At 59.0% G+C, this 171299-nt stretch carries 154 protein-coding genes, 2 tRNA genes and 1 other RNA gene (2 of these 157 cut by a window edge); 93 read left to right on the plus strand and 64 right to left on the minus strand.

Annotation, left to right across the window (positions count from 1 at the left end; genetic code table 11):
* From rodA to ACP6KB_RS03460, 8 genes are all read left to right on the plus strand, one after another.
* A protein-coding gene (rodA, locus tag ACP6KB_RS03425; RefSeq protein ID WP_442114250.1) for a rod shape-determining protein RodA crosses the window boundary here: on the plus strand, positions 1 to 697 show its 3' portion. The gene continues 407 nt to the left of window position 1, outside the view; only the last 697 of its 1104 coding nucleotides appear in the window; its start codon lies beyond the left edge, outside the window; its stop codon occupies positions 695 to 697.
* 17 nt (positions 698 to 714) lie between these two features.
* On the plus strand, positions 715 to 1725 hold the full coding sequence (gene mltB, locus ACP6KB_RS03430) for a lytic murein transglycosylase B (protein WP_442112052.1): 1011 nt from the start codon (positions 715 to 717) through the stop codon (positions 1723 to 1725).
* A complete protein-coding gene (locus ACP6KB_RS03435) occupies positions 1725 to 2720 on the plus strand; it encodes a septal ring lytic transglycosylase RlpA family protein (protein WP_442112053.1) in 996 nt (331 codons plus the stop codon). Before mltB ends, ACP6KB_RS03435 begins: the two co-directional genes overlap by 1 nt.
* 134 nt (positions 2721 to 2854) lie before the next feature.
* Positions 2855 to 4015, plus strand: coding sequence for a D-alanyl-D-alanine carboxypeptidase family protein (locus ACP6KB_RS03440; protein ID WP_442112054.1), 1161 nt, complete (start codon positions 2855 to 2857; stop codon positions 4013 to 4015).
* A 76-nt stretch (positions 4016 to 4091) separates the two neighbouring features.
* Positions 4092 to 4364: a DUF493 domain-containing protein gene (locus tag ACP6KB_RS03445; RefSeq protein ID WP_128323087.1), complete on the plus strand. Its 273-nt coding sequence runs from the start codon at positions 4092 to 4094 to the stop codon at positions 4362 to 4364.
* On the plus strand, positions 4364 to 5011 hold the full coding sequence (gene lipB, locus ACP6KB_RS03450) for a lipoyl(octanoyl) transferase LipB (RefSeq protein ID WP_442112055.1): 648 nt from the start codon (positions 4364 to 4366) through the stop codon (positions 5009 to 5011). The genes ACP6KB_RS03445 and lipB overlap by 1 nt, the downstream gene beginning before the upstream one ends.
* Before the next feature lie 2 nt (positions 5012 to 5013).
* Positions 5014 to 6012 (plus strand): lipoyl synthase, encoded by a 999-nt coding sequence (gene lipA, locus ACP6KB_RS03455; protein ID WP_010222903.1) that lies wholly within the window; start codon positions 5014 to 5016, stop codon positions 6010 to 6012.
* Between the two features lie 134 nt (positions 6013 to 6146).
* A complete protein-coding gene (locus ACP6KB_RS03460) occupies positions 6147 to 7103 on the plus strand; it encodes a S66 peptidase family protein (RefSeq protein WP_442112056.1) in 957 nt (318 codons plus the stop codon).
* 64 nt (positions 7104 to 7167) lie between these two features.
* On the opposite strand, the gene ACP6KB_RS03465 is transcribed toward ACP6KB_RS03460, so the two are convergent.
* From ACP6KB_RS03465 to leuS, 5 genes are all read right to left on the minus strand, one after another.
* On the minus strand, positions 7168 to 8484 hold the full coding sequence (locus ACP6KB_RS03465; protein WP_442112057.1) for a lytic murein transglycosylase: 1317 nt from the start codon (positions 8482 to 8484) through the stop codon (positions 7168 to 7170).
* A gap of 61 nt (positions 8485 to 8545) precedes the next feature.
* Positions 8546 to 8701: an alternative ribosome rescue factor ArfA gene (gene arfA / locus ACP6KB_RS03470; protein WP_442112058.1), complete on the minus strand. Its 156-nt coding sequence runs from the start codon at positions 8699 to 8701 to the stop codon at positions 8546 to 8548.
* Positions 8702 to 8819: 118 nt separating this feature from the next.
* Positions 8820 to 9857, minus strand: coding sequence for a DNA polymerase III subunit delta (gene holA / locus ACP6KB_RS03475; RefSeq protein ID WP_442112059.1), 1038 nt, complete (start codon positions 9855 to 9857; stop codon positions 8820 to 8822).
* 36 nt (positions 9858 to 9893) lie between these two features.
* Complete coding sequence (locus tag ACP6KB_RS03480; RefSeq protein WP_442112060.1) at positions 9894 to 10499, minus strand: LPS-assembly lipoprotein LptE; 606 nt, start codon at positions 10497 to 10499, stop codon at positions 9894 to 9896.
* A gap of 65 nt (positions 10500 to 10564) precedes the next feature.
* The gene (gene leuS, locus ACP6KB_RS03485; protein WP_442112061.1) at positions 10565 to 13171 is read right to left on the minus strand and encodes a leucine--tRNA ligase; all 2607 of its coding nucleotides are present in this window, start codon (positions 13169 to 13171) and stop codon (positions 10565 to 10567) included.
* 237 nt (positions 13172 to 13408) lie between these two features.
* Between leuS and ACP6KB_RS03490 the strand changes: the two genes are divergently transcribed.
* Complete coding sequence (locus tag ACP6KB_RS03490; protein ID WP_442112062.1) at positions 13409 to 13726, plus strand: hypothetical protein; 318 nt, start codon at positions 13409 to 13411, stop codon at positions 13724 to 13726.
* A 131-nt stretch (positions 13727 to 13857) separates the two neighbouring features.
* Positions 13858 to 14619: a YdcF family protein gene (locus tag ACP6KB_RS03495; protein WP_442112063.1), complete on the plus strand. Its 762-nt coding sequence runs from the start codon at positions 13858 to 13860 to the stop codon at positions 14617 to 14619.
* Here ACP6KB_RS03495 and lnt read toward each other — a convergent pair.
* The 5 genes from lnt to miaB form a co-directional block, all read right to left on the minus strand.
* Complete coding sequence (gene lnt / locus ACP6KB_RS03500; protein ID WP_442112064.1) at positions 14616 to 16133, minus strand: apolipoprotein N-acyltransferase; 1518 nt, start codon at positions 16131 to 16133, stop codon at positions 14616 to 14618. The two genes, ACP6KB_RS03495 and lnt, sit on opposite strands and share 4 nt — an antisense overlap.
* 8 nt (positions 16134 to 16141) lie before the next feature.
* The gene (locus tag ACP6KB_RS03505; protein WP_442112065.1) at positions 16142 to 16981 is read right to left on the minus strand and encodes an HlyC/CorC family transporter; all 840 of its coding nucleotides are present in this window, start codon (positions 16979 to 16981) and stop codon (positions 16142 to 16144) included.
* A 5-nt stretch (positions 16982 to 16986) separates the two neighbouring features.
* Positions 16987 to 17481: an rRNA maturation RNase YbeY gene (gene ybeY, locus ACP6KB_RS03510; RefSeq protein WP_442112066.1), complete on the minus strand. Its 495-nt coding sequence runs from the start codon at positions 17479 to 17481 to the stop codon at positions 16987 to 16989.
* Positions 17474 to 18475 carry a PhoH family protein gene (locus tag ACP6KB_RS03515; protein WP_442112067.1) on the minus strand — a complete coding sequence of 334 codons (1002 nt, stop codon included), beginning with the start codon at positions 18473 to 18475 and terminating at the stop codon, positions 17474 to 17476. The genes ybeY and ACP6KB_RS03515 overlap by 8 nt, the downstream gene beginning before the upstream one ends.
* A gap of 123 nt (positions 18476 to 18598) precedes the next feature.
* On the minus strand, positions 18599 to 19927 hold the full coding sequence (miaB, locus tag ACP6KB_RS03520) for a tRNA (N6-isopentenyl adenosine(37)-C2)-methylthiotransferase MiaB (RefSeq protein ID WP_442112068.1): 1329 nt from the start codon (positions 19925 to 19927) through the stop codon (positions 18599 to 18601).
* Between the two features lie 129 nt (positions 19928 to 20056).
* Here miaB and ACP6KB_RS03525 point away from each other — a divergent pair, with 129 nt between their 5' ends.
* On the plus strand, positions 20057 to 20383 hold the full coding sequence (locus ACP6KB_RS03525; protein ID WP_133210402.1) for a DUF1820 family protein: 327 nt from the start codon (positions 20057 to 20059) through the stop codon (positions 20381 to 20383).
* A 9-nt stretch (positions 20384 to 20392) separates the two neighbouring features.
* On the opposite strand, the gene ACP6KB_RS03530 is transcribed toward ACP6KB_RS03525, so the two are convergent.
* The 4 genes from ACP6KB_RS03530 to ACP6KB_RS03545 all read right to left on the minus strand — a co-directional run bounded on the left by ACP6KB_RS03530 (position 20393) and on the right by ACP6KB_RS03545 (position 23846).
* Positions 20393 to 20941, minus strand: a complete 549-nt coding sequence (locus ACP6KB_RS03530) for a tetratricopeptide repeat protein (protein ID WP_442112069.1) — start codon at positions 20939 to 20941, stop codon at positions 20393 to 20395.
* A gap of 170 nt (positions 20942 to 21111) precedes the next feature.
* On the minus strand, positions 21112 to 22392 hold the full coding sequence (hemL, locus tag ACP6KB_RS03535) for a glutamate-1-semialdehyde 2,1-aminomutase (RefSeq protein ID WP_442112070.1): 1281 nt from the start codon (positions 22390 to 22392) through the stop codon (positions 21112 to 21114).
* A gap of 15 nt (positions 22393 to 22407) precedes the next feature.
* Positions 22408 to 23034, minus strand: a complete 627-nt coding sequence (gene thiE, locus ACP6KB_RS03540; protein WP_442112071.1) for a thiamine phosphate synthase — start codon at positions 23032 to 23034, stop codon at positions 22408 to 22410.
* 14 nt (positions 23035 to 23048) lie between these two features.
* The gene (locus tag ACP6KB_RS03545; protein ID WP_442112072.1) at positions 23049 to 23846 is read right to left on the minus strand and encodes a hydroxymethylpyrimidine/phosphomethylpyrimidine kinase; all 798 of its coding nucleotides are present in this window, start codon (positions 23844 to 23846) and stop codon (positions 23049 to 23051) included.
* A 264-nt stretch (positions 23847 to 24110) separates the two neighbouring features.
* Between ACP6KB_RS03545 and ACP6KB_RS03550 the strand changes: the two genes are divergently transcribed.
* From ACP6KB_RS03550 to ACP6KB_RS03565, 4 genes are all read left to right on the plus strand, one after another.
* Positions 24111 to 26093 (plus strand): sensor histidine kinase, encoded by a 1983-nt coding sequence (locus tag ACP6KB_RS03550; protein ID WP_442112073.1) that lies wholly within the window; start codon positions 24111 to 24113, stop codon positions 26091 to 26093.
* An 84-nt stretch (positions 26094 to 26177) separates the two neighbouring features.
* A complete protein-coding gene (locus ACP6KB_RS03555; protein ID WP_442112074.1) occupies positions 26178 to 27830 on the plus strand; it encodes an acyl-CoA dehydrogenase family protein in 1653 nt (550 codons plus the stop codon).
* Positions 27831 to 27862: 32 nt separating this feature from the next.
* The gene (amn, locus tag ACP6KB_RS03560; RefSeq protein ID WP_442112075.1) at positions 27863 to 29368 is read left to right on the plus strand and encodes an AMP nucleosidase; all 1506 of its coding nucleotides are present in this window, start codon (positions 27863 to 27865) and stop codon (positions 29366 to 29368) included.
* A 6-nt stretch (positions 29369 to 29374) separates the two neighbouring features.
* Positions 29375 to 30004, plus strand: coding sequence for a pseudouridine synthase (locus ACP6KB_RS03565; RefSeq protein ID WP_442112076.1), 630 nt, complete (start codon positions 29375 to 29377; stop codon positions 30002 to 30004).
* On the opposite strand, the gene ACP6KB_RS03570 is transcribed toward ACP6KB_RS03565, so the two are convergent.
* Both ACP6KB_RS03570 and ACP6KB_RS03575 read right to left on the minus strand, forming a co-directional pair.
* Positions 30001 to 30204: a DUF2788 domain-containing protein gene (locus tag ACP6KB_RS03570; protein WP_403048742.1), complete on the minus strand. Its 204-nt coding sequence runs from the start codon at positions 30202 to 30204 to the stop codon at positions 30001 to 30003. The genes ACP6KB_RS03565 and ACP6KB_RS03570 overlap by 4 nt on opposite strands.
* Before the next feature lie 55 nt (positions 30205 to 30259).
* Positions 30260 to 30736, minus strand: coding sequence for an Lrp/AsnC family transcriptional regulator (locus tag ACP6KB_RS03575; protein WP_045182667.1), 477 nt, complete (start codon positions 30734 to 30736; stop codon positions 30260 to 30262).
* A 379-nt stretch (positions 30737 to 31115) separates the two neighbouring features.
* On the opposite strand from ACP6KB_RS03575, the gene ACP6KB_RS03580 reads away from it, so the two are divergent.
* The gene (locus ACP6KB_RS03580; RefSeq protein WP_442112077.1) at positions 31116 to 31727 is read left to right on the plus strand and encodes a DUF6515 family protein; all 612 of its coding nucleotides are present in this window, start codon (positions 31116 to 31118) and stop codon (positions 31725 to 31727) included.
* 84 nt (positions 31728 to 31811) lie between these two features.
* On the opposite strand, the gene ACP6KB_RS03585 is transcribed toward ACP6KB_RS03580, so the two are convergent.
* The 3 genes from ACP6KB_RS03585 to ACP6KB_RS03595 form a co-directional block, all read right to left on the minus strand.
* Positions 31812 to 32114, minus strand: coding sequence for a DUF6124 family protein (locus tag ACP6KB_RS03585; protein WP_442112078.1), 303 nt, complete (start codon positions 32112 to 32114; stop codon positions 31812 to 31814).
* 406 nt (positions 32115 to 32520) lie between these two features.
* Entirely contained in the window at positions 32521 to 33393 is an 873-nt protein-coding gene (locus ACP6KB_RS03590) for a cation diffusion facilitator family transporter (protein ID WP_442112079.1), read from the minus strand.
* 25 nt (positions 33394 to 33418) lie between these two features.
* Positions 33419 to 33838, minus strand: coding sequence for a polyribonucleotide nucleotidyltransferase (locus tag ACP6KB_RS03595; RefSeq protein WP_442112080.1), 420 nt, complete (start codon positions 33836 to 33838; stop codon positions 33419 to 33421).
* Between the two features lie 118 nt (positions 33839 to 33956).
* Here ACP6KB_RS03595 and hrpB point away from each other — a divergent pair, with 118 nt between their 5' ends.
* Complete coding sequence (hrpB, locus tag ACP6KB_RS03600) at positions 33957 to 36491, plus strand: ATP-dependent helicase HrpB (protein WP_442112081.1); 2535 nt, start codon at positions 33957 to 33959, stop codon at positions 36489 to 36491.
* Positions 36492 to 36558: 67 nt separating this feature from the next.
* Here the strand turns inward: hrpB and ACP6KB_RS03605 are convergent, their stop codons facing one another.
* Positions 36559 to 37062 carry a hypothetical protein gene (locus ACP6KB_RS03605; RefSeq protein WP_442112082.1) on the minus strand — a complete coding sequence of 168 codons (504 nt, stop codon included), beginning with the start codon at positions 37060 to 37062 and terminating at the stop codon, positions 36559 to 36561.
* Between the two features lie 116 nt (positions 37063 to 37178).
* Positions 37179 to 37847: a hypothetical protein gene (locus ACP6KB_RS03610; RefSeq protein ID WP_442112083.1), complete on the minus strand. Its 669-nt coding sequence runs from the start codon at positions 37845 to 37847 to the stop codon at positions 37179 to 37181.
* A gap of 154 nt (positions 37848 to 38001) precedes the next feature.
* Between ACP6KB_RS03610 and ACP6KB_RS03615 the strand changes: the two genes are divergently transcribed.
* From ACP6KB_RS03615 to ACP6KB_RS03625, 3 genes are all read left to right on the plus strand, one after another.
* Entirely contained in the window at positions 38002 to 38745 is a 744-nt protein-coding gene (locus ACP6KB_RS03615) for a DUF2076 domain-containing protein (protein ID WP_442112084.1), read from the plus strand.
* Between the two features lie 101 nt (positions 38746 to 38846).
* Positions 38847 to 39326, plus strand: a complete 480-nt coding sequence (locus ACP6KB_RS03620; RefSeq protein ID WP_442112085.1) for a LabA-like NYN domain-containing protein — start codon at positions 38847 to 38849, stop codon at positions 39324 to 39326.
* A gap of 19 nt (positions 39327 to 39345) precedes the next feature.
* Positions 39346 to 39948 (plus strand): 3'-5' exonuclease, encoded by a 603-nt coding sequence (locus ACP6KB_RS03625; protein WP_442112086.1) that lies wholly within the window; start codon positions 39346 to 39348, stop codon positions 39946 to 39948.
* Here ACP6KB_RS03625 and ACP6KB_RS03630 read toward each other — a convergent pair.
* On the minus strand, positions 39945 to 40403 hold the full coding sequence (locus ACP6KB_RS03630) for an Lrp/AsnC family transcriptional regulator (RefSeq protein ID WP_442112087.1): 459 nt from the start codon (positions 40401 to 40403) through the stop codon (positions 39945 to 39947). The genes ACP6KB_RS03625 and ACP6KB_RS03630 overlap by 4 nt on opposite strands.
* A gap of 152 nt (positions 40404 to 40555) precedes the next feature.
* Here ACP6KB_RS03630 and yedA point away from each other — a divergent pair, with 152 nt between their 5' ends.
* Positions 40556 to 41488, plus strand: coding sequence for a drug/metabolite exporter YedA (yedA, locus tag ACP6KB_RS03635; RefSeq protein ID WP_442112088.1), 933 nt, complete (start codon positions 40556 to 40558; stop codon positions 41486 to 41488).
* Between the two features lie 75 nt (positions 41489 to 41563).
* Positions 41564 to 42892: a DEAD/DEAH box helicase gene (locus tag ACP6KB_RS03640; RefSeq protein ID WP_442112089.1), complete on the plus strand. Its 1329-nt coding sequence runs from the start codon at positions 41564 to 41566 to the stop codon at positions 42890 to 42892.
* A gap of 74 nt (positions 42893 to 42966) precedes the next feature.
* On the opposite strand, the gene ACP6KB_RS03645 is transcribed toward ACP6KB_RS03640, so the two are convergent.
* Positions 42967 to 44205 carry a TIGR03862 family flavoprotein gene (locus ACP6KB_RS03645; protein ID WP_442112090.1) on the minus strand — a complete coding sequence of 413 codons (1239 nt, stop codon included), beginning with the start codon at positions 44203 to 44205 and terminating at the stop codon, positions 42967 to 42969.
* A 148-nt stretch (positions 44206 to 44353) separates the two neighbouring features.
* A complete protein-coding gene (locus tag ACP6KB_RS03650; protein WP_442114251.1) occupies positions 44354 to 45268 on the minus strand; it encodes a histone deacetylase family protein in 915 nt (304 codons plus the stop codon).
* Between the two features lie 97 nt (positions 45269 to 45365).
* Between ACP6KB_RS03650 and ACP6KB_RS03655 the strand changes: the two genes are divergently transcribed.
* A complete protein-coding gene (locus ACP6KB_RS03655; protein WP_442112091.1) occupies positions 45366 to 45791 on the plus strand; it encodes an EamA family transporter in 426 nt (141 codons plus the stop codon).
* Here the strand turns inward: ACP6KB_RS03655 and ACP6KB_RS03660 are convergent.
* Together ACP6KB_RS03660 and ACP6KB_RS03665 are read right to left on the minus strand one after the other, a co-directional pair.
* Entirely contained in the window at positions 45757 to 46605 is an 849-nt protein-coding gene (locus tag ACP6KB_RS03660; protein WP_442112092.1) for a phosphatase PAP2 family protein, read from the minus strand. The two genes, ACP6KB_RS03655 and ACP6KB_RS03660, sit on opposite strands and share 35 nt — an antisense overlap.
* Before the next feature lie 2 nt (positions 46606 to 46607).
* Complete coding sequence (locus ACP6KB_RS03665; RefSeq protein ID WP_442112093.1) at positions 46608 to 47294, minus strand: histidine phosphatase family protein; 687 nt, start codon at positions 47292 to 47294, stop codon at positions 46608 to 46610.
* A gap of 386 nt (positions 47295 to 47680) precedes the next feature.
* Here ACP6KB_RS03665 and ACP6KB_RS03670 point away from each other — a divergent pair, with 386 nt between their 5' ends.
* The 4 genes from ACP6KB_RS03670 (at position 47681) to ACP6KB_RS03685 (ending at position 52100) form a co-directional block, all read left to right on the plus strand.
* Positions 47681 to 49864, plus strand: a complete 2184-nt coding sequence (locus ACP6KB_RS03670; protein ID WP_442112094.1) for a TonB-dependent receptor — start codon at positions 47681 to 47683, stop codon at positions 49862 to 49864.
* Between the two features lie 129 nt (positions 49865 to 49993).
* Positions 49994 to 50563 carry a GNAT family N-acetyltransferase gene (locus tag ACP6KB_RS03675; protein WP_442112095.1) on the plus strand — a complete coding sequence of 190 codons (570 nt, stop codon included), beginning with the start codon at positions 49994 to 49996 and terminating at the stop codon, positions 50561 to 50563.
* Positions 50564 to 50640: 77 nt separating this feature from the next.
* Positions 50641 to 51510 carry an acyl-CoA thioesterase II gene (gene tesB / locus ACP6KB_RS03680; protein ID WP_442112096.1) on the plus strand — a complete coding sequence of 290 codons (870 nt, stop codon included), beginning with the start codon at positions 50641 to 50643 and terminating at the stop codon, positions 51508 to 51510.
* A complete protein-coding gene (locus ACP6KB_RS03685; RefSeq protein WP_442112097.1) occupies positions 51507 to 52100 on the plus strand; it encodes an HAD family hydrolase in 594 nt (197 codons plus the stop codon). Before tesB ends, ACP6KB_RS03685 begins: the two co-directional genes overlap by 4 nt.
* A gap of 94 nt (positions 52101 to 52194) precedes the next feature.
* Here ACP6KB_RS03685 and ACP6KB_RS03690 read toward each other — a convergent pair whose 3' ends face one another.
* The 3 genes from ACP6KB_RS03690 to ACP6KB_RS03700 all read right to left on the minus strand — a co-directional run bounded on the left by ACP6KB_RS03690 (position 52195) and on the right by ACP6KB_RS03700 (position 56207).
* A complete protein-coding gene (locus ACP6KB_RS03690) occupies positions 52195 to 54657 on the minus strand; it encodes a TonB-dependent siderophore receptor (RefSeq protein ID WP_442112098.1) in 2463 nt (820 codons plus the stop codon).
* A 104-nt stretch (positions 54658 to 54761) separates the two neighbouring features.
* Positions 54762 to 55706 carry a FecR domain-containing protein gene (locus ACP6KB_RS03695; RefSeq protein WP_442112099.1) on the minus strand — a complete coding sequence of 315 codons (945 nt, stop codon included), beginning with the start codon at positions 55704 to 55706 and terminating at the stop codon, positions 54762 to 54764.
* Positions 55707 to 56207 carry a sigma-70 family RNA polymerase sigma factor gene (locus ACP6KB_RS03700; RefSeq protein ID WP_442112100.1) on the minus strand — a complete coding sequence of 167 codons (501 nt, stop codon included), beginning with the start codon at positions 56205 to 56207 and terminating at the stop codon, positions 55707 to 55709.
* Between the two features lie 141 nt (positions 56208 to 56348).
* Between ACP6KB_RS03700 and ACP6KB_RS03705 the strand changes: the two genes are divergently transcribed.
* Positions 56349 to 57359: a zinc-dependent alcohol dehydrogenase family protein gene (locus tag ACP6KB_RS03705; RefSeq protein WP_442112101.1), complete on the plus strand. Its 1011-nt coding sequence runs from the start codon at positions 56349 to 56351 to the stop codon at positions 57357 to 57359.
* A 271-nt stretch (positions 57360 to 57630) separates the two neighbouring features.
* On the plus strand, positions 57631 to 58884 hold the full coding sequence (locus ACP6KB_RS03710) for an aromatic amino acid transport family protein (protein WP_442112102.1): 1254 nt from the start codon (positions 57631 to 57633) through the stop codon (positions 58882 to 58884).
* 31 nt (positions 58885 to 58915) lie between these two features.
* On the opposite strand, the gene ACP6KB_RS03715 is transcribed toward ACP6KB_RS03710, so the two are convergent.
* On the minus strand, positions 58916 to 59431 hold the full coding sequence (locus tag ACP6KB_RS03715) for an RNA polymerase factor sigma-70 (protein ID WP_442112103.1): 516 nt from the start codon (positions 59429 to 59431) through the stop codon (positions 58916 to 58918).
* A 126-nt stretch (positions 59432 to 59557) separates the two neighbouring features.
* On the opposite strand from ACP6KB_RS03715, the gene ACP6KB_RS03720 reads away from it, so the two are divergent.
* The 16 genes from ACP6KB_RS03720 (at position 59558) to ACP6KB_RS03795 (ending at position 79562) form a co-directional block, all read left to right on the plus strand.
* Entirely contained in the window at positions 59558 to 60538 is a 981-nt protein-coding gene (locus ACP6KB_RS03720) for a FecR family protein (protein WP_442112104.1), read from the plus strand.
* A gap of 176 nt (positions 60539 to 60714) precedes the next feature.
* A complete protein-coding gene (locus ACP6KB_RS03725) occupies positions 60715 to 63093 on the plus strand; it encodes a TonB-dependent siderophore receptor (protein ID WP_442112105.1) in 2379 nt (792 codons plus the stop codon).
* Positions 63094 to 63420: 327 nt separating this feature from the next.
* Positions 63421 to 64857, plus strand: coding sequence for an APC family permease (locus tag ACP6KB_RS03730; protein ID WP_442112106.1), 1437 nt, complete (start codon positions 63421 to 63423; stop codon positions 64855 to 64857).
* An 18-nt stretch (positions 64858 to 64875) separates the two neighbouring features.
* Positions 64876 to 65463 carry a hypothetical protein gene (locus ACP6KB_RS03735; protein WP_442112107.1) on the plus strand — a complete coding sequence of 196 codons (588 nt, stop codon included), beginning with the start codon at positions 64876 to 64878 and terminating at the stop codon, positions 65461 to 65463.
* A gap of 93 nt (positions 65464 to 65556) precedes the next feature.
* The gene (locus ACP6KB_RS03740; protein WP_442112108.1) at positions 65557 to 66600 is read left to right on the plus strand and encodes a zinc-dependent alcohol dehydrogenase; all 1044 of its coding nucleotides are present in this window, start codon (positions 65557 to 65559) and stop codon (positions 66598 to 66600) included.
* Positions 66601 to 66655: 55 nt separating this feature from the next.
* Positions 66656 to 68137 carry an aldehyde dehydrogenase family protein gene (locus ACP6KB_RS03745; protein ID WP_442112109.1) on the plus strand — a complete coding sequence of 494 codons (1482 nt, stop codon included), beginning with the start codon at positions 66656 to 66658 and terminating at the stop codon, positions 68135 to 68137.
* 163 nt (positions 68138 to 68300) lie between these two features.
* Entirely contained in the window at positions 68301 to 69047 is a 747-nt protein-coding gene (locus tag ACP6KB_RS03750) for a response regulator transcription factor (RefSeq protein WP_442112110.1), read from the plus strand.
* A 234-nt stretch (positions 69048 to 69281) separates the two neighbouring features.
* Complete coding sequence (locus tag ACP6KB_RS03755; protein ID WP_442112111.1) at positions 69282 to 70058, plus strand: ABC transporter ATP-binding protein; 777 nt, start codon at positions 69282 to 69284, stop codon at positions 70056 to 70058.
* Positions 70055 to 70777 carry an ABC transporter ATP-binding protein gene (locus ACP6KB_RS03760; protein ID WP_442112112.1) on the plus strand — a complete coding sequence of 241 codons (723 nt, stop codon included), beginning with the start codon at positions 70055 to 70057 and terminating at the stop codon, positions 70775 to 70777. The genes ACP6KB_RS03755 and ACP6KB_RS03760 overlap by 4 nt, the downstream gene beginning before the upstream one ends.
* A 110-nt stretch (positions 70778 to 70887) precedes the next feature.
* Positions 70888 to 72102, plus strand: coding sequence for an ABC transporter substrate-binding protein (locus ACP6KB_RS03765; RefSeq protein WP_442112113.1), 1215 nt, complete (start codon positions 70888 to 70890; stop codon positions 72100 to 72102).
* A 73-nt stretch (positions 72103 to 72175) separates the two neighbouring features.
* Positions 72176 to 73063, plus strand: coding sequence for a branched-chain amino acid ABC transporter permease (locus tag ACP6KB_RS03770; protein ID WP_442112114.1), 888 nt, complete (start codon positions 72176 to 72178; stop codon positions 73061 to 73063).
* A gap of 3 nt (positions 73064 to 73066) precedes the next feature.
* Positions 73067 to 74071 carry a branched-chain amino acid ABC transporter permease gene (locus tag ACP6KB_RS03775; RefSeq protein ID WP_442112115.1) on the plus strand — a complete coding sequence of 335 codons (1005 nt, stop codon included), beginning with the start codon at positions 73067 to 73069 and terminating at the stop codon, positions 74069 to 74071.
* 81 nt (positions 74072 to 74152) lie between these two features.
* Complete coding sequence (locus ACP6KB_RS03780) at positions 74153 to 75421, plus strand: OprD family porin (RefSeq protein ID WP_442112116.1); 1269 nt, start codon at positions 74153 to 74155, stop codon at positions 75419 to 75421.
* A 121-nt stretch (positions 75422 to 75542) separates the two neighbouring features.
* Positions 75543 to 76058, plus strand: coding sequence for a sigma-70 family RNA polymerase sigma factor (locus ACP6KB_RS03785; RefSeq protein ID WP_442112117.1), 516 nt, complete (start codon positions 75543 to 75545; stop codon positions 76056 to 76058).
* Positions 76045 to 77034, plus strand: coding sequence for a FecR domain-containing protein (locus ACP6KB_RS03790; RefSeq protein ID WP_442112118.1), 990 nt, complete (start codon positions 76045 to 76047; stop codon positions 77032 to 77034). The genes ACP6KB_RS03785 and ACP6KB_RS03790 overlap by 14 nt, the downstream gene beginning before the upstream one ends.
* Positions 77035 to 77156: 122 nt before the next feature.
* Entirely contained in the window at positions 77157 to 79562 is a 2406-nt protein-coding gene (locus ACP6KB_RS03795) for a TonB-dependent siderophore receptor (protein WP_442112119.1), read from the plus strand.
* Between the two features lie 349 nt (positions 79563 to 79911).
* Here ACP6KB_RS03795 and ACP6KB_RS03800 read toward each other — a convergent pair whose 3' ends face one another.
* Both ACP6KB_RS03800 and ACP6KB_RS03805 read right to left on the minus strand, forming a co-directional pair.
* Complete coding sequence (locus ACP6KB_RS03800; protein ID WP_442112120.1) at positions 79912 to 81780, minus strand: DNA/RNA helicase domain-containing protein; 1869 nt, start codon at positions 81778 to 81780, stop codon at positions 79912 to 79914.
* 24 nt (positions 81781 to 81804) lie between these two features.
* Complete coding sequence (locus ACP6KB_RS03805) at positions 81805 to 82188, minus strand: nucleotide pyrophosphohydrolase (protein ID WP_442112121.1); 384 nt, start codon at positions 82186 to 82188, stop codon at positions 81805 to 81807.
* Between the two features lie 665 nt (positions 82189 to 82853).
* Between ACP6KB_RS03805 and ACP6KB_RS03810 the strand changes: the two genes are divergently transcribed.
* The 5 genes from ACP6KB_RS03810 to ACP6KB_RS03830 all read left to right on the plus strand — a co-directional run bounded on the left by ACP6KB_RS03810 (position 82854) and on the right by ACP6KB_RS03830 (position 89514).
* The gene (locus tag ACP6KB_RS03810) at positions 82854 to 83132 is read left to right on the plus strand and encodes a type II toxin-antitoxin system HigB family toxin (RefSeq protein WP_027915442.1); all 279 of its coding nucleotides are present in this window, start codon (positions 82854 to 82856) and stop codon (positions 83130 to 83132) included.
* Positions 83122 to 84336, plus strand: coding sequence for an ImmA/IrrE family metallo-endopeptidase (locus ACP6KB_RS03815; RefSeq protein ID WP_176683250.1), 1215 nt, complete (start codon positions 83122 to 83124; stop codon positions 84334 to 84336). The genes ACP6KB_RS03810 and ACP6KB_RS03815 overlap by 11 nt, the downstream gene beginning before the upstream one ends.
* Complete coding sequence (locus tag ACP6KB_RS03820) at positions 84333 to 85475, plus strand: beta family protein (RefSeq protein WP_442112122.1); 1143 nt, start codon at positions 84333 to 84335, stop codon at positions 85473 to 85475. The genes ACP6KB_RS03815 and ACP6KB_RS03820 overlap by 4 nt, the downstream gene beginning before the upstream one ends.
* A gap of 227 nt (positions 85476 to 85702) precedes the next feature.
* Positions 85703 to 86212 (plus strand): hypothetical protein, encoded by a 510-nt coding sequence (locus tag ACP6KB_RS03825; protein ID WP_442112123.1) that lies wholly within the window; start codon positions 85703 to 85705, stop codon positions 86210 to 86212.
* The gene (locus ACP6KB_RS03830; protein WP_442112124.1) at positions 86212 to 89514 is read left to right on the plus strand and encodes an RNA-directed DNA polymerase; all 3303 of its coding nucleotides are present in this window, start codon (positions 86212 to 86214) and stop codon (positions 89512 to 89514) included. Before ACP6KB_RS03825 ends, ACP6KB_RS03830 begins: the two co-directional genes overlap by 1 nt.
* Before the next feature lie 9 nt (positions 89515 to 89523).
* Here ACP6KB_RS03830 and ACP6KB_RS03835 read toward each other — a convergent pair whose 3' ends face one another.
* The 3 genes from ACP6KB_RS03835 to ACP6KB_RS03845 all read right to left on the minus strand — a co-directional run bounded on the left by ACP6KB_RS03835 (position 89524) and on the right by ACP6KB_RS03845 (position 92981).
* Complete coding sequence (locus tag ACP6KB_RS03835) at positions 89524 to 89805, minus strand: hypothetical protein (RefSeq protein WP_442112125.1); 282 nt, start codon at positions 89803 to 89805, stop codon at positions 89524 to 89526.
* Positions 89802 to 90782, minus strand: coding sequence for an integrase domain-containing protein (locus ACP6KB_RS03840; protein WP_317659929.1), 981 nt, complete (start codon positions 90780 to 90782; stop codon positions 89802 to 89804). Before ACP6KB_RS03840 ends, ACP6KB_RS03835 begins: the two co-directional genes overlap by 4 nt.
* A 942-nt stretch (positions 90783 to 91724) precedes the next feature.
* Positions 91725 to 92981 carry an integrase domain-containing protein gene (locus ACP6KB_RS03845; protein ID WP_442112126.1) on the minus strand — a complete coding sequence of 419 codons (1257 nt, stop codon included), beginning with the start codon at positions 92979 to 92981 and terminating at the stop codon, positions 91725 to 91727.
* A 354-nt stretch (positions 92982 to 93335) separates the two neighbouring features.
* Between ACP6KB_RS03845 and ACP6KB_RS03850 the strand changes: the two genes are divergently transcribed.
* The 3 genes from ACP6KB_RS03850 to ACP6KB_RS03860 all read left to right on the plus strand — a co-directional run bounded on the left by ACP6KB_RS03850 (position 93336) and on the right by ACP6KB_RS03860 (position 94967).
* Positions 93336 to 93887, plus strand: coding sequence for a hypothetical protein (locus ACP6KB_RS03850; protein ID WP_442112127.1), 552 nt, complete (start codon positions 93336 to 93338; stop codon positions 93885 to 93887).
* Positions 93888 to 94262: 375 nt separating this feature from the next.
* Positions 94263 to 94490 carry a hypothetical protein gene (locus tag ACP6KB_RS03855; protein ID WP_442112128.1) on the plus strand — a complete coding sequence of 76 codons (228 nt, stop codon included), beginning with the start codon at positions 94263 to 94265 and terminating at the stop codon, positions 94488 to 94490.
* Positions 94491 to 94673: 183 nt separating this feature from the next.
* Positions 94674 to 94967, plus strand: coding sequence for a DUF3077 domain-containing protein (locus ACP6KB_RS03860; protein WP_442112129.1), 294 nt, complete (start codon positions 94674 to 94676; stop codon positions 94965 to 94967).
* 45 nt (positions 94968 to 95012) lie between these two features.
* Here ACP6KB_RS03860 and ssrA read toward each other — a convergent pair.
* The 5 genes from ssrA to ACP6KB_RS03885 all read right to left on the minus strand — a co-directional run bounded on the left by ssrA (position 95013) and on the right by ACP6KB_RS03885 (position 101702).
* Positions 95013 to 95404, minus strand: a transfer-messenger RNA (tmRNA) gene (ssrA, locus tag ACP6KB_RS03865).
* A gap of 101 nt (positions 95405 to 95505) precedes the next feature.
* Positions 95506 to 95778, minus strand: coding sequence for a hypothetical protein (locus ACP6KB_RS03870; RefSeq protein ID WP_442112130.1), 273 nt, complete (start codon positions 95776 to 95778; stop codon positions 95506 to 95508).
* Between the two features lie 151 nt (positions 95779 to 95929).
* The gene (locus ACP6KB_RS03875; protein ID WP_442112131.1) at positions 95930 to 98740 is read right to left on the minus strand and encodes an FAD-binding and (Fe-S)-binding domain-containing protein; all 2811 of its coding nucleotides are present in this window, start codon (positions 98738 to 98740) and stop codon (positions 95930 to 95932) included.
* An 80-nt stretch (positions 98741 to 98820) separates the two neighbouring features.
* Positions 98821 to 99966 carry an FMN-dependent L-lactate dehydrogenase LldD gene (lldD, locus tag ACP6KB_RS03880; RefSeq protein ID WP_442112132.1) on the minus strand — a complete coding sequence of 382 codons (1146 nt, stop codon included), beginning with the start codon at positions 99964 to 99966 and terminating at the stop codon, positions 98821 to 98823.
* Between the two features lie 68 nt (positions 99967 to 100034).
* A complete protein-coding gene (locus tag ACP6KB_RS03885; RefSeq protein WP_442112133.1) occupies positions 100035 to 101702 on the minus strand; it encodes a lactate permease LctP family transporter in 1668 nt (555 codons plus the stop codon).
* Between the two features lie 253 nt (positions 101703 to 101955).
* Here ACP6KB_RS03885 and ACP6KB_RS03890 point away from each other — a divergent pair, with 253 nt between their 5' ends.
* Positions 101956 to 102723 carry a GntR family transcriptional regulator gene (locus tag ACP6KB_RS03890; protein WP_442112134.1) on the plus strand — a complete coding sequence of 256 codons (768 nt, stop codon included), beginning with the start codon at positions 101956 to 101958 and terminating at the stop codon, positions 102721 to 102723.
* A 71-nt stretch (positions 102724 to 102794) separates the two neighbouring features.
* On the opposite strand, the gene smpB is transcribed toward ACP6KB_RS03890, so the two are convergent.
* On the minus strand, positions 102795 to 103277 hold the full coding sequence (gene smpB / locus ACP6KB_RS03895; RefSeq protein WP_028944546.1) for an SsrA-binding protein SmpB: 483 nt from the start codon (positions 103275 to 103277) through the stop codon (positions 102795 to 102797).
* Between the two features lie 117 nt (positions 103278 to 103394).
* Here smpB and ACP6KB_RS03900 point away from each other — a divergent pair, with 117 nt between their 5' ends.
* From ACP6KB_RS03900 to ACP6KB_RS03910, 3 genes are read left to right on the plus strand one after another with little or no spacing between them, the layout of a single operon-like run.
* Positions 103395 to 104798 (plus strand): sodium-dependent transporter, encoded by a 1404-nt coding sequence (locus tag ACP6KB_RS03900; RefSeq protein ID WP_442112135.1) that lies wholly within the window; start codon positions 103395 to 103397, stop codon positions 104796 to 104798.
* A gap of 7 nt (positions 104799 to 104805) precedes the next feature.
* On the plus strand, positions 104806 to 105240 hold the full coding sequence (locus tag ACP6KB_RS03905; protein ID WP_442112136.1) for a type II toxin-antitoxin system RatA family toxin: 435 nt from the start codon (positions 104806 to 104808) through the stop codon (positions 105238 to 105240).
* Positions 105233 to 105550 (plus strand): RnfH family protein, encoded by a 318-nt coding sequence (locus ACP6KB_RS03910; RefSeq protein ID WP_442112137.1) that lies wholly within the window; start codon positions 105233 to 105235, stop codon positions 105548 to 105550. The genes ACP6KB_RS03905 and ACP6KB_RS03910 overlap by 8 nt, the downstream gene beginning before the upstream one ends.
* Before the next feature lie 141 nt (positions 105551 to 105691).
* Here ACP6KB_RS03910 and ACP6KB_RS03915 read toward each other — a convergent pair whose 3' ends face one another.
* Complete coding sequence (locus tag ACP6KB_RS03915) at positions 105692 to 106228, minus strand: outer membrane protein assembly factor BamE (protein WP_442112138.1); 537 nt, start codon at positions 106226 to 106228, stop codon at positions 105692 to 105694.
* A gap of 97 nt (positions 106229 to 106325) precedes the next feature.
* On the opposite strand from ACP6KB_RS03915, the gene fur reads away from it, so the two are divergent.
* Positions 106326 to 106730: a ferric iron uptake transcriptional regulator gene (gene fur / locus ACP6KB_RS03920; RefSeq protein WP_110701757.1), complete on the plus strand. Its 405-nt coding sequence runs from the start codon at positions 106326 to 106328 to the stop codon at positions 106728 to 106730.
* Positions 106731 to 106796: 66 nt separating this feature from the next.
* On the opposite strand, the gene recN is transcribed toward fur, so the two are convergent.
* The gene (gene recN, locus ACP6KB_RS03925; protein WP_442112139.1) at positions 106797 to 108470 is read right to left on the minus strand and encodes a DNA repair protein RecN; all 1674 of its coding nucleotides are present in this window, start codon (positions 108468 to 108470) and stop codon (positions 106797 to 106799) included.
* Between the two features lie 231 nt (positions 108471 to 108701).
* Here recN and grpE point away from each other — a divergent pair, with 231 nt between their 5' ends.
* The 8 genes from grpE to ACP6KB_RS03965 all read left to right on the plus strand — a co-directional run bounded on the left by grpE (position 108702) and on the right by ACP6KB_RS03965 (position 119073).
* A complete protein-coding gene (gene grpE / locus ACP6KB_RS03930) occupies positions 108702 to 109256 on the plus strand; it encodes a nucleotide exchange factor GrpE (protein ID WP_442112140.1) in 555 nt (184 codons plus the stop codon).
* 101 nt (positions 109257 to 109357) lie between these two features.
* Complete coding sequence (gene dnaK / locus ACP6KB_RS03935; RefSeq protein ID WP_442112141.1) at positions 109358 to 111274, plus strand: molecular chaperone DnaK; 1917 nt, start codon at positions 109358 to 109360, stop codon at positions 111272 to 111274.
* Positions 111275 to 111477: 203 nt separating this feature from the next.
* Positions 111478 to 112602, plus strand: coding sequence for a molecular chaperone DnaJ (dnaJ, locus tag ACP6KB_RS03940; RefSeq protein WP_442112142.1), 1125 nt, complete (start codon positions 111478 to 111480; stop codon positions 112600 to 112602).
* 13 nt (positions 112603 to 112615) lie between these two features.
* Entirely contained in the window at positions 112616 to 113419 is an 804-nt protein-coding gene (gene dapB / locus ACP6KB_RS03945; protein WP_442112143.1) for a 4-hydroxy-tetrahydrodipicolinate reductase, read from the plus strand.
* 297 nt (positions 113420 to 113716) lie between these two features.
* Complete coding sequence (gene carA, locus ACP6KB_RS03950; protein ID WP_442112144.1) at positions 113717 to 114853, plus strand: glutamine-hydrolyzing carbamoyl-phosphate synthase small subunit; 1137 nt, start codon at positions 113717 to 113719, stop codon at positions 114851 to 114853.
* Between the two features lie 104 nt (positions 114854 to 114957).
* Positions 114958 to 118179, plus strand: coding sequence for a carbamoyl-phosphate synthase large subunit (gene carB, locus ACP6KB_RS03955; RefSeq protein ID WP_442112145.1), 3222 nt, complete (start codon positions 114958 to 114960; stop codon positions 118177 to 118179).
* Positions 118176 to 118658, plus strand: coding sequence for a transcription elongation factor GreA (greA, locus tag ACP6KB_RS03960; protein WP_442112146.1), 483 nt, complete (start codon positions 118176 to 118178; stop codon positions 118656 to 118658). The genes carB and greA overlap by 4 nt, the downstream gene beginning before the upstream one ends.
* Positions 118636 to 119073: an MFS transporter gene (locus ACP6KB_RS03965; RefSeq protein ID WP_442112147.1), complete on the plus strand. Its 438-nt coding sequence runs from the start codon at positions 118636 to 118638 to the stop codon at positions 119071 to 119073. The genes greA and ACP6KB_RS03965 overlap by 23 nt, the downstream gene beginning before the upstream one ends.
* A 24-nt stretch (positions 119074 to 119097) precedes the next feature.
* Here the strand turns inward: ACP6KB_RS03965 and yhbY are convergent, their stop codons facing one another.
* Positions 119098 to 119406: a ribosome assembly RNA-binding protein YhbY gene (yhbY, locus tag ACP6KB_RS03970; protein WP_442112148.1), complete on the minus strand. Its 309-nt coding sequence runs from the start codon at positions 119404 to 119406 to the stop codon at positions 119098 to 119100.
* Positions 119407 to 119506: 100 nt separating this feature from the next.
* On the opposite strand from yhbY, the gene rlmE reads away from it, so the two are divergent.
* The 16 genes from rlmE (at position 119507) to ACP6KB_RS04050 (ending at position 135453) form a co-directional block, all read left to right on the plus strand.
* Positions 119507 to 120130 (plus strand): 23S rRNA (uridine(2552)-2'-O)-methyltransferase RlmE, encoded by a 624-nt coding sequence (rlmE, locus tag ACP6KB_RS03975; protein ID WP_133216223.1) that lies wholly within the window; start codon positions 119507 to 119509, stop codon positions 120128 to 120130.
* Between the two features lie 212 nt (positions 120131 to 120342).
* The gene (gene ftsH, locus ACP6KB_RS03980) at positions 120343 to 122241 is read left to right on the plus strand and encodes an ATP-dependent zinc metalloprotease FtsH (protein WP_442112149.1); all 1899 of its coding nucleotides are present in this window, start codon (positions 120343 to 120345) and stop codon (positions 122239 to 122241) included.
* An 8-nt stretch (positions 122242 to 122249) separates the two neighbouring features.
* Positions 122250 to 123101, plus strand: coding sequence for a dihydropteroate synthase (gene folP / locus ACP6KB_RS03985; protein ID WP_442112150.1), 852 nt, complete (start codon positions 122250 to 122252; stop codon positions 123099 to 123101).
* 16 nt (positions 123102 to 123117) lie between these two features.
* The gene (gene glmM / locus ACP6KB_RS03990) at positions 123118 to 124458 is read left to right on the plus strand and encodes a phosphoglucosamine mutase (protein ID WP_442112151.1); all 1341 of its coding nucleotides are present in this window, start codon (positions 123118 to 123120) and stop codon (positions 124456 to 124458) included.
* Positions 124459 to 124524: 66 nt separating this feature from the next.
* Positions 124525 to 125280 carry a triose-phosphate isomerase gene (tpiA, locus tag ACP6KB_RS03995; RefSeq protein ID WP_442112152.1) on the plus strand — a complete coding sequence of 252 codons (756 nt, stop codon included), beginning with the start codon at positions 124525 to 124527 and terminating at the stop codon, positions 125278 to 125280.
* Positions 125281 to 125283: 3 nt separating this feature from the next.
* Positions 125284 to 125670, plus strand: coding sequence for a preprotein translocase subunit SecG (gene secG, locus ACP6KB_RS04000; protein WP_442112153.1), 387 nt, complete (start codon positions 125284 to 125286; stop codon positions 125668 to 125670).
* Between the two features lie 19 nt (positions 125671 to 125689).
* Positions 125690 to 125775 (plus strand) — tRNA-Leu (locus ACP6KB_RS04005).
* Positions 125776 to 125872: 97 nt separating this feature from the next.
* A tRNA-Met gene (locus ACP6KB_RS04010) sits at positions 125873 to 125949 on the plus strand.
* A gap of 129 nt (positions 125950 to 126078) precedes the next feature.
* Entirely contained in the window at positions 126079 to 126537 is a 459-nt protein-coding gene (rimP, locus tag ACP6KB_RS04015) for a ribosome maturation factor RimP (protein ID WP_442114252.1), read from the plus strand.
* A 59-nt stretch (positions 126538 to 126596) separates the two neighbouring features.
* Complete coding sequence (nusA, locus tag ACP6KB_RS04020) at positions 126597 to 128078, plus strand: transcription termination factor NusA (protein ID WP_442112154.1); 1482 nt, start codon at positions 126597 to 126599, stop codon at positions 128076 to 128078.
* A gap of 27 nt (positions 128079 to 128105) precedes the next feature.
* Positions 128106 to 130622 carry a translation initiation factor IF-2 gene (gene infB / locus ACP6KB_RS04025; protein WP_442112155.1) on the plus strand — a complete coding sequence of 839 codons (2517 nt, stop codon included), beginning with the start codon at positions 128106 to 128108 and terminating at the stop codon, positions 130620 to 130622.
* A gap of 121 nt (positions 130623 to 130743) precedes the next feature.
* Positions 130744 to 131142, plus strand: coding sequence for a 30S ribosome-binding factor RbfA (gene rbfA, locus ACP6KB_RS04030; RefSeq protein WP_442112156.1), 399 nt, complete (start codon positions 130744 to 130746; stop codon positions 131140 to 131142).
* Between the two features lie 3 nt (positions 131143 to 131145).
* Positions 131146 to 132063, plus strand: a complete 918-nt coding sequence (truB, locus tag ACP6KB_RS04035; protein WP_442112157.1) for a tRNA pseudouridine(55) synthase TruB — start codon at positions 131146 to 131148, stop codon at positions 132061 to 132063.
* Between the two features lie 153 nt (positions 132064 to 132216).
* The gene (gene rpsO, locus ACP6KB_RS04040) at positions 132217 to 132486 is read left to right on the plus strand and encodes a 30S ribosomal protein S15 (RefSeq protein WP_009404303.1); all 270 of its coding nucleotides are present in this window, start codon (positions 132217 to 132219) and stop codon (positions 132484 to 132486) included.
* Positions 132487 to 132735: 249 nt separating this feature from the next.
* Entirely contained in the window at positions 132736 to 134841 is a 2106-nt protein-coding gene (gene pnp / locus ACP6KB_RS04045) for a polyribonucleotide nucleotidyltransferase (RefSeq protein ID WP_442112158.1), read from the plus strand.
* Between the two features lie 258 nt (positions 134842 to 135099).
* Entirely contained in the window at positions 135100 to 135453 is a 354-nt protein-coding gene (locus tag ACP6KB_RS04050) for a BON domain-containing protein (protein ID WP_442112159.1), read from the plus strand.
* A gap of 84 nt (positions 135454 to 135537) precedes the next feature.
* On the opposite strand, the gene ACP6KB_RS04055 is transcribed toward ACP6KB_RS04050, so the two are convergent.
* The 15 genes from ACP6KB_RS04055 to dksA all read right to left on the minus strand — a co-directional run bounded on the left by ACP6KB_RS04055 (position 135538) and on the right by dksA (position 156471).
* On the minus strand, positions 135538 to 138522 hold the full coding sequence (locus ACP6KB_RS04055; protein ID WP_442112160.1) for a DUF748 domain-containing protein: 2985 nt from the start codon (positions 138520 to 138522) through the stop codon (positions 135538 to 135540).
* Between the two features lie 46 nt (positions 138523 to 138568).
* Positions 138569 to 139585 carry a class I SAM-dependent rRNA methyltransferase gene (locus ACP6KB_RS04060; RefSeq protein ID WP_442112161.1) on the minus strand — a complete coding sequence of 339 codons (1017 nt, stop codon included), beginning with the start codon at positions 139583 to 139585 and terminating at the stop codon, positions 138569 to 138571.
* A gap of 79 nt (positions 139586 to 139664) precedes the next feature.
* The gene (locus tag ACP6KB_RS04065) at positions 139665 to 140843 is read right to left on the minus strand and encodes an acetyl-CoA C-acetyltransferase (protein ID WP_442112162.1); all 1179 of its coding nucleotides are present in this window, start codon (positions 140841 to 140843) and stop codon (positions 139665 to 139667) included.
* Between the two features lie 233 nt (positions 140844 to 141076).
* Positions 141077 to 141946: an oxygenase MpaB family protein gene (locus ACP6KB_RS04070; protein ID WP_442112163.1), complete on the minus strand. Its 870-nt coding sequence runs from the start codon at positions 141944 to 141946 to the stop codon at positions 141077 to 141079.
* Positions 141947 to 141985: 39 nt separating this feature from the next.
* Positions 141986 to 143920, minus strand: coding sequence for an acetate--CoA ligase (gene acs, locus ACP6KB_RS04075; protein WP_442112164.1), 1935 nt, complete (start codon positions 143918 to 143920; stop codon positions 141986 to 141988).
* 88 nt (positions 143921 to 144008) lie between these two features.
* Positions 144009 to 145673 carry a glucose-6-phosphate isomerase gene (pgi, locus tag ACP6KB_RS04080; RefSeq protein ID WP_442112165.1) on the minus strand — a complete coding sequence of 555 codons (1665 nt, stop codon included), beginning with the start codon at positions 145671 to 145673 and terminating at the stop codon, positions 144009 to 144011.
* Between the two features lie 123 nt (positions 145674 to 145796).
* Entirely contained in the window at positions 145797 to 146654 is an 858-nt protein-coding gene (gene panC, locus ACP6KB_RS04085) for a pantoate--beta-alanine ligase (RefSeq protein ID WP_442112166.1), read from the minus strand.
* Positions 146651 to 147451, minus strand: coding sequence for a 3-methyl-2-oxobutanoate hydroxymethyltransferase (panB, locus tag ACP6KB_RS04090; RefSeq protein ID WP_442112167.1), 801 nt, complete (start codon positions 147449 to 147451; stop codon positions 146651 to 146653). The genes panC and panB overlap by 4 nt, the downstream gene beginning before the upstream one ends.
* 251 nt (positions 147452 to 147702) lie before the next feature.
* Positions 147703 to 148179: a 2-amino-4-hydroxy-6-hydroxymethyldihydropteridine diphosphokinase gene (folK, locus tag ACP6KB_RS04095; protein ID WP_442112168.1), complete on the minus strand. Its 477-nt coding sequence runs from the start codon at positions 148177 to 148179 to the stop codon at positions 147703 to 147705.
* 2 nt (positions 148180 to 148181) lie between these two features.
* Complete coding sequence (locus tag ACP6KB_RS04100; protein WP_442112169.1) at positions 148182 to 149573, minus strand: polynucleotide adenylyltransferase PcnB; 1392 nt, start codon at positions 149571 to 149573, stop codon at positions 148182 to 148184.
* Between the two features lie 702 nt (positions 149574 to 150275).
* Complete coding sequence (locus tag ACP6KB_RS04105; RefSeq protein ID WP_442112170.1) at positions 150276 to 151715, minus strand: sigma-54-dependent transcriptional regulator; 1440 nt, start codon at positions 151713 to 151715, stop codon at positions 150276 to 150278.
* Positions 151716 to 151737: 22 nt separating this feature from the next.
* On the minus strand, positions 151738 to 154692 hold the full coding sequence (locus ACP6KB_RS04110; protein WP_442112171.1) for a sensor histidine kinase: 2955 nt from the start codon (positions 154690 to 154692) through the stop codon (positions 151738 to 151740).
* Positions 154676 to 154852 carry a hypothetical protein gene (locus tag ACP6KB_RS04115; protein WP_003250005.1) on the minus strand — a complete coding sequence of 59 codons (177 nt, stop codon included), beginning with the start codon at positions 154850 to 154852 and terminating at the stop codon, positions 154676 to 154678. The genes ACP6KB_RS04110 and ACP6KB_RS04115 overlap by 17 nt, the downstream gene beginning before the upstream one ends.
* Before the next feature lie 211 nt (positions 154853 to 155063).
* Positions 155064 to 155951, minus strand: coding sequence for a tRNA glutamyl-Q(34) synthetase GluQRS (gene gluQRS / locus ACP6KB_RS04120; RefSeq protein WP_442112172.1), 888 nt, complete (start codon positions 155949 to 155951; stop codon positions 155064 to 155066).
* Positions 155952 to 156024: 73 nt separating this feature from the next.
* Positions 156025 to 156471 carry an RNA polymerase-binding protein DksA gene (gene dksA, locus ACP6KB_RS04125; protein WP_442112173.1) on the minus strand — a complete coding sequence of 149 codons (447 nt, stop codon included), beginning with the start codon at positions 156469 to 156471 and terminating at the stop codon, positions 156025 to 156027.
* Positions 156472 to 156681: 210 nt separating this feature from the next.
* Here dksA and ACP6KB_RS04130 point away from each other — a divergent pair, with 210 nt between their 5' ends.
* On the plus strand, positions 156682 to 157854 hold the full coding sequence (locus ACP6KB_RS04130; protein WP_442112174.1) for a pyridoxal phosphate-dependent aminotransferase: 1173 nt from the start codon (positions 156682 to 156684) through the stop codon (positions 157852 to 157854).
* Positions 157854 to 158567 carry a DNA/RNA nuclease SfsA gene (gene sfsA / locus ACP6KB_RS04135; protein WP_442112175.1) on the plus strand — a complete coding sequence of 238 codons (714 nt, stop codon included), beginning with the start codon at positions 157854 to 157856 and terminating at the stop codon, positions 158565 to 158567. Before ACP6KB_RS04130 ends, sfsA begins: the two co-directional genes overlap by 1 nt.
* Here the strand turns inward: sfsA and ACP6KB_RS04140 are convergent.
* From ACP6KB_RS04140 to ACP6KB_RS04155, 4 genes are all read right to left on the minus strand, one after another.
* On the minus strand, positions 158557 to 158874 hold the full coding sequence (locus ACP6KB_RS04140) for a Rieske (2Fe-2S) protein (protein ID WP_442112176.1): 318 nt from the start codon (positions 158872 to 158874) through the stop codon (positions 158557 to 158559). The two genes, sfsA and ACP6KB_RS04140, sit on opposite strands and share 11 nt — an antisense overlap.
* Before the next feature lie 283 nt (positions 158875 to 159157).
* Positions 159158 to 159430, minus strand: a complete 273-nt coding sequence (locus ACP6KB_RS04145) for a TfoX/Sxy family protein (RefSeq protein ID WP_442112177.1) — start codon at positions 159428 to 159430, stop codon at positions 159158 to 159160.
* A 167-nt stretch (positions 159431 to 159597) separates the two neighbouring features.
* Complete coding sequence (locus tag ACP6KB_RS04150; protein WP_442112178.1) at positions 159598 to 159942, minus strand: pentapeptide repeat-containing protein; 345 nt, start codon at positions 159940 to 159942, stop codon at positions 159598 to 159600.
* A 103-nt stretch (positions 159943 to 160045) separates the two neighbouring features.
* Complete coding sequence (locus tag ACP6KB_RS04155) at positions 160046 to 161608, minus strand: AAA family ATPase (RefSeq protein ID WP_442112179.1); 1563 nt, start codon at positions 161606 to 161608, stop codon at positions 160046 to 160048.
* A gap of 118 nt (positions 161609 to 161726) precedes the next feature.
* Between ACP6KB_RS04155 and mrcB the strand changes: the two genes are divergently transcribed.
* Genes mrcB through ACP6KB_RS04170 form a run of 3 tightly spaced genes read left to right on the plus strand, consistent with a single transcriptional unit; the run spans position 161727 to position 165154 of the window.
* Positions 161727 to 164048, plus strand: coding sequence for a penicillin-binding protein 1B (gene mrcB, locus ACP6KB_RS04160; protein ID WP_442112180.1), 2322 nt, complete (start codon positions 161727 to 161729; stop codon positions 164046 to 164048).
* A 21-nt stretch (positions 164049 to 164069) separates the two neighbouring features.
* Entirely contained in the window at positions 164070 to 164825 is a 756-nt protein-coding gene (locus ACP6KB_RS04165; RefSeq protein ID WP_442112181.1) for a tetratricopeptide repeat protein, read from the plus strand.
* Positions 164825 to 165154 carry a YqcC family protein gene (locus ACP6KB_RS04170; protein ID WP_442112182.1) on the plus strand — a complete coding sequence of 110 codons (330 nt, stop codon included), beginning with the start codon at positions 164825 to 164827 and terminating at the stop codon, positions 165152 to 165154. Before ACP6KB_RS04165 ends, ACP6KB_RS04170 begins: the two co-directional genes overlap by 1 nt.
* Here the strand turns inward: ACP6KB_RS04170 and ACP6KB_RS04175 are convergent.
* Entirely contained in the window at positions 165130 to 165375 is a 246-nt protein-coding gene (locus ACP6KB_RS04175) for a hypothetical protein (RefSeq protein ID WP_442112183.1), read from the minus strand. The two genes, ACP6KB_RS04170 and ACP6KB_RS04175, sit on opposite strands and share 25 nt — an antisense overlap.
* A 201-nt stretch (positions 165376 to 165576) precedes the next feature.
* On the opposite strand from ACP6KB_RS04175, the gene ACP6KB_RS04180 reads away from it, so the two are divergent.
* The 6 genes from ACP6KB_RS04180 to msrQ form a co-directional block, all read left to right on the plus strand.
* A complete protein-coding gene (locus tag ACP6KB_RS04180; RefSeq protein WP_442112184.1) occupies positions 165577 to 167301 on the plus strand; it encodes an acetolactate synthase 3 large subunit in 1725 nt (574 codons plus the stop codon).
* A gap of 2 nt (positions 167302 to 167303) precedes the next feature.
* Positions 167304 to 167795 (plus strand): acetolactate synthase small subunit, encoded by a 492-nt coding sequence (gene ilvN / locus ACP6KB_RS04185; RefSeq protein WP_010223016.1) that lies wholly within the window; start codon positions 167304 to 167306, stop codon positions 167793 to 167795.
* Positions 167796 to 167846: 51 nt separating this feature from the next.
* Entirely contained in the window at positions 167847 to 168863 is a 1017-nt protein-coding gene (gene ilvC, locus ACP6KB_RS04190) for a ketol-acid reductoisomerase (RefSeq protein WP_038616234.1), read from the plus strand.
* Positions 168864 to 169009: 146 nt separating this feature from the next.
* Complete coding sequence (pssA, locus tag ACP6KB_RS04195) at positions 169010 to 169867, plus strand: CDP-diacylglycerol--serine O-phosphatidyltransferase (RefSeq protein ID WP_442112185.1); 858 nt, start codon at positions 169010 to 169012, stop codon at positions 169865 to 169867.
* Positions 169868 to 169930: 63 nt separating this feature from the next.
* Positions 169931 to 170944: a protein-methionine-sulfoxide reductase catalytic subunit MsrP gene (gene msrP / locus ACP6KB_RS04200; protein WP_442112186.1), complete on the plus strand. Its 1014-nt coding sequence runs from the start codon at positions 169931 to 169933 to the stop codon at positions 170942 to 170944.
* Positions 170944 to 171299, plus strand: the 5' portion of a protein-coding gene (msrQ, locus tag ACP6KB_RS04205; RefSeq protein ID WP_442112187.1) for a protein-methionine-sulfoxide reductase heme-binding subunit MsrQ. It continues 265 nt past the right edge of the window; only the first 356 of its 621 coding nucleotides appear in the window; it begins with the start codon at positions 170944 to 170946; the stop codon falls past the right edge of the window. The genes msrP and msrQ overlap by 1 nt, the downstream gene beginning before the upstream one ends.

Raw genomic sequence — 171299 nt, forward strand, 5'->3', positions numbered from 1 at the left:
GCATGTGATGATCAGCCTGATCATGATCGGCGTGCCGTTCATCCTGATTGTGCGCCAGCCTGACCTCGGTACAGCGCTGCTGATTCTTGCTTCCGGCGCATTCGTGCTGTTCATGGGTGGCCTGCGTTGGCGCTGGATCCTCAGCGTGCTCGCCGCTGCGGTGCCGGTGGCGATTGCCATGTGGTTCTTCGTCATGCACGACTACCAGAAGCAACGGGTACTGACCTTCCTCGACCCGGAAAGCGATCCGCTGGGTACGGGCTGGAACATCATTCAGTCCAAGGCGGCCATCGGCTCCGGTGGCGTGTTTGGCAAAGGCTGGCTGCTCGGTACCCAGTCACACCTGGACTTCCTGCCGGAAAGTCACACCGACTTCATCATTGCCGTACTCGGTGAAGAGTTCGGCCTGGTGGGTATTTGTGCATTGCTGCTGATCTATTTGTTGCTGATCGGCCGCGGCCTGGTGATTACCGCCCAGGCGCAGACGCTCTACGGCAAGCTGCTGGCGGGTAGCTTGACCATGACCTTCTTTGTGTATGTGTTCGTCAACATCGGTATGGTCAGCGGCTTGCTGCCCGTTGTGGGTGTGCCGCTGCCCTTCATTAGTTATGGCGGAACTTCGTTGGTGACGCTGCTGTCAGCGTTTGGAGTTTTAATGTCGATCCATACGCATCGCAAATGGATTGCGCAGGTTTGAATAAGGTGAAGAATTACATGCAAGCAATGCGTGGCTGGGCTGCTCGTTGTGCGCCTTGGGTTGGCCTGTTGGGCCTGCTCGGTGGCAGCCAGCAAGCAACGGCCGGGGATTACGACGGCTCGCCTCAGGTGGCCGAATTCGTTGGCGAAATGAGCCGTGACTACGGCTTTGCCGACGAACAATTGATCGAAGTGTTTCGCGACGTACAGCGCAAGCAGTCCATTCTCGACGCGATTTCGCGTCCGGCGGAGCGGGTCAAACCCTGGAAAGATTACCGCCCGATGTTCCTGACTGACGCCCGGGTTGCCCGTGGCGTGGACTTTTGGCGCCAGCACGAGGCGGTGCTGGCCCGTGCTGAGCAGGAATACGGCGTTCCGGCCCAAGTGATCGTCTCGATCATCGGCGTGGAAACCTTTTTCGGCCGCAATACCGGTAACTACCGGGTGATCGATGCGCTGTCCACGCTGGGCTTCGACTATCCGCCGCGCGCCGAATTCTTCCGCAAGGAATTGCGTGAGTACCTGCTGCTGGCCCGTGAAGAGCAGGTCGACCCGCTGACCCTCAAAGGCTCGTACGCCGGTGCCATGGGCTTGCCGCAGTTCATGCCGAGCAGCTTTCGTGCGTACGCTGTGGACTTTGACGGCGACGGCCACATCAATATCTGGAACAACCCCGACGATGCGATCGGCAGTGTTGCCAGCTACTTCAAACGCCACGGCTGGGTCGGCGGCGAGCCTGTGGTCAGCCGCGCCACGGTCAGCGGTACGCGTGTCGATGAAGGCATCAGCCCGGGGATCGAGGCCGTCAAGACGGTCGCAGAGTTGCGGGCACTGGGCTGGTCAAGTCATGATGCGTTGCGCGATGATCTGCCGGTCACCGCTTTCCGGCTTGAAGGCGACAACGGCCCCGAATACTGGCTGGGCCTGAAAAACTTCTACGCGATCACTCGCTACAACCGCAGCGTGATGTACGCGATGGCGGTACATCAGCTATCGGACCTGCTGGTTCAAGCACGGGGCGCCAAGTAATGCGCGTATTGTTTTCTGATACATCTCTGAAGCTGATCGGTTGCGCGGCCCTGGGCCTGATGCTGGCCAGTTGCTCGTCGAGCAAGCCCGCGCAGCAAAGCACCAACGTGGTGCGGGCCAAGCCGGGCCTGGACATCAACCGCGCGCACAAAGACGGCGCGCCGTGGTGGGACGTGGATGTCTCGAAGATCCCGGACGCCACGCCAACGGTGCATACCGGCAACTACAAGGCCAACCCTTACACCGTACTGGGCAAAACCTACTTCCCGATCCAGGAGTCGCGCAATTACCGCGCCGAAGGTACGGCATCGTGGTACGGCACCAAGTTTCACGGCCAGAACACTGCCAACGGCGAGGTTTATGACCTGTACGGCATGAGTGCCGCGCACAAGACCCTGCCGCTGCCGGCCTACGTCAAGGTCACCAACCTCGACAACCAGCGCAGCGTCATCTTGCGGGTCAACGACCGCGGGCCGTTCTATTCGGACCGCATCATCGACTTGTCCTACGCCGCCGCGAAAAAGCTCGGTTACGCCGAAACCGGCACCGCGCGCGTGCGCGTCGAGGGCATCGACCCGCAACAGTGGTGGGCCCAGCGTGGCCAACCGGCGCCGATGATGCTGAACCAGCCGCAGGTCGCCCAGACCCAGGCATTTACGCCTAGCACCGGCGCGGTCGAGCAATGGACGCCTCCGGCGCAACAGCATGCAGCCGCCGTTGTGCCAGTGCAGGTCGCCAGCAACCGTGCCCAGGCCGCCAATGGTCTTTACTTGCAGGTCGGCGCTTTTGCCAACCCGGACGCCGCCGAGTTGTTGCGCTCCAAGCTCAGCGGTATGGTCAGTGCGCCGGTCTTCATCAGTTCGGTGGTACGCAACCAGCAGACTCTGCACCGGGTGCGCATGGGGCCGATCAACAGCCAGGGCGAAGCCCAGCAGATGCAGGACAGTGTGCGGCTGGCCAATCTTGGCCAGCCGAAAGTCGTCACGGCAGACTGATCGGGGGGACTGGTCGGTTTGTCATGCAAGCGGGCAGAACAGCCATGTACAATGGCGGTTTTGCTCGCAAGGCCCAGTGCCTGAATACGTTTTGCCCATAAGGGCATGAGCCCATTAGCCATTTCGAGAGACGGATGAACATCACCACCTTTGCCAAACGCCTTTGCCTGCTTGTTCCGCTGATGATCACCCCTGCCGCTTTCGCGGCAGAGCAGATGATGCCGTCGCCGCCACAACTGGCAGCCAAGTCCTACGTGCTCATGGAAGCCTCCAGCGGTAATGTCCTGGTCGAGAACAATGGTGACGAGCGTTTGCCGCCGGCCAGCCTGACCAAGCTGATGACCGCCTATATTGCGACCCTGGATATCCGTCGCGGGCAGATCGGCGAGAACGACCCTGTCACCGTCAGCGAAAACGCCTGGCGCACCGGTGGTTCGCGGATGTTCATCAAGGTCGGCACCCAGGTCAGCGTCAGCGACCTGCTGCACGGCATCATCATTCAGTCGGGTAACGACGCCAGTGTCGCCCTGGCCGAGCACATTGCCGGCAGCGAAGACGCGTTCGCCGACATGATGAACAAGACTGCTACCGATCTGGGCATGACCAACAGTCACTTCATGAACCCGACTGGCTTGCCGCACCCGGAGCATTACTCGTCGGCTCACGACATGGCCGTGCTGGCCCGTGCGATCATCCACGAAGACCCGGCTCACTATGCGATCTACTCGCAGAAAGAGTTCTTCTGGAACAACATCAAGCAGCCTAACCGCAACCTGCTGCTGTGGCGCGACAAGACCGTCGACGGTCTGAAAACCGGCCACACCGACGAAGCCGGCTACTGCATGGTGTCTTCGGCTGTCCGTGATGGCATGCGTCTGATTGCCGTGGTCTTCGGCACCAACAGCGAGCAGGCCCGTGCCGCCGAAACCCAGAAGCTGCTGACCTACGGTTTCCGTTTCTTCGAAACCCAGACCTTCTACCAGAAGGGCACCGAGCTGGCTCAGGCGCAAGTCTGGAAAGGCGCATCCAATCAGGTCAAGGCCGGTCTGGCTCAAGACCTGACCATGACTTTGCCTAAAGGCCAATTGAAGAAACTGGCTGCAAGCATGACCATGAACCCACAACTGACCGCGCCAATCGCCAAAGGTGACGTGATCGGTAAAGTGGAAGTCAAACTGGATGACAACGTTGTTCACAGCGCTGATCTGATCGCGCTGGACGCTGTTGAGGAAGCTGGTTTCTTCGGCCGGGTGTGGGATAGCATTCGTCTATTCTTCTACGGGCTGTTCAACTGATATCGTGACCTGCCACGCCCCCGCTAACGCATGCGGGGGCGTTGTTGTTGCCACGGCTTACGAGGCCGTTACTGCCATGACCGAAGCTGACAAATCGCACAAAATCGAATTCCCCTGCGCTGACTACCCGATCAAGGTAATCGGTGACACCGTGGTCAATTTCAAAGACACGGTGATCGAGATCCTCAAGAAATACGCTGAAGTCGATCTCAAGACCCTGGCCGAGCGCCAGAGCAAGGAAGGCAAGTACACCACCGTACAACTGCACATCGTCGCTACCGGCGAAGAGCAACTGCACAACATCAACAGCGCCCTGCGTGCTACCGGCATCGTGAAAATGGTGCTGTGATGTCCGCAAGCCTCGGCTTTCGCGATCTGGGATTATTGCCTTACGAGCCGGTGCTCCAGGCCATGCAGCGGTTTACCGACCAGCGTGGCCCTGAAACCGGTGACGAAGTCTGGCTGGTGGAGCACCCGGCGGTGTTCACCCAGGGCCAGGCGGGCAAGGCCGAGCACCTGCTGGTGCCCGGTGATATTCCGGTGGTGCAGACCGACCGGGGCGGCCAGGTGACCTATCACGGGCCTGGCCAGTTGGTGGCTTATTTGTTGTTGGATGTTCGCCGCCTCGGCTTTGGCGTGCGTGATCTGGTTTCCCGGATCGAACGCTGCCTGATCGAGTTGCTGGCCAGTTACAACGTTGAGGCGTCGGCCAAGCCCGACGCTCCGGGCGTTTATGTCGATGGGGCGAAGATCGCCTCCCTCGGCCTGCGGATTCGCAATGGCTGTTCTTTCCATGGCCTTGCCTTGAACGTGGACATGGACCTTGCGCCATTCCGCCGGATTAACCCCTGCGGGTATGCGGGGCTGGCCATGACCCAGCTGCGCGACCAGGCAGGCTCGATCGAACTCTCTGAGGTAAGGGCAAGGCTGCGCGGGCAGCTGGTCAAGCACCTCGACTATGCTGAGCAGACGACCCTTACGGGCGGAATATTCTGAATATGACTACTGTTGTGCAAGAACCAGTGCAAAGTGTGACACCGGCGCCGCGGCCCAAGGTCGAGGCGGGTGTCAAACTGCGTGGCGCGGAAAAAGTCGCGCGTATCCCGGTAAAGATCATCCCTACCGACGAGCTGCCGAAGAAACCTGACTGGATTCGCGTGCGTATCCCGGTTTCGCCGGAAGTCGACCGTATCAAGCAACTGCTGCGCAAACACAAGCTGCACAGCGTGTGCGAAGAGGCTTCTTGCCCGAACCTGGGTGAGTGCTTCTCCGGCGGTACTGCTACCTTCATGATCATGGGTGACATCTGCACCCGTCGTTGCCCGTTCTGCGACGTTGGTCACGGCCGTCCGAAGCCTCTGGATGTCGACGAGCCGAAGAACCTGGCGGTGGCCATTGCCGACCTGCGCCTGAAGTACGTGGTGATCACCTCGGTAGACCGTGATGACCTGCGCGACGGCGGTGCCCAGCACTTTGCCGACTGCATCCGTGAAATCCGCGCGCTGTCGCCGGGTGTCCAGCTGGAAACCCTGGTACCTGACTACCGTGGCCGTATGGACGTTGCCCTGGCGATTACCGCCGAGACGCCGCCAGACGTGTTCAACCACAACTTGGAAACCGTGCCACGCCTGTACAAAGCGGCGCGTCCGGGTTCCGACTACCAGTGGTCGCTGACCCTGCTGCAGAAGTTCAAGGAACTGGTGCCGCACGTACCGACCAAGTCCGGTTTGATGCTGGGCCTGGGCGAAACCGACGAAGAAGTCATCGAAGTGATGCACCGCATGCGCGAGCACAATATCGACATGCTGACGCTGGGCCAGTACCTGCAGCCATCGCGCAGCCACTTGCCAGTACAGCGCTTCGTGCACCCGGACACCTTTGCCTGGTTCGCCGAAGAAGGCTACAAGATGGGCTTCAAGAACGTCGCCTCCGGCCCGCTGGTACGTTCCTCGTACCATGCCGACCAACAGGCGCACGAGGCCAAGATCAAGCTCTGATCCCGGCTGTTATCAATGCCGATGCCTGCTTGCCAGCAGCATCGGCATTTTTGTTTCCGGCATTTTTTCCGCACGCAATTTGAGCGTCAGCAGCGCTATGTTTGATGCTCAAGTCCGAACAAGGAGCTGTCTGGATGAATCTTCCTATCGATCATCGGCCTGAGCTGCACTCAGGTTGTTCGATGTTGCCAAAAGCGCTGTCCGCCACGGGGCGTATCGCCATCATCGCACCGGCTGGCCCGGCCCAGCTCGATACGCTCAAGGCGATCGAGTGGTTTGAGGCGCGTGGGTATCAATGCCGGATCTACCCGGGGGTGACCGAGGCGCAAGGCTATCTGGCCGGGAGCGATGAGCATCGTCTGGCTGACTTGCATGCAGCGTTCGCTGCAACCGACGTTGATGCGATCATTTGCCTGCGTGGTGGCTACGGCAGCATGCGCCTGCTTGAGGGCCTGGACTTCGAGCTGTTGCGCAATAACCCAAAGCCGCTGGTCGGCTACAGCGACATCACCGCGTTGCACGGCGCCATTGCCCGGCATGCCGGCTTCGTGACCTTCCATGGTGCGATGCTCAAGTCCGAACTGCTGGCAAATAAACAGGCACCGACCCTTTCGTCACTGTTCGACCTGCTTCACGGGCGTTTAAGGTGTGGTGATGTAATAGAGCACCCACAGGCCTACCCATTGAGCACAATCGTCTCTGGCGCGGCCTCAGGGCGTTTGTTGGGCGGGAATCTGGCCATGCTGTGCGCAACCTTGAGCACGCCGGCCGAACTGCATTGCGAGGATGGCATCCTGTTTTTCGAGGATGTGAACGAGCCGCTGTACCGCATCGACCGCTTGCTGACTCAACTGCGCCTGGCTGGCAAGTTCGAGGGGTTGCGTGGGGTGTTGGTGGGCGATGTCGCCGGGCTTACGCTGGAAGGGCTGACGCCGCTGCTGCGGGAAACGTTCGAGCCGCTGCAGATTCCGGTGCTGGCGGGTTGGCGCAGCGGTCATTGCGATCCCACCATTACCTTGCCGTTGGGGGCTCAGGTGCAGCTGGATGCTGATCGCAAGAGTTTGCGCCTGGGGCAGGATTTGTTTGTTTGAACATCATCGCGGGGCAAGCCCGCTCCCACCGGTTGTGTGGGAGCGGGCTTGCCCCGCGAAGGGCTCAACGCTGACGCAGACTCTCCAGCAGCTTATGGGTCGGATAGCCATCGGCTGGCCAGCCCAGTGACTGCTGCGCGTTGCGAATCGCTTTGCGGGTGTTGGCGCCGATAATGCCGTCGGCGGCACCGGCGTCGAAGTTCCTGGCGCTGAGCAGCGTTTGCAACTCCACGCGCTCGCTGCGGCTCAGCGGCAGGTCGTCTTTCGGCCAACTACCGGCGATGTAACCCGAACCCGAGAAGCGCTCGCTGAGCAGGCCTACCGCCATCGCATAGGACGACGAGTTGTTGTACTTGAGAATGGCACGGAAGTTATCCAGCACCAGGAATGCAGGCCCGCGGTAGCCCGCCGGTAGCAACAGGGCAGCGGACAATTGCTCACTGCCCGCAGGCAGGCGCACCCCAGCTGGCAGTTTCAGGCCCAGCTGCATCCACTCGGACACGGTTTTGCGTTGGCTGCCATCGGCCAGCCAGTAATCGAAGCCCGGTGCCAGTTGCACTTCAAAGCCCCAAGGTTCACCACGCTTCCAGCCGGAGCTTTGCAGGTAGTGGGCGGTGGACGCCAGGGCATCGGCAGAACTGTTCCAGATGTCGCGACGTCCGTCACCATCGAAGTCCACCGCGTGGGTGTTGTAGGTGGTGGGGATGAACTGGGTCTGGCCCATGGCTCCGGCCCAGGAACCTTTCATGGCGTCGGGCTGGATGTCGCCGTTTTGCAGGATCTGCAGGGCTGCGATCAGTTGCGCCTGGGCGAACGCCGGGCGCCGGCCTTCGTAGGCGAGGGTGGCCAGGGAACGGATCACCGACTTGCTGCCCTGAAACTGGCCGAAGTTGCTTTCCATGCCCCAGACCGAAACCAGGACATCGCGGTCAACGCCATAACGTTGTTCGATCTGGCTCAACAGGGCTGCGTGTTTTTCCAGCAGCGCTTTACCGTTGCGCACGCGTACTGGCGACAGGGCACCGTCAAGGTACTCCCAGACCGGACGGGTGAATTCCGGCTGGCTACGGTCGGCTTTGATCACGTCCATGTCGGGCGTGACGCCGAGGAATGCGCGGTCAAAGGTGCCGGCATTGATGCCCGCTTGCAGGGCTTGCTGACGGAAGCCCGCTTGCCACTGGGCAAAAGTTTGTAACGGTTGAATTTCAGTGCTGGTGTCGACAGCCGGGTTTGGCACGGTCACAACCGGAGCTGGCTGGGCAGGGGCCAGCGGCAGCGCATCGGCGGCAGTGGGTTTTTCCGCGCAGGCGACAAGCAGGATGAGGCTGGAGGCAGCAATCAGCTGGCGAGGTTGCCAGCGATGGGAAAGACAAAAGGGCATGCACAGGTCCAGGTATTACAGGTCAGGTGCCGACCATACCATGCCTGTCGATTTCTTGCTTTTATGCGATCAAAAAGTAAAAAGCCTCCCAATCTCTCGATTGGAAGGCTTCGCGGCGGTAGCTGCCTTTGCCTTTGCCGGCGCGTTCCTGGCGGCTGCGGAACATGGGCTGGGCGACGATGGATTTGGCCTTGTTGGGCCGGGACTTTTTGCTCATGGCAGGGGCTCCTTTGGTGGCGTTGGGCGCAATATAGGGGCGAAGAGTTCGCGGGGCAAGCCCGCTCCCACAGAGATTGGTCAACACCTGTGGGAGCGGGCTTGCCCCGCGATTGATATCACTCTGCCGGCAATGGCAACCGCTGCCCGGCCATCAACAGCGACAAGCGCGCCAGGCTGGTCCAGGGTGAGCCCTGTGCCTGGCCTTTGATCTGCGCGTCAATGCGTTGCGCATCTTGCAGCAGTTGGCTCCAGCGCTGCGCCGACAGGCGTTGCAGGGCCTTGCTCATCAGCGGTTTGCGTTTGTCCCAGACCGGTGGCCTGGCTTGGCTGAAGGCCTTGTCCAGCGGTACACCCTGGCTGAATTGCTGGGCCAGGCCCGCCAGTACCCGCAACTCACGGGCCAGGGCCCAGAGAATCACCGGTGGCTCGACCCCTTCGCCGCGCAGGCCTTCAAGCATGCGCAGGGCGTGAGCGGCTTCGCCGTTGAGGATGGCATCGACCAGGCCGAACACATCGAAGCGTGCACTGTCGGCAACCGCCGCTTGCACGGTTTCGACCGTGATTTGATTGCCTTCGGCCAGCAGCTTGAGCTTTTCGATTTCCTGCGCCGCAGCCAGCAGGTTGCCTTCAACCCGTGCCGCGATCAGGTCGACGGCGTCGCGTTGGGCAGACAGCCCGGCCTGGGTCAGGCGCTGATTGATCCACTGTGGCAGTTGCTGGGCATCGACGGGCCAGATCTGTATGAACTGGACCTGTTGCCCTTCGACCAGGGCTTTGCCCCACTTGGTTTTCTGCGCACTGCCGTCGAGTTTGGGCAAGCTGATCAGCAGCAAGGTGTCTTCAGCAGGGCGTGAGCAGTACTCGATCAGCGCAGCAGCGCCTTTGTCTCCCGGTTTGCCGGACGGCAGGCGCAGTTCCAGCAGGCGCCGCTGGGCGAACAACGAAAGGCTGGCGCCGGCCTGGAGCAGGGTGCCCCAGTCGAAGTTGGCATCGGCACTGAACACCTGGCGCTCGTCAAAGCCTTGCTGGCGTGCGGCGGCACGTACCGCGTCGGCGGCTTCCTGACAGAGCAGTGGGTCGTCGCCACTGATCACGTAGACCGGCGCCAGGCTACCTTGCAGGTGCTTGTTAAGTTGGGCGGGGGCGAGTTTCATGATCGCAGGCGGGGCACCGAAGTGCCCCGTTCAGGCTCAGTTGATCGGCAGTTGCAGCGGCGACTGCTGAGGTGTTTCGTCTTGAGCGCGGCGGGCCGCTTCCACGGCTTCGGCTTCAGCCTTGGCGCGTGCGTCGGCTTCCACTTGCAACTGGTCGAGCTGGCTTGGGGTCAGCAGTTGCAGGCGTACCATCATGCTCTGCACCAGGTCGCGGCGCATTTCTTCGCGGGTTTGTGCCGCGTCCTGGTCGCCACCGGTGATGTTGTTGCCGTCGTACACATAGACCTTGCGCACTTCAAGCTTGTCGTTGAGCAGGTTGGTGTTGTTCAGGCCGTTGATGCTGTAGCTCAGTACGGTAGTCAGCTCATACTCGGCAGTGCTGCCGGAGCCGGAGTAGGTGGCTGCGCGCTGGGACTCGGCTTCGTTGGTCAGTACCAGTTTGTACGGTGCGCCGGCGTAAACATTGACGCCGCTGCTTTTCAGGGCCTGACGCAGTTGGGTCACGGTTTCGCCATAGGCGTTGCGTGCGCTGACGTCCAGTTCCTTGATGCTCAGCTCACTGTTGCCGGTACCACGCAGCTGGAAACCGCAGGCACTGAGCATCACAGCCAGGCCCATTACCAGCAGATTGCGTTTGATCATCTTGTTGCTCCCTTGTGGGCCGATTCTGTGCACCGGCCCGCTGTTCAGGCGGGCCGGTATTCCTGTCAGTTGGCGACGATGTTGACCAGCTTGCCCGGTACCACGATGACCTTGCGGATGCTCAGGCCTTCGGTGAAACGCAGCACGTTCTCGTTGCTGCGAGCAGCGGCTTCGACCTCTTCACGGCTGGCGCCGGCCGGCATTTCGATCTGCCCGCGCAGTTTGCCGTTGACCTGAATGACCAGCACGATGCTGTCCTGAACCAGGGCACTTTCGTCGACTGCCGGCCAGCCAGCGTCGATCACTGCACCCTGGTGACCCAGGCGATGCCACAGCTCATGGCTGATGTGCGGGGTGATCGGGGCCAGCAGCAAGGCAACGGCTTCCAGGCCTTCCTGCATCAGGGCGCGGTCTTGTTCGCTGGCTTGCGGCGCTTTTTCCAGCACGTTCATCAGGGTCATCACCTGGGCGATGGCGGTGTTGAACTTGTGGAACTGGCCGACATCGATGCTGGCCTGCTTGATTGCCGCGTGAATGGCGCGACGGATCACTTTTTGCGCATCGTCCAGGGCGGCAACGTCCAGCTTGCCTGGCAGGCCTTGGCTGACGTGGGCCTGGGCCAAACGCCAGACACGGCGCAGGAAGCGGCTGGCACCTTCGACACCGGAATCGGACCATTCCAGGCTCATATCGGGCGGCGAGGCGAACATCATGAACAGACGGCAGGTGTCGGCACCGTAGGCTTCGATCATCGCCTGCGGGTCAACGCCGTTGTTCTTCGACTTGGACATCTTCTCGGTGCCGCCGATCTCGACAGGCAAGCCGTCGGTTTTCAGGCGTGCGCCGATGATCTTGGCCTTGGCGTCACGCTCGACTTCGACGTCCGCCGGGTTGAACCAGTCTTTACCGCCGTTGCTGGCAACGCGGTAGTAGGTTTCGGCCACGACCATGCCTTGGGTCAGCAGGTTCTTAAACGGCTCGTTGGAGGTCACCAGACCTTCGTCACGCATCAGCTTGTGGAAGAAGCGTGCGTACAGCAGGTGCAGGATCGCGTGTTCGATACCACCGATGTACTGATCGACCGGCAGCCAGTGGTTGGCTGCTTTTGGATCGACCAGGCCACCCTCGTAGTTCGGCGAGGCGTAACGGGCGAAGTACCAGGACGACTCAACGAAGGTGTCCATGGTGTCGGTTTCGCGCTTGGCTGCGGTGCCGCATTTCGGGCAGGTGCATTCGTAGAATTCTGGCATGCGTGCCAGTGGCGAACCGGCACCATCCGGTACGACATCTTCAGGCAAGGTGACGGGCAACTGATCCTCAGGTACCGGCACATCGCCACAGGATGGGCAGTGGATGATCGGGATCGGGCAGCCCCAGTAACGCTGACGGCTGATACCCCAGTCACGCAGACGGAACTGGGTGCGCGATTTGCCGAGCTCTTTTTTGATCAGGGCTACTTCGATGGCGTCGAAGGCACCCGGGAAGTCCAGGCCGTCGAACTCGCCGGAGTTGATCAGTACACCGTGCTCGCCGCAGGCGGCATCCCACTCGGCAGCGACGTCGTCGCCGAGGCTGGTGCGCACCACTGCTTTGAACGGCAGGTTGTACTTTTTGGCGAACTCGAAGTCACGCTCGTCGTGCGCCGGCACTGCCATCACTGCGCCATCGCCGTAGTGCATCAGCACGTAGTTGGCGACCCATACCGGCAGTTTTTCGCCGGTCAGCGGGTGCTCGACGAACAGCGAGGTCGGCAGGCCTTTTTTCTCTTGGGTGGCGACGTCGGCTTCGGCGACGCTACCGCTTTTGCATTCATCGATGAACGCTTGCAGTTCCGGGTTGCCTTGAGCGGCCTGGGTGGCCAGCGGGTGCTCGGCGGCGACGGCGACATAGGTGGCGCCCATCAGGGTGTCCGGACGGGTGGTGAAGACTTTCAGCGCCCCGGCGTGGCCGATGCTGGCCTGGTCGAAGGGGAACTGGACTTCCATGCCACGGGACTTGCCGATCCAGTTGCGCTGCATGGTTTTGACCTGTTCAGGCCAGCCCGGCAGCTCGTCGAGGCTTTCCAGCAGCTCGTCGGCGTAGTCGGTGATCTTGAAGTAGTACATCGGGATTTCGCGCTTCTCGATCAGCGCGCCCGAACGCCAGCCACGGCCGTCGATGACTTGCTCGTTGGCCAGTACGGTCTGGTCGGCCGGGTCCCAGTTCACGGTACCGTTTTTGCGGTAGATCACGCCTTTTTCGAACAGGCGGGTGAACAGCCACTGTTCCCAGCGGTAGTAGTCCGGCTTGCAGGTGGTGACTTCGCGGGACCAGTCGAATGCCAGGCCCAGGCTCTTGAGCTGGGTCTTCATGTATTCGATGTTTTCGTAGGTCCATTTGGCCGGCGCGACGTTGTTTTTCATCGCTGCGTTTTCGGCCGGCATGCCAAAGGCGTCCCAACCCATTGGCTGCAGAACGTTTTTGCCCTGCATGCGCTGGTAACGGGCGATCACGTCACCGATGGTGTAGTTGCGCACGTGGCCCATATGTAGCTTGCCGCTTGGGTACGGGAACATCGATAGGCAGTAGAAAGACTCCTTGCCTGGCTGTTCGCTGACTTCAAATGACTTTTGCTCGTCCCAATAGGTTTGGGCGGCTGCTTCAATTTCGCGGGGCTGATAGGTTTCGTGCATGGCTACTTTGCGCTTAGAAATGGGAGACCTTATCCAGGCAGCTGAAAAACGCTGCATCGGCAATCCGGTGTCAAAATGGTGAACGGCCTAGCATACATGACCCCTGTCCATCGAGGGAAACCCTGATTGCACCGCCTGAGCGCCTGCGGGCCGTTGGTCGCAGCGTCCGGCTGCTTTTGCGAGTGGCGCTAAGCTCATTTGTGGGGGGAGATATTTTATCTTCAATGAGGTGAACGGATGGGAGAGTCACAGCTTCACGTAACAAAACCGGAGCTTTACGAACGCCTGATCGATCGCTTGGGGTTGGCCCTGGAAGTGGCCAAAACCTCGGTTCGTTTGCGCGACGAAGTGCCTGCTGAATTGGAATTGCGTGGCCTTAGCCGCGCAGAATTCGATGTGATCAAGGCCTATCTGGACTCCCTTCCAGAGGGCAGGCATGGATGCTCTGGCGCACAGCTATCAGCGGAGCCGACTCCTTCAGCCAGTGTAGTTTGGCTCAAGGACAAGAAACGCTCTATCACCACGGCAAAATCCAGGACGCTGCAGTTCAAATAGCCGTCCGGATTCCCAGGCGCAATGCGGAGTGCGCTCTCTTTGGAAATGCTCTTAAAACCAGGTGATCGGCATCTGACTATTGTTGCCAGGTGTCGATCCTCTTAGGCTGCGCATCTCCAAGGAGGTGACGTGTGCCGATTCGTTATTTGATCAAACAAATGATCCTGCCGCCCGGGCTGTTGTTCCTGCTGTTGATTGCCGCCTGGTGGCTGCGCCGTTCCTGGCCGCGCCTGTCTGCCCTGTGCTTTGCCCTGGGGTTGGGTGGACTGTGGGCGATGAGCCTGCCGATTGTCGTCGAACGCAGCGCGCGTCTGCTGGAAACCGAGTCAGCCTTGAGCCCAGAGCAATGGGCGCACCTGGCAGAACACGCCGATGCCATCGTTATTCTCGGGGCCGGGCGCGAGCGCGGCGACCCGGCCTGGGACTTGCGTGATCAACCTACAGGCGTGGCCATGGAGCGCATGCGCTATGCCGCGCAGTTGGCAAAAGCATCTGGCTTGCCGTTACTGACCAGCGGCGGTTTGCATTACGGCACCCCGCCGAGTGAGGCGCAGCTGATGGCCGAAGCCTTGCAGCGTGATTTGGGTGTCAGCGTGCGCTGGAAGGAAGAACGCAGCCGCACTACTTGGGAGAACGCCCAGATGAGTGCGCAGATATTGTTGCCGGAAGGCGTCAAGCGGGTGGTGGTGGTCACTCAGGCCTGGCACATGCAACGCTCACGCTGGAGCTTCGAGCAGGCAGGTTTCACCGTGGTCCCGGCGCCAGTGGGCTTCCTCGGCCGTGACCATGCCCGCCCATTCGGTGGCTGGCTGCCGGAGAGCAAAGCCATCTGGCAGAGCGGCCAACTGCTCAATGAGGCAGTCGGCCTGCTCGGATACCGCCTGTTCTATTAGACGGTTTTGGCCACCCGGCTGGCCAGCAAAGCCCAGCCCAGCAACAGCGCGCAGAGAATCACCAGCGGCCAGGAGCGCCACTGCAGGTACGGCGTGAGCTGCTGCATCGGTACCACTTCACCGTAGAGAATACCGCGCTCGAACTGCGGGATCTGTGCGGTGATGCGGCCGAACGGGTCGATCAGGCCGGTGACACCGTTGTTGGTGGCGCGGATCATCCAGCGACCGGCCTCCAGTGCGCGCATCTGGGCCATCTGCAGGTGCTGCAGCGGGCCGATCGAGGTGCCGAACCAGGTGTCATTGCTGATGGTCAGGAGGATGTCGCTGCGCGCGGCCAGGCTGGCAGCGAATTCCGGGTAGACCACTTCGTAGCAGATGTACGGCGCGATCTGATAGCCCTTGGCTTGCAGCAGCGGCTGGTCTTCAGGGCCGCGGGCAAAGTCCGACATCGGTAGGTCGAAGAAGGCGATCAGGCCGCGCAGCATGTCCTGCAAGGGCACGTACTCGCCAAACGGCACCAGTTTTTGCTTGAGGTAGGTGCCATCGCCTTCACCGGCCACAGTGATGCCGTTGTAGTAGCGACGTTGCTGATGCACCACTTCACGCACCGGCACGCCGGTGATCAGCGCCGAATGCCGCTCGGCGGCGAAGTTGCCCATCATGTCCAGGTAGCCCTGGGCTTGTTCCTTGAGAATCGGCACAGCGGTTTCTGGCCAGACCAGCAAGTCGACCGGTTTGGAGCTGAAGCTCATGTCACGGTACAGCGCCAGCTGGGCATTGACGTGCTCGGGGTTCCACTTCAGTTCCTGCTCGACATTGCCTTGCAGCGCAGCAACCGTCAGCGGCTTGCCGGCAGGCTCGGTCCAGGCATGGTTCTTCAGGCCCAGGCCCAGCAGCCAGGGCGCTACCAGCAGTACGACTGCAACGGCCAGGAACGACTTGCGCTCACGCAGACGCGGCAGGTTGCACAGCAGCGCAGCGCTCAGGGCAATGCAGAAGGAGATCAGCCACATGCCACCGACAGGGGCCAGGCCGGACAACGGGCCGTCGAGTTGGCTGTAACCGGAATAAAGCCAGGGGAAACCGGTGAGGAACCAGCCGCGAAAGGCTTCCTGGCCGACCCACAAGGCCGCGAAACACAGGGCGTCGGCCAGCGGCGCCTCGTTACGCCGCAGCCAGCGCGCCCAGACCCAGGCGGGGAGGGCAAAGAACCAGGCAATGGCGGCAAAAAATGCCACCAACAAACCGGTGGCAAGCAATGGCGTTGCGCCGCCATAGGTGTTGATGCTGACGTAGATCCAGCTGGTGCCAGCGGCATACAGGCCGAAGCCGAAGCACCAGCCGCGTCCCAGTGCCTGGCGCGGGCTGAGGTCGCGCAGGCCAAGGTAGAACAGACCCACCGCCAGCAGCGCCAGCGGCCAGATGTCGAACGGCGCCAGCGCCAGGGTGGTGATTGCACCGGCCGCCACGGCCAGCAGGTTACCGGGCCAGCCGGGGCGGGTGATCCAGCGCATGGTTGTCCTTAACGGGTGATAGGGGTCAGTCGCAGTAAGTGAATGCGGCGGCTGTCGGCATTGAGAATGCGGAAGCGATAAGGGCCGATTTCGGTGGTTTCGTTACGCTTTGGCAGGTGGCCGAAGGCACTCATGACCAGGCCGCCCACGGTGTCGAACTCATCGTCAGAGAACTGACTGTCGAAGAACTCGTTGAAGTTCTCGATCGGGGTCAGTGCTTTGATCAGGAAGTCACCGCTGGGCAACGGTTTGATGTAGCTGTCTTCCTCGACGTCGTGTTCGTCTTCGATGTCGCCAACGATCTGCTCAAGCACGTCTTCGATGGTCACCAGGCCCGCCACACCGCCGTATTCGTCGATGACGATGGCCATGTGGTTGTGGTTGGCGCGAAACTCGCGCAGCAGCACGTTCAGGCGTTTGGACTCTGGCACGAAGGTGGCCGGGCGCAGCAGGTCCTTGATATTGAAGCTGCCGCCGTTGTCCTTGAGGATCAGTGGCAGCAGATCCTTGGCCAGCAACACGCCCAGCACATCGTCATGGCTTTCGCCGACCACCGGGTAGCGCGAGTGCGCAGCGTCGATCACCGCTGGCAGGAACTCGCGAGGCGATTGCGTCGCCTTGATGCTGATCATTTGCGAGCGCGGCACCATGATGTCGCGCACTTGCAGGTCGGCGACCTGGATAGCGCCTTCAACGATGGTCAGCGCTTCGCTGTCGAGCAGCTTGTTCTGATGGGCTTCGCGCAGCAGCTCAAGGAGCTCCTGGCGGTTTTTCGGCTCATGGGCAAAAGCCTGGGTCAGTTTGCCCAGCCAGGACTTTTGCCCGTTGCTCGATCGATCTTCGCTCATGGCGGTTACTCGTGATCCTTGCAGATATCAGTGTGGGGTGTGTCGTGTTCGTCGTCGGCGTAAGGGTCCGGGTGACCCAGTTCAGCCAGCAATTCTCGTTCCAGGGCTTCCATTTCCTCGGCCTCATCGTCGTCGATGTGGTCGTAGCCCAGCAGGTGCAGGCAGCCGTGGATCACCAGGTGCGCCCAGTGAGCTTCCAGCGACTTGCCTTGCTCGGCCGCCTCGCGTTCGACCACGGCGATGCAGATCACCAGGTCGCCCAGCAAGGGAATGTCGAGCATGTCGTCAGGGACGTCAGCGGGAAAGGACAGCACGTTGGTGGCGTAGTCTTTGTGCCGGTAGGTGTGATTGAGCTCACGGCCTTCGGCTTCATCGACCAGGCGGATGGTCATTTCCGAATCGGCCGTGCGCTGGCGCAGGGCCAGCTCACACCATTGGCGGAACTGTTCTTCACGTGGGTGCGGGGCATCGCTTGCCAGCTGCAGATCAAGCTCAAGCATCGCGTTTAGTGCCTTCGCTGGAGTCCTGAGAACGGCTGTCAAAGCGCTCGTAAGCCTCGACGATACGCTGCACCAGTGGGTGGCGAACCACATCTTTGGGCTGGAAGTGGGTGAAGCTGATTCCCGGCACGTCTTTGAGCACTTCAATCACATGGGCCAGGCCCGATTTGGTGCCACGCGGCAGGTCGACCTGGGTGATGTCGCCCGTAATGACCGCCGTGGAGCCGAAACCGATACGGGTCAGGAACATTTTCATCTGCTCGACCGTGGTGTTCTGGCTTTCATCGAGGATGATGAAGCTGTTGTTCAGGGTGCGTCCGCGCATGTAGGCCAGCGGCGCAATCTCGATGACCTGGCGCTCGATCAGTTTGGCCACATGTTCGAAGCCGAGCATTTCATACAGGGCGTCGTACAGCGGGCGCAGGTACGGGTCGATCTTCTGGGCCAGGTCGCCGGGCAGGAAGCCGAGCTTTTCACCCGCTTCGACCGCCGGGCGCACCAGCAGGATGCGGCGCACCTGCTCACGCTCCAGCGCGTCGACCGCGCAGGCTACAGCGAGATAGGTCTTGCCGGTACCTGCCGGGCCGATGCCGAAGTTGATGTCGTTGGCCAGCACTTCCTTCACATAGCGCTGCTGGTTCACCCCGCGTGGGCGAATCATGCCCTTGCGCGTGCGCAGGGAAACACTGACTTCGTTGACGGCTGGATGCTCCAGCTGTTCTACCGCAGACTCCTGTAGGAACAGGTGAACCATTTCCGGCGACAGCTCAGTGGCCTTGGTCTCGCGATAGAGACGGCGCAGCAGTTGCTCGGCAGAAGAGGTGTGTTTGGGTTCGCCGATCAATTCGAACTGGTTGCCGCGATTGCGGATTTCGATAGCCAGGCGTTGCTCGATCAAGCGCAAATGCTCGTCGAACTGCCCGCACAGATTGGCGAAGCGGTGGGCCTCGAAAGGTTCGAGGATGAAACGATGAGGTTCTATGGGTGCGTTCAAGGTCGTTTTTCAGCCGCCCAACGGCAATGGAGATGGTCTCAAGGATAACCCTAGCCGCTGCAGGGCGAAAGCGCTGAAACGATCAAGGGTCGCCGGGCCTGTATAAAGGCCCGGCAGGACAGGTCAATGCGCCAGCGAGCCGAACAGCGAATGCGGGCGGGCGTCGTCGATGTGAATGTCGACGAACTGGCCGATCAGCTTCGGATTGTCGCAGCGGAAGTTGACGATACGGTTATTCTCGGTGCGCCCTTGCAACTGGCCGGGGTCGCGGCGCGAATAGTCGGTGACCAGAATGCGCTGGACCGTTCCGACCATTTGTCGGCTGATTTCAAAGCCCTGGGTGTCGAGGCGATGCTGCAGGGCCTTGAGTCGTTCTTTTTTCACCTCTTCCGAAGTGTCGTCGGGCAGGTCCGAGGCTGGTGTGCCCGGGCGCTGGCTGTAGACGAACGAGTAGGAGAAGTCGAAGCCGACATCGGCGACCAGCTTCATGGTTTGCTCGAAGTCTTTCTCGGTTTCGCCGGGGAAGCCGACGATGAAGTCCGAGCTGATGCAGATCCCCGGCACGGCAGCCTTGAGTTTGCGCAGCTTGGACTTGTACTCGAGGATGGTGTGGTTGCGCTTCATCGCTGCCAGCACGCGGTCAGAGCCCGACTGCACCGGCAGGTGCAGGTGCTTGACCAGTTCCGGAACCTCGGCGTGGGCCTGGATCAGGCTGTCGGAGAACTCCAGCGGGTGCGAGGTGGTGTAGCGGATGCGATCGATGCCATCGACGGCGGCCACCACGCGGATCAGCTCGGCCAGGTCGGCCAGGCGGCCATCGTGGGTCTGGCCGCGATAGCCGTTGACGTTCTGCCCCAGCAGGGTGATTTCACGCACGCCGTTTTCAGCCAGGTGAATGACTTCGGACAGCACGTCGTCGAACGGCCGGCTGACTTCTTCGCCACGGGTGTAAGGCACCACACAGAAGGTGCAGTACTTGCTGCAGCCTTCCATGACCGAAACGTAGGCGGTAGGCCCGTCGATGCGTGGCTCGGGCAGGTGGTCGAACTTTTCGATTTCCGGGAACGAGACGTCTACCTGCGGCAGGCGGGTGGTGCGCGCAGCGTCGATCATTTCTGGCAGACGGTGCAGGGTCTGCGGGCCGAACACCACGTCAACGTACGGCGCACGCTTGCGAATGGATTCGCCTTCCTGGCTGGCCACGCAACCGCCGACAGCGATCACCATGTCCGGATTCTGGTCTTTGAGTTCACGCCAGCGGCCCAGCTGGGAATACACCCGGTCCTGGGCGCGCTCGCGGATCGAGCAGGTGTTGAGCAGGATCACGTCGGCGTCTTCGGCCCGTGCAGTGACCTCCAGGGCTTGATGTTCACCCAGCAAGTCGACCATGCGCGAGCTGTCGTACTCGTTCATCTGGCAACCGTGGGTTTCGATGTAAAGCTTCTTGGCCATGGGAGATCATCAGGTAATTCGAAGAACCGCACATTATAGGGAGGCGGTGCGATGGTTCCTAGCGTTCTCGGATTGGGGGCTATGTTATAGTTTGCGCTTTCTTTACAACCTGTGACTGTCCCCGCCGAAATGAGCAAACGCGAAGCGCCTATCTACAAAGTAATCTTTCTCAATCAGGGTCAGGTGTTTGAGATGTATGCCAAGCAGATCTACCAGAGTGATCTGTGGGGCTTCCTTGAAATTGAAGAATTTGTCTTCGGTGAGCGCACCCAGGTGGTGGTCGATCCGAGCGAGGAAAAGCTCAAGGCCCAGTTCGAGGGTGTGACGCGCAGCTTTGTGCCGATGCACTCGATTGTGCGCATTGATGAAGTCGAGCGTCTGGGGACGCCGAAAATCAGTGAGGCCCGTGGCGTCAGCAACGTGATGCCATTTCCGATGCCAATGCCGGAAAAATAACCCCGGCTATCAGGGGAGTGGCGAGAAGGGTGTGCGCCCTTCGGCGGTCTGCAGTTCCAGCAGGTACTTGCGGAAAATCTGCCCCAGCACTTGGGTAGCCACTTCCAGATCTTCCCGCGGCATTTGCTCGGAGACCTCGTCGGCCAGGTCCAGCGCATCTTCGGCACCGTTCACGGCGGCCATTTTCAGCACGATGTAGGCTTGCACGTTGTTGGCGGCAACCCCTTCACCTTTGAAGAACATGGTCCCCAGGCGGTACTGGGCCTGGGCGTGGCCTTGCAGCGAGGCCTGTTCAAAGTAGTTCAGCGCTTGTTTGAGGTCGCGAGGGGTGTTGGTGCCCTCGTAATAGAACTCGCCCAGTTCGTATTGGGCTTGCGCGTCGCCTTGCTGTGCAGCCTGCTGGCAGGTAGCCAGGGCTTGCGGCAAGTCTTCGGGCTGGGAATTGAGGGTGCAGCGGCCCGTTGCTGGAATCAGCAACGAGTTACCGCCTGCCGAGGCCAGCAGGGGCTGAAGGAGCAACAGGCAGCCCAGGGCGAGGGCGCGGCCGGTGCGGTTCATGGGGATCGACTTACCTCTGCAAAGCTGCGGCCAAAGTGTCTGGTGGCACATTATGGGATAAGCAGCGCCTACCTTACAAAGTCTTTACTCGATTTTCTCTTCATCGCGGGGCAAGCCCGCTCCTACATTATCCTCTGTAGGAGAGGGCTTGCCCCGCGATCAGTCCAGAATCAGAGTTTAGCGAAAGCCCGCTCAGCAGCATCCAAGGTGATCTTCAGCTCGGTTTCGCCGTGGGCGATCGAGGTGAAACCTGCTTCAAATGCGCTTGGCGCCAGGTACACGCCGCCTTCGAGCATCAGGTGGAAGAAGCGCTTGAAGCGCTCGGCATCGCTGGCCATCACATCATCGAAGGTGACGATATCGTCAGCGCCACTGAAGTACAGGCCGAACATGCCGCCGGCCTGCGTGGTGACGAACGGAATGCCTGCGGCATCGGCGCGTTGTTGCAGGCCGTCGAGCAGACGGCTGGTGTAGGCGCTGAGCTCGTCGTGGAAGCCTGGGCGGCTGATCAGTTTCAGCGTGGTCAGGCCAGCGGCCATAGCCAGCGGGTTACCCGACAGGGTGCCGGCCTGGTAGACCGGGCCCAGCGGTGCAATGCATTCCATGATCGAGCGCTTGCCGCCGAAGCAGCCCACTGGCATGCCGCCGCCAACGATTTTGCCGAAGGTCGACAGGTCTGGGGTTACGCCGTAATGCGCTTGAGCACCGCCCAGGGCGACACGGAAACCGGTCATCACTTCGTCGAAGATCAACACCACGCCGTGCTTGTCGCACAGCGAGCGCAGGCCTTCAAGGAAGCCAGGTGCTGGCGGTACGCAGTTCATGTTGCCAGCCACCGGCTCGACGATGATGCACGCAACGTCCTGGCCGACTTCAGCGAGCATTTTCTCGACGGCGGCGATGTCGTTGAAGGGCAGGGTCAGGGTGTGTTTGGCAAACGCGGCGGGCACACCGGCGGAGCTTGGTACGCCCTGGGTCAGCAGGCCGGAGCCGGCTTTTACCAGCAGGCTGTCGGAGTGACCGTGGTAGCAGCCTTCGAATTTGATGATGCTGTCACGGCCGGTGAAACCACGGGCCAGACGAATGGCGCTCATGGTCGCTTCGGTGCCGGAGCTGACCATGCGCACCATTTCCATCGACGGCACGATCGAGCACACCAGGTCAGCCATCTCGGTTTCCATGGCGGTTGGGGCGCCATACGACAGCCCGTGTTCCAGCTGTTTGCGCACCGAGTCGAGCACGTCCGGGTGGCTGTGGCCAAGGATCATCGGGCCCCAGGAGCCCACGTAGTCGACGTAGCGTTTGTCGTCTTCGTCAGTGACGTAGGCGCCTTCGGCATGTTTGAAGAACAGCGGCGTGCCGCCAACGCTCTTGAACGCCCGCACCGGCGAGTTGACGCCCCCGGGGATGTGTTTCTGGGCGTTGGCGAACAGGGTTTCGGAACGAGACATGATGGGCTCTCTCAATCAGGCAGAAGCGAACAGGGCATTGAAGGCGCGGGCACGACGGGTGACGTCCTGCGTGCTGTCGGCGCCGAACAGGCCGTGAATCACCGCCAGCAGGTCGGCGCCATGGGCGACCAGCGGGGCGGCGTTGTCCAGGGTGATGCCGCCGATCGCGCAGATCGGCAATTTGAGCCGGGAACGCGCCTGCGCCAACAAGGCCGTATCGGCTGCTGGCGCGCCCGGTTTGGTCACGGAGTTGAAGAAGCGGCCGAAGGCAACATAGCTGGCGCCTTCACGGGCCGCCTGCTCGGCCAGCTCCAGCTGGGCATGGCAGGTTGAACCGATGATTGCGTCGTGCCCGAGCAGGGTACGCGCTGGTGTCAGTGGGCCGTCGGTCTGGCCCAGGTGCACGCCGACACCCAGGCGCGCGGCCAACTCGGCATCATCGTTGATGATCAACGGCGTTTTGTAGCGCGCACAGAGTTCGGCCAGTGCTTCGGCCTCGCGCAGGCGGCGTGCCTGGTCCTGGCTTTTGTCACGGTATTGCAACAGGCTCAGGCCACCTTCAAGGGCCGCTTCAACATAGGGCAGAAACTTGCCCGCCAACAGTTGGCTATCAGTGATGGCATACAGACCGCGCAGCTTCATCTATGGCCTCGGGCTCAGGAACAGAAATCCAGGGGTAGGCGACGTGGCACATATTGGCCTTTGCCCAGTTGTTCGGCATCGCGCAAGGTGCGCCAGGTGTAGTCCAGGGCTGAGCGCACCGCGCTTTGCAGCTGCTCGCCGAGGGCCAGACGGCCGGCCAGTGCGCTGGCCAGGGTGCAACCCGAACCATGGTAGCTGCCGGGCAGGCGCTGGCAGGTCCAGGTGTGACGCTGGCCGTCGCGGCTGTACAGGCGGTTGTGAATTTCGTGTTCGTCACCGTGACCGCCGGTGATCAACAGGTGTCTGACGAAGGGCAGCAGTTTTTCTGCGCACTCATCGGCGCTGCCGTCCGGCAGTTCGGCCAGAATGCGCGCTTCAGGGAGGTTCGGGGTGGCGATGGTAGCCAGTGGCAATAGTCGTTCGCGCATGGCGTAGCCGACTTCGTCCTTACCCAGACGGCCGCCGCCGCCGGCACGCAGTACCGGGTCGCAGACCAGCGGCAGGTGGGGGTGGGCGCTGAGCAGTTCGACGACGGTGTCGACCATTTCCAGCGAGCCGAGCATGCCCAGCTTGACTGCTGCTACCGTTGAATCGGTAAGCACAGCGTTGGCTTGGGCCAGTACCCACTCGCGGTCGAGGACGCGGAAGTCACTGACATTGACGGTATCCTGAACAGTCAGGGCGGTCACGGTAGGCGCAGCGTGACAGCCTTGGGCGATCAGGGCTTCGATATCTGCCTGCAAGCCGGCGCCGCCACTGGGGTCGTGGCCGGAGAGACAGAGGACAACGGGGCGGGAGCTGTAGGTATTCATGGTGCGCGAGCTTACCACCAATCGCTTTTGCCGGGTCTGCCCCTGCAGCAAGCTTTTTTGATCAAGTGGTCAGAAAATTGCTTTTATTATCGCTGTAAGTGCCGTGCTAGAGCCTTTTCTTCAAAATTTTATGTGGCGCCTGGAAGCGATGAAAAGCTATGCTAGAGTGCTCGAACAATTGATAACGGTTACTGCCGGATCGCGTCGCCTCAAACGGACAGGAGGCCAGCGCGACACGACCGGGACAGACCATGCTGGGGCTGTATGCGCTATTTGCTGATTGTTGTGCTGGGCTGGTTGCCACTACTGGCCACGGCGGTCGATTTCGACGACTCGACCCGCAGCCTGCCCTTGGGGCGGGTGATGCAGGTATTCGAAGACCGCGATGGCAGCGCCAGTATTGCCCAGGTCAGTGCCCCGTCTTTCAGTGAGCACTTCCGCACCCATCAGGCTGATGTGTTGAACGCCGGTTATTCCACCTCGGTGTTCTGGATCAAGCTCGACTTACGTTACACCGCACTGCCTTCGGCCGCGCCGCGCAGTTGGTTGCTGGAGCTGGCCTACCCGCCGCTGGATCACCTTGAACTCTATTTGCCCGACAGCAGTGGCGTGTTCCGATTGGCACAGCGCACCGGTGATGCGCTGCCCTATACCAGCCGCCAGATCGAGCAGAACAACTACCTGTTCGAGTTACCGTTCAGCCCCGGCCAAACCACCACCGCTTACTTGCGCTTGCACAGCCAGGGCTCGGTGCAGGCACCATTGACCTTGTGGTCTACCGAAGCGTTTGTGCAAGCGCAGCCAACCCACTTTTATGTGCTCGGCCTGATTTATGGCGTGCTGCTGGGGATGCTGGTCTACAACCTGTTCATCTACCTCAGTGTGCGTGACACCAGCTACCTCTATTACATCCTCTATATCGCTTCGTTTGGCCTCTATCAGGTATCGGTCAACGGCGCCGGTGTCGCTTACTTCTGGCCCGACAACCCCTGGTGGGCAAATGCTGCCACACCGCTGTTCATTGGCGCGTCGGGATTGTTTGGCTGCCAGTTCGCTCGCAGCTTCCTGCAGATGGCCCAGCACAATCGAACCTTCGATGGTGTGCTCAAGCTATTGATGGCCTGTGGCGGCCTGGTCATGTTGTTGTCGCTGGTCAGCAGCTATGGCATCGCCCTGCGCCTGGCCACGGTGCTGGCCCTGCTGTTCACCGTGTGCATTTTTACCGCTGGCGTGTACGCCTGGTGGCGTGGCCTGCGGGTGGCGCGGTACTTCATCATCGCCTGGTCGGCATTCTTGCTCGGGGGCTTGATCAATACCCTGATGGTATTGGGTTACCTGCCCAATATGTTCCTGACCATGTATGCCAGCCAGATCGGATCGGCGCTGGAAGTCTGCCTGCTGTCGCTGGCGCTGGCGGACCGCATCAACAGCATGCGTGACCAGCAGGCCCAGGCGCTGCGTGACACCGGGCGGGCGCTGGAAGTGCTCAACCAGCAGTTGGCCAACAGCAATCGGCTCAAGGATGAATTCCTGGCAACCGTCACCCACGAACTGCGCACGCCGATGAATGGTGTTATCGGTTCGCTGGAGCTGATGCAGACCGTTCCCATGGACTATGAGCTAGCCCAATACCAGCACACGGCAAGCGCCGCCGCCCAGGACATGATGGGCATGGTCGACAACATCCTGATTCTCACCGAGCTGCAGGCAGGGCGTTTGAGCGCGCATTTTGAGCCGTTTGCCTTGCGTGGCCTGTTGCAGGAACTGCGCGGCAAATACGCCGCTGCGGCGCTGAGCAAGGGGTTGTACCTGAGCCTGGACACGCCCGCCGATTTGCCCGAGATGTTGATTGGCGACCGGCATAAGTTGGCCCTGTGTATCAGCTACCTGCTCGACAACGGCATCAAGTTCACCCACGAGGGTGGCGTTGTACTGGAGGTTCGCGGACGCCTGCAAGGGCCGGACTTACTTGGCTTGGTCATCAGTGTCAGCGACAGCGGTATCGGTTTTGACCGTCTCGCCGAGCCGGGCCTGTACCAGCGCTTCTTCCAGGTGGATGGTTCGATGAGCCGCCAATATGGCGGATTGGGTATTGGCCTTGCGATTTGTCGGCAATTGGCCGACTTAATTGGCGCGCGCCTGCAGCACGAGTCGAACCCGGGGTTGGGCAGCCGCTTCGAACTGGTCCTGAACCTTGCCTTGAGCCAGCCCCGCGCCTTGACCCGGCAGGGGTTAAATCGCGGCTAGTTAGGCGTATTTGTCACTTTGACCGGGGGGTGGGGCGTGATTCACTGAAATATCAGTCACGTCCAGATCCAGGAGGCCCCCCTGATGAACCTGCACCAGTACGCTGAAACCCACGAAGTCACCAATCAACCGCCATCGCTGGACGGGGCCAACCTGTATCGCCTCGACCTGCCGTTGCAGCAATGGTCGCGGCACTTTGGTGCAGGCTGGGCCGAGGCGCGGATCGATGCCTACGGGGCGCTGGCTGGCGGGCCTCTGATGGCGGCAGGGTTTCTGGCCAACCAGAACAAACCGCAGTTCAGCAGCCATGACCGCTATGGCCACCGTATTGATCTGGTGGAGTTTCATCCGGCTTACCATGAGCTGATGCGCACTGCTATCGAGCATGGTCTTCCGTCATTGCCGTGGACTGATCCACGCCCAGGCGCGCATGTCGCCCGTGCTTCGATGACCTATCTGCACAGCCAGGCGGAAGCCGGTAGCGGATGTCCGCTGACCATGACCTTTGCGGCGGTGCCCGCGCTCAAGTTGCAGCCTGAACTGGCTGAGTACTGGCTGCCCAAGGTGCTGGCCACGCAATACGACCCCCGTAACATCGGTGACCGGCACAAGGTCGGGGTCACCCTGGGCATGGCCATGACCGAAAAACAAGGCGGCACCGATGTCCGCGCCAACACCACGCGCGCTTACCCGGTGGCGGCTGCGGGGCCGGGGCAGGCCTATGAACTGGTGGGGCATAAATGGTTCTGTTCGGCGCCGATGTGCGATGCGTTCCTCACCCTGGCGCAAACTGAGAAGGGCCTGAGCTGTTTCCTGCTGCCGCGCCATCGTCCGGATGACAGCCGCAATGAGTTCTATATCCAGCGTCTGAAGAACAAACTCGGCAACTGCTCCAATGCCTCCAGCGAGGTGGAATTTCGTGGGGCTCTGGCATGGATGATTGGCGAGGAAGGGCGCGGTGTGCCAACCATCATCGAAATGGTTGCCATGACCCGCTTCGACTGCATGGTCGGCTCCAGCGCCTTGATGCGCCAGGCCCTGACCCAGGCCGCTCACCATTGCGCTCATCGTCAGGTGGGCGGGCGGCTGTTGGCCGAGCAGCCGTTGATGCAGAACGTCCTGGCGGACCTGGCCCTGGAAAGCGAAGCCGCCCTGGCGCTGAGCCTGCGCATGGGGCATGCCCTCGATCAGCCGGAGGATTCGCAACAAGCGCGGTTTGCGCGGCTGGTCACGGCGGTGGGCAAGTATTGGATCTGCAAGCGCGCGCCAGCCATGATCAACGAAGCCGCCGAGTGCATGGGCGGCGCCGGTTACGTTGAGGACAGCATCTTGCCGCGCTTGTACCGCGAGGCGCCGGTCAACTCGACCTGGGAAGGCTCGGGTAACGTGCAATGCCTGGACGTGCTGCGTGCCTTGTCCAAGGAGCCCGGTGTGCTGGACGTGTTGTTCGATGAGTTGGGCGATGGTCATGGCGATCCGCGTCTGGCGGTGCACATCGGCAACCTCAAGGCGGCCTTTGCCGACACCGGGGATATCCAGTACCGCGCGCGGCAACTGACCGAAGACATTGCGTTGGGCCTGCAGGCCAAGCTGTTGCTTGAGGCCGGCAACAGCACCGTCAGTGATGCGTTCATCGGCAGTCGCCTGGGCGGCAGTGGTCGCGTTTACGGTGTGTTGCCACGGGGGATAAATGTTGGCGAATTAGTGGCACGGTCGACACCAAACTGGCCGCTCTAACATGCGTGCCTTTGCCTGAATAAGTAGGCAAGATGGAGGCATGCATGTCAGACAGGAAGTACATTGTGAGCCGTACTGATGAAGCCTTCGTTGTCGTAGAAACCGCCGAGCAGGCCGTCGAGCGTTTGGCGGCCCTGCACGAGAAAGCCACCGCAGCCCTGAGTCAGGCGCTCAAGCGCTACCTCAAGGACCGCACCGAGCCCGATGCCGATGAGCGGGCACTGTTTCGCTACCCGGAATTACGCCTGACTTACGAGTACCACGGGGAAGTGCCCGCCACCACGCGTGCCTACGCCAAGGTCCAGACACCGGGCACTTACAGTGTCACGGTGACTCAGCCCGCGGCCTTCCGTGGTTATTTGCTGGAGCAACTCAAACCGCTGATGCGTGATTTCACCGTTACCGTTGAGGTCGGCGTCAGTCAGCAGAACATTCCGTACCCTTATGTGGTCGAGCAGGGCGACGAACTGGCGGGCAGCGGTATTACCGCTGCGGCGCTGGCGCGTGTGTTCCCCAGCACCGACCTGTCTGCCGCCACCGATGGCATCGCCGATGGCCTGCATGACTGGGCCAATGCCGATCCGCTGCCGCTGGCGTTGTTCGATGCGGCGCGTGTGGACTTCTCCCTGCGTCGCCTGGTGCATTACACCGGCAGCGACTGGCGCCATGTGCAGCCGTGGATCCTGCTGACCAACTACCATCGCTATGTCGACCAGTTTGTCATGCATGGTCTTGAGCAACTGCGCGAGGACCCGCGCTTTGTGCGCATGGTGCTGCCGGGCAATGTGCTCATCGAAAAAAGCATGGACAACGGTGAGGCCCAGGCGCTGGTGGCGAGTGTGGTGTGGCACCGTTACCAGATGCCGGCCTATCACCTGATTGCCGCCGATGGCGACGGCATTACCCTGGTCAACATTGGTGTTGGCCCGTCCAACGCCAAGAACATCACCGACCACTTGGCGGTGCTGCGTCCGCATTGCTGGCTGATGATCGGTCACTGCGGCGGGCTGCGTCAGTCGCAGACCATTGGCGACTATGTGCTGGCCCACGCTTACATGCGCCGTGACGGCATTCTGGACCGGGTGGTGCCGCCGCATATCCCTATCCCGGCTTTGGCCGAGGTGCAAATGGCCCTGCAGGAAGCGGCGGCGCAAGTCACCGGCGAGCGCGGCGACGAGCTGAAAAAGCGCCTGCGCACCGGTACCGTACTGACTTACGACGATCGCAACTGGGAGCTGCGTTGGGCCCAGGAGCGTCCATTGATCAACCTGTCGCGGGCGGTAGCGGTCGACATGGAAAGCGGCACCATCGCCGCCCAGGGGTATCGTTTGCGTGTACCTTACGGCACCTTGCTGTGCGTTTCCGACAAACCACTGCACAGTGAAATCAAACTGCCCGGCGCGGCCAACGCCTTCTACAACAGGGCGGTCAGCCAGCACCTGAAAATCGGTATCGCCGCACTGGACCTGCTGCGCACCGAGCTGCATTCGCTGCACTCGCGTAAACTGCGCAGTTTTGACGAGCCGCCGTTCCGCTGAGGCCCCATGTCGTTACCCCCTCGCTCCAAGCCGCGCCATGGCGCGGCCAAACCCGCCGGTCCGCGTCGCCAAGCCAAGGCGCCGCCGACCGAGCCGCGGTTGATCCTGTTTAACAAGCCTTTTGATGTACTGACCCAGTTCAGCGACGGAGAAGGGCGCGCGACCCTGAAGGACTTCATCGATGTGCCGGGCGTTTACCCCGCCGGGCGTCTGGACCGTGACAGTGAAGGTTTGCTGTTGCTGACCAACGATGGCCAGTTGCAGGCGCGCATTGCCGACCCGAAGCACAAGCTGGCGAAAACCTATTGGGTTCAGGTGGAAGGTGAGCCGAGCGAAGAACAGCTGCAGCGTTTGCGCGATGGCGTCGAGCTCAATGACGGGCCGACCTTGCCCGCTCAGGCCCGGCAGCTTGAAGAACCGCAGCTATGGCCGCGCAATCCGCCGGTGCGTTTTCGCAAAAGCGTGCCAACCAGCTGGCTGGAACTGGTCATCAAGGAAGGGCGCAACCGTCAGGTGCGGCGCATGACCGCTGCCGTCGGCCTGCCGACCCTGCGCCTGGTACGGGTGCGGATCGGCGACTGGACGCTGGACGGTCTTGATCAGGGGCAGTGGCGGGAAGTACCGGCCAGGCGTTAAACGCCTTCGATATAGCCGATGACCACGCTTTTGATGATGAAGGCGAGGACACCCAGGCCAAGGACGAAGAACAGAATGAATGTGCCGAACTTGCCGGCTTTGGATTTCTTCGCCAGGTCCCAGACAATAAAGCCCATGAAACCAATCAGGATGGTGACCAGGATGGTCATCATCCACTCTTCGAACAACGCAGGATCCATCGATTCTCTCCGGCAGGTTGAGGCGCGCGATTATACGCCCCACTTTCCGGTCTGACTAACGCAGGTGCGTCAACGGTAGTTCGGTGCTGGCCAGTACCTGGTTGAGGACAAAGCTGGATCGCACGCTGGTGACCCCTTCGATGCGGGTCAGATGCCCTAGCAACAGCTTCTGGTAGTGGTCCATGTCGGGGACCACCACCTTGAGCTGATAGTCGGCATCCATCCCGGTCACCAGGCTGCACTCCAGCACTTGCGGCAAATTGCGGATCGCCGTTTCGAACGCCTCGAAACGCTCAGGGGTGTGGCGGTCCATACCGATCAGCACGTAAGCGGTGAGGCTCAAACCGAGCTTTTTGCGGTCGAGCAGGGCGACCTGACGCGCAATATAGCCGTCGTCTTCCAACTGCTTGACCCGTCGCGAGCAGGGCGACGGTGACAGGCCGATGCGTTCGGCCAGTTCCTGGTTGGAGATACGCGCATCGCGCTGCAATTCAGCAAGAATGCTCAGGTCGTAGCGGTCCAGTTTGCTCATGGAACATGCCTTTTCTATTTCGATTGCGTTGAATTATCAATCCGTGGGTAAAAATTGCGCAAGTGATATTTGATTGAGCAATCTTCGCAATCCTCTGCTGCCGCTCTAGCCCTATGCTTACACACAGAATCACTGCCCGGACATCAGTCCACTGCAGCAGGCCATATCTGGGCTGTTGCGGCCAGCAACCCAACAGGGTTGTGCTCGGCCCCCGGGCTACACACTGTCCACAAGACAGCGTGAGGTGAGCCGACGTCACAAGCGTCGAGCACGGACAAAATTCTCGAAGGGAGACCCCAGGGTCTCCCTTTTTTATTGCCTGCGATTTTTTCGGGCGCGGCCGATAAGCTGGTGTCGATCATGGCCCAAGAGAACCGCTATGAAGTTGCGAGTGAGATGTTTGGCAGTGCTGTGTGCGAGCCTGGCGCTGCCTGTAGTGGCCCAGGAGCAGGGCGGTTCGCCTTTGCAGTCGCGCCCGGACGAAGTGCGCCAGACCCAAACGCCACGCCCCGGCTATTACCAGGACATCCCGCGGCGTAATGAAGGGCACCACCACTATCGGCCAGGGCAGGTTGTTGATCGATTTCCCGATCAGTACTGGCGTGTGCCTTATCGGGGCAAGGACTACTTCTACTCCGGGGGGTATTGGTACCGTCCACAGGGGCCGCAGTTTGTTGTGGTAACGCCGCCTTATGGCGTTCGGATCAACCAGCTGCCGGGCTATGCGCGACAAGTGAGGATTAATGGCGTGCTGTACTTCGTTGCGGCAGACACCTATTACCAGTACCTGGAAGACAGCCGCGAATACAGCGTGGTGAGCCCGCCGGGTAGCGCCGCCGACGCCATAGCCTATCCTGCTGCAGGGCAGAGCCCTGAACAACAGGATCGGGACCGTTATGAATGTGATCGCTGGGCGCAGCAGCAAGGATCGGGCAACTATCCGCGGGCGCTGGGGGCTTGCCTGAAAGGCCGCGGCTACAGCATCAACTGACAACCCGGTAGGAGCGGGCTTGCCCCGCGATGCGATTCAACTGACAGACCGCTATCGCGGGGCAAGCCCGCTCCTACTGTGCCCCTAATCGGGAACAAAGATCCGTTGCACACCGACGCCATCAAGCACTGCATCAATCAGCGCACGCGCTGTCTCGATATGTTGGCCGGCGCCAGAGACAATCGAGCGGTCGTTGAGCGTGAGGTGATCAACTGCATCGCTGACCGTGGCTTCGGCAAATCGCAGTAGCTGGCAGGCGTGAAGCAGCGCCTCTTCGGCGGGAATGCCAGCGCGTATGTTGAACATGTGATTGGTGCCGAAAGGAGTGTTGGCTGTGGAGGCGTTGGCAAGGTTGAGAGTGGGGGGATCGGGGACGATTTTTTTCATAAATAACCTCTGTCAGTGGCGCTGCCAACATTCGCTGCTAAACGAATAAGGTGGCAGCTGTACGCGGGTTAGCAGACCGGGACAGAGAAACCGGCGCACTCGAAAGTGCCCCACGCACAGCCGCCATAACAGTGGTGTCCGTAGTTCTTTGTCAAATTCGGACTGCTAAATCCGATCGCTGGATTTTCCAGTGACGGCAGCAGCCTAGGCCCCAGCAGGGCCGGGCACAACAGAGCAACGGCGTCGGAAGTATGATTCAGATCGGTCTGACAGAAAACGCCTACGGTGTCGCGAATTGTCGCTGCTGCATGTATGAACGCCTTCGGTAGGAGCGGGCTTGCCCCGCGATGCGATTCAACTGACAGACCGCTATCGCGGGGCAAGCCCGCTCCTACCGAAGAGGTATTCAGGGCACGGGATCGGCGTGTACCAGCACTTCGGCCTTGGGGTATTTGCCATGTATCGCCGCCGCCGCCCGGTCGCACAGCTCATGGGCCTGGGTCAGCGGCAGGTCGCCGGGTAGCTCCAGGTGTAGTTGCACGAACCAATGACTTCCAGAAACCCGTGTACGCAGGTCATGTGCGCCGCGCACGCCAGGCACAGCGCAGGCCAGCGTCAGCATCTGTTCGCTGATGTCGCCCGGCAGTTCCTGGTCCATCAGGATCGAGGTACTTTCCCGGGCAATCTGCAGCGCGCTCCAGAGGATGTACAGGGCAATGCCCAGACCAAAGAAAGCGTCCAGTTGTGGCCAGCCGAGGCGGGCCAGTACCAGGGCGAGCAGGATGCTGCCGTTGAGCAACAGATCGGAGCGGTAGTGCAGCGAGTCGGCACGCACCGCTGTGGAGCCAGTAATGCGGATGACCCGCGCCTGCAGCATCAACAAGGCGATTGTCAGTGCCAGCGACAGCAGCATCACCGCGATACCGATGGCGGTGTCGCCCAGTGGCTGGGGATTCTGTAACCGTTCAACCGCTTGCACGCCGATCAACACCGCGCTCACCGCAATGAACAGCGCCTGTGCCATGCCCGCCATGGCTTCGGCCTTGCCATGGCCATAACGATGATCGTCGTCGGCCGGGCGCAGGGCGTAGTGCACGGCGAGCAAATTGAGGAACGAGGCGACACCATCGAGTGCCGAATCGGTCAGGCCCGCCAGCAGACTCACCGAGCCGCTGAGCCACCAGGCCACCGCCTTGGTCAGAATCAGAATACTGGCCACGGCCAGTGAGGCACGGGTGGCCAGGCGCAGCAGGCGTTGGTGTTCAGCCGAAGAATTCATGCTGCCAGCGACATCCTGTGGCTACTCATGCGGCGGGCTTCAGACCATACATCGCCAGTTGCTCGACACTGCCTTTGTGCTGGATCAGGCGCGGGTCGTTCAACGGCAGGCTCTGGCCCAGTTCGCTTTCGAGGATAGCCTGCAGTTTACTGTTGTCGACCTTGCCGTCTGCGGTAATGGCTTGGTTGAGCTTTTCCGGGGCGACCTGGGCCGAGCGGCCACCGGGCAGGTAAATAGCACCGGTGGCGAAGTCGACACCGAAGGCGATCAGGCCGGGAAGTACGTAGAACAGGATGCCGATGGCGTCCATCGCGGCAACCACAGGGTCGATCTTGCCTTCGATCTGACCGCGTCGGTCAGGGTAGAAAATCGTGCCGCAGGCCGATAGCTGGGTCAGCAGAGTGGTGATCAGAACGCCGCCAATGACGCGAGAAGGAATACGCATGGATATCTCCGGAATGAAGGCCACAACGATACAGGCAAAGAGCCGGTAGCTACAGCTAAGACCATGATAGGGCAGGCTCGGTTCGCCGTTATACTCGGCGCATTGTTTGAGGGCCACCATGATTTCGTTACCGATCGATGCCGTACTGCCAGCCTTGCGTGAAGCGCTGAACCAGCGCCATGAGGCGGTGCTGGAAGCGCCACCCGGCGCCGGCAAAACAACCCGCGTCCCCCTGGCCTTGCTCGATGAGCCGTGGCTGCAGGGGCAGAGCATTCTTATGCTGGAACCACGCCGCCTGGCCGCGCGTGCAGCAGCCGAGCGGCTGGCCAGTGAGTTGGGCGAGGCGGTCGGGCAAACGGTCGGTTACCGGATACGTCTGGACAGCAAAGTTGGTCCCAATACCCGGATCGAAGTGGTCACCGAAGGCATCCTCACCCGCCGTCTGCAGGCCGATCCGGCGCTGGAGGGCGTTGGCCTGCTGATTTTCGACGAGTTCCACGAGCGCAGCCTCGATGCCGACCTTGCCCTTGCCCTGAGTCTCAATGGCCGCGAACTGCTGCGTGATGAGCCGCCGCTCAAAATCCTGTTGATGTCGGCAACGCTTGAGGGTGAACGCCTGTCGAGTTTGCTCGGTGAGGCGCCGGTGATCAGCAGTGAAGGGCGCATGTACCCGGTCGATGTGCGCTGGGGGCGGCCGTTTCAACCGGGCGAATTCATCGAGCCGCGGGTGGTCGACACGGTCTTGCAGGCGATTGCCGATGAGTCGGGTAGTGTGCTGGTGTTTCTCCCAGGCCAAGCCGAAATTCGTCGGGTGCATCAGTCACTGCAAGACGCGCTGGGCGAGCGTCAGGACTTTCTGCTGTGCCCGTTGCACGGTGTGCTTGAGCTCAACGCCCAGCGCGCCGCTATCGATGCCGCGCCACCGGGCAAGCGCAAGGTGGTGCTGGCAACCAACATTGCCGAGACCAGCCTGACCATTGATGGCGTGCGGGTGGTGATTGATGCCGGGCTGGCGCGTGTACCGCGTTTCGATCCAGGCAGCGGCATGACCCGCCTCGATACCCAACGCATTTCGCGCGCCAGTGCCACTCAGCGTGCCGGTCGCGCCGGGCGGCTTGAACCGGGGGTGTGTTACCGACTGTGGTCCGAGACCCAGCACGAACAGATGGCCGCCTACGGCAGTGCCGAAATTCTTCAGGCCGACCTCGCCGGCCTGGCCTTGCAACTGGCGCGCTGGGGCGTTACCCCGGAGCAGTTGTGTTGGCTGGATCAACCGCCCGCCGCCGCGTATGCACAGGCGCTGGATCTGTTGCGCCGTTTGGGCGCATTCAAGGCTGGCGCTCAGGACGCGCTGACCGAGCACGGTCAGGCCATGGCCGAGCTGCCGGCGCATCCGCGTATCGCCCATCTGTTGTTGCGCGGGCAGGATCTGGGCCTGGCGGAGATGGCCTGCGATGTGGCTGCGCTGTTGGGTGAACGCGACATTCTGCGTGGCGGCGGTGCTGATCTGCACAGCCGCCTTGCCTTGCTCAGCGGTGAAACCCGCGCGAGCAAAGGCGGACAGGGTGGGGTGCAACGCGCCCGGCAACTGGCCCGACAGTACCGAGGTTACTTGCGGGGCAAAGCGCGTTCAGCCGTTGCCGACCCGCAGCACGCCCGCTGGTTGGGCGCGTTGTTGGCGCTGGCCTATCCCGACCGGGTGGCCCAGCAACGCCGTGCCGGGGGCGCCGAATACCGTCTGGCCAATGGCCGGGCGGCAATGTTTGCTGAGGCGGATGCGCTGATGAAGTGCCCGTGGCTGGTGGTTGCTGACCTGGGCAGCCGTCAGGGACAGCGCGAGGAGCGTATCTACCTGGCCGCCGAATTCGACCCTGTTTTGTTCGACGGTGTATTGGCCGAACAGGTCAATGATGTCGATCTCCTCGACTGGGATGAACGCGAAAACGTCCTGCGCGCCGAACGTCAACGCAAGGTTGGCGAGCTGGTGCTCAGCCGTGAACCCTTGACCGGGCTGGATGAGGATGCGCGCGCCAAGGCGCTGCTGGAACTGGTCAGACGCAAGGGCCTGGAGCTGTTGTCCTGGACGCCTGAGCTACGCCAATGGCAGGCACGGGTGGCGCTGTTGCGCCAATTGGACCTTCAGTCCGGTACGAGCAGCGAATGGCCGGACCTGAGTGACACGGCACTGCTGGCAAGCTTGCCAGACTGGCTTCAGTCTTACCTGGGCAAGGTCACCCGCCTGAGTCATTTCGCTCAGCTCGACTTGTCGTCGATCTTGCGCAATCTGTTGCCCTGGCCGTTGCCGCAACGCCTGGACGAATGGGCACCGGTGCACTTGAGCGTACCTTCGGGATCGAACATCCGCCTGGACTACAGTGAGCAGCCACCGGTGCTGGCAGTGCGCCTGCAGGAACTGTTCGGCCTGGCCGACACGCCACGCATCGCCCAGGGCCGTCAGGTGGTGTTACTGCACCTGTTGTCCCCGGCGCGCCGTCCGGTGCAGGTGACGCAGGACTTGGCCAACTTCTGGCGCACCACCTACGCCGAAGTGAAGAAGGATTTGAAGGGGCGTTATCCAAAGCACTATTGGCCGGACGATCCGTTGGTGGCAGAAGCGACGGCGCGGGCTAAACCGCGTGGTGCGGGTCGCTAGTGAGCGTTGCTGAGTGCTAGTGCGCTGACGTTAACCTCAGCCAACGTCAGCGCCTTTAACGGTTTTATCAGTCGACACGCTTGACCAGAAACTCATGAACGTCACCCTCGGTGACGTTCAATAGGTAGAAGGTGCCCTGATCGAAATGAGGGGTGTCTGGGATCGCCCTGACAAGATTGCCCAGGTGATCGCGCCAACGGCAAACCAGACCTTTTTCAGTCCAGTTCAGTGGCTCAAGCTTCCAGTAGTCTGTGACCTCTGACACTTCATATAGCCCCAGATAGCCGTTGCGGCTGGCCCCGAGTTTCTTCGTGGCTTTACGACCCGTGCCGGAAATATTGAAGTGCAGGCGGTTTTCAGTTTGTGAATGGAAGACGAACTCGAACAGGGGCGGTTTTTGCGTTCCGCCTGCCTGCAGCCAGTCATCTTCAGGCGTAAAGCCCCAATTGAATTTGTCACTGGATTGGCTGAGCCGCAGCGGGATTTCACGGCCCGCTTTCAGCATGTAGATTCTGCCCAGAAACGTCGAGAGTTCTTCGGCGTGCAGGGGGGCGTCCTGAGTGTCGGTCATGTGATGTCCTTCTCTGTGTATTTTCCGGATGTGCGCACAGCAGCAGTCAGCTGCAGTGCGCGCATTGTGTGTCCGGTAAATGCGCAGATGGGAGACCGAAAGGTTTCCGGATCAGCTCAGGCTTCAGGCCGCTTTTCAGCCGTCTCGCTGATCAGCATGAACAGCCGGAACATCACCACGGTGCTGAACAACTGCAGGAAGCCATTGCCACTGTCGAGGGCCAGTTCCATCAGCGGTGTTGGCTCCGGTACCAGCATCTGGCTCAAGCCGTCGATCAGCCACAGCGGGGCGAGGACGCCAAGTACGCAGGTCAGGATTCGCCAGAAATTGCCGGTGGTCATCTGGAAGCTTGCCTGCATGGCCGCCAGTGGCTTCAGGCCGCGTAGCACCAGCAGGTACTCGGCAAATGTCAGGTTGATCATTACCCAGATCCCCGGGAGGATGAACAGCGCGGCGCCAGCAATGATCAACAGCGAACTGAGCATGATCATCAGGGCGAACGATGGCCACAGACGCAGGGCCATGGCCAGCAGGTTGCGCTTGAGCGGTGTATAGCCGTTGCTGCGGGTGTCGAGATAGAGAATCAGGGCCGCGCTGTAGAGTGGGTAGAACACCAGGCTGGCCAACATGCCATAGGCCTGTGAGGCCTCTTTACCCACTTGCTGATACAGCCATTGGTTGCAGAGTGCTTCGAGCACCACCAGTGGCAAGCACAGCTGGATAATGCTCAGCAGGTGGCGGCGGAAAAAATACAGGGAGTCACGCAGAATACTGAGCGGATTCATCGGTCGATATCATTTTGAAAAAAAGCAGGGCGTAACTTTAGCCCAGCCAGCCCTTAATCTGAAGAAAGTTTCATTGCGCCTTGTGTTGAATCTGCGCCGCTGAAACCCCATTTTCGGTAGGCCTGAATTCCCCGGCTCTAGTGTGAGGTTGCCCATGAACAGTGAAGAACAAACCCTGATCGATGGCCTGTTTGGCCGGCTCAGGCAAGCCGAGGATCCGGCTGCTCCGCGTGATGCACAGGCCCAGGCACGGATTACCGAGCACCTGCAGCAACAACCGGCGGCGCCTTACTACATGGCGCAGGCGATTCTGGTTCAGGAGGCTGCGCTCAAGCGGCTGGATGAGCAGAACAAGCAACTGCAGGCCGAACTCAAACAGGCCAAGGCGCAGGTGGCAGCTACCACCTCGAATAGCAGCGGGGGGTTTCTTTCCAATATCTTCGGCAGTGGTACCCGTGACCCTCAACCGGCTCAGGCGCAAGCACCGGCCAGTACACCTGGCGCTGGCGGCTGGCGTGAGCCGGCACGCGGCTTCAACCCGAGCGCGGCCGCCGCGCAGCAAGGTTTCAATGCCGCACCTGCGCAGGCCCCGGCGCGCAGTGGTGCCAGCAGCTTCCTTGGCGGCGCCTTGCAAACGGCAGCTGGCGTCGCGGGCGGGGTGATGCTGGCGCAGGGCATCAGCAGCCTGTTCAACCATCACTCACAACCTGAAGAAGTGGTCGAGGTGATCAAGGAAGAGCCCGCACCTGCCAGCGACAGCGGCGGCTGGGGCAGCAATGATGAGCAACGCCTGACTGCCGACAACAGCGACTACGGCAACGATCAGGGCGGTTTTATGGACACTGACTACGGCAGCGACGGCGGCGGATTCTTCGACGGCGACGACAGCTTCGTCTGAGTACGCATACCCGCACCGCCTCCAGGCTGGCATACTGGGCGCCAAAATGGCCCCGGTGTGCGGTGGCCGGCAACCGCGCCACGGCGCCATGAGGAAGAACGGTGAAGAAGATCGCGGTGTTCGCCGATGTGCAGAACCTCTACTACACCGTGCGCCAGGCCTATGGTTGTCATTTCAACTATGCCGCGTTGTGGGCCGAGATCAGCCAGCGTGGGCAGATTGTCGAAGCGGTCGCCTACGCCATCGATCGCGGCGACAGCAAACAGCAGCAGTTTCAGCAGATCCTGCGTAACCTCGGATTTACCGTCAAACTCAAGCCTTACATCCAGCGCAGCGATGGCTCGGCCAAAGGTGACTGGGATGTCGGCATCACCCTGGATGTAATCGATGCAGCGGCCAGGGTCGATGAGGTGGTACTGGCTTCTGGCGACGGCGATTTCGATCTGTTGCTGGAGCGGGTCATCAGCCGTCACGGCATCGAAGCGGTGGCCTACGGTGTACCGGGCTTGACCGCCAACTCGCTGATTCGCGCCGCCAGTCGTTATGTGCCCATTGAGGGCGCGTTGTTGCTGCGCCACTAAGTTTTTCTGAGGTTCAGGTTTGGAACGTATTGCTGTTATCGACTTTGAAACCACCGGTATCTCGCCGGGTGCCAACTGCCGTGCCACCGAAGTGGCGGTGGTGATGCTTGAGCGGGGGCGTATTGTCGAGCGCTACCAGAGTTTGATGAATGCCGGTTTGCCCGTACCTTCTTTCGTGGCCAGCTTGACCGGTATCACCACCGCCATGCTGCGCAGTGCACCACCCGTTGAGCAGGTAATGAATGAAGTCGCCGAGTTCGTTGGCGATACCCCGATGCTGGCGCACAACGCCTCGTTCGACCAGAAGTTCTGGGACTACGAACTGGCGCAGATCGGCCGCAGCCGCAGCCAGCGCTTTGCCTGTTCGATGCTGTTGGCCCGGCGCCTGATGCCGGCGGCGCCCAATCACAAACTCGGCACCTTGACGCGCTGGGCTGGCCTGCCTGATACCGGTACCGCTCACCGGGCGATGGCCGATGCCGAAATGGCTGCCAACCTGGCCCAGCACCTGGCCGGGCAGTTGCGTGAACAGGGCGTCAGTGCCGTGTCTCACAACGTGTTCTGCAGCCTGCAAAAGGTGCCTGCAGCGAAGATTGCCGAGGCGCTGAAGAGCTACCGCTAGGCCTTCTTGCCGTTGTGCTCCAGGTGGCTCAACGGCACGCGGCGCTCCACCGCGCTGGAGAGAATGATCGAGGTTTTACTGAAGCCGAACTGCGCAACGCGGTTGATCAGCGCCTCCAGTTCCGGCATCGAGCCCACCGCCGCTTGCATGATCACGCAGGGATCACCGGTCACCCGATGGCACTCGGTCAGTTGTGGGATTTGCGTAAGGGCTTCGTATGCCTGCTGATTACCATGGCTAGCCAGACGCAGTTCAATCACACACCGGATGGGCAGGCCGATCTTTTCCAGGTCAACGTTGGCCTTGTAGCCGGTAATGACACCGCTGGCCTCAAGTTTGGCAACCCGCTCAGCAACGGCCGGAGCCGACAGATTGACCTTGCGCGCGAGCTCTGCAAAGGAGGCGCGGCCGTTTTCCAGCAAGGCGCTGAGGAGCATTCGATCGTACTTGTCCATGGGTTTCCTGAGGCGACTTGTTATTCGAAGGTGTATAGCCTTAAGAACCGTTCTTTCAAAAGTGTACGGCTCTTTTAAACAGGTTTTGTAACTTATGTTTGCGCGTATGGCTTTCTAAACTAACCCCCCGACCAACAAAATTCGAGCCCCCCATGCCTGCCCCTCGTCGTTTCCCCTTGGTTTTGATCGGCGCCTTCCTTGCGTTGTATTTGGTGTGGGGCTCGACTTACCTGGTCATTCGTATTGGTGTCGAGTCCTGGCCGCCGCTGCTGATGGCGGGTGTGCGCTTTGTGATTGCCGGTACGCTGCTGTATGGCTTTCTGCGCTGGCGCGGCGTGCCCGCACCGACCTGGCCGCAGTGGCGTGCCGCTGGCATTATCGGTGTGCTGTTGCTCAGCTGTGGCAATGGTGGCGTGACGCTTGCCGAGCATGCTGGCGTGGCCTCCGGAGTGGCTGCGTTGGCCGTCGCGACCGTGCCCTTGTTCACCCTGTTGTTCGGCCTGTTCTGGGGGCATCGCAACACCCGCCTGGAGTGGGCTGGGATCCTCCTTGGGCTGATCGGTATTGCCATGCTTAACCTGGGCTCGAACCTGCAGGCCAGCCCTATGGGCGCGGCACTCATCCTGTTTGCGGCAGCGTCCTGGGCGTTCGGCTCGGTGTGGAGCAAAAGCCTGCCGCTGCCTCAGGGCCCGATGGCCAGTGCCGCCGAGATGCTGGTCGGTGGCGCTGCCTTGTTGATAGGCAGCGCACTCAGCGGTGAACGCATGACCCAAATGCCCACGGCGGCGGGCTGGGGCGCGTTGGCCTACCTGGTGTTCTTTGGCTCGATCCTGGCGTTCAGCGCCTACATGTACCTGCTCAAGCATGTGCGCCCGGCGGCGGCTACCAGCTACGCCTACGTCAACCCGGCCGTGGCGGTGTTGCTGGGCATTCTGTTTGCCGGCGAGCAGATTGGCTTTGAGGAATGCGTGGCGATGGCGGTGATCATCGGTGCGGTGGTGTTGATCGGTTTGCCGCAGTGGCGCAAGCCAGCCACTGTCGCCAGCAAGCCGCAAGCGCCAGTAGAGGGCGAGCTGTGCAAGTAGCAGCGGTTTGTCAGGAAGCAGCAGGCTGAACAAGGTAAACTGCCGGCATTGCTGAACTCCCCTGACGGTACTGCTATGACATTCGCCAAACTCGGCCTGATTGAACCCTTGCTGCGCGCGCTTGAGCGCCTGGACTACAACACCCCGACGCCGGTCCAGGCCCAGGCCATTCCTGCCGTGCTGGCAGGGCGTGACCTGATGGCCGCAGCCCAGACCGGTACCGGCAAAACCGCAGGCTTCGCCCTGCCACTGTTGCAACGCCTGACCCTGGAAGGCGCCAAGGTTGCCAGCAACTCGGTGCGTGCCCTGGTGCTGGTACCGACCCGCGAACTGGCGGAACAAGTACACAGCAACATCCGCGAGTACGCCGAACACCTGCCGTTGAGCACCTATGCGGTGTACGGCGGCGTCAGCATCAACCCGCAGATGATGAAACTGCGTAAAGGCATCGACCTGCTGGTGGCCACGCCGGGGCGTCTGCTGGACCTGTTCCGCCAGAACGCGGTGAAGTTCAATCAGTTGCAGGCCTTGGTACTCGATGAAGCTGACCGCATGCTCGACCTGGGCTTTGCCGAAGAGCTGCGCGCGGTGTATGCCGCGTTGCCAGCGCGACGCCAGACCTTACTGTTCTCGGCAACCTTTTCCGACGAGATTCGCCTGCTGGCCGGGCAAACCCTGAACGATCCGCTGAGCATCGAAGTCAGCCCGCGCAACGTGACTGCCAGCACGGTCAAACAGTGGATTGTGCCGGTGGACAAGAAGCGCAAGCCGGAGTTGTTCAGCCACCTGCTGCGCAAACAACGCTGGAAGCAGGTGCTGGTGTTTGCCAAGACGCGTAACGGTGTTGATCAACTGGTCGAGCGCCTGCGTGGCCAGGGCGTGAACGCCGACGGCATTCATGGTGACAAGCCCCAGGCAACCCGCCAGCGTGCGCTGGACAGTTTCAAAGCGCGTGAGATCCAGATCCTGGTCGCCACCGACGTTGCTGCGCGGGGGTTGGATATCGACGACCTGCCATTGGTGGTCAACTTCGATTTGCCGATTGTGGCTGAAGATTACATCCACCGTATCGGCCGTACTGGGCGTGCGGGGAATACCGGTGAGGCGATCTCGCTGGTGTGCGCTGATGAAGTGCAGCTGCTTTCAGCCATTGAGATGCTGACGCGCAAAACCTTGCCGCGCCATGAAGAGCCGGACTTTATTCCGGATCACAAAGTGCCGATGACTGATGCCAGTGGGCAGGTGCTGAAGAAGCCGAAGAAACCGAAGAAGCCCAAGGAAAGCAGCAGCAAGCGCAGCCTGGGGCGCTGGATGGACAGCGCAGAGACGGCGACGGCGCCAGTGGCCAAGCCGGTGCGCAAAGTGCCGACCTTCAATACCGGGCCGCGCAAGCGTAAGCCTTGAAGTAGCTGTAGGAGCGGGCTTGCCCCGCGATCGCGGTTTGCCTGACACACCGCGATCGCGGGGCAAGCCCGCTCCTACAGGCCCGCAATCCAGTTCAGCACACCAAACCCCGCCTGGCGCCCACTGGCAAAACACGCTGTGAGCAGGTAGCCACCGGTAGGCGCTTCCCAGTCCAGCATCTCCCCGGCGCAGAACACTCCCGGCAGCGCCTTGAGCATCAAGTGTTCATCCATCGCTTCAAACGTAACGCCACCTGCGCTGCTGATCGCTTCATCCAGCGGGCGCGGGCGCACCAGCACAATCGGCAGGGCCTTGATCGCCTGGGCCAGCAAGGCCGGGTCGGCGAAGGTCTGGGCATCGGTTTGTTCGCGCAGTAACGCAGCTTTGACCCCATCCAGGCCCAGCTGGCTGTGCAGGTGTTTGGCCATCGAGCGTGAGCCGCGAGGCTTGCTCAGGGCCTTGTGAATGTTATCCACAGAACGGTTAGGCAGCAGATCGAGCAGCACCGTGGCGCTGCCCGCGCGGTTGATCGCTTCGCGGATCTGCGCCGACCAGGCATACACCAGGCTGCCTTCAAGCCCCTGTGCGGTGACGATGCATTCACCCAGGCGCGGGGTTTGCCCAGCAAGGCTCAGGGCGATGTTTTTCAGTGGGGCACCGGCGAATTTGCTCTTGAGCAGGTCACTCCAGGCGTGAACTTCGAAGCCGCTGTTGGCCGCTTGCAAGGGCGCGACCTGTACGCCTTTATCCACAAGCCAGGGCAACCACGCCGCATCAGAGCCCAGTCGTGCCCAACTGCCGCCACCCAGGGCCAACAGCGTGGCGTCAGGCGTGAGGGTCAGTTCACCCTGTGGATAAGCCAGCCGCAAGCTGCCGTCATTGTTCCAGCCAAGCCAACGGTGCCGGGTGTGGATAACTACGCCGATTTCGCGCAGGCGCTTGAGCCAGGCGCGCAGCAGCGGGGCGGCTTTCATGTCGCGGGGAAACACGCGGCCAGAGCTGCCGACAAAGGTTTCAATGCCCAGCCCGTGAATCCACTGCCGCAAGGCATCGGCGTCGAAGTGTTCCAGCAACCTGGCGATTTCACCGCTGCGCTCGGCATACCGCGAGATGAACGCAGGGTAGGCTTCGGAGTGGGTGATGTTCATGCCGCCGACCCCGGCCAGGAGGAACTTGCGTCCCACCGAAGGCATGGCGTCATACAGGTCTACCGCAACCCCGGCCTGGCCGAGCACTTCGGCGGCCATCAGCCCGGCCGGGCCGCCTCCGATAATTGCAACGTGTGGGCGGCGGGTGGAGCGGGTGTCGGTCATGGTCGGCTGCAGGCTGGAAAAAGAGCCGGCATTCTACCTCAGCAAGGCCAGCGGAAACACTGAACAAAAAATGAGCAGTTGCTTCAAGCCCAGGCCAATAAAGGGCTGCAGTGGCTTTCACGCAGGTTATCCACAGGCGGCTCCACAGTCATTGTGAGTAACCCAGTACCCGGCTGGCGCTGTGATGAAGAATACCGTGGCGGCGTGCCAGGGCCTGGCGGTCTTTGCTGTAACCACCGCCGATGACGCCAACCACCGGAATATCCCTGCCCAGGCACTGACGCAGTACCAATTCATCACGTGCCGCGACGCCCTCGTCAGTCAATTGCAGGTAGCCGAGGGCGTCGTCTTTGTGCACATCCACGCCGGCGTCGTACAGCACCAGATCCGGGCGGTACAGCGGTAACAGGTAGTTGAGGGCGTCTTCCACCACCTTCAGGTAGGCCTGATCGCCCATGCCCCGGGGCAAGGGAATGTCCCAGTCGCTGTGGGCCTTGCGCGCCGGGAAATTCTGCTCGCAATGCAACGACACGGTAATCGCATCCGGGGTGTTCTGGAGAATCCGCGCGGTACCATCGCCCTGGTGCACGTCGCAGTCGAAGATCAATACCTTGTGAACCCGCCCGGCTTCGAGCAGGTAGTGGCTGATGATTGCCAGGTCATTGAAGATGCAGAAACCGGCCGGGTGGTCGTAGTGGGCGTGGTGGGTGCCGCCCGCCAGGTGACAGGCGATGCCGTGCTGCAAGGCTTGCTCGGCCGCTAGCAAGGAGCCGCCCACCGCCCTGACGGTGCGCCGCGCCAATGCTTCGCTCCAGGGCAGACCGAGGCGGCGCTGGTCTTCGCGGGACAACTCGCCATTCATGTAGCGTTCGATGTACCCGCGATCATGCGCCAGGGCGAGAATATCGTTCGGGCAGATCTGTGGGCGCAGCAGCGCCTGGTCGGTGGTCAGGCCGCTGTCGACCAGGTGGTCGCGCAACAGGCGGAACTTGTCCATCGGAAAGCGGTGCTCGGCAGGAAATTCCGGGCTGTAGTCGTCGTGGTAAATCAGCGGCAGCGGCATGGCAGGTACTTGAACAAGATAGATCTCGATCTTGCCAGTTGCGCTCACCGTTACGCTACTTTGTAAGAGGCACGACTTTTTTACCTAAGGCACAACCATGCTCGCTTCCTGGACGTTCTGGGCGCTTCTTTCGGCGGTATTTGCCGCACTCACCGCGATTTTCGCCAAGGTCGGCATCAGCGGTATCAACTCCGATTTCGCCACTTTGTTACGCACGGTGGTGGTGTTGATCAGCCTGGCGCTGATTCTTTACGCCACCGGCCAATACCAGTCGTTGAGTTCGATTTCGCCACGCAGCTACCTGTTTCTGGTGCTCTCCGGGTTGGCCACCGGTGCGTCCTGGATTTGCTACTTCCGTGCGTTGCAATTAGGCCAGGCGTCACAGGTGGCCCCTGTGGATAAACTCAGTGTGGTGCTGGTTGCCGTGTTGGGAGTGACCTTGCTGGGTGAAAAACTCGACCTGCGTCAGTGGGCGGGCATCAGCCTGGTTACTCTGGGCGTAGTGATGCTGGCATGGCGCTGAGCGCTGTTGTTCGTGTTGCCTGTGACCGGCGCAGCGCTGGTGCTTGCAGCGCTTTGCGACCATAGAACAGCAGTGCGCTGAGCCAACTGGACAGCCACACGAAGATGCCGGCCCAGAAGGTATGAGACATATAGTGCCAGCCCTGCAGTACCCGCGTGGTGCCGTAGATCAAGCCAATCAACAGGATGGCAACCAGCAGCTTGCGGGCGTGCTGCCAGCGATGGCGTCTGGCCACAAAGTACAAGGCCAACAGGGTAAAGCCGTTGGAAGCATGGCCGCCCGGCCAGCAACGACCGTCCCCTGCCTTGTTGAACCAACTGAAGTTCTCGAACCACTCGACACGCAAGTGCTCACCGCCGTAGAGCGTGGTTTCGACCGGGCAGTACACACTGGTGTGGCTTTTCAGGTAGTGAATTACCGTGGTACTCAGGGCAAAGGCCACTACTACGAAAAAAAAGTCGCGCCGATACCGAGTGGTGAAGCGCAGCAGTGGGGCGATGCGCGACTTTTCCAGGAACAGGTTGTTGGCCAGCGTCGGGCGCTTGGCCAGCAGTGGCCAAAGGCAAGACAGCAATGCGCCGATGATGGCGGCTTCACCGGTCCAGTTCGGCAGGATCCGCGGCCACTTGTGGGTAACTTTTTCAAACCATTGGTTATGCAACAGAGGAAACTGGCCGGTGGCAGGATCGAGCAGCAGGTTGCTGATCATCCTGTCCAGATGGGTGAGGTCAAAGAGCATGAACACAACCATGGCCAGTACCAGTGGAACGCCAAGATTGAGCAGGTAGTAGGCTTTGCGTGTGCCGGCTTGCATGCTTATGTCCTTGTGCTGACCAGCAGTTTTTGCCATTCGTTGGCGTTCATCTGGCCGAGAATTCTCGGTTTGCCGTTAGCGGCGACAGAGATAAACAGCGCACTGGCATAGTCGCTTGAGCGCAAGCCACCGGGCACCTTCAGTTGGCGCTCCATATGGTCGATACAACCGCTGTGGGTCACCAGCACCAGATTGTGCTGCGGCGATTTGTGCGCCAGGGCGGTGTCGGCGAAGTCCTTGTCGCACGCTTTCACCCAGTCTTCGCTGCTGATGGCTTTGCCGAAGATAAAGTGTGCGGTCTGGCGGGTCCTCACCTCGGGGCTGCTCAGCACCTCGGTGCCTTGCATGCCCAGTTGCTGCAAGCCGTTGCCAACGCCTTTCGCCGCTTCGCTTCCGGCCACCGTGATCCCGCTCGGGTCGTTGAGACAGGCGTCGTTCGACCGATCACAGCGCTCGGCGTGACGGATCAGCACGATTACTGCGCCTTTGGACCACTCACGGTACACACCACTGTTGTGCATTTGATTGTCACTGCCCAAGTCCACAATTTGAGTTCTCGTTGAAGCCCAAGTGGTGAGGATGGCTAATGCGAACACGACGCACAGGCCAAGCAACATCGTTTTGAACGAGAGCAAACGTCGTCGCTTGGCTGGGGACAGGACAGGGTTCTTGGTTGCGCTCGGCAACATGCTGCTACTCCATAACGCGGAATCGAATCGAGCACCCATGACAGAGGCGGGGGCTACGAGCGTGGCAGCACTTTAGGCGGCTGCACGTGGAGAGCAGGTGAAGTGGATGTGAAAAAAGTCTGCCCGGCATAACCGCGAGCGGGCCCTACCGTGGGCTGTCTGCGAAGAACAATTGAACGCAGCTTGGTATGCGCTGTCAGAGCGATGGCTTGTATTGATGAATAGTGCACAAGTTAACTTGTAACTAGATATATGTAACTGAATATATGTAACTTAATGTGCGCTGCGAAATAATATGTTACTCCGCGTAAATTATGTAAATACACTTCATCTGATAATTGCTCGTAAATAGTATTGCGCATCATTTTCTGATGGTGACATTACTAATGGCATATAAGGCTGAAACAACACGTCGTTCAGAATCAGGTCATCTCTACACTGCGCTGGGTCTGGCGGTGGCTTCCTGGTCTTCGGCAAGTATTGCGGACACTTCCAATACGTCCGCTAGCAAGCCGGGAACAGCATTGGAACTGGATGCAACTGCGATCACCGGTAAACATCACGAAACATTTAAAGTCGATGAAATGTCATCGCCGAAGTTCACCGCGCCGCTGCTTGAAACCCCTAAGTCGATCACCATCATTAATGAAGCGTTGATCAAAGAGCGTAGTTTCAAGTCGCTGACTGATGTGTTGCGTACCACCCCAGGTATCACCCTGGGCGCTGGCGAGGGTGGCACACCGCTGGGCGATCGCCCGTTCATTCGTGGCTTCGAATCCAGTACCGACCTGCAGATCGACGGCGTGCGTGACCTCGGCCGGATGTCCCATGAAGCGTTCAACGTCGAATCGGTCGAGATCGTCAAAGGCCCGGGCTCTGCCTACAGCGGCCGGGGGTCGACTGGTGGCACCATCAACCTGGTGAGCAAGTCGGCGAAGATGGAAGACTCCATCGGCGGCAGTATCACCATGGGTACTGACCAGCTGTGGCGCGAGACCATTGATATCAACCAGTACCTGCCCGACCAGGACATTGCCTTCCGCCTGAACGCGATGAAGCACGAGGCCGATACACCAGGCCGTGATGATGTCGAGGTCAAGCGCTGGGGTATCGCCCCAACCATCACCTGGGGGCTGCAAGGGCCGACCCGCGTGACGGCCAGCTACTATCACTATGAAACCGATGACATTCCGGATCAGGGCCACCCGATTTCCCTGATTACCAATAAGCCAGCCGATGTTGACCGTGACAACTTCTACGGTTTGGTCGATCGTGATTTCCAGAAAACCTCTGCTGATCTGGCTACGTTGATGGTCGAGCATGACTTTAGTGATGAACTGAAGTTGCGCAACACCTTGCGCGGTGGTCGTAGTATGCAGAACTACGTGATGAGCCGGCCGGTGTTTGCCAACGTCGCGCAGGAACAGAACGGGCAGGTTGGCCGCGGTTTCCGCCAGCGCAATGTGGTTAACACTTCGGTGATCAACCAGACCGACCTGTTTGGCAGTTTCCACACCGGTAACATCAAGCACACCTATGCCACAGGTGTGGAAGTTAGCCGCGAGACCATTACCGACAAAAACAAGCATGCCGGTAATAACGGTCGCCCCGCAGACTTGGAGAATCCCAACCCTCACGATGGCGGTTGGACGCTGCGACCGGGTACAGGCGAAGTCAGCAGCAAGAACCAGACTGAAGTCAAATCGCTGTATGCCTTTGACACCCTGGGCTTGCATGAACAGTGGGACCTGAACCTGGGCATCCGTTACGACGACTATGAAGTGAAGGACCGAGTTCCTGGCGGCGCCGAGTCGTCCAGCGAGCTGTGGAACTATCAGCTCGGCGTGGTCTTCAAGCCACTGCCTAACGGCAGCATTTACCTGGCTTACGGCACCTCTTCCAACCCGTCGGGTGAGAACACCCAGTCGGGCGGTGCCGATGGTGCCGGTGCCGGTAACCTCAATGGCAACAAAGCCAACCTTGATCCGGAAAAAGCGCGCAGCGTAGAACTGGGTACCAAGTGGGATGTGTTCAACGAGCAGTTGTCGTTGACCGCCGCGATCTTCCGCACCGAGAAGACCAACGCGCGGGTGACCGACCCAACCACCGGCCTGGTGGCGCTCGATGGCGACCAGAAAGTCACCGGTGTCGAACTGGGCGCCACTGGCCGTATTACCGACGTCTGGGCGGTCTGGGCCGGTTACACCTACCTCGATGCCGAGGTGGTCAAATCGGGTGGTGACGGCAGCAACGACGGCAACCAGTCCAAGTTCATCGCGCCCAACAGCTTCAGCCTGTGGAGCTCCTACGACCTCACCGATCGCTGGACGGTCGGCGCTGGCGCCAACTACATGGATGAGCGCTACATGAACGACGCCAACACCGTCACCATCGATGACTACTGGCGCTACGATGCGATGGTTGGCTACAAGGTCAACAAGAACCTCGACCTGCAACTCAACGTGCTCAACCTGACCGACGAAACCATCTACGATGCGTCCCATGTCGGGCTGTTTGCCACCGTTGCACCAGGTCGCTCTGCCGAGCTGACGGCAAACTTCAAGTTCTGATCGACCCCGCCCCTCCAGAGCCTCGACAGCCAACGCTGCCGAGGCTTTGTCTATGAATAGTGTCTGATAGCCAGCTTTCTTGTGCTTGCCTACGCTGTAAACTGCAGGTGATGTGCTCAGGAGCTGGCAATGACCCCGATACTTGAATTGGAAAGTGCACGTCTGGTGCTGCGCCAATGGCAGGACGACGACCTCAGCGAGTTCGCAGCCATGTGTGCCGACCCCCAGGTCATGCGCTATTTTCCCGCCCCGTTGACGCGCCTTGAAAGCGCGGCCCTGATCGGCCGCATCCGTGGCCATTTCAACGAATACGGTTTTGGTTTGTGGGCGTTGGAACGCAAAGACTCTGGCGCGTTCATCGGCATGACCGGGCTTCTCAACGTCAACTTCGATGCCGACTTCACGCCCGCAGTGGAAATTGGCTGGCGCCTGGCACGGCGTCATTGGGGGCTGGGTTTTGCCAGCGAAGCGGCGTGGACCAGCCTGCGCTGCGCTTTTGCCCAGTTGGGCCTGGAGCAGGTGGTGTCGTTTACCACTGAAAGTAACTTGCCTTCGCAGAAAGTCATGCAGGCTATTGGTATGCAGCAGGATGTGGACGCAAGCTTCCTGCATCCGAAACTGCCCGCCGATCACCCGTTGCGCGCTCATGTGTTGTACCGCATCAACCGCGAACAGTGGCAGCAGACCCTGCGTGGCTGAATTGCACGGCATACAGGTGAGCTATGACAAACCCTGTATCATTCGTTGCAGTTGCGCATTGCTTTGGAGAATCTTGAATGAGCCACGTGTTGGACGATCTGGTCGATTTGTTGAGTCTGGAAGCCATTGAGGAAAACCTGTTCCGCGGACGCAGCCAGGACCTCGGCTTTCGTCAGCTGTACGGTGGCCAGGTGCTGGGCCAGTCGCTGTCGGCCGCCAGCCAGACAGTCGAAGAAGCACGTCATGTGCATTCCTTGCACGGCTACTTCCTGCGCCCGGGCGACGCCTCGATGCCGGTGGTCTATTCGGTTGACCGCGTTCGTGATGGCGGCAGCTTCAGTACCCGGCGGGTGACGGCGATCCAGAAGGGCCAGCCGATCTTTACCTGCAGCGCCTCGTTCCAGTACGACGAGGAGGGTTTTCAACACCAGACCCAGATGCCCGCCGTGGTGGGCCCGGAAAACCTGCCTTCGGAAGTCGAGTTGTTCCAACGCATGGCTGACCGTCTGCCAGAAAGCATCCGCGACAAGATGCTCTGCGCCAAGCCGATCGAGATGCGCCCGGTGACCGCTGAAGATCCGTTCAATCCGCAACCGGATGAGCCGGTGAAGTACATCTGGTTCCGTGCCGATGGCACCCTGCCGGACGTACCTGCGCTGCACAAATACATGCTCGCCTACGCCTCGGACTTTGGCCTGCTGACCACCTCGCTGCTGCCGCACAGCAAGTCGGTGTGGCAGAAGGACATGCAGATTGCCAGCCTCGACCATGCGCTGTGGTTCCACGGCAACCTGCGGGCTGACGAGTGGCTGCTGTACGCCATGGACAGCCCGTGGGCCGGCAATGCCCGTGGTTTCTCCCGGGGCAACATCTTCAATCAGGCCGGGCAACTGGTGGCATCGTCCTGTCAGGAAGGGCTGATTCGTCATCGCAAGGATTGGGCATGAGCCTTAGCGCGATCCGTCACTGGGTGTTCGACATGGACGGCACCCTGACCGTGGCGGTGCATGACTTTGCCGCCATTCGCGAGGCGCTGGAGATTCCGCCGGCAGATGACATCCTCACCCATTTGGCGGCGTTGCCTGCGGCTGAAGCTGCGGCCAAGCATGCCTGGTTGCTGGAGCACGAACGTGACCTGGCGATCGGCTCGCAGGCTGCGGTGGGTGCGGTGGAGCTGGTGCGAACGCTGGTCGGGCGCGGTTGCCAGTTGGGCATCCTGACCCGCAATGCCCGCGAACTGGCGCACGTGACGCTGGAGGCCATTGGCCTGGCGGACTGCTTTGCCGAGCAGTATGTACTGGGGCGTGACGAAGCGCCGCCCAAGCCGCATCCCGGTGGCTTGTTGAAACTGGCTGATGAATGGGGGGTGGCGCCTGCCGAGATGGTCATGGTGGGCGACTATCGCTTTGACCTGGATTGCGGTCGCGCGGCGGGGGCCCGCACCATCCTCGTCAACCTGCCAGACAACCCCTGGCCGGAGCTGACCGACTGGCATGCGGCCGATTGCCGGGCATTGCAGGCGTTACTGCAGGGCTAAAAGCAATCGCGGGGTAGGAGCGGGCTTGCCCCGCGATTGCGGTAAACCTGACACACCGCTATCGCGGGGCAAGCCCGCTCCTACAGGTCAGACTTTAGAAATCCCAACGTGTGGTCAGCATCAGGTTGCGCGGCTCGCCGTAGTAAGTGGTGTCGAAGTTGCCCAAGCCGCTCAGGTAGCGCTTGTCGAATACGTTGTTGGCGTTAACGGTGAAGCTCAGGTGCTCGTCGTACTGATAACGGCTCATCAGGTCGACCAAGGTGTAGCCGCCTTGTTTGATGTAGGTGTAGTCGTTCACCGCACCGCTGTAGATCTTGCCGTAGAACGCACTCTGCCAGTTAACACCACCACCGACGGTAACCTTGTCCAGCATCCCAGGTAGGCGGTAGGTGGTGAACACACGCACCAGGTGCTCCGGTTTGCTGGTACTCATCGGGAAACCGTACATGCGTTGCTCGTCGGCATCCCGCGTGCGGGCATAGGTGTAGCCGGCCGACAGGTTCCAGCCTTCTTGCAGTTCACCGGCGATTTCCAGCTCCACGCCCTTGGTGGTGGCGCCGCTGGTGGCTTTGTAGATGCCTTCGTTGGTGATCGGGTTGGTGCCGATCGATTCGGCGACGTTATCTTGCTCAATGCGGAACACCGCCAGGCTGGCATTGAGCTTGCCGTCGAAGTAAGCCGCTTTCAGACCGGCTTCGTAGCTGTCGCCTTCAACCGGGTCGAGGGTGACGCCGTTGCTGTCCTTGTTGCTTTGTGGCTGGTAGATCGAGGTGTAGCTGGTGTACACCGAATAGGTGTCGTTTAGGTCATAGACCACACCGGCGTAAGGCGTCACGACACCATGCTCTTTGTAGCTGGCCGAGTTGTCCTGGAAGTTCGGGTTCAGGCCGTCGTAGTCGTAGTTATCGTGGTACTTGAAGGTGCTGACCCGGGTGCCGAGAATCACCGAGAGCTCGTCGGTGGGGCGCAGGCGGGTGGCGATGTAGGCACCGTTCTGGCTTTTCTTCTGCTCGTATTTGCCGTTCTTCGGGAAGTCCGGCACGCCGATGTGGCCGTCCCAGTCGAAGATGCTGCCGGGCACCAGACCAAACTCGCTGGTGTCCCAGGTGCTGCCTGTCTGGCGGGAGTGCGCGGTGCTGTAGCCGACGACCAGGTCATGCTGACGGCCAAACAGGCTGAACGGGCCAGAGAGGTTCAGGTCGGCAGTGTTCTGCACCCGATGACCTTCCCAACGCCCCCAGTAGAAAAACATACCGTTGCCGTCGCGGTCCGGGCTGCCGCCACTGGCGGAGGCCAAACGGGTGTCGTGGTCGCTTTGCAATTGGTTGACGCTGAACTTCAGTGACCAGTCGTTGGCCAGGGCTTGTTCAAGCGAGGCGAAGTAGGTGCGGTTCTGGAAATCGCGACGGCTCCAGTCGGCCCCCGGGTTGAATGAACGGGAAAAATCCGTGCGACCGCCGTCGGTGAAATACACCGGGTTGCCGGTCCAGGAGGTACCACGCGGGGTGGTGTTCTGCTGGTCGATGCCAACCGTGAGCAAGGTGTCGGGGGTGATATCGGCTTCGAGAATGCCGTAGTACACCTCTTTCTTCTGCTGGTAATGATCCTGGTAGCCCTTTTTGTCCTGCTGCGCGCTGACAAAGCGCCCGCGCAGGGTACCGCTGCTGTTGAGCGGGCCGGAGACGTCGGCTTCACCACGGTAGTTGTCCCAGCTGCCAGCACTGCCGCTCAACGAGGCCTGGAACTGGGCGGTGGGCTTCTTGCGGATCAGGTTGACCGTTGCAGAAGGGTCACCGGAGCCGGTCATCAGGCCGGTCGCGCCCTTGAGCACTTCAACGCGATCATAGATCGCCATGTCGACGTGGGCAGTACCTTCGCCATAGACCCCGTCATAAATGGTGTTGACCCCGTCGTACTGGTAGTTGGTGATCACCAGGCCACGGCTGGAGAATTCGGTGCGGTCGCTGTCGTAGGTCTGTGCTGATACGCCGGGGGTGTCGCGCAGCACGTCGGAGATGCTCTGCGCGCCCTGGTCGTCCATCAATTGCCGGGTGACCACGGTGATTGATTGCGGCGTTTCCCGAATCGACAGTGGCAACTTGGTTGCAGTGCGTGACGCTGCAGTGGTGTAGGAACCGGTGTTTTCTGTGGTTTCGCCGAGCAGTTGGCCGTTGATGCTGGTTGCGCCAAGCTCCAGGGCGCCGCTGTTGTCAGCCTCGACCAACACATAACCGCCGTTGCTCTGACGTTGCGCCTGCAGCCCGCTGCCCTGAAGCAGACGCGCCAGGCCTTCTTCCACTGAGTAGTTGCCCTGCAAACCGACCGATTGCTTGCCCTGAGTCTGACGGGCATCGAACGACAAGGTGATGTTGGCGCGCGTTGCAAACAGACTCAGATTAGTGCCCAGTGCACCCGGTGCAATCTGGAAACTCTTGCTGGCGCTTTGTGCCATGGCGTGAGTCGGCAGCATCGCCAACATTGGCAGTGGCGCCAGGGTCAGGCCGAACAATGCCAGGTGAACGGCGCGAACCAGGGGGCGGGGGCAAGAGCGGGTCATGCAGGTTTTCCTTCGATTGGCTGGGCAGAAGTGCAGCTAGATGTGCTGCTTTACCTGCGTAGCCGAATGAGAATGAAAATCGGCAACCCATTTATTGAAAATTTTCAGGCCGGTTCGATGCTGACCCAGTAGCGGGTCAGGTAGTTGACCTTGACCGGAAGAGAGGCGCTGAGGTTCTCCAGCAGGGTGTCGCTGTCATCGATGCGAAAGGCGCCAGACAAACGCAAGTCGGCAATGCTCTCGGCGCAACGCAGCACCCCGGGACGATAACGGCGCAGCTCACTGACAAAATCGGCCAGGCGCCACTCGATCACGGTGAGCATGCCTTGCGTCCAGGCACCGGTGCCGGGGGCGGCACGATGAGGGGCCGCGATCCGCTGCGGGTCAAAACTGACGGACTGCCCGGCGTCCAAGCGCAGCACCAGCGCGTTTTGCGCAGGGCGGATTTCTACCGCATGTTGCAGAACGCTGACCCGGCTCAGGCCCTCATCACTGCGCACGCTGAATTGCGTACCCAGTGCGCGAACCCGGCCTTCGGCAGTCTGTACTTCAAACGGGCGGGCGGCGGGATCGCTGGCGGTTTGCACCATGATTTCGCCCCGGTGCAGCTGCAACTGGCGCTGATGGCCGTCAAAGTGAATGTCCACTGCGCTGTCAGTGTTGAGTACCAGTTGGCTGCCATCGCTGAGTGTGACTTCGCGCCGTTGGCCTTTGCCGGTGCGCAGTTCGGCCATCAAGGCTTGAGCCGGGCTGCTTTCACGTACCGCCCAGCCGCTGGCGCCGACGGCCATCAACAAGGCAAGGGTCTTGAGCACCGCACGACGGCGCGCACGCACACCCGCCAGGGTCGGCAGGGCGACGTCGGCGGGCAGGTTGCCGAACTGGCGCTGCAGTTTCTCCACCCGGGCCCAGGCTTGGGCATGGGCCGGGCTTTTGCCCAGCCACGCCTGCCAGGCCTGAAGCTGGGCGTCAGTGGGCTGTGCGCCATTGAGTTGCACATACCAGGTGGCGGCCGCTTCCAGGGTGCGGTAATCCAGCGAGTGCGCCATTCAGTCGTCCGTCAGCAGCAGGCAGTGGGTCATGGCACGAATCAGGTGTTTCTTCACCGTGGTCACCGAAACGCCCAAGCGCTCGGCAGTGGCGACGTAGTTCAAGCCTTCCAGCTGCACCGCCAGGAAGATCTGCCGGGTACGCTCGCCCAGGCCATCGAGCAAGGTGTCGACCGCCACCAGGGTTTCGAGGATCAGCAAGCGCTTTTCCGGTGAGTCGGCCAGGCGTTCCGGGCGGTTGGCCAGTTCGGTCAGATAGGCTTGCTCCAGCGCTTTACGGCGGAATTTATCGATCATCAATGCATTGGCGATGGCGCCCAGATAGCTGCGTGGCTCGCGAATCGTCTGGGCATTGCGTGCATTCAGCACCCGGATGAAGGTGTCCTGCGCCAGGTCTGCGGCATCGCTGGCGTTGCCCAGGCGGGCGCGTAACCAGCTTTTGAGCCAACCATTGTGTTCGCTGTAGAGCGTATGCAGAGCAGCGTGATCGGGAGCGGGCATAAACGGCAACTAGCGTGGTAATTGATAATTAGTCGCATTATTGAGGTTTAACAGGATATTTCGCAAGTGCTGGCGCTTGACCAGCCTTCAGTGCGAGCCAAAACTGCTCAGCTACTTACCGAATCCACACAGGAGGTTCGCATGACCAGCAAGGCTATTTACGTTCTGGCGGGCGGCGGTTATGACAAGGTGCAGGTCGGCACGTCCGAGGCACCGGCACCCAAGGCAGGTGAAATCACCGTGCGTCTGCACGCCAACTCGCTCAACTATCACGACTTCGCCGTGGTCAGTGGCATGTGGGGGCCGAGTGAGTCGCGCATCCCGATGGCTGACGGTGCGGGTGTGGTGACGGCGGTCGGCGAGGGCGTCAGCGAGTTCGCGGTGGGCGATGCGGTGGTCAGCACCTTCTTCCCTGACTGGCTCGATGGTCAGGCCCAGGTGGAAGGTTTTGCCACGGTGCCAGGTGACGGCATCGATGGTTATGCCCGTGAGCAGGTGACTGCACGCGCCACCTCGTTCACCCATGCCCCCAAGGGCTTCAGCCATGCCGAGGCCGCAACGCTGACCACCGCCGGGCTCACCGCCTGGCGGGCCTTGATGGCCGACGACTCACTCAAACCCGGTGACACCGTGCTGGTGCAAGGCACCGGTGGCGTTTCGATTTTCGCCCTGCAGTTTGCCAAGCTGGCCGGCGCTACGGTGATCGCCACGTCCTCCAGTGATGAGAAACTCGAACGCCTCAAGGCCATGGGCGCCGATCACCTGATCAACTACCGCAAGACGCCGGCCTGGGGTGAGACTGTGCGTCAGCTAACCGGCAATCGTGGGGTTGACCACGTCATTGAAGTGGGTGGCCCGGCGACCCTGGAGCAATCGATGATCGCTGCCCGCATCGGTGGGCACATTTCGTTGATCGGTATTCTCACCGGTGTTGCCGGCCAGTTGCCGCTGGTTCAGGCACTGGTGCGCCAGATCCGCCTGCAAGGTGTGTTGGTTGGTAGCCGTGCGCAGCAGCAGGCGATGGTGCGGGCAATCGATGCCAACGGCTTGCGCCCGGTGATCGATAAAACCTTCGCCCTGGAGCAGATCGCCGACGCGTTCCGCTACCAGGAAAGCAACCAGCATTTCGGCAAGATCTGTCTGGAATTCTGACCGCAGCCCCTCTGAGGCAGCCCGACCTTGGTCGGGCTTGACCTCTGCACGATAGCACTCACCTTCGCTAACTCTCTGCTTTTAAAGCACTTTCCAGAAATCTGGGTTCACACTCTTTCGTCTCGCATGGATGTTATTTCGAACACCTTGTGTGATATTTTGCCCGCCGCTCGAAATATCCATGGCACAGCGCCTTCACGTTGCTGAAGGCCTGTGACGCATCGTTTCAGGTGCTTCCGGTAATAAATATAAATACGCAGTGAGTGTGATCATGAGTGCAAACCCCAACACCGCCGTGGGCGGTGCTGACGCGTCCGTATCCGAGTCATCGGGCCTGGAGGTCAAACGCCTGACCTTCGTTGAGGCGGTGGCAATGATCGTTGGCACCAACATCGGTGCAGGCGTGCTGTCGATGGCCTATGCCAGCCGTCTGGCCGGCTACATGCCGCTGCTGCTATGGCTGGCCGTGGCGGGCGTCTTTACCACCATTTCCATGCTCTATGTGTCGGAAACCACCCTGCGTACCCGCAGCCACCACCAGTTGAGTGGCCTGGCGCAACGCTACGTCGGCTCCTTCGGCGCCTGGGCGATTTTCCTCTCGGTAGCGGTCAACAGCATTGGCGCGCTGACGGCTTACATGAGCGGCAGCGGCAAGATTCTCAGCGAGTTCTTCGGCATCAGCCCGGCGCTGGGCAGCCTGCTGTTCTTCCTGCCGGCGGCGTTCGTGCTGTACCTGGGCCTGAAGGCCATCGGCAAGGGTGAGAAGTTCATCAGTATCGGCATGGTCTCGATGACCCTGGTGCTGGTTGCCGCCACGCTGATCAACGAGCACACGGATTTTGCCAACCTGTTCGATGGCAGCTGGATCTACATGATCCCAGTGTTCAACATCGCGGTGTTCTGCTTCTCGGCGCAGTACGTGGTGCCAGAAATGGCCCGTGGTTTCAGCCATGATCCTAAGCGTCTGCCGATTGCCGTGATTACCGGGATGGTGATTACCTTCATCTTGCTGGCGATCGTGCCGATGTCGGTGATTGCCCTGAACGGCCTGGAAAACCAGACTGAAGTGGCCACCCTGGCGTGGGGCCAGGCCCTGGGGCAGTGGGCGTTCTACACCGCCAACACCTTCGCCCTGTGCGCGATGATGACCTCGTACTGGGGCCTGGGCGGTAGCTTCCTGACCAACATCTTCGACAAGTTCAAAAGCCTGGGTTCGGAAAGCAACCCGAAGAACCGCCTGCTGGTGCTCGGCATTGTGTGTGTGCCGCCGTTCATCCTGGCCTACAGCGGTATGGTCGGCTTCGTTAACGCGCTGTACTTCGCCGGTGTGTTCAGTGGCGTGATCCTGTCGATCATGCCGATCCTGATGCTGCGCTCGGCGCGCAAGAACGGTGACATCGTCCCGGCCTGGCAGTGTGGCTGGATTGCCCATCCGGCGATTCAGGTGATGGTAGTGATTCTGTACCTGTGCAGCATGGCCTATGCCATTGCCAGCGCGCTGGGCTGGTTGCCGGGCGGCTGGTAAGTCATCAAGCCAAGCGCTGTCGTGTGGGTTGTTACAGCAACGCGCGGCAGCGCAACACGGCATCGCGGATCATGCTGTTGACCAGCGCGGGTGAGACGCCCAACGCGGTGGCGATCTGCTTTTGCGTCATGCCGTGAATCCGGCACATCTCGAAGGCATCGCGGGTACGTTGCGGCAGGTCGGCGAGCGCCACGGCAATGCGTTCCAGCAGCTGCTGGTCCGAGACCAGGGTTTCGGGCGATTCGGCAGGATGGGCAGGGGCTTCGCCTTGCTCATCCTCGCAGGCCATCAAGCGCTCTTCCAGCCGACGGCGTCGGTAATGGTCGATCGACAGGTTGCGTACCACACGGGTCAGGTACGAGGCCTGCGAGCGGATTGGCTCGCCAGTGCCGGCTCCGGACACCTTCATGAAGGCATCGTGCACGATGTCTTCAGCCTGGCTGCGGCACCCGATGATACGCGTGGCAATGGCGATCAGGCGGTGGCGATGGCTGAAGCATTCTTCTAGCAACTGGGCGTCGGTCCCGGCCACTCCTCGATTCTGCATGAGGCACCTGATCTGTTTGGGGGTTGGCTACGAGCCTGCAGAATCTAATCTTATTAAGAATAATTTTCAATCGCGGGCGTGTTGATACGGTAGGGTGTAACTGCAACCGCAGGAGTTGGAGTAAGCTTGGCCAAATTTTCTGCGCTTGCGGCCAAGATGCCTGACCAACAGCCTCCTGCTTCCTTGAGTGAAATCGCCACCGACTGGTGCATGCGCCTGCATTTTGATGAGTGCAGCGATGCTGATCGCGAGGCGTTTCAGCGCTGGCATGACGCCGATCCGTCGCATGCGGCGGAGTACGCCACCATTTGCCGGATCTGGAATGTCAGTGCGCAGCTGCCTGCGCGTCCGGCGACGCTGACCCAGGCGAAACCCCGTCGGCGATATCAGTCGGCGTGGGCAAGGGCGGCGGTGGTGGTACTGGCCTGTGGTGCCATCTGGGCGACGGGGTGGTCCGCTGGTGTATTGCCGGGTAGCGTTCGCTATTACACGGCGCAAGACACTCGACACCACATAATTTTGCCGGACCTCAGCCAGGTCGAGCTGAACCGCAACTCCGACTTACTGTACCTGGGCTACATCGATCAGCGCCGCGTGGTGTTGACCGACGGCGAAGCCTATTTCGATGTGCAGCACAATGTTGAAAAGCCCTTTGTCATTGCTGCAGACAATGCCAACGTCCGGGTTACCGGCACTCACTTCAACGTCTGGACCGCGCCCCAGCAAACCACGGTGACGCTTACCCAAGGGGCGGTGCAAGTCACGCGTGACGATCAACGGGCAGAGCTTACCCCGGGCATGCAGGCCACTGTGATGCCGGGGCGCGAACTTCAACTCGGTCGCGTGGACCCTACCCGAGTGTCGGCATGGCGCAAGGGCAAATTGATGCTCGATGACATCAGCCTTCGCGATGCGTTGCCATTGATCAATCGCTACTTGAACGTCCCGCTGCAGTTGCACGACCGGGAAGCGGGCGAATTGCGTTTTGGTGGGATCTACGACACGGCCGCGTTGGAACAGTTGGTCGCAGCGCTGCCGCAAATCCTTCCCGTAACGATGCACCAGGCTGACGATGTGCGTCTGATCTCAAGCCGACCCTCTCGCTGATTTTCAGCATTTTCCCGGGTAGTACAGGCCGCTCTCGATTCATCCTTTGTGTGTACCTGTTGTGATTCGCTGAACGAATTTGATGTTCGTTCGTCATTCAGACGAGCCCTTGAAACGACCTGCTTTTGTCGTTGTCCGGGCCCGCCAACACAATGACAACACTTACAGGGAACAGCATGGGCACCTATTCGTTGAACTGGCCGAAACAGCGCTTGCGCCACGGCATTACTGTTGCGCTCTTGAGCCTTGGGCTGTTGACGTCGGTGCCTGGTTTGGCCGAACCGGTCCAGTTGAATATTCCGGCTCAACCCTTGGCGTCGGCGCTGTCTGACTTGGGTAACCAGGCCAATCTGCAGATCATCTACAGCCAGGACACCGTCTCCGGGCTTCGCAGCCCGCAGGTCTCCGGGCGTATGGAGCCGCAAGAGGCGTTGCGCCGGTTGCTTCAGGGCACCTCGATCACCCCGCGCATCGAAGGCGATCATGTCACCTTGCTGGGCACCAGCGACGACTCGGCGTTGGCCTTGCCAACCATCAGTGTTGTTGGTCAGGCGTACAGTTCGGTAGCGCCAGACGACGGCTATGTGGCCAAGCGCGCGTCTGCTGGCAGCAAAACCGATACGCCGCTGATTGAAACGCCGTATTCGGTGTCGGTGGTGACACGTGAGCAAATCGAGGCCCAACAACCCAAGTCGGTCTCGCAGGCCCTGCTTTACACCCCGGGTGTACACGCCGAACTGGCCGGGCCGCAGTTTGTTACCGACCAGCTAATGATCCGTGGTTTTCAACAGGGCACCGGGCGCATGCTGCGTGATGGCACCCGTACCTTCCTGCCAAATTTCCTCGGTTGGGATGCACCAGAAACCTACGGCCTGGAGCGCATTGAAGTGCTGCGTGGCGCCAGTTCGGTGCTCTACGGTGCGTCTGATCCCGGCGGCCAGATCAACCTGGTGAGTAAGCGCCCGACCACCGAGCCGCTGCGTGAAGTGCAGTTGCAGGCGGGTAACCTGAACTACAAGCAGGGTGCCTTCGACCTGGGTGACGCGCTGGATGACGAAGGCGTGTGGAGTTACCGTCTGACGGGTTTGTTCCGTGAAGGCGATGCGCAGGTCGATCACATTACCAATCGTCGCCAGTACATTGCCCCGGCCATCAGCTTTCGCCCCAGCGATGCTACCGAGCTGACGTTCCTGGGTGAGTACCAAAAGCAGACCGGCAACTTCGCCAACCCGTTGCCAGCGGTTGGCACAGTGTTTCGTGATGCCCGCGGGCGCCTGGACCGCGACACCTATGTCGGTGACAGCGCTTATGACTTCATGACCAATGAAAAAACTTCCTTGGGCTATGTGTTCGAACACCGCTTCGACGAGACCTGGACGGTGCGTCAGAACGTGCGCTACAGCGACTATCGTCAGTCGAGTTCGGAGATTGCGATTTTCGGCGCGGCGGGCGATCAGTTCTCCCGCTACAACGATCAACGCAAAGGCGATGGCCGGTTGTTCACCATGGACAACCAGGTGCAGTCCAACTTCGCCACAGGCAGCGTCGAACACACGTTGCTGACCGGTGTTGATTACAACAACGGAAAGTTCGACCAGAAGCAATCGCTGAACTTCATCCTCGAGCCTTTCGACCTGTTCAATCCGGTATACGGCGAGCCACTGACGTTCCTGCCCTTCAGTGCATCGAGCTATGAACAGAAGATGTCGCAGACCGGCGTCTACCTGCAGGACCAGCTGAAAATCGACAACTGGGTGTTGCTGCTCGGTGGCCGTTACGACTGGGCTTCCGATCAGAACGACGGGCGTTCGCCACAAACCCAGAAGGACGAAAAATTCAGCGGCCGCGCTGGCATCGTCTACCTGTTCGACAACGGCCTGGCGCCTTACGCCAGCTACAGCGAGTCGTTCCTGCCGGTGGTGGGGACCACGATCAACAACGCGCGGCTTGAGCCGGAAACCGGCAAACAGTACGAAGTGGGCCTGAAGTACGAGCCGCCGGGCGCCAACAGCCTGTATACCTTGGCGCTGTTCGACCTGACCAAACAGAACGTCACCGAGCAGGTCAATGGCTTCAGCCGTCAGGAAGGTGAAGTGCGTTCCAAAGGCGTGGAGCTGGAAGGCAAGAGCGAGATCTTCACCGGCTTCAACCTGATCGGCAGCTACACCTGGAATGATGTCGAGGTCACAAAGTCTGATACCGGCAACAAGGGCAACACGCCATTCCGCGTGCCAGAGCACATGGCTTCGTTGTGGGGTGATTACAGTATCCAGGGCGGCACGCTGGAAGGCCTGCGTTTCGGCGCCGGTGCGCGTTACGTAGGCAGCACCTACGGCAATTCGGCGAACAGCTTCAAGGTCGACAGCTACACCGTGGTGGATGCCCTGGTCAGCTACCCGCTGGGTAAAGTTGATGCTTCGTTGGCGGGTGTCGAATTGGCATTGAATGCCAGCAACCTGTTTGACAAGGAATACGTGGCCGGTTGCTTCAGCGACTTCGGTTGTCAGTACGGGCAGCAGCGCACGGTGTACGGCACCGTTACCTACAACTGGTAACAGGCACTGTAGGAGCGGCGGTGCGGCGACCCGACTTGCCCCGCGATCGCGTTGTGTCAGTCACATCGCATCGCGGGGCAAGCCCGCTCCTACCGGATGGTATTTTGTGGCGCCAGTTTGTTTTTGCTGCATTCGGCTGTAGGAGCGGGCTTGCCCCGCGATAGCGTTTTGTCAGCCACATCGGATCGCGGGGCAAGCCCGCTCCTACCTCTTCATCTACCCCCCGCGGTGTATGTACAAGCCAAAGGCGCGATTGATAGCGTTGCCTCCATCTTCTGTTTACGACACACAGCTTTCATTACAAAAACAATAGTGGAGAGGTGCGTTATGAGTGGTTTGAAGTTGAGCCGAAGCCTGGGGTTCTGGGCTGCCTACTCCACCTCCGTGGGGTTGGTCGTTTCAGGCACGGCGATGGTGGCGCTGGGCAACGGCTACGGTGTTTCCGGGCCGGCATTCAGCCTCGTCGCGCTGCTGGCGCTGGTGATTATTCTTTGCGTCGCGATGTCTTATTCCGAACTGGCGGCCATGCTGCCAGGCGCCGGTATGGTGGGCGAGTACACCTTACCGGCACTGGGCAAACTGCCCGCCTTGTTTGCGGTGCTCGCGGGCTACATCGTGCTGGTGGGCACGGATGGCGGTACCAACATGATCATTGGCGGCCAGTCGCTTGAGCGCCTGACCGGGGTGCCGTGGTACCTGTTCTCCCTGGGTATTCTGGCCGTATTGGTGGCCATCAACCTCAAAGGCGTCGAGTTGTTCGGGCGCGTACAAACCACGTTGGCCATCGCCATGATGCTGATGCTCGGGTTGGTTGGATTGTGGGGATTGTCCGGCTTTCAGACGGCAGAACCGTTGGCCGAGCAGCCTGTGTTCTCGCAGGTGTCCTGGACCGATCAGCTCGGCCATCTGAGCCTGGCGATCTGGCTGTTCATCGGCATGGAGTTCGTGGCGCCCTTGGCCGAAGAGGTAAAAGAGCCGGGCAAAACCATTCCGCTGGCGATGATCTTTGGCTGCGCCAGTATCTGGTTGGTCGACCTGCTGTTTGGGGTGAGCATTACCCGCTACCTGCCCCTGGAAGAGTTGGCGGCTTCGACCATCCCTCATGTCGATGGCGCCGCAGCAATGCTGGGGCAACCCGGCTTGATCCTGATGGGCAGTATCTCGATTCTGGCCGCAGTCACCACGTGTGACACCTACCTGATCGCTGTGCCGCGCATGTTGTATGGCTTGTCACGCGAAGGGATGCTGCCGAAGATTTTTTCCTGGCTGCACCCGGTGGCCCGAACGCCTTGGTTCAGCATCTTCTTTGTGGTGGCGCTGATACTGATTGTGTTGGTCTACGCCATGGCCAATAACGCCGATATTGCCCTGATCACCATGATGATCAGCGTGGCCTGCACCACCTGGTTGATGTCGTACCTGATCGCGCAGTTGAACGTGGTGATCCTGCGGGTTCGCTACCCCAACGCCAACCGTCCTTTCCGCACGCCGCTGTACCCGCTGCCGCAACTGATTGGCATCGCGGCCTGCCTGTACATGATTGCAACCTTGATTTCCGACGCTCAAGTGTTCGGCATCGCAGTGGTGTGTTCAGCGTTGATCCTGGCCTTTGGTGTTGTGTATTTGAAGTCGACCGGACAGGCCTTGTTTCAGCCGGTGCCCCTTGATGATGTGCTGCGCCGTATTGTCCACCGTTCCGAAGCTGTCGACGGTCATCCTGAGGGTGACGAAGGCGTCTTGCTTGCGCAGTTGAAACGACAATAACCGGCGTTCGGAGTGAGCATGGACCTTTATTCAGTCATTGATCGTCGCGCGCAGCACATGCTGCAGGACACCGTATCGCGCTTTGGCGAGTATATGGCGCCTGAGGCTGCTGGCAGTGCCCGCGCCGTTCTGGGTGTCGATCACCGCCTCGCTGCAGATGGCCTGGTGCTTGAGCATCGTTTGTCGAGCAAGCTGATTGGCAGAATCTACACCTGCCGCTGGCGCTGGAAGGTCGCGGTAGACCTGGGCGGTACGCCGCTGACCCTGCGCTTGAACTACCGCGGTTGGAAGCCTTCGACGCGTACGGCGAAATTTGTCGGGCCTTCTGACTGCAGCGCCTTGCTGCAACAACTGAACAGCCATGCCGTGTTACTGCCATTGTGCGTGGCCATGGAACTCGGCGGTTTGAGTATTCAGTACCACCCGGCAGAAAAGTGCTGTGAGGTGGTGCTGACGCCGAACTATGGCGACTTCGTCTGGATGCTCCTGCCCCCGGTGAAGTACGCACGCCAGCCAACACCTGCCGAGGTAGACAGCACGGTGATGTTGATCCAGCACCTGTCATTGCTGCTTCACGCCAGCACCCCACTCGCACTCGCCAGCTGAGTGCCGTACCCGATGCGTTGCCCGTGCTCAGGCTGACACCTGAGCGCGCAGGGAAAGTGTTCTCGAAAAACGTTACTGCATGAGGATGTCGTTATGTTGGACTCGAACAAGAAAACCATGACTGCCGCGATTCTTCGTGAGCTGGGCGGGTCGCTGCAACTGGAGCAGGTGCCGATTCCCAAGCCAGGCATTGGCGAGATTCTGATCAAGGTCGTGGCCTGCGGCGTGTGCCACAGTGATGTGCATGCCTGCGATGGTGACTGGCCTAGCCCGCCTAATCTGCCGTTGATCCCTGGCCATGAAGTGACCGGCCATATTGCCGAGTTGGGTGAAGGCGTGACCGGTTACTCGATTGGCGACACGGTCGGTGTGCCGTGGATGTACAGCGCCTGTGGCGCCTGCGAATACTGCCGCGCCGGCATGGAAACCATCTGCAAGCAAGGCGAGGCCACCGGCTACAGCAAGCCGGGGGGCTATGCCGAGTACATGATCGCGCCGGCGGCATTCGTGGCGAAAGTTCCAGACGGTGTCGACCTCTACAGCCTGGCGCCGATTCTCTGCGCCGGGGTAACGACCTATCGCGGGCTCAAGCGCTCGGGGGCACGCCCTGGGCAATGGATGGCGGTGATTGGCATTGGTGGCCTTGGCCATGTGGCGGTGCAGTACGCCAAGGCCATGGGGCTCAAGGTAGTGGCGGTCGATGTCAGCGATGAAAAGCTGGAACTGGCCCACCGCCTGGGCGCCGAGCGTGTGTACAACGTCTTGAACGACCCGGAAAGCGCGATCCACGCAGACCTGGGGGGCGTGCATGGTGTGCTGGTAACCGCGACCTCCAACAAAGCCTTCGAGCTGGCCGTGAAGCTGTTGCGCCCCGGCGGCACCGCGATTTACATCGGTCAGCCGGGTGGGGCGGCGGATGAAGTGCGTAGCTCCATCGACCGCATCGTTAACTGGGAGCTGTCGATTCGTGGCTCCAACGTCGGCACCCGGCAAGACCTGCATGAGGCGGTTGAATTCGCCGCCAATGGCTTGGTTAAAGTGGAAAGCAGCCTGACTACCCTGGATGAGATCGATGCCATATTCGATCAGATTCGTCAGGGTGCGGTCGTGGGCCGCAAAGTGTTGAAAATTTCCTGATGTGGGGCGGGTTGGCGCGTCAGCGCCAACCGCGCCGCTTTGTTGGAGCGCAAGCATGAATGCCTATACCCAGCTTTACATCAACGGCCAGTGGCTGGCCCCGTTGGCAGGCGGCACATTTGAAACGTTCGATCCCAGCAGTGAAGCACTGATCACCCGGGTTGCCGCCGCGACTGCCGCCGATGTCGACCTCGCCGTGCAAGCCGCTCGGCATGCCTTTGATGAGGGGCCTTGGCCGCACATGAGCGGCGCGCAACGTGCTGTGGTGTTACGGCGGATTGCCCAAGGTATCCGCGATCGTCAGCAAGCACTGGCCGAGCTTGAGGTGCGCGATAACGGTAAACCGCTACCCGAAGCACTTTGGGATATTGCCGATACCGCTGGCTGTTTCGATTTTTATGCCGATCTGGCCGAAGACCTCGACAGCCATCTGGAGCAACCTATTGCGCTGGCCGATGAGCGCTTCAGTTCGGTAGCCCGCAAAGAGCCGGTGGGCGTGGCTGCGGCGATCATCCCGTGGAACTTCCCGATGCTGATGGCGGCCTGGAAAGTCGCTCCGGCGTTGGCGGCCGGTTGCTGCATGGTGCTCAAACCCTCCGAGCTGACCCCGCTGACGGCCATCGAGCTTGCGCGTATCGCCGACGCGGCTGGGCTTCCTGCCGGTGTGTTGAACATGCTGCCGGGCTTGGGCCACGAGGCGGGCGCTGCGCTGGCCGAGCACCCGGGGATCGACAAGGTGGCGTTCACCGGCAGCGTGCCGACCGGCAGCCGCATCATGCAAGCAGCGGCACGTGACATTAAAAACATCAGCCTGGAGCTGGGGGGCAAATCGCCGTTCATCATCTTTGCCGACAGCGATATCGAGGCGGCTGTCGAGTGGATCATGTTCGGTATTTTCTGGAACCAGGGTCAGGTCTGCTCCGCCACCTCCCGTGTGCTGGTTCAGCGTGAGTTGTATGTGCCGCTGCTTGAGCGTTTGAAGCAGGAGGTCGAGAAGGTAAAGATCGGCAATGGCTTTGAACAAGGCGTGCTGCTTGGCCCGCTGGTGAGCCAGGGCCAATACGACAAGGTGCTGGCCGCCATCGCCCGTGGTCAGGAAGACGGCGCCCGCTTGGTTTACGGCGGCGCGCGCCCGGACGGATTCGACTGCGGCTTCTATGTGCAGCCCACGATCTTCGCCGATGTGCCGCAAGACAGCTGGATCTGGAAAGAAGAAATCTTTGGCCCGGTGGTGTGTATCAACGCGTTTGATGAGGAAACCGAGGCCGTTCGCTCAGCCAACGACTCGCGTTTCGGCCTGGCTGCTGCGGTGATGTCACACGACCTTGAGCGCGCGGAGCGAGTGGCCCGTAAGCTGCGCGCCGGTATCGTCTGGATCAACTGTTCGCAGCCAACCTTTACCGAGGCCCCGTGGGGAGGCTATAAGCACAGCGGTATTGGTCGCGAGTTGGGCGAGTGGGGCTTGGGCAACTACCTGGAAACCAAGCAGATCACCCGTTACGACAGCGATCAGGCTTGGGGTTGGTACCTCAAGTAAGGCTTGCGCCCAGTAAGCAGGTGGCGTTCTGAGGCAACCTCAGTGCGCCACTTTTCTGCCTTGCGGGTTTGACCGCATTCTTTGAGGCCTTGCGCTGATGCACCTGACGGATTGGACCAACAGCGTCGTCGAAGTATTGAGCAAGCCTGCTGGAGCCCCGCAGTTGCAGGCGCTTGCCGCCTGGCTGAGGCGCTTGAGTGTTGTCGATCACTTCGTGCTGTTTGTCTATGAAGGCAGTTATCGCCCGCTGTCGTTATTCAATACCTTCAGTGCAGAGCAGCGCTGCATCTTCATCGATGAGTATCAAACCGGCCCTTACTTGCTCGATCCCTTCTATCTGGCCAGCCAGCCGTCTCAAGCAGAAGGGGTGTACAGCATGCGTCAGCTGGCACCTGACCAGTTTTATAAGAGCGAGTACTTTCAGACCTACTACCACCACCTGGGCTTGAGTGAGGAGGTGGGCTTCTTCATGAACCTGAGCCCCGATACCCACGCGGTGCTTTCACTGATGCGGCGAAGGGGCCGAATGAAGTTTCATGACGATGAAGTCCGGCAGCTGGAAAGTGCTGTACCGGTCGTCAACGCAGCGGTGCGCGCAGCCTGGGAGGCGAGCCAGAAGGTGGCTGCCAGATCCGTCGATGATCATGACCACAGGGTGCAAGAGGCGTTTGCCAACTTTGGCCGTGGCCTGCTGACTGACCGCGAGCGTGAAGTGGTCAGGTTACTTTTACAGGGGCACTCCAGCCTGTCCATTGCACAAAAGCTGCGAATCAGCCCTGCCACGGTGAAGGTTCATCGTAAAAACCTGTATGAAAAACTCGGCATCGGCAGCCAGTCCGGACTGTTGGCGCTTTTTGTTCAGGCGATCAAAGGAAACGCCTCCGGCGAGCTGATAAGTGCTGGGAAATGACCAGTTCGACACAGTTTGTTGAAGGTTTTTTAACGCCCTGAAAAGCCGCAAACAGTGGTGCTTGAGCGTCTCGTCTGCATTTGTTTCAATCTTGAAATACTTTGTTACAAGTTGGCTCTGTAGTCCGAATCGGACTTTTGTATATTTCGTCACGTTTACGTAAACGTCACCAGCAAAGTAAGTGTGTCAGCAGCGCCATAACCAATAAAAACAATCAAGGTTAGAGGGCTCCACATGTCACCAGAGTTTGTGTTGGAAACACGCGGCCTGACTAAGGAGTTTCGCGGTTTTACCGCTGTTGACTCGGTCGATCTGCGTGTGCAGAAGGGACACATCCACGCACTGATTGGCCCCAATGGGGCGGGTAAAACTACGGTCTTCAACCTCCTCACCAAGTTTCTGCCACCCACGCGTGGCGAAATCCTCTACCTGGGCAAACCGATCACTCACCTCAAACCCAATGCAGTTGCGCGTTTGGGCCTGGTGCGCTCGTTTCAGATTTCGGCAGTGTTCGGCCACATGAGCGTGGTTGAAAACGTGCGCGTGGCACTGCAACGCAAGCAGGGCAACTCGTACCATTTCTGGAAACCCGAAAGCAGCCTCGATTCACTCAACGAGCGCGCCCTGCAGATGCTCGATGAAGTCGGCCTGCTCGACTACGCCCACACCCAGACCATCGAACTGCCCTATGGGCGCAAACGCGCGCTGGAACTGGCTACCACTTTGGCACTGGACCCTAAGGTTCTGCTGCTCGATGAACCGACCCAGGGCATGGGCCACGAGGATGTGAACATGGTCATTGAACTGGTGCGCCGCGCCGCAGTGGGGCGCACGGTGTTGATGGTCGAGCACAACCTGAGTGTGGTCAGCGAACTCTCTGACCGCATTACCGTGCTGGCCCGTGGGGCGATTCTGGCTGAAGGTGATTACGCCAGCGTGTCTGCCAACCCACAGGTGCGCGAAGCCTATCTGGGCAGTGAAGCGGTAGTGGCTGAAGGGGCATGCGCATGAGTGGTCTGCACACCCCTGAGTTTGAACAACTGCGCGTCTCTGATCTGCATGCCTTCTACGGCGAATCGCATATCCTGCACGGTATCGACCTGCAAGTGCGGCGTGGCGAACTGGTGACCTTGCTGGGGCGCAACGGTTCCGGGCGCTCCACCACCTTGCGCGCGATCATGAACATGGTGGGCCGCCGCACCGGCTCCATCGTCGTCAATGGCACCGAAACCATCGGCCTGCCGGCGCATTTGATCCCGCGTCTGGGAGTCGGTTTCTGCCCCGAGGAGCGGGGTATTTTCGCCAGCCTCAACGTTGAGGAAAACCTGTTGCTGCCGCCCACGGTGCGTAGCGACGGCATGAACCTCGATGAAATCTACGAGATGTTCCCCAACCTCTACGAGCGTCGTTTCAGCCAGGGCACACGCCTGTCGGGCGGTGAACAACAGATGCTGGCCATGGCGCGGATTCTGCGCAGCGGCGCCAACCTGTTGTTGCTCGACGAGATCACCGAAGGCCTGGCCCCGGTGATTGTGCAGAAGCTGGCGCAGGTGCTGATCAAGCTCAAGAACAAGGGCCTGACCATCGTTCTGGTGGAGCAGAACTTCCGTTTCGCCGCGCCTTTGGCTGACCGCCATTACTTGATGGAACACGGCCAGATCGTGGAGCAATTCAGCGCTGCTGAGCTGGACGCCAAGCAGGATCTGTTACACCGCTGCCTGGGCGTCTGACCCCCGCTTTACCCCTCGCATCATGCAGGTCGTCGTGCCCCTGAAGCCCGACGATCCGGGGCCGCTTTGCCTTGAACAATAAAAATAACTTTGGACAGTGGGTGAATGACATGACGTTTTTCAAGCAAACAGCAAGCGCCATCCTTGTTTCGAGCCTGATCGCCGGTGCCGCCCAGGCACAGATCAGTGACGACGAAATCCGCATCGGTTACCTGGCCGACATGTCGGGTACTTACCGTGATCTTTCCGGTCCGGGGGGACTGGAAGCGTTGAACATGGCCATCGAAGATTTCGGCGGCCAGGTCAACGGCAAAAAAATCGTCGTGTTCAGCGCCGATGACCTGAACAAACCAGACGTCGGCGCCAACACCGTGCGCCAGTGGGTCGATGAACGTAACGTCGATATGGTCACCGGAATGGTGGCCTCTTCGGTGGTGCTGGCGGCGAGTAAAGTCGTTGAGCAATCCGGCAAACTGGCGCTGATTTCGGGTGCCGCAGCCTCCAGTCTGACCAACGAATACTGCTCGCCCAACCACATCCACTGGACCTACGACTCTTACGCGCTGGCCAACGGCACCGCCAAGTCGGTACTGGCCGGGGGCGGCAAGAAGTGGTTCATCCTCACCGCCGACTACGCCTTCGGCCACGCCATGGAAGCGGACATCACCAAGGTGGTCGAAGCCGATGGCGGCCAGGTGGTCGGCAAGGCGCGCCACCCGTTCCCGAGCAGCGACTTCTCTTCCTACATTCTGCAAGCCCAGGGCTCTGGCGCAGACGTGATCGCCTTCGCCAACGCCGGCTCCGACACCGTCAACTCGCTGATGACTGCCAGCCAGTTCGGCGTGGCCCAGTCCGGGCAGAAGCTCGCCGGCATGGTGGTGTTTCTCAACGACATCCACGCCATGGGCCTAGACGTCACCCAGAACCTGATGCTGACCACCGGCTGGTACTGGGACATGAACGACGAAAGCCGCGCCTGGGCTCAGCGTTATCACAAACGCTTCGGCAAGATGCCGGGCATGGTGCCTGCCGGTATCTACTCGGCAACCATGAGCTACCTCAATGCGATCAAGGCCACCGGCAGCGACGAAGCGCAGGCCGTTCGCACGCAAATGATGGCAACCCCCGTCAATGACATGTTCGCCAAAAACGGCAAGATCCGCGCCGACGGCCGCATGGTGCATGACATGTACCTGGCCCAGGTTAAAACTCCGGCCGAGTCCAAAGGTGAGTGGGACCTGTATAAGATCGTGCGCACCATCCCCGGCGATGAAGCCTATCGCCCGGTATCCGAAAGCAAGTGCACGCTGCTCAGCAAAAACTGAGCGAGGCGTGACTGATGCTGCTTGCCCGGCTGACTGCAGCCGGGCGACACGGACTTTCTGCGGGTGGTGAATCATGACTGTGTTATTTGGAATTCCCCTGAGCGTCTTGTCGGGACAGTTACTCCTGGGGCTGATCAACGGCGCCTTCTACGCCTTGCTCAGCCTGGGCCTGGCGATCATTTTCGGCCTGCTGCGGATCATCAACTTTGCCCACGGCGCGCAGTACATGCTCGGCGCCTTTACCGCGGTGCTGGCGCTCAACTACCTGGGCGTCAACTACTGGGTCGCGCTGGTGCTGGCGCCACTGGTGGTCGGTGTGGTCGGGGTGTTGATCGAGCGCTTGCTGCTGCGCCGCATCGCCGGTGAAGACCACCTCTACGGGCTGCTGCTGACCTTCGGCCTGGCGCTGATCCTCGAGGGTTCGTTCGTAAAACTGTTCGGCGTGTCCGGTTCGTCTTACCCGATGCCGGAACAACTCAAGGGCGGCTACAACCTTGGCTTCATGTTCCTGCCAACCTACCGCGCCTGGGTCATCGTCGCGGCGCTGGCGGTGTGCCTGGTGACCTGGTTCATGATCGAACGCACGCGCCTGGGCTCCTACCTGCGCGCCGGTACCGAGAACCCGAAACTGATGCAGGCCTTCGGCATCAACGTGCCGCTGCTGATCACCCTGACCTATGGCTACGGCGCCGCGCTGGCTGCCTTCGCTGGTGTGCTGGCGGCACCAATCTACTCGGTGACACCGACCATGGGCGCCAACCTGCTGATCGTGGTGTTCGCCGTGGTGGTGATTGGCGGCATGGGCTCGATCATGGGCGCCATCGTCACCGGCCTGGCCATGGGCCTGATCGAAGGGCTGACCAAGGTGTTTTATCCAGAGGCATCCAACACGGTGGTGTTCCTGGTCATGGTGCTGGTGCTGCTGGTGCGCCCGGCCGGGCTGTTCGGAAAGGAGGCATAGACGATGACCAGTCTGCAAATCAAACCGGCTGCAGCGCACCTGCAACCGCAAGTGGTGCTGGAGCGGCAACAGGCCGCCACACGGCGCAAACGCTGGTTCTACCTGGCGCTGTTCGCCGTCGCCCTGGTCGCGCCAGTCGCGATCTACCCCGTGTTCCTGATGAAGTTGCTGTGCTTTGCCCTGTTCGCCTGTGCCTTCAACTTGCTGCTGGGCTATGCCGGGTTGCTGTCATTCGGGCATGCGGCGTTTCTGGCCACCGGCGGCTACGTCACCGGCTTTTTGCTCAGCCACTACAGTGGCCTGGGCACCGAGTGGGGGATTCTCGCCGGCACCCTGACATCGGCGCTGCTTGGCCTGGTCTTCGGGCTGTTGGCGATCCGTCGTCAGGGCATCTACTTCGCCATGATCACCCTGGCATTGGCCCAGCTGGTGTTTTTCATCTACGTCCAGGCCCCGTTCACCGGCGGCGAGAACGGCCTGCACGGGGTACCGCGCGGTGAGCTGTTCGGGGTATTCGACCTGAGCAACAACCTGACGATGTACTACTTCGTGCTGGCCGTGTTCGTGTTCGGTTACGCGGTGATCCAGCGCACCATCCACTCGCCCTATGGTCAGGTACTCAAGGCCATCCGTGAGAACGAGCCACGGGCGGTTTCCCTGGGCTACAACGTCGATGCCCACAAGCTGCTGGCTTTCGTCATTTCGGCTGCACTCACCGGCCTTGCCGGCTCGACCAAAACCGTGGTGTTCCAGCTGGCGTCCTTGACCGACGCGCACTGGCACATGTCGGGCGAAGTGATCCTGATGACCTTGCTGGGCGGCGTTGGCACGGTGCTCGGGCCTCTGGTGGGCGCCACCGTGGTGGTCACCCTGCAGAGCTATTTGTCCAACGGCCCGCTGGGGGAATGGGTGCACGTGATCCTCGGGGTGATCTTCGTCGCCTGCGTGCTGCTGTTCCGGGTCGGCATTGTCGGCTGGGTGCTCAAATTCAGCCGCCGCAACTTCTAGATCAACGTTGCCATCGCCATTGGGAGCGCCCGCGCGGAGTGCGCGGGTGTGCTGCACAACAACAATAAAAAAGAGAGCCTTATGCACGTCAAACGATCTACTCGCATTGTTCAACTGACTGGCATCGCCAGCGCTATCGGGGTGTGCATGCCGGCCTCGGCCGCGTTCGTCGACGACAGCAAAGCCAGCGTCGAAATGCGTAACTTCTACATGAACCGCGACTTCCGTCAGGCTGGCGCCGCGCAGAATAAAGGCGAGGAGTGGGCGCAGGGTTTCATCCTGCGCGTTGAGTCGGGTTTCACCGAAGGCCCGGTGGGCGTGGGCGTCGATGCCCTGGGGCTGTTGGGCGTCAAGCTCGACTCCAGCCCGGACCGTGCCGGGGTCACCGGCTTGCTGCCTCAGGGGCCACAGTCCAAACGTGCCCCGGACGACTACAGCGAAGTGGGCCTGACCGGCAAACTGCGGGTTTCCAAAAGCACCTTGAAGGTCGGCACCCTGATGCCGAAATTGCCGGTGTTGGTGCCAAACGATTCACGCCTGTTGCCGCAGACCTTCCAGGGCGGGCATTTGAACTCGATGGAGCTCGACAACCTGAGCTTCAACGCAGGCCGCCTTACTCAGGTCAGCCAGCGTAACTCGTCGAACCGCGAAGACATGACCGTGATGAAGGGCCCGCGCCGCAACATCATCACCGGCGCCAACCCCACCACTGACCAGTTCGACTTCATTGGCGCTGACTACAAATGGACCAACGCGCTGACCACCGGCTACCACTACGCCCACCTCGATAGCCTGTACAAACAGCACTTCCTGACCCTGACCCACACCTTGCCGGTGACCGAGGGGCAGTCGTTGAAGACGGACTTGCGTTGGTCCAGCGCCGACGATGACGGTAACAGCAACGTCGACAACCGCATGCTCGGCGCGATGTTCACCTACGCGATCGGTGCCCATGCGTTTGGCGTCACCTATCAGAAAATGAGCGGTGATACCGGCTTTGCCAACGTCAACGGCGCCGACCCGTACCTGGTCAATCTCGTGCAGATCAACGACTTCGCCAACCAGGATGAACGCTCCTGGCAGGCGCGGTATGACTTCAACTTTGCTGGTATCGGCATTCCTGGCCTGACCTTCATGACCCGTTACGTCAAAGGCGACAACGTCAATCTGGGGGCTGCACCGGGGGATGGGAAGGAGTGGGAGCGCAACACCGACATCGGTTATGTGATCCAGAGTGGCCCGCTGCAGAACGTCGGCATCAAATGGCGGAATGCGACCGCGCGCAGCAGCTTCGCTAGCGACCTGGATGAAAACCGTTTGATCCTCAGCTACAGCCTGCCGCTCTGGTAACAGGGTTTCGGTAAAAGCCGCCAGCCCAAGGCTGGCGGCCCGATTGCCACAAGCATTTACCTGAGCCTCGGCACGTGAATATAATGCGAGTCATTATCAATCACGTCTTGCCGGGATGCCGATGCGCAGCGATGAAACACTAGGTACTGCAGATCTAGCGCTGCTCTATCGCACCCACCATTCCTGGTTGCATGGCTGGCTGAGCCGCCGCCTCGGCTGTCGTGAAAACGCAGCGGATCTGGCGCAAGACACCTTCGTGCGTCTGCTCAAGTCCCGGCAAATAAGCCCCTTGCGCGAACCGCGTGCCTATCTGAGCAGCATCGCCCGCGGCCTGATGATCGACCAGTACCGTCGCCGCGAACTCGAACGCGCTTACCTTGAAAGCATCGCGCTGCTACCTGAGCAAGAGGTTCCCTCGGAAGAAAGTCGGCTGCTGATTCTTGATGCTCTTGAGCGCATCGACCGCATGCTCAGCACGCTTAAACCCCGAGTTCGCCAGGCGTTTCTACTGGCCCAGCTCGACGGCTTGAGCTGCCCGCAAATCGCTAAAGCATTGGGCGTTTCCCGCGCGACCGTGGAGCGCGACCTGGCCAAGGCCCTGCAGCATTGCTATCGCTTGCGCTATGTCGAAGCGTGAGTCGCAGGCGCTGGATCAGGCCGTGGTCGACCAGGCGATCCACTGGCTGGTGTGCCTGCGCTTCAATCAAGCCGATGAGCAAACACAGCGCAGCTTTGAGCAGTGGCTGCAACAGCGCCCGGAGCATCTGTTGGCGTGGCAGCGGGTGGACGCGCTGGGCGATGATTTCGCCGGCATCCCAGCGCAATTAGCCCGGCAAACCCTGAACGCCAGCAACGCCGGAATGCACCGTCGGCAAAGCCTGAAGCTACTGGGGGTGTTGGCCACCGTGGGTGGCGCGGCCTGGCTTGGTCGCGATTACACGCCGCTGCCGGCCCTGCTCGCTCAGCAACAGAGCAACACCGGCGAGCAACGACACTTCCAGCTCGATGACGGCAGCCTGATCCAGCTCAACAGCGACAGTGCGGTCGACAGCCAGTTCGACGCACAGCGGCGCCTGATCATCCTGCGCCGTGGCGAAATCATCGTGAATGCCGGTGCCGATGAACACTCAGCGCGAGTGCGACCCCTCTGGGTACAGACACGCGATGGCGTCATACGTGTCCTCAGTGGCCGCTTGCTGGCGCGCCAACGTGACGACGGCACTTTGCTCGCCGTGCAGGGCGGGGCAGTCAACGCATTTCCTGGCTCGACGCAAACCCTTGCCGGTAGCGGCAGCCACATCGTTCTGGGCGCAAATCAGCTGCTGTTCACAACCGATGGCGCCCATGAGTACGGGGGTAACGGCCTGGATGTATGGGGCTGGAGCGACGGGGTGATCAGCGCACGCAATATGCGCCTCAGGGACTTTGTTATGGAGTTGTCGCGCTATCGCCCCGGCGTGTTGCGCTGCGCTGAAGAGGTTGCGGACCTTCGAGTCTCCGGCACGTTCCAACTCGCCGACAACGATCAGGTACTGGCATTGGTCGCGCAGTCACTGCGCTTGCGCGTTGATTACCGCACCCGTTACTGGGTGACGCTGACCGCCGCCAGTTGAGTCGATTTTCACCTCGCGGCCACCGCAAAAAAATAAATGAGGTGGTTTCTCATTCTCGTTCGACCTGTAAGGAAAGCCGAAGTACTGGCCAATCTGCCGACCCCTTTCCACGGAGCGAGTACATGAGTTCGTCCCCAGTGCCACAGCGTCATCCCTTGAATCGAGCCTTACACGCTGCGGCCTTTGGTTTGATCATCAGCAGCTACGCGCTGCCCTCGCTGGCGCACGCTGCGAGCGCTGAGCACAGCAACCAGATTCAGCAGTGGAACATCCCGGCCGGCCCATTGGCGCCAGCGCTCGACCGCTTTGCTCGTGAAGCGGGCATCAGCCTGTCTTTCGATGCGGCGAGCGTAGCGGACCGCAACACCCGTGGCGTTAACGGTTCGTACGAGACCTCGGCAGCACTGTCATCGCTGCTGCAGGGCAGCGAGTTGCAGGCTGAGCTGCTAGGCCCGAATGCGTACCTGATCACACCTGCGGACAAGCCCGCTGGCCCGCTCGAACTCGGCGCCACCGAGGACTACCGCCTTGCGCCAGTCATCATCAATGCCAAGGTCAAAGCCAGTGCCGACGATGACGCCAACTCGGTGGTAGCCAAAGAGCTCTGGGTTGGCGGCAAAGTCGCGACCAGCATCCTCAACACACCGGCTTCGGTGTCGGTGGTCACCCGCAAGGAAATGGAACAGCGCAGCGTCAGCACCACCGAAGAGGCGCTGCAATACACCCCCGGCGTCGTCAGCGACTTTTATGGCTCGGACGACCGCAACGACTACTTCCAGATCCGCGGCTTTCAGGCCACCACCTACCGTGACGGCCTGACCCTGAGCTCGATGCGCGGTGTGCGCGAAGACCCCTTCGCCTACGAGCGCATCGAAATTCTGCGTGGCGCCAACTCCACCCTGTTCGGCCCGGCCGACCCGGGTGGCTCGGTGAACTTCGTGACCAAACAGCCGCGCTTCGAACAGTTCGGCCAGGGCTATGTCACCTACGGCTCCTTTGACCATGCCGAAACCGGCATCGACGTCGGCGATGCATTGAACGACGACAACACCGTGGCCGGGCGCTTCACCGCCAAAATGCAAAACAGCGACCGCGAATACGACCACTCGCAGGACGACGAACGTTTCGTGATGGGCGGCCTCACCTGGGCGCCCACCGACTACACCTCGGCCACCATGATTCTCGACTACCTGAAAACCAACAGCTCGCCGAACAGCGGCGGCTACCCGTTGGACAAGGAATACGACCGCAGCGATTTCTACGGTGAGCCCAGCTACAACTTTCACGACGTCGAACGCACCAGCCTCAGCGGCAACATCACCCACGACTTCGACAACGGCTTCGTGCTGCGCAGCAACCTGCGTTACAGCGAGCTGACCGACAACTACGGCTACGTTTACCTGAGCGATTCCGCCACGCGTGTTGGCACCAGCATCCCGCGCTACCTCCTGGGTAGCGACAGCGATGCCGACCAGTTCAACGGCAACCTCATGCTGCAATACGATGCCCGCTTCGAACACATCGACAGCAGCACCCTGGTCGGCGTGGAATATCTCGACTCGTCGAGCAAAGAAAGCTCCGTGTACGACCTGGCATCGCCGATCGACATCGCCAACCCGGTGTTCACCGGTGTTTCCAGCGCACTCACGCCTTACACCCGCAAGAAGAACGACGCCACAACCAAAGCTGTTTTCCTCCAGCAGAACCTGTCGTTCTACGAGCGCTTCATCGTCACCGGCGGCGTGCGCAACGACTCCATGGAACTGTCCAGCAAGGGCTACAACCAATTCTCCAGCCCGGTGCAATTCGACGATAACGACAGCTTCTCCGAAACCTCTTACCGCGGCGCACTGACCTACATCGTCAACGATGAAGTCTCCACCTACGTCAGCATGGTGGAATCCGTCTCGCCCCCTCAAGTCGGTGTTACACCGCAGACCGGCAAACAGTACGAAGTCGGCGTGAAGTACTCGCCGATCGGCATGGACGCACTGTTCTCCGCAGCCGTTTACGACCTGACCCAGGAAAACGTCACCATCGCCGTCGTGCTGCCGAGCGGCATCATCGAACAGCAGACCGTTGGCGAATCGCGAGTACGCGGCCTCGACCTGGAAGCCAAAGCGCAAGTAACGCAAGACCTCAGCCTGATCGGCGCTTACTCCTACATGGAGTCCGAGGTGGTACGCGGAACCTTGTACGACGGCTCCTCGCTCAAGGGCAACGAGTTCACCACCGCGCCGAAGCACTCTGCTTCGCTATGGAGTTACTACAACGTGCCCGGCACCGACGTGAGTGTTGGCTTGGGCGCGCGCTATGTGGGGGCTTATTACATGGATGCCGCCAACACCAAAAAAAGCGACGGCACCACCTTGTTTGATGCCGCCTTCAACTACCAGATTGCCAAAGGCACCGACCTTGCGGTGAACGTCAGCAACTTGCTGGATGAGCAGCATGTGGTGGGGTCTGGGACGGCGAACTACTACAACCCAGGGCGGGAAGTGACTGCCAAGGTGAGTTACAGCTGGTAAAGCGGTGAAACTGTAGGAGCGGGCTTGCCCCGCGAGGCGATGTGGCAGATGAACCGCCATCGCGGGGCAAGCCCGCTCCTAATTACAGGTGATAGCCAATGGGCCGGGGTAATCTGAAACAAGGCGGTATCTATATGTTTTTTCTGGTTAATGATTTATTGGTCAACATGTTTGGAATACCAGTTGGAACGCTGCGTGGTCTGGATTCCGATGGACGGTGCTTTTTGAGCTCCACCCCAAAAACGAATCGGGTCCAAATCTATCAAGCAAATGGTCGTGCTGTTGATTGTCGCCCCTGCGCGTACGATGTCCCCACTCGCACGTACAGGAGCTCCTGACAACGATACCGTCAATGATTACCGTGCTGGCTAAGCCGACTCTCGAAGTACTGCGCAGTCTCTTTGTCGGTGCAGTACAGGTAGCAACCCTTCATCCCGCGTGTCATCAGGGTTCGGTACGTATTTTTGATGATCAGGTCTGTTTCACTTTTCGCGAGGGTAGGTTGCTCTTTCATCATTTTTTTCCAGCCGCGAATCGATTTATCGTGCTTGTCGCGCTCATCTGGGGATGTCACGACCTTACCGTCACGTACGACTAGGTCTGGCCCGATGATCACCCCGACGTAGTCGACTTCCAAACCTTGGCAGGTATGAATGCAGCCAACCTGCTCAATGGAGTTCTCAGCGATGATCCATAGGCTGCCATCCTGATCCAGGTTCCATTGGCGTTTGTAGTCACCAATCACGATATCAGCAGCGGTGGGGTCTTTCTTGCTCAACCAAGGCCAGCAATAGCCCGCGACCACACGAGCTTTGTTCCCGTGGTTTTTCTCGTTGATTGCGTCATGCATCGCCTGAGGTGAGTCGAACACCTTAAACTCGTACTCTTGTGTCTCAAGCGTCGGATTTGCCGTCGAGCGAATGCCTAGCGTGTCATCCAGCCATGCCAGGTAACCGTCAGAACCACTGCAGCGAAACTGCGAAGACAGCACGTGTTCTTCAACCACAGCACCCTTGGCTTTCGCAAAGGCGCGAATCGCCTGCTTGCTGCCGATATCGCTCAAGGTTACACGCTGGTCCTCATCAATGAAGAAAATGGAGCATTTCGCTGAGTCAATCAGCTCCTTGATTTGGTTCTCCCCAAGGTTTCCATAAAGCCCGCTTTTCTCATTCAGTCGGTGAGCTTCGTCCACGATGAGCGCATCGAATGTGTTGGGCTCAGTGTCGATGAATGCCCCAGAGCCTGAAAAGAAATTTGAGAAATGGCTGCGCTTGATGGTGCCAACTAGTTTGCTTTCGTAGACCTTGCGAGGGGCGGCATTCTTGGAGACGTATTTGCTCATCAGCTTCAATTCGGTGAGCTTCACCAGCAGATTGATAGCCAGAACAGTTTTTCCGGTGCCCGGTCCACCTTCGATGATCATCACCTTGGGTGCTTGGTCCGAAGCCTCGCTTGCCGCCGCCAGCGCCGACTCAAAAATTGCTTTCTGATCGTCAATCAACACGAACTCGGGTTTGCCTTTCATCAACCCGCTGAGGGCTTCGGCTAGCGCCTTGGACGGGCGAATTTTTCCTTCGGACAGCTCATACAGCACCTCTTTGTTGTCGCCATGGGTTATATGCTTTTTCAGAAAACTTCTGAGTTTACTGAGCTCTTCCGGGCCTTTCAGAAACAGCGGAGCATTGCTGATGTGGGGCTCATAGTGGGCTGAATCTATGACCCCGTCGCTGATGTAGTTATGGAGGTAGGCACACGGACGGATTTCGATGCTTTTGTCATACACCGCCTCGTTGAAGCCTTCCAACAGCGCTGCATATGACCACACCTGATAGGACGGGTGAATGGTCTCAATGAGACCGCCACCCAAGGCCGTTTTGACGATGGCATCCTTGGTTGTTGCGGTGGCCTTACTCCATTGCTTCAGCTCGATCAGTACGGCCTTTTTTGCCTGGTTCTCGTCGCGACCGGTGAGTAGAAAGTCGATTCGCTTTGACGACTGCGGAATGTGTAATTCAATGGCCAGGCCTGCATCGCTGGGGAGGCCCTCATCTCTAAGGACCTTGGCCATGTACGTCAGGGACCCTTGCCACGACCTGATTTCCGAGGAGCCAACATTCTTGCCGGTAGCTTCCTTGTAGTGCCTGAGGATCACCTCCTCAATGTCATCGTTATCGTTGTCTTTAAGAAATTGCTGTTTGGTCGCAGCGTAAACGATCACGGTTTGTCCTTAGGTGCGTGTTGGTCAGAGTCGGTCGTACTTTTTGCTGGTGCTTCTGGCTTTATCCACCGGGTACTTCTGGTCATTCGAGGCGATTTTTTGTGTCACCGCCTCGTTGAGGTCAATGCCAAGTACGCTGCTCAGGCGAACCAGGTACATCAGAACATCCGCCAGCTCATCCTTGATGGCTTGGCCGATTTCGGGATCTGTTGCGGAGGAGATCGAATCCGCATCGCTCATCCATTGGAAAATCTCGCAGAGCTCACCTACCTCGCCAGTGAGAGCTAGGATGAGATTTTTGGGGGAGTGGAACTGCTGCCAGTCGCGATCATCTGCGAACCGCTGGAGCGATGCGGCAAGCTTCACTACGTCAACCAGTGGCGCTGATGAACTGTCTGAGTGACTCACGGGCTTATCTCTTGGGTATCGGTGAGGGGCTGAATCAGGTGTAGGAAATCCGGTCTTGGATTGTAAGGGTTTTCGCTGTATGAGCAGATTTTTTGTGTTTTCTCTCTCACGTGCGGTCTGCCGGCGGAACTCCTTGTAGGCGTTCTTGCTTTGGGCGTGGGGAATTGTTCCGTCAAAAAACAAGTCTTCCACTGCTTGTCGGTGGGCGTAGCTCAGTTAACCGCAATAACGATTATGCCCAGCGAACAGCGGCCTTTTCTTCGCCCTCATAGCGTGTGCAGATAGAGCGGCAGTGCGTTCCTGTGGTTGGCACTTTCCAATTGCTGCCTGTTTGCTAAGCAGTCGCTCACCTAGCTTTGCGAGGTCGGCAGACTCCAATAGTGAGGCGGCAGGTGACAATCTGCGCAGTTTCTGGCCTTACACGTGGGGACACAGCAGCCAGTGTCGTTGCTACCCAGAGTAATGATGCGGCGCATGGTGGCCGAGCTAGATTTCTTGCGGGCTTCCCTAGCTATCCACCGCCATTCCCCCACAATTCAGCTGCTTGTTGCGGGCGATGGTAAAACGCTACCATTGGATTCATGCGGTGTTCCCGTTTTGGGAATTTATGCGATTGACGCGCGTTCGAAAGGGATTTACATTGATCCCAAATTGGGAACATTACTATGCATCTGGTTGGCAAGGACATACTCGATAGGCTGAGAGGGCGTGGACCAGAAATTGACACGTGGGTCAGCGCGTGGGTTGCTGAAATTATCCATGCGGTGTGGACGCAGGAATCTGATCTATTTGACCAGTTTCCCTCGGCAAAAGAGCGGAAGTCCGGTGTTTTTATTTTTGAAGTGAATTTAGCAAAGTGCTGGTTAGAGGTGAAAATTGTGTTTCCTCAAAAAATAGCCCTCATAACCGCGCTATTAGGTGCAGAAGAAATTGATGGACACTAAGGTCATAAAAACAGAAGAACAGCATCGAGCTTATCTGAGTGAAGTGGATAGGTTGATGTCAATGATGCCTAAGCCTGGTTCTTCAGAAAGTAATCGCCTTGAGGTTCTGATTCTTCTTATTGAAGATTATGAGAGTAAAAAACATCCGATAGATGCCCCTGACCCAATCGATGCAATTCTGTTTAGGATGCACGAGAGAAATTTAAAGCAAGCAGATTTGATTCCTTACTTTGGCACTAGAAGTAGGGTTTCGGAAGTTCTGGGTCGCAAACGACCCCTGACTGTTCCTATGATAAAGGCTCTCTCGGTCGGATTGGGGATTTCGGCAGAGACCTTACTTGGGTTATCCCATACAGAAGAAAAGAAATCGACCGACGAAGTTGACTGGTCTAGATTCCCAGTGAAAGAGATGGTTGCTAGGGGATGGATTGATAAAGCTATAGGGAAGGCCTCCAAAACTACTGAGGAAACGCTTCGGGAGTTCGTGTCCCTTATAGGATGGCAGTTCGGTGAGGCTGCATTCAGGCGTACACCATTGGGTGATGCATACTCACCGACTACGAAATATTCTCTGTATGTATGGCTTCTTAGGGTTATTCAACGTGCTAGAGAGAGTAGTCATCTTTTAGGTACATTTGACCAGAGTAAGCTGTCGAATTCATTTTTGAAGGATTTGGCCCAGTTGAGTTGGTTTGAGAATGGACCTCTCCTAGCTATCGAGTTTCTTAAGAAACATGGTATAGCAGTGATAATTGAACCTCATCTGAAGGGTACCATGTTAGATGGTGCTGCGTTGAAAGATGTAGATGGAACTCCTGTTATAGGTTTGACGCTTAGGCACGATCGATTAGATAACTTCTGGTTCACGTTGCTTCACGAAGTTGCACATATATGGAAGCATATTGGTAATGAAGAAGCTTTCCTAGATGACTTAGATGCTTCTTCAGAAGATAGAAGAGAGTCGGAAGCAAATCGAATAGCCAGAGAAGCTTGTATACCTAGGGTTACTTGGAAGCGCTCTGGCGCCTACTTAGATCCCAGCAGGGAAAATATAGATAAGTTATCCAGAGAGCTAAAGATACATCCTGCTATTATTGCAGGCAGAATCCAGCGAGAGAGAGAAAACTACCAGTTGTTTTCTGATTTGTTGGGGCGTGGCGAAGTTAGAAAAATGCTTTCTAATAATCTTAATGGTGAGTTATGAAACTTATTTACGTCCCAATTTTGAAAGCTAAACCTGGTGAGCTCACTGCTCTTGCCGAGCTAAAAAAGTTTGCGGCAGAAAAAATTGTACCTTGGTTCGATATTTCACCAGTTAACGATGATAAGTTAGAAAAGCTTAGCGGTCAGCTGTTTCCTCCGATCGAGTCCTATTTGAGCGGTATTGCTGCAGAGATCTCCACTGTTTGGAAAGGTCGTCAAATTTTCTTAGATATGCCAAAGTGGTCTACTAATGCTCAAACAGAGGGTGGGGAGCATGTTATTCCATTTCTTCGAAACCAGCTGGAATCGCTTCGCGTTAAAACAAATCTAGTTGTCGATTATGTCCGATGGGATGATCCTGTATACGTTAATGCGCTTCGTGGAGCTCGCCTATCCTCAGCGTGTGATTTTGTTCTGCGTCTTGTTATGGATTCAGATACCGTGGAGGAACTCTCTGAAGAGGATTTTGTATTAGAACGTCTGAATGAGATAACTGATACTTTGGACCTTGATCCAGTCCTTGTCATGGTTATGATCGACTTTGGAGACGTATCCTCCCAAAAGCACACTGTTCCTGATATTGTGTCTAAGTCGGAAAAAGCGATAGCTTTGTTGAAAAGAGCTGGATTTAATAATTTTAGAGTGGCGGGCTGTTCGCTTCCTGCTTTTATATCTTCGGCGATTAAGGATCAAAATAGCACTGGCTTGGTTCTTCGCAAAGAGATGTCTGCATGGAGAACTTTGGTTGTACAGCCGGGATTCGAGTCGCTTGGTTTTAGCGATTATGGCATCCGCGGTCCCAATTCTAAAGAGACAGGTGGGCCGTCGAATGCGAACGGAAAAATTCGTTATACCATTCAGGAAGAGATGTTCATCGCTAGAGGTTACCCTCTGACAGAGGGGCTCAAAGGTGTTCAGCATCAGGAGCTTGCAAGGTTAGTTATTGCATCAGGTCACTGGGCTACAGAAAAGTTCAGTTGGGGTGACAATGAGATTTATCGTTGTAGCCAGGGTGAATTTTCGGGGACGTCTTCAGATTGGATCTCTATTGACACCAACCACCATATACACTCGGTTGTGCATGAGGTAATAGAGTATAAAGAACTTGTTGCTGCAAAGCATGCGAGGCAGTTTGTATGAAGCTGTTGTTTTAATTTGCTTTTAATTGGCCGTTCAGGCGAATAGCTGAAACAGCATGTTACAGCTTTTCGTGCATGAAGTATCTTCAGTGATTTAGGTTTTGTATTTTAGCCAATCGCGGATATGGTTTGTGCGGGGTAGGTATGCATACGATATGTAGTGATTTCAATTAGTTTGTAATTAGTAACAACAAATTAGAATGATTGTAAATTTCTGAGCTATGAAAAATGGGATTACTTGCAAGTAAATATCGTGCGCTACAACCTACCTTTGAGTATCTGACAGATAAAGTTGTGCTTGCTCAAGCCTGGAAAAAGGCGCATCAGTATATTCGGTCGACGAATTGGTACGCTGACAATTTTGAGCTCGATAGGTCTGCACTAGATCTAGATGAACGTCTCAATCATTGGATTGCAGAATTAAAGAGCCCTGAATTTTCTTTCGACGCATTACGGCTAGTGCCTGCGCCTAAAGCTGAGCGTTGGGCTTTTGTTAAGGCTCAAGATCTAAATGTATTAGATATGGGGTTGCACGATTGGACTTTTGATGCATCAGAAACTTATACTCATAGATGGTCTCCCGAGGCAAAAAAACCGAAACCACTTAGACCTTTAGCCCATGTTTCCATTCGTGATCAATGCTTACTGATGGCGCTCATGATGTGCTTGGTAAATAAGGTCGAATCTAGTCAAGGTAATGCGGCTACACCTCTAAATGAAGTCCACCAGAAAAAATAGTGAATTATGGTAATCGCCTCTATTGTCAGTTCAAGGGCTCTGATGCGACATTCGCATGGGGTAACAGTACGAGCTATAGTAAGTACTTTTCGGATTACCAAAAATTCCTTGCCAGGCCTTTATATTTTGGGGCGGAGGCGCTGCAGCAGAAGCACAAGGGGCAACAAGTCTTTGAAGTTCATTTAGATATAGCTAAGTTTTACGATAATATAGATCGTAACAAGTTAGTGTCTGGTATTAGAGACCTGTGTGATAACAATCAAGATCCGATCGTTGAGCGGTTGCTAGAAAGCCTTGTTAGTTGGAAGTGGGACGAAGCTAGTCCAGCTATTTATGAAGAAGTATGCAAAAGTGATCAAGAAAATATTCCAAGTGGGATCCCGCAGGGCTTGGTTGTGGGTGGTTTTCTAGCGAATATTTATCTTTTGAATTTTGATGAGGTGGCTCAGGCTCTAATAGGTCAAGATCTTTCGGATAAAATCCGTCTTGTAGATTACTGTCGCTATGTCGACGATATGAGATTGATTCTGTTAGTGGACGACGGTATTCGTTCGGAAGAAATTAGGTCTGTGATTGATGAAAAGATAGGTTGCTATCTTCTAGCGCTTGGCCTGAAATTCAATCATGATAAGACTAAAGTAGAGAAGTTTATATATAAGCGTTCTGGAATTTCTACGAAACTTAAGGATATTCAAAGCAAGGTCAGCGGCCCGTTATCTGCCTCGGAAGTAGATGAGCAGCTTGGTCATCTGGAGGGACTGATTGGTCTGGCGGACAGTCTGCGAGACTCCCAAACTGATCAGGATAACACCAACCCGCTTGCAATTATCGAAGCGCCTAGTAATGACGTTCGTGATGACACGCTGTTACGATTTTCGGCTAATAAGATTCATTCCTTGTTGAAGCAAAAGCGAAGTTTTTTTTCGCAAGAACTAGATGAAAATGGTAACCCTAAACCAGGAACCTGGGATTACCTACAGGAAAGGATGGCCCGAAAATTTATTTCATGTTGGAGTAAAGATCCATCTTTAACTCTTTTGTTGAAAAAAGGATTAGAGCTATTTCCAGATAAGCGAATCCTGAAGCCTGTGTTGGGTCAGCTAATGTCGGTCGCTCAGCGTGAGGCTGAAGTCCACCAACAGCAAGTTGCTCAATATTGTTTGGGGGAGATTTTTCGTCATGCGGCAACAGTAATACACACAAAAGATAAATGGACATTTCCAGCGCATGCTGACACAAATGGTTTTTTTGAGCACCTGCAAAATCTAGCGGTAGATATCATTTCTTCTTCGTCTGCTCATAAAAATCTTATTGATCAGGCAATGTTTTATTGCTTGGTTAGGAATGACTCTCCCTTAGATCAAGATACAAATAGTGATGATTTTAATGTCATTACAAAGATGATGAAGGGATATCGTAATACTTCAGCAAAAATGAGTGCCGCCGATTTTGTGGCAAATGCACTTCTATCCTATCAGTTGTCGTGTGATAAGGGATTGGTCGTTCGTGCTGTCAGTTGTTTGCTAGAAAAGGCTTTTGCAAAGATTTTTCCTTTTCCTGCCGGTAGTCTATGTAGATTAGATGTAAAAATATTTTGCAAAAAAATAGCTGTTGAGTCACCAGCTTTTTTGTCTGCCTTAGCTGATTATGCAAAAAATAACGATTGCCGTTGGATATCTGAATGCAAAGACGTTATGGAAAAGGCCGGCCTATTTCAGTTGGCCATTACCGGCGACCTTAACCGTTTTAATGGAAAGCCTATTTCATTACTTGGGGTTGTCAAAAGGTCAGATAATCCGTTTGCACATGAGAATTCCGCTCTTGCTTTGTTGCAGGCATTGCTGAGTGGTGGTGACTTCGATTGTGAATTGGGTTCTTTAACTGAATATTCGTTAGATCTCATTTCTAATATTGATCTAGGGAAGTGTACGATAACATGCTCAAACTGGGGCAAGATTCAGTCGTTGGATGTTCGATTCAGTATCGTGATTGACTTCGATGAAGATCCGATATTTCCTTTGCCGGAATGGATCGAGGAAAATCACAAGCCTCTATACAGGTTAGGCATCTTCCTCCGTAGTTGCTTAATGGGAAATGTTGACTGGTCTTCAATGAGCTCTGCTGACTCAAGTCAGGCTCGATATATAGGTTTGAGATCGAGTTTTGTGAAGCGTCAGTTAGGCATGATGCACTCTCCTGAAGCTTTGAATGGTGAGACGGCACCTATGTCTAACTGGGTTTCCAGTCTTTTGTTTGCTTTACTGCAATGGCCGGGAACCAATTTGCACGAGGGGAATTATGAATGGCCAAAAATTTGGGATATTAAATCCCTTCAGAAATTAACAATTGAGCGCTTGAGGTATCAGAAGAAACTATTCTGTACGATGACAGGTATTCCTGCATATGTAGAAAGATTTAGCTTTGATTGGCAGAAAGACAAGAAGTCACTAAAGGTTGTTATGGTCCAATCTTTGTTGCCATTGAAGGGCGACTTCCAAGAGCATGGGCTTATGTTGGATACACCAAAATATAGGTCTAGACACCGTAGGCACATAGCTTCTGTTGCTGAGTTGATTTTACACAAAGCTCATAGTCAGCGTAGTATTGATGATCTTAACTACAAAGATAGTAGTATAGATCTTATAATTTGGCCGGAATTATCAGTTAGTGAACAAGATACTGATATTTTGCATCAGCTCGCGAATAAAACTGGGGCAATGATCTTTACAGGTTTAACTTTTATGAAGCTTCATGGGGTGGAGGGTCCTAATAATGTAGCAAAATGGCTCATACCTCAAAAGCTTTCAGCGGGTAAGAAATTTATAAGTAGGCTTCAGGGTAAGTTTAATATGATGAAGGACGAAGTAGGCAAGGTGAAACCTTGGCGCCCTTATCAGCTGTTAATTGAGTTAGTTCACCCGGCTTTTCCGAAGGATAAAGGATTTACGCTCTCGGGGTCAGTATGCTACGATGCTACTGATATAAAAATTAGTGCTGATTTGAAAGATAAGTCGGATGCATACTTGGTCGTTGCATTGAATCAAGATGTGACCACATTTGATTCAATGGTGGATGCTTTGTATTATCACATGTACCAGCATGTTGCGCTGGTTAATACTGGTGAGTTTGGCGGTTCGGTTGCAAAGGCGCCATATAAAGAGCGCTATGATAAACTTATAACTCATGTTCATGGTTCTAATCAAGTGTCGATATCTTCTTTTGAAATGAACATGTTTGATTTTCGCAGCGTTGGGTCTAGTTATAGGTCTGGTAAAAAGGTAAAAACTAAACCTGCAGGGTGAGCTGGCTTGTTATAGGAAGTTTTTAAAGGCGTTTTGTTTTTCAAGGCGCTTTATTATTAGTCTGATGGTGATTTTATAGTAATTCCAAGTGGCTTCGCTTCGGCCATTTCTTTTGTTTGCAAGAAACCAAGCAATATGTTTGCGTTTCCAGGCCCATGGATTATCTCTACTCCACCGATCAGCGATTGCTGCTTGAATTGTCTTCGCCTGGCAAATGTGGCGTTGGCGGGTGGAGTAAGAACCGGTCAAAACGCTTGCCAGGAATAGGTCCATGTCGAATGACTTACTCATGCGCGCCCTCCAATGTAGGCAGCTACCACATCGACTCGACCGTGCCCCAGTTCATAGCTGATTTGCCTTCGTGCCTCACGATCAAGGTTCTTATCTACGAGGTAATACTGGCCTCCGTTGATAGGGGCACAGTGTTGGGTGATTTGTTCATAGCGCTCACATGCGTATGCCGCTCGCAGCTCATGGAAGCCTTTTAGGTTGTGTGCATGCAGGATGCACCGCACAGGGCGGATGATTTTTTGCAGAAAATTCAGATAGCTTTCGTCTGGCGCAATTAGGTTGTGGCTACCAGCAGGCGACACCTGCCGTGCAAACCCAAGCGCACCTCGAATATGGTCGTCCACCGCAATCCAACGCGGTGCCGAAGCGCCGGAACGACCGCCTTTGGTGCCATCCTGAATATTAATTCTGCCTAGGTCGTTAGCCTCACGGGTTAGCCGTGGCAGGTCAGCCAAGATGGTCTCACGCAGGCGCATGCCTGTGGCTCGCGCCAACAATACGATCGCGGCGGCCAGTCTCTGGTCACGACTGCAAAGCGCATCGACGATTTGCTCAACCTGTTTGCGATTCTGGCCCTGAGGGACTGCGTGACGAACCCCGCTGCGCTGCATACCCAACGCCTTGCTCGGACTGGGCAACTTCACGTACTGATCACCGCGAAGCGCTGCCATGGTTCTGTTAACGCTGGATAGCCGGTTTTGTGCGGTGCTGACGGCGAGATCACCACGCCTAACAATGTCGCGCAGATACGCCGCATAGTCGGCCAATACCTTTCGATCAATCTGCCGCGCATCATTGATACCGGGGCCCTGATCGGAGCGGCACCACTTCACGAATGCCTGCCACCGATCACAGTGCGCTTTGACCGTGCCGTAGTGGCCTCCGCCAAACATGTCTTTCAGCGCCTGCGGCCCTGCATAGCTCAGTTGCCTGCCGTAACCGAAATTACGACCATCGCGTCTACCCACCAATGCCATGTCAGTCACCTCATCAGCCGATCTCCGATCCTCGCCCCACGTCATCCCGCCAAGAATGCTGAGTGTTATCAGGGATCAAGGCCCCTGCGACCTGTGGGGAATGTCCTCTACGCGGGACTGGCGGCTCCTTACGACCGGGAGCAAGGGCATCTCATGACCTGGCCTCCTGAACACCGTTACCGGTGGGCGGGTGGAGGCAGCGCTGGCTGACGAGACCAGCGCCTGAAGATCCTGAGCCAGGTGCAAGCAGCAATGCGATGACCGGGGCATGCCTGACTGTCAGTCAGGTGCAGTCCATTCCTTGGTCTGCGGCACCATCATCTACAGCGCTGTTGCTGGTGACATCGGCGTTTGTCACGCCGATTGTCACGAGGGGGAATGCCGCAAAGCCTTGTGCAATGAGGGCTGCAGCAGTGGTAGAAGTGCCCGTCTCTTTCCAGAAGAAAGAGACGGGCGCAGGTTGGCGCAATATTCGGCCAAGCGGATAGGTTGCTGCAGGGCAGCGAGGTACGGTGTGTCTGGCGCACGAGCGCTATAGGTATAAGAGCATCCATCACATGGGTAGTGACCGGGCGAGCTGCCGGATGCGAATCGCCCTTGGGCTGAACCACCGCCAGAGCGGCGTGACCTTTAAGGCTCGGGTCACCTGGGGTGCTGTCATCGACAGCCTTTGCACGGCCAGTTCTACGCCTGTGGATAAACCCGGTCAAGGGCCGAAATTAAGCGCCCTTGAGGACGTGAAAAGCGGTTATCCATCGGTGGAATTACTTGGTAAATCCCGGACAACGTCGTGGCTTTTAGCTCTTCAAAATGAGGTCCATCCAAACAGGGCGGCTTTGCAGCCCTGTTTGGATGGACCCGCGCTGAGAAGCAGATAAGCGAGGCTGCTTGCCCCGAATCTTGGACGTTCAGTTGTTTCCGCAATTCTTGCGCCGTACAGAGCTAGCGGATCGGTACCACGTTCTTGTCTCTGACTTGACCGTATGCTGAGGCAAGCAGGCTGCCGGTGGCGGCTTTCTGGATGTACTCACTCCACCAGGCCATCATCGGTCGTCTGCGTTCAATGTAGTCGGCTCGGTTGTAGGCGCTGCGCACCTCATCCTTGTCGACATGCGCCAGTGCGACCTCAATGAGTTCGGGGTCCCACCCATGTTCATTCAAGATGGTGCTGGCCATCGAGCGCATACCGTGGCTGACCAATCGATCCTGAAAGCCCATGCGTTTCAATGCCATGTTGGCGGTCTGGCTATTGGCGTGGGTGCGTGGATTTCTATCGGCCGGGAAGACGTATTCGCGATGGCCGCTGTGAGTCTTCAGTGACTCCAATAGTGCGACAGCATGATCACTCAACGGGATGCTGTGTGGACGGCGCTTCTTCATACGCTCCGGTGGGATAGTCCAGACACGCCTTTCGAAGTCAATGTCTGCCCAGCGAGTAGTCGCCGCCTCGGCGGGGCGGGTCATCGTGTGCAACTGCCATTCGATCAGGCAGCGGGTGGTGCGTTTGATGCTGGCGTTCGCGATCTCCAGCATGAGCTCCGGGAGCTCTTCGGGTGGAAGCGCAGCCATGTTCTCTTTTTTGGGCTTCTTGAAGACTGCCCTGATGCCGTTGAGCGGGTTGGCGAAGATCAGGCCGGAGTTTACGCCGTAGGTCATGATCTCATTTAGTCGCTGGCTGAGACGCTTGACCGTCTCCAGGCTGCCTTTCGCTTCGATTGGGCGAAGCAATGCGATCACCATCGGAGCGGTGATCTTCGTCAGTGGCGTCGTCTTCAAATCGGGGAACACGTGCAGCGTGAGCGATCGCCAAATGTCCTCGGCGTAGGCCGGGGTGACCGAGTCTTTCTTGAGTTCAAACCAGGCGGTGGCCACGTTCTCGAAGGTGTGTTCGGTTTCCGCGCGTTTGGCTTCATTCAACGTATTGCGCTGCACCTTCGGATCGATGCCTTGAGCGAGCAGCTCGCGGGCTTCGACTGCCTTCTTTCGTGCGTTCGCCAGTGACAGTTCGGGGTAGGTCCCGAAGCCAATGTTGATGCGCTTCTTGGTCACCGGTTCGCGGTAGTTGAAATTCCACAGCAACGAGCCGTTGCTGCGTACGCGGAGCTGCAAACCGTCACCGTCAGTGAGGACATAATCCTTGGACGCGGGTTTGACTCCTTTGAGCTGTCGATCGGAGAGGCGGAGGTTTTGAGCAGGCATGAGATTGTCCTCAAGCACTGATTCGGTATTCCAAAGATTAGCAGCGGATGAGCTGGAATACCGTCTGGAATACCCGAATGGCTGGAACTCAAAAACTCTTGAAAGACCGCAAAAGCGCTGGAGGCCGCGGATTTACTGGGTCGCAGGCACAAAAAAAGACGTCCGTGGACGTCTTTTTTTGATCATTTGGTGGAGCCGGGGGGATTTGAACCGCCGTTTGCGCGTAGGTAAAAATGTTTAAAGCCAAGAAGTGAAAGGTTTACGCATGATTGCTGACGTTTAATATGCCACCAACAAGGCGATTCGGTTGGTACGCGAGCGCTAGAGAAACACAACAGACGCAAGGATGCAGCAATGGCAGTAAAAGCGCTGGTATACGGTTGGGCCAGCTATCTAGTTATAGCGTGGGTCACCAGCCTAGGCATTTTCTACAGCGATATCGCACTCAGCAGTGATCTGCACCAATGGCTGCCAGTTATTGCACGCGCTCAAGACTATTTCGTTGCGCACGGGCAGTTGGACTTTTTGAAGAAAACCGCCTGGATTTACGAAAAAGACCTCGTGCTTCTGGCAATCATGCTGGTTTGGCTTACCCTGGTCTGCCGGTTTTCGCTGCGTGTGAGTGCAATTGGTTTCCTCAGGATGGCCAACTACAGAAAAAACTACCTTGGGCTGCTTCTCTTGTTCGGGGCGGGCATTGTGATCACGGCAGCCATTCTTGGGCCGGACATGGAACGGTCCACTTTGGGTATTTTCAGCAACAAGCTGTACCGCTTCAGTGTTTTGTTTGGCGCGTTCCATAACACGCTGCTTCTACCTACGCTGGTACCCCTCATAGCATTTGGCTTGAGCGGTTTTCTGGAGCCGATCAAAGAGCGCACCTCAGAGTGCTCTAAGCCAACCTGATGCAACCGAAGTACATTATGCGAGCCTTCTTGAAATAGTCTGCGCGTGTGAATTCAGCGAGCGTTTAGGCCGGCTTCTTTCAGAATTAACCGATACCCTGTAGTCCATTTCCGATTCATACTCCCGCAGCCTTCAAGCCATTGCGATGGTTCCTTTGGCGCTCTAGTCTCCCCGAGTCGTTGCCAATTCAGCGACCGGTTTTGACAGACCGCATCAAATGGAACCATCTGTGCAATCGCGTAATGGCGGCTGTGCGTGGGGCACCTTCGTGTGCGCCGGGTTTCTTCGTTTACCGGTCTGTCAACCCGCGTACAGCTGCCACCCCTTTGTTTGACAGCATGTGTGTGGCAGCTCCACTAAACGGAGTTAGACCTAATGCTGAAAATAGTTCCAGACCCGCCGATTCATCCGAACCATTCCCTCGAAGACATCCTCGTCCAGGTTACCGAGCACCTGATCTGCGCCCTGACAGTGGCTCAGCAAACCGTCCTGTTGCATGCCAGCCCACCCGGCCAGGTGCTGACCATGGCGGCCATGCATGAAATCGATAATGCCCGTGCTTTGGTGGATGTGGCGTTGAGTAGGGTTCAGTTGCTGCATTGATGTTGCGGTGAACTGGCTCGGTTGGGGGCGGGTTTGTCCCGTGATTGCGGTCTGTCTGGGGCATCGTATCGCGGGGCAAGCCCGCTCCCACAGGTGGTGCAAGACAGTTGCTCCCACCGGGGCTGTGCAGATTCTTAGCATGTGGGAGGCGATGGCTAATGCTGGGCAGCCAAGGAGGTTGGGATGGAGGATGAAGCAGGCAGGGGCTGTGTTTGTGGGCTGAAGACGGTAGGTGTTGGTTCATTCGGTGACGGCGAGGGCGGGGCGGGGGCCGGGCGGTTGTTTCGGGTTGAGCCGGGGCATTCAGCCGCGTTTGTGCTGGAACAGGCGACGCTGCTGATGGGCTGTGCGCAACAGCTGACGCTGGATGCCAGTATCGAACAGGAGGGCGCATCGAGCTGGGCTGCGCATTTTTTGATCGGAATGGCCAAGGCGCTGGTCGAGGACTTGGCGCATAGCTTGCCAAGCTCAACTTAGATTTCAGGCATAAAAAAAGACGCCCGTGGGCGTCTTTTCAGTGTTTGGTGGAACCGGGGGGATTTGAACCCCCGTCCGCCAGTGCTCCGCTGTCGGTACTACATGCTTAGCCGTGTCTATTGAGTTAATCCGCAGCCGCCCGACGGGCAGGGTGCTTTGGACGAGTTGTGTAAGTTTTAGCCGCTTCGTCCACAACGTACTGCACGGCGATCCTGTTCTGTATGACAATCACTTCGGGTTTACAGGCATCCCCTAGTGATTGCTGGAGCCGAAGCTACCAGGAGAGCGGGCTCAGCTGCTTACGCAGCGAGAGCGTAACCCTCGTAGTTTTCGTCATTGGCAACTATAGAAAGTTGCAACAGTGGATTTACGAGTTCTGTTACCAACTCGGCATGCACCTAGAGTTTCACGACCGGCGTCGAATCCTAATCGGCCCCATGTGTTGCGCTCTAGCTGAAGCGTTTTTCAACGCTTGTGAGGGAGTATACGCCATCGGTCGGGCGACGTCGACTGCGGTTCCAGTCGCCCTGCCAATTGACTACTGACCGCCTTTATCAACTTTCTCCAGGCGCTCAATTATTTTGCTGGTGATGGCGATGCAGTCTTTGTCGTTGCCAGCAGCCTGGGCCTTCTTGGCATCGTCGACATCAGTATTGATGGTCTTGTCCAACCCTTCCGAGGTGGCGCCAGCCATGGCCATCATGTTGTCGATTTTCTGCAGGTTGGTTGCACACAGGTCGTCAGCGGCAAATACCGGTGAAGCCAGCAGTGCGGCGCTCAAGAACAGTCCGGAAATCGCAGTACGCTTCATGTGAATCTCCTTGGCGGGATGGCCTTGGGAGGTAGGCCTTACTGGGTGGACTGCGGTGCTTTTCGGGGGTTCAGATTAATTTGATTGTGGGGTTCGCGGGGCAAGCCCGCTCCTACAGATGGCTGTGGGAGTGGGGTTGCCTGCTATGCATTCAAATTGTTCGTGCCCGGGTCACGCGGTCCACCAGATAAACTAGTCCGTGGTAATCAATCCCGCCATGATTCGACAGGCCGATTTCACAGGTGCGGCTGGTGGAGATCCCTTCGTTGCAGTACTGCACGGCGTCTTTGAGGTTGCGTAGCGAGTGGGCGTTGAGCTCGGGGGTGGTGAAGCCTTTGTCGCCGGCAAAGCCACAGCAGTGGATGCCTTCTGGAATCACCACCTGTTTGCTGCAGCGCCGCGCCAGGTCGATCAGGGCCTGGCTTTCGCCCAGGTGCTGGGTGCTGCAGGTCACGTGCACGGCAATCGGTTCGTCCTGGGGGGTGAATTCCAGTTTGTCGAGCAAGTGGGTGCGGATGAAGCGCACCGGGTCGTAGAGGTCCAGGCGGGTTTCGGCCAGGTCTTGCACCAGGCGCAAGGTGCACGGGCTGGTGTCGCAGTAGATCGGATCAAGCCCGCCGCGGCTGGCGTGGAGCAGGGCGTTGATCAGTTCCTGGCGTTTGTGTTCGGCCTGCTCGGCGTAGCCTTTGGAGGCGAACGGTTGGCCGCAGCACAAGTTGTCCTGGTTGTCCGGGAATACCACTTGGTAACCGGCTTTTTCCAGTAGGGCGCGGGTTTTGTCGAGCAGCGAGGTTTGCTCGCGGTCGGCTGCCGCCGGGCCCATCACTCGCGACACGCAGGCGGCCAGGTACACCACCCGCGGCCGGGCATCGTTGCTGGCGGGGCTAAGCGAAACGGTTTTGAGCGGTTGCGGCATGGCTGCTGTCCATTGCGGCAGGCGGCCATGGCTGATTTTGCTCAGGTGGCTGCTCAGGCGACTCAGGCGTGGCGCGCCGAGTAGTTTGCGTGCGCCGTTGGCAGCTCGCAGGGTAAAGCGTGCGCCGCTAAGTGCAGTGTGGAAGTTTTCCGCCAGCCAATCGGCGGCTTTCACATGTTCCGCAGCCTGGCCGCGCAGCTTTTTCACCAGCTCGCCGGTGTTGATCCCGACCGGGCAGCGCTGGGCGCACAAGCCGGTGGCCGCGCAGGTGTCGATGCCTTGGTACTGGTAGTCACGTTCGAGCTGACGGGTGTCGCTGCCCGCGCGTTTTTTTGCCTGGATGTCACGCCACATGACGATACGCTGGCGGGGGCTGAGGGTTAGTCCTTTCGACGGGCACACCGGTTCGCAGAAGCCGCATTCGATGCACTTATCGACGATCTCGTCGGCGGCGGGCAGCGGTTTGAGGTTCTTCAGGTGCAGTTGCGGATCGTCGGTCAGCACCACGTCGGGGTTGAGGATGCCGGCAGGGTCGAGCAAGCGCTTGAGCTGCCACATCAGTTGATAGGCATCGCTGCCCCATTCCAGCTCGACGAAGGGCGCCATGTTGCGGCCGGTGCCATGTTCGGCCTTGAGCGAGCCGCCGTATTCCACAGCAACCAACTGGGCGACTTCGTCCATAAAGGCCGAGTAGCGCGCGACCTGCTCAGGTGAGTCAAAGCCCTGGGTGAAGACGAAGTGCAGGTTGCCTTCCAGCGCGTGGCCGAACAGGATCGCTTCGTCGTAGCCGTGCTTGTCGAACAGGGCGATCAGGCGGTTCACGCCTTCGGCCAGTTTCTCGACCGGGAAGGTTACGTCTTCGATGATCACGGTGGTGCCGGTTTCGCGCACGGCGCCAACGGCGGGGAAGGTGTCTTTGCGGATGCGCCAGAGCTGGTTGTACACCACCGGGTCTTCGCTGAAGTCCACCTGCTTTTCCACCGGGAACTGGGCGATGGAGGCGCTGATCTGCGCCAGTTGCTCGTGCAGCAACGATTGCGTCGCGGCGCGGGATTCGATGAGCAGGGCGCAGGCGTTGGCCGACAGGCTCTTCACCCACGTCGGCATGCCTTGCATGTTCTCCACCGAGCGCAGGCTGCGGCGGTCGAGCAGTTCGACGGCGGACACCGGCTGCTGCTTGAGTACCGGCACGGCATTGCAGCAGGTTTCGACATCGGGGAAGACGATCAGCGCACTGGCTTTGTGCGGGTGGTCCGGCACGGTGTTGTAGGTCACCGCGCTGATAAAGCCCAGGGTGCCTTCCGAGCCCACCATCAGGTGAGTGAGGATATCCAGCGGTTCGTCGTAATCGACCAGCGCGTTCAGCGACAGGCCGGTGGTGTTCTTCAGTCGGTATTTGTGGCGAATCTTGGCGGCCAGCTCGGTATTGGCGCGAGTCTGGCGGCCCAGTTCGCTCAGTTGATCGAGCAGTGCCCCGTGGCTTTGCCGAAAGCTTGTAACGCTGTCGGCCAGCTCGCTGTCGAGCAGGGTGCCATCGGCGAGCAGCAGGCGCATGCCGGCCAGGGTGTGGTAGCTGTTTTGCGCGGTGCCGCAGCACATGCCGCTGGCGTTGTTGGCGACAATGCCGCCAATTTTGCAGGCGTTGATCGAGGCCGGGTCGGGGCCGATCTTGCGTCCGAACGGGGCCAGCCAGGCGTTGGCCTGGGCGCCGATCACACCCGGTTGCAGGCGAATCTGTGTACCGCCGTGGCGAATGTCGCTGCCATTCCAGTTGTCACCGAGCACCAGCAACACCGAATCACTGACCGCCTGGCCAGACAGGCTGGTGCCTGCGGCGCGGAAGGTGACCGCCACCTGATGGGCGTGTGCGGCTTTGAGCAGGGTGGCGACTTCTTCTTCGCGCTCGACGCGGATCACCAGTTTAGGGATCAGGCGGTAGAAGCTGGCGTCGGTGCCGAAGGCCAGGGTCGAGAGCGGGTCGTCGAAACGTCGCTCGCGGGGAATCAGGTGTTCAACCGTGTCGAGGAACGCGGCGGGCAGACTCATGCAATCTCCTCGCGGGGCCGCGGCATCTGACGCGCCGTGTGCCCCGGTCAATCAGGCGGTGATTGGTGCGGGCGCGGCAATCACGCGCCCAGTTCGCGTACCAGCGAGTCGCGGGTGATCTCGCTGATGGTCTTGGCACCAGTGAGTACCATGGCCACGCGCATTTCTTTCTCGAACAGATCCAGCAGGTTCTTCACCCCGGCTTCACCGGCAGTGGCCAGTGCATAGAGGAAGGCCCGGCCAATCAGCACGGTGTCGGCACCGAGGGCGATCATGCGCACCACATCCAGGCCGCTGCGAATGCCGGAGTCGGCAAGAATCTTCAGGTCGCCTTTCACAGCATCGGCAATCGCTGGCAGGGCGCGGGCGCTGGACAGCACGCCATCAAGCTGACGGCCACCGTGGTTGGACACGACGATGCCATCGGCACCGAATTTCACCGCGTCTTTGGCGTCCTGCGGGTCAAGGATGCCCTTGATCACCATGGGGCCGTCCCAGAATTCGCGAATCCATTCCAGGTCTTTCCAGGAAATCGATGGGTCGAAGTTATTGCCCAGCCAGCCGATGTAGTCGGCCAAGCCGGTTGGGCTACCGCGATAGGTAGAGATGTTGCCGAGGTCGTGCGGCTTGCCGAGCAAACCGACGTCCCAGGCCCATTGTGGGTGGGTCATGGCTTGCCAGACGCGACGCAGCGGCGCATTCGGGCCGCTCATGCCCGAGTGGGCATCACGGTAGCGGGCGCCAGGCACCGGCATGTCGACAGTGAATACCAGGGTGGTCACACCGGCCGCTTTCGCGCGCTCCAGCGCATTGCGCATGAAGCCACGGTCTTTGAGCACGTACAGCTGGAACCACATCGGCCGGTCGATCGCCGGGGCGACTTCTTCGATCGGGCACACCGACACCGTCGACATGGTGAAGGGGATGCCTTTGGCAGCGGCGGCACGGGCGGCCTGCACTTCGCCGCGGCGGGCGTACATACCGGTCAAGCCGACAGGGGCCAGGGCGACCGGCATGCTCAATGTCTCGTTGAACAGCTGGGTTTCCAGGCTCAGCTCGGACATGTTTTTCAGCACGCGCTGGCGCAGGGCGATGCCGGCCAGGTCTTCGACGTTGTGGCGCAGCGTGTACTCGGCGTAAGCACCACCGTCGGCGTAGTGGAACAGAAACGGCGGCAGCTTGCGTTGCGCTGCAGCGCGGTAGTCGGTAGAGGCAGAAATGATCATGTGGTCTCGCTGCGTCGGTTGAAAGGGCGGATGCCGGGCGCGCTCATTCGCGCCCGGCCTCAGTCACTTTAGTGAACCAGCATGCCAGTCAGCCAATAAGCCTGAACCAGAGTGATCAGGCCGACGATGGTGGCGAAGAACAGGCTGTGTTTGAGGGTGAAGCGGAACAGGTCCGATTCTTTGCCGACCAGGCCGGTGGCCGCGCAGGCTACCGCGATCGATTGTGGCGAAATCATTTTGCCGGTCACGCCGCCGCTGGTGTTGGCGGCAACCAGCAAGGTGTCGTTGACGCCGATCTGATGCGCGGTGGTGGCTTGCAGTGAGCTGAACAGGGCGTTCGACGAGGTGTCGGAGCCGGTCAGGAACACGCCCAGCCAGCCGAGGAACGGCGAGAAGAACGGGAACGCCGCGCCAGTGCCAGCCAGTACCAGGGCCATGGTCGAAGACATGCCCGAGTAGTTGGTGACGAAGGCGAAAGCCAGGACCATGCCGATCGACAGAATCGGCCAGCGCAGTTCAACGAAGGTCTCTTTCAAAGTGGTCAGACCAGTTTTGAAATTAATCTTCAGGACCAACATCGAGATCAGCGCCGAGAAAAAGATTGCGGTACCGGTGGCGGAAATCGGGTCGAGTTTGAATACCGCAGGCATTGCCGTCGCATTGGTAACGATTGGCGCCGTTTTGATCACCAGTTGATCAAGGTGCGGGATGGCAAAGTTGAACACCCAGCTGTACATCGAGCCGCCAGCCGCGAAGGCTGCTTTGAACGGCTTCAAGGTCCAGATGGTGACTAGTACGGTGAGGATCAGGAACGGCGACCATGCCTTGAAGATTTCACCGAAGCTGTACGGCGAAGGCTGGCTGCCACCGGCATTGACCACTGCGGCGCCGACGCTGCCGGTTGCGGTGGTGAACGAACGCTTGGGCTGCCAGACCTTGAGGAACAGGGTCAGCGAAATCAGGCTGGCCAGTGCCGAGGTGATGTCTGGCAGTTCAGGGCCGATGAAGTTCGAGGTGAAGTACTGGGTCACCGCGAAGCTCAGGCCGGCAACCAGGGCGGCAGGCCAGGTTTCTTTGACGCCACGCAGGCCGTCCATCATGAACACCAGCCAGAACGGTACGAACAGCGACAGCAGTGGCAGCTGGCGGCCGGTCATGGCACCGATGTGGAAAGCGTCGATACCGGTAACCTGACCGGCAACAATGATCGGGATGCCCAGGGCGCCGAAGGCCACCGGGGCGGTGTTGGCGATCAGGCACAGACCGGCTGCGTACAGCGGGTTGAAGCCCAGGCCTACCAGCAGGGCGGCAGTAATCGCCACTGGTGCGCCGAAACCTGCTGCACCTTCCAGGAAGGCACCGAAGCAGAAACCGATCAGCAGCACCTGCAGGCGTTGGTCATCGGTGATCGACAGTACAGAGCTGCGGATCACTTCGAACTGGCCACTCTTGACCGTCAGTTTGTAGAGGAACACCGCGGCAACGATGATCCAGGCGATCGGCCACAGGCCGTAGGCAAAACCGTAACCGGCGGCGGCAAACGCCATGTCGGCAGGCATCTGGAAGGCGAAGATCGCGACCAGAATCGACAAGCCAAGGGTGATGCTACCGGCGACGTGTCCTTTCAAACGGAACACGGCCAAGGCAAGGAAGAAAAATACGATCGGGATGACTGCCGCGAGTGCGGACAGACCAAGACTACCAAGCGGGCTGTAGAGCTGTTGCCAGGTTTGCATATGGGGTGGCCCCTAATTGTTGTTGGTCAGCACTGGCATTGGATAATTGGTAAGACCAATTTACAATGACGAGGCGCTAGGTTAAAAGCCTCGTTGTGGGTGTGTCAATTTGTCCCAAGAAAACTTTTGTCGGATGGGCGTAGGAACAAGGGCCTGAGCGGCACGGAAAGTTGCGATCTGATGGGTGTCGTCAGCGTGCGGATAGGCCAGAATAGACAGCCCCGAACGCACTCGGGATTGTGGAGAGCATGTGATGGTTTTTGATCAGGTCCGCCAACGCCGTTTGTCCGACGATATTGTCGAGCGGCTTGAGGGGATGATTCTTGAAGGCACCCTGAGTGCCGGTCAGCGCCTGCCTGCCGAACGGACGCTGGCCGAACAGTTCGGGGTGTCGCGGCCATCGCTGCGCGAAGCGATCCAGAAGCTGGTTGCCAAGGGCTTGCTCGTCAGCCGCCAAGGCGGGGGTAACTATGTGGCGGATTCACTGGGGTCGACCTTCAGTGACCCCCTGTTGAAATTGCTCGAAGGCAGCCCCGAAGCGCAGCGCGATTTGCTGGAATTCCGGCATACCCTGGAAGCATCGTGTGCCTATTACGCGGCGATCCGCGCAACCGAACCTGACCGCCTGCGGCTCAAGGCGGCGTTCGATACCTTGCAGGATTGCTACACCCGCCACGACGAAGTCAGCCGGGCGGAAGAGGGCGTTGCCGATGCCAGTTTTCATCTGGCGATTGCTGAGGCCAGCCACAATGCGGTGTTGCTGCATACCATCCGCGGCTTGTTCGACCTGCTCAAGCGCAACGTGGTGACCAACATCGGTGGCATGTACAAGCAGCGCGCAGAAACCCGCGACATGCTGATCAGTCAGCACCGTGACCTGTACTTGGCGATTGTCGAAGGGCGTGCCGAAGATGCACGCGAAGTGTCCAGCCGACACATTCTGTATGTGCAGGAAGTGCTTGATGAAGTGCGTGAGGAAGTGCAGCGCACCGCGCGTGCCGAGCGGCGTAGTGGGCGTTGAGTAAGTGCGCAATCGCGGGGCAAGCCCGCTCCTACAGCCGGTAGGAGCGGGCTTGCACCGCGATCAAGGAATCAATCTTCCTTGCCTTTGTTCCGCACAGCCCGCTGCAATTCGCGATCAGAATCCCGCTCACGCTGAGTATCGCGCTTGTCGTATTCCTTCTTGCCCTTGCCGAGTGCGATCTCGCACTTGATCAGGTGCTTGCTCCAGTAAATCGACAAGGCTACGCAGGTGTAGCCCTTTTGCTGGACGGCCGCATGCAGGCGCTCCAGCTCACGACGATTGAGCAGCAGTTTGCGGGTGCGTGTCGGGTCGGCGATAACATGCGTACTGGCGGCTGTCAGTGGCGTGATATGGCTGCCCATCAGCCAGGCCTCGCCATCTTTGAGCACCACGTAGCTGTCCGTCAGATGCGCCTTGCCGGCACGCAGACTTTTTACTTCCCAACCGGACAGGACCAATCCGGCCTCGAACTTATGCTCGATGAAGTAATCGTGTCGCGCCTTTTTATTCTGCGCGATGGTCCCTGTCGGATGTTTCTTTTGTTTAGCCATAGGGGCGGCATTATAGGCAGTCGTTGCGCTGTCGGCTATGGGGTAGCAGTGCGCTTGAGCCTGTGAGTTGAATCCCGGACAATGCGCGCTCTTTTTTTTGCACAGTTGAGCGTGTTGATGTCGACGGACAAGGTTTCTGTCCATGGTGGCTGGGCCAGTCGCTGGGTATTCGTGCTGGCGGCAACCGGCGCTGCGGTGGGGTTGGGAAGTATCTGGAAGTTTCCCTACATGGTCGGCGTCTACGGTGGCGGTGCCTTTGTTCTGGTGTTTCTCGCCTGCATCGCCCTGATCGGTATTCCGGTGATGCTCGCCGAAACCTTGATCGGCCGCCGCACCCGGCAAAGCCCGGCCAACGCCCTGCGTGACCTGGCGGTAGAGGCTGGGCATTCACCGCGTTGGTCCTGGTGGGCATTCGCCGGGATGATCACCGCGCTGTTGATCCTGTCGTTCTATAGTGTGGTGGGCGGCTGGTCGTTCGACTACATCATCAATATGGGGCGCGGCGACTTCCAGGGTGTCACCGCGGATCAGGTCGGCGGCTATTTCAACGGTGTTATCAGTGACCCTTGGCGTCTGGTGCTGTGGCATAGCCTGTTCATGCTGCTGTCGGCGCTGGTGATCGCCCGGGGCGTGGTGGCCGGGCTGGAAAAGAGCCTGCGGATCATGATGCCGCTGCTGTTTTTGCTGCTGGTTATCCTGCTGGGGTATAGCCTGACTACCGGGCGCTTCATGCAGGGCCTGCATTTCATGTTCGATTTCGACACCTCGCGCCTGATGGATGGCCTGCTGCCCGCTATGGGGCATGCCTTCTTTTCCCTGAGTGTCGGGGTGGGCTCGCTGTTGATCTACGGCGCCTACATGCCCAAAGGCTCCTCCATCGGTGGCACCATTGTTGCCGTTGCCTTGCTTGATACCTTTGTATCGCTGCTGGCCGGCCTGGCGCTGTTTCCGATCGTATTTGCCGCTGGCTTGAACCCCAGCGAAGGGCCGGGGCTGATGTTTGTCGCCTTGCCATTTGCATTCGGTAATGTGGCCTTTGGCCAATTGATGGGCGTCGTATTCTTTGTTTTAGTGGCGGTAGCGGCCTGGAGTTCGGCGATTTCGCTGCTCGAACCCATGGTGGCTTACCTGGTGGAGCGCACCGGCGTTCGGCGTGGCTGGATTACCACCTGGCTGGCGTTCAGTTGCTGGCTGGTGGGGCTGGGAACGGTGTTTTCGTTCAACATCTGGCAGCAGGCGCGCTTCTTTGTGAGTGACGACAGTGGATTCCAGCTCTATCAATGGGGCGCAAGCGGTGGCTTGGATTTCTTTGGCGTCATCGACTTTTTCACTTCGCGGATCATGTTGCCGCTGGGTGGTTTGTGTTTTGTGATATTCGCTGGTTGGATCATGGGGCGTGAGGCCGTGCGCGATGAATTGGCGATGCGCAGCCCGCTGCTGTTTGCTCTTACCTTCTTCTTGATGCGCTACGTGGCGCCCCTCGGCATTCTGATTGTGTTTGCCGCTCAGCTTTGGAAGTGACACCTGGATGACTACCCATATTCAACGTTCGGCCCTGCTGCCCTATCCGGCGCAGGCGTTGTACGACCTGGTCAACGATGTTGCGAGCTATCCGGAGTTTCTGCCCTGGTGCTCCGCCAGCACCGTGCATGAGGCGAGCGACACGCTGATGCGCGCCACCTTGGAGGTGGCGAAAGGGGGCATGAGCCAGAAGTTTGTTACGCGCAATGTCTTGGTGCCGGGGCAGTCCATTGAGATGAACCTGGAAGAAGGGCCGTTCAACCAGCTGCACGGCTTGTGGATCTTCAAACCGTTGGGCGACAAAGCCTGCAAGATCAGCCTGGACCTGTCTTTCGACTATGCCGGGCCTCTGGTGCGGGCAACGCTCGGGCCGCTGTTCAACCAGGCTGCCAACACGCTGGTCGATGCCTTCTGCCAGCGAGCCAAGCAGATCAATGGCTGAGGCGTTGGTGCAGGTTGAGGTGGTTTATGCAACCGCTGAGCAGCAATGGTTGCTGACGCTTGAAGTGGCTCCTGGCACCACGTTGCGCGAGGCGGTGCGGATGTCAGGAATCGCCGAGCAGGTGGCGGGGTTGGATATAGAAGCCTGCCCGCTTGGTATCTTCGGTAAGGTCGTTGCTGAGAGTGCGCAACAGGTGGTTGCTGAAGGTGACCGTATCGAGCTGTACCGGCCTTTGCTGGTAGACCCCAAAGAAATACGCAAGCAGCGTGCGGCCAAGGTGGCCAGGGTGTTCAAGAAAGCCAAGCGTTAATGGTTGTGTGTAGGGGCGGGCTTGCCCCGCGAGGCGGTGTGACTGACAAACCGCAATCGCGGGGCAAGCCCGCTCCCACACACACAAAGACAAAGACAAAAAAGCCCGGAATATCCGGGCTTTTTTGTGCCTGCAGTGAGCTTACTGCGGCGAGGTTTCGATTGGCGCTGGAGTAGGTACCGGAATCGTTTCGATGGTATCGACTTCGCGCTGGATCTTCTCTTCCAGGGAGCCTGGCTTGGCCGGCTTCTCTTGGACCTGTTCGACCTGTTCGGTGGTTGCTGGTTGTGCCGGGCTGACGCTGGTGTCGCCACTGCCACCGAGGATTTCCTGGTCGCGGCTGACACCTGGCATGAAGTCGCCAGACAGGCTGACCAACTGATCATTTTCGTTGAAGAAAATGCTCATGCGTTCCTGCTGGCGCTCACCGCCACCAGGCTGCAGGCTATACAGGTAATCCCAGCGATTGGTGTGGAAGGTATCCTGGATCAGCGGGTTGCCCATGATAAACCGTACTTGCCGACGGGTCATTCCAGGGCGTAATTGGTCTATCATATCTTGCGTGACGACATTGCCCTGCTGGATGTCGATTTTGTAAACCCCGGGGAACGAGCAACCGGCGAGTGCGAGCAGTCCCACAAAGGTGAGGCTGGTTAGCAAGAGCTTGGTGTTTTGCATCGGTGGGCGACTTCCACTATCTTGGCTGGACAACGTAAACCCCGATCATACCCGTATTCAGAGAAGCTGCGAAGCAGCATCGGCGAGAAAGCTGACCATGGTTGAAAATAGCGAACTGCGCAAAGCCGGTCTCAAGGTGACACTGCCTCGAGTTAAAATTCTACAGATGCTCGACTCTACCGAGCAGCGTCACATGAGTGCTGAGGATGTCTACAAGGCGCTGATGGAGGCTGGCGAAGATGTTGGCCTGGCCACGGTTTACCGTGTTCTGACCCAGTTTGAAGCCGCTGGCCTGGTTGTGCGCCATAACTTCGACGGCGGTCACGCCGTGTTTGAACTGGCTGACGGTGGCCACCACGACCATATGGTCAACGTGGACTCTGGCGAGGTTATCGAGTTCTTCGACGTGGAAATTGAAAAACGTCAGAAAGAAATCGTTGCCGAGCACGGCTTCGAGCTGGTTGACCATAATCTGGTTTTGTACGTGCGCAAGAAAAAGTAAGCAAAAGTTTCTTGCTGCACAGCATCAAAGGCGACCCGAGGGTCGCCTTTGTGCTTTTTGCGGTCATCAGGCCTTGCTGGTGACCACCATCTTGCGGGCGTGAGCCAGCGATTCTTTGGTCAGGTCGATGCCGCCCAGCATTCGCGCCACTTCTTCAACGCGCTCACGCTTGCCCAGGCTGGCCACTGCGGTGTGCGTGGCGTCACTGTTACGCACCTTGTGGACAAACAGGTGGTGATGGCCTTGGGCCGCGACCTGCGGCAGGTGGGTGACGGTCAGTACCTGGCCGCGCTCACCCAGGCGGCGCAGCAACTGGCCGACGATCTCGGCGGTAGGGCCGCCGATACCGACGTCAACCTCATCGAATACCAGCGTTGGAATGCGTGAGGTCTGCGCGGTGATGACCTGAATGGCCAGGCTGATACGCGACAGCTCACCACCCGAGGCGACCTTGGCCAGGCCCTTGAGCGGTTGCCCGGGGTTGGCGCTGACCAGCAGTTCTACTTGTTCCAGGCCGTTAGGTGACAGCTCGTCGCTAGCGTTGGCATGCAATTCGATGTTGAAGCGGCCGCCCGGCATGCCCAGGCGCTGAATTTCCTGTTCAACGGCGGCAGACAGCTGGCTCGCCGCCTGGCCGCGCAGGGCGCTCAACTCACTGGCTTTGTCCTGATAATGGCGGGCGTAGGCAGCCAGCTCTTCGCCCAGGCGCTCGATGGACTCGTCATTGGCATTCAGGCCTTCAAGCTCGTCCATCAGGCGCTGCTGCAGGTTGGCAAGCTCGGTTGGGTGTACGCGATGCTTGCGGGCGAGGGTGTAGATAGTGTCGAGGCGCTCTTCCAGTTGCTGCAGGCGCGCCGGGTCGGCGTCGAAATGATCAAGGAAGCGGTTCAGTTCGCCCACTGCTTCTTCTACCTGAATCTGCGCGCTGGCAATCATGTTGGCCGCTTCGCCCAGGGCTTTGGGCGCATTCTGCACGGCGGTGAGGCGGTTGAGGCTGGCGGTCAGGGCATTGAGGACGTTGCCGGAGTCGCTTTCGCTGCAGTGGTCGATCACCTGACGGCAAATGCCGAACAGGGCCTCGGCGTTGGTCAGGTTCTTGTGTTCCTGCTCCAGTTGCTCCAGCTCGTTTTCGCCCAGGCCCAGGTTGTCGAGCTCTTCGAGCTGATAGCTGAGCAACTGATGCTGTGCGCGCTGCTCGTCGCCGGAATTGGACAGCCGTTCAAGCTCCAGGCGGGTTTGGCGCCAGCGCTGGGCGGCCAGCTGTACCTGGCGGGCCAGGTCGGTGGCACCGGCGTATTCGTCGAGCAGGCGCCGGTGGGTGTCGGATTTCAGTAACGATTGGTGTTCATGCTGGCTGTGGATATCGATCAGCAGTTCGCCGAGCGCCTTGAGGTCGCCAAGGGGGCAGGGGCTGCCGTTGATGTAGCCACGGCTGCGGCCTTCGGCGGTGATGACCCGGCGCAGGATGCACGGGCCGTCGTTGTCGAGGTCGCGCTCGGCCAGCCAGGTGCGGGCCTCGGGAATGTCGACAAGGTCGAAGGTGGCAAGAATATCGGCCTTGTCGGCGCCTGGGCGCACCACGCCGCTGTCTGCGCGATCCCCCAGGGTAAGCCCCAGGGCGTCGAGCATGATCGATTTACCGGCCCCGGTTTCACCGGTGATGACGCTCATCCCGCGGGCGAGTTCGAGGTCCAGGTGTTCGACGATGGCATAGTTGTGTACGGACAGGTGCACCAGCATTGGGGCGGCTCCCAGGCGTTAAGTCTGGTTATTTATACAGTGTTTTTTGATCGACTGACAATGCTCCGATTTAGTTCAATTTGGTTATCAGGGCGGCGTTCTGATTGCGATGAGTTATGAGCGGATGCGGACAAGCTGCGTTGCAGCCCTTGAACCTGGGTTTTGCGACCCCATATACCCGACCAGAAGCGCGAGTACGGCTCGCTGACACTATTCGAGAGGAGAGATTTTATGGCTGACGAACAGCTGGATGAACAGAATCTGAACGCCGAAGCCACTGGCGACCAAGACCTGAGCGCCCGCGTGCAGGTGCTCGAAGAGCAGCTGGCGGCGGCCCAGGATCAATCCCTGCGCACTGCAGCTGACCTGCAGAACGTGCGCCGTCGCGCCGAGCAGGATGTAGAAAAGGCACACAAGTTCGCCCTGGAAAAATTCGCTGGTGACCTGCTGCCGGTCATCGACAGCCTCGAGCGTGGTCTGGAACTGTCCAGCCCGGACGACGAGAGCATTCGCCCGATGCGTGAAGGCATCGAGCTGACCCTGAAAATGTTCCACGACACCCTCAAGCGCTACAACCTCGAGGCGATTGACCCGCACGGCGAACCGTTCAACGCCGAACACCATCAGGCCATGGCCATGCAGGAAAGCGCCGAGGTCGAGCCGAACAGCGTGCTCAAGGTGTTCCAGAAGGGCTATCAGCTCAACGGTCGCCTGCTGCGTCCGGCGATGGTCGTGGTCAGCAAGGCACCTGCAGCGGTTTCGCCGTCGATTGACGAGCAGGCTTGAAATCGTTTCGAGCGCCCCCATTTAGGTGTCAAGCATTCAAGTATTACCGCAGGTAGCCACCACTGCTGCGGCAACCAAATTCAAGTTTCGGGAGAGTTAACATGGGCAAAATCATCGGTATCGACCTGGGGACCACTAACTCCTGTGTCTCCATTCTGGAAAACGGCAACGTCAAAGTTATCGAAAACGCTGAAGGCGCGCGTACTACGCCGTCGATCATCGCTTACGCCAATGATGGCGAGATCCTGGTCGGTCAATCGGCCAAGCGTCAGGCTGTCACCAACCCGCACAACACCCTGTACGCGGTAAAACGTCTGATCGGTCGTCGCTTCGAAGAAGAAGTTGTGCAGAAAGACATCCAGATGGTTCCGTACAAAATCGTCAAGGCTGACAACAGCGACGCCTGGGTCGAAGTCAACGGCCAGAAAATGGCGCCGCCACAGATCTCTGCCGAGATCCTGAAAAAAATGAAGAAGACCGCCGAAGACTACCTCGGCGAGCCTGTCACCGAAGCGGTCATCACCGTTCCGGCCTACTTCAACGACAGCCAGCGTCAGGCCACCAAAGATGCCGGTCGCATCGCCGGTCTGGACGTAAAACGTATCATCAACGAACCAACCGCAGCCGCGCTGGCTTACGGTATGGACAAGGCTAAAGGCGATCACACCGTGATCGTTTATGACCTCGGTGGTGGTACCTTCGACGTTTCGGTTATCGAAATCGCTGAAGTGGATGGCGAGCACCAGTTCGAAGTACTGGCAACCAACGGTGACACCTTCCTCGGTGGTGAAGACTTTGACATTCGTCTGATCGACTACCTCGTCGACGAATTCAAGAAAGAAAGCGGCATGAACCTCAAAGGTGACCCGCTGGCCATGCAGCGTCTGAAAGAAGCTGCTGAAAAAGCCAAGATCGAGCTGTCCTCGAGCCAGCAGACCGACGTCAACCTGCCGTACATCACTGCAGATGCCACCGGTCCTAAGCACCTGAACGTGAAGATCTCCCGCGCCAAGCTGGAGTCGCTGGTAGAAGACCTGGTTCAACGTACCATCGAGCCATGCCGTATCGCCATGAAAGACGCTGGTATCGACGTCAGCAAGATCGACGACGTGATCCTGGTGGGCGGTCAGACCCGTATGCCGCTGGTGCAGAAAGCGGTTACCGACTTCTTCGGTAAAGAAGCTCGCAAGGACGTCAACCCTGACGAAGCTGTTGCCATGGGTGCTGCGATCCAGGGTGCGGTACTGGCCGGTGACGTGAAAGACGTACTGCTGCTGGACGTCAGCCCGCTGACCCTGGGTATCGAAACCATGGGCGGCGTGATGACTGCGTTGATCGAGAAGAACACCACTATCCCGACCAAAAAGTCGCAAGTGTTCTCGACTGCCGATGACAACCAGAGCGCTGTGACCATTCACGTGCTGCAAGGTGAGCGTAAGCAGGCTGCACAGAACAAGTCCCTGGGCAAGTTCGACCTGGCCGAGATTCCACCAGCACCACGTGGCGTGCCACAGATCGAAGTAACCTTCGACATCGACGCCAACGGCATCCTGCACGTAGGCGCCAAAGACAAGGCTACTGGCAAGACTCAGTCGATCGTGATCAAGGCCAACTCCGGCCTGTCTGATGAAGAAATTCAACAGATGATCCGTGACGCTGAAGCGAACTCGGAAGAAGACCGCAAGTTCGAAGAGCTGGCCGCTGCTCGTAACCAGGGTGATGCACTGGTTCACTCGACTCGCAAAATGGTCGCTGACGCTGGTGACAAGGTCACTGCTGAAGAGAAAGCTGCAATCGAGGCTGCTGTTGTTGCTCTGGAAGCCGCCATCAAAGGCGACGACAAGGCTGCAATCGATGCCAAGGTTGAAGAGCTGTCGAAAGTGTCGGCTCCAGTTGCTCAGAAGATGTACGCCGAGCAGCAGGCCGAACAGCCACAAGCTGGCGCGCAGCAGGCTGAAGAAGCCAAGCACGACGACGTCGTTGATGCTGAGTTCGAAGAAGTCAAAGACAACAAGTAATTGCTACAGGTTGTCGGCCAGCCAGCTGCTAGTTAGCAGTTGGCTGGTAGGATGTCGCCGCGCGGGGGCTTGCTCCCGCGTTGGCGTGTCTGGAATACCCGAAATTTTACAGCATCTGTCAGGGCCTTCTGGGCGGCAGGTGCTGGCGGCACGGCGCGGAATGCGCAGAGGTTTGCCGAACGTCCTCAAGAGTGCAAAGACTTATGGCAAAGCGTGACTATTACGAAGTTCTGGGAGTTGAACGCGGCTCCAGTGATGCGGATCTGAAGAAGGCCTATCGCCGTCTGGCGATGAAGCATCACCCGGACCGTAACCCTGATGACAAAGAGTCGGAAGAGAAATTCAAAGAAGCCAACGAGGCTTACGAAGTGCTCTCCGATGCCAGCAAGCGTGCAGCCTATGACCAGTATGGTCATGCGGGTGTCGACCCGAGCATGGGTGGCGGCGGTGCCGGCTTCGGTGGCGCGAACTTCTCCGACATTTTCGGCGATGTGTTCAGCGACTTCTTCGGCGGCGGCCGTGGTGGGTCGCGTGGTGGCGCCCAGCGTGGCAGCGACCTGCGTTACACCCTGGAGCTGAACCTGGAAGAAGCTGTGCGCGGTACCACGGTCAATATCCGTGTGCCGACGCTGGTCAACTGCGAGCCGTGCGATGGCTCCGGTGCCAAGAAAGGCTCGTCCCCTTCGACTTGCCCGACCTGCGGTGGTATCGGTCAGGTACGCATGCAGCAAGGCTTCTTCTCGGTTCAGCAGACCTGCCCGCGCTGCCACGGCCAAGGCAAGATCATCACTGATCCGTGCAACTCCTGCCACGGCGAAGGTCGTGTCGAAGAGTACAAGACCCTGTCGGTCAAAGTGCCGGCCGGTGTCGATACGGGCGACCGTATTCGCCTCTCTGGTGAGGGCGAGGCCGGCTCTCATGGTGGTCCGACCGGCGACTTGTACGTTGTGATCAATGTGCGTGAGCACGCGATCTTCCAGCGTGATGGCAAGCACCTGTACTGTGAAGTGCCTATCAGCTACACCGATGCAGCGCTGGGTGGCGAGCTGGAAGTGCCGACCCTCGATGGCCGGGTCAAGCTGAAGATTCCGGAAGGCACCCAGACCGGCAAGCAGTTCCGCTTGCGTGGTAAAGGTGTTGCTCCGGTTCGCGGTGGCGGTGCAGGCGATCTTATGTGTCGCGTTGCGGTCGAAACCCCGGTCAACCTCAGCCGGCGTCAGCGTGAGTTGCTCGAAGAGCTGCGTGACTCGCTGGGCGGTGACAGTTCCCACTCGCCCAAGGCCAATGGCTGGTTTGAAGGCGTAAAGCGCTTCTTCGGCGACTTGTAAGAAGGAATAGGGCATGCGACGTATAGCAGTAATGGGTGCGGCAGGGCGCATGGGTAAAACCCTGATCGAAGCTGTGCAGCAGACGCCAGGCGCTGGGCTGACGGCGGCGATCGATCGTCCGGACAGTTCGCTGGTCGGTGCTGATGCCGGTGAGCTGGCGGCGCTGGGGCGGATTGGTGTGCTGTTGTCCGATGATCTGGCCAAAGTGGCCGATGAATTCGATGTACTGATCGACTTCACTCACCCGTCGGTAACCCTGAAGAACCTGGCGTTCTGCCGCAAGGCGGGCAAGGCCATGATCATCGGCACCACCGGTTTCACGGTTGAGGAAAAGCAACTGCTGGCCGAGGCGGGCAAAGACATTCCGATCGTCTTTGCCGCCAACTTCAGCGTTGGTGTCAACCTGAGCCTGAAGCTGCTGGACATGGCTGCGCGTGTGCTCGGTGATGATGTTGATATTGAAATCATCGAGGCGCACCACCGACACAAGGTCGATGCACCATCGGGTACCGCGCTGCGCATGGGTGAAGTGGTTGCCAATGCGTTGGGGCGTGATCTGGAAGAAGTGGCGGTGTATGGCCGTGAAGGCCAGACCGGTGCTCGTGATCGCAAGACCATTGGCTTTGCCACGGTCCGTGCCGGTGACGTGGTGGGCGACCACACCGTGCTATTCGCCGCTGAAGGTGAACGCCTGGAAATCACCCACAAGGCTTCCAGTCGCATGACCTTTGCCAAGGGTGCCGTCCGTGCTGCCTTGTGGCTGGACGGGCGCGAGCCTGGCCTGTACGACATGCAGGACGTCCTCGACCTACGTTGATCTGCTGTCCCTAGTGGGAGCGGGCTTGCCCCGCGATTGCGGCTTTTCTGTTTCACCGTAATCGCGGGTCAAGCCCGCTCCTACAGTGCTCTTGCGCTCCTGCTGTCGCATTTCTGCGCCTTTCAGACACATCAGTGGTAGACCAAAAAAGCGTTTTTCTGTAAGCTACAGCTTTAGTGTGTCCACTAAAAGCGCGCAGATAATTCGACGAAGAAAGCGGGGTGACGTGTCTATACGTCATTCCGCTTTTTTGCAACCTGCGATCGCCCCTTCAGGCTTTATTTTTGGGAGGTCTTCTTGACTAAGCCAGCCATACTCGCCCTTGCCGATGGCAGCATTTTTCGCGGTGAGGCCATTGGAGCCGACGGTCAAACCGTTGGAGAGGTGGTGTTTAACACCGCAATGACCGGCTATCAGGAAATCCTGACTGACCCTTCTTATTCTCAGCAAATCGTTACCCTGACCTACCCGCACATCGGCAACACCGGCACCACGCCGGAAGACGCCGAGTCCGACCGCGTCTGGTCGGCCGGTCTGGTGATTCGCGATCTGCCATTGATCGCGAGCAACTGGCGCAACAAGCAGTCGCTGCCTGATTACCTCAAAGCCAACAATGTTGTAGCGATCGCCGGTATCGATACGCGTCGCCTGACGCGCATCCTGCGTGAGAAGGGCGCGCAGAATGGCTGCATTCTGGCTGGCGACAACATCACTGAAGAAGCCGCAATCGCTGCCGCTCGCGGTTTCCCGGGCCTGAAGGGCATGGACCTGGCGAAAGTCGTCAGCACCAAGTCCAGCTACGAATGGCGCTCCAGCGTCTGGGAGCTGAAAACCGACAGCCACGCGACGATCGATGCCGCCGAGCTGCCGTACCACGTGGTCGCTTACGATTTCGGCGTCAAGCTGAACATCCTGCGCATGCTGGTTGCCCGTGGTTGCCGCCTGACCGTGGTGCCTGCGCAAACCCCGGCCAGCGAAGTCCTGGCACTCAACCCTGATGGTGTGTTCCTGTCCAACGGCCCTGGCGATCCGGAGCCTTGCGACTACGCAATCCAGGCGATCAAGGACATCCTCGAAACAGAAATTCCGGTGTTCGGTATCTGCCTGGGTCACCAGCTGCTGGCCCTGGCCTCTGGTGCCAAGACCGTGAAAATGGGTCATGGTCACCATGGCGCTAACCACCCGGTCCAGGATCTGGACACCGGCGTGGTCATGATCACCAGCCAGAACCACGGTTTCGCGGTCGACGAGGCCACCTTGCCGAGCAACGTGCGCGCCATTCACAAGTCGCTGTTCGACGGTACCCTGCAAGGTATCGAGCGCACCGACAAGAGCGCGTTCAGCTTCCAGGGTCACCCTGAGGCAAGCCCAGGCCCGACTGACGTCGCGCCACTGTTCGACCGTTTCATCGATGCCATGGCCAAGCGCCGCTGAGCATCTGGCGAGAAGGCCCTGAACCGGTGCAAGCCGCGTTCAGGTGCTGTCCCAAGATTGTTCAAAGCGGCTTGCCGACTGACCTGCGGAATTGAGTGATACCCATGCCAAAACGTACAGACATTAAAAGCATCCTGATTCTTGGCGCTGGCCCGATCGTTATCGGCCAGGCCTGCGAATTCGACTACTCCGGCGCCCAGGCCTGTAAAGCCCTGCGCGAGGAAGGTTTCCGCGTCATCCTGGTGAACTCCAACCCAGCGACCATCATGACCGACCCGGCCATGGCCGACGCCACCTACATCGAGCCGATCAAATGGCAATCGGTGGCCAAGATCATCGAAAAAGAGCGTCCTGACGCACTGCTGCCAACCATGGGTGGCCAGACTGCTCTGAACTGCGCACTGGACCTGGAGCGCGAAGGCGTTCTGGAAAAGTTCGGCGTAGAAATGATCGGCGCCAACGCCGACACCATCGACAAGGCTGAAGACCGTTCGCGCTTCGACAAGGCCATGAAGGCCATTGGCCTTGAGTGCCCGCGCTCCGGTATCGCCCACAGCATGGAAGAGGCCAACGCGGTCCTCGAGAAGCTGGGCTTCCCGTGCATCATTCGCCCGTCCTTCACCATGGGCGGCACTGGTGGCGGTATCGCTTACAACCGTGAAGAGTTCGAAGAAATCTGCGCCCGTGGTCTGGACCTGTCGCCAACCAAGGAACTGCTGATCGACGAATCGCTGATCGGCTGGAAAGAGTACGAGATGGAAGTGGTCCGCGACAAAAAGGACAACTGCATCATCGTCTGCTCGATCGAAAACTTCGATCCGATGGGCGTGCACACCGGTGACTCGATCACCGTTGCTCCGGCACAGACCCTGACCGACAAGGAATACCAGATCATGCGCAACGCCTCGCTGGCGGTGCTGCGTGAGATTGGCGTTGAAACCGGTGGTTCCAACGTTCAGTTCGGTATCTGCCCGAACACCGGCCGCATGGTCGTGATCGAGATGAACCCGCGCGTATCGCGTTCCTCGGCACTGGCTTCCAAGGCTACCGGCTTCCCGATCGCCAAGATCGCCGCCAAGCTGGCTGTTGGCTACACCCTCGACGAACTGCAGAACGACATCACTGGCGGCCGTACCCCAGCGTCCTTCGAGCCGTCGATCGACTACGTCGTGACCAAGCTGCCGCGCTTCGCCTTCGAAAAATTCCCGAAAGCCGACGCCCGCCTGACCACCCAGATGAAATCTGTGGGTGAAGTCATGGCCATCGGCCGTACTTTCCAGGAGTCGCTGCAAAAAGCGCTGCGCGGTCTGGAAGTCGGTGTCTGTGGTCTGGACCCGAAAGTCGACCTGGCCAGCCCTGAAGCTGCCAGCATCCTCAAGCGCGAGCTGACCGTGCCTGGCGCTGAGCGTATCTGGTACGTGGCTGACGCCATGCGCTCGGGCATGACCTGTGACGAAATCTTCGCCCTGACCGGCATCGATCACTGGTTCCTGGTGCAGATGGAAGACCTGATCAAAGAAGAAGAGAAGGTCAAGACCCTGGCGCTGTCGGCCATCGACAAAGACCTGATGCTGCGCCTGAAGCGTAAAGGCTTCTCCGACCAGCGTCTGGCCAAACTGTTGGGTATCACCGACAAGAACCTGCGCCGTCACCGCCACAAACTGGAAGTTTTCCCGGTTTACAAGCGCGTCGACACCTGCGCGGCCGAGTTCGCCACCGACACCGCTTACCTGTACTCGACCTACGAGGAAGAGTGCGAGTCCAACCCGTCGACCCGCGACAAGATCATGATTCTGGGTGGCGGTCCTAACCGTATCGGCCAGGGCATCGAGTTCGACTACTGCTGCGTACACGCGGCACTGGCCCTGCGCGAAGACGGTTACGAGACCATCATGGTCAACTGCAACCCGGAAACCGTCTCCACCGACTACGACACCTCCGACCGTCTGTACTTCGAGCCGCTGACGCTGGAAGACGTGCTGGAAGTGGTGCGGGTCGAGAAGCCAAAAGGCGTGATCGTCCACTACGGTGGCCAGACCCCGCTGAAACTGGCTCGCGCCCTGGAAGAAGCTGGCGTACCGATCATCGGCACCAGCCCTGACGCCATCGACCGCGCCGAAGACCGTGAGCGCTTCCAGCAGATGGTTCAGCGCCTGAACCTGCTGCAGCCGCCAAACGCCACCGTGCGCAGCGAAGACGAAGCCATTCGTGCCGCTGGCCAGATCGGTTACCCGCTGGTTGTGCGCCCGTCCTACGTACTGGGCGGCCGTGCCATGGAAATCGTCTACGAGCTGGACGAGCTCAAGCGCTACCTGCGTGAAGCGGTACAAGTGTCCAACGACAGCCCGGTGCTGCTTGACCACTTCCTCAACTGCGCCATCGAAATGGACGTGGATGCGGTGTGCGACGGTACCGACGTGGTGATCGGCGCAATCATGCAGCACATTGAACAAGCAGGTGTTCACTCCGGTGACTCGGCCTGTTCGCTGCCGCCGTACTCGCTGCCAGTTCATGTTCAGGACGAAGTCCGTGTTCAGGTCAAGAAAATGGCCCTGGAGCTGGGCGTTGTCGGCCTGATGAACGTGCAGCTGGCGCTGCAGGGTGACAAGATCTACGTGATTGAAGTCAACCCGCGTGCTTCGCGTACTGTACCTTTCGTGTCCAAGTGCATCGGCACCTCGCTGGCGATGATCGCTGCCCGCGTCATGGCTGGTAAATCGCTGAAAGAGCTGGGCTTCACCAAGGAAATCATTCCTAACTTCTACAGCGTCAAGGAAGCGGTGTTCCCGTTCGCCAAGTTCCCAGGGGTTGACCCGATCCTCGGCCCTGAGATGAAATCCACCGGTGAAGTCATGGGTGTTGGCGACAGCTTCGGTGAGGCCTTCGCAAAAGCCCAGATGGGCGCCAGCGAAGTGCTGCCGACCGGCGGTACTGCCTTCATCAGCGTGCGTGATGACGACAAGCCGCAGGTAGCAGGTGTTGCCCGTGACCTGATCGCGCTGGGCTTTGAAGTGGTTGCCACTGTTGGTACCGCCAAAGTTATCGAAGCGGCTGGCCTGAAAGTGCGTCGCGTGAACAAGGTGACCGAAGGTCGTCCGCACGTGGTCGACATGATCAAGAACGACGAAGTGTCGCTGATCATCAACACCACCGAAGGCCGCCAGTCGATCGCTGACTCCTACTCGATTCGTCGCAATGCGTTGCAGCACAAGATCTACTGCACCACTACCATTGCGGCCGGTGAAGCCATCTGTGAAGCGTTGAAGTTTGGTCCTGAGAAGACCGTTCGCCGCTTGCAGGATCTGCATGCAGGACTCAAAGCATGAGCATTACCAAATACCCGATGACCGTCCAGGGCGCTCGCGCCCTGGAGGAAGAGCACCTGTTCCTGAGCAAGACCGAGCGTCCGCGCTTGAGTCAGGCAATCGGTGAGGCGCGCGAGCTGGGCGACCTCAAGGAAAACGCCGAATACCATGCTGCCCGTGAAGAGCAGGGCATGGTCGAAGCGCGCATTCGCGATATCGAAGGCCGTCTGCAGAACTCGGTCGTGATCGACGTGACCACCATTGCCCACACCGGCAAGGTCATCTTCGGCACCACCGTAGATCTGGAAAACACCGAAACCGGCGATCAGGTGACTTACCAGATCGTTGGTGAAGACGAAGCTGACATCAAGAAAGGCAAGCTCTCGGCTGGTGCACCAATCGCCCGCGCCATCATCGGCAAGGAAGAAGGTGACATCGTCGTCGTCAAGACGCCAAGTGGCTCGGTCGAGTACGAGATTGTCGAAGTCAAGCACATCTGACCGGCGCCTGCGGGCGCCGACCCTCGAGGGTATCCTCTGGCAGCTGGCCCAGGTTTTCTGGGTTGGCGGCCTGTGGGTGTTCCACGTAGGGCTGGTGCCCGCGCTCAAAGTCAGTGGCCTGGCGCCGCTACTGGTGCAGGATGTTGCCGTGCAGATCGACCGTTGGTTGATCGGCGTAGCGGCAGTCGGCCTGCTGACTCAGTTGGCGGTGTTGGTGAGGTTGAGAGGGGTGGCAGCCTGGTGGCAAACATTCAGCGGCCAGATGCTGCTGGTGGGTTTTGCCGCCTGCGTCGGCTACTACACCTTGCGCTACGGTATTTCTGCCGGGGAGCGTTGGCAGATGTTCTGCTTCGTGATCCTTGGGATCAGCGGTATCGTGCTGGCAGCCCAGCCAGTCCCGACCAGGGCGCGCTAGCCGCGCCACTGATCGGAGCCACCATCATTTGTAACGGTGGATGTTGGACAGTTGCTTGTTCGGTTGCGGGTTTTTGCGGTACAGCAGCACCATCTTGCCGATGATCTGCACTTGTTCTGCGCGACTGACCTTGCTCAGCTCGTCCATTACGGCCTTGCGCTCTTCGCGATCTTCGAGCTTGACCTGGACCTTGATCAGTTCGTGATCAGTCAGGGCGCGCTCCAGTTCGGCGAGGACACCTTCGGTCAAACCATTGCCCGCCACGATCAGAACCGGCTTCAGGTCGTGACCAATGGATTTGTACTGTTTCTTCTGCTCGTTATTGAGCGGCATAATCTGACCCTTTGTCTGATTCTGTAAAAATGGCGGCCATTTTACCCGAGGGCCCGTGGATCCGCCCAACAAATCACGACCCTTATCATCGAGGCACCCCATGGCGCGTTCCAAGACAAGCAAAAAGTGGCTGGAAAGGCATGTCAGCGATCCCTATGTGAAACAGGCACAGAAGGATGGTTACCGCTCGCGTGCGAGCTACAAGCTTCTGGAAGTCCAGGAAAAATACAAGCTGATCCGTCCAGGCATGAGCGTCGTTGACCTCGGCGCGGCCCCAGGTGGCTGGTCGCAGGTGACCAGTCGTCTGATCGGCGGCCAGGGTCGCCTGATCGCCTCGGACATCCTGGAAATGGACAGCATTCCCGACGTTACCTTCATCCAGGGTGACTTTACCCAGGACGAAGTGCTGGCGCAGATCCTTGAGGCGGTAGGTAATTCGCACGTAGACCTTGTGATTTCCGATATGGCCCCCAATATGAGTGGAACGCCTGCTGTGGATATCCCCAAGGCCATGTTCCTGTGCGAACTGGCGCTCGATCTGGCCACCCGGGTACTCAAGCCGGGCGGTGATTTCCTGATCAAGATCTTCCAGGGCGAAGGGTTTGATGTTTACCTGAAGGACGCTCGTCAGAAATTCGATAAGGTCCAGATGTTCAAACCTGACTCTTCACGGGACAGTTCCCGCGAGCAGTACTTGCTGGCGCGGGGTTATCGCGGCGAGTAAGGCTTCAGGCCGGTGGCTTTCAGAGTATCCGATAGTTTTTTCCAATCGGCTGTTCTGCCTGACCTGGATGAACATCGTGTAGTCTAGGTTTCACAAAGGGTTACAGACGGCGCCTGCAGATGTGTAGGTTATGTAGTAAGTTAGGCCGGTGAATATCATGCGAGGCACGGCTGCGCCGTCAGCCGGCTTCAGAGGGTAGCTAATTGAACGATATGGCAAAGAACTTGATCCTGTGGTTGATCATCGCGGCTGTCCTGGTGACAGTGATGAACAACTTCTCCAGCCCGAATGAACCACAGACCCTCAACTATTCCGACTTCATTCAGCAGGTCAAGGATGGCAAGGTCGAGCGCGTAGCGGTCGACGGCTACGTCATCACCGGCAAACGTACCGATGGCGACAGCTTCAAGACCATCCGTCCGGCCATCCAGGACAACGGCCTGATCGGCGATCTGGTCGACAACCACGTCGTGGTCGAAGGCAAGCAGCCTGAGCAGCAGTCCATCTGGACCCAGTTGCTGGTAGCCAGCTTCCCGATCCTGGTGATCATTGCCGTGTTCATGTTCTTCATGCGCCAGATGCAAGGTGGTGCAGGGGGCAAGGGCGGGCCGATGAGCTTTGGTAAAAGCAAGGCGCGGCTGCTCTCCGAAGACCAGGTGAAAACCACGTTGGCCGACGTTGCAGGTTGCGACGAAGCCAAGGAAGAAGTGGGTGAGCTGGTCGAGTTCCTGCGCGATCCGGGCAAATTCCAGCGCCTGGGCGGTCGTATTCCGCGTGGCGTGTTGATGGTTGGCCCACCAGGTACCGGTAAAACCCTGCTGGCCAAGGCCATCGCGGGCGAAGCCAAGGTACCGTTCTTCACCATCTCCGGTTCCGACTTCGTCGAAATGTTCGTGGGTGTGGGTGCCAGTCGTGTCCGTGACATGTTCGAACAGGCCAAGAAGCACGCACCGTGCATCATTTTCATCGACGAGATCGATGCCGTTGGTCGCCACCGTGGCGCCGGCATGGGCGGCGGTCACGACGAGCGCGAGCAAACCCTCAACCAGTTGCTGGTAGAGATGGACGGCTTCGAAATGAATGACGGCATCATCGTCATTGCCGCCACCAACCGTCCTGACGTGCTTGACCCGGCGTTGCTGCGTCCTGGCCGTTTTGACCGTCAGGTTGTAGTTGGTCTGCCGGACATCCGCGGTCGTGAACAGATTCTCAAGGTCCACATGCGTAAAGTGCCGGTTGGCGAAAACGTCAACCCTGCGGTTATCGCGCGTGGCACTCCAGGCTTCTCCGGTGCCGACCTGGCCAACCTGGTCAACGAGGCTTCGCTGTTCGCTGCTCGTTCGAGCAAGCGCATCGTCGAAATGAAAGAGTTCGAACTGGCCAAAGACAAGATCATGATGGGCGCCGAGCGCAAAACCATGGTCATGTCCGAGAAAGAGAAGCGCAACACCGCTTACCACGAGGCCGGTCACGCCATTGTTGGTCGCGTGGTGCCTGAGCACGATCCGGTCTACAAGGTCTCGATCATTCCTCGTGGCCGTGCCCTGGGTGTCACCATGTTCCTCCCTGAAGAGGACCGTTACAGTCTGTCCAAGCGTGCGCTGATCAGCCAGATCTGCTCGCTGTACGGCGGCCGTATCGCCGAGGAAATGACCCTGGGCTTCGACGGCGTGACCACCGGCGCTTCCAACGACATCATGCGGGCCAGTCAGATCGCCCGGAACATGGTGACCAAGTGGGGGTTGTCGGAGAAGCTCGGGCCGCTGATGTATGCCGAAGAAGAGGGCGAGGTGTTCCTCGGTCGCAGCGCCGGCTCCCAGCACGCCAGTGTTTCCGGTGAAACTGCCAAACTGATCGACTCAGAAGTTCGCAGCATCATTGATCAGTGCTATGCCACTGCCAAGCAGATCCTCACGGACAATCGCGACAAGCTTGATGCGATGGCCGATGCGCTGATGAAGTACGAAACCATCGATGCCGAGCAGATCGACGACATCATGGCCGGTCGTACGCCACGCGAACCGCGTGACTGGGAAGATGGTTCGGGCACCCCTGCACCGCAGAGTGACCGTCCAGAATCGCCGATCGGCGGCCCAGCGGCGCAAATCTAAGGGCTCTTATGACGTCACAGCAGTACCCAACCCGGTTGCCTTGCGGCAACCGGGTTCTTGATTTGTCCCGTACCCATGTCATGGGTATTCTCAATATCACCCCCGATTCCTTCTCCGACGGCGGACGCTTCAATCAGCGTGATGCTGCCTTGCGTCATGCCGAAGCGATGGTCGCAGCGGGCGCAACCCTGATCGACATCGGTGGCGAGTCCACGCGCCCTGGTGCCCGGGCGGTTTCCGCGCTCGAGGAGTTGGAGCGTGTAGCGCCGATGGTTGAGGCGATCAATCGCGAGCTGGATGTGATCATCTCGGTCGATACCTCCACTCCGGCGGTCATTCGCGAGTCTGCCAGGCTCGGTGCCGGGCTGATCAACGATGTTCGCTCGCTCAGTCGCGACGGCGCCCTGGACGCGGCAGCTGCCACTGGCTTGCCGGTGTGCTTGATGCACATGCGTGGCGAGCCGGGCAACATGCAGGACAGCCCTCATTACGAAGATGTCACCGCTGAAGTAGCGAGCTATCTTGAACAACGGATGGCAGCGTGCGCAGCGGTGGGTATCGATGCTGAACGGATCATCCTCGATCCGGGATTTGGCTTTGCCAAGACCCTTGCGCACAACCTCAGTCTGTTCAAGCACATGGAGTCGCTGTATCGATTGGGGCGTCCATTGTTGGTGGGCGTTTCGCGCAAGAGCATGATCGGGCAGGCGCTGGATCGTCCGGTCGAACAACGACTCTACGGCAGCCTGGCCTTGGCTGCGTTGGCGATGACCAAAGGAGCGAGCATCCTGCGCGTTCATGATGTCGCCGAAACCGCCGATGTAGTGCGGATGATTGCCGCGGTTCAAGCCGCCGAATAAGTGTGATGGAGCATCTATGAGCAGAAAATACTTTGGTACCGACGGCATCCGTGGCCGTGTCGGCGAATACCCGATCACTCCTGACTTCATGCTCAAGCTCGGTTGGGCTGCTGGCATGGCCTTTCGAAAGCAGGGTGCCTGCCGGGTTCTGGTCGGTAAAGACACGCGAATCTCCGGTTACATGTTCGAGTCCGCCCTGGAGGCCGGCCTTTCCGCCGCAGGCGCGGATGTGATGCTGCTCGGGCCGATGCCGACCCCGGCCATTGCCTACCTGACGCGCACCTTTCACGCCGAAGCCGGCATCGTCATCAGTGCCTCGCACAATCCGCATGATGATAACGGCATCAAGTTCTTCTCCGGCCAGGGCACCAAGCTGCCTGACGAAGTCGAAAAAATGATCGAAGAGCTGCTCGATCAGCCGATGACCGTGGTCGAGTCGAGCAAGCTCGGCAAGGTCTCGCGTATCAACGATGCCGCTGGTCGCTATATCGAATTCTGCAAAAGCAGCGTGCCGACCAGCACCGATTTCGCCGGCCTCAAGCTGGTGGTCGATTGTGCCCATGGCGCTACGTACAAAGTGGCACCTAGCGTGTTCCGCGAGCTGGGCGCCAGCGTCACCGTGCTGTCGGCGCAGCCAGACGGTCTGAACATCAATGAAAATTGTGGTTCGACCCACATCGAGTCGCTGCAGGCAGCGGTACTGGTTGGTCATGCCGACCTGGGTATTGCCTTTGATGGTGACGGCGACCGGGTGCTGATGGTCGACCATACCGGTGCAATCGTCGATGGCGACGAGCTTCTTTACATCATTGCCCGCGACCTGCAAGAGCGCGGCAAGCTGCAGGGTGGGGTAGTTGGCACCCTGATGAGTAACCTGGGCCTGGAGCTGGCGCTCAAGGAGCTCGACATCCCGTTCGTTCGTGCCAAGGTCGGTGACCGCTACGTAATGGCCGAGCTGCTGGAGCGCGAGTGGGTGCTCGGTGGTGAGAACTCCGGGCATGTGGTGTGCTTCAACCATACCACCACTGGTGATGCGATCATTGCCGCGCTGCAGGTGCTGATGGCGCTCAAGCGACGCGAAGAGACCCTCGCGCATGCGCGTCAGGGGCTGCGCAAGTGTCCGCAAGTGCTGATCAATGTGCGCTTTGGTGCAAGCAAGGTCGATCCACTGGAGCATCCGGCTGTGAAAGAAGCCAGTGCCCGTGTCACCGAGGAAATGGCCGGGCGTGGCCGCGTGTTGTTGCGCAAGTCCGGAACAGAGCCTTTGGTGCGCGTTATGGTCGAGGGTGACGACGAAACTCAGGTTCGCGCCCACGCAGAAGCGCTGGCAAAACTGGTAAGTGAAGTTTGCGTTTGAAATACGCTTGCCAGCAGTGATCGGGTTGGGTAACATCTGCGCCCACTTTGACCGACGAGGTAAAGCATGCGTCGCCCTATGGTAGCTGGTAACTGGAAGATGCACGGTACCCGCGCCAGCGTCGCTGAGCTGATCAAGGATTTGAGTAATCAAGCCTTGCCTCGCGGTGTTGAGGTCGCGGTGTTTCCTCCCTTGCTGTACATCAACCAAGTGGTTGAAGGGTTGCAAGGAGAGTCGATCGCTGTTGGCGCTCAGAATTCTGCGGTACAGCCTGAGCAAGGCGCATTGACCGGTGAAGTTGCACCGAGTCAGTTGGTCGAGTCAGGTTGCGAGCTGGTACTGATTGGGCACTCGGAACGCCGCCAGATCATTGGCGAGAGTGATGAAGTGCTTAATCGCAAGTTCGCTGCGGCACAGGCTTGTGGTTTGAAGCCGGTGCTCTGTGTAGGGGAAACCCTCGAAGAGCGCGAAGCGGGTAAGACGCTAGAGATTGTCGGGCGTCAGCTGGACAGCATCATCGAAGCATTCGGTGTTGATGTCTTCGCCAATGCGGTGATTGCCTATGAGCCTGTATGGGCCATCGGTACAGGGCTGACAGCCACGCCACAGCAGGCTCAGGATGTGCACAAAGCCATTCGCGAGCAGCTGGCGGCAAAGAATCCTGAAGTCGCTCAAAATGTGCGGCTTCTATACGGCGGCAGCGTGAAGGCGGCCAATGCGGCTGAACTGTTCGGCATGCCGGATATCGATGGGGGCCTGATTGGTGGGGCTTCCCTGAACGCAGACGAATTCGGTGCAATTTGTCGCGCCGCAGGAAACTGAAAAATGCTGGAAACAGTGATCGTTGTGTTTCATCTGTTGGGCGCACTGGGTTTGGTAGTGCTGGTGTTGCTGCAACAGGGTAAAGGTGCGGAAGCGGGTGCATCTTTCGGCGCAGGTGCTTCAAATACTGTGTTCGGAAGCCAAGGTTCTGCTACCTTTCTGAGTAAGTTTACTGCTATACTAGCTGCCTCTTTCTTCTTAACTGCTCTTGGGTTAGGATACTTTGCTAAAGAGAAAGCTCATGAGCTGACTCAAGTAGGGTTGCCAGATCCAGCAGTATTGGAAGTGAAGCAGCAAAAACCGGCAACAGATGATGTACCGGTGCTCCAGGAGCAGAAGAGCGAAGCCACTAACACTGGCGATGTTCCTCCCGCTCAAGAGCAGAAGTAACGGGTTTCAAAGTAGTATTGCCGAGGTGGTGGAATTGGTAGACACGCAACCTTGAGGTGGTTGTGCCCATAGGGTGTAGGGGTTCGAGTCCCCTTCTCGGTACCAATTGAAACAAGACAGCCCGCTACAGCGGGCTTTCTTGTAGGTGGAGGTTAGATTGACCCTTATAGGGTTCGGTCGTATACTTTCGCCCCAGCTTTGTCGCGGGGTGGAGCAGTCTGGTAGCTCGTCGGGCTCATAACCCGAAGGTCGTTGGTTCAAATCCAGCCCCCGCAACCAGTTTCAGCGGAGCCCCTTTTTCAGGGGCTTTTTCTTGGCTGAACAGTCATAACGCCGGTATTCAACGGCGTATCAGGGATGGGCGCTTTGCCCATTTTTTATTTGCATAGCATGCACGAGGGGGTTCAGGTGTCGAGCAAGCTAGAACAGTTGCAGGCCTTGTTGGCCCCGGTGGTCGAGGCTCTTGGCTATCAATGCTGGGGGATCGAATTCATCTCTCAAGGCAAACATTCGGTCCTGCGTATCTATATCGATAAAGAGGAAGGCATTCTGGTTGATGACTGCGCAATCGTCAGTCACCAGGCCAGCGCTATCCTTGATGTAGAAGATCCAATTTCTTCCGAATATACCCTTGAAGTGTCCTCTCCTGGCATGGATCGCCCACTGTTCACTCTGGAACAGTACGCTTCGCATGCCGGCGAACAAGTGAAGATCAAGCTGCGCACGCCCTTTGAAGGTCGTCGTAACTTTCAGGGCCTTCTCCGCGGTGTGGAGGACCAGGATGTGGTTGTTCAGGTAGACAACCAAGAGTTCCTGTTGCCGATCGATTCGATCGACAAGGCCAACATTATTCCCAGTTTTGACTGAGACGTGCCGGATCTCGCGGACCGCGCGGATCCAATGGCTTGCGAAAGGCGAGGCGTACGATGAGCAAAGAAGTACTGCTGGTTGTTGAGTCGGTATCCAACGAAAAGGGCGTACCGGCCGGCGTAATTTTTGAAGCGCTGGAAGTGGCTCTGGCCACTGCAACCAAAAAACGTTTTGACGACGAAGTCGACCTGCGTGTGGAAATCAACCGCCACACCGGTAGCTATGAGACCTTCCGTCGCTGGACAGTCGTCGAAGAGAAAGACCTGGACGATCCAGCCATCGAAGTATGGCCGGCCAAAATCCAGGAGTCTCACCCTGAGGCGAAAGTCGGCGACGTGATCGAAGAGAAGATCGAGTCGATCGAGTTCGGTCGTATTGCCGCCCAGACCGCCAAGCAAGTCATTGTCCAGAAGGTCCGTGAAGCCGAGCGCGCTCAAGTGGTAGATGCCTACCGCGAGCGTCTGGGCGAGATCATCTCCGGTACCGTCAAGAAGGTCACGCGTGACAACGTCATCGTTGACCTGGGCAACAACGCCGAGGCGCTGCTTGCCCGTGAAGACATCATCTCTCGCGAAACCTTCCGGGTTGGTGTGCGTGTGCGCGCCCTGCTCAAGGAAATTCGCACCGAGAACCGTGGCCCGCAACTGATCCTGTCGCGTACCGCACCACAGATGCTGATCGAACTGTTCCGCATCGAAGTGCCGGAAATCGCCGAGGGCCTGATCGAAGTTATGGCCGCGTCCCGTGATCCGGGTTCGCGTGCCAAAATCGCCGTACGCTCCAAAGACAAGCGCATTGACCCGCAAGGTGCCTGCATTGGCATGCGCGGCTCGCGCGTCCAGGCAGTGTCCGGTGAACTGGGCGGCGAACGTGTGGATATCGTCCTGTGGGACGACAACCCGGCACAGTTCGTCATCAACGCAATGTCGCCGGCAGAAGTCGCGGCGATCATCGTCGATGAAGATGCCCACGCCATGGACATCGCTGTGGGAGCAGACAACCTGGCCCAGGCGATCGGTCGTGGTGGCCAGAACGTGCGTCTTGCCAGCCAGTTGACTGGCTGGACCCTGAACGTGATGACCGAATCGGACATCCAGGCCAAGCAGCAAGCTGAAACCGGTGACATCCTGCGCAACTTCATCGACGAGCTGGAAGTCGACGAAGAGCTGGCACAGGTGCTGGTCGATGAAGGCTTCACCAGCCTGGAAGAGATTGCCTACGTACCGTTGGAAGAAATGCTCAACATCGACGGCTTTGACGAAGAAATCGTCAATGAGCTTCGTGCTCGCGCCAAGGATCGCTTGTTGACCAAAGCCATCGCTACTGAGGAAAAGCTGGCAGACGCCCATCCGGCCGAAGACCTGCTCTCGCTTGAGGGTATGGACAAGGATCTGGCGGCGGAACTGGCGGTGCGCGGCGTAGTTACCCGCGAAGACCTGGCCGAGCAGTCGATTGATGACCTGCTCGACATCGACGGCATCGACGAAGAGCGTGCCGGCAAGTTGATCATGGCCGCCCGAGCCCACTGGTTCGAGTAATTAGGCGCGGCCTGAGGAGAGAAGTGCATGACGCAAGTCACGGTGAAAGAATTGGCCCAAGAGGTCGCTGCACCGGTAGAGCGCCTGCTGCAGCAGATGCGTGAGGCAGGTCTGCCGCACACCGACGCCGGTCAGGTAGTGACCGACAATGAGAAGCAAGCTCTGCTGGCTCATTTGAAGAGCAGCCACAAGGCGAAGGTGGAAGAACCGCGCAAGATTACCTTGCAGCGCAAAACCACCAGCACCCTGCGTGTCGCCGGTAGCAAAAGCATCAGCGTAGAAGTACGCAAGAAGAAAGTATTCGTTCAGCGCAGCCCGGAAGAAATCCAGGCCGAGCAGAAGCGCGAGCTGGAAGAACGCCGTGCAGCCGAAAACGCTGTACGTGAAAAAGCCGACGCTGAAGCACGTCAACGTGCCGATGAAGAGGCTCGTCGTCAGGCTGCGGCCGCGCCTGCAGCCCCGGCTGCACCTGCTGCCGCTGCTCCGGTTGCCCCGGCTCCTGCCCCGGTGATCGAGCCTGCTGACGTCGCTCCGGCGCCGGTTGCCGATCGCAAGAAAGACGACGTGCGCCGCAACGACAAGTCGCGTGACGACGATCGTCGTGGTGGTGAGCGCCGCAACGAAGCGCCGCGCGTGTCGGTCAAGGTCAAGGAAAAGGAAAAGGCGCCGACTCCGCGCGCCGCTCCGCGTACCACCGACGAAGAAAGCGATGGCTTCCGTCGTGGCGGTCGTGGCAAGGGCAAGCCGAAGAAGCGTAATGCTCACGGCTTCCAGAGCCCGACCGGTCCGGTTATTCGTGACGTACAGATCGGCGAGACCATCACGGTTTCCGATCTGGCGAACCAGATGTCCGTCAAGGGCGCTGAAGTCGTCAAGTTCATGTTCAAGCTGGGCACTCCGGTCACCATCAACCAGGTGCTCGATCAGGAGACCGCACAGCTGGTCGCCGAAGAGCTGGGCCACAAGGTCACCCTGATCAGCGACACCGCCCTGGAAGACTCCCTGGCTGAATCGCTGAAGTTTGAAGGTGAGACCGAGACCCGTGCACCGGTTGTGACCGTAATGGGTCACGTTGACCACGGTAAGACCTCGCTGCTCGACTACATCCGTCGTGCCAAGGTAGCTGCTGGCGAAGCCGGTGGTATCACCCAGCACATCGGTGCCTACCACGTAGAAACCGACCGCGGTATGGTCACGTTCCTCGACACTCCGGGCCACGCCGCGTTTACCGCGATGCGTGCACGTGGTGCCAAGGCCACCGACATCGTGATCCTCGTGGTCGCGGCGGACGATGGTGTGATGCCGCAAACCCGTGAAGCTGTTCAGCACGCCAAGGCGGCTGGTGTTCCACTGGTTGTTGCAGTGAACAAGATCGACAAGCCGGGTGCTGACCTCGATCGCATCCGCAACGAGCTGGCTGTCGAAGGCGTAACCTCCGAGGACTGGGGTGGAGACACGCCGTTCGTCAAGGTTTCGGCGAAGATGGGTACCGGTGTCGACGAACTGCTCGAAGCCGTTCTGTTGCAAGCCGAGATCCTCGAGCTCAAGGCCACGCCATCGGCTCCAGGTCGTGGTGTTGTCGTTGAATCGCGTCTGGACAAAGGCCGCGGCCCAGTGGCCACCGTGCTGGTTCAAGACGGTACCCTGCGTCAGGGCGACATGGTTCTGTGCGGTTCGAACTACGGCCGTGTACGTGCCATGCTCGACGAAAACGGCAAGCCTGTTAAAGAAGCCGGTCCAGCCATTCCAGTCGAAATCCTCGGCCTGGATGGTACGCCGGACGCTGGTGACGAGCTGTCGGTGGTTGCTGACGAGAAGAAGGCCCGTGAAGTCGCGCTGTTCCGTCAAGGCAAGTTCCGCGAAGTCAAACTGGCTCGTGCACACGCTGGCAAGCTCGAGAACATCTTCGAGAGCATGGGCCAGGAAGAGAAGAAGACCCTCAACATCGTTCTCAAGACCGATGTGCGCGGTACTCTCGAAGCCCTGCAGGGCTCCCTGGGCGGCCTGGGTAACGACGAAGTACAGGTTCGGGTGATTGGCGGCGGCGTCGGTGGTATCACCGAAAGCGACGCTAACCTGGCACTGGCTTCCAATGCAGTACTGTTCGGCTTCAACGTGCGTGCCGATGCCGGCGCCCGCAAGATCGTCGAGCAGGAAGGTCTGGATATGCGTTACTACAACGTGATCTACGACATCATTGAAGACGTCAAGAAGGCCCTGACCGGTATGCTCGGCAGCGATGTTCGCGAGAACATCCTCGGCGTTGCCGAAGTGCGTGACGTGTTCCGTTCGCCGAAGTTCGGCGCCATCGCTGGCTGTATGGTCATCGAGGGTACCGTGTACCGCAACCGTCCGATCCGCGTACTGCGCGAAGACGTGGTTATCTTCGAAGGCGAGCTGGAGTCGCTGCGTCGCTTCAAAGACGATGCCTCCGAAGTACGTGCCGGCATGGAATGCGGTATCGGCGTGAAGAGCTACAACGACGTCAAAGTCGGCGACAAGATCGAAGTCTTCGAGAAAGTCCAAGTGGCTCGTACGCTCTAAGCATCGAGCATGGGAAGTGCGAAACGCCCGTCACACGGCGGTCGTCAGCGCCTCTGAACGCAACGCCCGATCAGGCTTCTGCCTGGTCGGGCGTTTGCCGCTTTAGTTACAGGTAGCAAAAATGGCAAAAGAATATAGCCGTACCCAACGCATTGGCGACCAGATGCAGCGTGAGCTGGCACAACTGATTCGTCGTGAAGTGAAAGATCCACGCGTCGGCCTGGTGACGATCACCGCCGTCGACGTTAGTCGCGATGTTGGTCACGCCAAGGTGTACATCACCGTGATGGGCCAGGATAGCGCTGAAGACATCAAGCAAAGCCTCAAAGTGCTGAACTCCGCCGCCGGTTTCCTGCGTATGCAGTTGGGCAAGGAAATGAAATTGCGCAGCGTGCCGCAACTGCATTTCCACTACGACGAAAGCGTGAGCCGCGGTGCCCACCTGTCGGCCCTGATCGAGCGTGCAGTGGCCGAAGACAGCCAGCACCAGGACGCTGACACCCCGGACACCAAGGAGTAAGCGGTGGCCCAGGTCAAACGTATCCGTCGTAACGTCAGCGGTATCATTCTGCTCGACAAGCCATTGGGGTTTACCTCCAATGCCGCCTTGCAGAAGGTGCGCTGGCTTCTCAATGCCGAGAAGGCCGGTCACACCGGCAGTCTCGACCCGTTGGCCAGTGGCGTGCTGCCACTGTGCTTCGGTGAGGCCACCAAGTTCTCCCAGTACCTGCTCGATTCCGACAAGGGCTACGAGACGGTCATGCAGTTGGGTGAGACCACCACCACCGGCGACGCCGAAGGTGAAGTGCTGAAAACCCGTGACGTGACCGTTGGTCGCGCCGATATTGAAGCTGTTCTGCCACAATTTCGTGGTGAAATCAGTCAGATACCGCCGATGTACTCGGCCCTCAAGCGCGATGGCCAGCCGTTGTACAAACTGGCGCGTGCAGGGGAAGTAGTGGAGCGGGAAGCGCGTTCTGTTACTATTAACCGCTTGGAGCTGCTCGAGTGCGATGGCACCCGGGTTCGTCTCTCGGTCGGTTGCAGCAAAGGTACCTACATCCGCACCCTGGTCGAAGACATCGGCGAGGTTTTGGGCTGTGGCGCCTATGTTGCCGAACTGCGTCGCACGCACGCCGGGCCATTCGAGCTGGCACAGACAGTGACCCTCGAAGAACTCGAAGCGGTCCACGCCGAAGGCGGCAACGAAGCGGTCGATCGCTTCCTGATGCCTTCCGACAGCGGTCTGCAAGACTGGCCGTTGCTGCAGTTCTCCGAGCACAGCGCTTTCTACTGGCTGCATGGTCAGCCGGTCAGAGCTCCCGACGCGCCGAAATTCGGTATGGTACGGGTGCAAGATCACAACGGTCGCTTCATCGGTATCGGTGAAGTGAGCGAAGACGGACGCATTGCGCCACGTCGTTTGATTCGGTCGGAATGATCGAAACCTTCAGTACCAGGCTTCGGCCTGGCGCTGGTGGCAAAGAGGATGGCTGTTAATAGGCATGGTCATGCCTCACTTTATGAATACAGGGATTTGTCCCTGGCCTATTGGAAACCGTTTGTTCGGTTTCCCTTGATTTGGAGAAGCCAGATGGCACTCAGCGTTGAAGAAAAAGCTCAGATCGTTGCCGACTACCAGCAAGCTGCCGGTGACACCGGTAGCCCAGAAGTGCAAGTTGCACTGCTGACCGCCAACATCAACAAGCTGCAAGGCCACTTCAAGGCCAACGGCAAAGACCACCACTCCCGTCGTGGTCTGATCCGTATGGTTAACCAGCGTCGTAAGCTGCTGGACTACCTGAAGGGCAAAGACACCACTCGTTACAGCGCCCTGATCGGTCGTCTGGGTCTGCGTCGCTAATAGCGGCCTGGCCAGTGGTGTGCACGGCGTGCTGCATTCATCGCTTCCGGTGCCTGGCATCGGGAGCGATGAGCACGCCGCGCGTATCTATGAGGTTGGCTGTCTGTCTCGCCTGAGCGTTTTTCGCAAGGGCAGGGCAGGCTCCCAACCTCTAGTTTTATCTGGACTGCTGACAGGGCCGATTCCCTGGGCTGCCCAAGAATTCGCAAGAACCAGTTCCCCCAGAGCCACTGAAGAAGGTAGGAAACCGTGAACCCGGTAATCAAGAAATTCCAGTTCGGTCAATCGACCGTTACCCTCGAGACGGGCCGTATTGCTCGTCAAGCGTCCGGCGCCGTATTGGTCACCGTCGACAACGATGTCACCGTACTGGTGACCGTGGTCGGTGCCAAACAGGCCGATCCAGGCAAAGGCTTCTTCCCCCTGTCTGTTCACTACCAGGAAAAGACCTACGCTGCCGGCAAGATCCCTGGTGGTTTCTTCAAGCGTGAAGGCCGTCCTTCCGAGAAAGAAACCCTGACCTCGCGTCTGATCGACCGTCCGATCCGTCCGCTGTTCCCTGAAGGCTTCATGAACGAAGTGCAGGTTGTCTGCACCGTCGTTTCCACCAGCAAGAAGACCGATCCGGACATCGCTGCGATGATCGGTACCTCGGCTGCCCTGGCCATCTCCGGCATTCCGTTCGAAGGCCCGATCGGTGCCGCGCGCGTTGCTTTCCATGAAAGCACTGGCTACCTGCTGAACCCGACTTACGAGCAACTGGCCGCTTCGAGCCTGGACATGGTCGTTGCCGGTACTTCCGACGCCGTACTGATGGTTGAATCGGAAGCCAAAGAGCTGACCGAAGACCAGATGCTGGGCGCCGTACTGTTCGCCCACGATGAATTCCAGGCGGTGATCCAGGCAGTCAAAGAGCTGGCTGCTGAAGCTGCCAAGCCTACCTGGGACTGGAAACCTGCTGTTGCCAACACCGAACTGTTCAACGCCATCCGCGCTGAATTCGGCGAAGCCGTTTCCCAGGGTTACACCATCACCGTCAAGGCCGACCGCTACGCGCGTCTGGGCGAGCTGCGTGATCAGGCCATTGCCAAGTTCTCCGGCGAAGAAGGTCAGCCATCGGCTGGCGAAGTCAAAGAGATCTTCGGCGAAATCGAATACCGCACCGTTCGCGAAAACATCGTTAACGGCAAGCCACGTATCGACGGTCGCGACACCAAGACCGTTCGTCCGCTGAACATCGAAGTCGGCGTTCTGCCGAAGACTCACGGTTCGGCCCTGTTCACCCGTGGCGAAACCCAGGCCCTGGTCGTTGCGACCCTGGGTACTGCCCGTGACGCACAGCTGCTGGACACCCTCGAAGGCGAGAAAAAAGACCCCTTCATGCTGCACTACAACTTCCCGCCGTTCTCGGTGGGCGAGTGTGGTCGCATGGGCGGTGCTGGCCGTCGCGAAATCGGTCACGGCCGTCTGGCCCGCCGTTCGGTTCAGGCAATGCTGCCTGCTGCTGACGTGTTCCCGTACACCATCCGTGTGGTATCGGAAATCACCGAGTCCAACGGCTCCAGCTCCATGGCTTCGGTCTGTGGTGCTTCCCTGGCCCTGATGGACGCCGGTGTACCAATGAAAGCCCCGGTTGCCGGTATCGCCATGGGTCTGGTTAAAGAAGGCGAGAAGTTTGCCGTTCTGACCGACATCCTCGGTGACGAAGACCACCTGGGCGACATGGACTTCAAAGTAGCCGGTACCGCCAAAGGTGTTACCGCGCTGCAGATGGACATCAAGATCAACGGCATCACCGAAGAAATCATGGAAATCGCTCTGGGCCAAGCCCTGGAAGCGCGCCTGAACATCCTCGGCCAGATGAACCAGATCATCGGTCAGTCGCGTAGCGAGCTGTCGGAAAATGCTCCGACCATGATCGCCATGAAGATCGACACCGACAAGATCCGTGATGTTATCGGTAAAGGCGGCGCGACCATTCGTGCCATCTGCGAAGAAACCAAGGCTTCGATCGATATCGAAGACGACGGTTCGATCAAGATCTTCGGTGAAACCAAAGACGCCGCTGAAGCTGCTCGTCAGCGCGTTCTGAGCATCACTGCAGAAGCCGAAATCGGTAAGATCTACGTCGGTAAAGTCGAGCGCATCGTTGACTTCGGTGCCTTCGTCAACATCCTGCCGGGCAAAGATGGCCTGGTTCACATCTCCATGCTGAGCGATGCTCGCGTTGAGAAAGTGACCGACATTCTCAAAGAAGGTCAGGAAGTCGAAGTACTGGTACTGGACGTGGACAACCGCGGCCGTATCAAGCTGTCGATCAAAGACGTTGCTGCTGCCAAGGCATCGGGCGTCTAAGCTGACGCGGTAAAGAAAAGGACCCTTCGGGGTCCTTTTTTTATGTCCGCTACACTGGCTGGGTGGACTTGCATGTTGCATGCAAGATTTTCCCAAGGCTTGCAAAATGCACGATCACGGTTTTTTCGCTTATCTGTAAGCTATTGATTTAAAACGATTTAATTTAATTCAAAAGCTGGCACAGGCCCTGCAATGGTACTTGTACCCCTGCTGCCAGGACTTACGGCGCAGACTTTTCGAAAAACAGGAGTGTCTCGTATGAAGAAGTTCGCTATTGCTGCCGCTACTGCCACCGCCCTGACGCTGACGCTGGCCAATGCGGCATTCGCCCAACAGTCTGCCGCGCAGGCTCCGATGACCGTTGCCGCTGGTGAGATGGACAAAGCAACAGACGCGACCAAAGACACCTGGATCACGACCAAAGTCAAAGCTGACCTGATGACTGAAAAAGGCATTCCAGGCAGCGATATCACTGTCGAGACCAACAAAGGCGTGGTGTCCCTGTCTTCGGATGTCGCCTTGAGTTCTTCGCAGAAAGAAACTGCGATCACAATCACCAAGAAAATTGATGGTGTGAAGGCGGTATCGGCTGACGGTCTGAAAACCAACTAAACACGCGTATCAGATCGCGGGGCAAGCCCGCTCCCACCAGTAGAGATTCGGTGGGAGTGGGCTTGCCCCGCGATCGCTTTTACCTCACTCAGCATCCAGATGCAGCGGGGTAATCACCCGCCCATCGGCCTCGGCCTGTCCAAGGCTGGCATCAATGAAGTACACCCGATCGTCCTCAAGCTTGCCCTTGTCGACCAGGTAATCCTTGATACTGCTAGCCCGGGCCTGACCCAACTGGCGCAGCAGCAATGCACTTTCTCCCCACGACTTGAGCACCGCATCGCGCAATTGGTTGGTGCGTTGTTCGCGGTCCAGTTGCTCCCATTCTGCCGGTGGCTGCTTCTTCATGCGCGTGCGGTAGATGCCTTCAAGCATTGCCGGCTTATCGCCATCTGGTACCTGTAGGTCCGATGCCTGGGCAGGGACTTTGTCGCCACGGCGCTGGAGCATTTTGTAGTAAGTGCTCTGGTATTCACGCTCCAGACGCTGTTGGGCAATCAACGGCCCGTCGCTGCTCTGGGCGCTGGTGCCTTCGATTTCCAGGCGCAGGGCAGGGCGCTCCTTAAGCGCGGCTGCCAGTTTGTCGAGGGCGCTCTGGGCATCGGGTGCCAGATCGCTGGAACCGGCGGCAAAGGCAACGCTACCCAGGTCCTGGGCATCGCCACCGCTGATCAAACCACCGATGAACTTGAACGGCGCCTGTGCCGCCCGCAGCACCAGGTTACGCAGGGTTTGCCAGACGATCGGCATGACGCTGAACTGTGGGTCGTTCAAGTCACCGGTCACCGGCAGTTCGATGGAGATCTTGCCTTCAGTGTCCTTGAGCAAGGCCACTGCCAGGCGAATAGGCAGGTCCACGGCATCGGGGCTATCGACTTTCTCACCCAGTTGCAGTTGTTCGACCACTACTTTGTTGTCGGCTTTGAGCTTGCCCTGGGTAATGATGTAGTGCAGGTCGATGTTCAACCGGCCTTTGCGGATACGAAAGCCCGCGAATTTGCCCGAATAGGGTGTCAGGGTCGTCAGCTCGACGCGTTTGAAACTGGTAGCGATGTCGAGGCTGGCCATCGGGTCGAACGGGTTGAGCGCGCCTTTGATAGTCACAGGCGCATAGCGATCGACCTTGCCCTTGATATCGACTTTGGCCGGTTTCGGCTGACGGTTGTCGATCGTGCCAATCTGGCCATTGAGCTGCTGGATAGCCGTGGCGAAGTTGGGCGTCAGGCTGAAATCGGCGAAATTCGCCGAGCCATCGTTGATGTCGATTGCGCCGATACGAATACCCAGCGGCTTGTCGCTGCTGGCCGGGGCTTTGGCCTTGGCCGGGCTGCTGGCTGGCGCGCTGGTTGGCTGCGGGATCAGCAGGTCATCGACGTTGGTGGTGCGATCTTCGTTGATCATGAAGCGTGCATAGGGCTGCTTCAGGCTGACTTTGCCAATGCTCAGCGCATCACCATGACGGTAAGACACGCCATCCAGGTTCAACTGCTGCCATTTGACGAAGTCACGGTCCTTGATGGTGTCCAGGGTGTGCAGCTGGTTGACCTGCGCCTTGCCATCGATGGTGAAGGCCAGCGGCTCGGTGCTTTTCAGGTCGACCTTAAGGTCGCTGCCCAGCATGCCGCTACGCAGCTCCAGGCGGATGAACGGGGTGATGTAGGCCTGGGCGATGCGCAGGTCGATGTCCTGGGTGCTGACATTGAGTTTGGCAGTAACCGGGGCCAGATTGACCTCACCGGCAGCTTGCAGCTTGCCCTGTTTGCCCACACCGGTGTCGAGCTTGAGGGTGAACGGCGACTGGTTGAGGCTATCGAAGTTCTGCAGGTCGAGGTTCAGCGGCCCGACATCCAGGGCGACCGGCTCTTTCTGCGAGCGGTCGGCCAGATGCACCTGGTAATTGCGCAGCTGTACGTCCTTGAGCAACACCTGCCAGGGTTTGTCCGGTTCGGCAGCTTTTGCTTGGGCTTTGTCAGGTTCGGCTGCCGCAGGCTCGGCTTTCTCCTTGGGTGTGGCTTTGGCTGGTTGGCTGGCGAACAGCTTCTGCCAGTCGAGTTGGCCGTCGGCTTCCAGCGCTGCCCAGGTTTCGAGCTCCTCGCTGCGGATCTTGCCTACCGTAACCAGCTGTTTGGCCAGATCCACCGAGGTTTCACTGACATCCAGCTTGGCCAGACGCACCAACGGACGGCCATCAGGCGCCTTGATGGCGAACGGCGCAATGCTCACCGACGTCTTGTCGAGCAGCAGCTCGGTTTCTTTCGACAGGTTCAGCTTGTAGTGGGTATCGAGGCTGACCACGCCTTCCTCCAGCACCAGCGGCACGGCATCGCGCACATAGGGCCAGAAGGCTTTCATCTTGCCGTCAGTGACCTTCAAGGTGCCTTCAGAGGCAATCGGCACCAGGCTGAAGGTACCGCTCCAGTCGATACGGCCACCGTGTGGCCCGATGGCCACCAGGGTCATGTCGGAGCTGTCGTCGGGCAGAGTACTGAGGTTCTTCAGTTCCAGGTTCATCGAGTCGTAGAGGAACTCAATCGGCTCGCTAGGGCGTAGATCCTGAAAGTGCAGGTAGCCTTCGTTGAGCTTGATACTGCCGATACGGACCGGGAACGGGTCGCTGGGCGGCTCGTCCGGCTTCGGCTCGCTGGGCGGCAGCTTGAACAACTGGCTGAGGTTGAGGCTGCCGTCCTTGGCGAACAGCAGCTCGGTACGTGGCTTGTCCAGCTCGACGCCCACCAGGTGCACGGCGTCTGTCCACAGGCTGTCGAGCTCCAGGTTGGCATACAGCCGTTCGAAGCCGACTTGCTCCTTGCCCGGCTCGCCGATCTGCAGCCCCCACAGGGTCAGCTCGAGGCTGAACGGGTTGAGCTCGATCCGGTTCAAATGCGCAGGCACTGTGGCGTAGTTAGCCAATTGCTGGTTGGCGATACGCAGTGCCACACCTGGGAGAATCAGAAAACCAAGCAGGCTATACAGGGCCAAAGCGGCCAACATGGCGCCGAGGGCGCGTTTCAATCCTTTGTACATGTGCGGCGTCGTCTGTCTGGAACGGGAGTGCTTGGAGTATGGCACGTAAAAACGGTTCCGAAGATCGCTCGGAAATTAGCCGATTTTTGCTTTAGAGCTGCAGAATCAAGGTCTTCAGGGGCGGCTGGCCATCCTGCGACGGAAAGTCGCTGGCAGGTTTCAGGGCTTGCCAGTCGCGCACCGGCCGCCCGGCTTTCTCGGCGCAGCGCAGCACTTGTTCACGCCAATCATCGAAGTTGACCTTGGCCAGATTGTTACAGCAGATCAGCACACCGCCCTCGGCGGTACTGAGCAGTGCCGGTTTGAGCAGGCTCTGGTAGTCGCGCAGCAGATCGACAGTGCCAAAGGCGCTCTTGGCCCAGGCCGGCGGATCGAGAAACACCAGATCAAACTGACGCTGTTCCAAGCGCGGATAGGGCGGCAGTTTATGGCCGCGGCGCTGGCTGATCGGCAAACCGGCAAACTGGCGGATCGCCGGGAAGTAGTCGGACTGGATAAAGCTCATCGCCGGAATTTGCGGGTTGAGCGCGCCGTTCTCCTTGCCCACGGCCAAATTGCCTTCGGCGAAGTCCAGATTGCACACCTCCCGGGCGCCGCCTGCTGCCGCGCTGAGACCAACGCCACAGGTATAGGCAAACAGGTTAAGCACGCGTTTACCGGCACTGTGCTGTTTGACCCAGCCGCGGGCATTGCGCAGGTCGAGAAACAGTAAAGGGTCCTGCCCGGCATGACGGCCACGCACGCGGTAGTTCAGGCCCCATTCATGGCCGACGTGATCCGCCAAGGCGGCTTCGCTGGCCTGGAATATCGGGTCACGACGATCGATGCGGCTGTTACCTTGCGAGCGATCGTTGTAGACCAGCAATAGCTCAAGGCCCAGATGCGCTTCAACTTGAGCATGCAGCTCAAGCAGTGCACTGGTCTCTAGCGTCTGGTGAAAGCTCTGAACCAGCAACTGTGGGCCGTAGCGATCGACGGTCAGACCACTGGCGCCTTCCTGACTGCCATGAAACAGGCGATAGCAGTCGGTACCCTGGGTGTGGAGTTCGGCGATAAGGCCCTGGCGGGCATCGAGGGCGGCGCGCAGCGCCTGATTCAAGAGGGACATGCACGTGGCCTTGGTTTGCGGACGTGCAGTTTATCAGTTCGAGCCAGGGGAGGGGCCGTTGCAGCCCCTCCCGCTACCATTAGCGCTCGATAGCCAGGGCGACGCCTTGACCGCCGCCAATGCACAGTGTGGCCAGGCCTTTGCTGGCGTCACGCTTGATCATTTCGTGCAGCAGGGTCACCAGCACCCGGCAACCCGAGGCGCCGATCGGGTGGCCCAGGGCGATGGCGCCACCGTTGACGTTGACCTTGCTGGCGTCCCAGCCCAGCTCTTTGCCTACCGACAGGGCCTGGGCGGCGAAGGCTTCGTTGGCTTCGATCAGGTCGAGGTCGGCCAGCTCCCAGCCGGCCTTTTCCAGGCAGCGGCGGGTGGCGCTAACTGGGCCGATGCCCATGATTGCCGGGTCGACACCGGCATTGGCATAGGCTTTGATGCGTGCCAGTACTGGCAGGCCCAACTGCTGGGCCTTGGCCGCGCTCATCAGCATGACCGCAGCAGCGCCGTCGTTGAGCGACGAGGCGTTACCGGCGGTGACGGTGCCGTCTTTTTTGAAGGCGGGTTTGAGTTTGCTCAGCGATTCGGCAGTGGTGCCGGCGCGCGGTTGTTCGTCGGTGGCGAAGGCAATCGGCTCACCTTTGCGCTGGGGAATCAGGATTGGGGTGATTTCGTCGACGAAGCGCCGGGCTTCAATCGCGGCAGCGGCTTTTTGCTGGGAAGCGGCAGCGAAGGCATCCTGCTCTTCACGGCTGATTGCGTACTTTTCCACCAGGTTCTCGGCGGTGATGCCCATGTGGTAGTCGTTGAAGGCATCCCACAGGCCATCACTGATCATGCTGTCGATCAGGGTGCTGTGGCCCATGCGCAGACCGGTACGGGCGCCTGGCATCACGTAGTTGGCCAGGCTCATGTTCTCCTGACCACCGGCGATGATCACTTCGGCGTCACCGCAACGGATGGCCTGGGTCGCCAGGTGCAGGGCCTTCAGGCCGGAGCCACAGACTTTGTTCAACGTCATGGCAGGCACGGCGTGGGGCAGTCCGGCCTTGATCGCGGCCTGGCGCGCCGGGTTCTGTCCGGCGCCGGCGGTCAGCACCTGGCCAAGGATCACTTCATCGACCAACTCGGCATCGATGCCGGTCTGGGTCAATAGTTGGCGGATCACTGCAGCACCGAGGTCGACTGCGGGAATAGCGGCCAGCGCTCCTTGATAACTACCGACAGCGGTCCGGGTGGCGGCAACGATAACGACATCTTGCATGGCGCGGGTCCTCACTCTTATTCGATTTGGCGTCAGAACAGCACAAGCCCCAGCGGGGCCATGAGTAGAGGGCAATGGTGGCATAGATGTACTGACAACTTCCAACCCAACAACCTGCAGGTACAACTGCCTTGCTTCTCCTGTGGGAGCGGGCTTGCCCCGCGATACGGTGTGACAGCTAGACCGCAATCGCGGGGCAAGCCCGCTCCCACAGGACAGATGCTTGGTCGCGTTCAGTGAACGCCCATGCGCCGCCGCGCGCGATGTGCCGAGCCGTCGCGCATGGCCCAACGCAGCACAGGGGCCGTGGTGTGGATACCCAGACGGATCAGCCGCCGCTGTAACGCAGGCTGCTGCAGCGCCAGCATGTCGCTGGCCCACGTCGGCAGCAGATCGATACCCGCATGCAGCATCAGGCTCGCCACCGGTTTAGCCAGACGGCTAGGCGCAGGTGCCGCCAGCAGCACCTGCACAACCTCATGACTGCGCGCATCGCACTGCAGCGCCGGGCGCATCGCCTGCAGGTAATCGCTGACCTGCTGGCGCGAGCGGGGCACATCACGGGCGCCCAGGCGTTCAGCTATCAGCGCGATCTCGGCGTAGTAGGCGTCTTGCTCGGCGAGCGGCAGGTTCGGGTTACGGTAGCGCAGGTGGGCGGCGAGAAAGCTGCTGACCTCGGCGACATGCACCCAGGTCAACAGGTCGGGGTCGCTGGCGGCATAGGGACGCCCGTCAGCGGCAGTACCGACCACTTGCAGGTGAATGGTGCGGACCTTTTCGATCAGCCAGTTGGCATCGCCGGTGGCGCCGAAGGTGGTGCCAGAGATGAACTGACTGGTGCGGCGCAAGCGTCCGAGCAGGTCCTGGCGAAAGTTGGAGTGATCCCAGACGCCCGCCAGCGCCAACGGATGCAGCAATTGCAGGAGCAAGGCACTGATGCCACCGATCAGCATGCTCGGAAAGTCGCCGTGTACCTGCCAGCTGGCGCTGTCCGGGCCGAACAGCCCTGGGTCGCCCTTGGGGTTTTCCAGATCAAGCTGCCCCAGGGACAAGCCGGTCAGGCTCATCACCTGGGTTTCGATGCGGCGGCGAATCGCTTCCATGGTTACCTTGCGTGCGAGGCAGCCACAGAGCACTGCCGTTTAGGTGTTGAATCGGTTGTCGATCAGGCCCTGAACCACGCTGGGGTCGGCCAGGGTCGAGGTGTCGCCGAGGCTGTCGATCTCATTGCAGGCGATCTTGCGCAGTATGCGGCGCATGATCTTGCCGGAGCGGGTCTTGGGCAGCGCTGGTGCCCACTGGATCAGTTCCGGCTTGGCGAAACTGCCAATCTCCTTGCTGACCAGCGCCAACAGTTCCTGCTTGAGCGCGTCATCCGCGGTGACACCATTCATCGGTGTGACAAAGGCATAAATGCCTTGCCCCTTAAGATCGTGAGGGTACCCGACTACGGCGGCTTCGGCGATGCTGTCATGCAGTACCAGCGCACTTTCCACCTCGGCAGTGCCGATACGGTGGCCGGAGACGTTGATCACATCGTCGATGCGCCCGGTTATCCACAGGTCGCCATCGGCATCGCGGCGCGCGCCGTCGCCGGTGAAGTAGTAGCCGGGAAGGGGTTTGAAATAGGTGTCGATCATCCGTTGCGGGTCGCCATACACGCTGCGGATCTGCCCGGGCCAACTGGCCTTGATCGCCAGCATACCGCTACCGGGGCCCTCGATGAGTTTGCCCTTGTCATCGAGCAACACCGGCTGCACGCCAAACATCGGTTGCGTCGCACAGCCGGGCTTGATCCGACGGGTACCGACCAGCGGGCTGATCATGATGCCGCCGGTTTCGGTTTGCCACCAGGTATCGACGATAGGGCAGCGCTCTTCGCCCACGGCTTTGAAATACCACTCCCAGGCTTCCGGGTTGATCGGCTCGCCGACGCTGCCGAGCACGCGCAAGCTCTTGCGCGAGGTGTTCTTCAGCGGCCCTTCACCTTCGCGCATCAAGGCACGCAAGGCAGTGGGCGCGGTGTAGAAAATGTTCACCTGGTGTTTGTCGACCACTTGCCAGAATCGCGAGGCATCGGGGTAGTTGGGCACGCCTTCGAACATCAGGGTGATTGCCCCATTGGCCAGTGGGCCGTAGACGATGTAACTGTGCCCGGTGACCCAGCCGACATCGGCGGTGCACCAGAACACTTCGCCTTCACGGTAATCGAACACGGTCTTGAAGGTCAGCGCGGCTTGCAGCAGGTAGCCGGCGGTGGTGTGCAGCACGCCTTTGGGTTTGCCGGTGCTGCCGGAGGTGTAGAGGATGAACAGCGGGTCTTCGGCGTCCATCGGTTCGGGTGGACAGTCATCACTCACCAGGGTGATTGCCTCGTGGTACCAGAGGTCGCGATCCTTGAGCCAGTCGATCGAGCCGCCGGTACGTTTGATGACCACCACCGTGCTGACATTCGGGCAGTTGAGCAAGGCCTTGTCGACATTGTTTTTCAGGGCAACGGTTTTGCCGCCGCGCGTGCCTTCGTCGGCGGTGATCACGGTGCGGCAGTCGGCATCGAGGATGCGATCACGCAACGCATCGGGAGAAAAGCCACCGAACACCACCGAGTGAATCGCACCGATACGGCTACAGGCCAGCATGGCGTAGGCGGCTTCCGGGACCATGGGCATGTAAATGCACACCCGATCACCTTTCTTCACCCCGCGTTGTTTCAGCACATTGGCCAGGTGGCAGACATGGCTGTGCAGTTCACGGTAGGTGATGACGCTGGAGTCGTCAGGCTTGTCGCCTTCACGAATGATCGCTGGCTGGTCTCCCCGTGTGGCCAAGTGACGGTCGATGCAGTTGTAGCTGACGTTGAGCTGTGCGCCGGTGAACCAACTGGCCTGGCCGGTTTTCATGTCACTGCGCTGAACACTGCTCCAAGGCTTGATCCAGTCCAGGGCTTTGGCCTGCTCGCTCCAGAACGCATCAGGTGTTTCAATCGACTGGCGGTATAGACGCTGGTATTCAGCTTGGGTCAGTTGCGCCGATTTGCTTACGGCATCGGCGAGAGGGTGGGCGCTGAGATCGAACATGGTGGGGGGCCTGTCCTGACTGTTTTTGTCAGGACAGTGTAGCCGCTACCCCTGGCCGCGTTCGTTCAGCCAGGGGTAACGCGGGCGATCAACCGCGGTGACGGCTGCGGAAGAAGTTGATCAGGCCCTGGGTCGAGGCGTCTTCGGCAGCGTCTTCGATGCCGCCGATCAGGCGTTGGTACACACCCTTGCCAAGTTCTTTGCCCAGCTCCACGCCCCATTGGTCGAAGGCGTTGATACCCCAGATCACGCTTTGCACGAACACCTTGTGCTCATACATCGCCACCAGTGCGCCAAGACGGCGTGGACTGATGCGCTCGACCACCAAGGTGTTGCTCGGGCGGTTACCCGGGATCACTTTGTGCGGCGCCAGCTTGTTGATCTCGGCTTCGCTCAGGCCCTTGTCGCGCAGTTCAGCTTCCGCCTCGGCGCGGGTCTTGCCGAGCATCAGCGCCTGGCTCTGCGACAGGCAGTTGGCGTAGAGCCATTGATGGTGATCGGCAACCGGGTTGAAGCTGACCACCGGAACAATGAAGTCTGCCGGAATCAGTTGGGTGCCTTGGTGCAGCAACTGGTGGTACGCATGCTGACCGTTACAGCCGACCCCACCCCAGATCACCGGACCGGTGTCATGGTTGACCGGGGTGCCGTCCTGGCGAACGCTCTTGCCGTTGGATTCCATGTCCAGCTGTTGCAGGTGTTTGGTGATGTTACGCAGGTAGTGGTCGTACGGCAGGATGGCGTGGCTTTGCGCGCCCCAGAAGTTCCCGTACCAGACACCCAGCAGGGCCAGCAGCACTGGCATGTTCTGCTCGAACGGTGCGTTCTGGAAGTGCTGGTCCATGGTGTAGGCGCCCGACAGCAGCTCCTTGAAGTTGGCGGTGCCAATGGCCAGGGCAATCGGCAAACCAATCGCCGACCACAGCGAGTAACGACCGCCGACCCAGTCCCACATCGGGAAGATGTTTTCTTCGCGGATGCCAAAGGCCACTGCGGCGGCCTTGTTGCTCGACACGGCAATGAAGTGCTTGTACAGCTCGGCTTCCGAACCACCCTGGGCCAAGTACCAGCCACGGGCTGCCTGGGCGTTCTTCAAGGTTTCCAGGGTGTTGAACGACTTGGAGGAAACGATGAACAGGGTGGTTTCGGCGCGCAGATTGGCCGACAACTCATGGAATTCGCTGCCGTCGATATTGGCCAGGTAGTGGCAGCGTACGCCACGCTGGGCGTAGGGCAGCAGCGCCTCGGATACCAGCTCAGGGCCTAGGAACGAGCCGCCAATACCAATGTTGACCACGTCGGTGATTGGCTTTTCGCTGTAGCCGCGCCACAGGCCGTCATGTATGCGGCCAACCAGCTCAGTGACCTGATTGAGAACTTTGTGCACTTCGGGCATCACGTTGACGCCATTGACGCTCAACTTGTCGCCCACTGGCCGGCGCAATGCTGTGTGCAGGGCCGGACGGCCTTCGGAGGCGTTAAGAATCTCGCCCGCGAACAACGATTTGACCGCTTCTTGCAGGCCTACTTCATTGGCCAGGTTGACCAGCAGATCGCGCGTCTGGCCATTGATAAGGTTCTTCGAATAATCGAGAAACAGTCCGCAAGTGCTCAGAGAAAACTGCTCGAAGCGTTTTGGCTCGGCATTGAATGCGTCGCGCATGCTGAAGTCCTGCATGGCTTCACGGTGCTGCTGGAGCGCCTTCCACGCGGGCAAAGCGGTGACATCATGAGGGGTGCGGTAGTAAGCCATCGCTGCAGGTTTCCTTATTGCGTGAACTGCCTTGGACACTGAAAACAGCGCCCTGTTTGCAGGCTGATGCCAATTATAGGCACGCGGTCTGCAAACAGGGAGTGGGCTCGGCTGGCGACCTTGTTACAGGGTGCCAAGATCCAGATGCAGGTTGTCGATCAGGCGGGTAGCACCGAGGAAGGCGGCGACGAGGATGACCAGGTCGCGGTCGTCGGCGGTTGCCGGGCGCAGGCTCAGGGCCTGGCGAATTTCCAGATAGTCGCGGCGAAAGCCCGCGCTTTCCAACTGTTGCTGACCATTGGCGATCAAGGCCGGGTAGTCCCGATCACCCTGTTCGATCGCATCGGCCATTTGCCGCAGCACCCGATACAGCGTCGGTGCAATGGCACGTTGTTCATCGTTCAGGTAGCCATTGCGTGACGACAGGGCCAGGCCGTCTTCAGCGCGCACGGTCGGCTCGCCAATGATCTGAATCGGCATGTTCAGGTCACGCACCAGCGCACGGATCACCGCCAGTTGCTGGAAGTCTTTTTGACCGAACACGGCCAGATCTGGCTGGACCATGTTGAACAGTTTGCTGACCACCGTCGCCACACCTTCGAAATGCCCAGGTCGGCTGGCGCCGCACAGGCCTTCGGACAGTTGCGCAACGCTGACGCGGGTCTGGCCGTCCATGCCGTCGGGGTACATTTCTTCGACGCTGGGGGCGAAGAGCAGATGGCAGCCGGCCTCAAGCAGTTTCTCCTGGTCGGCGGCGAGCGTGCGTGGGTACTTGTCGAGGTCTTCGTTAGGGCCAAACTGCAGCGGGTTGACGAAGATGCTGGCAACCACGAAATCGACGCGTTGGGCGGCCTTGGTCACCAGCGCGGCGTGGCCGCTGTGCAGGTTACCCATGGTCGGCACGAAACCGATGCGTTTGCCTTCGCTGCGTGCACGCGCCACGGCGGCACGCAGCTCGCGTACGGTTTTAACTGTATTCATGCACTGAACCCGTGTTCGCTGGCAGGGAAGCTGACGTCCTTGACGGCGGCTACATAAGCCTTGAGCGCACCTTGAATATCGCTCTGGCCGACCATGAAGTTTTTCACGAACTTGGGTACGCGTCCGCTCAGCGACAAGCCCAGCATGTCGTGCAGCACCAGCACCTGGCCATCGGGGGCGCTACCGGCACCGATACCGATCACCGGGATGCTCACTGCTTGAGTGATTTCAGCGGCAAGTTCGCTGGGTACGCATTCGAGCAACAGCATTGCGGCGCCCGCTTGCTCCAGGGCAATGGCATCGGCGCGCATTTGCCGCGCCTGGTTTTCCTGGCGACCCTGGACTTTGTAGCCGCCGAGGATATTGACGGTTTGCGGGGTCAGGCCCATGTGGGCGCACACTGGAACGCCGCGCTCGGCCAGCAGGCGGATGGTTTCCGCCAGCCAGGCGGCGCCTTCGACCTTGACCATATGCGCACCGGCCTGCATCAAGGCGCCACTGTTGGCGAACGCTTGTTCAGTGGTGGCACAGGCCATGAACGGCAGGTCGGCGAGGATCAGCGCACCTTCGTTACCGCGTTTGACGCAGGCAGTGTGGTAGGCCATCTCGGCGTTGGTCACCGGCAAAGTGCTGTCATGGCCCTGCAGGACCATGCCCAGGGAGTCACCCACCAGCAATATTTCCACGCCGGCTCGGCTGGCGGCCTGGGCAAAGGTCGCGTCGTAGCAGGTCAGCATGGCTATTTTCTCACCCTTGGCCTTGAGGCTTTGCAGGGTGGTCAGGGTTACATCTGGCATGAAAAGGAATCCTCATTCAGGCGCTGTGAAAAACGACTGCGTACAACGCATGTATTCATCTTCTGGAACAGCACATCATCGATTGTGGTGTTTTAGTTACGACCTGTTCCAGGCCTATATACGCCTTTTTGCGGCGCGCACGCGCCACCGGACGCCTATAGTCGTGAGGGAGGGGGCTGAAGTCAATTACCCTGTTACCGCATTGTTACTAATGCGCTGTTACGGGCGTTACCGCGTGGGGGAACGCCCGGTTACAGGCGTTCCAGGCCGACGAACGGGCAATCTGCCAGCAACTGGGCGAGGCTGCGCTGGTCGGCCAGGCGAAAGTCCTGCGGGACCAGTTCAGCCAGTGGGTAGAGGACGAACGGTCGCGCATGCATGTGGTAATGCGGGACTTTCAGGCGCGGGATGTCGATGGTGTGATCGCCATACAGCAAGATATCCAGATCGAGCGTACGCGGCCCCCAGCGCTCTTTGCGCTCGCGGCCTTGCGCGGCTTCGATGGCTTGCAGCTGATCGAGCAGGTCGAGGGGCGCCAGCGCGCTGTCCAGCTCGGCCACGGCATTGGTGTAGCGCGGTTGGCCGGGAGACAGCGATTCACTGCTGTAGAACGCAGAAATGCCTGTCACGGTGGTGTCGGGCAGCTCGCGCAGCGCGTTGATGGCGCTGCGCAGTTGCTCCTGCGGTTCGTCCAGATTGCTGCCCAGGCCGATGTACACGCGCTCCATGCTTATTCGCCTGCGCCGCCGTCGGCACGCTTACGCTTGCTCGGGCTACGTTTGCGCTTGCGCGGGCCGGCACTGGTACCGTCTTCACGACTGCCCAGGTCGCGGATCATGTCGCGCCGCTCACTGTCGTTGCTGTCCTGGTAGTCGGTCCACCATTGGCCCAGGCCGTCGGTTTCCTCGCCAGCGCTCTCGCGCAGCAAGAGGAAATCATAACCGGCACGGAAGCGCGGGTTGTCGAGCAAGACCTCGGCACGCTTGCCGCTACGGCGCGGCAGGCGCTCCTGCATGTCCCAGATTTCGCGAATCGGCAAGGTGAAGCGTTTCGGAATGGCGATGCGCTGGCACTGCTCACTGATCAGCTCATGGGCTGCTTCGTTCATTGCCGGAATCGGCGGCATGCCACGGCTTTGCAGGCGCAGTGCGCGGCCTGGCAAGGCTGGCCACAACAGTGCGGCAAACAGGAACGCCGGTGTGACCGGTTTGCCCTGCTTGATGCGCAGGTCAGTATTGATCAGCGCCTGGCTGATCAGGGTATGCGTGTACGTCGGATGCTCTTCCAGCGCTTCGGCGCTGGCAGGGAACAGCGGATCGAACAACTGCAGGTCGACCAGCATTTCGAAGGTGTCAGCTGCGTTTCCGGAGAGGAACAGCTTGAGGGTTTCTTCGAACAGACGGGCGGCCGGGATCTCGCGCAGCATCGGTGCCAGTTGGCGGATTGGCTGTACGGTGTGTTTTTCGATACCGAAGTTCAGCTTGGCGGCGAAACGCACGGCGCGCAGCATGCGCACCGGGTCTTCCTGGTAACGCTGGGTCGGGTCACCGATCAGGCGGATCAAACGATTGCGGATGTCGTGAACGCCATTGGCGTAATCGAGAATGCGCTCGCTGACCGGATCGTAGTACAGGGCGTTGATGGTGAAGTCGCGGCGTTGCGCGTCTTCTTCCAGGGTGCCGTAGACATTGTCACGCAGAATCCGCCCGCTCTCGTTACGCGAGGAGGTGTGGCTGTCTTCTGCGGCTTCGTTTTCCGGGTGGTTGGCACGGAAGGTCGCGACTTCGATGATTTCACGACCGAAGTGAATGTGGACCAGCTTGAAACGGCGGCCGATGATGCGCGCATTGCGAAATTCGGCACGGACTTGCTCGGGGGTGGCGCTGGTGGCGACGTCGAAGTCCTTGGGGGTGATGCCCAGGAGTTGGTCGCGGACACAGCCGCCCACCAGGTAGGCCTGGTAGCCAGCATTTTGCAGGCGCTCAACGATACTCACCGCATGACGACTGAATTGGCCACGTTGCAGCGAGTGTTGACCGCTATTGATCACTTCAGGCGTGGTGCGTTTGTGGTGCGCGCCACGTACGGGAGGACGGAACGACTGGAACAGCTTCTTCAGCATGGGATGCACTGTTTGAAGGAATGTTCGGCCAAAAACGAAGAATGGCCGCATGATGGGCGGGGATTCTAGCATTTACTCGGGGGATGGTGTAGGCGCTAGCAAAGCGGGGTGATGCAGGAGGGGAGAAACTACAAGGGGAGCCGAAGCTCCCCAAGAAGTAGTTGCGTGCTCTTATTGTTTTTTTGCCGGGCTTCTTGTTTTTGTTGAGCGCCCTATCCACAAAACGCAAAGCTTGTGGACGATCTCCCTAACCGGGATTCAAGAGCAAACGGATTGCTTTGGTCGCTGATGTTGTAATGATCGTGTGATCCAACCAGTTCAGGCTCTGCTTTAGTGCAGTTTTTGTTGTTCTCTGCCTGGTTGTGGGGCAAGCCCCAAAAACAACCCCTCTCCAAAAGAATCAGTTAGCTGCGCCTCCGCCGTCTTGTTCTTATTGTGCGTGAGCCGATTCGTCTTATTTTTATTGTCTTTTGCAGTGCTTGTTATTGTTCTTGTACCAAACATATAGCAGGTGCCGTGCCAACTTTTGCAAACCCCAGTAAAACAAGGGCTTGGAGCGATTTTGGGGGCCCGGGAGGGCGAAAAAAAACCGGGGCTTCGTTACCGTAAGCCCCGGTTTTTGTTACGAGATTGCGGTGGGGTAACAGTTTTTTCACATTTGCCCGTGTTACCGCTTTGCACCCCACATTGTGCTGAAATGAATCAGCTGTCGCTGGTGGCACCGCTCTTGCGCCGTGGGATACCCAGGCGCTGGCGACGTTCCCACAGGCACTTGCGACTGACCCCGAGTTTGCGCGCCAGCTCGGTTTCGGTCATGTGGTCCTGATGCTCAAGGACGAAGTGCTGGAAGTAATCTTCCAGTGACAGGTCTTCGGTGGGCTCGTGGCTGGTGTTGTTGCCGGTACTGCCGTTACCGGACAGCCCGGCAAACGGCTCGTCGTCATCCAGATCGCTCAGCTCAATGTCGATACCCAGCAGGTCCGCGGAAATTTCCGGGCTCTCGCACAGAATCACCGCACGCTCGACCGCGTTTTCCAGCTCGCGGACGTTACCCGGCCAGGAGTAATGACGAATGGCTTGTTCGGCATCGTGACCAAAACGCAGATCGTTACGGCCGATGCGCGCGCTTTGGCGGGCGAGGAAGGCGTTGGCGATCTCGTTGACGTCAGCACCACGCTCACGCAAGGCAGGCAGTTTGAGGGCAATCACGTGCAGACGGTAATAAAGGTCTTCACGGAACTGACCGACCTTTGCCAGGTTTTTCAGGTCGCGGTGAGTAGCGGCAATCAGGCGTACATCGACTTTTTGCGATTGCACCGAGCCGACCCGGCGAATTTCGCCTTCCTGCAGCACCCGCAGCAGGCGAGCCTGTGCTTCCAGAGGCAGTTCACCGATTTCATCGAGGAACAGGGTGCCACCGTCGGCGGCCTCGACCAGGCCTGCGCGGCCAGCGCTGGCACCGGTGAAGGCGCCTTTTTCATGGCCGAAGAGTTCCGACTCGATCAGGGTTTCCGGAATGGCGGCGCAGTTCACCGAAATCATCGGCGCCTTGGCGCGCCGTGAGAGGTTGTGCAGGGCACGGGCAACCAACTCTTTACCGGTGCCTGACTCACCCTGAATCAACACATTCGAATCAGTCGGCGCGACTTTGCGGATTTTTCCGTACAGGTCTTGCATCGGTGGGCAGGAACCGATGATGCCGATTTCGCCATTGGCGGCATTGCTGCTGCCTTTGTCGGCAAGGCCGGCCTTGTTGCCACCCCGAGCTTCGGCGGGCGCCGCAGGTGCGTTTTGCCGATCACGCAGGATGCGCGCCACGGCTTGCAGCATTTCGTCATGGTCAAACGGCTTGGCGATGTAGTCCACCGCGCCCATTTTCATCGAGTCGACGGCTGAGCGCAGGCTGGCGTAGCTGGTCATGATCAGCACGGGCGTGCCTTGGCCGAGCTTGATCAATTCAGTGCCCGGAGCGCCAGGCAGGCGCAGGTCACTGACGATCAGGTCGAAGGTGGCAATACTGAAGCGTTCCTGGGCTTCCTGTACCGAGCCGGCTTCGCTGACTTGGTACTGGTTCCGCTCCAGCAGGCGACGCAGCGCCGAGCGGATGATGGTTTCGTCTTCGACGATCAGAATATGAGGCATTGATTCAATTCTCTCGACGGTCTCAGTTCACAGCGGACGTCGCTACGACATGACGCGGCAGGGTCACTCGAATCCGAGTGCCACGTTGACTCTGGATGTCAGCCGGGCTGTCGATGGTGATTTGTCCATAATGCTCTTCCACGATGGAATAGACCAGAGCAAGCCCCAGTCCGGTACCTTCGCCCGGGTCCTTGGTAGTGAAGAAGGGTTCGAACAGACGATCCATGATGTTTTTCGGAATACCGCTGCCTTCGTCCTCGACGATCAGGTCAACGGTATGCTCGCTCGCTTCGCTTTTGACGCGCACGGCACTGCCGGGCGGTGAGGCGTCGCGGGCATTGGACAGTAAGTTGATCAAGACCTGGGCCAGACGCTGCGGGTCGCCATCGACCCAGTGCTCGGGGTCGCACAGGTTGAAGAACTGTACTTCGAAATTGCGCCGGTTCAAGGCCAGCAGACCGATGGCGTCTTGCGCCACTTCGGCCAGGCACACCGGCTCGTCGCTGTGCTGGTGGCTGCCGGCGTGGGCAAAGCTCATCAGCGACTGGACGATGCGTGAAATACGCTTGGTCTGCTCGAGAATCTGGCTGCTCAGTTCGGTGATCTCACCGTCATCTTCACGCTCTTCACGCAGGTTTTGCGCAAGGCAGGCGATGCCGGTGACCGGGTTGCCGATCTCGTGGGCCACCCCGGCAGCCAGGCGGCCAATACTGGCCAGGCGTTCGGAATGCACCAGCTTGTCTTCCAGGGCCTGGGTTTCGGTGAGGTCTTCGACCAGTACCACCAGGCCGCTGTTACCCGGCGCCAGGGGCTCGTCGATGGCGGCCTTGTGCAAGTTGAGCCAGCGGGTTTGACCGTCCAGGCCCAGGCGCTGCTTGTGCAGGTGCTCATCAGGAATGTTGGTGAAGCCCAGCAGCAGGCCGCGCCAGGGTTCGCTGATCGTCGTCAGGCGCGAGCCAACCACGCGCTTGGCCGGAATGCCGGTAAGTTCTTCCATGGCCTTGTTCCACATCAGGATCTCCTGATCCTTGGCCAGCGAGCAGACGCCCATCGGCAGTTCCTGCAAGGTCTGGCGGTGGTAGCGGCGCAGGGCGTCAAGCTCGGCGGCCAGTCCGGTCAGGCGCGAGTGATAGTCTTCCAGGCGACTCTCGATGAAGTGAATGTCTTCGGTAACGTAATTTTCGTTACCCGACTTATAGGGCAGGAAGGTTTCCACCATGTCCTGGGCCACACTGGGGCCCATCAGGCCCGACAGGTTCGCCTCAATGCGATCGCGCAGGCGCCGCAAGGCGTAGGGGCGGCGCTCGTCAAACGGTAAATAAAGGTCACGCAGGGCCTGTTCCACTTCTTTTTGTGCGGCCTTGGCGCCCAGGGGTTTGGCCAGTTGCGTGGCGAATTCCTGAGGTGAGGCAGCATGCAGTTCGCGGCGTTGCGGGCGGCGCACGTTATCTACTGCGCAGGCTTCGGCAGCGCTGATTTCTTCGGTGCTGGCATTGGTGAACAGCGAAATCAGGGTGAACAACAAGACGTTTGCCGCCAGCGACGCAATGGCCGCCATGTGCCAACTGGTGTCGTCGAGCACGTAGATCATGTTCAGCAGCGGAATGTAGAAGCCCTGCAGGTTGCCGATCAAAGGCAACAGCATGGTGACCATCCACACCAGAATCCCGGCCAGCAAACCGGCAATGAAGCCGCGACGGTTAGCGGTCGGCCAGTACAGCACCGAAAGAACACCCGGCAAGAACTGCAAGGTAGCAACGAAGGCGACGATACCGAGGTTGGCCAGATCCTGTTGGCTTTCCAGGGTCAGGTAGAAACCAAAACCGGCAGCGATGATGGCGACGATCAGTGCCCGGCGGGTCCATTTCAACCAGCGATAGATATTGCCCTCGGCGGGCGGTTGGTACAGCGGCAGCACCAGGTGGTTCAGGGCCATGCCCGACAGGGCCAGGGTGGTGACGATGATCAGCCCGCTGGACGCCGATAACCCGCCGACATAAGCGAGCAAGGCCAGCGCCTGGTTGTTGGCGGCGATTCCCAGGCCCAGGGTGAAGTATTCCGGGCTGGTGCTGGCGCCCATTTTCAGGCCGGCCCAGAGGATCAGCGGCACCGCGAGGCTCATCAGCAACAGGAACAGTGGCAGGCCCCAGCTGGCGCTGACCAGCGAACGTGGGTTGAGGTTCTCGGTAAAGGCCATGTGATACATGTGCGGCATGACGATGGCCGAGGCGAAGAACACCAGCAACAGGGTTCGCCACGGGCCTTCCTGCAATGGCGTATGCAAGGCGGCCAGCGCGGTCTGGTTCTGCAGCAGCCACACTTCCAACTGATGCGGCCCGCCGAACACGCCGTACAGGGCGTACAGGCCAATGCCACCGAGGGCCAACAGCTTGATCACCGATTCGAAGGCGATGGCAAACACCAGCCCTTCATGTTTTTCCCGGGTGGCGATATGGCGCGAGCCGAAAAAGATGGTGAACAAGGTAATCAAGGCACAGAAGGCCAGGGCAACCCGAGCCTTGACCGGCTCGCCGGTGAGGATACTGATCGAGTCGGCCACCGCCTGAATCTGCAGGGCCAATAACGGCAGCACACCGATCAGCATGAACACCGTGGTCAGCGCACCGGCCCAGGTGCTGCGAAAGCGAAAAGCGATCAGGTCAGCCAGCGACGACAGCTGATAGGTGCGGGTAATTTTAAGAATCGGGTACAGCAGCACCGGCGCTAGCAGAAACGCCCCGGAAACACCCAGGTAACAGGCCAGAAAACCGTAACCATATTGATACGCCAGCCCGACCGAGCCGTAGAAGGCCCAGGCGCTGGCATAGACGCCCAGTGACAGGGTGTAGGTCAGCGGGTGGCGAATGATCGAGCGCGGGATCATCCCACGTTCGCTGACCCAGGCCACGCCGAACAGCACCAGCAGGTAGGCGGCGCTGATCAGGATCATCTGGGTCAGACTAAAGCTCATCGGCATCACGTTGGCTCTGCAGGATAAAGGTCACGACGATCAGGATCAGCCAGAGCAGGTAAGGGCGATACCAGGCACCGGTTGGCTCGATCCACCAGTCCATGATGGCCGGAGAGAACAGATAGATCCCCACGACCAGAAGCAGGACCAAACGATAGATATACATGCTGGCCTCAAAGGTTAGGGCGCTATGGCTTGGACTTATTATTGGCGCAAATGGCTGTGGCGATGGTAACGGATGGGCTGACGACTGCAAGCGGCCTTGCGCAAATTAGCCAAAGATTTGAATTTATTAGAGTTTGTGCTGCTCGGTAGGAGCGGGCTTGCCCCGCGATTCGATGAACCTGGGACACCGCTATCGCGGGGCAAGCCCGCTCCTACAGGAGGTCTGCTTCTGGCACGGTGAGGCGCCGGGGGATGGCGCCGGGGTTCCAGTGTGTGGCGGCGTGTGCCAGTACTTCGGCCGGTGAGCCTTGTTCCATGCCTGCATCGGTGGCTTGGCCCAGTGCACGCAGGGCCCGCAGAATCAGCGGTGTGGCCTGTTCAGCAGGCAGGGGCGCGGAGCGGTAGCTTTTACCCAGCTTATGGCCGTCGGGCTGGGTAATCAGCGGTACATGCAGATAGCGCGGTTGCGAAAAGCCCAGCAGTTCCTGCAGGTAAAGCTGGCGGGGAGTGTTATCCAGCAAGTCGGCACCGCGAACGATGTCGGTCACGCCTTGCCAGGCGTCATCCAGCACCACGGCCAACTGGTAGGCATAGAGTCCGTCGCGGCGGCGAATGACGAAGTCACCCACCTCACGGCCCAGATGCTGCTCGAAAGTACCCTGCACCCGGTCTTCAAAGCGGTAAGTCAGCTCCGGGACGCGCAGGCGAATGGCAGCCTCTTCTTGGGCATGGCAGCAGTTACGGCACAGACCGGGGTATATGCCGTTGTAACCTTCAAGCTGTTTGCGCGAACACGTGCAGGCGTAAGCCAGGCCCTGACGGAACAAGCGCTCGACCACCTCGGCGTAGGCCGCATGGCGTTGACTCTGGTAGACCACCTCGCCATCCCATTCCAGGCCATAGCTTTCCAGGGTACGCAGGATAGCTGCCTGGGCACCGGGCGCTTCGCGAGGCGGGTCAATGTCTTCCATACGCAACAGCCACTGGCCACCTACGGCGCGGGCATCGAGCCAGGAGGCGAGGGCGGCGACCAGCGAGCCGAAATGCAGAAAGCCGCTGGGGGTGGGGGCGAAACGCCCGACATAGGAAGTCTGGTTCATGGCAACGCTGGAAGTATAAGAGGGCACAAATGAAACGGGGCGCTCGTGGCGCCCCGTTCTGGTCGGTTGGCTATCAGCCTTTGCCGACGGTCTTTTCTTTCTTCTCCGCCAGTTCCTTGCAGTCGAAGCACAAGTCGGCGGTTGGGCGGGCTTCAAGACGGCGCAGGCCGATCTCTACACCACAGGCTTCACACCAGCCGTAATCTTCGTCCTGGATTTTCTGCAGGGTCTTGTCGATCTTCTTGATCAACTTGCGCTCGCGATCGCGGTTACGCAGTTCCAGGGCGAATTCTTCTTCCTGGCTGGCGCGGTCGGCGGGGTCTGGGAAGTTGGCCGCCTCATCCTTCATGTGGTCCACGGTGCGATCGACGCTGGTCATCAGCTCATGTTTCCATGCGCCGAGCAGCTTGATGAAGTGCTTGCGCATGGGCTCGCCCATGTACTCCTCACCCTTTGTTTCCTTATAGGGTTCGACGCCGTACATGGTCTGACTAGCTTTTTGCTTTTCTAGGGTGGACATGAATAGACCGCCTCTCACTTTTCTAATCCATTGCGCAGGCTGCTCCATCTCCGGCGCCCGCCGGCCCTGCGACTGCGAGCCGCCGAACTTACCAGATCGAATCGGGGCGCGCTACTCCCGTTGTCTTCGTGGTTGACCACAGGTTTAGCCACACGTTCGCTTCAGGACACGGGTAGAATCATTATTCTAGACTCATTTGAGAGAAGGTTGATGGCCCAGTCCTACAGTGCGCGCAGCCGCGCCATAGAACCCTTCCACGTCATGGCGCTGCTGGCCCGTGCCAATGAGCTGCAGGCCAGCGGCAATGATGTGATTCACCTGGAGATCGGCGAGCCAGACTTCACCACGGCCGCGCCTATCGTCGAAGCCGGGCAGGCGGCACTGGCTGCCGGGCATACCCGTTACACGGCTGCGCGCGGCCTGCCAGCGCTGCGCGAGGCCATTTCCAGCTTCTATCAGCAACGCTATGGCCTGGGCATCGACCCTGAACGAATCCTCATTACCCCCGGCGGTTCCGGTGCCTTGTTGCTGGCCAGCAGCCTGCTGGTGGACCCGGGAAAACACTGGCTGTTGGCTGACCCGGGTTACCCGTGCAATCGGCATTTTTTGCGTTTGGTCGAAGGCGGGGCGCAACTGGTACCGGTAGGGCCAGAGGTCAACTATCAACTGACTGCTGACCTGGTAGAGCGTTACTGGGATCAGGACACTGTCGGTGCACTGGTGGCATCCCCTGCCAACCCAACCGGTACAGTGCTCGACCGCACCGAGCTGGCTAGCCTGTCGGCAGCGACGCGGGCGCACAATGGCCATCTGGTGGTGGATGAGATTTACCATGGGCTGACTTACGGCATGGACGCAGCCAGTGTGCTGGAAGTCGATGACAGCGCCTTTGTCTTGAATAGTTTTTCCAAGTATTTCGGCATGACCGGCTGGCGCCTTGGCTGGCTGGTGGCCCCTCCGGCAGCGGTGGGTGAGCTGGAGAAGCTGGCACAGAATCTCTACATCAGTGCCCCGAGCATGGCGCAACATGCCGCCCTGGCCTGCTTCCAGCCACAGACCCTGGCCATCCTTGAAGAGCGACGTGCCGAGTTTGCCCGGCGCCGCGACTTCCTCTTGCCAGCCCTGCGCGAACTGGGCTTCAAGATCGCCGTCGAGCCTCAGGGCGCGTTTTACCTGTACGCCGATATCAGTGCTTTCGGTGGTGATGCGTTCGCCTTCTGCCAGCACTTTCTGGAAACCGAACATGTCGCCTTTACCCCAGGCCTGGACTTCGGTCGTCACCAGGCCGGACACCACGTGCGCTTTGCCTATACCCAGAGCCTGCCGCGCTTGCAGGAGGCAGTGGAGCGTATCGCCCGTGGTCTGCGGAGTTGGCAAGGCTGATGCGTTTTTCTCCAACACTTGAATCCGGGCGGTTGCTGCGACGTTACAAACGCTTTCTCGCGGATATCGAACTGGCCAGCGGTGAGCAGATCACCATCCACTGTCCCAATACCGGCTCGATGCTCAATTGCATGGTTGAGGGTGGGCAGGTCTGGTTCAGCCGCTCCAATGACCCCAAGCGCAAACTGCCGGGGACCTGGGAAATCAGTGAAACCCCTCAGGGACGCCTGGCCTGCGTGAATACCGGGCGAGCCAATGCGCTGGTCGAGGAAGCCTTGCTTGCCGGGCGCATCAACGAGCTGGCCGGGTTTACCACGCTGAAGCGTGAGGTGCCTTACGGCGAAGAGCGCAGCCGGATCGACTTTCGCCTGGAGTTTGCTCAAGGGCCGGCCTATGTCGAGGTCAAGAGCGTCACCCTGGGCTACGCCGACTCAAGCGTGGCGGCCTTTCCGGATGCCGTGACGCAGCGCGGTGCCAAGCACTTGCGTGAGTTGGCAGCGCTGGCCCGTCAGGGTATTCGGGCGGTGCAACTGTACTGCGTCAACCTCAGTGGTATCGAGGCGGTGCGGCCTGCTGAAGAAATCGACGCTGCCTACGCGCAAGCGCTGCGGGCTGCAGTGGCGGATGGCGTTGAAGTACTTGCTTATGGCAGCTACGTCGATGGCGAGCAGATTTACATCGACCGTGCCTTGCCGGTGCTGCTCAATCGATGAGCCAGATGCCCTGAGGGTCTTCCAGGCAATTCAGGGAGGTGAGTTGTTCGCCTTCACAAGGTCCGGCCACGCATTCGCCAGATTCGATCAGAAACAGCGCGCCATGCCGAGAGCAAGTGATCAGGCTGGCGCTGCTGTCGAGAAATTGGTCGGGCTCCCAGTCCAAAGGGATGCCGCGGTGCGGGCAGCGATTGCGGTAGAGATACACGCGACCAGCACGGCGCACGGCGAACACGCTGGTGTCGTCGACGGTAAAGCCGCGGCTGTGGCCTTCGCCCAGATCGTTGGGTAAACAGAGAAAGTGCATAGCGTCGCTTTATACCGCGTGGTGCTGGGTTTATCTACCCAGGTGCGGAGGTGGTACGCCACAATCGCGGGGCAAGCCCGCTCCCACAGGTGGTACAAGACAGTTCCCACAGCGCAAAAAAAAGACCCGGCAAAAAGCCGGGTCAATAACCGTGATTAGCCTGATGAGGAGATAATCTGAGAGTCCGAACCAAGGGCTTTCAGTTTATCCAACCAGTCTCGCGACCAGTTGTGGTAATCATAACGATTCTCATTACGCTGTCAACTACCACACCGCAATATTCTCAACTATTTTTCTGAATGCATTTGCCATCGAGTTGCTGGTTCAGGGCTTCCTTGCGTTCGGCCGGAATGTCGTTCCAATGCACGTCAAGCAAGGCGCCTTCAATCGCGTAGAGCAGCACCTTGGAGGCCCGGAAGCCACGGGTACGCACGGCCTTGTAGGCATTCACCGCCCCTAGGCGGCGCAAATCCGAGGCGCTGTGGATACCGACCGCATGCAGCCACTGCGCAGAAGTCTTGCCAAGGTTTTTCAGATGCTGCAGTTCATCGTTCATCAAGCCTCCTTGCGACGGCTGAACGGGTCTTTATAGGGAATCGTAAGCAGGTCAAAGAGGAGTGTAGCGGCACTTGGGAAATACGCGGCGTTTTGCCATCCTTGTACCGACGGGTAGCCCAAAGACGCCCGCTGAGCTTTAGCTGGCGGGCGCTTTAGCCTGTGCAATCAACGGGTTCGGTAGCGTAAGCGGGTGCCGAAATTAACCGACATCAAAATCTCGTCGGCGCTCAGTTCGCTGGGGAAGTAAGTGCCGGAAATCTGTGCATGGGAAAGGCTGGCGCCCTCCAGGCCATTGTGGCGCAGGTCCAGACCGCGCAGGTCAGCGGCGCGAAAGTAAGCATCGGTGAAGTCGATACCGGTGGTGTCCAACTCACGCAGGTCGAGGCCGCGGAAATCGCCGCCGCGAAAGTCGATGCTGGCATCCTTGGGCTTTTCGCGGTTGAAGCTGGCGATCTGTTCGTCATGCACCAGCGCATACAGTGCGCTGTCCAGTTGCCGTGGCTGATTCATGCGAGCGCCTCCCTGTTGGACTCATGATGGCACTATAGTGCCATCATGTGAGGAGCGCCCGGATTCAGGCGTGAAGTGTCGACTGCTTCACGTCCTTAAGTTGTCAGAGCCCTGGCAGGCGCTGACGAATCTGCTTGACCAACTCGTCGAGGCTGCCACTTTCGTTGGTTTCGACACGCTTGCTTTGCAGCAGCTCTTCACTGCTCAGCGGCTCGCGATTGGCCAGTTGCGCTTCAACTACTTCCAAGGTGGCGTCGGAAGGATCGTTTTTGTCGGCCTGACGCTGTGCCAGCCAACTGCTGATCACGGCCAACGGTGCATTGCAGTCGAGGATCAGGAAGGGCACCCCGGTCTCGTTGGCAACGCCTGCTGCCGCCTGGCGTTGGGCCTGCTTGAGGTAAGTGGCATCAATCACCACCGGGAAGCCGGCGCGCAGAACGGTTTGCGCCAACTGGTGCAAACGCTCATAGGTGGCCTGGCTGGCATCATCGCTATAAATGCCGGCTTGCAACTGGCCAGCGCTGCTGCTTGCTTGCTCACCGAACAGGCGCTTGCGCTCTACGTCCGAGCGCAGGCGGATGGCACCCAGGGCGTCGACCATGCGCATGGCGACATGGCTTTTACCTACGGCAGAAACACCCTGGGTGATAGCCAGGAAGCGCGAAGGAATGGCGCTGTAGCTTTCGGCCAGGTTGGCGTAGTTGCGGTAGGTGCGCAGGGTAGTGGCGCGCTGCACGGCGTCGGCATTGCCCGGCATGCTGAACAGGGCGACCTTGGCCCGTACCAGGGCGCGGTAAGCCTTATAGAAGTTCAGCAGCTCCAGGCCGGCGTAGTCACCGGTCAATTCCAGGTACTGGCTGATGAAGCGCCGCGACAGCGATTTCAGGCCACGGTCTTCAAGGTCCATGGCCAGGAAGGCGGCATCGGCATACACGTCAGTCAGGCGGAAGGGCTCGTTGAACTCGATGCAGTCGAAGATCACCACGTTGCCGTCGATCAGAGTGGCGTTACCCAGGTGGATGTCGCCGTGGCACTCGCGAATGAAGCCTTCAGCTTTACGTGCCTCGAGCAGGCTGTGCAGACGCTTGAAGCTGTCCCGAGCCCAGGCTTGCAAGGCGTCGAGCTGTTGCAGGTCGGCTTTTTCGGTGAGGAACGGGCGAATCTGTTCGAAGTTCTGCTCAACCGGCGCCATGACGCTGTCCGGGGTGCCCAGCGGATGCTCCACCGAGACTTTCGGGGCCTGCAGATGGAACTCGGCGATTTGCCGGGCCATCTGGTCAATATGCTCGGCGGTCAGTTCACCATTGGCCTGTAGGGTGCTGAGCATCTGATTCTGTGGGAATTGGCGCATTTTCAGCGCGTATTCGATGGCGCTGCCTTCGCCGCCCAGTTGTGGTGCTTCGGCACTGCCGGTAATCGGCAACACTTCCAGGTACAGGCCTTCAGTCAGGCGCTGGTTCAGGCGTAGCTCTTCGTTACAGAAATGCTCGCGCTTGGACAGCTCGGTAAAGTCGAGGAAACCGAAGTTCATCGGCTTTTTGATCTTGTAGGCGTAGTCGCCGGTCAGCAGTACCCAGGAGATATGGGTCTCAATGAGCTGAAACTCCTTCACCGGGTGAGGGAACAGGGCGGGGTTCTGCAGCGCGGTGATCAAGGCTTGGCTCACGGGCGATCCTTCTGGGTCTTGGTGATTTCGAGTCGGCCATTATGGCGGCAAGCGTGGCTGGTGCAAACCGCCGGAGGGCGCCTGTCGATGATCGATAAAGTGCGTATAATCCGCCGCCATGACTCGTACCCGATCCCCCCGTACCCCGAAAAAACGCCCGTCTGGCCGCTCTCGCGCCTGGCTGGGCTGGGCCATCAAGCTCAGCCTGGTTGGCCTTGTGGTGCTGGCAGGCTTCGCCATTTACCTCGACGCTGTGGTCCAGGAGAAGTTCTCCGGCAAGCGCTGGACCATCCCGGCCAAGGTCTATGCCCGGCCGCTGGAGCTGTTCGTCGGACAGAAACTGAGCAAGAGCGACTTCCTCATCGAGCTCGATGCCTTGGGCTATCGCCGTGAGAGCGTTGCCAACGGCCCGGGCGCGGCTGCCGTCAATGGCAACACCGTCGAGCTCAACACCCGTGGCTTCCAGTTCTATGAGGGCATGGAGCAGGCGCAAGCGGTGCGTGTGCGTTTCTCTGGCGACTATGTAGCGGGCTTGAGTGGCCTCAATGGTTCCAAGCTCGACGTGGTTCGCCTGGAGCCGCTGTTGATCGGTGGTTTGTACCCGAAAAACCTTGAAGACCGCATCCTGATCAAGCTCGATCAGGTGCCGCCGTATTTGCTGGAAACCCTGGTCGCTGTGGAAGACCGCGACTTCTATAGCCACTTCGGGGTGTCACCGAAGTCGATTGCCCGTGCTGTCTGGGTCAATACCTCTTCGGGGGCGATGCGCCAGGGCGGCAGTACCCTGACGCAGCAGTTGGTGAAGAACTTCTACCTGACCAACGAGCGCAGCCTCAGCCGCAAGCTGACCGAAGCGATGATGGCGTTGCTGCTGGAACTGCACTACGACAAGCGCGAGATCCTCGAAGCGTACCTGAACGAAGTGTTCGTCGGTCAGGACGGCCAGCGTGCGGTGCACGGCTTTGGCCTGGCCAGCCAGTTCTTCTTCAGTCAGCCGCTGTCTGAATTGAAACTGCATCAAGTGGCGCTGCTGGTGGGGATGGTCAAGGGGCCTTCTTACTACAACCCGCGCCGTTACCCAGAGCGCGCCACCGTGCGGCGTAACCTGGTGCTGGATCTGCTGGCTGAGCAGGGTGTAGCCACTCCCGAAGCGGTTGCCGCAGCGAAGAAAATGCCGTTGGGTGTAACCAAGCGCGGCAGCTTGGCCGACAGCTCCTTCCCCGGTTTCCTTGATCTGGTCAAACGCCAGCTGCGCCAAGACTACCGCGACGAAGACTTGACTGAAGAAGGCCTGCGAATTTTCACCAGCTTCGATCCGATTTTGCAGATGAAGTCTGAGTCTGCAATGTCCGAGACTTTCAAGCGTCTGGCCGGTCGCAAAGGTGCGGACGAAGTCGAAGCGGCGATGGTCGTGACCAACCCTGAAACCGGTGAGGTTCAGGCGTTGATCGGCAGCCGCCAGGCGGGCTTTGCCGGGTTCAACCGGGCGATTGATGCCGTACGGCCGATTGGCTCGCTGGTTAAACCTGCTGTCTACCTGACCGCCTTGGAAAAGCCGAGCCAGTACACCCTGACCAGTTGGGTGCAAGATGAGCCGTTCTCGGTCAAAGGTGGCGACGGCCAGGTCTGGCGGCCGCAGAACTATGACCGTCGTTCCCACGGCACGATCTACCTGTACCAGGGCTTGGCAAACTCCTACAACCTGTCGACGGCCAAGCTAGGCCTGGAACTGGGGGTGCCAAATGTGCTCAAAACCATTGGGCGTCTGGGCGTGAATGTTGAATGGCCAGCGTTCCCGTCGATGCTGCTGGGCGCTGGTGGTATGTCGCCGATGCAGGTCGCAACCATGTACCAGACCCTGGCCAATGGTGGTTTCAACACGCCGATGCGCGGTATCCGCAGCGTGCTGACTGCAGAGGGTGAACCGCTCAAGCGTTACCCGTTCCAGATCCAGCAAACCTTCGACCCGGGGGCGATCTACCTGGTGCAGAACGCTATGCAGCGCGTCATGCGCGAGGGTACCGGCCGCTCGGTCTACAGTGTGTTGCCAAGTTCGTTGAACCTGGCAGGCAAGACCGGTACCAGTAACGATTCGCGTGACAGCTGGTTTGCAGGCTTCAGTCAGGATCTGCTGGCGGTGGTCTGGCTGGGGCGTGATGACAACGGCAAAACACCGTTCACCGGTGCCACCGGCGCCCTGCAGGTCTGGACCAGTTTCATGCGCAAGGCCGACCCGTTGCCGCTGGACATGCCGCTACCCGATAACGTGGTGCAGGCATGGATTGACCCGCACTCCGGGCAGGGCTCTGACAGCAGTTGCCCGGGGGCAGTACAGATGCCGTATATTCGCGGCAGTGAGCCGCCTGCCGGTGCTGCCTGTGGCGGTACGCAGGACCCGGCCGAATCCGTTATGGATTGGGTCAAGGGCTGGATGAATTAAGCATTAAGCGAGAGGTGTGAAGTGAACAAGTGGTGGATTCCTGCCTTGACGGCTCTAGCTTTGCTCAACGGTTGTGCCAGCGTGCAGCGCGGCTCGATTCCGGTGGTCGACTCGGGCACGCGTGTATCCAACAGCGAGCGGGTCACCGCCAACCGTGGCGCGCAGCAGGTCAATAGCGGTACTCGTCAGGCTCAAGCAGTGCCTCAGGACTCCGGTGTCACTGTGATGGTGCCGCAAGGGGCAGGCGCTTCGCCGATTCAAACCTTCCCGGCTTCGACCGCGCCAGCGCCGATCAGCACCAGCCCGATCACGCCGGGCCCAAGCAGTTCGCTGCCGTTCGAGAGCAGTTCGACCAACGCTGGCAGCTACACCATGCCAAGCAGCACTACGCCGAGCGCACCTAGCGGCATTCCGCGCAGTGCAGCCAGCGGCGTCTTGTCGGCGGATGAACAGCTCGACGGTCCAGTGCTTGCGCTGTTGACCACGGCCCAGCAACAGCAGGGCAGCGGTGATTACAACGGTGCGTCGTCGAGCCTGGAACGTGCCCAGCGTATCGCCCCGCGCGAACCGCAAGTGCTTTACCGCCTGGCCCAGGTGCGTCTGGCTCAGGGTGATGCCGCGCAATCCGAGCAGTTGGCCCGCCGCGCCCTGACTTACGCCAACGGCCGCCCAGACCTGCAAGCAGGCCTGTGGGGGATCATTGCCCAGGCCCGTGACAAGCAGGGCGACTCCGCCGGTGCAGCGCTGGCGCGGCAGAAAGCGCAGGTCAACCTGTAATGGACCCGCGCATTCTGGAAATTGCCGATCACCTGCTGCTGATTGAGCACGAGTTACACGCCCAGGGCTGGTGGAGCGACGCAGCCCCTAGCGCGCAAGCGCTGGCGAGCACCGTGCCGTTTGCGGTCGATAGCATGAACTTCGACCAGTGGCTGCAGTGGATTTTTCTGCCGAAAATGAAAGAGATTCTCGAAAAGGGGCTGGCGCTGCCGAATGCTTCCGGCATCCTGGTCATGGCTGAAACGGTTTATGCCGATCGTCCGGAGCAAAGCCGCGAGCTACGCAGGCTACTAGCAGAATTTGATCAATTGATCAGTCCATCTGCCTGAATTTCCCTCTTTTCACCCTTGGAGCCACAGATTGTGGCTCTTTTTGTATGGAATGTTTGTTTTTCTGCTGCTGTCGTTGGTAATAGTGGTGGCTGTTGTTCGTCCTTGCGCGAAATTGGCAATAATTTTTCTTGACTTGCGCGCGCCGAAAAAGAAGAATCCAGATTCCGCTGTAGAGGGACTGCCAGAAGCAGACCCGCTAAGCAGATCATGAGGCGCACACCCGCGCCGACCTGTTACACCCCGCAACGCGTTACCTCGCGCTGGGTGGGAAAACCCCGCAACACTTTGGGGTGCTCCCAATACTTGCTCAGTCAGTGCTGACGTAGTCGGCGATTCCGTCGCTCATGCTCTGCTTGGCAGTAAACCTATTAAGACCCGTCCACCGTGGGCGGTATTCTGGCGTTTTAGAGGTGAACAACGTGGAGCTTTTATCTGGCGCTGAGATGGTCGTCCGCTTTTTGCGTGACGAAGGCGTTAAGCACATCTACGGGTACCCTGGTGGTGCTCTCCTTCATGTTTACGATGCCCTGTTCAAAGAACCGGAAGTGCACCACATCCTGGTTCGTCACGAGCAGGCTGCTACTCATATGGCGGACGGTTACGCCCGTGCCACCGGCAAAGCCGGCGTGGTACTGGTAACTTCCGGTCCGGGCGCAACCAATGCCATTACCGGTATTGCCACTGCGTACATGGACTCCATCCCGATGGTCATTCTTTCCGGTCAGGTGCCTAGCACCATGGTCGGCACCGATGCCTTCCAGGAAACCGACATGATCGGTATTTCCCGGCCGATCGTGAAACACAGCTTCATGATCAAACATGCGTCGGAAATTCCGGAAGTGCTGAAAAAAGCCTTCTATCTGGCGCAGTCGGGCCGTCCAGGTCCGGTCGTTGTCGATATCCCGAAAGACATGACCAACCCGGCGGAAAAGTTCGAATACGTCTACCCGAAAAAGGTCAAGCTGCGCTCTTACAGCCCGGCTGTCCGTGGTCACTCGGGGCAGATCCGCAAGGCTGCAGAAATGCTCCTGGCGGCCAAGCGTCCGGTGGTTTATGCCGGCGGTGGCGTGATCCTCGGTGGCGGCTCTGCTGCGCTGACCGAAATCGCCCAGATGCTCAACCTGCCAGTTACCAATACCTTGATGGGCCTGGGTGGCTATCCGGGTACCGACCGCCAGTTCCTCGGCATGCTCGGTATGCACGGCAGCTACACCGCCAACCTGGCGATGCACCACGCCGACGTGATTTTCGCGGTCGGTGCACGCTTTGACGACCGCGTGGTCAACGGCCCGGCCAAGTTCTGCCCGAACGCCAAAGTTATCCACATCGATATCGACCCGGCGTCGATCTCCAAGACCATCAAGGCCGATGTGCCGATTGTCGGCCCAGTCGACAGCGTCCTGACCGAAATGGTTGCGACCTTGCGCGAAATCGGCGAGCAGCCAGAAAAGGCCGCGATGGACGCCTGGTGGAAGCAGATCGAAGAGTGGCGTGGTGATCGCGACATGTTCCCTTACGACAAGGGCGACGGTAACGTCATCAAGCCGCAAACCGTAATCGAAACCCTCTGCGAAGTGACCAAAGGCGATGCCTTCGTGACCTCCGACGTGGGTCAGCATCAGATGTTCGCGGCGCAGTACTACCGCTTCAACAAGCCGAACCGCTGGATCAACTCCGGTGGTCTGGGCACCATGGGCTTCGGTTTCCCGGCGGCCATGGGCGTCAAGTTGAACTTCCCGGACCAGGACGTTGCCTGTGTTACCGGCGAGGGCAGCATCCAGATGAACATTCAGGAGCTGTCGACCTGCCTGCAGTACGACCTGCCGGTCAAGATCGTCAACCTGAACAACGGCGTATTGGGCATGGTTCGCCAGTGGCAGGACATGTCTTACAACAGCCGTCACTCGCACTCCTATATGGAATCGCTGCCTGACTTCGTCAAGCTGGCTGAAGCCTATGGTCACGTGGGCATTCGCATCACCAGCCTGAAGGACCTCAAGCCCAAGCTCGAAGAAGCGTTCGCCATGAAAGACCGCCTGGTGTTCATCGACATCCAGGTCGACAACAGCGAACACGTCTACCCGATGCAGATCAAAGACGGCTCTATGCGCGACATGTGGCTGAGCAAGACGGAGCGTACCTAATCATGCGGCACATTATTTCCCTGCTGTTGGAAAACGAACCCGGTGCCTTGTCTCGCGTGGTGGGTCTGTTCTCGCAGCGTAACTACAACATCGAAAGCCTGACCGTAGCGCCGACCGAAGACCCGACCCTGTCGCGTCTGACGTTGACCACGGTCGGTCATGATGAGGTGATCGAGCAGATCACCAAAAACCTGAACAAGCTGGTTGAAGTCGTCAAGCTGGTCGACCTCTCGGAAAGCGCGCACATCGAACGTGAACTGATGCTGGTCAAGATCAAGGCCACGGGCGCACAGCGTGCCGAGATCAAACGCACCACCGATATCTATCGTGGGCAGATCGTCGATGTCAGCAGCAGCGTCTACACCGTGCAGCTGACTGGCGCCAGCGACAAGCTTGATAGCTTCATTCAGGCCATCGGTACCGCGTCCATTCTCGAAACAGTGCGCAGTGGCGTCACCGGCATTGCCCGTGGCGACAAAGTGCTCAGCATCTAACTCAAAAAATTAGCGATGGCCCTATCGGGCCGAGATAACAGGGGTATGTTCATGAAAGTTTTCTACGACAAAGACTGCGACCTTTCGATCATCCAGGGCAAAAAAGTTGCCATCATCGGTTACGGCTCCCAGGGCCACGCTCAAGCGTGCAACCTGAAAGACTCCGGTGTGGATGTCACTGTCGGTCTGCGTAAAGGTTCGGCCACTGTTGCCAAAGCCGAAGCTCACGGCCTGAAAGTTGCCGACGTAGCTTCCGCTGTTGCTGCTGCCGACCTGGTCATGATCCTGACCCCGGACGAGTTCCAAGGCCAGCTGTACAAGAACGAAATCGAGCCGAACATCAAGAAGGGCGCTACCCTGGCCTTCTCCCACGGCTTCGCGATTCACTACAACCAGGTTGTGCCACGCGCTGACCTGGACGTGATCATGATCGCGCCAAAAGCGCCAGGTCACACTGTACGTTCCGAGTTCGTCAAAGGCGGCGGTATTCCTGACCTGATCGCGATCTACCAGGACGCTTCGGGCAACGCCAAGAACGTTGCGCTGTCCTACGCTGCAGGCGTTGGTGGCGGCCGTACCGGTATCATCGAAACCACGTTCAAAGACGAAACCGAAACCGACCTGTTCGGCGAGCAAGCCGTTCTGTGTGGCGGTACTGTTGAGCTGGTCAAAGCGGGCTTCGAAACCCTGGTTGAAGCTGGCTACGCGCCTGAAATGGCCTACTTTGAGTGCTTGCACGAACTGAAGCTGATCGTTGACCTCATGTACGAAGGCGGTATCGCCAACATGAACTACTCGATCTCCAACAACGCCGAATACGGCGAGTACGTGACCGGCCCAGAAGTTATCAACGCCGAATCCCGTCAGGCTATGCGCAACGCTCTGAAGCGTATTCAGGACGGCGAATACGCCAAGATGTTCATCAGCGAAGGTGCTACCGGCTACCCATCGATGACCGCCAAGCGTCGTAACAACGCCGCTCACGGTATCGAAGTAATCGGCGAGCAACTGCGCTCGATGATGCCTTGGATCGCAGCGAACAAAATCGTCGACAAAGCCAAGAACTAATCTTGTTTTGATGCGATGAAAACGCGGCTTCGGCCGCGTTTTTTCGTTTAGGCGGTCAGCTTCTGGTATAAAGCTTCATCGTCTGTCGGCGAACCCTCGTCGCAGACATCTGTCGAAATTTTCCACTCCGTTGCAAGGTAATCTCAATGAGCGAACGTCCCGAAGAGCCGAACAAGGCCTCTGACGCCGAAAGCCTGCTACCGATCGATGAGCATGTTGAAGAAGGGCATGACGCCGAAGGACGCAAGGTACGTCATCGCGGCATCTATTTGCTGCCTAACCTGTTCACCACCGCGAACCTGTTCGCCGGTTTCTATTCCATCATCAACTCCATGAGTGCCCAGGCGGCACTGAGCGCTGGTGACCCGCGCGAGGCGAGCAAGTATTTCGCCTTTGCTGCAATCGCGATTTTTGTTGCCATGGTGCTCGACGGTCTCGATGGCCGTGTGGCGCGTATGACCAACACGCAAAGTGCCTTTGGTGCCGAGTACGACTCGCTGTCGGACATGGTTGCCTTCGGTGTGGCGCCGGCATTGCTGGCGTTTGGCTGGGCCTTGGGTGACATGGGTAAAGTCGGCTGGATGGTCGCCTTCATTTATGTTGCAGGCGCAGCGTTGCGTTTGGCGCGCTTCAACACCCAGGTCGGCAAGGCTGACAAACGCTACTTCATCGGCCTGGCCAGCCCGGCTGCGGCGGGTGTGGTGGCCGGTACCGTGTGGGCGTTCAGTGACTACGGTATCCAGGGCTCGAAGCTTTCGTTCCTGGTGGCGTTGCTGGTGGCTGCGGCGGGTATGCTGATGGTCAGCAACATCAAGTACAACAGCTTCAAAGAGCTGGATCTCAAGGGCCGCGTACCCTTCGTAGCAATTCTGGCAGTGGTGCTGGTATTCGCAGTAGTCTTTAGTGATCCACCGCGCATTCTGCTGTTGGTGTTCCTCGGCTATGCGGCTTCCGGCCCGGTGCAGTACCTGCTGCGCATCCGTCGACGGAAAACTATCGAGTGATGTAATTTCACTTGGGCTCCGTAGTCTACTGGTGCATCAGTCTTCCAGTTCTACGGAGCCACTATGCTAATCAAGCTGCCCAAAGCGTCCGATTGCAAAGAGTCGGAAATTACCCCCGAATCCCTTTACGTATCACGCCGTGCCGTCCTCGGCGGGTCACTGGCTGCCTTGGCCGCTACAGCATTGCCGCGTCTGGTGGGGGCGGCAGAAGTATCACGGTATGCCAATGTCGAGGCGGGCAGGGCGCCTGGCTGGTTCAGCGAAAAGCTCGGCGCTACGCAGTGGCAGGCCGTCACTGCACCGGGGGAGGCGATTACCCCGTTCAAAGATGCCACTCACTACAACAACTTCTACGAGTTCGGAACCGACAAGGGTGATCCGGCCGCCAATGCCGGTAGCCTAAAGACCGAGCCGTGGACGGTTGTTATTGATGGTGAGGTGGGCAAACCCGGGCGTTATGCGCTGGAAGACTTCATGAAACCCTACCAGCTGGAGGAACGAATCTACCGACTGCGTTGTGTTGAGGCGTGGTCGATGGTCATTCCCTGGCTTGGTTTTCCGATTTCGGCGTTGCTCAAGCAGGTAGAGCCCACAGCCAAAGCGCGTTTTATCCGCTTCGAAACGCTGCAAGATCCGAAATCCATGCCGGGGCAGCGCTCCAATTTCGCGCTGATCGACTGGCCTTATATAGAAGGCTTGCGCATGGATGAGGCGATGAACCCCTTGGCGATCCTCGCGGTGGGCATGTATGGGCGAGAGCTACCGAATCAGAACGGTGCGCCGTTACGCCTGGTGGTGCCATGGAAGTACGGCTTCAAGAGCATCAAGTCGATTGTCCGTATCAGCCTGGTTGAACAGCAGCCTCGCACCACCTGGCAGGCAATAGCGCCGGAAGAGTACGGCTTCTATGCAAACGTCAATCCCGAGGTTGATCACCCGCGCTGGACCCAGGCGCGAGAGCGTCGATTGCCGAGTGGCTTGTTCAGTCCGAACGTGCGCCCTACCCAGATGTTCAACGGCTACGCCGAAGAAGTGGCAGGGCTTTATAGCGGGCTTGATCTGCGGAAGAACTATTGATGCGCTATCCACTGTTTCGTCTTGGTATTTTCATTTTGGCCAGTGCCTGGCCACTGTGGTGGCTGTATGAAGCAGCCATGAATGCGCTGGGGCCGGACCCCGGCAAAATCCTGGTTGACCGATTGGGGCTGGGGGCGCTGATCTTTCTTCTTATTACCTTGAGCATGACGCCGCTTCAGCGCCTGACTGGCTGGGCGGGGTGGATCGTCTCGCGCCGGCAGCTGGGGCTTTGGTGTTTTGCTTATATAGTGCTGCACATGACGTCGTACATGGTGTTTGTGCTGGGCCTGGACTGGGGGCAGTTGGGCGTCGAGCTCAGCAAGCGGCCTTACATTATTGTCGGGGCATTGGGCTT

It is taken from the genome of Pseudomonas sp. NUPR-001, from assembly GCF_052147955.1.
Lineage (GTDB): Bacteria > Pseudomonadota > Gammaproteobacteria > Pseudomonadales > Pseudomonadaceae > Aquipseudomonas.

Bases quoted from the DNA above. Each gene is read 5' to 3' on its own strand.
- mltB (WP_442112052.1), top strand. From the start codon at position 715: ATGCAAGCAATGCGTGGCTGGGCTGCTCGTTGTGCGCCTTGGGTTGGC.
- ACP6KB_RS03435 (WP_442112053.1), top strand. From the start codon at position 1,725: ATGCGCGTATTGTTTTCTGATACATCTCTGAAGCTGATCGGTTGCGCG.
- ACP6KB_RS03440 (WP_442112054.1), top strand. From the start codon at position 2,855: ATGAACATCACCACCTTTGCCAAACGCCTTTGCCTGCTTGTTCCGCTG.
- ACP6KB_RS03445 (WP_128323087.1), top strand. From the start codon at position 4,092: ATGACCGAAGCTGACAAATCGCACAAAATCGAATTCCCCTGCGCTGAC.
- lipB (WP_442112055.1), top strand. From the start codon at position 4,364: ATGTCCGCAAGCCTCGGCTTTCGCGATCTGGGATTATTGCCTTACGAG.
- lipA (WP_010222903.1), top strand. From the start codon at position 5,014: ATGACTACTGTTGTGCAAGAACCAGTGCAAAGTGTGACACCGGCGCCG.
- ACP6KB_RS03460 (WP_442112056.1), top strand. From the start codon at position 6,147: ATGAATCTTCCTATCGATCATCGGCCTGAGCTGCACTCAGGTTGTTCG.
- ACP6KB_RS03465 (WP_442112057.1), bottom strand. From the start codon at position 8,484: ATGCCCTTTTGTCTTTCCCATCGCTGGCAACCTCGCCAGCTGATTGCT.
- arfA (WP_442112058.1), bottom strand. From the start codon at position 8,701: ATGAGCAAAAAGTCCCGGCCCAACAAGGCCAAATCCATCGTCGCCCAG.
- holA (WP_442112059.1), bottom strand. From the start codon at position 9,857: ATGAAACTCGCCCCCGCCCAACTTAACAAGCACCTGCAAGGTAGCCTG.
- ACP6KB_RS03480 (WP_442112060.1), bottom strand. From the start codon at position 10,499: ATGATCAAACGCAATCTGCTGGTAATGGGCCTGGCTGTGATGCTCAGT.
- leuS (WP_442112061.1), bottom strand. From the start codon at position 13,171: ATGCACGAAACCTATCAGCCCCGCGAAATTGAAGCAGCCGCCCAAACC.
- ACP6KB_RS03490 (WP_442112062.1), top strand. From the start codon at position 13,409: ATGGGAGAGTCACAGCTTCACGTAACAAAACCGGAGCTTTACGAACGC.
- lnt (WP_442112064.1), bottom strand. From the start codon at position 16,133: ATGCGCTGGATCACCCGCCCCGGCTGGCCCGGTAACCTGCTGGCCGTG.
- ACP6KB_RS03505 (WP_442112065.1), bottom strand. From the start codon at position 16,981: ATGAGCGAAGATCGATCGAGCAACGGGCAAAAGTCCTGGCTGGGCAAA.
- ybeY (WP_442112066.1), bottom strand. From the start codon at position 17,481: ATGCTTGAGCTTGATCTGCAGCTGGCAAGCGATGCCCCGCACCCACGT.
- miaB (WP_442112068.1), bottom strand. From the start codon at position 19,927: ATGGCCAAGAAGCTTTACATCGAAACCCACGGTTGCCAGATGAACGAG.
- ACP6KB_RS03525 (WP_133210402.1), top strand. From the start codon at position 20,057: ATGAGCAAACGCGAAGCGCCTATCTACAAAGTAATCTTTCTCAATCAG.
- ACP6KB_RS03530 (WP_442112069.1), bottom strand. From the start codon at position 20,941: ATGAACCGCACCGGCCGCGCCCTCGCCCTGGGCTGCCTGTTGCTCCTT.
- hemL (WP_442112070.1), bottom strand. From the start codon at position 22,392: ATGTCTCGTTCCGAAACCCTGTTCGCCAACGCCCAGAAACACATCCCC.
- thiE (WP_442112071.1), bottom strand. From the start codon at position 23,034: ATGAAGCTGCGCGGTCTGTATGCCATCACTGATAGCCAACTGTTGGCG.
- ACP6KB_RS03545 (WP_442112072.1), bottom strand. From the start codon at position 23,846: ATGAATACCTACAGCTCCCGCCCCGTTGTCCTCTGTCTCTCCGGCCAC.
- ACP6KB_RS03550 (WP_442112073.1), top strand. From the start codon at position 24,111: ATGCGCTATTTGCTGATTGTTGTGCTGGGCTGGTTGCCACTACTGGCC.
- ACP6KB_RS03555 (WP_442112074.1), top strand. From the start codon at position 26,178: ATGAACCTGCACCAGTACGCTGAAACCCACGAAGTCACCAATCAACCG.
- amn (WP_442112075.1), top strand. From the start codon at position 27,863: ATGGAGGCATGCATGTCAGACAGGAAGTACATTGTGAGCCGTACTGAT.
- ACP6KB_RS03565 (WP_442112076.1), top strand. From the start codon at position 29,375: ATGTCGTTACCCCCTCGCTCCAAGCCGCGCCATGGCGCGGCCAAACCC.
- ACP6KB_RS03570 (WP_403048742.1), bottom strand. From the start codon at position 30,204: ATGGATCCTGCGTTGTTCGAAGAGTGGATGATGACCATCCTGGTCACC.
- ACP6KB_RS03575 (WP_045182667.1), bottom strand. From the start codon at position 30,736: ATGAGCAAACTGGACCGCTACGACCTGAGCATTCTTGCTGAATTGCAG.
- ACP6KB_RS03580 (WP_442112077.1), top strand. From the start codon at position 31,116: ATGAAGTTGCGAGTGAGATGTTTGGCAGTGCTGTGTGCGAGCCTGGCG.
- ACP6KB_RS03585 (WP_442112078.1), bottom strand. From the start codon at position 32,114: ATGAAAAAAATCGTCCCCGATCCCCCCACTCTCAACCTTGCCAACGCC.
- ACP6KB_RS03590 (WP_442112079.1), bottom strand. From the start codon at position 33,393: ATGAATTCTTCGGCTGAACACCAACGCCTGCTGCGCCTGGCCACCCGT.
- ACP6KB_RS03595 (WP_442112080.1), bottom strand. From the start codon at position 33,838: ATGCGTATTCCTTCTCGCGTCATTGGCGGCGTTCTGATCACCACTCTG.
- hrpB (WP_442112081.1), top strand. From the start codon at position 33,957: ATGATTTCGTTACCGATCGATGCCGTACTGCCAGCCTTGCGTGAAGCG.
- ACP6KB_RS03605 (WP_442112082.1), bottom strand. From the start codon at position 37,062: ATGACCGACACTCAGGACGCCCCCCTGCACGCCGAAGAACTCTCGACG.
- ACP6KB_RS03610 (WP_442112083.1), bottom strand. From the start codon at position 37,847: ATGAATCCGCTCAGTATTCTGCGTGACTCCCTGTATTTTTTCCGCCGC.
- ACP6KB_RS03615 (WP_442112084.1), top strand. From the start codon at position 38,002: ATGAACAGTGAAGAACAAACCCTGATCGATGGCCTGTTTGGCCGGCTC.
- ACP6KB_RS03630 (WP_442112087.1), bottom strand. From the start codon at position 40,403: ATGGACAAGTACGATCGAATGCTCCTCAGCGCCTTGCTGGAAAACGGC.
- yedA (WP_442112088.1), top strand. From the start codon at position 40,556: ATGCCTGCCCCTCGTCGTTTCCCCTTGGTTTTGATCGGCGCCTTCCTT.
- ACP6KB_RS03640 (WP_442112089.1), top strand. From the start codon at position 41,564: ATGACATTCGCCAAACTCGGCCTGATTGAACCCTTGCTGCGCGCGCTT.
- ACP6KB_RS03645 (WP_442112090.1), bottom strand. From the start codon at position 44,205: ATGACCGACACCCGCTCCACCCGCCGCCCACACGTTGCAATTATCGGA.
- ACP6KB_RS03650 (WP_442114251.1), bottom strand. From the start codon at position 45,268: ATGCCGCTGCCGCTGATTTACCACGACGACTACAGCCCGGAATTTCCT.
- ACP6KB_RS03655 (WP_442112091.1), top strand. From the start codon at position 45,366: ATGCTCGCTTCCTGGACGTTCTGGGCGCTTCTTTCGGCGGTATTTGCC.
- ACP6KB_RS03660 (WP_442112092.1), bottom strand. From the start codon at position 46,605: ATGCAAGCCGGCACACGCAAAGCCTACTACCTGCTCAATCTTGGCGTT.
- ACP6KB_RS03665 (WP_442112093.1), bottom strand. From the start codon at position 47,294: ATGTTGCCGAGCGCAACCAAGAACCCTGTCCTGTCCCCAGCCAAGCGA.
- ACP6KB_RS03670 (WP_442112094.1), top strand. From the start codon at position 47,681: ATGGCATATAAGGCTGAAACAACACGTCGTTCAGAATCAGGTCATCTC.
- ACP6KB_RS03675 (WP_442112095.1), top strand. From the start codon at position 49,994: ATGACCCCGATACTTGAATTGGAAAGTGCACGTCTGGTGCTGCGCCAA.
- tesB (WP_442112096.1), top strand. From the start codon at position 50,641: ATGAGCCACGTGTTGGACGATCTGGTCGATTTGTTGAGTCTGGAAGCC.
- ACP6KB_RS03685 (WP_442112097.1), top strand. From the start codon at position 51,507: ATGAGCCTTAGCGCGATCCGTCACTGGGTGTTCGACATGGACGGCACC.
- ACP6KB_RS03690 (WP_442112098.1), bottom strand. From the start codon at position 54,657: ATGACCCGCTCTTGCCCCCGCCCCCTGGTTCGCGCCGTTCACCTGGCA.
- ACP6KB_RS03695 (WP_442112099.1), bottom strand. From the start codon at position 55,706: ATGGCGCACTCGCTGGATTACCGCACCCTGGAAGCGGCCGCCACCTGG.
- ACP6KB_RS03700 (WP_442112100.1), bottom strand. From the start codon at position 56,207: ATGCCCGCTCCCGATCACGCTGCTCTGCATACGCTCTACAGCGAACAC.
- ACP6KB_RS03705 (WP_442112101.1), top strand. From the start codon at position 56,349: ATGACCAGCAAGGCTATTTACGTTCTGGCGGGCGGCGGTTATGACAAG.
- ACP6KB_RS03710 (WP_442112102.1), top strand. From the start codon at position 57,631: ATGAGTGCAAACCCCAACACCGCCGTGGGCGGTGCTGACGCGTCCGTA.
- ACP6KB_RS03715 (WP_442112103.1), bottom strand. From the start codon at position 59,431: ATGCAGAATCGAGGAGTGGCCGGGACCGACGCCCAGTTGCTAGAAGAA.
- ACP6KB_RS03725 (WP_442112105.1), top strand. From the start codon at position 60,715: ATGGGCACCTATTCGTTGAACTGGCCGAAACAGCGCTTGCGCCACGGC.
- ACP6KB_RS03730 (WP_442112106.1), top strand. From the start codon at position 63,421: ATGAGTGGTTTGAAGTTGAGCCGAAGCCTGGGGTTCTGGGCTGCCTAC.
- ACP6KB_RS03735 (WP_442112107.1), top strand. From the start codon at position 64,876: ATGGACCTTTATTCAGTCATTGATCGTCGCGCGCAGCACATGCTGCAG.
- ACP6KB_RS03740 (WP_442112108.1), top strand. From the start codon at position 65,557: ATGTTGGACTCGAACAAGAAAACCATGACTGCCGCGATTCTTCGTGAG.
- ACP6KB_RS03745 (WP_442112109.1), top strand. From the start codon at position 66,656: ATGAATGCCTATACCCAGCTTTACATCAACGGCCAGTGGCTGGCCCCG.
- ACP6KB_RS03755 (WP_442112111.1), top strand. From the start codon at position 69,282: ATGTCACCAGAGTTTGTGTTGGAAACACGCGGCCTGACTAAGGAGTTT.
- ACP6KB_RS03760 (WP_442112112.1), top strand. From the start codon at position 70,055: ATGAGTGGTCTGCACACCCCTGAGTTTGAACAACTGCGCGTCTCTGAT.
- ACP6KB_RS03765 (WP_442112113.1), top strand. From the start codon at position 70,888: ATGACGTTTTTCAAGCAAACAGCAAGCGCCATCCTTGTTTCGAGCCTG.
- ACP6KB_RS03770 (WP_442112114.1), top strand. From the start codon at position 72,176: ATGACTGTGTTATTTGGAATTCCCCTGAGCGTCTTGTCGGGACAGTTA.
- ACP6KB_RS03775 (WP_442112115.1), top strand. From the start codon at position 73,067: ATGACCAGTCTGCAAATCAAACCGGCTGCAGCGCACCTGCAACCGCAA.
- ACP6KB_RS03780 (WP_442112116.1), top strand. From the start codon at position 74,153: ATGCACGTCAAACGATCTACTCGCATTGTTCAACTGACTGGCATCGCC.
- ACP6KB_RS03785 (WP_442112117.1), top strand. From the start codon at position 75,543: ATGCGCAGCGATGAAACACTAGGTACTGCAGATCTAGCGCTGCTCTAT.
- ACP6KB_RS03790 (WP_442112118.1), top strand. From the start codon at position 76,045: ATGTCGAAGCGTGAGTCGCAGGCGCTGGATCAGGCCGTGGTCGACCAG.
- ACP6KB_RS03795 (WP_442112119.1), top strand. From the start codon at position 77,157: ATGAGTTCGTCCCCAGTGCCACAGCGTCATCCCTTGAATCGAGCCTTA.
- ACP6KB_RS03810 (WP_027915442.1), top strand. From the start codon at position 82,854: ATGCATCTGGTTGGCAAGGACATACTCGATAGGCTGAGAGGGCGTGGA.
- ACP6KB_RS03815 (WP_176683250.1), top strand. From the start codon at position 83,122: ATGGACACTAAGGTCATAAAAACAGAAGAACAGCATCGAGCTTATCTG.
- ACP6KB_RS03820 (WP_442112122.1), top strand. From the start codon at position 84,333: ATGAAACTTATTTACGTCCCAATTTTGAAAGCTAAACCTGGTGAGCTC.
- ACP6KB_RS03825 (WP_442112123.1), top strand. From the start codon at position 85,703: ATGGGATTACTTGCAAGTAAATATCGTGCGCTACAACCTACCTTTGAG.
- ACP6KB_RS03835 (WP_442112125.1), bottom strand. From the start codon at position 89,805: ATGAGTAAGTCATTCGACATGGACCTATTCCTGGCAAGCGTTTTGACC.
- ACP6KB_RS03840 (WP_317659929.1), bottom strand. From the start codon at position 90,782: ATGGCATTGGTGGGTAGACGCGATGGTCGTAATTTCGGTTACGGCAGG.
- ACP6KB_RS03845 (WP_442112126.1), bottom strand. From the start codon at position 92,981: ATGCCTGCTCAAAACCTCCGCCTCTCCGATCGACAGCTCAAAGGAGTC.
- ACP6KB_RS03850 (WP_442112127.1), top strand. From the start codon at position 93,336: ATGGCAGTAAAAGCGCTGGTATACGGTTGGGCCAGCTATCTAGTTATA.
- ACP6KB_RS03855 (WP_442112128.1), top strand. From the start codon at position 94,263: ATGCTGAAAATAGTTCCAGACCCGCCGATTCATCCGAACCATTCCCTC.
- ACP6KB_RS03860 (WP_442112129.1), top strand. From the start codon at position 94,674: ATGGAGGATGAAGCAGGCAGGGGCTGTGTTTGTGGGCTGAAGACGGTA.
- ACP6KB_RS03870 (WP_442112130.1), bottom strand. From the start codon at position 95,778: ATGAAGCGTACTGCGATTTCCGGACTGTTCTTGAGCGCCGCACTGCTG.
- ACP6KB_RS03875 (WP_442112131.1), bottom strand. From the start codon at position 98,740: ATGAGTCTGCCCGCCGCGTTCCTCGACACGGTTGAACACCTGATTCCC.
- lldD (WP_442112132.1), bottom strand. From the start codon at position 99,966: ATGATCATTTCTGCCTCTACCGACTACCGCGCTGCAGCGCAACGCAAG.
- ACP6KB_RS03885 (WP_442112133.1), bottom strand. From the start codon at position 101,702: ATGCAAACCTGGCAACAGCTCTACAGCCCGCTTGGTAGTCTTGGTCTG.
- ACP6KB_RS03890 (WP_442112134.1), top strand. From the start codon at position 101,956: ATGGTTTTTGATCAGGTCCGCCAACGCCGTTTGTCCGACGATATTGTC.
- smpB (WP_028944546.1), bottom strand. From the start codon at position 103,277: ATGGCTAAACAAAAGAAACATCCGACAGGGACCATCGCGCAGAATAAA.
- ACP6KB_RS03900 (WP_442112135.1), top strand. From the start codon at position 103,395: ATGTCGACGGACAAGGTTTCTGTCCATGGTGGCTGGGCCAGTCGCTGG.
- ACP6KB_RS03905 (WP_442112136.1), top strand. From the start codon at position 104,806: ATGACTACCCATATTCAACGTTCGGCCCTGCTGCCCTATCCGGCGCAG.
- ACP6KB_RS03910 (WP_442112137.1), top strand. From the start codon at position 105,233: ATGGCTGAGGCGTTGGTGCAGGTTGAGGTGGTTTATGCAACCGCTGAG.
- ACP6KB_RS03915 (WP_442112138.1), bottom strand. From the start codon at position 106,228: ATGCAAAACACCAAGCTCTTGCTAACCAGCCTCACCTTTGTGGGACTG.
- fur (WP_110701757.1), top strand. From the start codon at position 106,326: ATGGTTGAAAATAGCGAACTGCGCAAAGCCGGTCTCAAGGTGACACTG.
- recN (WP_442112139.1), bottom strand. From the start codon at position 108,470: ATGCTGGTGCACCTGTCCGTACACAACTATGCCATCGTCGAACACCTG.
- grpE (WP_442112140.1), top strand. From the start codon at position 108,702: ATGGCTGACGAACAGCTGGATGAACAGAATCTGAACGCCGAAGCCACT.
- dnaK (WP_442112141.1), top strand. From the start codon at position 109,358: ATGGGCAAAATCATCGGTATCGACCTGGGGACCACTAACTCCTGTGTC.
- dnaJ (WP_442112142.1), top strand. From the start codon at position 111,478: ATGGCAAAGCGTGACTATTACGAAGTTCTGGGAGTTGAACGCGGCTCC.
- dapB (WP_442112143.1), top strand. From the start codon at position 112,616: ATGCGACGTATAGCAGTAATGGGTGCGGCAGGGCGCATGGGTAAAACC.
- carB (WP_442112145.1), top strand. From the start codon at position 114,958: ATGCCAAAACGTACAGACATTAAAAGCATCCTGATTCTTGGCGCTGGC.
- greA (WP_442112146.1), top strand. From the start codon at position 118,176: ATGAGCATTACCAAATACCCGATGACCGTCCAGGGCGCTCGCGCCCTG.
- yhbY (WP_442112148.1), bottom strand. From the start codon at position 119,406: ATGCCGCTCAATAACGAGCAGAAGAAACAGTACAAATCCATTGGTCAC.
- rlmE (WP_133216223.1), top strand. From the start codon at position 119,507: ATGGCGCGTTCCAAGACAAGCAAAAAGTGGCTGGAAAGGCATGTCAGC.
- ftsH (WP_442112149.1), top strand. From the start codon at position 120,343: ATGGCAAAGAACTTGATCCTGTGGTTGATCATCGCGGCTGTCCTGGTG.
- folP (WP_442112150.1), top strand. From the start codon at position 122,250: ATGACGTCACAGCAGTACCCAACCCGGTTGCCTTGCGGCAACCGGGTT.
- glmM (WP_442112151.1), top strand. From the start codon at position 123,118: ATGAGCAGAAAATACTTTGGTACCGACGGCATCCGTGGCCGTGTCGGC.
- tpiA (WP_442112152.1), top strand. From the start codon at position 124,525: ATGCGTCGCCCTATGGTAGCTGGTAACTGGAAGATGCACGGTACCCGC.
- secG (WP_442112153.1), top strand. From the start codon at position 125,284: ATGCTGGAAACAGTGATCGTTGTGTTTCATCTGTTGGGCGCACTGGGT.
- nusA (WP_442112154.1), top strand. From the start codon at position 126,597: ATGAGCAAAGAAGTACTGCTGGTTGTTGAGTCGGTATCCAACGAAAAG.
- infB (WP_442112155.1), top strand. From the start codon at position 128,106: ATGACGCAAGTCACGGTGAAAGAATTGGCCCAAGAGGTCGCTGCACCG.
- rbfA (WP_442112156.1), top strand. From the start codon at position 130,744: ATGGCAAAAGAATATAGCCGTACCCAACGCATTGGCGACCAGATGCAG.
- rpsO (WP_009404303.1), top strand. From the start codon at position 132,217: ATGGCACTCAGCGTTGAAGAAAAAGCTCAGATCGTTGCCGACTACCAG.
- ACP6KB_RS04050 (WP_442112159.1), top strand. From the start codon at position 135,100: ATGAAGAAGTTCGCTATTGCTGCCGCTACTGCCACCGCCCTGACGCTG.
- ACP6KB_RS04060 (WP_442112161.1), bottom strand. From the start codon at position 139,585: ATGTCCCTCTTGAATCAGGCGCTGCGCGCCGCCCTCGATGCCCGCCAG.
- ACP6KB_RS04065 (WP_442112162.1), bottom strand. From the start codon at position 140,843: ATGCAAGATGTCGTTATCGTTGCCGCCACCCGGACCGCTGTCGGTAGT.
- ACP6KB_RS04070 (WP_442112163.1), bottom strand. From the start codon at position 141,946: ATGGAAGCGATTCGCCGCCGCATCGAAACCCAGGTGATGAGCCTGACC.
- acs (WP_442112164.1), bottom strand. From the start codon at position 143,920: ATGTTCGATCTCAGCGCCCACCCTCTCGCCGATGCCGTAAGCAAATCG.
- pgi (WP_442112165.1), bottom strand. From the start codon at position 145,673: ATGGCTTACTACCGCACCCCTCATGATGTCACCGCTTTGCCCGCGTGG.
- panC (WP_442112166.1), bottom strand. From the start codon at position 146,654: ATGAATACAGTTAAAACCGTACGCGAGCTGCGTGCCGCCGTGGCGCGT.
- panB (WP_442112167.1), bottom strand. From the start codon at position 147,451: ATGCCAGATGTAACCCTGACCACCCTGCAAAGCCTCAAGGCCAAGGGT.
- folK (WP_442112168.1), bottom strand. From the start codon at position 148,179: ATGGAGCGCGTGTACATCGGCCTGGGCAGCAATCTGGACGAACCGCAG.
- ACP6KB_RS04100 (WP_442112169.1), bottom strand. From the start codon at position 149,573: ATGCTGAAGAAGCTGTTCCAGTCGTTCCGTCCTCCCGTACGTGGCGCG.
- ACP6KB_RS04105 (WP_442112170.1), bottom strand. From the start codon at position 151,715: ATGCCTCATATTCTGATCGTCGAAGACGAAACCATCATCCGCTCGGCG.
- ACP6KB_RS04110 (WP_442112171.1), bottom strand. From the start codon at position 154,692: ATGCCGATGAGCTTTAGTCTGACCCAGATGATCCTGATCAGCGCCGCC.
- ACP6KB_RS04115 (WP_003250005.1), bottom strand. From the start codon at position 154,852: ATGTATATCTATCGTTTGGTCCTGCTTCTGGTCGTGGGGATCTATCTG.
- gluQRS (WP_442112172.1), bottom strand. From the start codon at position 155,951: ATGAACCAGACTTCCTATGTCGGGCGTTTCGCCCCCACCCCCAGCGGC.
- dksA (WP_442112173.1), bottom strand. From the start codon at position 156,471: ATGTCCACCCTAGAAAAGCAAAAAGCTAGTCAGACCATGTACGGCGTC.
- ACP6KB_RS04130 (WP_442112174.1), top strand. From the start codon at position 156,682: ATGGCCCAGTCCTACAGTGCGCGCAGCCGCGCCATAGAACCCTTCCAC.
- sfsA (WP_442112175.1), top strand. From the start codon at position 157,854: ATGCGTTTTTCTCCAACACTTGAATCCGGGCGGTTGCTGCGACGTTAC.
- ACP6KB_RS04140 (WP_442112176.1), bottom strand. From the start codon at position 158,874: ATGCACTTTCTCTGTTTACCCAACGATCTGGGCGAAGGCCACAGCCGC.
- ACP6KB_RS04145 (WP_442112177.1), bottom strand. From the start codon at position 159,430: ATGAACGATGAACTGCAGCATCTGAAAAACCTTGGCAAGACTTCTGCG.
- ACP6KB_RS04150 (WP_442112178.1), bottom strand. From the start codon at position 159,942: ATGAATCAGCCACGGCAACTGGACAGCGCACTGTATGCGCTGGTGCAT.
- mrcB (WP_442112180.1), top strand. From the start codon at position 161,727: ATGACTCGTACCCGATCCCCCCGTACCCCGAAAAAACGCCCGTCTGGC.
- ACP6KB_RS04170 (WP_442112182.1), top strand. From the start codon at position 164,825: ATGGACCCGCGCATTCTGGAAATTGCCGATCACCTGCTGCTGATTGAG.
- ilvN (WP_010223016.1), top strand. From the start codon at position 167,304: ATGCGGCACATTATTTCCCTGCTGTTGGAAAACGAACCCGGTGCCTTG.
- ilvC (WP_038616234.1), top strand. From the start codon at position 167,847: ATGAAAGTTTTCTACGACAAAGACTGCGACCTTTCGATCATCCAGGGC.
- pssA (WP_442112185.1), top strand. From the start codon at position 169,010: ATGAGCGAACGTCCCGAAGAGCCGAACAAGGCCTCTGACGCCGAAAGC.
- msrP (WP_442112186.1), top strand. From the start codon at position 169,931: ATGCTAATCAAGCTGCCCAAAGCGTCCGATTGCAAAGAGTCGGAAATT.